This is a genomic window from Ralstonia pickettii (assembly GCF_000607165.1).
In the GTDB taxonomy this organism is placed as follows: Bacteria; Pseudomonadota; Gammaproteobacteria; order Burkholderiales; family Burkholderiaceae; genus Ralstonia; species Ralstonia holmesii.
Window position 1 is genome coordinate 56,856 of record NZ_JFZG01000004.1, and the last position, 229,872, is coordinate 286,727.

Here is a 229,872-nt window from a genome sequence, read left to right on the forward strand (position 1 = left end):
CTTGGCTAGCAAAAAAATCACAAGAGCCAAGGAGACCACCGCCCCATGGATTTGGACGTCAACCACAAACCGGTCAGCGTTGATTGCGACCCGGCCACGCCCCTGCTGTGGGTGCTGCGTGATCATTTGAATCTGACCGGTACGAAGTTCGGCTGCGGCATTGCGGCGTGCGGCGCATGCACGGTGCACGTGGACGGCGCGGCCGTGCGGTCCTGCGTGCTGCCTGTGGCGGCTGTGGCCGGCAAGCACATCACCACCATCGAGGGACTTGCCGGCGGCGAGGGCAAACGCCACGCACTGCAACAAGCCTGGATAGACGAACAGGTGCCCCAGTGCGGTTACTGCCAATCCGGCATGCTGATGGCCGCGGCGGACTTGCTGGCCCAACACCCCGATCCGAGCGATGCCGACATCGATGCAGCCATGACCAACATCTGCCGCTGCGGCACGTATCCGCGCATGCGCGCTGCCATCAAGCGCGCTGCCAAGGCGTTGCGGGAGGGCCGCGCATGAACGCGAAATCAACGAAACCGCGTAGCGGACGCCGCCGTTTCCTGCTCGGCGCGCTTGGCATTGGAGGCGCACTGGTGGTGGGTTGGGGCGTGATGCCACCGCGCAGCCGCGTGGGCGACGCGAGCATCTTCCCCGAGCACAACGGTGAGATTGCGCTGAACGGCTGGATCAAGATCACGCCCGAAGGCAACGTCGTGCTCGCCATGCCGCGTGTGGAGATGGGGCAGGGCATCCACACCGCGCTGTCGATGCTGGCGGCGGAAGAGCTGGACATTCCGCTCTCGCGCGTGAGCATCGAAAGCTCGCCCGTGGAGCGCATCTACGGCAACGTCGTGGCCATGGGCGACAGCTCGCTGCCGCTGCATCCTGATAGCGCCGACAAGACCTGGGCTCGCGCGCTGCACTGGATCATGGCCAAGAGTGCGCGCGAGATCGGTCTCATCATTACCGGCGGTAGCAGCAGCACCGCCGATGGCTGGCAGCCCGTGCGCGAGGCTGCCGCCACAGCGCGTGCAGCACTGGTGCAAGCCGCAGCGCGCGAATGGAACGTGTCGGCCGCGGAGGTCAGCATCCGCGACGGCCAGTTGATTGGCCCCGGCGGCAAGCAATCCACGTTTGGCGAGATGGCCAAGTCGGCGCGTGGTATTTCGGCGCCGTCCAACGTCACGCTCAAGCCGGCTTCGCAATACCAGTTGATCGGCAAGCCGGCGCCGCGCAACGATCTTGCTGCGAAGACGGATGGCAGTGCGCGCTTCTCCATCGACACGCGTCTGCCCGGCATGCTGTATGCCGCCGTCGTGATGTGCCCCGTGTTTGGCGGCAAGCTCAAGACGTTTCAATCGAAAGCGGCGCTTGGCATGCCGGGCGTGCGTTACGTGGTGCCGTTTGAGGGCACTGCCGGCGGCGCACCCGGCGTGGCGGTGGTGGCCGATCACTACTGGCAGGCGCGTCAGGCGCTGGCAACGATCGAGCCCGTGTGGGACAACGGCCCGCATGCCAAGCTCGATTCGGCAGGCATTCGGCAGCAGCTCGTCAGCGCGCTCGATAGCGACAAGGGTGGCTTCACGTATCGATCCATGGGCGATGGCCTGAAAGCCTTCGACAAGGCCGATGGAGCTACCCTCGTCGAGGCCGAATACACAGCGCCGTATCTTGCGCATACCACGATGGAGCCGATCAACTGCACCGCGCAAGTCACGCAGGACGGCGTGCATCTCTGGGCGCCCACGCAGGTCGCCACGCTGGCGCAGCTCGTGGCGGCACGCGCGGCAGGTGTGAGCGGCGACAAGGTGCATATCGACATCCCGCTCATCGGCGGCGGCTTCGGGCGGCGGTTGGAATCGGATTTCATCGGCCAAGCCGTCACCATCGCCACCAAGACCGATGGCAAGCCCGTGCAGGTCATCTGGTCGCGCGAAGAGGACGTTCGCCACGACTTCTATCGCCCGCAAGCCATCGCCCGGCTCAAGGCGCGTGTCGAGAACGGCAAGGTCACAGCGATCGCGTCGCGCAGCGCCGGCCAATCGATTCTGGCGGGCGAGCTTGATCGTCTCTTCGGTGCGCCGTCGGCGGGTATCGACCGCTACACCGCTGAAGGCTTGTTCGACTTGCCGTACGAAATCGAGCACGAGCACGTCGCGCACCTGGCAGTCGATCTGCCGATTCCCGTGGGGTTCTGGCGCAGCGTTGGCCACTCGTATAACGGGTTCTTCATGGAGGGCTTTCTCAACGACGTGGCGGCCGCTGCCAAGCTTGACCCGCTGGCGATGCGGCGTGATTTGCTGAAGGCCCATCCGCGTGAGCTGAAGGTGCTGGATACAGCCGCACAGGCAGCCGGCTGGGGGCAACCGCTCGCCCCGGCGGCCGACGGTGCCCCACGCGCGCGCGGCATTGCGCTGCATCCGAGCTTCGGCTCCGTGGTCGCGCAGGTGGTCGAGGTGTCGATGAAGGACGGCAAGCCGCGCGTGCATCGCGTCGTCTGCGCGGTCGATTGCGGCACGGTGGTCAACCCGGGCATCGTTGCGCAGCAGATGGAAAGCGCGGTCATCTTTGGCCTGACGGCGGCGCTATATGGCCGGATCGACATCAAGGACGGCCAGGTCGTGCAGTCGAACTTCACGGACTACCCGGCGCTCAAGATGGCCGAGGCGCCCGTCATTGAAACGCACATCGTGCCGAGCACGGCAGAACCCAGCGGTATGGGCGAGGTGGGTGTGCCGCCAATTGCGCCGGCAGTAGCCCACGCCGTGGCGCAGTTGACGGGCAAGCCGGTGAGGCAGTTGCCCATCGTCTGACGGTCTGCTGCAACGTCGTTGAACTCACAGCAGCGCATGGCGGATGGCAAACGCTGCCGCCTCCGCCCGGTTGGCGCTGTGCGTCTTGCTCAGGATGCTGCTGACGTGGTTTGCGACTGTGTTGGGGCTGACGAACAGCTCAAGGGCAATCTGGCGGTTGCCCTTGCCCTGCGCAACCAGGCGGAGCACCTGGGCCTCGCGTCGGCTCAACCCCGCAGGATAGTGCTCGACCGGAGCAGTCTTGACCGACGCTCTGGCGGACTCGATGCGCGCCAGCAAGCTGGCCATCCCGAGCGTTGCCGCTTCGTCTTCTGCGGCGCTCAACAAGGCATCGGCGCGATCGAGATCGCTCGGCTCGCCGCGGCGTAAGAGCATCTGCGCAAAGTCCAGCCGCGTGCGCGCGAGGGCCGGCCTTGCACCTTGGCGTTCGTTCATCTCCAGGGCGGCCTGAAAATGTTGCTGCGCTTGCTGCCAGTTGCCCATCGTTGTGGCCAATGCACCCAGGATTGCGTCAGCTGCGCCGAACGAGGCGATCGCGGTGCCGAACACCAGGTTGCGCCTACTGAACGGGGCAAGTAGTTGGTACAGCGTCGCCGCCCTGGCGGCGTCGCCAAGCGCATGGCACACGATGGCCAGATACGTGAGATTGGCTACCCAGACACCATCGCGCGCGATCGTGAGGAAGTCGGCGTTGGCCAGCGTGTCAAACGTCTTGCGTGCTGCCTCCAACTGACCAAGCTCTGCGTGCATCAAGGCGATGCCCGGCTGCCAGATGTTCATCGCGCTGGTGTGCTCAACGAAATGTTCGACCAGAGGCGCCACCTCGTGCAGCCGGCCCTGTTCGCGGCGCAGCATGAACATCTGGACACCGTAGACGCCGGCGGCATCCATGCCGGGCATGCGCCGCGCGATCTCGTAAGCGTTGGGGATCAAGCGCTCTGCATCGGCAAAGCGCCCTTCGAACAGCGCATGCATAGCACGCGACATGCTGGCGGTGTAATGGATGAAGGGCTGGCGCAGCGTCTCTCCACCGCGCTCGTATTCCTCAAGATTTGCTCGCCAGGCTGCCATGTCGCCGAGTTCAAAGTCATCGAAGAAGCGCCACGCACGTGTTGCACACATCAGCGTGCGGTCGCCGGCCTGCCGGGCCAGTTCGTAGGCTTCATCCGAGGCGGCGATGCGCTCGGCAATGTGCTCCTGTTGCCAGCGCAGCGACACGGTCGCAACCAGGGTGTCGGCCAGTGTTGCGGGGTCTCCGGCCCGGCGTGCCACTGCGATGGCCTGCTCATGCACCCGGTTTGCTTGTGCCTCCTCGCCGCTGAAGATGAGAGCGCGCGCCAGGGCGCTCAACAGGCGGGCGCTCATCACGGGCTCGTCGCTGCCCTGGGCAGCGAGGGCCTCGCGCAGGAGTTCGGCTGCGGGGCCGCCGGGCAGTCCTGGCGCCCAACTCGCGGTTTCGAAGCCAAGCGCGGCGTGGGCGAGTTCCCTTGCGTTGCCGTACTCCGCGCTCAAGCGAGCCGCCTCCTTGAACGTCTGCATGGCCTGGAGCCAATCACCGGCATGGCTGTGCGCGGCACCTAGCGCATTGAGCAGGCCGCAGCGTGTCTCGCGCGCCAGGCCACTGCCAGCGTCCATGGCCTGCAGTGCCATCTGGCAGTAGCGTGCCGATTCTTCGTGCGCGAGCTGGCGGTCGGCACGCCGTGCCGCACGTTGCGCGTAATCCACCGCGAGTGCGGCGTCCCCTCCGGGCAGGGCGGCCCAGTGGTGATAGGCCAGCGCAGGCAGATGCGGCTCGGGGTCGTCGCCGTGGATCATCTCGATGGCACGCGCCAGCTTCAGATGGAGCCGGCTGCGCCGGGGGATGGGAATCTCGTCGTAGAGGGTCTCGCGAAACAATGCGTGGGCAAAGTGATAGTGGCCGGGGTCGCGCAAGGCCTCGACCACGCGAGCCTGCAGCGCTTCGTCGATGGCTGCGCTGCAGATCTCTTCGTCGACATCGCCGGCCAGCGCGGTCAGCAGACGGAATTCGAATGCGCGGCCGATGACCGCCGCTGCGGTAAGCACCTTATTCGCGTTCGTGGACAGGCGACTCAAGCGGCGCCCGATGACCTCCTTGATGCCCTCCGGAATGCGCAGTACGTAGCCCGTGCTGGCGGACGAATTTTCCTGCGCCAGCAGACGGGTCATTTCACCCACGAACAAGGGGTTGCCTTCCGTTTGCGAATGGACCGCATCGACCAGTGCGGGGGCGACGGTCGTATCACCAGCCAGTTCCATCATGTGCGCTGTTTCCGCATGGGTCAGCCCCCTCAGGCGCAACCGTTCGAAGCGTGGTTGGCGCGCCAGTTCGCCCAGCGTGGCCGACAGCGGGTGCTGTCTCGATAGCTCGACATCACGGTACGTCACGAGGAGCAGAATGCGATTGCTGCACAGGTCGGGGGCAAGAAATTCGAGCAGGCGCAGGGACGACGCGTCGGCCCAGTGCAGGTTGTCGAGGATGAGCAGCAGCGGATGTTGTTGTGCCGCGCGCTGCCAGAAGGTGTTTACGGCGTCGAACAGCCGGAAGCGCGCCTGCGCGACTTCGGTACCTGGCGTGGCAACTGCGCGATCACGCACCGGATCGGGCAGCCGATCGGCAAGGTCGGGCACGATTTCCGCGAGCGGCGCTACCCCGCAGGCCAATGCTTGGTGGACGCTGTCTTCGTCGTGCGAGGCAATCCAGCTCCGCACCAGTTGTTGCCAAGGCCAGTAGGGTGGTGCGCCGGGCTCCTCGTTACAGCGGCCCCAGAGCACTTGCATGCCGTGTTGCTCGGCCTGTTGGGCAACAATTTCGGCGGTGCTCGTTTTGCCGATGCCGGGTTCCCCAGCCAACGCCGCGATGCCGCCCCTGCCGTCTTGCGCTCGCGCCAGCAGGCGGCCCAGTACCTCGAGCTCACGCTCGCGGCCAACGAAGTGCGTCATCGCTGGCGCACTGGCGGTGTTGCGGGTGCTGTCGCTTAGCGCTGCAGATTCAGCCGGTAGCGGCATGCCGCAGCCGTCGCAAAACCTCGCGTCGGGTCGGCACAATCGGTGGCAGCGAGCGCAATGCATGGTTGCAGAACGTCACACGAAGCTCTCCGGACGCACTTGGGTCACCTCGATCACGACGTCAGCAGGCAGGCTTGCCAGGTGTGCCGCCTGTCGGATGGCATCCGCGCTTGGGGCTTCGTAAAGACAATAGGTTTTCTTGCGGTCGGCCGAGAGGAAAGAGAAGACCCAGTTCACACCAACATCTGCATTGATGTGCTGGATGTTCGCAACGCTTGCGGCGCCGATCTCCAATTGCTCCGCAAACTGGCGTTCGATGAGAAACAGCGGCATTTGTCTTCCCTCCTGACGCATCGACGGGCCATGCCGCCATTGCGTTTTATTGAAGGCCGAAGATGGGGCAAAACAAATAGTCAGTATTGACTATCCCGGGGCAGACCGACCGCCACACAAAAATGATCAAGGCAGCGGATGGAACGGACGAAGTCCCACTTCTAGACTTCCATCACCATTCCCCGCGCCTGATTTTCCGCTCTGCGGACACAGCCAGATCGGTCCGGCCACGCTTGCCTAGGAGATCAACATGCTCGAAGACACTACGGTGCAGGCCTTCCGTGCGCAATTGCGGGGGCCGCTCGTCGAACCGGACGATCCGCATTACGACGCGGCACGCCGTGTCTACAACGCGATGATCGACAAGCGGCCGCGCTTCATCGCGCAGTGTTCAGACGTAGCCGACGTGATTGCGTCAGTCAACTTCGCGCGCAACAACGGCTTGCTGCTGGCCGTGCGCGGTGGCGCTCACAATGGCGGCGGTCTGGGCGTGTGTGACGACGGTTTGGTGATCGATCTGGCCCGTCTGCGCGGCATTCGTGTCGATCCTGTCGCCCACACGGTGCGCGCTGAAGGCGGCTGCACATGGGGAGACGTCGATCATGCGACGCACGCATTCGGTCTCGCAACGCCGGCAGGCATCATCAGCACCACCGGGGTTGGTGGGCTAACCCTGGGGGGAGGGATCGGTCATCTGGCACGGCGCTTTGGCCTGACGATCGACAATCTGCTGTCGGTCGATATCGTGCTGGCCGACGGCAGCTTCGTCACTGCCAATGCGCATGCCAATGACGATCTGTTTTGGGCGGTGCGTGGCGGCGGCGGCAACTTCGGTGTCGTAACCTCATTCGAGTTCCGCCTGCATGCGGTGAGCAACGTGGTTGCGGGTCCCACGCTGTGGCCGCTTGATAAAGCCGCCGACGTTCTGCGCTGGTATCGCGACTTCCTGCCGAAGGCACCGCCCGAACTCAACGGCTTCTTCGCTTTTCTTACGGTGCCGCCGGCACCACCGTTCCCGCCCGCGCTGCATCTGCAGAAGATGTGCGGCGTTGTGTGGTGCTACACGGGCGACCCTGCAGCGGCGGAAGCGGCATTCGCGCCAGTTCGAGCGCAACAGCCCGCGCTGTACGGCGTAGGGGCCATGCCTTATCCGATGTTGCAAACCGCCTTTGATGCGTTATACCCGCCCGGCCTGCAGTGGTATTGGCGGGCCGACTTCGTCAACGACCTGCCGGAAGAGGCCATTGCACTGCATGTGGAACATGGTTCGAAACTGCCGACCATGCATTCCACGATGCACCTGTATCCGATCGACGCTGCCGTGCATCGCATGGGGCGCAAGGAAACGCCGTTCGCCTACCGCGATTCGAAGTGGGCGGCCGTCATCGTGGGCGTTGACCCCGACCCTGGCCAGCGCGAGCGCATCACCAATTGGTGCAAGGGGTACTGGGACGCACTGCATCCCTATTCGGCAGGTGGGGCCTATGTGAATTTCATGATGGACGAGGGGCAGGAGCGGGTGCAGGCCACCTACCGCGACAACTACGCCAGGTTGGCAGCGATCAAGGCCAGATACGATCCCGGCAACCTGTTCCGCGTCAACCAGAACGTGAGACCCGCGTCGTGAGCATGCTCATTTTGATCAGTTGGTTGCAGGAAACTCATCCTGCAGGAAAGGAGGTGTGAAATGGACAAGAGACTGTGGGTCGTCGTCACGGCAATTGTCGCGGCGTTAGGTGCAACCGTGACGCATGCGAGCGCCACAACACGGGATGTGTACACGGATGGCAGCGCCTCCACGGAGGCGCGCAGTCCTTACACCGATGGCGGACTGGCCACGAAGTTCGACGTCTATGCGGACGGCGCAAGGGCCGGAAAATTCGATTCCTATACCGAAGGCACGCGTGCACCGACGACGGACGGCGTGCGCTAGTCTGTCTGCAAAGAAAAAGCCGCAGGTTTGTGCCTGCGGCTTTTTCTTTGGAGCGATGCAGCCCGGCTCAGGCCGCGTCCGGAAACACGGGTTCGCCCAGATTCAGCATGAGGCGATTCGCCCACGCAAAGATGGCCACTGCGTGTATCAGGTCGAGAATCTCCGCGTCCGTCAGGCCAGCGTCCTTGAGCGGCTTCAGGTCTTCGCCACGCACATCGCCAGGGCGCAGCGTCAGGTCGATCGAGAACAGCACGATGGCACGCTCTCGCGCATTCGTGCCTGCGATGTGCGGATCTTCAAAGACCTGCTTGATGACATCGTTGCGCTTGGCAAGCTGCTCAAAGCGTTGCGCGTGGACAGATGCGCAATACACGCAGCCGTTCACGCGCGATACCACGGCGCTCGCGAGTTCGCGTTCAGCACGCGACAGGCCGCCCGGGGCATACATGATCGCGTTGAACGCCGCCGAGCGCTGCCGCAGGATCTCCGGCTGGTGAACGAGAAAGCGGTAGTAATCCGACGTCTTTGCCTTCGGGTGGCTTTCTTCCAGCACGGCGATCTGCTCGGGCGTGGCGCGGTCGAGGTCGACCACATCGAGCCACGATTGCCACTCCAGCGATTCGTTGGTGAAGCCGTGGGCGCGGATGATCTCGGTCATGCTGCGGTCTCCGTGGATGCGGTGGCGCTGCCGCTACCGGCAGCTTCGTCCATCGCGCGCAGGCCGGCTACAAGCCGCGTCTGATACGACAGGAAGGCAATGAGCTGCGCGAGCGTCACGACGTCGGCCGTGGCAAGGCCCGCTGCCGGCAATCGCAACAGCGCGTCGCGGTCGCCCTCGATGGGGCGCTCGACGAGCGTGCGCGTAAAGGTGAGGATGGCGTGCAGGCGCGCGTCGGTCAGCGAGTCTATGTCGCCGTGGTCCACGGCTTGCAGCGCAGTTGCGTCGACCGGCGTGGTCGCGAGGCGCGCGCGGTAGTGCTCGGCCAGTTCCGGCGCGGGTGTCAGGCGGCAGGCGTACAGCGCCACGAGCAGGCGTTCGCCGAGCGTGAGGCCGGGCAGGGTCGCGTCGAACAGTGCTTCGTAACTGCCTTGCGTGGCCGTTGCGACTTTTTCGCGGGCGTGGCGCAGCGCATGCGTGGGGCTGCTGTCGCCCAGGTCAGCAACCTGGTCGACCACGTCTTGTGTGGGCGTGAAGTCCATTGATGAAAGGCTCCGGGAATCGGGTACGGAGGCGCCGCGCGCAGCCACCGCGCTGGCGAGAAAGCGCCGCACTGCCGCCCACGACTGGGCATCGGCGCGGGCGTTGGCGCGTGGCTCGCCGCCGCCGGTGCTGATGCGGCCCGACACCGGGTGCGCATAAACGAGCTGCGTGGTTGGCACGTACGGGAAGACGATGGCGTGGCCGGCGCCTTCGTAGTCGAAGTGCTGGACGGGGTAGGGGTGGCGCACCTCGGCCAGCTTGGCGGTGACCATGCGCGAGTAATCGCTTGAGGGCCAGGAGCCGTCATCCGTGGCGGAGAGCAGCAGCACCGGCCCGCGTGTGCGTTCGATGCGGATACGCGCGCGCGCCACCGCATCGGCATCTTGCAGCGCCGTGCGGATGGCGCGTTCATGCCGATGCGGCGCGGGGCCCTCGTCAAACGGCACCCAGGTCGCAGTGCGGTTGCCTTCCCACAGATGCGGCAGCGGCTGCCCGCGATACAGCCACGTGGGGCCTTCGCGGCCGACGGCCGGGTCGGCGGCATTCTGCCCGCTGTGCACGACGGCGCCCGGCACGTAGCCGATGACCGCAGACACCGCTTCCGGAAACGTCGCGCCCAGCAGCAAGGCCAATTCCCCTCCGCGCGACTGGCCGCTCACGGCAACGAAGTCGTGCAGCGGTTCCACGCGCTTGCGCAGCCAGGCGAGCGCGCGCTCGAAGTATTCCAGCGGCGTGTTCGAGATGTAGTCCGACAGCCCCGGTGCCTTGAAGTACGCCAGCGCGAATGCCGCGTACCCGTGCGAGGCATACAGCGCCGCGCGTGGCTCGTTGATGCCGCCGCCCGAGCCATTGAGGATCAGCACGGCCGGGCGCGGGCGCGGGTGCGCATATGGGTCGGGCAGGTACAGCGTGCCGACCAGGCCGTCCTCATTCTCCGGTGCACGCACATCGTGGCGCGTCACACCCGGCGCGGCCAGCCGTTGGACGAAGCTCGCATGGACGGACTCGCCGTTGGCCGTGGCCGTGAGCGTGGTCGTCAGCGGCTCTGTCGCGGGCAGCGGAAAGACCTCGCGCGCCTTGCCGTCTTCCGGGCGCTGGCTCCAGACGATGCCCATCGCGCTGACGCCGGTGTAGTCGCCCGCGACGGGCGCATCGCGCGTGAGGTCGACGGTGCCTTGCGCATCGGCAACAAACGCGGCGCGGCTGTGCCACAGCACGCCATTGCCGCGACGCGTTTGCGCCACGATGCCGACCTGTGCGCCGGGCGCAAGCCCCGTCACGACAATGCTGCGCGATACGTCGATCAGGTCATCTGCTGGCGTGACGCCGAGCGCGAACGTTCCCATGGCGCTTACTTGCCGTCCTTGGTGACCATTTGGGCAGCCGTGCGATCGCTCGTCATCGGCGTCACCTTCAGGCCCTTCTTGGCGGCCCACACGTTCTGGTAGTGGTACAGCGGCATCACGCCCACGTCATCCGACACCAGCTTGACCGAGTGGCGCAGGATGGCCGCGCGCTTTTCGACGTTGAATTCTTCAGTGGAGGCGTTCAGCGCGTTGTCCACAGCCGCATTGCTGTAGTGGCCCCAGTTGGACGCACCCAGGCCCTTCTTAATGTCGACCGTGGCCAGCACGTTGACCAGCGCGTAGCTCGCCTCGCCCGTGCCGTTGCCCCACGCCAGCATGCTCATCGCATATTCATTCTTGTTGGCGCGGCCGGAGTAGACCGACCAGGGCACCACCTCCACGCGTGCCTTCACGCCGATGCGGGTCCAGAACTGTGCCACCGCTTGCGCCGTCTCGGGGCCTTGCGGGTAGCGGTCATTCGGCACGTGCATCACCAGGTTGAAGCCCTGCGGAAAGCCCGCGTCGGCCAGCAGCTTCTTGGCTTGCGCGGGGTCGTAGGCGATGTCCTTCACATCGGGGTTGTAGCCGTACGTGTCTGACGGCATCCACTGGTTGGCGACGGTGGCGGCGCCTTGCAGGATGCGATCGACGATTGCCTTGCGGTCGATCGCCAGAGACAGCGCGCGGCGCACGCGCACATCCAGCAGCGGGTTGTTCGGCAGCGGCTTGCCGTCGTTGCCGGTGATGTACTGGTTCTCGCCTTTGCGGAAGCTCGGCTGCAGCAGCATCACGCGCAGGCCGGGGTAGGCGAAGACCTTTACGTTGGGCGACTGGCGCAGACGCGCGAGGTCCGACACCGACACCTTGTCGATGACATCCACTTCGCCCGAGAGCAGGTTGGCTGTGCGTGCGGCAGCGTTGTTGATGTAGCGGTAGTTGACCTTCTCCCAGAGCTGCTTGCCGCCCCAATAATTGTCGTTGCGCGCCATCACCACGCGATCGCCCGGCACGTACGAGACGAACTTGTACGGCCCGGTGCCCACCACGGCGCGGCCGGCGTTGTAGTCCTCAGTCGACGACTTCTCGCCAACGTGCTTGCTGACGATGTGCACGGACGCGAGGTTCAGCGGCAGATCGGGGTTCGGGATGTTCGTCTTGATGATGAGCGTGAGCGGGTCCTTGGCCGTGACCGATTCCACCGTGCGCAGATAGCCCGCGAACGTTGCCACGCTGCCCGGCACGCTGCGCGCGCGCTGGTACGAGAAGATGACGTCGTCCGCCGTGAACGGCTGGCCGTCGTGCCATTTCACGTTCGGGCGCAGCTTGAATTCCCACGTCTTCGGGTCCAGCGTCTTCCACGACAGCGCCAGGCCGGGCTGCAGCTTGTTCCACTTGTTCTCGACGAGCAGATCCCAGAAATGCACGTCGACGGAGCGGTCGCCGGCGTGGTTGTTCAACTGCGGATCGAGCGACGACAGCGGATCGGCAAAGGCGATGTTCAGCGTCTGTGCGCCGACAGCGCCGGCAGCGGCAAACAGCGCAACAGCAAGCGACGAGGCTAGGAGGCGTTTCACGTGGGTTCCCTTTTCCTATTTTTGGAATCGTTGGCTTATTGAATGTCGTTCAGATCGCGTCGTTCAAATGACAGGCGCTGATATGGTTGACCGCAATGCCGCGCAGCGTCGGCGTTTCAGTCTTGCAGCGGGGCATGGCGTGCGGGCATCGCGGGTGGAAATGGCAGCCGGTAGGCGGGTGGAGCGGGCTCGGCATCTCGCCCTGAATGGCGGTGAACGTCTTGTGCCGGGCAGACAGACGTGGGATCTCCGCCAGCAATGTCTGCGTGTAAGGATGGTTTGGGCGGCGGAAGACTTCCTCCGCCGGTGCCGATTCCACCACGCGGCCGAGGTACATGATCACCACGCGGTCTGAGAGGTGCTCCACCACGCCCAGGTCGTGGCTGATGAACAGGTAGGTCAGGTTGAGCTGCTCGCGCAGGTCCATGAACAGGTTCAGGATCTGCGCCTGGATCGACACGTCCAGCGCTGCCACCGCTTCGTCGCAAACCAGCATTGACGGCTGCACCGCCAGTGCACGCGCAATGCCGATGCGCTGCCGCTGGCCGCCGCTGAACTGGTGCGGGTAGCGGTCGCGCAGGGCAGGGTCCAGGCCCGCACGCTGCATCTGCGCAGCCACATAATCGGCAAAGTTGGCCCGGTCGGTCAGGCCGTGCACGCGCGCTGCTTCGCCAACGATTTCCTCCACGCGCAGGCGCGGGTTGAGGCTGGCGTATGGGTCCTGGAAGATCATCTGGATCTTCAGACGGGCCGCGCGGGCTTCGTCTGCGGAGAGCGCATCGACAACTTTGCCGTCAACGCGTACCTCGCCGTTTGATGGCCGCATCAAGCCGGCAGCAATCCGGCCGAGCGTGGATTTGCCGCAGCCCGATTCTCCGACGAGCCCCACGACTTCACCGGGCTGGATCGCGAGGTCGACACCGTCGACCGCACGAACGATTGCCGGCGGATGTGCCAGGCCGAAGCGTTGCAAGACGCGATCACCCGCGCCGACCTTTCGATCGCCAAAGCGTTTGCTGACCTGCTTGAGTTCGACAAGCGGCGTGCTCATGCGACCTCCCGCGAAGACGCGTGCTGTGCGCCCGGGTGGAAACAGCGCACGAGGCGGCCAACGATCGGTTGCGTGATTTCAGGGTGGACGCCGCAGACATCGGTGGCACGCGGGCAGCGTGCCGCAAACGCGCAGCCTGCCGGCAGCGACAGCAGGTTCGGTGTCATCCCTGGAATCTGGCGCAGGCGTTGGCCGCGGCGGTTCTCGCTCGGCAGGCTGTCGATCAGGCCCATGGTGTAGGGGTGTAGCGGGGCATCGAGCACGGCATCGACGGGCCCGTGTTCAACAATGCGGCCGGCGTACATCACGGCCACCTCATCGGCCAGGCCGGCAACGACAGACAGGTCATGCGTGATCCAGATCAGCGCCGTGCCGTGCATGCGCGCAAGCTTCTGCACTTCCGACAGGATCTGCGCCTGGATGGTCACGTCCAGCGCCGTGGTCGGCTCGTCGGCAATGATCAGGTCGGGCCGATGCAGCATCGCAATGGCAATCGCCACGCGCTGGCGCATGCCGCCGGAAAGCTGATGCGGATACGCGCGCAGCCGTTCTTCGGGGCTCGGAATGCCCATCAGGCCGAGCGTGTCGCGCGCATGCTCACGGGCTTGCTTATGGCTCATGCCACTGTGCGCGCGCACGGCCTCGATCATCTGGGCATCGATGCGCAGCACGGGGTTGAGCGTCATCATCGGGTCTTGGAAGACCATGGCGATGCGGTTGCCTTGCAGCTTGCGTAGCTCGCGCGGGGCGAGCTTGGTGAGGTCGCGGCCCTGGTAGAGGATCTCGCCGCCGACCACGCGGCCGGGCGGGTCGACCAGGCCCATGATCGAGAAGCCGGTGACGGACTTGCCCGAGCCCGACTCGCCCACCAGCCCCAGGATGCGTCCGCGCGCGAGCGAGAATGACACATCGTCCACCGCCGGCAGCACACCTTCGCGCGTGAAGAAATGCGTGCGCAGGTTGCGGACTTCAAGAGTGGTCGCGTGGGTGGACGCCGTCATCGTTGCGCCCTCGGGTTCAGCACTTCGCGCAGGCGGTCGCCCACCAGGTTGATGGCCACCAGCGCCAGCAACAGCGCGATGCCCGGATAGAAACTGATCCAGTACTGGCCAGACAGCATGTATTGGTATCCGTTGGAAATCAGCAGGCCCAGAGACGGCTCGGTAATCGGCACGCCCAGGCCCAGGAACGACAGCGTGGCTTCCAGCGTGATTGCGCGCGCCACCTGCAGCGTGCCCACGACGATCAGCGGCGGCAGGCAGTTCGGCAGGATGTGCCTGAGCGCGATGCGCCAGCCGGGCAGCGCGAGCGAACGTGCGGCTTCCACGTACTCGCGGCGACGCTCGACCAGGGCTTGCCCGCGCACCGTACGCGCGTAATACGCCCACTCCAGCAGCACCAGCGTCAGCACGACATTGGTGATGCTCTTGCCGAGATAGGCGAGGATCATCATGGCCACCAGCACCGACGGGAACGACAGCAGCAGATCGACCGTGCGCATGATGATGCTGTCGACACGGCCGCCGGCATACGCCGCAATCAGCCCGAGCAGCGTGCCGATTACTGCGGCCACCGCTGCCGACCCGATCCCCACGCCCAGGCTGATGCGCAAGCCATAGAGGATGCCGGAGTAGAGATCACGCCCCTGGCCATCTGTTCCGAGCCAGTACGTGAACGTGCCCGTGCCGGCTGGCGAACCCGGTGGCAGGCGCGAGTCCAGCACGTCGAGCTGCATCAGGTCGTACGGATTCTGCGGCGTGATCCAGGGAGCGGCCAGCGCAGCCAGAATCAGTACTACAACAACCACCAGCCCGAAGATGGCCGCCTTGGAGGCGAGGAAATCCGATGCCACGCGCCGCCACGGCGATTGCCTGCGCGGGGCGGACACCGTTGTCGCCGGCGTGGATTGCGAAGTCGTATTCATCATGCAGCCTCCGCGCTATCAGCCGCACGCACGCGCGGGTCCAGCATTCGATACAGGATGTCGACGATCAGGTTGAGCGACACGAACAGGCACACCACGACGATGAGGTAGGACACGATGACCGGCCGGTCCAGCGCGTTGATGCTGTCCAGAATCAGCTTGCCCGCGCCGGGCCACGCGAAGATGCTTTCCGTCACGACGGCAAAGGCGATGGTCGAGCCCAACTCCAGGCCCAGCACCGTCACCAGCGGGATCAGCGTATTGCGCAGCACGTGCGCCAGCACCACGCGCAACGGCGACAGGCCCTTGGCACGCGCGAACTTCACGAAGTCCAGCGGCAGCACCTCGCGCACCCCTGCAGAAGTCAGTCGCAGCACCAGCGAGAGCTTGAACAGCGACAGGTTGACTGCCGGCAGCACGAGATGCCGCAGCCCATCCACCGTCAGCCACGACCATTCGATGCCGAACAGGCGCGCCGTTTCACCGCGTCCGCTCGCGGGCAGCCAACCGAGGCTCACGCTGAACGCCATGATCAGCATCAGGCCCACCCAGAACGTCGGCAGCGAAAAGCCCACCACGCTGCCCGTCATGAGCAGGCGCGACACCGGATGGCGCGGATACAGCCCCGCGAACAGCCCCAGCGGCACCCCGATCACCACCGCGATGATCAGTGCCGAAAACGCCAGCTCCAGTGTGGCCGGCAGGCGTTGCAGGATCAGCTGGATGGCCGGTTCGTTGTAGACGAAGCTCTTGCCCAGATTGCCGTGCAGCGCGCCGTTCAGGAAGGCCAGGTACTGCTCCCACAGCGGCTTGTCCAGACCCAGCTCGGCAATGATGCGTGCACGGTCGATCTGGTCCACGTCCTGACCGATCAGGATGTCGACCGGGTTGCCGATGGCGTGCAGGCCGATGAAGACGATCACCGTCATCACCAGCACGACCAGCAGCGCCTGGCCGATGCGGCGGATTAGCCAACCTGTCATCGGGCGGCCTCCTGGCTGGAAGTGGCATTCGCTTCCACACCGGGCGGTGGGGCGGGCGTCCATTCATCGCCAAAGATTTCCGGCTCGGCATAGGCCTGGATGGCGGCGTAGTGCGCGTCGATGTCTTCCTGATACAGCAAGCCGGCAATGCCCTGCGCCAAGCGCTTCGCGCCTTCGCTGATGGCCGGGATGTCGCCCGAGACGCTGCCATGCGTGACCGACGCCGGATAGCAGAAGCAATGCACGCGCGACAGGCCGGGCAGCGTGCCGGGCGTCTTCTCGCGAAATTCGAACGCGTGGCCGAGGTCGGGCGAATCGGCGAGTTCCGCGTCTTCCTCGCCGGGGCGCGGCGTATAGCGGTCGCGCCATTGGCGGATGTGCGGTGCCAATGCGCTGAACTCCGGGCGCGAGGCCCAATCGGTGCGAAAGCCCGTTGAGAAGATCAGGAAGTCCAGTTGGAAGACGCCCTTGGTCGTGGCCACGTGCAGCACGCCGTCGTGCTCGTCCACGCCCAGGATGCCGCAGCCGAGATTGAAGCGCGCATTCGGGTGCCGCGACACGCGCAGCGTGCTGCCACGTGGCGGGGGAACCTGCTCGACATTGATGTAATGGCGGATGCGCCATTTCCACGCATCAGGCAGATGCAGGTGGCCGTGCACCAGGCCCGGGCTGCCGGCACCCTTGCCCTTGTTCACACGCGGCAGGTCGGGGCGGCGGATCAGCATGTCGACGCTGGCAGCGCCGGCCTCCAGCGCCGTCGCAGCCGAATCCATGGCGGACGCGCCGGCGCCGATCACGCCCACGCGCTTGCCGGCCAGCGTGCCGTAGTCCATCTCGTCAGACGAATGCGCCCACCACCTGCGCGGCAGCCGGTGCGCGAAATCCGGCACGGATGCACCGCCGAGCCCATCACGGCCGGTGGCCAGCACCACGCGCCGTGCAAACACCCGCTGCGTCGGTTGGCCCGGCGCGTCGATCAGCAGTTCGACGGCGCCATCCACGCGCGGGTGGATGGCCTTCACGTGGTGATCGTTGCGCACGTCCAGCTGAAGCACGCGGCGGTACCAGCGCAGGTAGTCCATCCATTGCAGGCGCGGAATCTTGTCGAGCACCTCCCACGCATCGGTGCCGAACTGCGCTTCAAACCATGCGCGGAACGTCAGCGCCGGCAGGCCAAGGGCAGGGCCGGTCAATTGCTTGGGCGAGCGCAACGTTTCCATGCGCGCCGTCGTCGCCCAGGGGCCTTCGAAGCCGGCGGGCGAGCGGTCGAACACCACCACGCCGATACCGAGATGTTTGAGCGACGCCGCCGCCGCCAGGCCGGCCATGCCGCCACCGATGACGGCCACATCCAGCACAGGTTGACCCTCTAACGCGTGTGGCAGCGTCCAATTTTTCGCGGGGAGTTCAAGCCAGGACAGGTCCTGGTGCAAACGGGCTTCCAGCGCTGCGAGCCCGATGACTAGCGGCGCGTTGTCTTGTTGTGCAGCGGTCATGCGGACGCGCCTTCGGTTTCGTTGATGGATTCGCCATACAGCACCTGCAGCATGCTGGCATGGCGCGCCGGATCGTGCAGCTTGCAGTCCGGGAGCAGACGCTGTGCCGCGCGCGCGAGGGCGTCGGTCAGTGAGACGATCGCCGCCGACGGCCGCTTGGCCTCGGGGGTGATCACGCCAAAGAAGAAGGGGATGTCGGCGTCGATCGGGCGCACGGTCACGCCGTCGATTGGCACGCCGTACGCCGTCACCGGCTCCAGCAACGCAACGCCCAGGCCCGCACGCACGGCGGTCAGCGCATTCAGCGAGGCATTCGTCTCGATGAGCGAGGTCGGTTCCACGCCGGCCTTCGCCAGCGCTTGGTCCAGGCGGCGGCGCAACCGATATGGGTTGTGCATCGTGATGATCCGCTGTCCCGCGCAAGCGGCCAATGTCAAGCGCTTGCCGGCGGCCAGCGGGTTGTGTGTCTGCACGGCAGCCACGCACGCGGCTTCGCCGATCCAATGCACGGTGACGCCACGATGCTCCAGCGGCAGGCTGCTGAGGCCAAGGTCGGCAGCGCCGGTGAGCACGGCGTGCACAACCTGCTCGGGCGAGGCGCTGCGAATCTGGATGTGCTGCGCGAGTTCCGGCTCATCGGCCAAGGCTGCGGGCAGCAAGCCGGCTGCCAATGCAGACGTCGCTGCCAAGCGCAGCGGGCGTGCCTCGCCGCGCGCGATTTCTTCGGCACGGGTGCGGATCTGACGTAAGCTGATCAGCGTATGCTCGACGTCTTCGTACAGTAGGAAACCCTGCTCCGTCGGCGAGACGCGCGGCCCCGCGCGTGTGAACAGGGCATAGCCGATTTCAGCTTCCAGATCCTGGATGAGCCGGCTGATGGCGGGTTGCGAGCGTCCCAGCAGCTTGCCTGCCGCGGTGACACTGCCGGTCGACATGACCGCGGCAAATGCTTCGAGTTGTCGGAGTTCCATCCGCCTGTTTGATCCCAGTCATGCATGTAGTTCGTGCATTCTGGTAGAGGCACTATGCGGATTCCAAATAGTATTTTCTTATGTACTCATGCGTTTTGCGCTGGCAACCGCTATTTCCTGCGGTGCAACGACTGCCGAGGCAGGCTGCGCCGCAGCGCGCCTCTATTTGACGAAGGTGCCGTTCGGCCCGATTACCGTCAGCTCGACATAATTCGATCCCTTGCGCAGGTTCGGGCCGTAGCGGACCTCCAATCCGCCCAGGTCGATCGTGCCGGCTGATTCCAGCCCCGAGACAAAGCTGGCCCGCGTGGGCGACTTGCCCGCGCGCTTGAGCCCTTCGACCAGCACGCGCGCGGCTGCGTAGCCTTCCATCATGGCGTACGACGGCGCCACGCCGGCAGACTTCGCGCTGGACGCCAGCTCCCGGCCCAGCAACGAAGTTGAACGCACTGGCGACGGCATCACCTGCGAGACCACCACACCGCGCCCCAGCGCCCCGAGCGATTTCGCAAACGCCAGACCGGCGTTGTTGGACAGCGCTGCAATCTGCGTCACCGTGCCTTGCTTGTTGAGCGCCTCGATCATGGCGCGCGCCGTCGTGCCCGGGCAGGCCAGGATCACCGCTTGTGGCGCGAACTTGCCGACATCTGCTGTCGCCTTGGCGATGTCTGGTTTCAGGCGGTCGACGGTGAAGATGCTGTGCGCGTCGGCGGGCAGTTTTTTCGTGGCGTTGTTGAATCCGATTTCGGTGTCTTTGCCGAAGGTGTCGTTCACGTTGACGAGCGCCAGGCGGCGCAAGCCCAGCGTGTCGAAGTAATGCACCAGCTCGGCAATCTCCGCCTGGTATTTCGCGCGCACGACAAAAAGTAGCGGGTCAGGCTGATCGAAGAACGTTGAAGCGCCGGTTGAAGGCGCCACCACTGGCGCGCCCACCGGCCGGGCTTCAGTCATGATCGCCTCGGTATTTGGCGTGCCGCGCGGCAGGAACAGGGCAAAGACCTGTTTATCGACCAGCAGCGTGTGCGCGTGTTTCTTGGAGGCGGCGGCATCAAAGCCGTCGTCTTCCGAGATCAGCTCGATCTTGCGTCCATTGACACCGCCCGCACGGTTCACCGCATCGAGATAGAGCTTGGCGCCCTGCGTCATCTCTTGGACTTGCTCGCCTGCGGGGCCTGTGAAGCCAGCAGTCTGGCCGATGACGATCTTGGTGTCGGTGATGCCCGGTTCGGCCATCGTCTGGCCAGACGCCAGCAACAACCCACACAGCCACGCGCATGCAATGGCGCTGCGCACGGCAGCGTTGCGACCTGTCATGTCTCCCCCTTTTCTTTCTGGGTGATTGTTTTGTCGTATGCCAATACGGCAGCATGCACCGCAACATCGGCCGGACGATGCTAGCCGAGAAGCCCCATCCCGCCCCCTCCGGATTTCCCTAGGGCTGCAACATTGCCGCAACGCTTCATGCGGGTTCCGTGCAAGAAAAAACCGCCGTACGAGACGGCGGTATGGCTGGAGAGCGAAGCGCTGATCAGTTGTTCTGCTTCGTGATCTTCGTACCTTCGATCGACGCGCCGGCCATCAGGCCCGCGTTGGTCAGGTTGAAGCCGATGATTGGTTGCTGTGCGGTGTTGGTATCGACCGCGCCGTTCGCGCCGATCTTTGCCAGTGCCACGGTGGCATCCACGCCGGCCGTCCAGCCTTGGCTAGCCTGGAATTTCTGCAGCGCCTCATCCGTCATGAACAGGATGATGAGCGCACGCGACTGCGCGCCAGCCTGGAAGCCGACGGACGCAGAGGCGATGTTGTAGTAGCCCAGCGGACGCCCGCCGCCGGTGCGCAGCACGCCTTCGCCGTATTGGCCGCCCACCACAAAGCCGGCGTTCAGCACCGACGGGAACACGAGCACGCCCTTGGCGCGTCCGACCAGCTCGCGCGAGCCGTTGGCCGTGGTGTACAGGCGCGAGAGCACTGAATCGGCCTGCGAGTTGGTGGTGGCGTGCTTGTTGGTGGACGACATCACGTCGGAGCCCTGGGCATTGGGGCTGGTGGTGGTACAGGCCGCGATCTGGGTACCGAGCAGTGCGACAGCAGCAAGCGCGGCGGCGCGGGTGACGATGGTCTGGCGGCTGATGAGGTTCTTTTTCATGGCGATTGATCTCACTGTCTTTGTTGTTGACGAGGGACACAGGCACACGCGCATCCCGGCTCTGACTCGGTCCCATGCGCTGAGCAAGGGTGTCGACCAAGGTGGAGCAAGCGGCGTGCCCGCCATATCGCATAAGCGCCGGAGCGCTCAATTCCTGACATTAGGCGAGATTTGTGCCCCATGTGGCGCTTTTGCTTCACTGCTTTGTAAAAACGCAAGCCGACCGCAATGCAGGTAGCTTTTTCACGCGCAACAAAAAACCGGCGCTTCAGGCCGGTTTTTTGTGCGATGCAGGAGGCGTGGAGGGTTGGCCGTCAGATCCAAATGATCAACGCTGCCACGCCAATGATCAGGCCGAACTTCACCACGTAGTAGACCTTGCGGTTCCATGCCTTGAAGCGGCGGCGGTACTGGCCCATCACCCACACGTAGCGGAACAGTTTGTTGATGCCGCCGGTCTGGTCGCCCTCATCGTTGGGCGAGCTGGCGGCGGTCATGACCTTGCGGCCCAGCCATTTGTTGATGCGCTGCGCCCAGCCGAATTTCATCGGGCGTTCGATATCGCAGAAGAGGATCAGACGATCCTTGTCGGAGGCGTTTTCGGCCCAGTGCAGATAAGTCTCGTCAAAGACGACGCCCTGGCCGTCGCGCCAGCTGTGGCGCTCGCCATCGACTTCGATGAAACAGCGGTCGTCGTTGGGCGTGGACAGGCCCAGGTGATAGCGCAGCGAGCCGGCAAACGGGTCACGGTGTGGATTCAGCTTGCCGCCGGGCGGCAGTTCGGCAAACATCGCCGCCTTCACGCTGGGCAGGTCGCGCAGCAGTGCGACGGTCTGCGGGCAGAGCTGTTCGGCTGAGGGGTGATGTGCCTCATACCACTTGAGGTAGAAGCGTTTCCAGCCATTCTTGAAGAACGAGTTGAAACCGGCGTCGTCATTCTTCTCGGCAGCCTTGATTTTGCGCAGGTTGACGAGCGCCAGACCTTCGTCGCGAATCTGCGGCCACGCGGCCTGCAGCTTTTCCAGATCCGGAAAACGCTCGACAGGCACATACGGCGTCTGCGGCACGCCCGAAAACGCGTACATGAAGCAGTTGACCGGCGCGACCACGGCCGAATGATCGAACATCTGGCGCCAGAATTTCAGGCGCACCTTGCCGCGAAAGTGCACGTACAGAATGGAGCCCAGATAGAGGGCCACGATAATCCACTTGATCAAGGCGATTTCCTTGCCGCACGGTGGCGGTCAGCAATTGAGTGCATGCGCTGGCAGCGCAATCCGGCATTTTACCCGTGGCGAGGCCGCGCCGCGTGGGTCGCCGCCAACAGTGCACCGTGGTGTTGTGACGCCACGTTACCGTTTGCGCTGCCTTGGCAATAAGGAACATCTGCGTTATTTGTCGCGAAATGTGCGTCGCGTTCTACAATTCCGCTTCGCCCGCCAGGCACCATGGCCGAGGGCGATCACCGGAGGGAGCGATGGACGTCAAAAAACGCGACGGAGAATCCAGCGACATGCCAACCACCATTGGCATCGTCCCGGGCAGTGCGGAATCGCTGGAAGCGTCCATCCGCCGTGCCCAGGAAGCGCTGTCCGGGGTGTCTGCTCGACTGGCAAGCAGGCCTGTGCCGCCGCGCCCGGACCCGGCGACAGATCGCTTCGTTGAAATGGACGACGCCATGTCATCCGCAGAAGCGCGCGCCCTGGCCGAACGCTGCATCGCTGGTGAGGCAATGGAGCCTGCAAGCCTGGCGCGGGCGTTTTCCGTATTGCTTGGTCAGATCGATGGGTTGGAGGCCGACCATGCCGGCCGGCGCCGCGTGCTGCGGCAGTGGATGGTGAGCCAACTCACCTACAAGATGCTGTATCTGCACCACACCGGTCAGGATTCGACCGTGCCGCCGCGTGCGCTGCGCGCTCAGAAAGAGCGGGTGAAGACGCAGGTTTCGGCCTTGCTCGATGCCGGGCGTTCCTACGCCGATGTGCGCCTGACCGACCTGCGTTTTGCCGAGGATGGAAATGCCGGCGGTCAGGGCTGAACCGATCAAGCGACTAAGCGCTCAATCCTCGTCGTCGTCCGGTTCGGAGTCGAGGAATTCGCGGCGGGTGAGCCAGTCGGCGATGGCTTGGTCGCAGGCGTCCTTCAGCTTGGACTTGTTATCCACCTTGTCGAACAGCGTGAAGTTCATCAACGCCAGGCCCAAGTCTGTGATGTAGAACATCCGCTTCGGGTTGTCGAAGTGGACGATGCGACCGTCGATGTCACCTTCGTCTTCCGGCTCGGCCGGTGCGTCTTCGAGTTCGACCACGCGGCAGGTGAAGCGCGGTGTGCGGGTGTGCGTCAGATATTCGAATTCATCGTGCGACACTTCGCCGGACGGTGTGACGGCAATGGCGAAGCCCCAGATAAAGCGCGGGGTCGGCAGATCCGACAGCTCGTCGATTTCATCCATCCTTGTTTCTCCAGTCTGATGACGGCTTGTATTAACGGCGCATTATCGCGCGACCCGTGCTGCACGGAAAGCACAATGCACGCCCGACATGATGGGGCGCAGAAATGACCGACCCGCGTATACAGCGCATACGAGACGGCCTGGCCGCCCGGCAGGCGTTCGACGCTGATGCGCTCGTTCCTTGGATTGTTGCCGGACAACGTGTCGGCTGGCTGAGCCGTGAGCGCGCTTCGCAGCTTGCGCGCTGGCCGCAGTGGTTCGATGTACTGGCGCAGCGGGTCGATTTGCGGGAGACGCTCGCTACCGAGGCCGACCGCACCGCGGCGCTGGCTGAAGTCATCATGCGCCTGGCGGAAGACGGCCACGTGCGCGGCTGGCGCGACGAGCGTTTCGCCGTCAACACCGGTTGGGGCACGCCCACGCTGGCGCTGATCGAACGCGCCGCCGCACGCTTCTTCGGCATCCGAACCTACGCTGCGCACATGAACGGCCTGATCGACGGTGCTGATGGGGCCGGCGCGGCGCTCTGGCTGGCCCGCCGCGCCCAGACCAAGCCGATCGATCCCGGCATGTGGGACAACCTCGTCGCCGGCGGCATCGGCCACGGCTTCGATGCGCGCGGTGCGCTGGAAAAGGAATGCTGGGAAGAGGCGGGCATCGGCGCCGATCTGGCGGCTCGTCTGGTGCCGCGCGGCACACAGGATGTGCTGCGCGAAGTGCCCGAGGGTATCCAGTGCGAAACACTTTTTGCCTTCGACCTGACGCTGCCGGCCAGCTTCGTCCCCGCGAATCAGGACGGCGAGGTAGCCGGCCACCTGCGCGCCAGCCCCGACGCGGCGCTTGATATCATGGCGGACTTCGCGATGACGGTCGACGCCACGCTCGTTACCCTTGATGCCCTGGCGCGCCTGGGTTTGCCACATGCGCCGCAGCGGTTTGCGTCCGACAACAATACATAAAACGCTTCATGAGTCACTCCGGTTTCATTCTTACCCTGTCGTGCCCGGACCAGCCGGGCATCGTCCACGCCGTGTCGGGTCTGCTTTTCGAGCAGGGCTGCAACATTCTCGATTCGGACCAGTTTGGCGACGAATTCACGGGCCGTTTCTTCATGCGCGTGCATTTTGTTCCGCAGGGCCAGCCGCTGGACCTTGCCGTGTTGCGTGACTGCTTTGCACCCATCGGCGAACGTTTCTCCATGCAGTGGGGCATGTTCGACGCTGCAGTCAAGCCGCGCGTGATGATCCTGGTTTCGAAGATCGGCCATTGCCTGAACGACCTGCTGTTCCGTGCACGCGCCGGCCAACTGCCGATCGAGATTGCGGCCATCGTCTCGAACCACCGCGATTTCTATCAACTGGCCGCGTCGTACGACGTGCCGTTCATGCACCTGCCGTTGCTGCAGGCGACGGACGCTCAGAAGGCGCAGCAGGAAGCCCGCATCTGGGAGATCGCGCAGGAGCAGCAGATCGACCTGGTCGTGCTCGCGCGCTATATGCAGATCCTTTCCGACGATCTGTGCCGCAAGCTGGAAGGCCGCGCCATCAACATCCACCACTCGTTCCTGCCGAGCTTCAAGGGCGCGAAGCCGTATTACCAGGCGCATGAGCGCGGTGTGAAGCTGATCGGCGCAACGGCCCACTACGTGACGGCCGACCTGGATGAAGGCCCGATCATCGAGCAGGAAATCGAGCGCGTGGACCACAGCATGGACCCTGAGCAACTCACCGCAGTCGGCCGCGACGTGGAATGCGTGGCGCTCGCCCGCGCCGTGAAGTGGCATGCCGAACACCGCATCCTGCTCAACGGCCACAAGACCGTCGTCTTCAAGTAATCCAGTCAAAGTAGGGGAGCGCGCGATGCGACAGATCATTCTCGATACCGAAACCACCGGCCTGAATGCCGCCACCGGCGACCGCGTGATCGAAATCGGCTGCGTGGAGATGGTCAACCGCCGCCTGACCGGCCGCAACCTGCATTTCTACATCAACCCCGAGCGTGAGATCGACGCGGGCGCGATGGCCGTGCACGGCATCACCAACGAATTCGTGGCCGACAAGCCGAAGTTCGCCGAGATCGTCAACGAAATCCGCGACTATGTGCAGGGCGCCGAGGCGATCATTCACAACGCGGCGTTTGACTTGGGCTTCCTGGATATGGAATTCCAGCGCCTCGGCCTGCCGGCATTCCGTGAACACCTGTCGGGCCACATCGACACGCTGCGCGAGGCGCGCCAGATGTTCCCGGGCAAGCGCAACTCCCTGGATGCGCTGTGCGACCGTCTGGGCGTGAGCAACGCGCACCGTACGCTGCACGGCGCATTGCTGGATGCGGAACTGCTGGCCGAGGTCTACCTGGCCATGACACGCGGCCAGAACACGCTGGTGATCGACATGCTGGAGTCGGGCGAAGGCGCATCGGCCGAAGCTGTCGCCGTCGACCTGAGCGCGCTGCAATTGCCGGTGCTGCTGGCGACCGAAGCCGAAGCCGAAGCGCATGCCGGCGTGCTCAAGGAGATCGACAAGGCCAGCGGTGGCAAGACCGTCTGGGCGCGCGACGCTGCGGAATCAGCGCCGCCGGCTGCCTGATCAAAAAAATGTGCGGGCAGGGTATTTACACGGCAGCACCTTTTCTTCATAATCTCGTTTTCACCGCATTCGGGTGGTTAGCTCAGCGGTAGAGCACTGCCTTCACACGGCAGGGGTCACAGGTTCAATCCCTGTACCACCCACCAAACTGGCGAAAAATCGCTTAAAAGGCCCTCAGGCAAACGCCGAGGGCCTTTTTCTTTGTCCGCGCTCTCCGTGCGGGCTTTTCGGGCCGCCTATTCGTCGCGTCCGGCCAAGCTTCCATCTGGCGCAAAAAAGAGACACTTTCGGTCGATCCGTTTCAGTCGTTCCCCCTCGAGCTGCGAGTGCATGTCGCGCGATAAAACGTATTTCGCCCCATGCTTTGCACAATGCTTTGTTGCGTCCCAGGGAGAAAGGCTGCCGCTACAAGCGTCGCGTCGCTGGTGCGCGCTATGCGCGATACCACAGTTGGCGAGACAGGAAAACGCAGGGATATCCCCCTCCCGGATTCAGCGTGCGCGCGGGAACTCGCGCTGATCGGTTACGTACCAACCTGCGAGCGCGGGCAGGTGGCATGGGTACGCTTTCTGCTGTGCTCGGGGTGGCAGGCCGTCGTGGTGCACGTGTGGATGCATCGTGCAAGGTTCGTTTAGCACTTGATGCAGTCGAGCGCTAACGCAATCGCGACGTGTTGTGCACCGTTCCAGGCTATCAACCGTTCTTGTGATCATCGGTGATTCGTCTACAGTGGAATCAGCAACGCACGCAAGAACTAGCCTGGCTCTCGCTTGTTGGTGTGGAGTAGGGAAGAAATCTACGGGGGAGATATGGATATTTTCCGCCACTACGCAACGCGTTTTGAAGCTCGCAAAGAGGACGAGTACAGCATCCAGGAGTATCTGGATATCTGCAAAAAAGACTCGACCGCCTATGCGACTGCCGCCGAGCGCATGCTCACCGCGATCGGTCAGCCGGAACTGGTGGACACTCACCACGATCCTCGGCTGTCACGATTGTTCTTCAACAAGGTCATCAAGATCTATCCGGCCTTCCGGGAGTTCTACGGCATGGAGGACACGATCGAGCAGATCGTCTCCTTCTTCAAACATGCCGCGCAAGGTCTTGAAGAGCGCAAACAGATCCTTTATCTGCTCGGGCCTCCGGGCGGCGGCAAATCCTCGCTTGCCGAGAAGTTGAAGGCGCTGATGGAGCAGATTCCCATCTACGCGCTCCAGGGCTCGCCCATTCACGAGTCCCCGCTCGGGCTGTTCTCGCCTGACGAAGACGGCAAGATTCTGGAGGAGGATTACGGCATCCCGAGGCGCTATCTGAACACGATTGCCTCCCCTTGGGCGGTCAAGCGGCTGCATGAGTTCAACGGTGACATCACGCGCTTCCGCGTGGTGAAGCTACATCCGTCGGTGCTGTCGCAGATTGCGATTTCCAAGACGGAACCGGGCGACGAGAACAATCAGGACATTTCGTCTCTGGTGGGCAAGGTCGACATCCGCAAGCTGGAGGACTATCCGCAAGACGATCCGGATGCGTATTCGTATTCGGGCGGGCTGTGCCTGGCCAATCGGGGTTTGCTTGAGTTCGTTGAGATGTTCAAGGCGCCGATCAAGGTGCTGCATCCGCTGCTGACGGCCACGCAGGAAGGCAACTACAAGGGCACGGAGGGCTTTGGCGCGATCCCGTTCGATGGCGTCATCCTGGCGCACTCGAACGAGGCGGAGTGGCAGAGCTTCAAGTCCGATCGCAACAACGAGGCGTTCCTTGATCGCATCTACATCGTCAAGGTGCCGTATTGCCTGCGCGTCTCGGACGAGGTGAAGATCTACGACAAGCTGCTGCGCAACAGCTCGCTGGCCGCAGCGCCGTGCGCGCCGAACACGCTGAAGATGATGGCCCAGTTCGCAGTGCTCACGCGCATCAAGGAGCCCGAGAATTCCAACATCTTCTCGAAGATGCGCGTGTATGACGGCGAGAGCCTGAAAGATGTCGACCCGAAAGCCAAGTCGTATCAGGAGTACCGCGACTTTGCCGGCATCGACGAGGGCATGACGGGGTTGTCGACGCGCTTTGCCTTCAAGGTGCTCTCGAAGGTGTTCAACTTCGATGGGACGGAGGTGGCGGCCAATCCGGTGCACTTGCTGTATGTGCTCGAACAGCAGATCGAGCGCGAGCAGTTCCCGCCGGAGACGGAATCCAAGCTGATGTCCTATATCAAGGAATACCTCACGTCGCCATACGTGGAGTTCATCGGCAAGGAGATTCAGACCTCGTATCTGGAGTCCTATTCGGAGTACGGGCAGAACATCTTCGACCGCTACGTGGTGTTTGCCGACCTGTGGATTCAGGATCAGGAATATCGCGACCCGAACACTGGCGAGATTCTCGATCGCAGCGCGTTGAACGATGAGCTGGAGAAGGTGGAAAAACCGGCGGGCATTTCCAACCCGAAGGATTTCCGCAATGAGATCGTCAATTTCGTGCTGCGGGCGCGGGCCAAGAATGGCGGAAAGAATCCCGTCTGGACCAGCTACGAGAAGCTGCGCGCGGTGATCGAGAAGCGGATGTTCTCGACCACGGAGGATCTGCTGCCCGTGATCTCGTTCAATGCCAAGTCGTCGCATGATGACAAGGAGAAGCACGAGAACTTCGTCAACCGCATGGTGGAGAAGGGCTATACCCAGAAGCAGGTCCGCTTGCTGGTGGAGTGGTATCTGCGCGTCAGGAAGTCATCTTAAGGAGATAAGGAGAGGGCAAGGACACCCAGCGAACTTCCAATCGAGGGCAGTCACATGGGCACGATCATTGATCGGCGGGAGAACGGTGGCGGCAAAAGCACCGTCAACAAGCAACGCTTCATCAAGCGTTACCGAGACCAGATCCGCCGTGCAGTGGCCAAGGCGGTGACGGGTCGCAAGATCATGGACATCGAGCAGAGCGGGCAGGTGTCCATTCCCGTCAAGGACATCTCCGAGCCCATGTTCCACCACGGCTCGGGCGGGCGCCGAGAAGGCGTTCACCCGGGCAACAAAGAGTTCATTCGCGGCGACAGCTTCGACCGCCCGCAGCAGGGCAGCGGCGGCTCCGGTTCGCAGGCCAGCGACTCGGGCGAGGGCGAAGACGATTTCATCTTCACGCTCTCGCGCGAGGACTTTCTCAACTTCTTTTTCGAAGACATGGCGTTGCCCGATCTTGCCAAGCGCAGCCTGGCCAAGATCGCGGAGGTGCGCAAGGTGCGTGCGGGTTTTTCGCTCGATGGCACGCCGTCCAACCTGTCGATTCTGCGGACGATGCGCAGCTCGCTCGGTCGCCGCATTGCATTGTCCAGCCCGTATCAGCGCCGTCTGCATGAGCTGGAAGGCGAGTACAACGAGGAGCTGGAAAACGACGGCCCTTACAGCGTGCGCGCGCAAGAGCTGATGAAGGAGATGCGACATCTGCGCTCGTGCCTGGATCGCGTGCCGTTCATTGAAAAGCTCGACCTGCGCTACAACAACCGCGTGCTGCGTAAGCGTCCGCAGGCGCAGGCGGTGATGTTCTGCGTGATGGACGTATCCGGCTCGATGGACGAATCGCGCAAGGACTTGGCCAAGCGTTTCTTCATGCTGCTTTATCTGTTCCTGAAGCGGAACTACGAACGCATCGACGTCGTCTTCATCCGCCACCACACCGTGGCTAAGGAGGTGGATGAGGAGGATTTTTTCCACTCACGCGAGTCGGGTGGCACTGTTGTGTCGAGTGCACTCAAACTGATGGCGGAAGTGATTCAGGAGCGTTATTCGCCAAGCCAATGGAACATCTACTGCGCGCAGGCTTCGGATGGCGACAACTGGGCAGGGGACTCAGAGCTGTGCGCCAAGATCCTGCGCGAGTCGATCCTGCCGCTGACGCAGTACTACGCCTATGTTGAGGTGGTCTCCACGGAGCCGCAGAACCTGTGGGAGGAGTATCTTACGTTGAAGGCTGGGCACGAGAACTTCGCGATGCAGCGCATTCTCAAGGCGGACGAGATCTATCCGGTGTTGCACGAGCTGTTTCAGAAGCGCGCCGCCTGATCGCTGATCGGGCTGCAGGAGTTGCCGCCAGCCGGGCACTGCCGCCGCGCAGTGGCAGCGTGTGCCATGGCGAGCACGCCACCTGTGACCCTGTGTGATGGACCAACGGGAACGAGCATGGCCTACCTATCTACGGGCTCGGAATGGACCTTCGAGCTGATCAGGCGTTACGACCAAAGCATCGCCCAGATTGCCGCAGATTTCGGCCTGGACACCTATCCGAACCAGATCGAGATCATCACCGCCGAGCAGATGCTCGATGCCTACGCGTCGTCCGGCCTGCCGCTGGGCTACAACCATTGGTCATACGGCAAGCACTTCCTTGCATCGGAGCGCGGCTACCAGCGCGGCCTCATGGGGTTGGCGTACGAGATCGTCATCAACTCGAACCCCTGCATCGCATATCTGATGGAGGAGAACACGATGCCGATGCAGGCGCTGACCATCGCGCATGCCTGCTACGGCCACAACTCCTTCTTCAAGGGCAATTACCTGTTCCGGACGTGGACGAACGCGGACGCTATCGTCGATTACCTGCTCTTCGCCAAGAACTACGTGGCTGAATGCGAACAGCGCTACGGCGAGCAGGAGGTGGAACTGCTGCTCGACTCCTGCCACGCGTTGCAGAACTACGGTGTCGATCGATATCGACGGCCCAAGAAGCTGTCTATCAACGAAGAGCAAGCCCGCCAGGCGGAGCGCGAGAAATACCTTGAAGCACAGGTAAACGATCTGTGGCGTACGCTGCCCACGCACCGGGCACGCGCCCTGGCAACCGCTGATGACGTGCCGGAGCCTGATCCGCAGTTTCCGCCCGAGCCGGAAGAGAACCTGCTGTACTTCATCGAGAAGAACGCGCCCAAGTTGCAGCCGTGGCAACGAGAAATCGTGCGTATCGTGCGCAAGATTGCGCAGTACTTCTATCCGCAGCGGCAGACCAAGGTGATGAACGAAGGCTGGGCCACCTTCTGGCACTACACCATCCTGCACAAGCTGTACGACGAGAAGCTCGTCAACGATGCGTTCATGCTTGAGCTGCTGCAGGCGCATACCAACGTGATCTATCAGCCGCCGTTTAATAGCCCGTACTACAGCGGCTTGAACCCGTACACCCTGGGCTTTCTGATGTTCCAGGACATCCGGCGCATTTGCGAATCGCCGGAAGAAGAGGACTACCGCTGGGCGCCCGAGATTGCAGGCAGCGATTGGCAGAAGACACTCGACTTCGCCATGCGCAACTTCAAGGACGAGAGCTTCCTGCTGCAGTTTCTCTCGCCGCGTGTGATCCGCGAGTTGAAGCTGTTCTCCGTGCTCGATGACGATCGCGACGCCAAGCTGCGCGTCACCGCCATCCACGACGACGATGGCTATCGCAAGATCCGAGAGTTGTTGGCAGGGCAGTACGATCTCTCGAACATCGAGCCCAACATCCAAGTGACCAACGTTGACGTGGGCGGAGATCGCTCATTGACGCTGCGCCATTTACAGAGCAACCGCCGCCCGCTCGGGCCGAACTACGAAGAGATGCTGCGGCACGTCGTACGCCTATGGGGCTTTACGTGCCGGCTGGAGGTGGTCTACGAAGACGGGCGACGCGAGATGAAGCACGAGTGCAAGCCTGAGTAGCTCACGTACGCTTCCTCAAGGCCAGCTTTGCGCTGGCCTTCTTTTTGTTCGCCGCAGACGCGGATGTCGGTCATGCTGCTCACTGAGCAGCTACATGCCGAAGCGGAAATGGCCGCTACGGAGCACGATGTTGTGCGAGTCCGTCAGCTTGAACAGCGAGCGCGCCATGTCTTCAATGGTGCCGCGGTGGCTTTCCATGGCTTGCAGCAGATCTTCCTGCCGCCACGAGCGGGCGCCGAAATGTTCTTCGAGCGCTTCAGCCGTCACCGCATAGCAGGCCGGGATGCCGTCGACGCTTGCGGTGCAGGTGAGAGTGAGATCCGCGGCGCAATAGCGTGGCGGGCTGGTGTGGAACTCGATGATTTCCATGGGCGGCCTCCATGAAAAAACGGCGATGCACCGTGCGCCGCCTTCCAATCAGTGTATGGCGTGGTCGCGTGAATGCAATGTGGTCAGTCAGGTTAGTGTTTTCGCCCAGCGGTGAACCTCAGGGCCCGTGACGTCCGAAAAGGCAGCGGAGGCCACGGGCAGGTGCGCGTCGCGGCGCTACATCGCACACATCTGCAGGCGGACGAGGCTCGCCTTGCAGCGCGAGAGCCAGAGCGCGGCCTCGGTCCGATTGTTGACGCCAATCTGCCGGAACAGCGCGTACAGATGGTTCTTGATGGTGCCTTCAGCCACGTTGAGCACGCGACAGATCTGCTTGTTGGACTTGCCCTCTGCAAGCAGTTGCAGCACCTCATGCTGCCGCGGCGTGAGCCGGCGCCAGAGTTCAGCCGGACTTTCTCCCGGGCTTTGGCGCGGGTCGTCGGGTGAGAGATTGCTGATGGGCGGCAAGTAGACTGCGCCCGAGGTAATGCGTTGCAGGGCTTCGAGCAGAACGTCGGCCGTGGCTTGCCGGTCGACCACGCCGGCCGCGCCGAAGCGCAGCGCGTCGCCCACCACGTGCCGGCCGACAGCTTGCACCGTCAGTAGCACAGGCACTTCCGGCAGCACCGCTTTCAACTCCGACAGGCGTTGCCGTGCGTCGTCGTCCTGTGCGCTCCATTCCATCACGACGGCTCTGGGTTCGGCTTGCCGGCAAGCCGGCCCGATTTGCACGGCGTAGTGTGTATCGATAAACACACCCTGCGCGTCGAGTGCATTCAATACATTGGACACACCTGCCGCAAAAAGCGGCAAGCTATCGATTACCAGAATATTCATCGACCCCTCGTACTTCAGTTAATTATTTTCAGAGAAACCGATTATTTTGTAGGGCGGGATCGATCCGGATGCATTGAAACAGAAGTTCAGTGCCGAAAGTCACGGGCGGCCTGTCGATACGTACTGGGCCGCTGTTCCGTGGCCTTGGCTGGGACTTTCGCGGCATCGAACCCCGCAGGAAAAACTCTTACTTTGGATTCGGGCGCACAAACCTGTGCGTCCAAATAATTCAATGTGAGGAGTTTTAAATGGACAACGGACTTATCGGGTCGGTTATCAATGCGCTGCCGATCGACAAGATGATCTCTGCGCCGCTGCAGGCGATGATCGCGGCGCAAACCTCAGCGGCAAAATCCTATGCGGATTTTCTGCTGCAGGTGTGTATTCAGAACGGCAAAGCCGTTGCGGTGCAATTTGACTACGACGAAACCATCGTCGACGAGAAGGGGGTGTCGCAGGGCACGATCCAGAAGACGATGCGCATTCCGTTGCTGTGTGCGGTCGTGCATCCGGTGATCGCCATCGAGGAAGGCACGATCGATTTCGAGCTGGAGATTTCACAGTCGGAGAAATCCTCGTCCAGCACCGAGGCGGAAGGGTCGTTCCAGGCCAAGCTCGGCTGGGGCCCGTTCAGCGTGTCGGTCTCGGGCCGCGCCTCGCACAAGTCGGAGCAGACCCGTAGCACCGACACGCGCGCCAAGTACTCCTTCCACACCCAGGTCAAGCGTCAGAACCCGCCGGAAGCGCTGATGCGCGTGATGGAGTTTTTGACTGACGCGGCAACCAAGCCGGTCGTGGTCAAGGGCAAGGAGAACGACGTCAAGCCGCTGCCCGCCACGCCGACCGACGGCACGATGATCGGCGAAAAGGCGCCCGCTGGCGGCAACGCGCCGGCCCCGGCACCGGCAAATCCGTAAGCCGCCACGGCGATGGACGCCGGCCGGCCTCCCCACGGCCGGTGTCCTGATCGGTGCGCGCCTGTCGCGCGCCGCCTATTGATCTGATCGATCCGACCGACCCGACACCATGTTCAATCTCTTCAGCCGCCGCGGGCGTGATGATGACCGTGCGTCGTCAGCGCCCGCAACACCACCAGCGCCGTCCGCCAGCGCGCCATCAGCGCCACCTGTGGCAGCGCAACCTGCTGGGCCTTCCGATGCCACGCCGTTTCCCGAGACTGGGTCCGATGCGCCTCCGCCGTCGCCACCAGGTTCGTCGCCGCCGGGCGGCGGCACCGGTGGTGGCAGCAACAGCCACGGTCATCCGGGCTTGAATGGCCTGACGCTCGACGACATCACGCGCGGCATGCAGCACGCCGCCGCGTCTGCCAACCAGATGCTTGCGCAGCAATACACCGCGCTGCTCGACCAGTTTTTTGATGCCGACGAGAGCGGCACGCTGGTCGCCCGCGAGGTGGAGCTTGCGCTCGACAGTCAGCACCGGCTTGCGCTGCCGCTGGTCTCGCTGGCGATGCCGCGCGGCATCGCGCTCGATGAGATGACGGTGAACATGACCGTGCGCAGCGACATCGCCGAGGCCCTGCCTTTACACGGTGCAGCCGCGGGCGGCGTTGGCCGGTTCTACGTCTCGCTTGCACCGCACTCCAAACGCGATACGGGCCGCGACAGCGAGCACATCGACATCGAGATGAAATTCACGGCGCTGCAGCCGCCAGAAGCCGTGATGCGGCTGATCGACGAATACACGAATCGGCTGGTGCCAAGGCCCGTGCAGCCGAATGCCGGCGGTTCCGATGGCCCCGACACCCCCACCACGCCCCAGGAGAAGAGCGATGAGCACTGAGCACAACCCGCGCACCACCGGCGAGCGAGGCCTCGCGCTGATCAAGGAATCGGAAGGGCTGCGTCTGTCGACGTATCTGGATGCGGTCGGCAAGCCGACCATCGGTTACGGCCACCTGATTCGCCCCGGCGAGACCTTCAACGGTCCGATCTCGCAGCAGCAAGCGGAAGCGCTGCTGCGCAAAGACCTTGCCGACACCGAACAAGGCATTGCTAAAGCCGTGCGCGTGTCGATCACGCAGGGTCAGTTCGACGCGCTGGCGTCCTTCGTCTTCAACCTGGGAGCAGGGCGGCTGCGCTCGTCAACGCTGCTGCGCAAGCTCAACGCCGGCGACTACGCCGGCGCGGCCAACCAATTCCTGCTGTGGGACAAGGCAGGCGGCAAGCCGCTCAAGGGGCTGACGAAGCGTCGTCAGGCCGAACGCAAGTTGTTCCTGTCCTGATTCACAACCACGTTATTTCACCGGAGAAGCTCGCATGCATACCGAACCGATGTCCGTGATTCCGACCACCCGCCCGCGCCGCCTGTATCGTGCATTGACGTGGCTTGCCGCCGCAGCCGTGGCGATCGGCGTGTCCTACGCCCGCGCGGCCGAGAATGTTGCGCCAAGCTGCACGGCGGAGACGCAGCGTATCCGCAGCGAACTCGGAAACCAGGATCTGCCGATTTTCAATGAGCAAGCTGGGCGTTACCTCGCCGACGCGTTGATTCAGCTCTACGCTTACGGCACGCTGCCCAACCGCTACGTGCCAGAGCGCCAGGCCAACTGGGAGCCGGGCGCAAATCGCCCCGTCATGATGCAGAAGCGCAGCATCGGCGGTGACCTATGGGCGCAGACCGGCCTGTTGCAGGCCGATATCGACGATGGTCTTTCCAAGCGCGGCCCGTTGCGATTGATCTATGCGCAGGATGGCAAGCCGCAGTACATCACGACCACCGCTGCGAATGCGCCGCAGATCCCGACGCAGCGCTGCGCGGGCAAGTGAGCGAGCGTTCGGCCGCGTCAGGCGCTTGCCTGGCGCGCCATCTCGACGCCCTTGTTGGCCAGCGCATCGGCGCGCTCGTTGCCGGGGTGGCCGGCATGGCCCTTGACCCAATGCCAGCTCACGTCATGTCCGACGACGAGTTCGTCGAGCGTGCGCCAGAGGTCGTCGTTCTTGACCGGCTTCTTGTCAGCCGTCTTCCAGCCGCGCGCCTTCCAGCCGGCCAACCATTCGCTGATGCCTTTCTGCACGTACTGCGAATCGGTGTACACCTGCACCCGGCATGGCCGCTTGAGCGCGCGGAACGCCTCGATCACGGCCATCAGCTCCATGCGGTTGTTGGTGGTCAGCGCTTCGCCGCCGAAGAGTTCTTTTTCATGGCTGCCCGAGACGAGCACGGTGCCCCAGCCGCCAAGGCCGGGGTTGCCCTTGCATGCGCCATCGGAATAGACGGTGACTTCCTGCATTGAGAAAACGATGGGTGATCAGTGAGTGGAACGGGCGCGATCAGGCGCCCGATTTGCCGTCACGCGCGGTGGCCGACGGCGCCTTGGTCGAATGCGAGCCCGAAGGCGTCGCGACCGGCGTACCTGCCGGCACCAGTGACGGCGACTTACGCGTCTTCCATGCCGGACCGACCAGACGCATGGTGCGCACGCGCTTGACAGCTTGCAGCATGTAAACCGCGCCGAAGATCGGCCACCAGCGGTCGCCGGCCTTCTCCATGAAGGCGGTGCGCTGCAGCCATTTGTCCGAGCGATTGGGCGGACAGTAGCAGCCGAAACGGCCGCGCACGATATCAAATCCGAGCAGCTTGAGCCAGTCTTTCAGGCGCGTGAACGCAATCATCTGGCTCTGCGCAGGCAGGAACGATTCCGTGCCCAGGCGGCGCATGCCCTGGCGCATGCCCCACAAACTCAGTGGGTTGAAGCCGGTGATGACCAGACGCCCCTCGGGCATCAGCACGCGAGCCACTTCGCGCAGCACTTCATGCGGGTCATCCGTGAACTCCAGCACGTGGGGCAGCGCGACGAGGTCGATGCTCTGCGAAGCGAAGGGCAGTTCGTCATAGCGGCAGATCACGCGGGGTGTGGCCTGCCGCTGTGGTGTGCTGGTGTCGGGCTCCCCGTCGGCCGCATCGGCGGATTCGGCGGGGTCGCCGTCCATCGGGTCGAGCGTTTCAGTGGGGGCCGTCGGGTCGATGTCGTCCACCACGCGCGCGATCAGCGGGATGCGGTTCTCGCGCAGCGCCCCAAAACCAGGGTGGCCGAGCTGCAGCGCGTGATAGCCGAACATGTCGGCCACCGTGCGATCGAACTGGGCCTGTTCCCAGCGCAGGACGTATTGCCCGGGCGGTGAAGCGAGCCAGTGGTGCCAATCTATAATGCGACGATCGTTAGAGGAGTCGGACATGGTCCAGGGTGGTGTGCCGCGTGGTGTAGCGCTTGAGGTGGAGGCGATCGCTGCGTTTACCGACAATTATATTTGGGCACTACACGATGGCCGTGTGGCTGCTGTCGTCGACCCGGGCGACGCGCAACCGGTGCTGCGCTTCCTGAAGGAGCGCGGGCTTACGCTCGGTGCCATTGTAATCACACATCATCATGGCGATCACGTCGGCGGGGTGCGCGAACTGCTCGCGGCGTATCCGGAGAATCCCGAGGGTGTGCCGCTGCCGGTCATCGGCCCAGCGGGTGAATCGATCCCAGGACGCACGCAGGCCGTGCGTGAAGGCGATGTCGTTACGCTCACGCAGCCGGCCGCAACATTCCGGGTGATCGATGTGCCGGGTCATACCAGCGGTCACGTCGCCTATGTGGGGCACCTTCAGGGTAATGCCGCATCGGCGAGCCTGTTTTGTGGCGATACACTCTTCGCCACCGGTTGCGGCCGGCTTTTTGAGGGTACGCCTGCGCAGATGCGCGCGTCGCTGGCCAAGCTGGCGGCGCTGGCGCCCGATACGCGTGTCTACTGCGCGCATGAATACACTGCATCGAATGTGCGCTTTGCGCGTGCAGTCGAACCTGGCAACGCCGACTTGGCGGCCTGGGAGGATGAGGTAACGGCGTTGCGGGCCGAGGGCCGCTCGACTGTACCCACTACCATTGGCCACGAGCGGGCGACCAATCCCTTCATGCGATCGGATGACGGCAATGTGACGCATGCCGTGGCACGCCATGCCGGAATCGACGCCGACGATCCGGTTGCTGTATTCGCCGCGTTGCGCCAGTGGAAGAACGATTTCCGTTGAGAATGCTCGGCGCGCGGCGATGACGCGGCCAGATGTGATGTATCCAGCAGGCACCCCGCCGGGTGAACGCGGGTTGACGCGGTCGGATGCGTTTCTTACTATCTGGGGCAATTTTTAGCCCTAACCTCATAGAACTTGATGCGATCCGTGCGACTTCTTGCGGCAACTGTGCTCAGTCTGCTCCTTGCGGCCTGTGCAACGGCCCCCGGGCCGAGCGCCGACACAGCCAGCACCAGCGCCTCCACCGGCACCGGCCAAGCCGCTGCGCCGGTCGTCAATGTCGATCAGCAGCCCGTGGGGGCCCTGAAAGGGCCGGCCAAGGATCTCTGGGCGCGCATTCGCCAGGGTTTCTCCATGCCCGACCTGCAAAGCTCGGCAGTGGACGATCGTACCGACTGGTATGCGCAGCGCCCCGACGCCTTCCGCCGTATGGTGGATCGCTCCAACCGCTACCTGTATCACATCGTCGAAGAGCTGGAGCGGCGCAACATGCCCACCGAGCTCGCCCTGCTGCCCTTCGTGGAAAGTGCGTTCAACCCGCAGGCTGTATCGAGCGCCAAGGCCGCTGGAATGTGGCAGTTCATCCCGAGCACTGGCAGGACCTACAACCTCAAGCAGAACGTCTTCCAGGACGAGCGCCGCGATGTGCTTGCCTCGACCGATGCTGCGCTTGACTATCTTTCCAAGCTGCACGACCAGTTTGGCGACTGGCAACTCGCGCTGGCTGCCTACAACTGGGGCGAAGGTGCCGTTGCGCGGGCGATTGCGCGCAACCAGGCAGCCGGCCTGTCGACCGATTACGTCAACCTGAACATGCCCGCCGAGACGCGCATGTACGTGCCCAAACTCCAGGCGGTGAAGAACATCATCGCCAACCCGGAGCGCTACGGCGTCACGCTGCCTGAGATTCCCAACCATCCATACTTCGTCACCGTCACAACGTCACGCGATATTGATGTGACGCTGGCCGCTAAGCTGGCCAACCTGCCGATGGATGAGTTCAAGGCGCTCAACCCATCGTTCAACCGGCCGGTGATCCTTGGCGCATCCAACCCCCAGATCCTGCTGCCGTACGACAACGCCGAAACGTTCCAGTACAACCTGAACACGTATCGCGGTGGCCTTTCCAGCTGGACGGCCGTGACGGTCGGCAACCGTGAGCGCGTGGAAGCGTTGGCGGCGCGGCTGAAGGTTGATCCCGACACCATTCGCGAGATCAACCGCATTCCGAAAGGCATGCGCTTGAAGGCCGGCTCCACCGTGGTCGTACCGCGTGCCGACGGCGCCCAGGAAAACGCACCCGACATCAGCCCCGAATTGGCTGAGAACGCCACCATGGCGGTCGAACCCGACATGCCGGATCTCAGAAAGGTGGTGGTGCGCGCAGGCAAGCGCGACACGGTTGCGGGTCTGTCGCGGCGCTACGGCGTGTCTGTTGCCCAGATTCGTGCGTGGAACCAGTTGCCTGGCGACGCCATCCCCAAGGGTCACAGCGTCGTGCTGATGCTGCCGCAAGCGCGCGGTGGCAGTCGCGGCGGCCACGTGCGCGTGATGCGCGTCTCGGCTACGACATCGCGCGCCACGGCGGCAACCACGCGCGTGCCGACTGCGAAGGTGGCCGGCAAGCCGGTGGTCAAGGCTAAACCGGTGGCAAGCTCATCGAGTTCGGCCAAGCGCAAGAAGCGCTGAGTCTGGCGAGAGAAACGGCGTCCTGCGGGGCGCCGTTTTGTTTTGGGGCGGCGGTAAGACCTGCGTAAGTTGGCGACCGCAAAGTAGGTGCATCCGAGCACAATCAAGATTGAGCCATCGCACACGATGGCCAGGAGACAACGTCATGCCCATGTCCGCCGCGTATCGCGCGCTGTATCAGCGCTCCATTGACGACCCCGCTGGCTTTTGGGGCGAGCAGGCGCAGCGCATCGAGTGGCAAACGCCGTATTCGGCAGTCCTCGACGATTCGCGCATGCCGTTCGCCAAGTGGTTCGTGGGCGGACGCACCAACCTCTGCCACAACGCCGTCGACCGGCATCTCGCCACGCGTGGCGAGCAAGCGGCGCTGGTGTATGTCTCCACCGAAACCGGCCTGGAGACTACGTACACGTATCGCCAGCTCCATCGGGAGGTCAACCGCATGGCGGCGAGCCTGCAGGCGCTGGGGGTCAAACGTGGCGATCGCGTGCTGATTTACCTGCCGATGATTCCCGAAGCCGCGTTTGCCATGCTGGCCTGTGCGCGCATCGGCGCGATCCATTCGGTGGTGTTCGGTGGCTTCGCATCCAACAGTCTCGCCACGCGCATCGACGACGCCACGCCGCGCGTGATCGTCAGTGCGGATGCAGGCTCGCGAGCGGGCAAGGTGGTCGAATACAAACCGTTGCTTGACGCGGCGATTGACTTGGCCGCGCACAAGCCTGAGCGCGTGTTGCTCGTCGATCGCAAACTCGCGCCCATGCGGCACAACCCGCGCGACGCTGATTACGCAACGCTCGCGGCAGAGCACGCGAATGCCGATGTGCCGTGCGAATGGATGGAGTCGAGCGAGCCCTCGTACATCCTCTACACCTCGGGTACGACTGGCAAACCGAAAGGCGTCCAGCGCGACACCGGCGGCTATGCGGTGGCGCTGGCGGCGTCGATGCCGCTCATTTTTGGTACGCAGCCCGGCGACACGATGTTTACAGCATCGGATGTCGGCTGGGTGGTGGGACACAGCTACATCGTTTATGCGCCGCTGCTCGCGGGCCTGACGACGGTCATGTACGAAGGCACGCCAATCCGCCCTGACGGCGCGGTCTGGTGGCGCATCGTCGAGCAATACCGCGTGAATGTGATGTTCACCGCGCCCACTGCCATTCGCGTGCTCAAGAAGCAGGATCCGGCGCTACTGCAGCGACATGATCTGTCGAGTCTGCGGCGCCTGTTCCTTGCTGGCGAGCCGCTGGACGAGCCCACCGCCAGTTGGATCGGCGAGGCGTTGCACAAGCCCATCGTCGACAACTACTGGCAGACCGAGACCGGCTGGCCGATGTTGGCCATTCCGCAAGGGGTCGAGCCTTCCGAGCAAAAGCTCGGCTCGCCGGGCTTCCCGGTCTACGGCTACAAGCTCGACATCTTGGATGAGGCGACCGGAGAGCCATGCGCACCGGGCGAGAAAGGGCTTCTCGCCGTCGCCGCGCCGCTGCCGCCGGGCTGCATGACCACCGTCTGGGGCGACGATGCCCGTTTCCTGCAGACCTACTGGTCCGCCTTTCCTGGCCGGCACATCTATTCGAGCTTCGACTGGGGTGTGCGGGATGTGGAAGGCTACGTGACCATCCTGGGCCGCACCGACGATGTCATCAACGTGGCGGGCCACCGCCTCGGCACACGCGAGATCGAAGAGAGCCTCTCGTCGCATCCCGCTATCGCCGAAGTGGCGGTAGTGGGCGTGGCCGATCAACTCAAAGGGCAGGTGGCGATGGGGTTTGCCATCGTGCGCGATGCTTCGCGCATTGCCGAGCCGGCAGGGCGCCTGGCTCTGGAGGGCGAGTTGATGCGTACGGTCGAGGTGCAACTCGGTGCGGTGGCGCGGCCCTCGCGCGTGTTCTTTGTCGGGGCGCTGCCGAAAACGCGCTCCGGAAAACTGCTGCGCCGCGCGATGCAGGCCGTAGCGGAAGGGCGGGACCCCGGCGATCTGACCACCATCGAAGACCCCACGGCACTGGCTCAGGTGCAGGCTGCCATGCGGGGTGAGTAGGGCACTCCGAACGTGACGTTCTCGCCAGTGTGGAGCTGGGTGTAAGGGCATGGCGGGAGGTCACAATTCGGGCGGCACTCGACGTTAAGTCCTTCCTTTCATTGAGTTTTTTGCGGCGCCCGGGTATACTTGTTGGGTTTGAGTTCAGAAACCCATCACCCTAGCGCCAACCGCTTCCTACCTCCCGCCTACCGCCCCGTCTGCCTCGTTTCTCGGTGATTTCTGGTGAGTTCTGCCCCAGTTTCCGATTCTCGGCGCGCAAACGGCCCGGATTCCGCCCAGCCGGAATTCCGCTTCGGCGCCAAGGTGATCAGGTCGGCACAGGGTGAATCCAGCAGGAGCTACCCGTGTTGCCGTCTTTCCCGCCCGCCATCCTCGCGCTTGCAGACGGCACGGTCTTTCGTGGCTATTCCATCGGTGCGGCCGGTCATACGATCGGCGAAGTGGTGTTCAACACCGCCATCACCGGCTATCAGGAAATCCTTACCGATCCGAGCTACTCGCGCCAGATCGTCACGCTCACGTATCCGCATATCGGTAACGTTGGCGTGAACCGTGAGGACGTCGAAGCCACGAAAGTCCATGCCGCCGGCCTCATCATCAAGGATCTGCCGATCCTCGCGTCCAACTTCCGCAAGGAGCACTCGCTCTCGCATTACCTCAAGGGTGAGAAGGTCGTCGCCATTGCCGGAATCGATACCCGCAAGTTGACCAGGATCCTGCGCGAGAAGGGCGCCCAGAATGGTTGCATTCTCGCCGGCGAAGACAACGTGCAGAAGGCCATCGACCTCGCGCGTTCGTTCCCGGGCCTGTCGGGCATGGATCTGGCGAAGGTCGTGTCCGTGACCGAGCCGTACGAGTGGACCCAGACCGAATGGGCGCTGGGCAGCGGCTACGGCAAGCAGGAAGCCCCGAAGTATCACGTGGTCGCGTATGACTTCGGTGTCAAGTTCAACATCCTGCGCATGCTGGCCGAGCGCGGCTGCCGCGTGACGGTGGTGCCTGCGCAAACCAGCGCGGCCGACGTGCTGGCGCATAACCCGGACGGCGTGTTCCTCTCCAACGGCCCGGGCGATCCGGAGCCGTGCGACTACGCTATCGCTGCCGCCAAGGAATTCCTGGAGCGTCGCCTCCCGACTTTCGGCATCTGTCTGGGTCACCAGATCATGGGTCTGGCCGTGGGCGCCAAGACACTCAAGATGAAGACCGGCCACCACGGCGCCAATCACCCCGTCAAGGATCTGCAGGATGGCCGCGTGGTCATCACCTCGCAGAACCACGGCTTTGCAGTGGACCCGGAGTCGCTGCCAGCCAACGCGCGCGTGACGCACGTTTCGCTGTTCGACGGCACGCTGCAGGGCTTCGAGCTGACCGACCGTCCGGCGTTCTGCTTCCAAGGTCACCCGGAAGCGTCGCCCGGTCCGCACGACATCGCGTATCTGTTTGACCGCTTCACCGCGGCGATGGACGCAGCCAAGCAGTAAAGCAAACGAGATCGCATCGCCATGAACGCTTTCATGCTCGCCCACTTCGGCATCACCGAGTTCTGGACCTTCCTGCTCGGCACGATCTTCATCGTGCTGCTGCCGGGGCCGAACTCGATGTACGTGCTGTCGGTGGCGGCCCGCCGCGGTGTGCGCGCGGGCTACCAGGGCGCGTGTGGCGTGTTTCTGGGCGATGCCATCCTGATGGTGTTGTCGGCAGCAGGCGTGGCTTCGCTGTTGAAGGCGAGTCCGGCGCTGTTCTACGTCGTGAAGTACGTCGGTGCGGCGTATCTGGCGTGGATCGGCCTGCAGATGCTGCGTGGCGCGGTGCGCAATTGGCGCGCGCGCAAGGCCGGCGGGTCTGTCGAACAAAGCGCGGCTCCGGCCGACGAATCGCATCCGTTCAAGAAAGCGCTGGTCATCAGCCTGCTGAACCCGAAGGCGATCTTGTTCTTCATCTCGTTCTTCATCCAGTTCGTCGATCCGCATTACGCGCTGCCGGTGGTGTCGTTCGTCGTGCTTGGGCTGGTCTGCCAGATCTGCAGCTTCCTGTACCTGACCACCATCATCTTCGTGGGCGCGCGGCTGGCCGCGGCGTTCCGCGCGCGACGACGTTTGTCTGCGGGTATGAGCAGCGGCGTCGGCGCCATGTTTATCGGCTTTTCCGCCAAGCTGGCGACGGCCACACTGAATTAATCGAATCGAGCGGGTTATGCCAAAACGTACAGATATCAAAACCATCCTGATCATCGGCGCGGGTCCGATCATCATCGGCCAGGCGTGTGAATTCGATTACTCCGGCGCGCAGGCTTGCAAGGCGCTCCGTGAAGAAGGCTTCAAGGTGGTCCTGGTCAACAGCAACCCGGCCACGATCATGACCGACCCGAACACGGCCGATGTGACCTACATCGAGCCGATCACCTGGGAAGTGGTCGAGCGCATCATTGCCAAGGAGCGTCCGGATGCGATCCTGCCGACCATGGGCGGCCAGACCGCGCTGAACTGCGCGCTGGACCTGCATCGCCATGGCGTGCTGAAGAAGTACAACGTCGAGCTGATCGGCGCATCGCCCGAGGCGATCGACAAGGCTGAAGACCGTCAGAAGTTCAAAGACGCGATGACCAAGATCGGTCTGGGCTCGGCCAAGTCGGGCATTGCGCATTCGATGGACGAAGCCGTGGCCGTGCAGTCGCAAATCGCCAAGGAAACCGGCACGAGCGGCTACCCGATCGTGATCCGTCCGTCGTTCACGCTGGGCGGCACGGGCGGCGGCATCGCCTACAACCGCGAAGAATTCGAAGAGATCTGCAAGCGCGGTCTCGACCTCTCGCCGACCAACGAGCTGCTGATCGAAGAATCGCTGCTCGGCTGGAAGGAATACGAGATGGAAGTCGTGCGCGACAAGGCCGACAACTGCATCATCGTCTGCTCGATCGAAAACCTGGACCCGATGGGCATCCACACCGGTGACTCCATCACCGTGGCCCCGGCACAGACGCTGACGGATAAGGAATACCAGATCCTGCGTAACGCCTCGCTGGCCGTGCTGCGCGAGATCGGCGTGGATACCGGCGGCTCGAACGTGCAGTTCTCGATCAATCCGCAGGACGGTCGGATGATCGTGATCGAGATGAACCCGCGTGTGTCGCGTTCGTCGGCGCTGGCTTCGAAGGCGACCGGTTTCCCGATCGCCAAGGTTGCTGCCAAGCTGGCCGTGGGTTACACGCTGGACGAGTTGAAGAACGAGATTACCGGTGGCGCGACCCCGGCGTCGTTCGAGCCGTCGATCGACTACGTGGTCACCAAGGTGCCGCGTTTCGCGTTCGAGAAATTCCCGCAGGCCGACAGCCACCTGACCACGCAGATGAAGTCCGTGGGCGAGGTGATGGCCATGGGCCGTACCTTCCAGGAATCGTTCCAGAAGGCGCTGCGCGGCCTGGAAGTCGGCGTGGATGGCCTGGACGAAAAGTCCACCGACCGCGACGAGATCATCGAAGAGATCGGCGAAGCCGGTCCGGACCGCATCTGGTACCTGGGCGATGCATTCCGCCTGGGCCTGTCGATCGACGAGGTCTACTCCGAGACCGCGGTTGACCCGTGGTTCCTCGCGCAGATCGAAGACATCGTCAAGACCGAAGCGCTGGTCAAGGCCCGCACGCTGGATAGCCTGTCGGCTGCCGAGCTGCGTCTGCTCAAGCAGAAGGGCTTCTCCGACCGCCGCCTTGCCAAGCTGATGAAGACGACTTCCAAGGCCGTGCGTGAGAAGCGTATCGCCGAGAAGGTCCGTCCGGTCTACAAGCGCGTGGACACCTGCGCTGCCGAATTCGCCACCAACACCGCGTATCTGTACTCGACCTATGAGGCCGAGCACGGCGAGTGCGAAGCCGAGCCGACCAGCAACAAGAAGATCATGGTTCTGGGCGGTGGCCCGAACCGGATCGGCCAAGGCATCGAGTTCGACTACTGCTGCGTGCACGCTGCGCTGGCGCTGCGCGAAGACGGGTACGAGACCATCATGGTCAACTGCAACCCGGAAACCGTCTCGACCGATTACGACACCTCCGACCGCCTGTACTTCGAGCCGGTCACGCTGGAAGACGTGCTCGAGATCGTCGACAAGGAGAAGCCGGTCGGCGTGATCGTGCAATACGGCGGACAGACGCCGCTGAAGCTCGCGCTGGATCTGGAAGCCAATGGCGTGCCCATCATCGGCACGTCCCCGGACATGATCGATGCGGCCGAAGACCGTGAGCGCTTCCAGAAGCTGCTGCACGAGCTGGGTCTGCGTCAGCCGCCCAACCGCACCGCACGTGCGGAAGACGAAGCACTGAAGCTGGCCGAAGAAATCGGCTACCCGCTGGTGGTGCGTCCGTCGTACGTGCTGGGCGGTCGCGCGATGGAAATCGTTCATGAGCCGCGCGACCTCGAGCGCTACATGCGCGAGGCTGTGAAGGTATCGAACGACAGCCCCGTGCTGCTCGATCGCTTCCTGAACGACGCCATCGAATGCGACGTGGATTGTCTGTCTGACGGCAAGCGCGTGTTCATCGGCGGCGTGATGGAGCACATCGAGCAGGCCGGCGTGCACTCGGGCGACTCGGCTTGCTCTCTGCCGCCGTATTCGCTGTCGCAAGCCACCGTTGATGAACTCAAGCGCCAGACTGCTGCGATGGCCAAGGCGCTGAACGTGGTTGGTCTGATGAACGTGCAGTTCGCGATCCAGCAGAGGGACGGCGAGGACATCGTCTACGTGCTGGAAGTGAACCCGCGCGCTTCGCGTACGGTGCCGTATGTTTCGAAGGCGACCGGTGTCTCGTTGGCCAAGGTTGCGGCTCGCTGCATGGCAGGTCAGTCGCTGGATTCGCAAGGCATCGAGAAGGAAGTCGTGCCTGCGTACTACAGCGTCAAGGAGGCTGTGTTCCCGTTCAACAAGTTCCCGGGGGTCGACCCGGTGCTTGGACCGGAAATGCGCTCCACCGGCGAAGTGATGGGCGTTGGCAAGACCTTTGGCGAGGCGCTCTTCAAGAGCCAGCTGGCTGCCGGTTCGCGCCTGCCCGAGAAGGGCACCGTGCTGATGACGGTCAAGGACAGCGACAAGCCGCAAGCCGTGGAAGTGGCCCGTGCGCTGCATACGCTGGGCTACCCGATCGTGGCAACGCGCGGTACGGCCTCGGCCATTGAGGCCGCCGGCATTCCGGTGCGCGTGGTGAACAAGGTGAAGGACGGCCGTCCGCACATTGTCGACATGATCAAGAACAGCGAGATCGCACTCGTCTTCACGACCGTCGACGAGACGCGCGCTGCGATTGCTGACTCGCGTTCCATCCGCCAGGCAGCATTGGCTCAGCGTGTGACCTACTACACGACCATTGCCGGTGCTCGTGCCGCGGTGGAAGGTCTGAAGCACATGCAGCACCTCGACGTGTATGACCTGCAGGGCCTGCACGCGACCCTGTAAGTAAGCCCATCGTCAGGGCCCGCGACGCGGCATAGCGTCGCGGCGACCGCACGGAGAGGGGGCAGTTGCCGCCTCCGGACGGTTCGCCTAAACTAGAGCGTCCGTGTCAAAACAACGACAGCCGCCGTCAGGCGGGTGTGCGCTACGCGCCCTCCCGCTTCGCAGCGGCTGATTTTTTTGTGATTCCGAAATACTTACGATGAGCACCATTCCGATTACCAAGCGCGGTGCCGAGATGCTGAAAGACGAACTCCAACGTCTGAAGACCAAGGAGCGTCCGGCCGTCGTCAACGCTATCGCCGAGGCGCGTGCCCAGGGCGATCTGTCCGAAAACGCCGACTATGATGCCGCCAAGGAGCGCCAGGGCTTCATCGAAGGCCGTATCCAGGAAATCGAAGGCAAGCTGTCCGCCGCGCAGATCATCGATCCGGCTTCGCTGGATGCCGACGGTCGCATCGTTTTTGGCGCAACCATTGACCTGGAAGATTTGGATTCGGGCAAGCCCGTCACGTACCAGATCGTCGGCGATGACGAAGCCGATCTGGAAACCGGCAAGATCTCGATCAGCTCGCCGATCGCTCGCGCGTTGATCGGCAAGTTCGAAGGCGACGTCGCCACTGTGGTCGCCCCGGGCGGCGAACGCGAGTACGAAGTCCTGGCCGTCAAGTACCTCTAACCCGATCCGAGGCAACGCCATGCCGCAGCGCTTCTTCCAGTTGCTTGCCACGGTATGGTGCGGTTCGCTCTGGACCATCGGTTACATCGTCGCTCCGACGCTGTTTGCGATGCTTGACGATCGCCAGTTGGCCGGCTCGATTGCCGGCCGGTTGTTTCATGCGGAGGCGTGGATCGGCCTGGCGACAGGGTGTCTGCTTTTGCTCGCTGCCACGGCGCTGGTGCGTCGCGGTCAGGCCGGGTACCGCCGGCTGCGCTGGCTTGTGCTGGCGATGCTGCTGTGCGTGCTGGTGGGCTATTTCGGCCTCCAGCCTTTCATGGCTTCACTTCGCGAACAGGCCGATGCGCTCGGCATGGCGGTGGGAGATTCGCCTTACCGAGCACAGTTCGGCATGCTGCACGGTGTATCGAGCGTGTTCTATCTGCTGCAGAGCCTGTTGGGGTTGGCGCTGATCTGGAAGGCAGCCGATGTTCGGCAAGCCGCCTGAAGGCCAAAAAAAGACCGGCTGAAAAGCCGGTCGTTTTGTGTGCAGCCCCGAATTGGATCAGGACAGCGCCTTCTTTTTCTGGCTGGTTTGACGCGGCTTGGCGCGCTTGACGTTGCCACCGGCCGTGACGCGCTCGTTGCCGAGCACGCTCAGGCGGACGGGCTTCGGGCGGCGTGCGCTGTTCGGGTTCGGCTTGCGCACGGTGACCGAGCGCGGACCGGCCCCCACGGTAGTCTTGCGCGGCGGCTTGAGGTCGCGCGGCTGGTTTTCCTTCAGGTACGCCGGGCCTTCGCGCCAGATCACCAGCAGCTTGCCGATGTGCTGTACCGGGGCGGCCTGCAGGCGGGCGCAGATGGTGTCGTAGAGTTCGATGCGTGCTTCGCGGTCATCGCCGAAGACGCGAATCTTGATCAGCCCGTGGGCCGCCAGCGAGCGGTCGATTTCGGCCAGAACGGGCTTGGTCAAGCCCTCCGCACCGATGATGACGACCGGGTTCAACGCGTGCGCTTCGGAGCGCAGTTCCGATCGTTGGGCAGGGGTGAGGATAAGGGCGGGCATAAATAAGGGCGGGATCGCGCAAAGAGACAAACGGCGCGTATTATCCGCCAAAACCAGTCCTGGCTGCCATGTTTGGCGCTACATTCGGGCGAAATTGCAACCAATTCGATGGCAAAGAACAAGTTCAACCAGTCGTGGCTGCACGACCATATCAACGATCCGTACGTGAAGCTGGCGCAGCGCGAAGGCTATCGCGCACGTGCCGCCTACAAGCTCAAAGAGATCGACGAGCAAGACAAGCTGATCAAGCCGGGCCAGGTCATCGTTGACCTGGGCGCCGCGCCGGGCAGTTGGAGTCAGTACGTGCGCAACAAGCTGGCCGCCTCACCGCGCGCCAAGGACGGCCGTATCGATGGGGCAATCGTCGCGATCGACATCCTGCCGATGGAAGCCATCGCCGACGTCACCTTCATCCAAGGCGACTTCCGCGAGGATGAAGTTTTCCGGCAACTGGAGGAAATCGTGCTGGAAGCCACCGGCGGGGGCAAAGTGGACCTTGTTTTGTCCGATATGGCCCCCAATCTCTCAGGTGTGGCGTCGGCAGACGCCGCGCGCATGGAGCACATCGCCGAGCTGGCTGTGGAATTTGCTATGGCGCACCTGAAACCTGAGGGCGCGCTGCTGATCAAATGTTTTCACGGCAGCGGCTATAGTCAGATCGTCGAGATGTTCAAGCGCCATTTCAAGATCGTGGCGCCGCGCAAGCCTAAAGCCTCCCGCGACAAATCGTCCGAAACATTCTTGTTGGGCCGCCAACTCAAGCATCCCGGCTGACGGACGATACTCAGGAAGGGGCCCCCGGCTGGCACGGTGGGCCGTCGGTCTTGCGGGCAATCAACCCGCGGCGGTGTCCGTGCATTACAATGCCAAGCATCCCGTCAAGGCATTTCTAAAGGAGTCTCGCCTTGAATAACAACTGGTTTCAGAAGGCGGCCATCTGGCTGGTGATTGCCTTGGTGCTGTTCACCGTCTTCAAGCAGTTCGACAAGCCGCGCACCCAAGAGGGTGTGACGTACTCGCAATTCATGGACGACGCGAAGGCCGGCAAAGTCAAGCGTGTCGAGGTCCAGGGCCGTACGTTGTTGGTCACACCCAACGAGGGCAACAAGTATTCCATCATCTCGCCGGGCGACATCTGGATGGTGGGCGACCTGATGAAGTACGGCGTGCAGGTGACCGGCAAGGCGGAAGAAGAGCAAGGTGTGCTTCTCACCGCGCTTTATTACCTCGGCCCGACGTTGCTGATCATCGTGTTCTGGTTCTACATGATGCGGCAGATGCAGGGCGGCGGAAAAGGCGGCGCCTTCTCGTTCGGCAAGTCGCGGGCGCGACTGATCGATGAGAACAACAACAGCGTCACGTTTGCTGACGTGGCAGGCTGTGACGAGTCGAAGGAGGAAGTCGTCGAGCTGGTCGACTTCCTGAAAGACCCGCAGAAATTCCAAAAGTTGGGCGGGCGCATCCCGCGTGGCGTACTGCTGGTGGGCCCTCCGGGTACCGGTAAGACGCTGCTGGCTCGCGCCATTGCCGGCGAAGCCAAGGTGCCGTTCTTCAGCATCTCCGGTTCGGACTTCGTTGAAATGTTCGTCGGCGTGGGCGCAGCTCGCGTGCGCGACATGTTCGAAAACGCCAAAAAGCAGGCACCCTGCATCGTGTTCATCGATGAAATCGATGCGGTCGGCCGTCATCGTGGCGCCGGCATGGGCGGCGGCAACGACGAGCGCGAGCAGACCCTGAACCAGATGCTGGTCGAGATGGACGGCTTCGAGGCCAACTCGGGCGTCATCGTGATCGCGGCGACCAACCGTGCCGACGTGCTTGACAAGGCGCTATTGCGTCCGGGTCGTTTCGACCGCCAAGTCTACGTGGGGCTGCCCGACATCCGCGGCCGCGAGCAGATTCTCAAGGTGCACATGCGAAAGGTGCCGATTGGCAACGACGTTGATGCATCAGTGCTGGCACGCGGCACGCCGGGCTTTTCTGGCGCTGATCTGGCCAACCTGGTTAACGAAGCTGCGCTGTTTGCTGCGCGCCGTAACAAGCGCGTGGTTGACATGCAGGACTTCGAAGATGCGAAGGACAAGATCTACATGGGTCCGGAGCGCAAGTCGGCCGTGATCCGCGAAGAGGAGCGCCGCGCTACGGCGTACCACGAGTCGGGCCATGCAGTGGTGGCCAAGCTGCTGCCGAAGGCTGATCCGGTGCACAAGGTGACGATCATGCCGCGCGGCTGGGCTGGCGGTCTGACGTGGCAACTGCCGGAGCACGACAAGCACTACGCCTACAAAGATACGATGCTCGAAGAGGTCGCGATTCTGTTCGGTGGCCGTGCTGCAGAAGAGGTGTTCCTGGGTGCGATGAGCACCGGCGCTTCGAACGACTTTGAGCGTGCCACCAAGATGGCCCGCGATATGGTGACGCGCTATGGTATGAGCGACGCGCTTGGCACCATGGTCTACGTCGATACGGAACAGGATGGCTTCTTCGGCCGCATGGCGTCGAAGACGGTGTCCGAGGCGACGCAGCAGAAGGTGGATTCGGAAATTCGCCGTATCGTGGACGAACAGTACGCCCTGGCCAAGGGGCTGCTGGAAGCGAATCGCGAGAAAGTTGAAGCCATGACCGCCGCGCTGCTCGAGTGGGAAACCATCGACGCTGATCAGGTCAACGACATCATGGACGGCAAGCCGCCGCGCCCGCCGCGCTACGGCTCGACCGGTGGTGGCAGCACTCCGCCGGGTGGTGGCACGCCGGCTGGTGTAACTCCGGGCAACGTGCCTGCCACGGCCTGATGATGACGTGTTGATTTGTCGCTCTGGCAGCGACGCAGAAGAGCCGGTGCAAGCGCACCGGCTTTTTTTTGTTGGCGCTTTCTGGCGTGCCTGGCGTAGCATTCCGGTCCTGCGCAGCATTTCCATCAATCTATCTTGTCCGCTTCCATTCCCACCACAACGCACTTCCAGTGCGGACGTTTCCGTTATGCACGCGATCGGCGTCCGCTGGTCATGGGCATTCTCAATGTCACGCCCGATTCGTTCTCCGATGGCGGGCAGCACGCCACGCGCGATGCAGCTTTGCGCCATGCAGAGAAACTGATCGCCGAAGGCGTGGACATGATCGACATCGGTGGCGAATCGAGCCGTCCGGGTGCCGAGCCGCTGAGCCTGCAGGCCGAGCTGGACCGCGTGATGCCCATCGTCGAGGCGCTGCGCGAATGTGGCAAGCCGTTGTCCATCGATACTTACAAGCCCGAGGTGATGCGAGCCACGCTGGATGCAGGTGCCGATCTGATCAACGACATCTGGGGCTTTCGCCGGCCTGGCGCGATTGAGGCAGTGGCCAAGGGCAACGGGGGCCTGTGCGTCATGCACATGCAGCGTGATCCCGAAACGATGCAGGAAGCGCCCAGCTATGCGGACCTGATGGGCGAGGTTGAGGCCTTCCTGCGTTCGCAAACGGAGGCGCTCATGGCTGCTGGCGTGGCGGCCGAGCGTATTTCGCTCGATCCGGGATTTGGTTTTGGCAAAACGCCGGATCACAATCTCACCATGCTCAATCGCTTGGGGGAGTTCAATCGGATCGGTTTGCCGCTGTTCGTCGGTTTATCACGCAAATCGACGCTTGGCGCTGTGCTGGGCGGCAAACCGCCGGCCGAGCGCGTGACCGCCAGCGTGGCGGCGGCGCTGCTGGCCGCAGAGCGGGGCGCGTTCATCGTGCGTGTGCACGACGTACAACCGACGGTGGAATCGATTCAGCTCTGGTGGGCCATGCGTCATGAACGCGTAAATCCGCCACTGGCCTGACAGCCGCCCAGCCTCGCGCGGCTGGGGATCAAGCGAACAGAGGATTGCCCGGTGACGGCCGGCGCCTTACAAACAAAGAAAGAATTCTCCAGGAGAGATCCCAATGTCCAGGAAGTATTTCGGCACCGACGGCATCCGTGGACGTGTCGGTGAAAGCCCGATCACGCCGGATTTTGTGCTGCGCCTTGGCTACGCGGCGGGCCGTGTGCTGGCCCTTGGCAGCGAAGCACATGGCCACGGCCGTCCCACTGTGCTGATCGGTAAGGACACGCGCCTGTCGGGCTACATGCTGGAAGCCGCGCTGGAAGCCGGCTTTACCGCAGCCGGCGTTGATGTCTTGATGAGCGGGCCGCTGCCTACGCCTGGCGTGGCGTATCTCACGCGTGCGCTGCGGCTGTCGGCGGGAGTGGTGATTTCTGCATCACATAATCCGTACTACGACAACGGCATTAAGTTTTTTTCCGCCACCGGCGACAAGCTGCCAGACGAAACCGAGCTGCAAATCGAGGCGGAGCTGGAAAAGCCGATGGTGTGCGCGGCCTCAGACGCGCTGGGCCGTGCCCGTCGTATCGAGGATGCCGCTGGCCGCTACATCGAGTTCTGCAAGAGCACGTTCCCGAGCGACCTGAACCTGTTTGGCATGAAAGTCGTGCTGGACAGCGCGCATGGCGCGGCTTATCACATCGCTCCGCACGTCTTCCATGAATTGGGTGCGGATGTCGTGTCGATCGGCAACCAGCCGAATGGCCGCAACATCAACGACGGCTATGGCGCGACGGCACCGGGCAAGTTGGTCGAAGCCACGCGCGAGCACGGGGCCGACATTGGCCTGGCCTTCGACGGCGATGCTGACCGCTTGCAGGTGGTGGACCGCAATGGCCGCCTCTACAACGGCGACGAACTGCTCTATGTGATGGTGCAGGCGCGCCGTGCGGCGGGCCAGACGGTGCCGGGTGCGGTCGGCACACTTATGACCAATCTCGCCGTGGAGCTGGCGCTCAAGGCGCAGGGCGTCGAGTTCGTGCGCGCCAAGGTGGGCGACCGCTACGTGCTGGAAGAGCTGAAGAAGAATGGTTGGCTGCTGGGCGGCGAAGGGTCGGGCCACTTGCTCTGCCTGGACAAGCACAGCACGGGCGACGGCATCATCTCGGCGCTCCAGGTGCTTGCGGCATTGCGTCGCAGTGGCCAGACGCTGGATCAAATGCTGGATGGCGTGCGCCTGTTCCCGCAAAAGCTCATCAACGTGCGGGTCGAAAAGGGCTTCGACTGGAAATCGCACGCGGGCCTGCAGGCCGCGCTGAAGACCAGCGAGGCCGAGCTTGATGGCAAGGGACGTGTGCTGATCCGCCCGTCGGGTACGGAGCCGGTCGTCCGCGTGATGGTGGAAGCGCAGGATGCAGAGCTGGCCAACCAACATGCGGAGCGCCTTGCTGCGACGTTGCAGTAAGTTGCTGCCAGACCAAGTAAATATGTCAAAAAGCGGCCTCCGGGCCGCTTTTTTTATGCGCGTGAGTCGACTTTCATGCCTTGCAGCTCAGTTATGAGAAGTTTTCGTGTTGTCACATAACTGTCATTCAAGCCGCCTAAAGTTCGGATGTCAAAAATCTGTCATCGCTCAACCGCTCCTCTGGAGAACTCATGAAACTGGTCAAATCCGCAATCGCTGGCGTGGCTGCATTGGCTTTCGCTGGTGCCGCATTTGCTGTTGACATCACTGGCGCAGGCGCAACGTTCCCGGCACCCGTCTACAACAAGTGGGCGGCCGACTACAACAAGGCGACCCAAACCAAGGTGAACTACCAAGGTATCGGCTCGTCGGGCGGCATCAAGCAGATCACCGCCAAGACTGTCGACTTCGGTGCATCGGACATGCCGCTGAAGGACGAGGAGTTGAACAAGGATGGCCTGATCCAGTTCCCGACCGTGATTGGTGGCGTGGTGCCCGTGATCAACCTGCCGGGCGTGAAGCCGGGCGAGCTGACGCTGAACGGCCAATTGCTGGGTGACATCTATCTGGGCAAGATCAAGAAGTGGAATGATCCGGCCATCGCCAAGCTGAATCCGAAGGCCAAGCTGCCGGACCAAGACATCCTGGTGGTGCGCCGTGCTGACGGTTCGGGCACCTCGTTCATCTTCACGAACTACCTGTCGAAGGTGAACACCGAGTGGAAGAGCAAGGTGGGCGAAGGCACGACCGTGAACTGGCCGACCGGTACGGGTGGCAAGGGCAACGAAGGCGTGGCCGCTTTCGTGCAGCGTCTGGGTGGTGCGGTTGGCTACGTTGAGTATGCCTACGCCAAGCAGAACAAGATGACGTACGTGAACCTGCAGAACAAGTCGGGCGCCACCGTGCAACCGACCGCTGAAGCCTTCAAGGCCGCGGCTGCCGGCGCCGAGTGGAGCAAGTCGTACTACCAGATCCTGACGGACGAGCCGGGCAAGGACGCATGGCCGATCGCCGGTGCAACGTTCATTCTGCTGCACAAGACGCAAGCGAAGCCGGAGCAGGGCGCTGAAGTCATGAAGTTCTTCGACTGGGCCTACAAGGGTGGTGACGATGCCGCCAAGGGCCTGGACTACGTGCCGCTGCCGGACGCTGTGAAGAACCAGATCCGCGCAACGTGGAAGTCGAGCGTGAAGGATGCATCGGGCAAGGTTGTGTACAACCACTGATGGTTGCCTGCTGCATAAGGGCTTGTAAGTAGGTGCAGCACAAGGTGCGGGGGGCGGTAAGAATCGGCCGCCCGCACCATTTCAAATGCTTCTTTCACGGCTGACCGGTTTCCCTCATGGCCACGCTCTCTGATTCCTCTGGCGCTTCCCGTATGCGAGCACCCAGCCGCTTTGGCGACCTGGTGTTCGGCGGTCTGACCCGCCTTGCCGCAATCGTTACGCTGTTATTGCTGGGCGGCATCATCATCTCGCTCATCATCAGCTCCTGGCCCACGATTCAGAAATTTGGCCTGTCGTTCCTGTGGAATTCGGAATGGGATCCGCCCTCCGACATCTATGGCGCGCTGGTGCCCGTCTACGGCACCCTGGTCACGTCGCTGATCGCGCTCATCATTGCCGTGCCTGTGAGCTTCGGCATTGCCCTGTTCTTGACCGAGCTGTCGCCGGCCTGGCTGCGCCGACCGCTGGGTACCGCCATCGAGCTGCTTGCTGCAGTGCCGTCCATCGTGTACGGCATGTGGGGCCTGCTCGTGTTTGCCCCGATTTTCGGCGAATACTTTCAAAAACCGCTGGCGGCGACCGTCGGCAAGATTCCGGTCATCGGGGCGCTGTTTCAAGGTGCGCCGATCGGCATCGGCCTGCTCTGCGCCGGGGTGATCCTGGCGATCATGATCATTCCGTACATCTCGGCGGTGATGCGCGATGTGTTCGAAATCACGCCGACGCTGCTTAAGGAATCCGCCTACGGCGTGGGCTGCACGACGTGGGAAGTCATGTGGAACGTGGTGCTGCCTTACACCAAGGCGGGTGTGATCGGCGGTGTGATGCTGGGCCTGGGGCGCGCAATCGGCGAGACCATGGCCGTGACGTTCGTGATCGGCAACACCAACCTGCTGTCCGATCCGTCGTTGTTCTCGCCGGGTAACAGCATCACGTCGGCGCTGGCCAATGAGTTTGCGGAAGCGGGGCAGGGCCTGCATACCGCGGCGCTCATGGAGCTGGGCTTGATCCTGTTCGTCATCACGTTCATCGTGCTGGCCGCGTCCAAGTTGCTGCTTCTGCGCCTGCAGAAGAGCGAGGGTCAGAAGTGAACCAACGCGATCTGCCTGACGCTATGAGACCCAATACCATGCGTATGTCTTCCATTCCTGCCGTCCGCGCCGACTCTGAAAAGATCAAGGCACGCCTGCAGGCCCGCCGCCGCAACGTCAACGGGATTGCGCTGGCGCTGTCACTCGCCGCCATGGCCTTCGGCCTGGTGTGGCTGGCATGGATTCTGTGGACCACGCTCTCGCTGGGTGTGGGTGGCCTGTCGATGTCGCTCTTCACGGAGATGACGCCGGCGCCCAATACGCCGGGAGGCGGCCTCGCCAACGCCATCGCAGGATCGTTCCTGCTGGTGGGCATGGCCACGCTGATCGGCACGCCGCTGGGCATCATGGCGGGCATCTATCTAGCCGAGTACGGCAAGACGTCGATGCTGGCCAGCGCCACGCGCTTCATCAATGACATCCTGCTGTCGGCACCGTCCATCGTGATCGGCCTGTTCGTGTATGCCGTCGTGGTGGCCCGCGTGCAGCACTTCTCGGGTATTGCCGGCGTGCTTGCGCTGGCGCTGCTCCAGATTCCGATCGTGGTGCGCACCACCGAGAACATGCTGAACCTGGTGCCCAACGCGATGCGTGAAGCCGCCATGGCGCTTGGCACGCCCAAGTGGAAGATGATCCTGTCGATTACGCTCAAGGCGTCGTATGCCGGCGTGATTACGGGTGTGCTGCTGGCCGTCGCTCGCATTGCCGGCGAAACCGCGCCGCTGCTCTTTACCGCCCTGAACAACCAGTTCTGGAGTCTGGATCTGAATCAGCCGGTGGCCACGCTGCCGACCGTGATCTTCAAGTTTGCGATGAGCCCGTTTCCCGAGTGGCAGCAATTGGCCTGGGCCGGGGTGTTCCTGATTACGTTGGGTGTGCTGGGGCTGAACGTCCTCGCGCGTGCCTTGTTCACCAAGAAATGACCATGACTGCTACGTCCCTCGAAGTGCGCACGCAAAGCCCGAAGATCGATGTTCGCGACCTGAACTTCTACTATGGCAAGTTCCACGCGCTGAAGAACATCTCGATGCAGATTCCCGAGAAGCAGGTGACGGCCTTCATTGGCCCGTCGGGCTGCGGCAAGTCGACTCTGCTGCGTACGTTCAACAAGATGTACGCGCTGTATCCGGAGCAGCGTGCCGAAGGCCAGATCAACATGGACGGCGAGAACCTGCTGACCTCGCGCATGGACATTGCCCTGCTGCGTGCCAAGGTCGGCATGGTGTTTCAGAAGCCGACGCCGTTCCCGATGTCGATCTACGACAACATCGCTTTCGGTGTGAAGCTGTTCGAGCGTCTGTCGCGCTCTGAAATGGACGATCGCGTGGAATGGGCACTGACCAAGGCCGCGCTGTGGAACGAAGTGAAGGACAAGCTCAACCAGTCAGGCTACGGCCTGTCGGGCGGTCAGCAGCAGCGTCTGTGTATCGCGCGCGGCATTGCCATCCGCCCCGAAGTGCTGCTGCTGGATGAGCCGTGCTCGGCGCTGGACCCGATTTCCACGGGCAAGATCGAAGAGCTGATCGCCGAACTGAAGGATGACTACACGGTCGTCATCGTCACGCATAACATGCAGCAGGCGGCGCGTTGCTCCGACTTCACGGCGTACATGTATCTGGGCGAGCTGATCGAGTTCGGCGACACCGAAAAGATCTTCATCAAGCCGCAGCGCAAAGAAACCGAAGACTACATTACCGGCCGCTTCGGCTGACCTGCAACAACGCTGAAGCTGAAGCGACAAGGAGAAACCGATGTCTGAGAAGCATCTGTCATCGCAGTTTGACACCGACCTGACCTCCATCAGCACCAAGGTGCTGCAGATGGGCGGCCTGGTGGAAGCGCAGATTGCACGCGCCATGCGCGCGCTGGCCAATTTCGACACCGCCATGTGCGATCAAGTCTTGGCCGTGGAGCTGGAAATCAACGCGCTCGAGATCGAGATCGACGGCGACTGCAACAACATCATCGCGCGCCGCCAGCCGACCGCTCGCGACCTGCGTTTGGTGATGGCCATCTCGAAGACCATCACGAACCTTGAGCGTGCCGGCGACGAAGCCGAGAAGATCGCCAAGCGCACCAAGCGCATCATGCAGGACCCGTCGGCACATGCGTTGAACTACGCTGGTGTGGAGCGCTCGGGCGAGATGGCCGCGACCATCCTGCGTCACGCGCTGGACGCCTTCGCACGCCTGGACACCGCTGCTGCCTTGTCGATCCTGCAGGAAGACAAGGCCATCGATGAGGAATTCCGCGGCTTCATGCGCGAACTCATCACGTACATGATGGAGAACCCGCGCACGATTTCGGTAGCGCTGGATCTGCTGTTCATTGCCAAGGCCATTGAGCGTATTGGCGATCACGCCAAGAACATCGCCGAGTTTATTATCTACATCGTCAAGGGCACCGACGTCCGGCACGCTTCACGCGAGACGCTGGCACGCGAGATCCTCGGCGAGGGCGAATAAAGGGCAGGACTGGAGACGTGAGCATGCCGAGCAGTATTCTCGTCGTAGAAGACGAACCGGCGATCGCTGAACTGATCGCCGTCAACCTGCAGCACGCGGGGCACTACCCGATCCGCGCGTACAACGCCGAGCAGGCACTGTCGCTGATGAGCGATGTGCTGCCCGACCTCGTTCTGCTCGATTGGATGCTGCCGGGCAAGTCGGGCGTGATGTTCGCCAAGGAGCTGCGCGCCAACGAGCGCACGCGCCAAATCCCGATCATCATGCTGACGGCCCGCAGCGAAGAGCAGGACAAGATCATGGGCTTGGACAGCGGCGCGGACGATTACGTCACGAAGCCGTTCTCGCCCAAGGAACTGCTGGCTCGCATCAAGGCCGTGCTGCGCCGCCGCGCGCCGCAGCTGACCGACGACGTGGTGGCGATCAACGGCCTGAAGCTGGATCCGGCCACGCACCGCGTAACGGCCACGAACATCGAAGCAGAGAATCCGATCAAGCTGGACCTCGGCCCGACGGAGTTCCGTCTGCTGCATTTCCTGATGACGCATCCGGAGCGCGTGCACAGCCGCTCGCAGCTGCTCGACCAAGTGTGGGGCGACCACGTTTTCGTGGAAGAGCGCACGGTGGACGTGCACATCAAGCGTCTGCGTGCAGCGCTCGCGCCGGGCGGCTACAGCAACATGATCGAAACCGTGCGCGGCAGCGGCTACCGCCTGGCGCGCAATCCGGGGCAATAACGTATCAGTCAGACGAGCGCGCGAGCCGGGGTTTCCAATCGCGCGTTCACACGTCCGTCGCGGTCCAGCGCTTAGAATGCCTTCATGAACGTCTTCTGGACCCGCTTTGCCGTCTTTGCCGCCCTCATGGGCATCGTCACGGCATGCCTGTATCTCTTCGTCGACCATGTCGTTGCGCTGGCCGTTCTCAGTGCAATGCTGTTGGCGATGCTCCTGTATTACGTCTATCAGATCCAACGCCTGTGGCGTGTGCTGGACTCGCCGGCCTATGGCGAGATTCCCAGCGCGTTGGGTCTGTGGGGCGAGGTCTACTACCGCCTGCATCGGTTGATGAAGGGCTGGCGCACCCAGGTGCTGCAGGTTGAACAACAGCACAGCCGGTTCATCCAGGCCATTCAAGCGTCGCCCAACGGCGTGCTCATGCTTGACGGCGAAGACCAGATCGAATGGTGCAACGCGGTCGCTGAAGAGCACTTCGGTCTCTCTGCCAGGCGTGACCTGCGCCAACGCATTACCCACCTGATCCGCCGACCGGAGTTCGTGCGCTACCTTGCGCGCGGCGAGTTCGAGGAGCCGCTCACCATGCATGACGTGGGCCCGCACAAGCAAAGCATCATCTCTGCCCAAATCTTGCCGTATGGCGAAGACCGCAAGCTGCTGGTGTCGCAGGACATCACCAAGCTGGAGAACACCGAAGCGATGCGCCGCGATTTCGTGGCCAACGTCTCGCACGAGCTGAAGACGCCGCTGACCGTGCTCTCGGGTTTTCTGGAAACGGTGCGCGACCTTCCGCTGCCGGAAGAAGACAAGAAGCGCTACCTGGACATGATGCATACGCAAGCCATGCGCATGCAGCATCTGGTGGAAGATTTGTTGGCGCTCGCCACGCTGGAGGGCAATTCCGAGCCACCGTCGCTGGCGCCCGTGCCCATGCAGCGCATGATGCTGCAGCTGCAGCACGATATCGAAGCGCTGTCTGCGGGCCGGCACACCGTCAGCATGACGTGCGATCCCGCCGTGAGCGTGTGCGGCGCCGAGCTTGAACTACTTTCCGCATTCAGCAACCTGGCGTCCAACGCGGTGCGCTATACGCCCGATGGCGGCACGATCCGCCTCGATTGGGGCGTGCGCGATGGGCACGCGGTGTACTCCGTCACCGACACTGGGATTGGTATTGCGCCCGAACATATTCCGCGTCTGACCGAGCGTTTTTATCGCGTGGACCGCAGCCGTTCACGCGACACCGGCGGTACCGGGCTGGGCTTGGCCATTGTCAAACACGTGCTATCACGCCACGGTGGAGAACTGCAGGTGACCAGCGAGCACGGCAAGGGCAGCACCTTCCGCGCCGTGTTCCCGCCGGAGCGCACGGTGGTGCGCAGCGCCAGCGTTGCCGATGAGCGCGTCGCCTGATCACCAGTTCTCTCCATCCATTGAGCGAATGAAAAACGCACGCTGTTGAGCGTGCGTTTTCGTTTGCAGCGCTGGCGATCAGCCTGCGGAGATCTCCACCGGTGCACGCACCGTCGGTTCCGCAGCCGTTGCCGCCGCCACTGCGGCAGCCGTCTCCGCCGCTGCAGCGGCCTGCGGCGAGAAGTGGTTCAGCAGTTCCAACTGGCTGACGCGCACGTGCTTGCCCCGCGTCTGACGCTGCACGTAGCGGCCATCCTGCTGCATGACCCACGCCGACGCGTTGTCGCGCAGATGCACCTGCAGGCTTTCCCTGATGACGCGTGCCTTGAGCTTGCGGTCCAGCACGGGGAATGCCACCTCCACGCGGCGGAACAGGTTGCGGTCCATCCAGTCGGCGCTGGAGAGATAGACGACTTCCTCGCCGCCGGCATGGAAGTAATAGACGCGGTGGTGCTCCAGGAAACGCCCGACGATGGAGCGCACGCTGATGTTCTCCGATAGCCCCGGAACGCCCGGCTTGAGCGCACATACTCCGCGCACGATCAAGTCGACTTTCACGCCCGCCCGCGACGCCTTGTACAACTCGTCGATGATGGCCGGCTCCAGTAGCGCATTCATTTTGCCGATGATGCGCGCACGTTTGCCTGCGCGAGCAGCACGTGCTTCGGCTCGGATGTGCTCGATCAGGTTGTCGTGCATCGTGAACGGCGAGTGCCACAGATGATGCAGCTTGACCTGCGCGCCCGTGCCTGTCAGCAACTGGAACACGTGATGCACGTCTTCGCAGATTTGCTCGTTGGCGGTCATCAGGCCGAAGTCGGTGTAGAGGCGGGCGGTCTTGGGGTGGTAGTTGCCCGTGCCCAGGTGCGCGTAGCGGCGCAGCTTGACCGTCTTGCCCTTGCCAGACACCTCGCGGCGCACCACCAGCAGCATCTTTGCGTGGCACTTGTGGCCAACCACGCCATACACGACATGTGCGCCGGCCGATTCAAGCTGGTCCGCCCAGTTGATGTTCGTCTCTTCGTCAAAGCGCGCGAGCAGTTCGACGACAACGGTCACCTCCTTGCCGTTGTGCGCCGCTTTGATGAGCGCTTCCATTACCGTGGATTCGTTGCCGGTACGGTAGACGGTCTGCTTGATGGCGACCACGTCAGGGTCGCGCGCAGCTTGCTGCAGCAGTTCCAGCACGGGCGTGAAGCTTTCGTACGGGTGGTGCAGCAGGATGTCGCCCTGGCGGATGGCGTCGAACACGTTCGAGCTGTTGGCCACCTGCTTGACTGTTGCTGGCACATGCGGCGGGTACTTCAGCACCGGCTTGTCGACCATGTCGGGCACTTGCAGCAGGCGCACCAGGTTCACAGGGCCCTTGACGCGGTAGCAGTCTGCGTCGGTCAGGCCGAACTCCTGCAGCAGGCGCACCACCAGTGCCGGTGAGGTATCGTGCGCGAGTTCCAGCCGCACCGCGTCGCCAAAATGGCGCGTGGATAGTTCGCCCTGAAGCGCTTCGCGCAAGTCCGTGATTTCATCTTCCGACACGAACAGGTCGGAATTGCGTGTTACGCGGAATTGGTAGCAGCCGTGTACGTCGATCTGCGGAAACAGTTCGTGCACAAAGCCCTGCATGAACGACGAGAGCAGCACGAACCCGTACTGGTAGCCCGACAGTTCCGGCGGCATCTGCACAAGCCGGGGCAGGGCGCGCGGCGCCTGCACGATGGCCAGTTCAGCTTCGCGGCCGAAAGCATCCTTGCCCGACAGCTCGATGATGAAGTTCAAGCTCTTGTTCAACACGCGCGGGAAGGGGTGCGCCGGGTCCAGTGCCATTGGCGTCAGGATGGGCACCAGTTCGCGCTGGAAGAAACTGCGGCACCAGGCGCGCTGGGCTTCATTCCAGTTGGTCGTCATGTGGAAGAAGACGCCTTCCTTCTCCAGCAGGGGCAGGATGTCGTCCTGCAACATGGCATACTGTTGCGCGACCAGCTGCCGCACCCGCTCCGAAACCACGCCAAATGCCTGCTGCACCGACAGCCCGTCGGGCGTGACCGACGAAGGGTTGTCGCGCATCTGCTCCTTCAATCCGGCAATGCGGATTTCAAAGAACTCATCGAGATTGCTCGACACGATGCAGATGAATTTCAGCCGCTCCATCAGCGGCACACCCGGGTCAGCGGCCTGGGCGAGCACACGGGCATTGAATTCCAGGATGCCCAGTTCGCGATTGAGCAGATCGCCCGCGGGCAATGTCGACATGTTGTGTTCAGACGGATGACGATCCGGCCACTTTTTCATAGTTCGGTGTCAAATTTGTGACACATTGAAGTTGTCATGTTCGGGACACAATAAAGACATATTTTGTTGCGCATTGTTTCGAACAACAATACTCCGCGCCCCTGATTCTGCTCCTCAACCGTTTTCATTCATGAGTCCCACCCCCCGTCTGCTGGCTGCTGTCGACATGGGCTCCAACAGCTTCCGGCTGATGATCGGCCGTGTCGACGAAACCCCTGGTGGTACCCAGATATTCCAGGTCGATGCGCTGCGCGAACCCGTGCGTTTGGCCGCCGGGCTTACGCAAGATAAATACCTGGATCAGCCTGCGCGCCGCCGCGGTGTCGACGCCTTGCGCCGCTTTGGCGACCGCCTGCGTGATTTCTCGCCGGAACATGTACGTGCCGTGGCCACCAACACCTTGCGCGTGGCCAAGAATGCGCAGGAATTCCTGATCGAGGCGGAAGCCGCGTTGGGGTTTCCCATCGAGGTGATTGCAGGCCGCGAAGAGGCACGGCTGATCTATCTCGGTGCATCGCATGACGCACCAGCGTGCCAAGGCAATCGGCTCGTCGTCGACATCGGCGGCGGCTCGACGGAGTTCATTATCGGCAATGGCTACAAGCCCAAGCTGATGGAGTCGCTGTACATCGGTTGCGTTTCGCACAGTCGGCATTTCTTCCCGAACGGCAACGTTGATGAATACGCGATGAAGCAGGCCGAGTTGGCCGCGCGTCGCGAGATCCAGGTACTCGTGCAGCAGTACCGCACGGCGGGCTGGAACCAGGCCGTCGGATCATCGGGTACGGCACGCGCCCTGGCTGAGCTGATCGAGCTGAACGGTTTCAACGACAAGAGCAACGAACACGGCATCACACGCGAAGGGCTGGAGCGCCTGAAACGCGCGCTCGTCAAGTCGGAGAATACCAACCGCTTGAAGCTCAACGGCTTGAAGTCGGACCGGATTCCGGTGCTGCCGGGCGGGCTGTCGATCATGCTGGGCGTGTTTGCAGAGCTCGACGTCGACCGCATGGACGTGACCGATGGCGCCTTGCGCCTGGGTGTGCTGTATGACCTGCTCGGCCGTACGCATCACGAAGACATGCGCACGGTGACGATTGAACAGTTCATGCGCCGCTACAGCGTCGACCGCGCGCAGGCGAGCCGCGTTCGCGATGCGGCGACGGCGCTCTTGTCGCAGTTTCCTGACCCGCCCGATGAGCGCCGCGAAGACAATCTCGCGCTGCTGGGTTGGGCGGCAAACCTGCACGAGATCGGCATGAGCATCTCGCACAGCGGGTATCACAAGCACTCGGCGTACATCGCCAGCCATGCCGATATGCCGGGCTTCTCCAGGACCGATCAGGCGCGGCTCGCGACGCTGCTGCTGGGCCATGCAGGCAAGCTTGGCAAACTCTCGGGCGGTGGCAAGTTCCTCGATTGGCGGATGCTGTTCAGCCTGCGTCTGGCGTTTGTGCTGTGCCGTCGTCGGGGAGCGATCCAACTGCCCGGCCTGCGCGTGCGCCACAGCGAAGGCGAACTGAATGAAGGTGGTTTCGAGGTCGAACTGCCCAAGAGCTGGATCGAGCAGAATCCGCTGGTGGAATACAGCCTGGCGAAAGAAGCCGATGAGTGGCAGCGCATCGGTCGCCGCTACAAGGTGGTGTACGTGTAAGGCATCTCGCTGCATCCCAAGCAAAACGGCCCGGAGTTACCCGGGCCGTTTTGTTTTGCGTGGTGCTGTTCGGAGCGAGATCAGCCGCGCAGGAAGTGGCGTGCGTACCGCGGGTTGATGTCCGACAGACGCAGCAGCGTGAGGAAATCGGCGACGTTGAAGTCAGGGTCCCAGGCCGGTGCGCCGCAGATGCGTGCGCCCAGACGCAGATAACCCTTCACGAGCGCAGGCGGCTCGACTTCGAGATCCTGGTTCAGTTCGTCTACCGGCAGTGCCACGCGCGGGAAGGCGTGGTACTCGATCGGTGCGAGTGAGCCATCGTCAACGAAGCTGCGATACAGGCTTGCAGCAAAGTGCCCGCCGTCGCCCATCGACACGCTTGCGCAGCCCAGCATCGACTCGAAGCCGTAGCGCTGCATGTATTCGCCCAGACCGGCCCACAGCGCCATGATGACGCTGCCCGACCGGTAGTCGCGGTGCACGCACGAGCGGCCTAGCTCAACCATCTTCGGGCGCAGGTGCGCCAGGCGCACGAGGTCGAATTCGGATTCAGAATACAGGCAACCGATCTGCTTGGCAGCGTCCGGGCGCAGCACGCGGTAAGTGCCGACCACGCGCAGCGTCTTCTGGTCGCGCACGATCAGGTGGTCGCACACGGCGTCGAACATGTCGACGTCCAGTTCGGTGTGGGCCGAAGGCAGGCGGGCGCCCATTTCTTCGGCAAACACCTTGTAGCGCAGGCGCTGCGCTTCGGTCACTTCATCCTGATGGCGCGCCCACGAAACGGCCAGAACAGGCTTGTCACGCGCTGGAACAGCGTCGGGTGAGCGAGGAAGGCCCCTCCGTGCGTTGCCCAGATTCAGGCTCGGCAGTGCGTCGATCAACGGCTGGGTGGGCGTCGGCAGGTCTCGCATTCGTGCATCCCCAAGGGTGGATTTCGGGGCGATTCTAGAGACGCTGCGTGACAGATCCGCGACAAAAGCGTGTCAATCGTGACTATTGCGTGAATTTTGCGTGGCGATGCTGTGACGAGGGCGATGTGTCACACGAGATCGGGATTGACCACCGCGCGCAGCACGGTCTGCGCTTCGTCTTCGCGCATGCGGCGGCTGAGCCACCACACGCCGGCTTTCTTCACGCTCCAGTCCATTTCCACGCCCGCGATGAGCAAGCTGGCGAGACGGCCCAGCCACGGCTGATGGCCGACCAGCAGCAGGTTCGTATTCGACGGCCAATCCAATGCATCGAGGATCGCGCTGACATCCGCGCCGGGCGCAAGTGCGGCCAGCGTCTGGAAATGTTCTGTGAGGGCGCGTGCGGTCTGCTGCGTGCGTACAGCGGGGCTCGCAAGTACGAGTGTGTCTTCTGGCAGGCGAGGGCGCAGCCAATCGGCCATCTTCTCGGCCTGCTTGTGACCACGCTTGGTGAGTTCCCGCTGCAGATCGGTGTTGCGCTGGATGCGCAGTGATGCGGCCACGTCTTCGGCTTCAGCGTGGCGCCACAGGATGAGGTTCATGGGGAAAGTGAGCGGCATTGCTTTGATGCGGATGCTGTCTTTATAGCATCGCCAGATGACGCCACGAGCCGTAACGCGCCGCTCCAAAGCAAAACGGCTTACGTAGTGAACGTAAGCCGTTTTGTTTGCTGCTCAATTCTGGTCGGGGCGGCAGGATTTGAACCCGCGGTCTTCCGGTCCCAAACCGGACGCGTTACCAGACTACGCTACGCCCCGAAGAACGCGATTGTACCGCTTTCGCAACACGCTGGTCAAATCAGTGTTCTGGCGATCATGCCCAACGCCACGACGCCCGCGAATGCGGCGAATCCTTGCTGCAGCGCTGGCCCCGCCAAATGCCTCGCAAAGCGCCGGCCCGCCAGCATGCCGGTCAAGGCGCCGGCGGCAAACGGCAGCGCGATATGCCAATCGACATGCCCGCCAATGGCCGAGGCGACCACACCGCCCATGGACACCAGCGCGATCACCGCTAACGAGGTGGCGACGATGGTTTGCATCGGCAGATCGGTCGCTCGGCGCAATGCGGGCACGATGACAAAACCGCCGCCCACGCCAAGCAATCCGGACAGGAAGCCCGCGCCCACGCCCGACGCGGCCAATGCACGCGCACACGGCAACGTCCAGACCAGCTTGGCTGTGGTGGTGTCAAGGTGACAGGGCGGTGCCGTCCGCCTTGGCTGGGGCTCGGTTGACGGTGCCGCGCGAGCTTGCCGAAACATGCGCAGCGCCACGTAGGCGAGCACCACTGCAAATAGCAGCGTGAGCGGCGTGTTTGGCACGCGGTGCGCAACCCAGATGCCGAACGGCGAGATCAGCACGCCGCACAGCGCCATGAGCCCAGCGGCCTTGTAGCGGACCTTGCCTTCCCGCAAGCCGAGCATTGCGCCCAGCCCGGCGGACAGCCCTACCGCCAGCAGTGCAATCGGCGCAGCTTGCTGCACCGACAGATGCAATCCGAAAATCAGCAAGGGCACCGCGACGATGGCCCCGCCCGCGCCTGTGAGCGCCAGAATGAGCCCCACCACAGAGCCCAGCCCCGCGCTGATGATCCAACCCGCTTCCATGGGCGACATGATCAGTGTCCCGCCATCTTCTTCAAGACCTTGCCGCAGTACAGCTCAGAGAGTGTCTGCATGATCTGGATGACCTCGAAGCTGGCGAGCCGGTAATAGATGTATTTGCCTTCGCGCCGCGTGGTGACAAGGCCCTCGTCGCGCAGCACGCCCAGTTGCTGCGACAGGCTGGGCTGGTGCAGACCCACCAGCGCCTCCAGTTCGCCGACGTTGCGCTCGCCTTGCGTAAGTTGGCAGAGCAGCAGCAGGCGGTCTTCGTGGGCCATGGCCTTGAGCACGGCGCACGCCTGCGACGCGGAGGCGCGCAGCATGGAAATGGCCGCCTCGGGCAGCGGCACAACATCGGGACTGGCTGTGGAGTGGCTCATGGGGCGTGGCGCAGGGTTCTATTCGCGCTGTTTGCACTATTGGCAGACAGAATGTCAGACGATATTCTATAAAAATATAGATTGTTCGGGAAAGTTCACCATGCACGCCCAGATCGAATCCTTTTTCGACGCCGATACCTGCACCATGACCTACGTTGTGCACGCAGGCCCCGGCACGCCGTGTGCCGTGATCGACTCGGTACTCGACTACGACCCGAAATCGGGCCGCACGACGACCCGATCGGCCGAGCGCGTTGCCGCGTTCATCGAAGCGCAGGACTTGCGCGTTGAATGGCTGCTGGAGACCCACGCGCATGCCGATCACTTGTCGGCCGCGCCGTATCTGCGTGGGCGTTTCGGCGGGCGCATCGCCATCGGCGAGCGTATTTGCGTGGTGCAGGGCGTGTTCAAGCCGATCTTCAATCTGGAGCCCTCATTCCTGCTCGATGGCTCGCAGTTCGACCACCTGTTCGCGCCGGACGAGGTGTTTCATATCGGCAATCTGGAAGCAAAGGCGCTGGCCGTGCCGGGCCACACGCCGGCAGACATGGCCTATCAGGTGGGCGATGCGGTGTTTGTGGGCGACACGCTGTTCATGCCGGACGTGGGCACTGCGCGCTGCGATTTTCCGGGTGGGAATGCGGGCACGCTGTATCAGTCGATCCGCCGCCTGCTGGATCTGCCGCCGGACACGCGGCTCTACATGTGCCACGACTACCCGCCCGCCGGTCGCGAAGCCATCTGCCACACAACGGTGGCCGAGCAGCGCAGCGCCAACATCCATGTGCGCGATGGCGTGACCGAGGCTGAGTTCGTGCAGATGCGCACGAGGCGCGACGCCACGCTCGGCATGCCAACGCTGATGCTGCCGGCCATTCAGGTGAACATTCGTGCGGGCATGTTGCCCCCGGCCGAGCCGAACGGCGTGCAGTACCTCAAGATCCCGCTGAACGCGCTGTAACCGCTTAGGGCGGGAGCAGCGCGGCGCGCGCGGCGCTCAGCACCTCGCGGCTGAGTGTGTCGAGCAGCGCCGATGCCGCACGCGCGTGCTGCCAATGCAGCGGGACGTCCAACGGTGTGTCCGGCACCAGCTCGACCAACAAACCGTCTTCGAGATGCTGCGCAATCAGCGCATGTGGATGCAGCCCCCAGCCCATGCCGGCCACGGCCGCGGTCACAAATGCCTGTGACGACGGCAACAGATGGCGTGGCAGTTCCACATGCCGATGGCACAGGCGCCTTGCCCAGGTTGCCTGCAACGCATCTTTCGTGTTGAACACGAGGCAGGGCGCCTGCGCCAACGCACCTGCACCGACGCCGTCTGCGAAATGTTGCTGCACGAATGCCGGGCTGGCTGCAGCCAGATAACGCATGGCCCCGAGCGGGCGGCTGTTGCAGCCCGTGGCCGGCCGCGCGGTGGCCGTAACGGCAGCCAGCACGGCACCGCTGCGCAGCCATTCCCCGGTGTGATCCTGGTCATCCACCGCCACCTCCATCAACACCGGATGTGCTGCTGCGAAGGTGGCGATCGCTGGCGCGAGCCAGGTCGCCAGGCTGTCGGCGTTCACGGCAATCGGCAGCGCAACGCGGGCGACGCCTTCTGGCGCCAGCGTTGGCAGCGCGCCTTGCAGTTCCTGTTCGAGCAGGCGAACGCGGTCTACGTGCTGGCAAAGCCGCCGGCCGGTTTCAGTCGGGCGGCACGGCTGATCACGCACCACCAGCGCGCAGCCAACGCGTTCCTCCAGCAGCCGGATCCGCTGCGAAATGGCAGATGGCGTGACGTGAAGTGTGCGGGCAGCCCGCTCGAAGCTGCCTTCTCGGATGACGGCTGCCAAAGCGGCCAAGGCGGAATAGTCGAGCACGAAAGTTAGAAAAACTGAATTGGATGAAGAAAAGATAGTTTGTCTTCATCAAGTCGGCCCGGCAAGCTGCGCGCATGACAACCTCGATTGCGACTTCCTCTTCCGTATTCCTGCAGGGCTTGGCTCTGAGCCTGGGGCTGATCGTGGCCATTGGCGCGCAGAACGCTTTCGTGCTGCGTCAGGGGCTGCGCCGTGAACACGTGGGCAGTGTGGTGCTGTTCTGTGCGATGGCAGATGCGCTGCTGATTCTGGCGGGTGTGCTTGGCATGGCGCAGGCGTTGGGAGAACGGCCCAATCTCGCGCGTTTTCTTGCGTTGGCGGGCGCCGCATTCTTGCTGCTGTATGGCGTGCAGGCACTAGGGCGCGCCCGGCATTCCAGCCACTTACGGGCAGCCGCAGGTGGCGATGGCCTCAGCCGCGGCGCGGCGCTGGCGCAGGCGGCGGCCTTTACGCTGCTCAATCCGCACGTCTATCTGGATACGATGTTGCTGGTGGGCAGCATTGGTGCTCAGCAGGCGTCGGCACTGCGCGGCTGGTTTGTGGCGGGTGCGGGGTCGGCCAGCCTGTTCTGGTTCGTGACGCTGGGGTTTGGTGCGCGTTGGCTCGCGCCATGGTTTGCCCGGCCGAGAGCGTGGCAGGTGTTGGATGGCTTGATTGGCGTGACGATGCTGGTGCTGTCTGCCTTGCTGCTGCGTCACGCGCTGGGCGGGTTTTGAGTCGATTCGATTCCGCTACCGTAACGCCGCCGCCGTCTGCATGCCCTTGCGCACGCGGAGCACTCCCAGCGATTTCAACAACGCATGCCCTTGCAGCGTCACGCCTCAGCCGCGCTTTCTTGCCAGGCGCACCGGCGGTTCTGCAGCGGGCTGCTTGAGCGGCCGCAGGTTCATCTTGTCGAACACGCGGCGGGCGCGGTCGGCGCAGTCTTCGCCGTCGGCCTCGTGGTCGATTTCGCGGATGAGCGCAAGCAAGTCGCGCTTGTTTTGCGCCATGTGCTGCTCAAGCACATCGATTTCCGCCACTTTGCGGCGTAGCGCCAGCAGCAATTCTTCGCGCGGCCATTCGCCCAGATGTCCGGGCAACAGGGCGCGAATTTCTTCCAGTGAGAACCCCGCGTTTTGCGCGCGCAGGATGATCTCCAGCCGCGTGACCGATTCCGGCGCGTATTCCCGATACCCATTGGACTGCCGCTCAGCCGGCTGTAACAGGCCGCTGGCTTCATAAAACCGGATGCGGGAGGCGGCCACACCGCTCAGGCGGGCCAGTTCACCAATCTTCATGTGCGTGCTCCGCAGGCTTGACATTCAAGTTGACTTTAAGCTTAGGGTTCAGGTGTCGTCAAATGTCAAATCCCCCAACGCGGATGCCACCCATGAAGCTCTTCACGCCCCTCGTTCTGCCCAACGGTGCGGTGATTCCCAATCGCCTTGCCAAAGCTGCCATGGAAGAGAACATGGCCGACGCCGATCACGCGCCATCCGACGCGTTGCTACGCCTGTATGAAGCGTGGGCCGCAGGCGGCGCCGGCTTGATCCTGACCGGCAACGTGATGATTGACCACCGGGCCATGACGGGCCCGAAGGGCGTCGTGCTCGAAGACGGCGCGCATCTGGAACGCTTTCGCCGCTGGGCGCAGGTCGCGCGGGCGCATGGCGCGCATGCTTGGGTCCAGATCAACCATCCGGGTCGGCAGATGCCAGCGTCGCTCGGGCAACCGACGCTGGCGCCTTCAGCGGTGCCGCTGGCGCTCGGCGCGTTGTCCAAACAGTTCCCGGTGCCGCGTGAGATGACCAAGGCGGATATCCGCGAAGTCCAGCAGCGCTTTACCCGCAGCGCGCACTTGGCCGAGCAGAGCGGTTTTACCGGTGTGCAGATCCACGCCGCACATGGCTATCTGCTGAGCCAGTTTCTCTCGCCCATTTCCAACCGGCGGCAGGACCAGTGGGGCGGCCCGATCGAGAACCGCGCGCGCCTGCTGCTCGATATCGTGCGCAGCGTGCGCGCCGCTGTGTCGCCGCAGTTCGTGGTGTCGGTCAAGTTGAACTCGGCCGATTTCCAGCGCGGTGGCTTCAGCCCTGACGATGCCAAGCAGGTGGTCGAGCTGCTCAATCCGCTGGGTGTCGATCTGGTGGAGTTGTCCGGCGGCAGCTATGAAGTCCCGGCCATGCAAGGGCACTCGCGTGATGGCCGTACGCTTGCCCGCGAGGCGTATTTCCTGGAATTCGCGCGCGACATTGCCGCCATTGCCCGCATGCCGCTGATGGTGACGGGCGGCATCCGGCGCCGGGTGGTGGCGGAGCAGGTGGTCGACAGCGGCGTCGATATGGTGGGCATTGCGACCGCGCTGTCCATCGATCCGAACCTGCCGCGCGACTGGGCTGGCGGCAAGAACAACGCGCCGGCGCTGCAGCCCATCACGTGGAAGAACAAGGCGCTCGGCGCACTGGCCAACATGGCAGTCGTCAAGTTTCAGCTCAACCGGCTGAGCGAGGGGCGCACGACAGACCCGCGTGTGTCGCCCCTGCGGGCGCTGATTCAACAGCAACTGGCCGCAGCGTGCCAGTCGCGGCGCTACCGCCGATGGACGGCGCAACGGCAGGCGCGCTAGGGCGTATTTTCTGACCGGACCGGCGCAGCCTTACCGCTGCGCCGCGTCTCTTGTAGATTCATGTTTTGCCTCCCCGATTCGGAAAGCACGACATGAAACAAGTCACTCTGCCCAACGGCGAACGCGTCCCTGCACTCGGCATGGGCACCTGGAACATGGGCGACGACCGCGCCACGCGCGATGAAGAAATCGCCACGTTGCGTCTGGGCCTCGATCTGGGTTTGCGCCTGATCGACACGGCCGAGATGTACGGTGAAGGCCTATCCGAATCGTTGATCGGCGAGGCCATTGCCGGGCGGCGCGATGACGTTTTTCTGGTCAGCAAGGTCTACCCGCACAACGCCAGCCGGCGCGGCATTGCTGCGGCATGCGAGCGCAGCTTGCGCCGGCTCGGCACTGATCGCCTCGATCTGTACCTGCTGCACTGGCGCGGCGATGTGCCGTTCGAAGAGACCTTGGAAGGCCTGCAGGCCCTGCAGCGCGAAGGCAAGATCCGCCATTACGGCGTGAGCAATCTTGACCTGTCCGATATGGAGGAATGGTGGGACGCGCCGGGCGGCAATCAGATTGCCGTCAACCAGCTGCTGTACAACCTCAGCCGGCGCGGCATCGAATGGGACTTGCTGCCCTGGCTGCACGAGCGCCATGTGCCGGTGATGGCCTATTCGCCCATCGAGCAGGCCCGGCTGGTTCGACATCCAAAGCTGGTGCGCTTCGCGCAGGAATGCGGCATGACGCCGGCACAGGTCGCGCTGGCGTGGCTGTTGGCGCGCGACGGCATCATCGCCATTCCCAAGACAGGCCATCGCGAGCGGTTGCGCGAAAACATCGGCGCGCTGGCGCACACGCTCACGGCTGAGCAACTGGCGACGCTGGACAGCATCTTTCCGCCGCCTAAGGGGCCGCGCGCGCTGGAGATGCTGTAACCGCTCAGCGCGACTTCGCCAAGTAGCGCTCGTGATCGACGTAGCCCATCAGGTAGACGCGGGCTTTGTCGCGGGTGTCTTTGGTGACGCGGTCGGCGGCCTTGCGCGCGCCGGATGATGACATCGACGCACTAAGGTGATCGCGGAAACCGTCGTGCATGGTGCGCAGGTCGCCTTCGCAGGCATCGAGCGCGGAGGCGACCACGGCTTTCGTCTGCGTGGTGCCCGGCACGCCGCTATCGGCCTGGCGCTGAACGCACGCCATGTAGTTGGCGCGCAGCACCTGCCAGCCGTTGTCTGCGCTGGCGTCAGTGGCCGCCGCGGCGGCGCTGGTCGAATCGGCGGGCTGCTGTTGCGGGTGCGATGCGCACGCACCAAGCAAGGCCAGCAGGACGAGAGACGGGCAGGTCAGGGCTTTTTTCATGGCATGGACTGTACTGCACGGCTGCGCTGCGTGCGTTGGCCGAAGTCGCCCTCAGTGCACCCCGTAACATTTGGAAACGAAAAAGCGGGCGTGACCAAAGGCCCTGCACCAGCACGCCGCGAGGCATGGGGTCGGGCGGTCACGGGCTCGCTGCGCCCCTGTGTCAAAGGCCTTTCATCGCATCCAGGGCGCGTCCGTGGCCGTCGCGTGTTTGCCGTATCGCTCAGCCGCTTCGCGCACCACGGTGCGATCCAGTTCACCGTCGTCTGCCAGCGCCTTCAACGCGGCGATGACGATGGACGCGCGGTCCACCTCGAAGAACTCACGCAACGCCCGGCGCGAGTCGCTGCGGCCAAAGCCGTCGGTGCCCAGCGTGACATAGCGGCGCGGTACGTGTGCCCGGATCAGTTCGGGTACGGCCCGCACGTAGTCGGTGGCGGCGATGACGGGCCCGTGCGATTCGCGCAAGACGGCCTCCACATACGAAGGCGCGGCTTCACCGCCGAGGCGGGCGATGCGCTCTGCGGCGATGGCCTCGCGGTGCAGCTCTGAGAAGCTCGTCACGCTCCAGGTGGTGGCGTCGATGTTCCAGTCTTCCTTGAGCATCTGCGCGGCGGCCATGACTTCGCCCAGGATGGCGCCCGAGCCCAGCAACTGCACGCGCGCGGTCGACAGGCTTTGCGGTGTCAGCGGATACATGCCTTTGAGGATGCCCGCACGCAGGTCGCTGTCCGGCATGGAGGGCTGCGCGTAGTTCTCGTTCGTCACCGTCAGGTAGTAGAACGTGTCTTCCTGCCGCTCCAGCATCGCGCGCATGCCTTCATCAACGATGACGGCAATCTCGTAGGCAAATGCCGGGTCCCACGCGCGGCAGTTGGGCACCGTGGATGCGGCAAGGTGGCTCGTGCCGTCCTGGTGCTGGAGGCCTTCACCGCCGAGCGTTGTCTTGCCCGCCGTCGCGCCGATCAGGAAGCCGCGCGCCCGCTGGTCCGCCGCCGCCCAGATGAGATCGCCAATGCGCTGGAAGCCGAACATCGAGTAGTAGATGTAGAACGGCAGCATCGGCAGATCGTGCGTGCTGTAGGCCGTGGCCGCGGCAATCCACGACGAGATGGCGCCGGCTTCGGATATGCCTTCCTCCAGGATCTGCCCACCGGTTTCTTCGCGGTAATACAGCATCGAACCCAGATCTTCCGGCTCGTACTGTTGACCCAGCGGCGAGTAGATGCCGACCTGGCGGAACATGCTGGCCATGCCAAACGTGCGGGCCTCATCCGCCACCACCGGCACCATGCGCGGGCCGAGGGCACCGTCCTTCAGCAGGTTGCCGAACATGCGCACGATGGCCATCGTGGTCGACATCTCGCGGCCTTCGGCTTGCAGCGCGAATTGCCCCCAGGATGGCAACGCAGGCACGGTCAGCGCCTGTGTTGCCGCCTTCCGCCTTCTAGGCAGATAGCCCCCCAGGGCAGCCCGGCGCGCATGCAGGTATTGCATCTCCGGGCTGTTTGGCGCTGGCTTGTAAAACTTCAACTGCTCGACGTCGCTGTCGGACAGCGGCAGGCGGAAGCGATCGCGAAACGCCTTGAGCTGATCGACATCGAGCTTCTTCTGCTGGTGCGTCGTCATCCGGCCTTGCCCAACGCTGCCCATGCCGAAGCCCTTCATCGTCTTGGCGAGGATCACCGTGGGCTGGCCCTTGTGCTGCAGCGCCTTTGCATAGGCGGCGTGGAGCTTGCGCACGTCGTGGCCGCCGCGGCGCAGGCGGTCGATGTCTTCGTTGCTGAAATGCGAGACAAGCGCGGCAAGCTCGGGGTTCTGGCCGAAGAAGCGCTCGCGGTTGTAGGCGCCGTCGTTGGCAGAGAAGGTCTGGAACTGGCCGTCCACGGTCTGCGCAAATGCCCGCAGCAAGGCGCCGGAACGGTCGCGGGCGAAGAGGGCATCCCAGTCCGAGCCCCACAGCACCTTGATGACGTTCCACCCGGCGCCGGTGAACTGCGCTTCGAGTTCGTCCACGATGCGGCTGTTGCCGCGCACGGGCCCGTCGAGCCGCTGCAGGTTGCAGTTGATGACGAATACGATGTTGTCGAGCCGCTCGCGCGCCGCCAGCGAGAGGGCGCCGATCGATTCCGGCTCGTCCATTTCCCCGTCGCCGAAGAAGCCCCACACCTTGCGATCGGATGTCTGCAAGAGGCCGCGGTTTTGCAGGTAGCGCATGAAGCGCGCCTGGTAGATCGCGTTGATCGGCCCGATGCCCATTGATCCGGTCGGGAACTGCCAGAACTCCGGCATCAACCACGGATGCGGATAGGAGCAAAGCCCCGGGCCCGTGATCTCACGCCGATAGTGTTCGAGATGCGCTTCATCAAGGAAGCCTTCGAGATACGCACGCGCATAGACGCCGGGCGAAGAGTGCGGCTGGAAGTAGACCAGATCGCCGCCGTGCGCCGCGTTGTCAGCCCGGAAGAAATGATTGAAGCCGACTTCGAAGAGATCGGCTGCTGATGCGTAGCTTGCAATGTGGCCGCCCAGCTCTCCGTAGGCCTGGTTGGCGCGCACCACCATGGCGAGCGCATTCCAGCGCAGCGCGGCGGCCAGTCGCTCTTCGGTATCGATGTCTCCGGGATACGGCGGCTGCGCCTCAACGGGGATCGTGTTGACGTAGGGCGTGACGCGGGCGAGGGCGGTGCCAACGCCAAGCTTTGAGGCGCGTTCTGCCAAGCGGTCGAACAGGAACTGCGCCCGCGAGGTGCCGGCATGCTGTACGACGGCATCCAGCGCGTCGAGCCATTCGGCGGTTTCCCCTGGGTCGCTGTCTTCGGTGCGATGCACGAGGGAGTGCATCGACGCGGCCCCCGTCGATAAATCCGTCATGGCGGTTCTGCCTTGAGGAAGGATTGGAAGGCGGGCCGTGATCACGCGATGCACGCCCGCGCCCGGATGCGCCGCTGGGGCGCGTCCGCATCAACCGTTGCGGAAGATGAAACTGTATGCGTTGAGTGCCGGCACGCCGCCCAGGTGCGCGTAGAGCACGCGCGAGCCTTCAGGAAATTCGCCGTTGCGCACCATGTCGATCATGCCGTGCATGGATTTCCCTTCGTACACGGGGTCGGTCAGCATGGCTTCCTGGCGCGCGCACAGACGAATGGCTTCGAGCGTTCCTTCATTGGGCAGGCCGTATTCCGGGCCGCCGTAGCGCGTGTCGAGCACCACGTCTTTCTCCGTGATGTTTCTGCCGAGGTCGACCAGCTCAGCGGTGTGCTGCGCAATGCGCAGGATCTGCGCGCGCGTCTGCTCCGGCTTGGCCGAGGCATCGATGCCGATCACCTTGTCGGCCCGGCCATCTGCTGCAAAGCCGACGACCATGCCGGCTTGCGTGCTGCCCGTGACCGAGCACACGACGATGTAGTCGAACTTGAAGCCCAGTTCTGCTTCCTGCTGGCGTACTTCTTCGGCAAAGCCCACAAAGCCCAGGCCGCCGAGCGGGTGTTCGGAGCAGCCGGCCGGAATCGGGAACGGCTTGCCGCCGCGCTTGCGCACGTCTTCCATGGCCTGTTCCCAACTGGGCCGGATGCCGATGTCGAAGCCTGCCGCATCGAGGCGCACGTCGGCGCCCATGATGCGCGACATCTCGATATTGCCGACGCGGTCGTACACGGCGTCGGAGTAGTTGACCCAGTTTTCCTGCACCAGCACGCACTTGAGGCCGAGGTGTGCGGCCACGGCAGCAACCTGGCGCGTTTGGTTCGACTGAATGCCGCCAATGGAAACCAGCGTGTCGTACCCGCCTTCCAGCGCTTCCGGGATCAGGTATTCGAGCTTGCGGGTCTTGTTGCCGCCGAAGGCCAGGCCGCTGTTGCAGTCTTCGCGCTTGGCAAACAGCTCCACCTTGCCGCCCAGGTGCGCGCTCAATCGTTTCAGCGGTTGGATGGGCGTCGGCCCGAACGTCAGCGGATAGCGGGGGAATCTTTGCAGGTTCATGAGGTGGCTCCTTCAGTGCCGCAAGTGGCGGGATGTCGGAAACCAATGGTACGCAGAACGCCGCGAAATGAGGTTGCAAAGATCGTCTACCATCCGGAACGTATCCGGATGAAAATCAAATTCCTAAATTTTTAATTCTGCCTAAATGAAAAAGAACGAAACGAAATTGCAGGAGCCGTCCGCCGCATCGGCAGCTTCTGCGCGCCACGCCTTGGATCGCACCGATCGCGCAATTCTGAGGGCGCTGCAGCGCGATGCGTCCATCTCAAACGTGGCGCTTGCAGCCAAGGTGAACCTCAGCCCGCCGGCCTGCCTGCGCCGCGTGGAACGGCTCAAGGAGCTGGGTCTGATCAAGGGGATTGTTGCGCTGCTCGATCCGCGTGCGCTGGATCTGGGGTCGCTGGTGATGATCGGCGTCGTGCTGGATCGCTCAACGCCGGAATCGTTCACGGCATTTGAAAAGGCGGTGCAGAAGGTGCCAGGTTGCCTGGAGTGTCACGTCGTAACCGGCGAGTTCGACTACTTCATGCTCGTGCGCACCAAGGACAACGAAGGCTATAACCGGCTCCACGCCGAGCAGTTGCTGTATCTGCCGGGCGTTCGGCAGATCCGGACGTTCATGGTGCTCAAGCAGGTGCTGTCGACGACGGAGCTGCCGGTGGCTTAGCCGAGGGTGGGAGCGGCTAAGCCTTTGCGTTGATCCATCAGGCGGTTCCAGAGCATGCCGGCCCGGTTGCCGCTTCTGCAATACGCAAGGATGGGCTTGGGCAACGTGTCGACCAGTTCGCCAAAGGCCGCGACGTCTGCATCGCCAATGCCGTTCGGCTCGACCGGCAGGCAGCGCGCTTCCAGGCCCAGCTCGCGGGCGGCAGCGGCAATGTCCTCAAAGGCGGGTTGGTCGATGCTCTCGCCGTCTGGGCGGTTGCAGATCACTGAGCGGAAACCTGCATTGCGGATGGCCTTCAGATCCGCCGGCATGATCTGCCGCGAAGCCGTCAACCCGCTGGATGCCGTGGCGCGGCATTGCTCAATCGCACGCTGGAAACATGCGGCGGCAAAGTCGACGTCCTGCTCGGTTGCAAAGCGGCCCAGGCTGATGCGCACGGTGCGGCCCGCAGCATCAGCATCCAGGCCAATGGCCGTCAGCACGTGCGAGGGCGTGCCCGCAGCGGAGTTGCACGCCGACGTTGACGACACAGCAAGATCGTCGCCCAGCATCATCGGCATGAAGCCGGGCGCGTTCACCGTCAGGCTCAGCGTGTGGGGAATGCGGCGTCCCACGTCGGCGTTCTGCACCACATCGCCCAGGGCCAACACCGACGCCTTCAGCCGCTGGCTCAGCGCAGCAATGCGGGCGGTCTCGTGATCAAGTTCTTCCGCCGCCAATTCGCACGCCACGCCCATGCCCACGATCTGATGCGTTGCCAGCGTGCCCGAGCGCAGACCGCGTTCGTGTCCGCCACCGTGGATTTGCGGCGCAATGCGCGAGGCAATCTCGCGGCGCACATACAGCGCCCCGATCCCCTTGGGGCCATACACCTTGTGTGCGGACATCGACAGCATGTCGATGCCGAGCGCGCGCACATCAATCGGCGTCTTGCCGAGTGCCTGCGCGGCATCGACATGGAACAGCGCGCCCGCTGCGTGCACGATCTGGGCGATCGCGCGAACATCGGTCAGCGTGCCCAGCTCGTTGTTCACCAGCATGAGCGATACGAGACCGGTGTCCGGCGTCATCGCAGCGGCCACGGCTTCCGGGGTAATTTCGCCGTCGCGTGTTGGCGAGAGATACGTCACTGAACAGCCGCGCGCTGACAGGTTCGCCATCGTGTCCAGAATGGCCTTGTGCTCGATGCGGCTGGTGATGAGGTGGCGCTTGCCCGTGGCGGCGTCGGCGTAGCCCTTCAGCGCGAGGTTGTTGGATTCGGTGGCGCCCGACGTCCAGATGATCTCGTCGGCATCGGCACCAATGAGCGCAGCAACCTGCTCGCGTGCCTGTTCGACCTTGTTCCGCGCGACGCGCCCCGTCGCATGTGAACTCGACGCAGGGTTGCCGAAGGCGCCTTCCATGCCAAGGCAGGCGGTCATGGCCGCAATCACGCGAGGGTCGGCCGGCGTGGTGGCTGCGTAGTCGAGGTAATGGAGGGTGTTGCTGTCGCTCATGTCGTTTTCTGTGCTGCGGTGGAGGCAGAAAAATGATACGGTGGACAGCCCGGAAAAATAATTCAAAGTTTCCTGTTTATTCCTCCATGGTGCGGAAAATATTCCTTAGAATTCGTCATATATAGAACGAAATTTTTCTGCAGAAATGGACGCTATTGACCGCGAACTACTGAGGCTGTTGCAGGCCGATGCGACGCTGCCCATCGCCGAGCTTGCGCAGCGCGTGAACCTTTCGCAAACACCGTGCTGGAAGCGGGTGCAGCGGCTCAAGGACACGGGCGTCATCCGCGCCCAGGTGGCGCTGTGCGACGCACGCAAGTTGGGCGTCGGCACCACGGTGTTCGTTGCCGTACGAACCGATCAGCACACCGAGAAGTGGGCGCAGCGTTTCACGCAGGTGGTGCGCGATATGCCCGAGGTGGTGGAGGTCTACCGGATGAGCGGCGAGATGGACTATCTGCTGCGCGTTGCGGTCGCAGGTATAGAAGACTACGACCGCGTGTACAAACACCTGATCAAGTCCGTGCCGCTGTCGGACGTGAGTTCATCGTTTTCAATGGAGCAGATCAAGTATTCGACTGCGCTGCCGGTGCGGGATGTGGGGCAGGGAGATTGAGGATGTATTTGCGCCTGAACTGCGGGGAGGGGGGCTTCGTAGCCGCCTCGTAGGGAATGGCCAATTATTCAGCTATCGAAGTTCGCCAACCCAGCATCAGCAGACCAGTTTTGACGTGGCAGTCGCTCCATGCGTTTCGACGCCGCGTTCGTGAGCCTCTGAGGCGATGATGACCCGGTTGCGCCCTTTTTCCTTCGCCATATAGAGCGCCGCATCCGCTCGAGCGAGGGTGGTCGCCAATGTGTCTCCGGGCATGACACATTCGACCCCCGCGCTGAAGGTGCAACGCACGCCTTCTCTTGGCGACTGCTCGACCGCGAGCCGGAGTTCATCCGTCAAAGCCGCTGCGGCGGTCTTTCCCGTATCGACCAGGACAATCGCAAATTCCTCACCACCGAGGCGGCCGACAAGATCGCCCGGCCTGAGCCGCGTGGATACCACCGACGTGACATGCTTGAGGATGCGGTCGCCGACGGCATGGCCGAAGCTGTCGTTGACGGCTTTGAACTTATCGATGTCCAGAACGGCAATCGACAACGGTCTTCCGCTTGCCACCGCGTCGTGAAGCAACACGCTTGCCCTTGCCATGAACGCTCGCCGCATCAGTACGCCCGTGAGTTCGTCAATATTCGCGAGCTGCTCCATCCTCCGGGCGAGTTGATCGTGCGCGAGCATCACCATGCCTGTCGACATGCACGGGAACGTGACGATCGCCAGCCCGAGAAAAAGAACGTTCCAGGCTGACGGCTCGGGAAAAGCCGTTTGCGGCAGGCCGAAGGCAACGGCGATCGCCCGCGTGACATGGAACAGTGCGCCCAGGTATGCGGCCGCGGCAACGAATCGATAGGGATAGCGGGCGCCATCGTGCGGCGCGTGTCGCAGGGCCAATGTCCCGACAGCAATCCGAGCATAGGCAAAGAACACCGACACGATCCCAATCTTCGCGCTGACGTTCGGCGATACGAGCGTGAAGTACACCAACGCAACGAACGCGATGGCGAATGCCCCTGTCTCTTGAGGCACCGCCCAAGCCTTGCCAAAAAACTGGCGCATCCCCTGTACGAGCAACAGGACGGCCGTCAGCGTGATGAGCGCAACTGCGAGGGTGACGAACCGCCCTTGCAGACTGCCCGCGATCAGCACACACGCCGCCGCCACAGCCAGCAACCCGTGGGCCACGCACCAGCGGCCTATCCCCGGCACGGCGGTCCGAAGCAGTGATCCAAGGATGGCGACGCCCATCAAGCAGGACACCATCACGATACCTATCAGAGCGAGCGGGCTGAGCATGAGATCGGGACTGGTGACAAGAATGGGGAAAGACAAGCACGCATTCGGCAACCGAGCCCAAACCGAATGGGCCGACTTGCGCCCACGGCCGCTGGAAGTGTTCTGGAGCGACCAGGCTTCGGTGCGACGAAGTATTCACCACAACCTTTCTTTATCGGCAGATCGGTGCGCCGCTTAAGGCTCTTTTTCGCAATGCGTTGTCACAGGAGACGCAACGTGTGCGGGAACGCGGGGGAGGCGCACAATTACTGTTCGATCTCGTACATGCCGCACACGGCACCATTATTCGTTCTGCGCCCACCGCTCCACGAGATCTGCTGGAATCGCCTGAAACACCTTCGCAAACGGCTTTCCCACCATCGACTCTGCCTGCCGAAGCAACAGCGCGACCGGACTGCTTGGCTCATGCGCTTCAAACCAAGTGCGAGCGAGGCGGATTTGCGTCAAAGCGGCGTGGCGGCTGGTTGGCATATCGTCGACATTCTCGGTGGAGGCGGGTTGCAAGTCTGCCTGTGCGAACGGCGCAACGTTGGTGGATAGCGACGATGGCGCCGGTGCCGCAACAGGTGGAATTTCAGTTGCCGGCGCAAACTCAACCGCCACAGGCTTTGTCCGGCCAGGATGACCGACCAATTGCAGCAGCCGTATCAAGGGCTTCAGATCTGGCGCGTGGTCGGGCAGTGAAGCTTCGGTCCACAGCTGAATGGACTGCGCGAGCGCGCAGGCTTCATGCATAGACTCTATCTCAGGTAGTCCTTGGCTCCGGAATGCTTCCAGTTGCTGATGCACTGATTCCGGTGCAAGCGCATCGGCTGGACGTGACATGCCCAGCGCACGCTCGATGTCGCGCATCTGAAGGCGGATGGCATTCCTGCCCAGGGCAATCTCGCGCACGTCGGCTAACAACCCTTGTGGATCGACTAGCGTCGCGAGCGCGTTTGCCCGAACGCCAGGGTCAACCTCCCCATCGATCTCAAGTTGAGGATGGACTTGCTCGGGAAAGGCCGTCAGCACCGCATGCAGTAGCGCGAGTCCATCACGCAGGCCCTCGGCCTGGTCCAGTCGAGTGCGACATCGTAGAAAGAGTGTCAGTAGCCGAATGTCCTTGGTGCGCAATAGCAGCCGTTGGCAGTCGCGCTCCAGCTCAGGCCAATTCAGTGCCTCGGTCGGCGCCACAAAGTCGCCATACTGGGCCGCCTCGCGCGGGGTTGCACGGGCTTGCAGCACCACAAACTCCGTGTCGTATTCAAGGTCCGGACCACATGGCTGATCCTCACTGATGGGCAACGCCAACTCAGCAAACCGGATCGTGGCTTCGGATGCAGGCTTGGAAGCCTTAGCCGTCAAAATCTTATTGAGCAACATAGTGTTCAGGTTGGAAAACCATGCCCGTAATGGCGCGGCTCGTATCGGGCTGCCCAAGCCAGGTCGACCATCCCAGCCGCTCATCTGCGCCTAGCACCGCCGGCGGGGCAGATTGTGGTTGCACTTGCAGCTCGACTTCCCACTCAAACTCAAAGCCCACAAAGCTGCGCACCCACTCCACCAGCACGGGCAGATCGCGTCCCTTGGGGGTGAAGTTCAAATACTGCTGCAGGTCTAGCGGCCCGATAATGAGCCGAAACTTGTGCTGGCGATCGGGCACAGCCTCGCCGAGCAAGGCGCCTTGCCCCATCACGCTGGTTGCACCCGGGCGGCCGAGGTGGCTGCACTCGGCAGCATCCAGTGCAATCCAATGCAGCACAAACTCCTGCAACTGCACCGGCACCCCAAAGAAGTGCGATAGCGCCGCCACGATGCCGTCTGGGCTACGCGATTCGCGCACATGGTGGGCGCTGGCTGCCAGCCGTGCATGTGGCGGCAGCGCGCTGCCGGAAATTTCATCGGTCTCAACTCCCGCCAGCCAGCCGATGTAGCGCGAAAACACCTCCTCGTCAGGCCGGTCCAACCCAGCTGCCGCTTGTGAGCCAGCCCAAGCCTGATAGAACTGCGTCAGCGCACGGTGGTGGAAGATGTCGAGAAACGCAGCGGAGGTGTTGTCGTGGTGCGCCTCGGTCCGCTCTCGAACGATTTCCGTCAGGTGGATCGGCAGCGCGCCATTGGGCCCCAGCATGCCCAGACCGAACAACTGGATATGCAAGCCATCGGCGCGCTGCTCCAGTTTCACAATCTCGCGCGGCGCAAAGGTGAGTGAAGCCACTTGCCCGATGCGGAAGGGTTCCGCCTGCGGGCGAGGTGCGCGACCGACAGGTGGCAGCGAGGCATGGCGCGCAGACAGGCCTCGCAGCAGTCCAAGAAAGCTCAGCTTCCATGGTTGCAGAGCCCCGTAGTGGCTTTGGGCGTGCCGTGCTGGCGCGGGCGGTGGCCCAAGATCATCTTGACCGTGGAACATGGCTAAATGACCCTAGATGACATTACGGCCACCCATGCGGGGCGACCAGCGGTGGATCAGTCCGCGTTCCATCGCGTGCAGCTCGGTTTCCGTGAAGGCGTTGACCGACACATGGCGCGCCAGGAAGTGTTCAAGTACCACGCCAAACAGGTACGGACTGACACCCGAGAAACCGGCCTCATCCACCGTCAATTGGCACTGCACGCCCCGGCCATACAGAATCGGACCCGCCCCCGGCATGCGCCGTGTCACGGGCTTGAGCTTGGAACCGATCAGGCTCTCGATCTGCCGCTGTTGGGCGGTATCGTTGGCCGACACGAACAGCCGAAGCATGTCGCGCAGCCCCTGGCCACCCTGTCGATGGTCGAGATCCATCAGCGACAGGTAGTTGAAGCCCAACTGGCGGATCAGCCGCCAGGCCATCTCGCCTTCGGCAAACGGCGCATGCGGTGCCGATGGCGGGCTGATCAACCCAACCCCTTCCGCCGGAATCGAATCGCGTGAGGTCAGATCACTGAATCCATTGCGCGGCACCAGATTCGCCAAATCCCGGTTGGTCACCATCGCCTCGACCGACAGATAACGCAGGTCGTTCGGGTAGGGCGCTTCGTTCTGGTCTACCAGCGAGAGAAACACCTCCGTGCCTGTGTAGGCTGTGCGGGTGCCGTACTTACGCGCCTGGTCTGAGATCAACCGCCGCTCCCGACGCACAGAAAAGTACCGGCCATGGTTGCCCTCATCGCTGTTGAGCGTGGCAAACAGCGGCCGGAAGTCGATCGGCGTACTGTGCTCGGTCACCTGGCCCGAGAGCTTCTGTACCGAGAACACCTCGTAATCAAGCGGGCGTCGCCGGTCGGCCACCAGGTGGAATTCCGTACGGCCCGGGCTCACCTCCATCCGATCGGTGCGCATCGGGAAGAGGTTGACGACCGGTGTGCAGAACAGCGCGAACTGGCTGGCATCGACCTGGCTCACCAGCGCACTCGGTGCCTTGGAGAGCAGCACCACAAGCTCCGCTTCGCGGCCGTCGATCTTTGCGAGGCCCCGCGCAAGGCCATCGAGCCCGAAGAAGTAAAAGCGCTGCGGGCATGTGAAGTACTCATGTACCAAGTTGTGCCCGTGGAATTTGTTCCAGGCCAACGGCAGTGCGCTTTCGTCGGGTGCCATGCCGACATGGCTGACGGCGTTGTCCGTGACGGCGGTTGGACGTTCATCCATGGCGCCAGGCTTGCCGATGAGTGTCGCGCAGCCAGCACTGTGAAGCAGCTCGAACAAATGCGAGGCAATCTGATCATTGCCACTCAGGTAGACGGGCAAGCGATCCAGGCAGGCCAACTGGCTGAACTTGACATCGTGTGTGAGCCGCAACCGCAGGCGCAGTGCGCCTTGTACGCTCACATGCGCCGGCAGATAGCGCTCCATGCCCTGAATGTCCGGTGGAATGCCGGTAAGCCGCGCTTCCGCAATCTCGATTGGCCACAGCGTCAGGGGTTGGGTGGTGCGGAATTCGCACTCGGTGGATTCGCCAGGTGGTGCCTTTGCCAGCAAAGCTGTGCCACGCTGTATCGAAACCCCGCGCACCAGATCGCCTTCCGTGCGACTAGGGTAGAACTGCGCTACCGCAATGGCCGGCGTCGGCGCTACGTAGTTCGGGTAGACCACCTCCAGCAACCGTTGCGTGAAGCGTGGGAATTCCGCATCCAGCTTGATTTGAGTGCGCGCCGACAGCAGACAGAACGCCTCGATCAGGCGCTCTACATAAGGGTCCGCCACCTCGATGCCGTGCATGCCAAGGCGCTTGGCCACCTTCGGGTGCCGCCGGGCGAATTCACCGGCCAGCTCTCGCATGTAGACCAATTCCCGGTTGTAGTAATCCAGCAGTTGCGGGTCCATGGTCTCAGTGGGCGTGAAGTGAGCGGACGTTCATGTGGCCAGTTTCCAGATCAAGCGAGCTCTGTGCGGTAAATGCCATCGGGTACGGGTCCATGTGGATCAGTCCACTGATCTCGAACAGCAGCACGTTGTAGCGCGTTGGCGCACCTTCTTTGAGCAATGGCTTGACCTCCAGGGAGCCAGGAATGAGCCGTGGCTCGAAATCCAGAATCGCGCGGCGCACGATCTTGACGATGTCGGTCCACTTGTGTTCCGACAGATAGCCGCCGGCCACGGGCGGTACCCCGTAGTTGATGGTGGAACTTGCCGCCTCTGGGTAGCGTGTCCGATCGATCTCGTCTTCGCGATTGGTGGTGTTGAGCAGGTAAGTCAGATCGCGTTGGAGGATCTCGCGCATCTGCGTGCGCGTGACCGTGTATTCGTTAGCGGCTTCCGTTTGCCGCTGTGGTGCATCGTCCCGCAACCGGTCAAAGAGTGTCGGCAGCAGTCGTGCATTGGGGCGGATCGGTGTGCGGTGCCCTGACACACTAGTTCTCCAGCACGAGCAGGGTCACATCGAGTAGCCCAATGTCTCCCTGATCCGTTGCCCATGTTTTTTGGCCCCAGCCCAGGACACCCGTCTCACCCAACTCGGTCCAATGGGTCTCGCGCGCGAGCCGGGTCGTATCGTTGCCATGCTCAGAGCCGGGATAACGCACCGGTATGAAGCCCCGACAGACCATGCCGTCTGCAAGTGTCACGGTGACCGGGCGCCAGACCAAGTCGAGCAGGCCAGTCACTGCGCTCATCTCCAACCTGCGCGTCTGGATAAACGGCAGCCAGGCATAACGGCCCGCCGAGATGATTTCGCAGGTGGGACCAAGACGCGTATCGCTATCGCTGATCCAGGCAAAGGTGCCCGCATTGTGTGCGCCGGATGCCGTAGTTGCGTCTACAAGGGCAAGGTTTCGGCTATGGTCCGCTTCTTCAATGTTTCCTGACGCCGCCTGTGCCAATGCCTTGTGCAACGGCTCCATCCAGGCCGGCGGGCTTAGCAGTGCACCGGGTTCGCGCTCTCCGTTGAACACGCCCTGACGAAAAATCTCCGCCCGAATCAGGTTGCGATAAGCGTGGGCCGTCTGCGCAAAGTCTGGCGTCAGTTGGGTTGCGACTTGCAATTGCTTGAGCGCGCGCTCCCAGTCGCCCGTTACGCACAACCATTGAAAGAGTTGCCAGCGTTCTTCAAACGCGCCCGGTTGCTGACGCACGCGCACTTCGGCGTTCTGCAGTGCTTGCGCAACCGAACCGCTGTGCTGGAGAACGGCCGCCAGTCCCGAGGTCGACGGCGGATCCAGAAGCAAGGCATCAGTGGTCATGGGTATCCGACTCCTGTTGGTGTGTCGTGGCTGGTAGGTAGGCACTGTCCATCGAGACGAGGTGGTGCTCGCGGCGGGTCAGCGTCGCCGTGATACCGCGTCGCTCCGCGATCACGATGTCGCCCGCAAAAAGATGCAGAACGTCCGGCATCGCCGGGGTGGAAAAGAGCGGTTGCAAGTCAGTGAAGTTGTCCGCATCACCGATGAGGCTCTCAATTCGAGGCCGGCCAATCAGCATGTCAAGCAGGCTGTCGGTTGCTGGCTGCGTACCTACCTGTAGCGGATCGGCAGACGTTGCATCAGCAGAACTGGCAATTGCACCATCGCTTCGTGCAGGCACCTGATGCTGGTAGTAGGCATTGGCCAGCTCGGGGTTACGTAGCACCGCATCGGCCTCGCGGCTGAGTTGCATCAGCACATCTTCAGGATCGCTCGCCGCGGTGGGCGGCGACTGGGTGAGCTCCATGCCGCCAACGCGTCGAAGGATCGAGAAGGGGTCGCCAGCGTCGGGTACCCAACCCGAGGTGTCGTCGGTGGGCACCAGGTCATCGAGGATGCCGCGCTGCGCCGCTGGGAACTGCTGGTCACCCATAATTTCTACGCCCAAATTTTGATAAATGGCGCAGATCATAATCGGAGTTGTTCCCAGTCGGAAATGGCAGGAGATCTCCCGATCTTCTAGTTATTGGGGTCTGAATTTAATTTCAATAATATCGAGATTGAGCGATTGGGGCGTTTAATAAATAAGCAATCAGGCTAACCCTAGATTGGCCGCAGATGACGGGTGAATTTTTGTCAATTTTTCGGCGTGATATCAACGCCTGTGGCGATTCCTCTGTTCTTTTTTTAAAAGCAAGAAACGCTTTGAAAAGCTATGCAAAATTCAGTTAAATGTGATTTTGCGTGATTTATATAGAAGCTTATTTCAATTGCCAGGGTGCGATTTTGCCCATACGCTTCCCTCCAAAAATGAGAAATGAATTCAGGTCGCCACGCATGTGTTCGGTGGCCATTTGGGGAGTTAAAGAGAGCAATGGACATTTCACGTCAGGCGCTATTTGGCCGACTCAATCCGAGTCTTTTCAAGGCAATCGAGAGCGCGACCGCCTTCTGTAAGCTCCGTGGCAACCCATACGTCGAGCTTGTGCACTGGTTGCATCAGCTACTGCAAGCATCCGATGGTGACCTGCAGCGCGTGCTGAGACATGCCGAAGCCGATTTCCAGGCACTTGAGGCTGATCTTGCTCGCGCACTATCTTCGCTGCCAGCCGGCGCCAGTTCCATCAGCGATTTCTCCTTCCAAATCGAAGCTGCTGTCGAGCGCGCGTGGGTGTATGCCACGCTTGCATTTGCCGACGACCGCGTGCGCGGTGCCTATCTGCTGACCGCGCTGCTCAAGACACCGGAACTGCGCCGCACCGTTCTCGGCATTTCCAACCAGTTCGCCAAGGTGCGAGCGGAGGAGTTGGTCGACAGCATTCCCGCGCTGATCGCGCAATCCCCCGAAAGCCAGGAAGCGGTCTACGATGGCAGCGGCCTCGCGCCGGCCATTCCAGGCGAGGCGAGCGGTGCGATGGCCCCTGGCGGTACGGGCAAGAGCGCACTCGCCCAGTATTGCCGCGACCTGACGGAAACCGCACGCGCGGGCCAACTCGACCCCGTCATCGGCCGCGAGCACGAAATCCGTACCATGACGGACATCCTGCTGCGCCGTCGCCAAAACAACCCGCTGCTGACCGGCGAGGCCGGTGTCGGCAAAACGGCCGTCATCGAAGGCCTGGCTCAGGCCATCGCCGCTGGCGACATTCCCCCGAGCCTCAAAGACGTCCGCCTGCTTAGCCTCGACGTGGGTGCGCTGTTGGCCGGTGCCAGCATGAAGGGCGAATTCGAAGCCCGTCTGAAGGGTGTGCTCGAAGAGGCCACCAAGTCGGCCAAGCCCGTGATCCTGTTCGTGGACGAAGTGCACACCCTCGTCGGCGCAGGCGGCCAGGCCGGTACGGGCGACGCCGCCAACCTGCTTAAGCCTGCACTGGCCCGTGGGGCCCTGCGCACGATCGGTGCCACCACGTGGAGCGAATACAAACGCCATATCGAGAAAGACCCCGCGCTCACCCGGCGCTTCCAAGTTTTGCAAGTGATGGAGCCGCAGGAAGCCAACGCTGCCGCCATGGTGCGTGGCCTGGTGGGCACCTTTGAAGCTCACCACAAGGTCTTGATCCGCGACGAGGCTGTACGTGCCGCCGTCAAGCTCTCGCACCGCTACATCCCCTCGCGCCAGTTGCCCGACAAGGCTATCAGCCTGCTCGACACCGCGTGCGCGCGCGTCGCCCTGTCGTTGCACGCACCGCCCGCCACCGTTGAGTTGGCGCGGCAGCGTTTGGCTGCTGCCCAAGCCGAATCGGCCTTGCTTGCCAAGGAAGCCGCGTTCGGTAAGGCAGATCGTCGCCGTATCGTCGAGGTCGACAGTGTGATACGCGAGATCAACATCGAACTCGGTCAAGCCGAAGCCCGCTGGCAGCAGGAGCGGGGGCTCGCCACCTGCATTCTGGAGCAGCGGCAGGCCATCGACGCCGTGCCGGAAGGGGCGAGCCAGCCGCCGGCCGCACTGGCCGACCTCGAAGCCGAGTTGCAGTCCGCCCAAGGCGAGACACCGTTGGTGTACACCGAGGTGGACGAAGCTGTGGTCGCCGCCATCGTGGCCGATTGGACTGGCATCCCCGTCACCCGCATGGTGGCTGACGAGATCGCCACTGTAGTGGCCCTGCCGCAAACGCTGGGCACACGCATCATCGGCCAGGACCATGCGCTTGCCCAGCTTGGCGAGCGCATCCAGACCGCGCGCGCCCAATTGACCGACCCCAATAAGCCCTTCGGCGTCTTCCTGTTGGTCGGCCCCTCAGGCGTCGGCAAGACCGAAACCGCATTGGCCTTGGCCGATGCTCTCTACGGCGGCGAGCAGAACCTCATCACCATTAACCTCTCCGAATTCCAGGAATCGCATACCGTCTCCACCCTCAAAGGTGCACCGCCGGGCTACGTCGGCTATGGCGAAGGAGGCGTGTTGACCGAAGCCGTACGCCGACGCCCCTACAGCGTTGTCCTGCTCGACGAGGTGGAGAAGGCCCACCCGGACGTCCACGAAGTTTTCTACCAAGTCTTCGACAAGGGCTATATGGAGGACGGGGAAGGGCGCCACATCGACTTCAAGAACACGATCCTGCTGCTGACCAGCAATGCCGGCTCTGACCTGCTGACCAGCCTGTGTGATGACCCGGCGCTGCTGCCCGAACCCGCCACACTGCGCGACGCGCTCATGCCCGAGCTGCGCAAGACGTTCCCCGCCGCATTCCTCGGTCGTCTGGTGGTGGTGCCGTACCTGCCGTTGGCCGCCGACAACCTCGGCCGCATCGTCCGCCTGCACCTAGACCGCGTGGTCAAGCGCATGCGTGAGCAGCACGACATCGCGCTCACCTACGACGACGCCGTGGTGACGCACATCGTCGAGCGTTGCCCGATCGGTGAAACAGGCGCTCGCCAGCTCATCAGTTTCATTGAACAACGTATCCAGCCACAGCTAGCCAAGCTTTGGCTGGGCGCGCTGGCAAGCAAACAGCCACTCGCCACCATCCACATCCAGTTGGTCAGTGATGGCGTCGAGTTGGCTTACCAAGCCGAATACCTTTCCGGACGCGGCCTAGAACCGGTCATTCCCGCCGCCGAACCGGCTTAGCGCCGGTGGCACCTTCCTCAAGCACTTCCTCTTTATCTAACCCAACAGGGGAGAATCATGTCTGTTATGAACAGTTCGCAAAAATTCATTGCGCGCAACCGCGCACCACGCGTGCAGATCGAGTACGACGTCGAAGTTTACGGCTCGGAAAAACGCATTGAGTTGCCCTTCGTGATGGGCGTGTTGGCCGACCTGTCCGGCAAACCCGCTGAACCACTGCCGCCGGTGGCCGACCGCAAGTTCCTCGAAATCGACATCGACAACTTCGACGAGCGCATGAAGGCCATGAAGCCGCGCGTGGCGTTTGCCGTGCAGAACACGCTCACGGGCGAAGGCCAACTGATGGTCGATATGACCTTCGAGAGCATTGAAGACTTCTCGCCCGCCGCCGTGGCTGGCAAGGTCGACGCGCTCAGGCAACTGCTCGAAGCCCGCACGCAGCTGGCCAACCTGCAGACCTACATGGACGGCAAGTCCGGCGCCGAGTCGCTCATTAACCAACTGCTGCAAGACCCGGCCCTGTTGCAAGCACTGGCCAAGGCACCGAAGCCTGAGGTGACGCCGGTTCAAGCCGAAACCGGACAGACCGACGCCTGAGCCACCCGGCTTCTTGCCTTCCTGACTTCCACTATTGAGCGAGCAATCCATGGCTTCCGCACAACAACAGAAACAACAGAGCGTCGCAACGGCTGACCAGTCCGACTTTGCGGCGCTACTGAACCGCGAGTTCTCCCCCAAGACCGACCAAGCCCGCGAGGCCGTTGATCTGGCCGTCCGCACCCTGGCCGAGCAGGCGCTCGCCAGCACCTTCACCATGAGCGACGATGCCTACAAGAGCATCGAGGCCATCATCGGTGCGATCGACTCCAAGCTCTCCGAGCAGATCAACCTGATCCTGCACAACGAAGACTTCCAGAAGCTGGAATCCGCCTGGCGTGGCCTGCATCACCTTGTCTCCAACACCGAGACCGACGAGAAATTGCGCATCCGCGTGATGGATGTGTCCAAGGAAGAACTGCGCCGCACGCTGCGCCGCTACAAGGGCATCGGCTGGGATCAAAGCCCGTTCTTCAAGCGCATCTACGAAGAAGAGTACGGCCAGCTCGGCGGCGAGCCGTACGGCTGCCTTGTTGCGGATTATTACTTTGACCATACGCCGCCGGATGTGGAGCTGCTCGGCTCACTCGCCAAGATCTCCGCTGCCGCACACGCCCCGTTCATTGCTGGCGCATCGCCATCGGTACTGCAAATGGATTCGTGGCAAGAACTGGCCAACCCGCGTGATCTGTCCAAGATCTTCCAGAACCTGGAATATGCCCCGTGGAACAGCCTACGCAACTCGGAAGATGCCCGTTACGTTGGTCTGGCCATGCCGCGTTTCCTCTCGCGCCTGCCGTACGGCATCAAGACCAACCCGGTCGATGCCTTCGACTTTGAAGAGGACACCGACGGCGCCGACCACCGCAAGTACGTGTGGAGCAACGCGGCGTACGCCATGGCTGTCAACATCAACCGCTCGTTCAAGCAATACGGCTGGTGCACGCTGATTCGCGGCGTGGAGAGTGGCGGCGTGGTTGAGAACCTGCCGTGCCACACCTTCCCGACCGACGATGGTGGCGTCGACATGAAATGCCCGACGGAGATCGCCATCTCGGATCGCCGTGAGGCTGAGCTCGCTAAGAACGGCTTCATCTCGCTGGTGCACCGTAAGAACACTGACTACGCCGCCTTTATCGGCGCGCAGTCGCTGCAAAAACCGGCCGAGTACTACGACGCGGATGCCACGGCCAACGCCAACCTGTCGGCACGTCTGCCGTATCTGTTCGCCTGCTCGCGCTTCGCGCATTACCTGAAGTGCATCGTGCGCGACAAGATCGGCGCGTTCAAGGAGCGCGAGGACATGCAGCGCTGGTTGAACGAATGGATCATGAACTACGTGGATGCCGATCCGGCCAACTCCTCGCAAGAGACCAAGGCACGCCGCCCGCTGGCTGCCGCCGAAGTCGTGGTCGAAGAGCAGGAAGGCAACCCGGGCTACTACAGCGCCAAGTTTTTCCTGCGCCCGCACTTCCAACTGGAAGGTCTGACCGTCTCGCTGCGGTTGGTGGCGCGCCTGCCGTCGGTTAAGGAAGCTGCGTAAGCCTGACCCCCAGCTTTACCCCTGAATCCAAGGTGGTTCCAAACGGACCTGTTACCGGCAGGTCCACGGGGAACTGCTGCGGCCTTTGTTAGCAGTACCTGACGAAAGACTCAATACAACAAAAGGAGCTTTGCAATGGCACAGGACATCTTCCTGAAGATCAATGGCATCGACGGCGAATCGCAAGACTCGTCGCACAAGAACGAAATCGAAGTGCTGGTGTGGGACTGGAACATCGAGCAACAGTCGAACATGCACGCGGGCAGCGGCGGCGGTGCCGGCAAGGCCACCGTGTCGGACCTGTCGTTCGAGCACTACGTCGACCGTGCATCGCCCAACCTGATGAAGTACTGCCTGACTGGTAAGCACATCGACCAAGCCACGCTGGTAGTGCGAAAGGCCGGCGGCAACCCGCTGGAGTACCTGAAGCTCACGATGAGCGATGTGATCGTGACCAGGGTGGCACCGCGTGGTGCCGCTACCGACGAGGCACGTGTGCGCGAGAAGGTGGCGCTGTCGTTCTCCAAGGTCAAGCAGGAGTACATGGTGCAGAACGCCCAGGGCGGTAGCGGTGGTGCGATCACCGCTGGCTATGACATCAAGGGCAATAAGGAAGCTTAACTAGGCTTGTCCATCCGACGTGAACAACTGTCGGGTGGGCTGTGCTTCAGCTACCAATACACCAAGAAATGGGAGCCTAAACAATGAAACGCAAACTGATTCTGGCAGCCACTGTGCTGCCGCTGCTGGGCCTGGGTGCATGCGCGCCTGTTACCAAGTCGCTGTATTCCGAAATCTCGCAGAAGGAATACAAGGACTACTCGGAAAATGTGAGCCAGATTCTGGTGGCCAGCAATGGCTCGAAGATCGTTGTGCTTGGATCGCAGTACCACTACATCCTCGACACGCCGCCGCGCTTGGTTGAAGTCATGGACTCGCCACTGCACCCCAAGGTAACGGCGCGCATGGAACAGTTCAAGGTGACGCCGGAGTCGGACATGACCGGCGGTTTCACGCTGTCCTTGCCGGCGAATGCGAGCAGCGAGGACCAGCGGCTAGCGCAGGCCTATGGCTTCTCGAAGGACGCCAGCGGACGTATGACGCAGTCGTTCCTGTTGAGTGGCAAACGCTATAGCGCCAAGGGGTTCACGATGCCCTCGGCACTGGCCAAGAAGTTCAACCAGACCTACAGCGTGCAGATTCGTGAAGAGGTGCCGACCGGCGGTAAGGCCGCGCTGGTGCTGCTCACCCCGCTGACGGTTGCTGCCGATGGGGTGTTGACGCTCCTGGCGATTCCGCTGGTGCCGCTGGGCGTCGCAGGGATGGCCGCTGCAACAGCTATGAACTAACGACGTACCGGGAAGCGCGGTATCAGGGGCAATCAGAAAGCGTGTATGTCCCGCCCATCTGACGGCAACAACGATTGGATGGGCAACGGCACCGGTCATTGTGGTGGTGTCTCAATCATGAGGAGTCGAGAGATGGGCGCAGCAGAGCAGATTTCCAACTTGGTGGGCAGCCACCGCACAGTCAAACCGAAAAGCAGCGCGATTCCCGAGTTGCTGGGCGCGCCGCAGTTGGAATTCGTGCGCGTCACCGGTCGCGAAGCCCTGAGCGAATTGTTCACCTACACGGTGGATCTGCGCCCCGTCTCCCTCGCCGCCGATCAGTCCATGCTTGAGTCCGATCTCGATGCCGCCATCGGCCAAGAGATGACGTTGTCGATTGAACTCGATGGCATGGGCGAGGGGTTGCTGGGCGGCATTGGCGCGGGCGAGCGCCAGATCACCGGCCTGATCACCGCCGTTGAGTTGACAGGCGGCGTAGATAGCAACCGCCTCTATCGCTACACCCTGCGCCCCTGGCTCTGGCTCGCCACCCAGACCTCCGACTTCAAATCGTTCCAGAACAAGTCCGTCATCGACATCTTGGACGAAGTGCTGGCCGACTACCCGTACTCCGTCGACAAACGTCTGGACACCAGCGTCTTCCCCAAGCTGATTTGGGAAGTGCAGCACGGTGAGACCGACGCTCACTTCATCCAGCGCCTCACTGAAGAATGGGGCATCACCTACTTCTTCGAACACGACGGTGGTCATCACCGGCTCGTGCTCGTCTCTGAATCCGGCGCTTGGAAGACATTCCCCAGCCAGGCGTATCACGCGCTGCCGATCTACCCGCAAGGTTTCAAGGTCGACCAAGAGCACCTGACGCGCTTCGAGCCCAAGAATCGCCTGCGCACCGGCCGCGTCACCCTCAAAGACTATGACCCGCGCCAGCCCAAGGCCGACCTGACCGTCAGCGACAGCCTGCCGCGCGACACCCACTTCTCAGAATTCGAGCGCTACGAATACGAACCCGGCATCTACGACAGCCGTGAAGCCGGCAACTTCCGAGTGCGTATCCGCGCGGAAGAGCGGCGTGCCAAAGGCCGGCGTATGTACGGCGCAGGCAACCTGCGCGGTATCGCCGCAGGCTGCACCTATCACATCAGCAACCACGACAGCGACGCGCTCAACCGCGAAGTGCTCATCGTCAGCACGGAGCTGACGCTCGAAGACGTTGGCCTGACCAGCGGCACAACACAGCAATACACCTGCCGCGTCAAGCTGGAAGCCCACCCCACCGACGAAGTCTTCCGTCCGGCGTTGACCGCCCACAAGCCCCGCGTCCAAGGTATCCAGCGCGCCGTCGTCACCGGCCCCGAGAACCAAGAGATCTGGACCAACGACCATGGCTGCGTCAAGGTCCAGCTCGAGTGGGACCGTTACGGCCAGTATGACGAAAACTCCTCGCCCTGGATCCGTGTTGCCAACGGTTGGTCCGGCGACCAGTTTGGCGCCATGCACGTGCCCCGCATCCGGCAGGAGGTGCTGGTGTGCTACCTGAACGGCGATCCAAATACACCCATTGTGATGGGGCGTGTCCCCAACCAGCTCAACATGCCGCCCTGGAGCCTGCCGACGCAGCACGCGCTCTCTGGTGTGGCTAGCAAAGAACTTTTTGGGCAACGGCGTAACCACCTGCTGATGGATGACACGCAGGGCCAGATTCAGGCCCAGTTGTCTTCCGATCACCAGACCAGTCAGCTCAACCTCGGCTACTTGACCAGCGTGCCCGGCAACCCCGGGCGCAAAGACCAACGTGGCGAAGGTTTCGACCTGCGCACCGATGGCCACGGCAGCGTGCGTGGCGGCAAGGGCCTCTTCCTCACCGCAGAAGGCCAGATCAACGCCGTGGGCGGTCACCTCACGCGCGATGAGTTCATCCGCTGCTTGGAAGCCGCGCTCGAAACCGCCAAGTCATTCGGGGACTACAGCAGCCAGCACGAAGCAGCAAAGCCAGACACGGACCCGCAAGGCAGCTTGACCAAAGCTGTTCAGGAATGGGATGCGGGAGCCAACAACCACAAGGAAGCACCGGGGCATGGCGGCCAACCGCTGCTGGGTGCCTACGCGCCGGCTGGCATGGCCCTCGCCAGCCCGCAAACCATCACCAGCTACGCCGGCAAGCATATCGACACCGTGTCCAAGCTCAACCAGCAGTACACGGCCGGCCAGCAGTACGTCGTCAATGGCGGCTCCGGCATCAGTCTGTTTGCCCACAGTGGATTCTGGAAAGGTATCGCCCACCGCGGCAAGCTCATTCTGCAATCACAGAGTGATGGCATGGATCTCAACGCTAAAACCGACGTGGTGGTAACCGCTACAGACGGCAGCATCCTGGGCAATGCAAAAAGCGGCATCACGCTCATGAGCGGCAACGCAGGTATCCGCATTGCAGATGGGTGTGTGGACATCTTTGGGCCTACACGTGTGCATGCACATACGGGGCACTTTGATGTGCCTGGGCCTGAGGGTATCCAAGGAGCACTGCCTCAGTTCGACTCGGGGGATACCGGGCGTAAGTTCCGCCTGATCCGGCCGGCGGATAGCCTGCCGGTAGCTGGCACGCCCTATCAAATCGTCAAGCAAGACGGCAGCGTCGTAAAGGGCGTCACCAATAGTCTGGGCGAAACCGGTCTGCATGAGTCTGAGGCAGCAGAGGCGTTGTCGATCTCCTTTGGTGAGGAGCAGCCTAGCCAGGAAGCAAGGATGGTCCGCACCTCGTTGACGTTGGGCGACGACAATCGGATGCGCGACAACGGGTACCAATACAAGCTGAAACAGTCGACCTACCAGATTAAGCGGGCCGCCTACTTGCCTGTCGAGGGCGTCGGTGCCCTTGGCGTGTTCATTATCTATGGAAATCTCAGCCTGAAATCCAGCGGGCCTGGCGATTCTCTGTGGGTAAACGGCATGGGCCTCACTAGCGCTAGCAAGAAGGGTAAGGTCGTTTTCTTCGCCAAGGCATCGCTGCGAATTAACGGAATTGACGGCACTCCCACCCCCTTGGGGATAAACAATGAAGCAGGTTATTGGCCAAAGGATGATTCGCTCCCCATTGGCACGGCAACCCTGAGGCTCCCGCCTGCAGACCCGTCACTCAAGGTCGAGTTGGTACTCAGTGGAGGTTATGTCTATGAAGGCGACGAAGGCCGTGCCGTGCCCGGTCCGTCCCAGGGATCGATCGTCATACCGATCGAGAGTGTCTATGTTGAAGGAAAGAACGGGAGCATTAATGTCTAGAAATCGAGCTTGGTTGTTGTCTCTGTTTCTGGCGGGTGCGGGGATTCTCGGCTGCACAGACAGTGGCGCAGGCGCACGATCCGTTCCACAACAAGTGGAACGGGTTTCAGCGCAATCGAGTGAAATAACCTCCCAAGCCAAGCAAGCATCGACGCCTGAGTCAAAGCGCGCCTTCTTGCTGGCACAACAAGCGAGTGAGTTTGCCAACCGTAAAGACTACGCGGGCGCGTTGAGCAAGCTCGAAGAAGCGATCGCGATACGCGGCAACGTGCCCGAGTTCTCGATGATGCGCTGCATGTTGAGCGAGCGCATAAGCAACCATCCGCAATTGGAATGCTATGCCAGGGTCGTGCGGACCTACGAGGTGAATGGCGCGCTTTGCGAAAGCAATTTGAACTGTGTGGTTGCCGCATCCATGGCATCGCTTCCAGAGGCACAAGCCTATCAACGCCATTATCTTGAAGCCCCGAGATCAGTCGCAGATCAAGAGCTTACAGACATTGTTCTGAAAGGGTTCACCCGTGAGAAATATCTGCACACCATCTTGCCCTGATCAAGTTGCGCCCATTGCTTGCCGGCCCCAATAAGCCAGAAAAACAATCCAATGACCGAAACGACTGCAGGCCGCCTGAGCGGCCCTTACGCCGAAGCGCTGTGTCTTCCCGGCAAACCACGCATGGACGTGGACGCGCCCCTTCCGTTGCCCGGCGTCATCATCTTCGTGCACGGAGTCAATTCCAATGGCGAATGGTTTGACGACAGTGAAATTGGCCTGCTGGCCGGGCTCAACGCACGCTTGCAGCGCAAGGACGACCAACTCCACCGCATCAAGGGCAGTGGTCAGCTTCAGCCCGCCAGCTATATGGGCGAGCTCACGGAGGATGGCTACATCCACCGTGACTTAAAGTCCACCAGCTTCATCAAGGAAGACGGCTACAGTCCGGTCATCCGCTTCCGCTGGGGTTACAAGGCCAGCAAAGCAGAAGTTGCCACCGTGGGCGGAAGCATTCTGCTTGACGAAGCCGATGCTTGGGGCGGCGGCCCCTTTGCCAACGGCTGCTCTGCTTTGCCTGACATGTTTAGCAATGGTACTGACACTGGATTGTTCCTCGGCCTTGCCGTGCAGGACATGAATACCAGCGACCGCCAGGTCTACAGTTGCCCGGCCCGACACTACCAGGCCTTTGCTGCATGGCGCCTCGCCAAGCTGGTCGCGCGCATTCGTGAGATTCATCGCGCGCAGTACGGCGAAAAAGATTGCCCTGTGACCGTGGTTTGCCATAGCCAAGGCAACATGGTCGGGCTGTGCTCGGCCTACTTCGGCGCCAATCATCCTGATTTGAAGGGGCGCGGCGTGGCCGACAACTACATTCTGGCCAATGCGCCCTATAGCATGCAAAAAAGTGGGGCCGATAACTACGCGCAATACAACTGGCCAAAGTTCCAGGGGCGCGTCAAGCAGGAGTCCCGCTATGAAGGGTTGGCGAACTTCTTTGACATTGTGCGCAACTTCGAGCCGAAGCACTACGACACCGCTACTGTTGACGAACACCTCTGGAACCGCCGCCCTAAATGCGGAAGCCAGCCGAATACCACCGCGCAAGACGAGCAAGCCCGCAAAACACGAAAACGCGTGTTCCTGTATTGCAACCCGCACGACCGTGTGATCTCCATTGATACAGTCAAAGGCATGGGTTGGTTGGGCTTGAATGACAAAGACGTGCAAGAGACCCGTGCCGAAGGCTTGCTATTCCAACGCGTGTGGGCCGAGGGCCAGCCCGGGCAGCCGTACAAGGTTGGCGTTGCCCCCACCGGTGGCGCTGGCGACTACTTCGACTACTGGAAGCAAACGAACGGCGCCGATCTGAACGAGAAACAGTTCTGGACCCCGCGTGCAGACCAATTGCGCATGCAGGTCAAGGAGATCTGGGGCGACGAGCGTCGTAGTGTCATCGGCAAGGCAAATGCAACGCTCTGGGGATTTGTCTTCCAGGTCGCCCTGTGGGGCAGCAGCGCCGTGGGCGCAAAGCTTGCCAACCTGAATGCCAGCCCAGACGATGGCTGGAAGGTCCGTGTCAACGCGCCCGAAGTCCCCTGCAAGGGGATCGAGCCCAAGTCGCTCTATTTACCGGGCGGTGATGGCTCCTCATCCAGGCCTGGCAAGGTGCGAGAAGGCGATTCACGCATCGAAGGCCCCTTCAACCGGTACAAGGAATCCGCCAGTGATGCGTTGAACCCCAAGCGTGACACCTTCGAGGGAGAAGACCCCTACGCGGAACCACGCAAAGAGCTGGGGCAGGGCGACACCGCCAGCGAAGCGGCCATGCGCTACGACCAGAACGCGGGCATTCGCCAACGTGCCCGGCGCGCCATCTATACCGACGGCGGACATCGCCAATTGCTTGGCCGTGCCGGAGTGCTGAACCCATGGGGCTTCACGGAAGAAGATGTGGGCAAGCTGAGCGCGCAGGGCCACGGCGACATCAAGGGCAGCAACTTTGAGTCGTTCGAGAAAACCGAGCGCATGGGCTTGCTTGCCAAGGGCGCAAACCAACAGGCCACCAATCACTCGACCATCTTGACCAACCCCGACCACAGCGAGCACGTGCTGGCTTACGACGTGGATGTGGGCCTGTGCAAATTCAGCAATGTGCAGATGAACCAACTGCGGAGGATGGCGGATTGGCGCTGGTGTAAGCCGAGGCCCGAAAAAGGCGACGACTTCCCGCCGGGCAGGAAGCCCGAGCAGGATAACGAATTTGAGTACTACGACACCGCAAAATTGAAGAATAAGCCGCTAGCGGAGCAGGACAAATTTGTCGCAGAAAAAGGCGCCCTAACGATTCTCCAGATCGCCCACGAGCGCAATCGGCTGCCTGTGTTCCAGGCCCATCACCAGTCAGGTAAGTCTGATACGCCCTACGTCTGAGGAACTGCATGTCTTACCTGGTTCGTTTGAGTTCGCACGGGCGCGTGTTTGCTTCCGCCAAGCAACTGGTCAGCGCCTGTCTGCTGCTCACCGCCTGTCACCCTGGAGTTTCAATGTCTGCCAACTATTCTCGCAAGCCCGTGGCGTGGCCACGGATGCAAACCGCTGCCGCACAAACCGATCCCGCCAAGGCACCCGCTGCCGTACTGCTGGGTGTGCAGTGGCTCAACCCGCTGATGTGGCGTGACTACCCCACCCAATGGAACCTGCTGTGGGCCCAGGGGCTTGCGCAGCCCAATGCGAATGATCTGCAGGCGCCAAAGTTTAAGCTGGGGGATGCGGTGGGGGAGTTGACCGGTGGCATGGATCGTAACAAACGGCTGGAGGACTACCCCCAGGTCAAACGTGACAGATTCGTTGGGGCCTTCAACGACTTAGTCACTGCCCCACTAAGAAGCTTCCGCGCCTATCCGGCCGACCCGAACTACTTCTACTCCATCCGCACGGGCACATCTCGCCCAGACTTTATGGACGCGATCGTGTTTGCCGGGATGCCGCGCGAGTGGGTTAATACGCCGACGTACTATGACTTTGAGATCAAGGACAGTGGGATCGATGAGTTGCTGCGCGACCAAAAGAACGTTGGCATTCCCGCCCCCAGCTATGGAGCATACGACGCAGCGCACGCCGAAGAGCGCATGCGCGATTACTTTGTCAACTTGCACAAGAATGACCGAGGCGAAACGGTACGTGGTGCACCTGCGACCGATGAAATGATCATTGGCGAGTCAACGCTGACTTTGAAAGGGGCACGGCGCTTGATCTATGGCAAGGTAGCGCAAGAATCCGAGGCCCGGAGCATGATGTTCAACCCCAACGGCAAGCTGCCGCAGGTGGTGCTCAAGGCCGGTGATGAAACCGTGGGCTTCTACGATCTGCAAGAAGCGCTCAAGTTCTTGGCGGCGAATCCCAACAAGCTGGCGTGGGTGTGGAACATGGATGCGCCCAACTACCCGATGGGCGAGCAAACCAACGAAAACACTGCCCTCCTGATCCTCGGCCACCCCAGCGCCGACTGGGGCTACACGCCGCTGGCCTCCATCTACACGCCCCAGCACCATGAAGGCGGCATCGACGCCAAGGCGGCCAACCCCGGCGGGGCGTGGAGCCTCTTGATGGAGGCCGTTCAGAAGCAGGCCGCGCAAGACCACCCCGTTGAGCGTGTCTACCACGACGTGCATAAGCACACGGCCAACGTCACCACCTTGATGAAGCCGCTGCACGCCGTCGTCCACCAGCAATGGCCCGACCTGGACCAGATCGGCAACTTCTACAGCGTGTCCCAGGTGATGGAAGGCCCGGCCCGCGCCGCCAGCTTCGCTGTCAACACTGCCTTTGCTGCAGCCTATGCCAACCAGAGCGGCAAGAGCGCCGTGGTCACCAGCGTGACTGACGCAAAAGATAGCTGGGCCGTGCTGATCGGCCCACCGCCGGGCTGGAAGCCGTCGCCGCCGATCACGCAGTGGGACCGCGCGAGGGGCGAGAGCCGGGCGTACTGGCCGTGGTTTGGCAAACCGCAGCAGTAACGCCCAGCAATCGGCCAATTTTCGTACAGAAATCAACATGTCCGCAGAAATCATCACCGTAGGCGACATCGGCACGCACGGCGCCGTCGTCATCACCGGCTCGCCCACCAGCAAGATCCGTGGCCGCGCCATTGCTCGCCAGGGCGATCTCGTCAACTGCCCCGCTAAGTACCCCGACGGTCGCCCACACGGCATCAACCGCATCGTGCGCGTGTCGGGCACATCCAAGGTCGGCGGCACGATCATGGCCCGCGCCGGTGATGGCACCGAATGCGGCTGTGTCCTGATGGGCAGCCAGCCCGCCCGCGCATGAAGCCCGTTCAGCAACTCTCCGCGCTGGGCAGCAAACGATTGTGGATACTGGCGCTCGGTGTCTTGCTCGCGCTCTCTGGGTGTTCCACCGCCCCCGCCCAGCCCGAGCAAATGAAGCTCGACCTCGCAATCGAAGCCAAGGACTCCCTCAACCCCAACGACAAGGGCAGGGCGTCCCCCGTGCTCGTGCGCCTGTACGAACTCAAGACCGCCAGCACCTTTGAGAACGCCGACTACTACGCACTCGAATCCACCGACCGCACGATGCTCGTCTCGGACCTGCTTGCGCGCGACGAATTCATCCTGCGCCCGGGCGAGTTCCGCGACATCGAACGCAAGCTCAACCCCGACACGCAAGCGCTCGGCCTGCTCGTCGGCTATCGAGATCTTGGCAAGGCCACCTGGCGCACCGTCTACAAACTGCCGCCCGCCCCAGAGGCCGCCTGGTACCGCGCCGCAATCCCCGCCCGCAAGGTCAAGCTGCAGATCGTCCTGGACGAGCAAGCCATCACCGTATCCAAACCTGATTGATTTTCATGAGCTGGTACAACAAAGTCGTCTGGAGCGAAGGGCTGTTCCTGCGCCCGCAACTCTTCCAGCAGCAAGAGCGCTACCTGGAGCATTTCGCCCACAAGCGCGCCGCTGCCCTGAGCCCATTCTTCTGGGGCTTCCACCACCTTGCCATCGACGCGGAAGCGCTGGCCCTGGGCAAACTGGTCGTCTCCGGTGCCGCCGGTATTTATCAGGATGGCACACCGTTCGACGCGCCAGCTCACGCCAAGCTGCCCGCGCCGCTGGCGCTGCGCTATGAGCACCTGAACCAGATCATCTATCTGGCCGTGCCCATCCGCACACCCAATGCGGAAGAAACCAGCTTTGAAGATGCCCAGGACTCGCTGGCACGCTATCGCAGCTTCGAAGAAGACCTGCTCGACGCTAACTCCATCGGCCAAGGCCCCAAGCTCGTGCAACTGGGGGATCTGCGCTTGCGCCTGCTGCCCGAGAAAGAATTGACCGAATCCTGGCTTGGCATGCCGCTAGCCAAGGTCACGGAAATCCGCGCCGACGGCAGCGCCCGGCTTGATGCAGGGCTGATCCCGCCCGTCAATGTCTACACCGCCAGCGCCTTGCTGCAAACGTGGCTGGCCGAAGTCCACGGCCTGCTGCGCCTGCGTGCCACCTCCATGGCTGAGCGCCTCGCGGCCTCCAGCACCCGGGGTGGAGACGCTGCCGAGATTTCCGAATACCTCATCCTGCTACTGTTCAACCGCTTCGAGCCCTTGCTGGAGCACATGCTGTCAGCCAAAGCGGATTCGCCCGAAGCGCTGTATGTCCAACTGACCGTATTCGCCGGCGAGCTGTCCACCTTCGTGCGCACCACCACCCGCCGCCCGAATCCGGACTACCCCGCTTACCGCCATGACGAGCCCCACACCTGCATCAAGCCCGTGGTGGACGACCTGCGTTTTCTGCTCAACGTCGTGTTGGAGCGCGGTGCCCAGCGCATCGAGTTGCGCGACCAGCAGCACGGCATCCGCCTAGCGGTGCTGGACCCGGCAGAGTTCGAGCGCTTCAACACCTTTGTGCTGGCCGTGGGCGCACAACTGCCCAGCGACGTGCTGCAGCAGCAATTCCCTGCGCAAGCCAAGGTGGGCCCCGCCGAGCGGTTGGCCGAACTCATCCGCTCGCACCTGCCCGGTATTCCGTTGCAGGCCATGCCCGTACCGCCGCGCCAGATTCCCTTCAACGCTGGCCAGGTCTACTTCGAACTGCCGCAAGACCACCCGTTGTGGGCGCAAGTGCAGCGCTACGGCGGTCTGGCGCTGCACGTGGCGGGGAGCTTTCCCGAGCTGCGGCTTGAACTGTGGGGAGTGCGCTAATGGCTGGAGCATCATCAACCGACGCGCTCAATCACCCGGTGCAAGGGCAAAATGCGCCCGCTCCGAATCCGGAGCAGATGCGTGCCGCCTCCACCCAGGCCGCCAACGAGCCACGGCAGGTCAAGCGCAAGCCGATCGAGCAACGTGTCGAGAAAGCCAAGCAGGCAGTCAATCCGGTGCTGTCCGCCGCGCGGCCCTTGCTGCGCGCCCTGGCTGATATGCCGAGCACACTGCGCGTCGATCAGGCCGCGCTTCTGAAAGACGTGCTTGAACAAGAGTTGCACGACTTCCAGACCGTGTGCGAGCGGGTGGGTATCCGTTCTGAGCATGCCCTTGCTGCGCACTACAGCCTATGTACTGCCTTGGACGAAGCCGCCTTGGGCACGACATGGGGCGGCAATGGTTCCTGGGCAGAGGACAGCCTGCTCGTCAAGCACCACGGTGGCACCGACGGCGGCACCAAGGTCTTCCAAGTGCTGGGCCGGCTGGTCAACAGCCCCGAAGAGCACATCGACTTGATCGAGTTGATCTACTACCTGCTCTCGCTCGATTTCCAAGGTCGCTACCGTGGCCCCGCCGAGGGAGAGCGACAACACCTTGCGATCCGGCAGAGCCTGCACGGGCTGATTCGCAAACACCGCGGCGCCGTGCCCCGAGAGCTGTCGCCGAACCTGCCCGTAGCTCCGGCAGGGCGGTTCTCCATGATTCGCACCGTCCCGATCTGGCTGAGCGTCACAGTCCTCGGCTTGGCCGCCTTTGGCCTCTTCGCCTGGTACAAGTACCAACTCTCGTTGCGCACGCGCGATCTGGAGCAACAGATCCAGGCTATCGCGCAGATCACGCCGCCGCCACCACCCAAGATGGTCCTGCGTCTGTCCGAATTGCTCAAGGACGAAATCGCCCGTGGCCAAGTCCAGGTGGAAGAAGATGCGATGCACAGCGCCGTCACCTTCCGGGGCGACGACATGTTTGCCGGCGGCCGTGCCGACGTGAACGCCAAGGTCCATCCCCTGCTGGACAAGGTCGCCGCCGAAATTGCCAAAGTGCCCGGCACGGTCACCGTCACTGGTCACAGCGACAACCAGCCCATTAAGACCGCCAGGTTCCCTTCGAATCAGATGCTCTCGGAAGAGCGCGCCGTGCACGTTGCCGAGTATCTCGCCACGCGAGGTGTGGCCCAGGGCCGGCTGGAATCCGTGGGCAAGGGCGACACCGAACCCGTGGCAGATAACGCGACCAGGGATGGCCGGGCGAAAAATCGCCGGGTGCAGATCGACGTCACGCAGTAATTGGATCTAGGTATGGAATTGTTGAAACGACTGCGCAACGCGCTCTTTAGCTGGCAGATGTTGCTTCTGCTGGTAGTCCTGCTGATCGCGGCGGCCGTGTGGTGGATTGGTCCGTTGCTGAGCTTCGATGGCATCTTGCCGCTGGCGAGCGTCGGTGTGCGTGTCGCTGTGATCGTCTTGCTGCTGGCGCTGTACTTCTTTCTGGTGTTTGGGCTGCCCGTGTTCTTTGTGGCGGCGACCGCGTTGTGTTTGTTGATCTGGCATGCTGGCCCGCTGCTCGCCCTGAACGGACATCACCCGCTGCAAGACAGAACACCTCGCCTTTTGTTGATCGCCGTCATCGTCCTCGTGTCGGTCGTCTATCTGTTCAGCCTGCTCTGGCGCAACATTCGCTCGGGCGGTGTGGTCCGGAAATGGTTGGATGCTAAGACCGAGGGTGAGCAGGAGCTGGCCCCCGAATCTGACGTCAAGGCTGTCACCAGCAGTGTCGATGCCGCCATGCGTCAGTTGAAGGCACTGCGCACCAGTAGTGGCGTCGCCCGGTTGTTCGAGGGCAAGCGCTACCTGTACGAGCTGCCGTGGTATCTCACCTTGGGTTTCGCCGAGACCGGCAAAACCAGCATGCTGAGCAATGCCGGCCTGCGCTTCCCCCTGGCGGGCGGCGGAAGTTCACCCTCGCGCGCGGATGAAGACCGCAAGGCACCGGCGTGGCGCTTCGCCAACGAAGCGGTGCTGATCGACCCCGTTGGCAACTACACCAGCCAAGACCGCAAACCGGAGGCCGTCCACGCGGAGTGGGGCCGATTCCTCGGTCTGCTGCGCAAATATCGTGGCCGCGCACCCATCAACGGTGCCTTAGTTGCCGTCAGCGTGGCTGACCTAGTTCACCAGTCCACACAAGAGCGTGAGAATGAAGCGCTTAAAATCCGTAACCGCTTGATCGAATTGCGGCAGGACTTGGGCATCCAGTTCCCGATCTATGTCGTGGTAACCAAGCTCGACTTGCTGCCTGGCTTCGCTCAGTATTTTCAATATCTGGGCAGTGAGGGGCGCGCGCAGTCGTGGGGCTTTGGACTTCCGGCAGACCGCAAGCTCAAGCGTGGCGAATCGGCGTCCGCCATCGCAGATCTGTGCCGTACCGAGATGGCCGCCCTGGAGGCGCGCCTGATCGCAGGGGAGTCGGATCGTTTCAACGAAGAGTTCGACGCCGGTCGCAAGAAGGCACTGGTGGGCTTGGTCGAAGAATTCGATGCGCTGACGAACCCGCTGGCTGATCTGATCGACCAGATCTTTGCGCAAAGCCGCTATGACAGCACACAGCACAACGCCATGCTGCGTGGTGTGTATTTCACCAGCGCGGCGCAGACTGGCGCATCGGTGAACGCTGCTGACGACACGGTGACGCTGCAGGTGCTGGATGCCGCGACGCTCGACGAGGCGCAGGCGTTTCAAGCCAGCTCAAGCACCGACAGCTACTTCCTGCAGGACCTCTTCAAGCGCGGCGTTTTCCCCGAGGCACACCTGGTTCGCCCGAACTTGCGTTGGGAGTTCCGTTTCCGACTGATGCGCCTGCTGGCCCATGCCATCGTGCTGGTGATCTTCCTGTGGCTGGTGGCTGGCTTTTATCTGAGCTTTGGGCACAACACGCACTATCTCGATGTGGTGCAGGAAAATGCCAAGGCACTGACTGCCAAGGTGACAAGCTTCTACAAGAAGCCCGAGCCCGAGGGCACGCCGGCGTTGCTGGCCGAGGCGCACGATTTGCCAGCGTTTCCTGGCTTGGACCTGGCAGCTCCGCCGCTTCACTGGCGTTACGGCCTGTATGTTCCGCAACAGGTGCTGGCCGCCGCCATGGGCACGCACGTCAAGCTGGAAGACAACCTGCTCGTACCGTACCTGGTGCGCCGAGTGGAAACCGTGTTGTCTGCTGCCATCGCCGACAAGGACACCAAGCTCACCTACGATACGCTGCGCGCCTACCTGATGCTGTACGACGAAGACATTTTCAATGCCTCCGACGTGCGTGGTTGGGTACAAAGCGACTGGGCGACCGGCGGCGGTGCGGAAGCCTTTGGTGGCCGGATTGCCGTAGTCGAGCACCTCAACAGCTTGCTCGATGGCACGCGCCCGATCCGCTCGCCGTATGCCAAGAATGAGGATTTAATCCGTTCAGCGCGGGACTTCCTGGATGGTAATACCTCGACCGAACGTTTGTACGACCGAGCTAAGGCCGCCATGATGGAAGAGGCACCGGCGGATTTCACGCTGGTGCGTGCCATCGGTCCGCAAGCGGGTACGGTGTTCTCCCGTGCTAGCGGCGAGCCGCTGGAGCGAGGTATTCCGGGACTGTTCACCTATGCGGGTTACCACAACCTGTTCAACGCCCGTTTGCCCGAGTTCGTCAACAAGGCGCAGGCAATCGATGCGTGGGTGATGGGCCGCGCAGGAGCCAGCGCTCAAAAAAAAACGCTTGAGAGCGCAGCAGGCAAGCTGGCTGGCGACGACCCGGTGACTCGGGAAATCCGCCGCTTGTATCTGACCGAATACGCGCAGCGCTGGACGGAATTTCTGTCCGACATCCGGGCCTTGACCGGCAACAACCTCGCCTTTGACCTGGAAGTGCTGCGCAACTTCGCTGCGCCCGATTCGGCATTGGCGCGTCTGGGGCGCGTGGTGGTTCGCGAGACGACACTGAGCCAGCCGACCGAACCAACAGACAAATCGCTCGCCGACAAGGCGCTGGCTGCCTTGGACGGAAAGTCCGACAAGATCAGCGGCTTCGCAGCTCGCGCCGAAGCACGACAGGAGCGCGAGCTGGTTGATAACCGCTTCGCAGCCCTGCGCGAAGTCGTGACCGGCCAAGCCGACGTTGCGGTCCCCAACGCGCAAGTCGCGAACGGCAAACCGCGACTGGACGCGATTGCGGGAATGGTCAACGCCTACTACACATCGTTGGTGGTTGCCAGCAATGCGCTGGAGACCCGTAATCTGCCGCCACCCGCCGAGGCGGGCGCTCAGTTGAAGATGGAAGCCGCCAAACTGCCCGCCCCGCTCAAGGAGGTGTTGGCAGACCTGGTGGTGCAGGGCACGCGCGACGTCAATAAGGGGATTGGCGACATCCTTGTCGCCCAGATGAATGCCGTGATTGGCGAGAGCTGCCGTGGCGCTATCGACGGCAAGTACCCCTTCACGCCGAATGCTACCCAGGACGTGGATACGGAGGACTTTGCGCGCCTGTTTGCGACCGGCGGTGTACTGGACGATTTCTTCCAGAAGGTACTGGCACCCCACGTCGATACAACCGTCTCGCCGTGGCGCTACAAGCTGAGTGCCCCCGATGTGCCGCCGGTGGCAGGGCCAAGCCTTATTCCATTCCAGCGCGCCAAGGAAATTCGTGAGGTGTTCTTCCGCGACCCAGGTGCAAAGAAGATGACGTGGAGGGTAGACCTAAAGGTGGTCGAGCTTGACCCGGAAATAGTTGAATTGAACATGGACTTCGACGGCCAGAGCCAGCGCTACGTTCACGGGCCGGTGAGTCCGCTCAAGGTGACATGGCCGGGGCCGCGAGGCGGGCAGGGTGCGGAGGTCACAGCCAATCCGCGCGTGCGGCCAGAGACTTCCACGCTTACCGCGAATGGCCCGTGGGCCATGATGCGCGTGATTGCCAAGGGCAAACTTGCCAGTTCCGTGTCGAACAGCCATTTCGTGGCCGAGTATGACTTTGATGGACGCAAGGCCAAGCTCGACATCAATACAGGCAGCTTGGCGAATCCATGGACGACGGGACTGCTGCAAGGCTTCCAGTGTCCCGGGAGGTCTGGCTGATGGCTAGTCAAACGCAATCCAAGAACCACTTGCTCCGGCTTGCCCAGCCTTTGTTCTGGCTGCTGGACGAACTGTCGCCCGAGCTGGAGTCAGCAGCCCGGCTGGATGCTCTCAAATCTGAAGTGCGCACGCGGCTGGCTGCCTTCAAACAAGCAGCCCAGGCCGCCGCACTCAAGGCGGATTCTGTAGAGGCGGTGCACTACTGTTTCTGTGCGGCGTTGGATCAGGCGGGTAGCCGCGTGCGTGGGCGCGCGGATGGCTTGCGCGGTGTCTGGCTTCAGCACGGCTTGCTGATGCAGCTCTATGGTGAGAAGGATTTTGGTCAACGCTGCCGCACCTGGATCACCAAGCTGCAGGAGACACCCAACGTCAGCGAAAATGCACTGGAGGTGATTGCGCAACTCATGGGGCGTGGCTTGCGGGACGAGCGGGGCATGCCACTTCCCAAAATCCAGCTTGTGCACCAATTGAGCCCCGTGGAGGTCATCCCGTTAGCCGCGACGACTCCCCAGCGTCGACACGTGACCATTGCCAATTCGGCGACAGAGCACCAGCGCATTCATGTTGCCGTTAACAATCCTAGCAATGGTGCAGTGGAACCATCGGATGTGTTGATCACCGTCGGCATACCTGTGCCAGAGGCACCGTCGTCTCAAGAGTTGCCACTACGGCGCCCATGGCGCCTGATCGTGATAGCAGTGGTGGTGACGGCGCTTGTTCTTGGCCTTGCCTGGGTGACCTATCGCCAGCATCTCGACAACCAGGCGCTGGCAAGCCAAGTCAGTGCGCTGGAGGCACAGGTCGCCAAGCGGCAGGAACCCCTAGAAGACCGCATCGCTCGTGCATTGACCTCGGAAACCGGGGCCAGCCAGTTTGGCTTGAGCACCGAAGGCGACCGCATTTACATCGTCTTCAGCAGCGACATGAGTTTTGCTGCTGGCAGCGCCGACATTACGCCGATGCTAGCGCGCCAGCTTGAACGCCTCGCGGGCGTACTCACCACCACCGATGGCAAGGTGACGATCGTGGGGCATACCGACGATTCGCCCGGTGCGCTCGGCCGCACGGAAACCAATCTGGCCCTGTCGGCTGCCCGCGCTATGGCAGTGGGGCGCAATTTGCAGGCGCATGGCGTGGCGGAGACTCGCTTGTCAGCCATGGGCCGAGGTGCAAAGGAGCAGGTTGGCGACAACAAGACTGCGGAGGGCAGGGCGTTGAATCGGCGTGTGGAAATCGTGCTTGATCGCCAACGTGCCTCTGTTCCTGACAGAGTGGCCCCAACCACTGCCGGCGACTAACAGTGTTGGGGCGCGGAATATGCACCTGAACTTTAGATGACAAAGTCGTTGCGTGACCTGCTGCTCGACCTGGATGCGCTCAACCGCGAGATCCACCGTGTTCGTCACAAGGAGATCAGTTCCGACACGATGGCGGTCCGGTTCCCGCAAGCTTCTGCGGCAACGCGAAGGCGCCTGCAAGCATTGTTGTCTGCGCCACCCCAACGACGCGGGATCACGGCATCGGATCATCGTGCCCAACTATTTACGCCAAAGGTGTTTCTGCGAACTTTGTTGTTTGCAACGTCGAAGCGGGGGCGCATCGTCGAAAGCTTGTATGTGACAGTCACTCGGGACGAAACACAGTACAACTTCCGCAATGCAACGCAGCACAACTTCAATGTCTGGGTGTACGGCGAGCGAGAAAAGTTGGTGAGAGGTAGTGGGCTATTCGTCGGGGAAACGGGCGTCGAGGCGAACCATCATTTCCTGCCGTCGCCAGACATCGGGGCGACGTTGTTTGCGGAGGGGTGCTATCGAGTGGACGTGTTTGCGCACCTGCTTGGCGACAAGCGACAAAGGCTGTTGCTGTCGCAATCCCTGATAGTCACGCCAGAGCTAGCTCGCCAGCTTCAGTGCCGTGATGCTGGGCTTCGCTTTGATTGGGCCCCGGATTCGTCAAGATACGTTGCCACTGTTGACGAGCGCCCACCGCAGGCATCGCCTCGCAGGCTTCAATCGGGTCAGGGCACGCCACAACCCGCCTTCGAATAGTTGCTGCACGCTGCAGGGGCGAAGTTGATTGAATCCGCTTACAGGGCGGTTACATGCATGGGTTTCTATGCGGGATTGTTTGCGAGTGCTAACCCGTGAATGGGTACGGGTGTTGGCCTGCCCAGAGGGATTCGAACCCCCGACCGTCGGCTTAGAAGGCCGATGCTCTATCCAACTGAGCTATGGGCAGATATGCAGATGTGCAGGCTGCCCAGGCATACCAAAAACGCGCGGCCTCCGGGTGCCTGGGAGGCCGCGATTCTAACAGATGGGATGTTGCGCAGCGCTAGTGCTGGGGCGGGATTTCCGGCGGTAGGTCCCCGGGTGGCAGTTCGATTGGGGGCGTTTGGGGTTCGGGGTCGTGCACTGGGTCATGGGCTGGTTCATCGGGCGGCGGCATTTCCGGCGGCGGGTGTGGGGGCTGTTCGGGCGGTTGCGGCGGCGTGATGTGGGCGCGCTTGGTCAGATCGGGCAAAGCGGGCATGGGCTGCCTCCATACATGGGTCGAGTTCCGGGTTTGCCCTGATCGAGCCCGCAAGCGTCGTTCCTGCGCATCATCCAAAAGGTGATACCTAAAATACGTACCCCCCAATTGGGGGGATTTTTGATACATTCCGTGGCGTCGGGTAGTGCCACACAACAATAACGTTTCATTCGAAATTCCGCGCAATGACGCGGAACACCGTGCCTACGCACGCCAAACGGGCGTGACGAAGCCTTTTCGGTTCGGACCAGACGGGAAAAGAGGGAGTCTTGTTTGGGCAGCCGTGGAGCGATCCATGGGGCTGCTGTGTTTCGCCATGGCTGCAGGGAGCCGGGGCGAGGCGCTAGCCATGGGGCAGGGAGGAAATCACAATGAGCACACGTCATGCACGACGCCCGGCAGGGTCGTCACGTAGCACTTACATCCGTAGCGCCCAGAGCGGGCGCATCGGCGATCGTTCCAACGTGAATGATCATCGTCTGCCGCCCAGCGGCGTACCGCGCATGCTGTTGTGGCTGCTGGCCGCGACGGTTCTCTTCGCGGTGGCGAACTACACGCTGAAGCTGTTCGGCTGAAGCAACGCCGGATCGCCTTACAGCACTTTCCCCGGATTCATCAGGCCGCGCGGGTCCAGCGCCTGCTTGATCGCGCGCATGGCCGCCAGTTCAACGGGGCTCTTGTAGCGCGCGTTGTCTTCGCGCTTGAGCTGGCCGATGCCGTGTTCGGCCGAGATTGAGCCGCCGTGCGCATGCACACTGTCGTGCACGATGCGGTTGATGCCGTCCTGATTGGCCAGGAACGCGTCGTGCGCATGGCCTTCCGGCGGCGATACGTTGTAGTGCAGGTTGCCGTCGCCCAGGTGGCCGAACGTCACCATGCGGATGCTGGGATAGGCTGCGGCCAGCGCGCGGTCGGTCACGTCAATGAAGTCTGCAATGCGCGAAATGGGCACGCCAATATCGTGCTTGATGTTCTTGCCTTCATCGGCCTGCGCCAGCGGAATATGTTCGCGCAGGCTCCAGAAGTCGCGCGACTGGGCCACCGATTCTGCTACTGCCGCATCGTCGATCACGCCGCGCGCGAGCGCGTCTTCCATGAGCGATTCGAACAGCGTGCGCGTGTGCGCTTCGCTTTCCAGATCGGACAATTCCAGCAGCACGTATTGCGGATATACCTGCGTAAACGGCACGCGCAGCTGCGGGTAATGCTTGCGCACCAGCTCAAGGCAAAACGCCGACATCAGCTCGAAGCCCGTCAACAGCGTCCCTGCATGGCCTTGCGCCAGCGATAGAAACTCCAGCGCCTGGCGCGGCGATTGCAGCGCCGCCAGCGCCGTCACCTTGGCGCGTGGTTGCGGAAACAGCTTCAGCATCGCCCCTGTGATGATGCCCAGCGTGCCTTCCGCGCCGATCAGCAGGTCGCGCAGGTCATAGCCTGTGTTGTCTTTGCGCAGGCCGCGCAGGCCATTCCACAGTTCGCCGTTGGGTAGGACCGCTTCGACGCCCAGGCACAGCTCGCGCGCGTTGCCGTAGCGCAGGACGGCGGTGCCGCCCGCGTTGGTCGCAAGATTGCCGCCGATCGTGCAACTGCCTTCGGCCGCCAAGCTGAGCGGGAAGAGGCGGTCTGCATCTGCGGCAGCTTGCTGCACGTTGGCCAGGATGCAGCCGGCATCCACGGTGATGGTGTTGTTGATCGGGTCGACGGCGCGCACGCGCTGCATGCGCTGCAATGAGATCACCACCGCGCTGCCTTCCATGTCGGGCGTGGCCCCGCCGCACAGGCCAGTGTTGCCGCCTTGCGGGACGATGGGCACGCCGTGCTCGCCGCACAGGCGCACGAGTGCAGCCGCCTCGTCGGGGCTGGCCGGGCGCAGCACTGCGCGCGCGCGCCCGGAGAAACGCTTTCGCCAATCGGTGAGGTAGGGCGCCTGGTCTTCCGGCGCGGTCAGGACGTGCGTTGCGCCGATGGCATCAACGCAGGCTTGCAGGAAGGCATCGTGAGTCATGGCGTATCAGGTGCTGTGGCCGGCGCGGGCTTTTGCCGCACGCTTGAACGGGCGCAGGTAGAAGACGGTTGCGGTGAAGAACACCACGCTGAGCGCCACCTCGCCCCACGCCAGCGAGCGCGAAAGTCCAATGTCCGATGTCGCCCGCACAATGCCTTCGGTAAAGAACAGCAGGATGAACATCGACGCCCATTGCATCGTGTAGCGGTTCTTGCGCAGCACGCCTGGCAGCGGCCACGCCAGCAGCAGCGCCTTCAGCGCTAGCCACGAGCCGCCCGGGCGCACGGGCGCGAGCCACAACTCCCACGCGGCGCACAGGACGATCATTGCGATGAGGCTGCCTGCACTCAGCGCAGCCAGTGCCCGGGATTCGGTGACGGCGTTGTCGGCGAGAGTCATGCGGCGAGCTTCAGAGCAGTCTGCGCCAGCCTCCGGCCCATGGCCGTGGCGAGCGTGCGTTCGTGGGTGGTAAGCGGTGCGGTATCACCGCGGTGTGCGACGTGTGATGGTCCGTATGGCGTGCCGCCCGCATCGGTGGAAAGCAGTTCGCTGTGCTGATACGGCAGACCGAGCACGACCATGCCATGGTGCAGCAGCGGCAGCATCATCGAGAGCAGGGTGGTTTCCTGCCCGCCATGCATGCTGCCCGTGGAGGTGAACACACATGCCGGTTTGCCGGCCAGCGCGCCCGCCAGCCATTGCGGTGTGGTGCCATCCAGGAAGTACTTGAGCGGGGCGGCCATGTTGCCAAAGCGCGTGGGCGAGCCCAGTGCCAGGCCCACGCATTCCTCGAGGTCGCGTACTTCCACGTAGGGCGGCCCGCTGTCGGGCACGTCGGGCTGCGTGGCTTCGCAGACGGTGGAGACGGCGGGCACCGTGCGCACACGCGCCTGGGCGCCGTCGACGCTTTCAATGCCTTGCGCAATGGCCTCGGCCAATGCGCGCGTGCTGCCGTGACGGCTGTAGTACAAGACCAGGATATCTTTCATAACAAAGCGTTGAGAGCGTCGCGGTATTATAGTTGCGCCCCCCAACCCCGCCTCCAGCCTCATTTTTCATGCTTTTTGCCACCCGTGCGCTTCGTCAATGGAATGCCGCCAAGCTGCGTGCGCTGGCGCGTTACGCCTTGCGCCGCGCCGGTGAAGACCACCTGCCGCAAGTGGCCAGCAGCCTGACATTCACGACGGTGCTGTCGCTGGTTCCCATTCTGACGGTGGCCTTTGCGCTGTTCACGGCATTTCCGATGTTCAAGAGCTTCCGGGCGGACATCGAGGGCTACATGTTCAGCAATCTCGTGCCGGGCAGCATCAGCCGGCCGATCCTGACGTATCTCAACCAGTTTTCAAGCAACGCCAAAGGGCTGACAGCAGCGGGCCTGATCGGCTTGGTCGTGACGTCGGTGATGACCATGCTCACCATCGAGAATGCGTTGAACGCCATCTGGCGCGTGCGCCATCGGCGGCCGCTCGCGCAGCGCGTTCTGGTGTTCTGGGCGCTGATGACATTCGCGCCGGTGCTGATTGGCGCAAGTCTGTCGGTCAGTTCGTACCTCGTGTCGATCTCGGCGGGTTATGTGCACAAGCTGCCGTTCGGCCTGGGTGTGATCGTGGGCCTGATCCCGATCCTGCTTTCGGCGATTGCGTTTGCGATGCTCTACGTGTTCGTGCCTAACACCAATGTGGAGCGGCGCGACGCCTTCATTGCCGGGCTGATTGCCGCGGCGGCGTTTGAAATTGCCAAGCGTGTCTTTGGCGCTTACGTTGCGCATATCCCGACGTACACAGCCGTCTACGGCGCGTTTGCCACGCTACCGATCTTTCTAACGTGGATCTATGTGAGCTGGCTGGTGACGTTGCTCGGTGCGACCATCGCGTCGACACTGCCAATCATCCGCCAGGGCTACTGGCAACGGCGCACGTTTCCGGGCAGCGAGTTCTTCGATGCGCTGGGTGTTCTGCTGCTGTTGTATCGCGCCCGCGAACAGGCACCACGTACGGTGGCCGAGCGTGATATTGGCCGGCGCCTGCAATTGGAAGCCGATTACCTAGCTGACCTGCTGACCAAGCTGAAGGCACTGCATTTGATCGGCAAGCTGCAGCAGGATCGCGGTGAGACCCATTGGGCGCTGCTTTGCGATGCGCACACGACCACGCTGCGACCGCTCTATGAAAGGCTGGTGCTGAGTCTGCCGCGCTTGCCGCGCACCTCACTGGCACGCCATCTGGGGGACACGCACGCGCTGGTCAGCCAACTGCAGAATCCTGCGCTCGATGCCACGTTGGAGAGCATTTTCACGACTGGCGAACGCGGCGTGGCGGCGGCCGCGCAGGCGGCTACGGCACCAACGCCGTCTTCTTCAATGCCCGCCGCTGCCAACGCCAGCGCCTGACGTTTCAGAACGGGATCTTGCCCGTCCAGATGTCGCGATACATCACCCAGTCGCCCATCAGGCTGTAAAACGGATGGCGAAACGTGGCGGGCCGGTTTTTCTCGAACCCGAAGTGCCCGACCCACGCAAACGCGTAACCGCTCACGGCCGCACCCAGCAACCACCACAGGTTGCCCGTGAAAACAAGCAGGATCAGGCATACCAGCGCCACCGTCGAACCGGCAAAGTGAAGGCGGCGGCAGGTGCGGTCTTGATGCTCGCTCAGGTAGTACGGATAGAACTCCGCGAAGCTGCCGAAGCTCTGGGTGTCGGTGGTGGCCATGATGCGTCTCCAGGAGGCGACTGCGACTTATGCGGCGACCGGGTCTCGTTCACGCGCAAAGGCGATCAGCGTGTCGAGTGTGCCGTCGGGGCATTCTCCCATGATCGCGTGCCCGCCTGGCAGGCCGACCACGCGGCTGCCGGCCAATCCTGCCGCAACCTGACGCCCGGCTTTCGCTGGGGTCATCTGGTCTTTCTCCCCGACGATGACGAGTGACGGACACTGCACGGCCGCCATGGCTTCGGCGCCGCGTGCATAGGCGTTGCAGGCGGCAAAGTCCGTGTGAAAGACGGGCGCCTCGGTACCGCGCGCAATCCGCTCCATCAGCCGCTGGCTGCCGCCATGCATCCAGAAGCCCGGCCCAGGGGACGAGGGCTTGTTCGCGAGGCTGGAATGCGACCACGTATTCACCATGTCAATGGCGTTGGCCGTGTTGTTGAGCGCCGCATCGAGCAGCGCATCCGACACCTTCATCGGCCAAGCCGTCGCCACCAGGGCGATGCGGCGCACGCGACTTGCGTACCGTGACGCGCACTCCAGTGCAATCAACGAGCCCATGCTGTGGCCGACGACGATGACCGGTTGCATGACGCCAGCCGCCTGCACCAGCGCCATCACCCAATCGGCCATGGCTTCCACCGTCTGCAACGGGGCGCCGGCGCTGCGGCCGTGTCCGGGCAGATCGACCGCCAGTACGCTGAAGCCGTGGTGCGCAAACCAGCGCGTCTGCAGTCCCCAGACCGAATGATCGTTCTGCGCGCCATGCACGAACACGACGCACGGCAATTCGGCGTTGAACGGCTTGCCGCCGGTGTAGGCGTAGGCGCGCTCGCCTTGTACGGTCCATTCCATCAGCGGGCTCCCGTTGCGTTGGCAGCGGCTTTGCCCGGCGCGGCGGACATCGCGCGCTCTGCAGCTTTCAGGCCGCGCTTGAGATCGTCGATCAGGTCGTCGGCGTCTTCCAGGCCGATGGAAAGGCGGATCGTGCCCTCGCTGATACCGGCTGCGGACAGCGCGTCGGCATCCATGCGGAAATGCGTTGTCGATGCGGGATGGATGACCAGCGAGCGTGCATCGCCCACGTTGGCGAGGTGCGAGAACAGGCCGAGCGACTCGATGAACTGCTGGCCGGCACGCCGGTCGCCGCGCAGATCGAAGCTGAACACCGCACCGCTGCCGCGCGGCAGCAGGCGCTTGGCCAGCGCGTGATCGGGGTGCGATTCCAGCTCAGGGTAAGCGACCGACGCCACCATCGGGTGGCTCGCCAGGAAGGCGACGACCCGGCGGGCGTTGTCTACATGCCGCGCCATGCGCAGTGGCAGTGTCTCGATGCCTTGCAGCAGTTGCCACGCGGCCATCGGGTTCATGCAGGCACCGAAGTCACGCAGGCCCTCGCGGCGCGCGCGCAGCAGGAAGGGCGCGACGGTGCTTTCCTCGGCAAACACCATGTCGTGGAAACCCGCGTAGGGCTCGGTCAGCTCGGGATGCTTGCCGGCGGCTACGTAGTCGAACGTGCCGCCGTCGACCAGCACGCCGCCAATGGTCGTGCCATGCCCACCCAGGAACTTGGTAGCCGAGTGGTAGACGAGGTCTGCACCATGTGCGAACGGCTGCAGCAGCCACGGCGTGGTGAAGGTCGAATCGACCAGCAGCGGCACGCCCGCATCATGCGCAATCGACGCAATGGTCGGGATGTCCAGCACATCCAGTCCTGGGTTGCCGAGCGTCTCGCCAAACAGCAGCCGCGTGTTCGGGCGGATGGCAGCGCGCCAGCCATCGATGTCGCCCGGCTTGACGAAGGTCGTCTCGATGCCAAAGCGGCGCAGCGTGTAATGCAGCAGATTGTGCGAGCCGCCATACAGCGCCGAAGACGCGACGATATGCGAGCCGGCACCCATCAGCGTGACGATGGCCAGATGCAGCGCCGCCTGGCCGGAAGCCGTGGCGATGGCGCCTACGCCGTTTTCCAGCGCGGCCATGCGCTCCTCGAACACGGCAACAGTCGGGTTGGAGATGCGCGAATAGACGTGCCCCGCGCGTTCCATATTGAACAATGACGCCGCATGTTCGCTGTCGCGGAATACAAAGGACGTGCTCAGGTGAATGGGCGTGGCGCGCGCGCCGGTGGCCGGGTCGGGCGCGGCACCGGCATGCAGGGCCAGCGTGTCGAAGCGGGCTTTGGACATGGATTCAAGCACCCCGAAAGGGAGCGGGAGCGGGTTTGGACGGGGCATGCTAGCACTGCTGCCTGTTGCAGCGCATTCCGGGCAAACGCCGAGCGGGCGCGGTTTTTGACAGGTTTTTTCTGCGCTGCATGCTTGTCGAAGCGCTCCGGTTTGGGCTAGGATCGAAGCACAACCATAACGACAACCCGCGCGCGGTCGCTCCCCCGGCAGACCGGCACCCCGAACTCTGGGAGACGCAACATGAAAGTCAGCGACATCCTCCACGTGAAGGGCAACACGCTCTACACCGTGGCACCTGAAACCAAGCTCCAAGTGGCCGTGCAGACGATGGCGGAAAAAGACATCGGCTCGCTCGTGGTCATGGAGTACGGCGAGCTGGTCGGCATGCTGACCTTCCGGGAAATCATCAAGGTTGTTGCCAAGAACCACGGTTCCGTGGGCGAGGGCACGACCATCCGCAAGGTGATGGACGACCATCCCGTCACCTGCACGCCCGAAACCGAGGTCAACGAAGTGCGTCGCATCATGCTGGAGCACCATGTGCGCTACCTGCCGGTGCTCGACAGCCGCACATTGATGGGCGTGATTTCCTTCTACGACGTGGCCAAGGCCGTGCTGGAAGACCAAAGTTTCGAAAACAAGATGCTCAAGGCGTACATTCGCGACTGGCCCGAAGAAAAGGCCAACGAAGACTGATCTGCGCGATCTCTTTATCGCATTCCTAAAACCCGCCCGCTGTTGCGAGCGGGTTTTTTGTTGAACCAATAGCCTCCAGCCGATGAGCCAATCGAGCCAGTTTTCCCTGCTGAAGCAGCGTCGCTTTGCACCGTTCTTCTGGACCCAGTTTCTGGGCGCCATGAACGACAACGTTTTCAAGGTGGCGTTTTCCTCGTTGGTCACGTACCACGCTGCGCTGTTCGGCAATGCGGACCCGGCGTCGGCGGCGTTCCTGATTTCTGCAATCTTCATTGCGCCGTTTGTGCTGCTGTCGGCCACCAGCGGGCAGATTGCCGATCGCATGGACAAGGCGCGGCTCATCCGGCTGGTCAAGACGTTGGAAATCGCCATCATGGCGATCGGTTGTGCGGGTTTTGCGCTGCGCCACGTTGAGCTGCTGTACCTGTGCACGTTCCTGATGGGCGTGCACTCGACGCTGTTCGGGCCGGTCAAGTACGCATATCTGCCCCAGCATCTGCAATCGACGGAACTAGTGGGCGGCAACGGGCTGGTGGAAATGGGCACCTTCGTCGCCATCCTCATCGGTACCATCGGCGGCGGAGAGCTGGCCAACTACACGCGCAACGGCGAGCTGATCGGCCCGATGTTCACGGGTATCGCCTGTATTGTCATTGCCGTGGCCGGCTGGTTGACGGCGCGTGGTGTGCCGGTGTCACCGGCGTCGCAGCCGGACTTGCGCATCAACTGGAACCCCATCTCCGAGACTTGGCGCAACCTGAAGCTTGCGAGCAACCAGCGCGCGGTGTTCCTGAGCCTGATGGGCATTTCGTGGCTGTGGTTCGTGGGCGCGACGTTCCTGACGTCGTTTTTCGCCTTCGCGCGCAACGTGCTTGGCGGCGATCAGAACGTTGTGACGCTGCTGCTGGCCGTGTTTTCAGTCGGCATCGGGTTGGGGTCGGTGCTGTGCGAAAAACTCTCGGGTCGCAGGGTGGAAATCGGCTTGGTGCCGTTTGGCTCGATCGGCATGACGGTGTTTGCTGTGGATCTGTACTTTGCTTCGCATGCCGAGGCATTGGTCGCGCACGACGTGCTGACGGGCATTTCCGGCTTCCTGCAGAACCACCGCCATTGGCGCGTGCTGGCCGATCTGTTCCTGCTGGCGATGTTCGGCGGCTTCTACAGCGTGCCGTTGTATGCGTTGATCCAGAGCCGCTGCGAACCGACGCACCGCGCGCGCATCATTGCCGCCAACAACATCCTCAACGCGCTGTTCATGATCGCCTCAGCCGTGCTGGCGATGGTGCTCACGCGTGCCGGGTTCACGATCCCCAAGTTGTTCCTAGTGACCGGCATCCTCAACGCCGTGGTGGCGATCTACATCTACACGCTGGTGCCGGAATTCCTGATCCGCTTTGTGATGTGGCTGCTGATCCATACCGTCTACCGCGTGAAGGTGGACGGTTCCGAGCAGATTCCCGATGAAGGCCCATGCCTGCTGGTCTGCAACCACGTGAGCTTCGTCGATGCCGTGGTGGTGGGCGCGTTCGTGCGTCGGCCCGTTCGCTTTGTGATGGACCACCGCATCTTCAAGGTGCCAGTGCTGTCGTGGTTCTTCCGAACGGTCAAGGCGATTCCGATTGCGCCGATGCACGAAGACCCGGAGATGCTCACGCGCGCCTACGACACCATTGCGGCTGCACTGGCGGAAGGCGAGGTCGTCTGCATCTTCCCCGAAGGCAAGATCACCGCCACGGGCGAGATGAACCCGTTCAAGGAAGGCATGCGCCGCATCATCGAGCGCACACCTGTGCCGGTGGTGCCGATGGCGCTGCGCGGGCTCTGGGGTAGCTTTTTCTCGCGCAAGGGCGGGGCGGCGATGTCGCGCCCGTTCCGTCGCGGTTTCCTCAACAGGCTGGAGCTGTGTATCGGCACGCCTGTGCCGGCGCATGCCGTGTCGCCCGAGGCGATGCAGGCCGCCGTACTGGCGCTGCGCGGGGAGCTGCTCTAGCGCCTAGCCTGCGTCCGGACTTCGATACACTGCCGGTTGGCCTGCAATCGGCCGTGATGCTTTTTCTGACCTCCAACTCTCCCGTTACCTGCCATGAAACACGTTTCCCCGCTGCTGTGCGCTTCGTTGCTTGCCCTGGCTGCCGTTACCGCGCAAGCCGCATCGCCGGCATCCGAGACGCTGCCCTCCGGTGTGATCGTCCAGACGCTGACCAAGGGCACCGGCCCGTCGCCCAAGGCCAGCGACACGGTCAAGGTGCACTACCGCGGCACGCTCACCAACGGTACCGAGTTCGACAGCTCTTACAAGCGCGGCCAGCCGATCTCGTTCCCGCTGAATCGCGTGATTCCGTGCTGGACCGAAGGCGTGCAGAAGATCCAGGTGGGCGGCAAAGCCAAGCTGACGTGCCCGGCAGCCACCGCTTACGGCGAGCGCGGCGTACCCGGCACGATTCCGCCCAATTCGACGCTGAACTTTGAGGTCGAGCTGCTGGGTATCGGCAGCTGACCTGGCGGCCGGTGGATCGGCCTTACAATACCGTTTTCCCGATGTTTCGCGCCGCGGTAGTCGCGGCGCCTTCCTGAGCACGATCATGTCTGGCAATACCTTGGGCCTGCTGTTTTCCGTCACCACCTTCGGCGAGTCGCATGGCCCGGCCATTGGCGCTGTCATCGACGGCTGCCCGCCGGGCATGACGCTGTCGGCAGAAGACATCCAGCCCGATCTGGACCGTCGCAAGCCAGGCACCTCGCGCCATGTGACGCAGCGCAAGGAAGAAGACCTTGTTGAGATTCTCTCCGGGGTGTACGAAGGCAAGACCACGGGCACCCCGATTTGCCTGCTGATCCGCAATACCGATCAGCGCAGCAAGGACTACAGCAACATCGCCGAGACCTTCCGTCCCGGCCATGCCGATTACACGTACTGGCACAAATACGGCGTCCGGGACCCGCGCGGTGGCGGCCGTTCTTCCGCACGATTGACGGCGCCGACGGTGGCGGCAGGGGCCGTCGCCAAGAAGTGGCTGCGTGAAAAGTTCGGCATCGAAATCCACGGCTTCATGTCGCAGCTGGGCGATATTCACATCCCGTTCATGGACTGGAACGAGGTGCCGAACAACCCGTTCTTCGCGCCCAATGCCGAGATCGTTCCCGAGCTTGAAACCTACATGGATGCACTGCGCAAGGACGGCGATTCCGTCGGCGCGCGCATTGAGGTGGTGGCCACGGGCGTGCCGGTCGGCTGGGGTGAACCGCTGTTCGATCGCCTGGATGCCGATATTGCACATGCGATGATGGGCCTGAACGCGGTGAAGGGCGTTGAGATTGGCGCTGGTTTCCACGCAGTCAGCCAGCGCGGCTCCGAGCATGGCGATGAGCTGACGCCGGAAGGCTTCGTCGGCAACAACGCCGGCGGGATCCTGGGTGGGATTTCGACAGGGCAGGACATCTCCGTGTCGCTGGCGATCAAGCCGACCTCGAGCATTCGCACGCCGCGCCGTTCGATCGACAAGGCGGGTGATCCGGCTGTGGTCGAGACGTTCGGCCGCCATGACCCGTGCGTCGGCATTCGTGCTACGCCAATCGCCGAGGCGCTGTTGGCACTCGTGCTGATCGACCACGCGCTGCGCCATCGCGCGCAATGCGGAGATGTGTCGGTGCAGACCCCAGCCATCGCGGCAAAAGCTTCCTGAATCGATTCGCTCAGGCAACAAAAAGACGGCTTCAAGCCGTCTTCTTGTTGGGCGGTCGCCCGATACTTACATGCCGACGTAGTTCGGACCGCCGCCGCCTTCCGGCGTGACCCACACGATGTTCTGCGTCGGGTCTTTGATGTCACAGGTCTTGCAGTGCACGCAGTTCTGCGCGTTGATCTGCAGGCGCTCGGTGCCCTCATCGTTCTTGACGAACTCATACACGCCTGCCGGGCAATAGCGCTGCTCGGGGCCGGCAAACTGCGTCAGGTTGATGCGCGTCGGAACGGTTGGGTCTTTCAGCGTCAGGTGAGCCGGTTGGTTCTCTTCGTGGTTCGTGTTCGAGATGAACACCGACGACAGGCGATCGAACGTGATCTTGCCGTCCGGCTTCGGATACTCGATCTTCGGGCATTCCGATGCCGGCTTGAGCGACTGATTGTCCGACTTCGTGCCGTGCAGCGTCCAAGGCGGATTGCTGACGCCAATCTTGGGCAGCAGCCACTGTTCGATGCCGGTCATGATCTTGCCCAGCGTCGGGCTCTTCTTGAACCACAGCTTGAAGTTGCGCGACTGATCCAGTTCTTCCTTCAGCCAGCTCTGTTCGAAGGCTGCGGGGTAGGCAGACAGCTCGTCAGCAGAACGGCCGGCCGTCACGGCTTCGAACACGGCTTCACCGCACATCATGCCGCTCTTGATGGCCGCGTGGCTGCCCTTGATGCGTGCCGCGTTCAGGTAACCGGCGTCGCAACCGACCAGCGCGCCACCGGGGAACACGGTTTTCGGCAGCGCTTGCGGCGTGCCGTTGTTGATGGCGCGGGCTCCGTAGCCGATGCGCTTGCCGCCCTCGATGTGCGCGCGGATGGCCGGGTGGGCCTTCCAGCGCTGCATTTCTTCGAATGGGCTCATCCACGGGTTCTTGTAGTCCAGCCCGATCACGAAGCCGAGCGTGACCTTGTTGTCTTCCAGGTGATACAGGAAGCCGCCGCCGAAGGTGTCGTCTTCCATCGGCCAGCCGGCAGTGTGCACAACGAGGCCAGGTTTGGCCTTTGCCGGGTCGATTTCCCAGAGTTCCTTGATGCCGATGGCGAAGGTCTGCGGGTCCTTGCCGGCGTTGAGCTTGAATTTTTCCAGCAGCTGGCGGCCGAGATGGCCACGCGCGCCTTCCGCGAAGATGGTGTATTTGCCGAGCAACTCCATGCCGAGCTGGAAGTTCTCTGTTGGCTCGCCGTCTTTGCCGATGCCCATGTTGCCGGTGGCCACGCCGCGCACCGCACCTTTGTCGTCGTAAAGCACTTCTGCGGCAGCAAAACCGGGGAAGATTTCCACGCCCAGCGCTTCGGCCTGCGCGGCCATCCACTTGACCACGTTCGACAGCGAAACCACGTAGCAGCCGTGGTTGTGGAAGTTACGCGGCACGAGCCAGTCGGGCGTACGCTTGGCGTCGGTCTCGCTCAGGAAGAGCACGTCGTCGCCGGTGACCGCCTGGTTGAGCGGGGCGCCGTCGGCCTTCCAGTTAGGGAGAAGTTCGTTGATGGCACGTGGGTCCATCACCGCGCCCGAAAGAATGTGTGCACCCGGCTCGGAACCCTTTTCCAGCACGACGACGGACACATCCTTGCCCGTCTCGGCAGCCAGTTGCTTGATGCGAATCGCTGTCGCCAGGCCGGCGGGGCCGCCGCCAACGACAACGACGTCATACTCCATGGACTCTCGCGGGCCGTATTGTTCGAGGAGCTGCTGCTGGTTCATAAGTGTCTCTTCGCTTGTAGGGCGTTTGCTTATTGGTATGACGGATTGCTGCATTAGAATTTTCCGCATTGTCCGGGACACGCCCGGATGCAGCAAGGGGAATTTCTGAACGATCGTTCGATTTTTTGCTAAGCTGCGCTCAAATCACATGCCGGTGTTGCTTTGGAGCAGCCCGGCGCATGTCGAACCAACACACGGGGAACACGCATCATGGGTTTGTCGATCAATCTGGAAGGCAAGGTCGCGCTGATCACGGGCGCGTCCAGCGGCCTGGGCGCGCGTTTCGCGCACACGCTGGCGGCCGCCGGCGCAAAGGTCGTGCTGGCTTCGCGCCGCGTCGAGCGACTGAAAGAACTGCGCGCCGACATCGAATCGAAGGGCGGCAGCGCCCACGTCGTCCGGCTGGACGTGACTGACCCGGACAGCATCCGATCGGCCATCGCCCACGCTGAAACCGAAGCCGGAACGATCGACATCCTGGTCAACAATTCGGGTGTATCGACCACGCAGCGCATGGTGGACGTTACGCCGGACGACTTCGATTTCGTATTCGACACCAACACGCGCGGCGCCTTCTTTGTGGCGCAGGAAACGGCCAAGCGCATGATTGCGCGGGCCAAGGGCGCTGAGAAGAACGGCTCGCCGCTGCCGCAGTCGCGCATCGTCAACATTGCATCCGTGGCGGGTTTGAAGGTGCTGTCGCAGATCGGCGTGTATTGCATGAGCAAGGCGGCCGTGGTGCACATGACCAAGGCCATGGCGCTGGAGTGGGGTCGTTACGGCATCAATACCAACGCGATCTGCCCGGGCTATATCGATACTGAAATCAATCATCATCACTGGGAAACCGAACCCGGTCAGAAGCTGGTGCAGATGCTGCCGCGCAAGCGCGTCGGCAAGCCGGAAGACCTGGATGGGCTGATCCTGCTGCTGGCGTCGGATCAGTCGGACTTCATCAACGGTGCCGTCATCAACGCCGACGACGGCATGGTGTAAAGCGTGGGGGCTTAGTGCCCCATCAGCCGCTGCACAAGTTCGAGCGAGGTGTTGGCGGCGTACTTCTTCATCAACCGCGCGCGGTAGATTTCCACCGTGCGCGGGCTGATCTCCAACTGCTTGCCGATCTGCTTGCTGGTCTTGCCCTCGACCAGTTGCGCGGCGATGTCGCGTTCGCGCGGCGTGAGCGCTGCGGTAACTGGGCGATGTGCAGACAGGTCTTCGAACGTCCAGATGCCTTCGCCCAGCGGTTTGGCGCGGTCTAGCGCCCGGCCCGTGACGTGGCACCAGAACAGTTCGCCATTGGCGCGCTTCATGATGCGTTCGTCGGAATAGCTGCCGCGCGCATTCATGACGGGGATGATGCGCGCGCCGGTGCGCTCGTATTCGTCGTGCGTCGGATAAAGCAGCTCGAACGACTGCCCGATCATCGTCGTGCGCGCGTGGCCGAAGATGCGAGCGGCTTCGTCGTTGACGTCGAGCATCACCCGCTCGCGGGACATCACCATGCCGACAGGGGCAAGCTGGAACGCAGTTTGGTAGTCGAGGGCGGGCATATGTATTCGTACGTATTGCTGCGTCGCGCGACGCTTGCGTATTCTCGCCAGATTGTATCGTTACTATTTTCCGGCGCTGCATCGCACAAACCCCAACTGTGTGATCGGTCAAAACCCTGCCGGATTTGTTGGACCACCAAGGAAGGAGCACGCATGAACAAAATCTTCGCCAGCGCGAGCGAGGCGCTCGCGGGCGTCGTCAAGGACGGCCAGACCATCGCCGTGGGCGGCTTCGGCCTGTGCGGCATTCCGGAAGCGCTGATTGCCGCGCTGCGCGATTCGGGCGTCAAGGGGCTTACATGCATCTCCAACAACGCGGGCGTTGACGGCTTTGGCCTCGGCCTGCTGCTCGAAACCCGTCAGATCAAGAAAATGATTTCGTCCTATGTGGGCGAGAACAAGGAGTTCGAGCGCCAATACCTGGCTGGCGAACTCGAGCTGGAATTCACGCCGCAAGGCACGCTGGCCGAAAAACTGCGCGCCGGCGGCGCCGGCATCCCGGCGTTCTTCACCAAGACCGGCGTCGGCACGCTGGTAGCCGAAGGCAAGGAGCTGCGCGAGTTTGACGGTGAGACGTACGTCATGGAGCGCTCGCTGGTACCCGATGTGGCGCTGGTGAAGGCGCAGGTGGCCGACAAGTCCGGCAACCTGCGTTTCAACCTGACCGCACGCAACTTCAATCCGGCTGCGGCCACCGCCGGCAAGATCTGCATCGTCGAAGTCGAAGAGATCGTTGAAGTGGGCGACTTGGCACCGGACGACATTCATCTGCCGGGCATCTACGTGCACCGCATGGTGCTCAATGCCACGCCCGAGAAGCGCATCGAAAAGCGCACCATCCGAGCAGCCAACTAAGGAGACCGACATGGCCTGGACACAAGACCAAATGGCGGCGCGCGCTGCCCAGGAGTTGCAAGACGGCTTCTACGTCAACCTCGGCATCGGCATTCCGACGCTGGTTGCCAACCACACCGGCGACAAGGAAGTCTGGCTGCAAAGCGAAAACGGCATGCTCGGCATCGGCCCGTTCCCCACGGAGGACGAAGTTGACGCCGACCTGATCAACGCGGGCAAGCAGACCGTGACCACACTGCCTGGCAGCGCAATCTTCGGCAGCGATCAGAGCTTTGCGATGATTCGCGGCGGCAAGATCAATCTGTCGATTCTCGGGGCGATGCAGGTGAGCGAGACCGGCGACCTTGCCAACTGGATGATCCCCGGCAAGATGGTCAAGGGCATGGGCGGCGCAATGGACCTCGTGGCCGGCGTCAAGCGCGTGATCGTGCTGATGGAGCATACCGCCAAGAAAAAGGACGGCACCGAAGACCTGAAGCTGCTGCCCAAGTGCACGCTGCCGCTGACGGGCGTGGGTGTGGTCGATCGCATCATTACGGACCTCGGCGTGATCGACGTGACCGAGCAGGGCCTGAAGTTGGTTGAAACCGCGCCGGGCGTTTCGCGCGAAGAGATCCAGGCCAAGACTGGCGTCAACCTGCTGTAATTCGGAGACCGCAATGCTGCAAGGAAAAACCGCCCTCGTTACGGGCTCGACCAGCGGGATCGGTCTAGGTATCGCCTGCTCGCTGGCCGCGCAGGGCGCCAACATCATCATGAACGGCTTTGGCGATGTGGAAGCGCCCAAGGCGCAGATCGCGGCGGCAGGCAAGAGCGCCATCCGTATTGGATACCACGGCGCCGACATGAGCAAGCCGGCCGAGATCGAGGCAATGTTCGCCTATGCCGACGCAGAATTTGGTGGCGTGGACATCCTTGTCAACAACGCCGGTATCCAGTACGTGGCCAACGTCGAAGATTTCCCGACCGAGCGCTGGGACGCCATCATCGCCATCAACCTCACTTCGGCTTTCCACACGACGCGGCTTGCCGTGCCTGGCATGAAACGCAAGAACTGGGGCCGCATCATCAATATCGCGTCAGCGCATGGCTTGGTGGCATCGGCGCAAAAATCGGCGTATGTGGCGGCCAAGCACGGTATCGTCGGCTTCACCAAATCGGTGGCGCTGGAGACGGCGCAGACGGGCATCACGTCCAACGCGATCTGTCCGGGCTGGGTGCTGACGCCGCTCGTGCAGAAGCAGATCGATGCGCGCGCCGAGAAAGATGGCCTGTCCGCGCTCGAGGCCAAGAAGGATCTGCTCATGGAAAAGCAGCCTTCGGGCGAGTTCGTTACGCCCGATCAGCTCGGTGCGCTGGCGGTCTTCCTGTGCAGCGATGCGGCTGAGCAGGTGCGCGGCGTGGCGTGGAACATGGATGGTGGCTGGGTCGCGCAGTAAGCCGATCTGCGTCAGAAAAAGCCTCGCCGCGGCGAGGCTTTTTTGTTTTTGATCGGCGTGGGCGTCTGCTGCACCGCCGCATGCTTGCCGGCCCGCGTACAATCAGGCTTCGCTGTCTCCGTCATTCACGTGTAGGAGTTGTTCATGCCAGTTTCGCCGCGCCTTGCCTTCGTGCAGTGCCTGAGCCCGTCCGGCTTGCACCGGATGGCGTATCACGAGTGGGGCGATTCGCAGAATCCGCGTGTGCTGGTTTGCGTGCATGGCCTCTCGCGCACGGGGCGCGATTTCGACGTACTGGCGCAGGCGCTGTGCAATGACTATCGCGTCATCTGCCCCGATGTGGTCGGCCGTGGGCGCTCCGATTGGCTTGCCGATCCGAAGGGCTATGTGCTGCCGCAATACGCGTCCGACATGGTCACGCTGCTCGCCCGCGTGAATGCCGAGTCGGTCGACTGGTTCGGTACCTCGATGGGTGGCCTGATCGGCATCGGCTTGGCGGGCCTGCCGAAATCGCCGATTCGCAAGTTGTTGCTCAACGATGTGGGCCCGCGCGTGACGGAGTCGTCGTTGACGCGCATCGGTGCTTACCTCGGTCTGAATGTCCGCTTCAAGACCTTCGATGAAGGGCTGGCTTACCTCAAGACGATCAGCGCTTCATTCGGCCCCCACACGCCGGAGCAATGGCGTGAACTGAATGCCGCGATCCTGAAACCCCAGGGCGGCGAGTGGATCCTGCATTACGATCCGCGCCTGGCGGAGCCATTCAAGAACACCACGCCAGAAATGATCGCCGCCGGCGAAGCCACGCTGTGGAAACTGTTCGAGGCGATTCCCGGCGAGGTGCTGGTGGTGCGCGGCGCGCATTCCGATTTGCTGACGCGAGAGACCGTTGAAGCCATGATGCAGCGTGGCCAGCATGTGAACACGGTGGAAATTCCCGACGTGGGCCATGCGCCGACCTTCATCCAGCCGGATCAGGTGGCGATCGCCCGCAAGTTCTTTCTCGGTCAATGACCGGTTGCTTGACCCCATTCGATTTGCAAGATGAGCACTGAACTGAAACGTTACAACGTCGAACATCGCTATTCCGACGCAGCCGTCTACAACGGTGTCGTCTATGTGGCAGGCCAGGTGCCAGAGACCACACTGGACGCCGGCATTGCCGAGCAGACGGCAGAGGTGCTCGCCATCATCGACCGCGTGCTGGCCGCCAACGGCAGCGATAAGACGCGCATCCTGATGTGCCAGATCTTCCTGAAAGACATCGGCGAGATTGGCGAGATGAACAAGGTGTGGGACCAGTGGGTTGCCGCCGATTCAAAGAACTCGCCGCCGCGCGCCACCGTTGAAGCCGCGCTGGCCAATCCGAAGTACCGCATCGAAATCGTCGTGACGGCCGCGCAGAAGAGCTGAGCCCGTCGCCCAACAGGCGAGACGCAAGCAGGACGCATCATGGAGAACAAGACCGAACGGCCGGCCGAGGGGCCCGGATCGGCGGCAGAGCAGGTCGCACGTGCGATCGAATATCTTGCGGCCAATGCCGCGGACAGCGTCACGCTGACCGGCGAGCCGCTGGAGTCGCACGCGCGCGGCACGATCGCCATCCTTGAAGGGCTGCGCGTCGATACGCCGTCGTTGCAGGCGGCCGCCCTGTTTCTGTTGCCCACGCTGGCAATGGACAACGAAAAGGCGCTCGAGCCCGCATTCGGTGCCGAGGTTGTCAAGCTCGTGCACGACGTGCGGCAACTCTTGCGCATTGGCGCGATTGCCGGCCTCGTCAGCCCGACCGATGCCAGCATCACGCGCAAGAACGAAGCGGAAGCGCGCCGCGCGCAAGTCGAAGCATTGCGCAAGATGTTGTTGGCTTTCGCGCAGGACATTCGTGTGGTGTTGATCCGGCTGGCGTCGCGGCTGCAGTCGCTGCGCTGGCTCGCGCAGACGAAACGCCCGGCGCCGGAAGGCATGGCGCGTGAAACGCTGGATATCTACGCGCCGCTGGCTAACCGCCTGGGCATCTGGCAACTCAAATGGGAGCTTGAAGATCTCGGCTTCCGCTTTGATGATCCGGATACCTACAAGCGTATCGCCCGCCTGCTGGATGAAAAGCGCATCGAGCGCGAGAAGTTCATCGGCCAGGCCATCGCGCAACTGCAAAAGACCTTGCACGACGCCGGCATCCAGGCCGAGGTGAGCGGCCGGCCCAAACACATCTACAGCATCTGGAAAAAGATGCGCGGCAAGGAACTCGACTTTGCCGATCTGTACGACGTGCGCGCCTTCCGCGTCATCGTCGACGACATCAAGGATTGCTACACGGTGCTCGGTTTCGTGCACCACATGTGGCAGCCGATCCCGAAGGAGTTCGACGACTACATCTCGCGCCCGAAGGCCAACGGCTACATGTCGCTGCACACGGTGGTGATCGGCGACGACGGCCGTGCGCTGGAGGTGCAGATCCGCACGCGCGAGATGCACCACTTTGCCGAGTACGGCGTGGCCGCGCACTGGCGCTACAAGGAGGCGGGCAACAAGGGCTACGCCGGCCAGTTCTCCGCCAGCGAGCGCTACGACGAGAAAATCGCTTGGCTGCGTCAACTGCTCGCCTGGAAGGATGATGCCGAGCATACCGTCGCGCACGAGGATTCACCGTGGGAGCAACTCAAGCACACCGAGCTGGATGACCACATCTACGTGCTGACGCCGCAGGCGCGCGTGATCGCGTTGCCGCAAGGCGCGACACCGGTCGACTTCGCCTACTACCTGCACAGTGATCTCGGCCACCGCTGCCGCGGCGCACGCGTCGACGGCACGATGGTGCCGCTGAACACGCCGCTCAAGAACGGCCAGACCGTCGAGATCGTCACCGTTAAGCAGGGCGGGCCGTCGCGCGATTGGCTGAACACCGAGTTGCACTATCTCGTCAGCCCGCGTGCCCGCACGAAAGTGCGTGCGTGGTTCAACGCGATGGAGCTGGAGGAGACGCTTGCGCAGGGCCGGGCGCTCATCGACAAGACGCTGCAGCGCGAGGGCAAGACCGCAGTCAACCTGGAAGAGCTGGCCGCCAAGCTCGGCTACAAGACGTCGGACGACCTCTATGCCGTGGTCGCCAAAGACGAGCTGAGCCTGCGCCGCATCGAGGCTGTCTTACGCTCGGATGGGGCGCCGCCGCCCGCGCCGGTTGACGATGAAGTGGCCATCACCAAGAAGAGCCGCGCTACCAGCGTGGCCCGTGGCGCCAAGAGCGGCGTGCTGGTGGTGGGGGTCGACTCACTCCTCACGCAGATGTCGCGCTGCTGCAAGCCGGCACCGCCGGACCCCATCGTTGGCTTCGTTACACGTGGGCGTGGCGTATCGATCCACCGACAAAGCTGTGCGACGTTTCAGCAGCTGGCCGCCCGCGCCCCGGGCCGTGTGATCCAGACGGAGTGGGGCCAGCGCAGCGATTCGGTCTACCCGATCGACATCCAGGTCGAGGCACTGGACCGACAGGGCTTGTTGCGCGACATCTCGGAAATTCTTTCGCGCGAGAAGATCAACGTGACCGGGGTGCGCACGCTGTCGAGCAAGGGCGTCGCAAAAATGCAGTTCACCGCGGAGGTGTCAGAGGCGACACAACTGCAGCGCGCGCTGACGTTGATCGAAGAAGTGCAGGGGGTATTGACAGCTCGAAGGAAGTGACGGTATAGTTTCGTTCTTCGGCAGGCTCGTAGCTCAGCTGGTTAGAGCACCACCTTGACATGGTGGGGGTCGTTGGTTCGAGTCCAATCGAGCCTACCAACGCATTTAGCAGGACGCGTCGGGTAGGGTGTCCAAGCCGTCATCCTCGCAATTCCCGGGCTTGTCCCATACAACTGAACACAAGGCGAAATATGATTCAGGCACCGCGAACTACAACCGCTTCGGAGCGACAGTAGTCAAGGTGCGTTTTTCGCCCTTTGCGGTCTGCCCAAGCGGTGGATAGCGCAAATGAAAACGCGGCCTTGGCCGCGTTTTTTTTCGTCCGCAGTTTCGTGTCACGCGTGGCGATCAAGCTGAAAGCGCTTCGAAGCATTCGATTCGACAACCTGCCGCGCTGACTACTTGGCGCGGCGCACGACAGAATAACGACCGCTGCGCATCTCTGAAATGCGCGACGGTGACTCCACAGGAGCAAGCATGATCGCAATCACGTTGCCGGATGGTTCCCGGCGTGAGTTTCCCGGCCCGGTGACGGTGGCCGAAGTGGCACAGAGCATCGGAGCTGGGCTGGCCAAGGCTGCACTGGCTGGTCGCGTAGACGGTCAGATGGTCGACACAAGCTTCACGATCGACCGCGATGCGAAGCTCGCCATCATCACAGACAAGGACGCCGACGGCGTCGACGTGATCCGTCATTCCACGGCGCATTTGCTGGCTTACGCAGTCAAGGAGTTGTATCCGGACGCGCAGGTCACCATCGGTCCGGTCATCGAGAACGGCTTCTACTACGACTTCGCCTACAAGCGCCCCTTCACGCCCGAAGATCTCGTCGCGATCGAAAAGAAGATGGGTGAACTTGCCAAGAAAGACGAGAAGATTACGCGTGAAGTGCTGAGCCGTGACGAAGCCGTCAAGCTGTTCCAAGGCATGGGCGAAAAGTACAAGGCCGAGATCATTGCCTCCATTCCGGAGGATCAGGAAATCGGCCTGTACCGCGAAGGCAATTTCGTTGACCTCTGCCGCGGCCCGCACGTGCCGTCCACCGGCAAGCTCAAGGTCTTCAAGCTGATGAAGGTGGCTGGCGCCTACTGGCGTGGGGACCACAACAACGAGATGCTCCAGCGCATCTATGGCACGGCCTGGGCCAAGAAGGAAGACCAGGAAGCCTACCTGCACATGCTGGAAGAGGCTGAAAAGCGCGACCACCGCAAGCTCGGCCGTGAGCTGGACCTCTTTCATATCGACGAGTACTCGCCCGGCACGGTGTTCTGGCACCCGAAGGGCTGGACGCTGTGGCAGGAGATCGAGCAGTACATGCGGCGCGTGTACCGCGAGAACGGCTACCAGGAAGTAAAGGGGCCGCAGATTCTCGACAAGTCGCTGTGGGAGAAGACCGGCCACTGGGACAAGTACCGCGAGAACATGTTCATCACGGAATCGGAGAAGCGCGAATACGCGCTCAAGCCGATGAACTGCCCGGGCCACATCCTCATCTACAAGCAGGGCATCAAGAGCTACCGCGACCTCCCGCTTCGCTTCGGTGAATTCGGTGCCTGCCACCGCAACGAGCCTTCGGGTGGCCTGCACGGCATCATGCGCGTACGCGGCTTCACGCAGGACGATGGACACATCTTCTGTACGGAAGACATGATCCAGGCCGAGGTGACGGCGTTCACGACCTTGCTGCAGAAGGTCTACAAAGATTTCGGCTTTACCGAGATTCTCTACAAGCTATCGACGCGCCCGGACAAGCGCATCGGCACCGAAGAAAGCTGGGATCGCGCCGAAGCCGCGTTGGCGGAAGGCTTGCGTGCGTCCGGCTGTGAGTTCGAATACCTGCCGGGCGAAGGCGCGTTCTACGGTCCCAAGATCGAATATGTGCTTAAAGATGCGCTTGGACGTCAATGGCAATGCGGCACGATCCAGGTGGACCCGAACCTGCCGGAGCGCCTGGACGCAGAGTTTGTCGGGGAGGATGGTGCGCGCCATCGCCCCATCATGCTGCACCGCGCCATCGTTGGTAGCCTGGAGCGCTTTATCGGTATCTTGATCGAACAATACGCCGGTGCGCTGCCGACGTGGCTTTCGCCGGTGCAGATTGCGGTGCTCAGCATCACCGATTCGCACGCCGAATACGCCCAATCCGTTGCGCAATCCCTGCAAAAACAAGGATTTAGGGCGATCGTCGATTTGCGGAATGAGAAGATTGGGTATAAAATCCGCGAGCATTCCGTGCAGAAGGTCCCATACCAGGTTGTGGTTGGCGACAAGGAGCGGGATGAAAATCAGGTGGCCGTGCGTGCCCGTGGCAACGTCGATCTAGGCTCCATGCCGCTGTCGGCGTTCGTTGAGCGACTGCAGAACGATCTCGCTAACAAGTCATGAGCTGGACACGGCCTGTTTTTTTGATTCTTTGAGGACATCAACATCGCTACTGAGAAATCTCACCGCATCAACCGCGAGATCAGCGCACCGGAACTCCGGCTGACCGGGGTTGAGGGAGAAGCGCTCGGCATCGTCAAACTGTTTGACGCGCTGCGTCTGGCAGAAGAGAAAGACGTCGACCTGGTCGAGATCGCTCCGACCGCGCAGCCGCCCGTCTGCCGCCTGATGGACTATGGCAAGTTCAAGTATCAGGAACAGAAGAAGGCCCACGACGCCAAGTTGAAGCAGAAGGTCATCCAGGTGAAGGAAGTCAAGTTCCGCCCTGGCACCGACGACAACGACTACGGCGTCAAGCTGCGCAACGCGACGCGCTTCCTGGAGGATGGTGACAGGGTAAAGGTTACCTTGCGTTTCCGCGGCCGCGAAATGGCTCACCAGGAAATCGGCATGCGCGTGCTGGAGCGTATCAAGACTGACCTGGAGGAATTCGGCCAGGTTGAGCAGATGCCGAAGATGGAGGGGCGCCAGGCAGTGATGATGTTGGCACCCAAGAAGAAAAAGTAATGCAGTGGCGGCCGGACGATTCCGGCTGCGCTGAGCAGGTTCCAGACGGAAACGTCGGAAAACGCGGCAGGTGTTAAAAAGCCTGCCGCGATACAACAAGTGAGCCCGGGTCTTGCAAGTGTCGGCGCTAGCCGTCCACCTGGCTTCATGTCAAAAGCGGAGTTGTTCCATGCCGAAGATGAAGACGAAGAAAAGCGCGTCGAAGCGCTTTACTGCCCGTCCTGGTGGCACGATCAAACGTGGCCAAGCCTTCAAGCGTCACATCCTGACCAAGAAGACCACCAAGAACAAGCGTCACCTGCGCGGTACCGAAGGCGTCCATGAGACGAACCTGAAGTCCGTTCGCGCAATGATGCCGTACGCCTAACCCTAACTAACTACGAAAGGAGCATTTCATGCCTCGAGTAAAACGTGGGGTCACAGCGCGGGCCCGTCATAAGAAGGTTATCAGCGCAGCCAAGGGTTTCCGCGGCCGCCGCAATAACGTCTATCGCATCGCCAAGCAGGCGGTCATGCGTGCTGGCCAGTACGCTTACCGCGATCGTCGCAACAAGAAGCGCGTGTTCCGCGCTCTCTGGATTGCACGTATCAACGCTGGCGCACGCGAGCATGGTCTGACCTACAGCAAGTTCATGAACGGCCTGAAGAAGGCGTCCATCGAGCTGGACCGCAAGGTGCTGTCGGACATGGCCATTCACGACAAGGTGGCTTTTGCTGCCATCGTGAACCAGGTGAAAGCCAACGTCGCCTGAATTGGATTGGCCGGGCAGGCCGCTGGGATTACCCAGTAAGTTTGCCGGCTGATCACCCTGACGGGGCTCCCACCGAGCCCCGTTTTTTATTCCGCGCATTTCGCGGACCCGAATCACCCGAATTTTTTCGCTCGTCTTCCCATGTCACTGGATCTGGATCAAGTCGTCGTCGATGCCCAAAACGCGTTTGCCTCTGTGGAGGACAACGCCTCGCTGGAAAACGAGAAGGCACGCTTTCTCGGTAAGTCCGGCGTGCTGACCGACTTGCTCAAAGGCTTGGGCAAGCTCGATCCGGAGACGCGCAAGTCCGAAGGCGCGCGCATCAATCAGGCGAAGAGCCGTGTTGAAGAGGCGCTGACCGCCCGCCGCCAAGCGCTGGCCGATGCGCTGATGAACGCCCGCCTAGCCGCCGAGGCGATCGACGTCACGCTGCCCGGTCGCGACGTGGCTGAGGGCAGCCTGCACCCGGTGATGAACACCTGGGAGCGCGTCGCCAAGATCTTCGGTTCGATCGGTTTCGATGTGGCTGACGGTCCCGAAATCGAATCGGATTGGATGAACTTCACGGCGCTGAACAACCCGGACAACCATCCGGCGCGCTCGATGCAGGACACGTTCTACATTGATGGTCGCGACAGCGAAGACAAGCTCCTTCTGCTGCGCACACACACCAGCCCGATGCAGGTGCGTTACGCCCGCATGCACGTCGAGAAGTACAAGCACCTCGATCGCATCCCTCCGATCAAGGTCATCGCTCCGGGTCGCACATACCGCGTGGACAGTGACGCCACGCACTCGCCGATGTTCCATCAGGTCGAAGGCCTCTGGATTGCTGACAACATCAGCTTTGCCGACCTGAAGGGCGTCTATGCCGACTTCCTGCGCAACTTCTTTGAGCGGGACGACATCCAGGTGCGTTTCCGTCCGTCGTATTTCCCGTTCACCGAGCCGTCGGCCGAGATCGACATGGCGTTCGGCAACGGCAAATGGCTGGAGATTTCCGGTTCCGGCCAGGTGCACCCGACCGTGGTGCGCAATATGGGCCTGGACCCTGAGCGCTACATCGGCTTTGCGTTCGGCTCCGGCCTGGAGCGCCTGACGATGCTGCGCTATGGCATCAACGACCTGCGCCTGTTCTTCGAGGGCGATGTGCGTTTCCTGCGCCAGTTCGCGTAAGCGTTGAGCGCTCGCACTGGTACTTCATCGCCCCGTTAATCGAATTTTCTTTCCTGTCGCGCCATGCAATTTCCGGAATCCTGGCTTCGCAGTTTCGTCAATCCGTCGATCACGACGGATGAGCTCTCCCATCGTCTGACGATGGCTGGCCTCGAGGTGGAAGAGGTCGACCCCGTTGCGCCGCCGTTCTCGCAGATCGTTGTCGGCCATGTGGTCGAGGTGAACAAGCACCCGGATGCCGATCGCCTCAACGTGTGTAAGGTCGATGCGGGTACGGGCGAGCTGCTGCAGATCGTCTGCGGCGCGCCGAACGTGTCGGCGGGCATCAAGGTGCCGTGCGCGATGGTCGGCGCCGAGCTGCCACCTGGCGAAGATGGCAAGCCGTTCAAGATCAAGATCGGCAAGCTGCGTGGTGTGGAGAGCTACGGCATGCTGTGTTCGGCGCGCGAGCTGAAGCTGTCGGAAGACCATGGCGGCCTGCTGATCCTGCCGGAAGACACACCGGTGGGCGAAGACATCCGCAAGGTGCTCGATCTGGACGACCAGATCTTCATCATCAAACTGACGCCCAACAAGGCGGACTGCCTGTCGATCCACGGCGTGGCACGTGAAGTGTCCGCGCTGACGGGCGCGCCGATCACCATGCCATCGATGGCACCCGTGGCGGTGACGCTGGCTGACAAGCTGCCCGTCAAGGTTGAGGCGCCGGACCTGTGCGGTCGTTTTTCGGGCCGCATCATCCGCGGCGTGAACGCCCACGCGAAGACGCCTGCCTGGATGGTCTCGCGCATCGAGCGCGCGGGCATGCGCAGCGTGTCGGCGCTGGTCGATATTTCGAACTACGTGATGCTGGAACTGGGTCGTCCCTCGCACGTGTTCGACCTGGACAAGATTCACGGCGGCCTGACTGTGCGCTGGGGCAAGGCCGGCGAAGCGCTGAAGCTGCTCAACGGCGACATCATCACCGTCGACGAGAAGGTCGGCGTGATCTCGGACGAGCAGGCCATCGAAAGCCTCGCCGGCATCATGGGCGGCGACAAGACGGCCGTCACGCTCGATACACAGAACATCTACGTCGAGGCTGCATTCTGGTGGCCGGCCGCCATCCAGGGTCGCGCACGCCGCTACAACTTCTCGACCGATGCAGGCCATCGTTTCGAGCGCGGCGTTGATTACGCGACCACCGTTGAACACATCGAACGCATCAGCGCGCTGATCCTCGAAATCTGCGGCGGCCAGGCTGGCCCGATCGACGATCAGATCGTCAATCTGCCCAAGCGCGAGCCGGTGCGCATGCGTGTTGCACGTGCCGCGCGTGTGCTCGGTATTCCGCTGTCGCACGACGTTGTGGCGGACGTGTTTAAGCGCCTCGGCCTCACGTTCAGCGTGGACGGCGATGTGTTTGTCGTCGAACCTCCGTCGTACCGCTTCGACCTGGAAATCGAGGAAGACCTGATCGAAGAAGTCGCTCGTATCTACGGTTTCGAGCAGATTCCCGCCAAGCCGCCTGTGGCCGAGAGCGCGATGCGTCCGACCGACGAGGCACGCCGCACGATGCACGACGTGCGTCATGCCGTGGCCGCGCGCGACTACCACGAGGTCGTCAACTTCGCTTTTGTCGAAAGCGAGTGGGAAGCCGACTTTGCCGGCAACACCAACCCGATTCCGCTGCTGAACCCGATTGCCAGCCAGTACTCGGTGATGCGCAGCACGCTTATCGGCGGCTTGCTCGACAAGGTCCGCTACAACGTGAACCGCAAGGCTTCGCGCGTGCGCATGTTCGAGGTGGGGCGCGTGTTCCACCGCGATGCGAGTGTCGCCGACGGTGGTCTGTCGATCGCAGGCTACGCACAACCGATGATGGCGGGCGGCATTGCGTATGGTCCGTCCAAGGAAGAGCAGTGGGGCGTGCAGACACGTCCGGTTGATTTCTTCGATGTGAAGGGTGACGTTGAGTCGCTGCTGTGGCCGCTGCAGGCGCGTTTCGAGCGCGCTGAGCATCCCGCGCTGCATCCGGGTCGCTCGGCTCGCGTGGTGCTGAATGGTCGTGCCGTCGGCTGGATCGGTGAACTGCATCCGCGTTGGCTGCAGAAGTACGATTTGGCGACTGCGCCGGTGGTGTGGGAGGTGGAGCTTGATGCCATCACCGCGGTGGGCCTGCCGAAGTATCGTGAAGTGCCGCGTGTGCCGGCCGTGACGCGCGACATCGCACTGGTCGTGCGCCAGGATGTGGCGGTGCAGGATCTGGTCGACACGTTTGAGGAAGCAGCTGTCGGTACCCCGTGGCAGCGTTATCTGCAGGGCGTTGTGCTGTTCGATGAATTCCGTCCGAAGGCCGCCACGGCTGCCATTGGGGCGCAGGAGAAAAGCCTTGCCTTCAGAATTACGTTGCAAGATACTGACAGCACCCTTCAGGACGACATTGTCGAGGCCGCCACACAGCAATTGATTCGAGCGGCCGGCGATGCATTCGGCGCGCGCCTGCGCGCCTGACGTCTCAGACGTCCGCACTGCGCTAGAGACCGCTCGAACGAACCTCCGCATTCGGATCGAATACGCTAAGCGAATCCTATGAACGATCAACACGCGCCAGCGTTGGCGGCATCCTTGGGCGACTCGCTCGGTTCTTCTGCGGCAGCATTGGCCGACGCACGTGATGCGCGCGGTCAGGATGTGCCGACGCTTACCAAAGCCGAGCTTGCCGAGATGCTGTTCGAGCAGGTCGGCTTGAACAAGCGTGAGTCGAAGGACATGGTCGAGGCGTTTTTCGACGTGATTCGCGAGGCGCTCGAACAGGGCGACAGTGTCAAGCTATCCGGCTTCGGTAACTTCCAGTTGCGCGACAAGCCGCAGCGTCCGGGCCGAAATCCAAAGACGGGGGAGATCATCCCCATCACCGCGCGTCGCGTCGTTACGTTCCACGCCAGTCAGAAGCTCAAGGCGCTCGTTGAAGAGCGCGTCGAGCCGCTGCCTGTCGACATCGCGTAATTCTGCTGCGTGATCTCGTTCAGCCGTCTGTTCAATCCGTTTCTTTCGCCAGCCCTGTAGTTCAGCCCTGTATGGCCGCCGATAAACACACGGAGCGGGTCAACCTGCCGCCGATTCCTGCCAAACGCTACTTCACCATTGGTGAGGTGAGCGACCTGTGCGCTGTCAAGCCGCACGTGCTGCGCTATTGGGAGCAGGAGTTCACGCAGCTCAAGCCCGTCAAGCGACGCGGCAATCGGCGCTACTACCAGCATCATGAAGTGCTGCTGATCCGGCGTATTCGCGAGTTGCTGTACGAGCAGGGTTTCACGATCAATGGCGCGCGGAACCGGCTGGATGAGTTGCGGCATGGCGTGGCCGCCGCGTCGCCGGCCGAGGCCGACGAGCCGGAGATGGAGGTTGCGGCGCCGATCTCCACCGCTGCGAGTGGTTCGGTTGATGTTCAGAGCTTGCGGCGTGAACTGTCGGCCGTGTTGGAAGTGCTGCGTACCGATAAGCGATAGGCCGATATTGCAGACAGGAAGCGCGCAGATAGAAACGAAAAAGCCCGCGTAACGTGATCCGTTACGCGGGCTTTTGTTTTGGTCGGGGCGAGAGGATTTGAACCTCCGACCACCTGCACCCCATGCAGGTACGCTACCAGGCTGCGCTACGCCCCGAAGCCTGAAAGTATAACAGAGGCGTAGCGCCGATGACTAGTAGTTCGCTCGCAGTTCGATCAAGCGCCTTGTGGTCGTGTGGTGCCGATCTGCGGCAAAGAAAATCCTTGCACTAGAGTGCGCTCTAGCACCTGTAATCAGGGCGTTCACACTAGGAGACTTCCATGAACGCGCTCGAGAACAAGCAGATCTTGCAGGCCGCTTTTGCCGAACTGGCTGTGAGCAACGCCGAGCCATTCGTTGATCTCATGGCGGATGATTTCTGCTGGGTTTGCACTGGTACGACGCGGTGGTCTCGTCGCTATGCAGGTAAGCAGACGGTGCTGGACGAGCTGTTCGCCCCGCTGCGAGCGAAGCTCGGTCGCATCACGACCGTTGCCAACCGCTTTACTGCCGATGGGGATATCGTGGTCGTGGAAGCGCAAGGTCGCAACACGACGCGCGATGGCGTTGCCTATAACAATCAGTACTGTTTCGTCATCCATATGCAGGAGGGCAAGATGCGCGAACTGGTCGAGTACTTCGACACCGATCTCGTCAACCGGGCGCTCGGCGATCCGGCTGGCGTCTCCACCGAGTCTCATGGCTGAGCGCGATCCGGCTCGGTTGCTGATCGGTGCCTTGGCTGAACGCACGGGCCGCAGCATTGATACGATTCGCTGGTACGAGGCGCAGGGATTGATTCCTGGCGTTGCGCGTGATGCGGCGGGCCGACGTGTTTATACCGAACAGCACGTCAACTGGCTCGAGTTGATGGAGCGCCTGCGCAATACGGGAATGTCGGTCGCACAGATGCGCGAATACACAGCGCTGGTGTGCGAGGGCCGCAGTACATTGAAGGCTCGGCATGCGTTGCTCGTTGCACATCGCGCGCAGGTGACGCGGATGATCGCCGAGTGGACGCGCTCGCTCGCGCTGATCGACGGCAAGATCGATTTTTACGGCGAATGGGTGGCCACAGGAACGCGCCCGGCACGCGAGCCCAACCGGTCGCAAAGCACCGCAAAAACGAGCACTCGCCGCAAGCCCGAGCGTTAGCGATGGCGGCGACGTTGGAGGATGATCAACCCGTCGCCCGCCGATACCGCGCCGGCGTCATCCCCAGTTGCTGCTTGAACGCTTTGCCGAACGCCGCCTCGGATTGATAGCCGACACGTGCGCCGATTTCTCCTGCACTGAGCCGCGTGTGGATCAACGCGTCGCTCGCGAGCGTCATGCGCACGCGCGTGAGGAAGTCCCACACCGTCATGTCGGCGCGCGCCTTGAAGTGTCGCGCGTAGGTGGCGCGTGACATCGCCGCCAGATCGGCGAGGGTGTCGATGGTCCAAGCACGCTCTGGCGCGCTGAGCATGGCTTGTACGGAGGGGCCGAGGCGCGCGTCTGACAGCAACGTCAGCGTGCCGGGGCTCGCGTTTTCCTGCTGGCCGTACACGCGCAGTGCCATTGTCAGCAACGCTTGGCTCAACGAGGTAACGATCGCCAGCGCGCCGGGCGCGCGGGTTTCGGCTTCGTCGCGCATCAGCGCAATGAGTGCCTGCAGTGCCGGATACGACGCGCTATCGCTCAATGACACGTGTAGCGGATCGGGCAACGTACGCACCAGCAGCGTGGTTGAACCGTGCTCGTGAACGAAGCGGCCGCATAGCAGATCGACGTCGGCGGAACCCCGGCCGGTTTGGCGCAGCGGCAGCATGCCGTCATGCGAGGTGCGGGGTTTCCGGGTGGGTGCGTCGACAGCGCCGGGGTCGTGAATGGTGTGTGCCTCGCCGCGCGGGAACAGGATGAAATCGCCTTCGCGCAGCGTGAGCGTGCGGCCGCCAGTGTCGACCAGGCAACTGCCCGACAGCACCAGGTGGAACAGCACTTGGCCATTCGGCTCCGGATCGTGTGGGATCGAGAACGGCCCTTGGAACAGGCAGCGCAAATCAAGGCTGGCCTGCGGCCGGGTGAGTTGAATGAATTGGCTGAGCGCATCCATTGAGACGATTTCGATAGAAATTGCGTTTATCAAGTATTTAACGGATCGCGCATCAAGGCAATACTCTTTCCAACGGCGCGGCATCGGGCCAGCGCCACACCACCGGAGCACAACATGCTGAACTGGGTCGAGTATCGGAAGGAATTGCTGGGTCGCATTGGCGAGATCGGTCAGATCACGCCGGATACGGTCAAGGGCTACAAGACGCTGTCGGCTGCGACAACGGGCAGCCTGGACGCGAAGACACGCGAACTGATCGCGCTGGCCGTGGCAGTGACCGCGCGTTGCGATGGCTGTATCACCGTGCACACAGCCGAGGCGCTCAAGCATGGCGCAACGCATGAGGAGATTGCCGACGCGCTGAGCGTGGCGATTTCGCTCAATGCCGGGGCAGCGTTGGTGTACTCGGCGCGCGTGATGGACGCGGTTCAGGCCTACGAGAAGGCCTGACCGCCTTGGCTACCGTGCGATCCGCAGGCGGCAGGTTGCCCGCCGGGTGCCGCCGGGGGCGAGCAGGTGCAGGCCCTCCCCGTGGTGGATCGCATTCGGCAGGCCCATCCATGGTTCGACGCAGTAGAAGTCCGACGTGGCGTTTTCTGTCCAGGTGGTGATGGCGTGCCAGGGTACCGGTGCGCCTTCTACCTCGAAGCGAATGCGCCGTCCGAGCGGCGCTTCTGGGTGCGGCGGAATGATCAGTGTGGCCGCGCCGGCGTCATCGAGCAGGTGATAGCGGTCTTGCAGGGCCGGGTCGTTGAGCTGGTAGGTTCTGCGCCCCGGCTGGGGTCTGTCGAGACTGCCGTCGGGCAGCTGGCGCGACAGCCGCGCCGGCGGCATGGACAGCTCGGTTGCGCCACGCAATGCATGCGGTAGCGCCAAGTAGAAATGATGGCCCGCATAGAAGGGCATCGGCGCATGTGCGTCGCCTTCGTCCAGATGCTTCACGGAGAAGGTCGCCTCCAACCCGTCGTCAATCAGCCGGTAGCTCACGCGAAATTCGAAGGCGAACGGATAGCCTTGGCGCGTTTGAGGGCTGTCGCGCAGCAGCATGACGATGTGCGCGTCGCTTGCGTCTTCCACCTCGAACGGCAGGTCGCGAGCAAAGCCGTGTTGCGGTAGCTCGTGAAGTTGGCCGCGCGCGTCGCGCCAGCGGCCGACTTCGCCATCTACAAAATGCCGGCCGATGAAGGGGAACAGCAGCGGATTGCCGCCGCGCACTTTGGCCGGATTGGACCAATCGGCCGGTTCGGGCCAGAAGAGGATGTCTTCACCGCGATGGCGCCAGCGCACCAGCCGCCCGCCCGCTTCCGGCGCGAGCAGCAACATGGAGCCATCGGCGCGCGTGTCGCCGATGCGGATGAGCGTGCGATCCTGAAAGCGAGCGGTGGGCAGGTCGTGCATGGGTTGGGCGGAGTGACTTGTTGGCATGCAAATCGCATACTAGATTGTCAATGCGTTTTGCCCGGAGGGAAACCATGTCCGTGAATTGCGTGCTGCCCGCACATACCGTACCGCCGCCCGACGAGCCTTCGCCGCCGGGAATTCCCCCAGATCTGCCATCGCCCGATGAACCGCCGCCGCCGGTCGAGCCGCCGGAGCTGTCGCGGAAGTAATCTGCTGTTACCAATCGTCACAGCTTTGCGTGAAGCGGTTCGTAAGATAGCGCCAGTTCTCGCGCGACTGCGCGTTTCTACAACGACAATACGAGCCCAATCATGTCGATTCTTCCGCGTCTGACCCTGTGCGCTGTACTAGCGGCCTCCATGGCCGGTTGTGTCGTGGCGCCTCCGCAGCCAACGCGCACGGTGGTGGTGCGTGAGCCCGTCCCCGTCGCGGCACCGGTGGACCCGCGTGCGCGCTTTGATCAGGTACAGGGCCGTCTTGCGGAAGAATTCCACCGTATCGACGTTCGCCAATCGCAGGGCTACATCGATCCGTACCGCGCTGACGGCCTGCGCGACCGCCTGCGCCGCATCCGCCAGGAAGCCAACGACATGGCCAGCCAGCATCGCGGCGGCTTGTCTGGCGACGAGCAGCACGCGCTGAACGACGAACTCGGCGCTGTCTCGCACGATATCGGCCGCTAAGCCGCTTTTTCCCGGTCCCTCATTCGCCGATGTTGCGTTGCAATATCGGCGAAATGCATTGTTGCGCGGCGTTGCGTGCGCGGTCGGCGGAAGCTGATACGCTTGCGTTCCTCCTGAACGAGCAAGCCCGACACCGACGCGGCTTCCTGCGGCCGGTTCTGGCCTTGTGCCGTGCGAAAGATCATCCACTGCGACTGCGATTGTTTTTACGCTGCCATCGAAATGCGCGACGATCCGCGCCTGGTTGGCAAGCCGCTGGCCGTGGGTGGGCGGCCGGAGCGGCGCGGCGTGGTCGCAACCTGCAATTACGAGGCGCGCAAGTTCGGCATCCATTCGGCGATGCCCATGGCGCAGGCCGTCAAACGCTGTCCGGACTTGCTGATCGTGCCGCCGTCCATGGAAAAGTACCGCCAGGTCGCGCGCCAGATCTTTGCCATCTATCACAGCTACACGCCCTTGGTGGAGCCGCTCTCGCTGGACGAAGCGTACCTGGACGTGACCGAGAGTCCGATGCTTGCGGGCAGTGGCACGCGCATCGCTGAAGACATCCGCCGCCGAGTGCGCGAAGAAATCGGCATTACCGTGTCGGCCGGCGTGGCGCCCAACAAGTTCATCGCCAAGATCGCCAGTGACTGGAATAAGCCCGACGGCTTGTTCGTCGTACGGCCGGAGCAGATCGACGCGTTTGTGGCGGCGCTGCCCGTCGACCGCCTGTTCGGCGTGGGCAAGGTGACCGCTGCCAAGCTGCGTCGCCTGGGTGCGGAAACCTGCGGTGACTTGCGCATCTGGGGCACCGACCGGTTGCAGCAGCATTTCGGTGTGTTCGGTTTCCGGCTCCACGATCTTTGCCGCGGCATCGACCATAGACAGGTGCAACCCTCGCAGGTCCGCAAATCGGTCAGTGTGGAAGAAACCTACGCCACCGATCTGCGTACGCTCGATGACTGCCAGCGTGAATTGGCCATCCTTGTCGAGCAGCTTGCCGCCCGGGTCGAGCGCGCCCGCGCGGGCAACATGATTCACAAAACCTACATCAAGCTGCGTTTTGCCGATTTTCGTGGCACGACGGTGGAGTGCATCGCGCCGCAAGTGTCCTTGCCGGTGTTCTCCAAGCTGCTGGCGCAGGGGTTTGAGCGCCGCGGCATTCCTGTGCGATTGCTTGGCGTGGGCGTGCGGCTGTATGAGTCGGATGCGCACGCGCGCCAGCAACCGCTGTTTGCCGAAGACCCGGCCGCCACTGAGTGAGATTGAGCCGCCCGACCCGGCAATCGGGTACGAATTGACCTATTTTCCTGTCTGCACTACAGCGATAGAAGGGCGGAATGTCGCCTGCGGGTAAAATCCCCGCTTTTTTGCATAATCCGCCGCCGCGCACCACACGTGCACGACAGTGCATGCCGTCACATTCGGCCGCACGCAGACAGGAGACGCAGTCAATGAGTTTGTTTCGTACAAAAAACGTGGATCACATGATCCGCACGGGCCACAGCAATACCGGCCTGAAGAAAGTCCTCGGGCCCCTGGACCTGACGTTTCTGGGCGTGGGCGCCATCATCGGCACCGGCATCTTCGTGCTGACGGGCACTGGCGCGCTGACCGCAGGACCGGCGCTAACGTTGTCCTTCATCGTCGCAGCGCTCGCCTGCGGATTTGCCGCGCTGTGCTACGCCGAATTCGCCTCGACCATTCCTGTGTCGGGCTCGATCTATACGTATGCCTACGCCACGATGGGCGAGTTGGTCGCCTGGATCATCGGCTGGGATCTGATGCTCGAATATGGCTTGGCCACATCTGCTGTTTCGGTGGGTTGGTCCGGCTATTTCCAATCGCTGCTGTCTGGCTTCGGCCTTCATCTGCCTGTGGCGCTTACCGCTGCGCCGGGCGCGATTCCCGGCGTGCAGACGCTGTTCAACCTGCCGGCGCTGGTGATCATGCTGCTGATCACGACGCTGCTGTCGTTTGGCATTCGCGAATCGGCGCGTGCCAACAACATCATGGTCGCGATCAAGGTGACGGTGGTGCTGCTGTTTATCTTCGTGGGTGTGCGCCATGTGCAGCCGGCCAACTGGCAGCCGTTCATGCCGTTCGGCATGGAAGGCGTGTTCGGCGCGGCAGCCATCGTGTTCTTCGCCTTCATCGGTTTCGATGCGGTGACGTCCGCGGCCGAAGAAGTGCGCAATCCCAAGCGTGACTTGCCGATCGGCATCATCGGTTCGCTGGCGGTCTGCACGATTCTCTATGTGCTGGTGGCCGCCATCATGACGGGCATCGTGCCGTTCGCGAAGTTTGCGGGCGTGGATCACCCCGTGTCGCTGGCGTTGCAGATGGCCGGTGAAGGCTGGGTGGCGGGCTTTGTCGATCTAGGTGCCATCATCGGCATGACGACCGTGATTCTGGTGATGGCGTATGGCCAGACCCGCATCATCTTCGCCATGTCGCGCGACGGGCTGCTGCCCAAGCGCTTGTCGCACATTCATCCGCGCTATGCCACGCCGTTTCTGAACACCTGGGTGGTCGGCATCGTCTTCGCGGTGATCGCTGCATTCGTGCCGCTGAATGTGCTGGCAGAGCTGATCAACATCGGCACGCTGGCGGCGTTCTCGCTGATTGCCGTTGCCGTGCTGGTGCTGCGTCGTACGCGTCCGGACCTGCATCGCGGCTTCCGTTGCCCCGGCGTGCCGGTGGTACCGCTCTTGGCGATCGGCCTGTGCCTGTTCCTCATGAGCCATCTGCAGGCCATCACCTGGATCGCCTTTGTGGTGTGGGTAGCAATCGGCTTGCTGGTGTACTTCGGTTATGCGCGTCGTCGTTCGCTGCTGCACACGCCGGAACATGGCGCTGCGTCGGTTTCCGAAACTGTGCACTGATCAAGAACGGCGCGTCCATTCCCTGACGACATGGCTGCGATGCGGCCAAACACTGTCGTCCAGGTCGCCGGCTGGGTGGCTCTTTCTCAGTCGGCGCGCAACTATTACAACGCCGATGTATTGCGTTCAATCACCGTGCTTTTGGGGCGATGGTTCCAACGCATTCGACGCTGACATCAATGTGTCGCAAGCCGTGTGGTTGCATTGGCAGGCACACATTGGCTGCGTGTCCGGCACGCGCCTTGCATGTGGCTTTCGCTTTGCTCAATCGGGCAAGCGCGCAGCCCTGACAAAAAAGCATAGCTGCGACGAAGGGCCCGCCAGGCCTGATGCCGCCTGGGATGGCGGCTTCAAGCCACCGTTCGAGAGCTGCGATGCTGCATATGACGTTCGCACGCGCATCGCAAGCTGTGGTTAAAATGATTTGTGCAGCCAGACACAATGTCTGACGAAACCTTGCCGGCCCCCCCGCAAAGTTTCCACGCAACAGCGTGTGCGTTGTTGTCCATTGCAATCGGAGGGCTTTGACGATGGAAATCAAGTTCGAAAAGAAAGAAGCGTACGACATCAACAACGAAGGCCTGCTGTTCGACGCACTGGTCGACGGTGAGAAGGTGACTTGCGTGGCAACGCGCGAGGCGCTTTGGGAAGGCCTGGAAGGTGATCAGGTGTTGTCGCTTCAGGCAGCCTTCGAGGCTGGCCAAGAGCGGATTCAGGATGCCGCCCGCGTGCTCATTGCAGACTGCGTGCAGCGATCTCATGGATTGGATGATTTGCCGCAGCCGATCGTGGTCAAGCGCGCGCATATTGCCGTGATCTGAGTTTGATCGATTGCCCGCGTAGACATCGGCGTGCCCGATGCCTTCCGCATGGCGGACATATCGTCCGCCACCTGAAAAGCCGGTCCATGTGGCCGGCTTTTTCATTGCGCCGCAGCTTCCCGACTTGACATGACCGCAATCCGATCAGATGATTAACATGTTAATTAAATGGAGAGGCAGGGGATACCATGCTGCGAGGCAGACTCGTATCGCCGGAAGGTCAAGTCGTGGAGGCGATGTTCGCATCAGCCGCAGAGCCTGCTGGTTCCTTGCGTTGGCTGCCGCCGGTCGAAGGTACCGTCGTCGGCGCGTTGCTGAACTACCGCGGAGAACTGGATGCGCTGGGCGACGCGCTATCTGCGCCGCCTTACCAAGCCCCGCCCAAGGCGCCAATCCTGTATCTCAAGCCGGCCAACACGCGCATTGGTCATGACCACGATGTTGTGCTGCCGGCAGACGTCGATGGCGTTTGGGCCGGTGCTTGCCTGGGCGTCGTGATCGGTCGTACTGCCATGGGCGTTCCCGCGCGGCACGCCGCGGATTTCATCGCCGGCTACACGATCGTCAACGACCTGACCGTACCGCATGCGAGCTACTACCGCCCGGCGATTCGCCACAAGTGTCGCGATGGTTTTTGCCCGATGGGACCGTGGATGGTCGACCGCGACGATGTGCCCGACGCCGATGCACTCGATATCACCGTGCGCATCAACGGTGAGATCAAGCAGCGCGCAAACACGTCGACACTAGTGCGGCCCGTCGCACAACTGCTCGCCGACGTGACGGCATTCATGACGCTCGAAGCGGGCGATGTGCTGCTCGTTGGCATGCCGGAGAATCCGCCACTGGCGCGCGCCGGTGATCGCATCGATATCGACATCGCCCACATTGGCACGCTGACGACGGCGTTGATCCGCCAATCGGAGGTTTCGCGATGAAACACGCGCGCATTGCCTATGACGGCGCGATCCATCATGCCACCGCCATGCCCGGCGACGACACCCGCCTGAGACTGGCCGATGGCCGCGTCTTGCGCGAAACCGAGGTCGTCTGGTTACCGCCGGTCGAGCCGCGCACGGTCTTCGCGCTGGGCCTGAACTACGCCGACCACGCCAAGGAGCTGGCCTTCAAGGCGCCCGAGGAGCCGCTCGCGTTCCTGAAAGGACCAAATACGCTGATTGGCCATCGCGCCCGCACCGTGCGCCCGGCTGGCGTCGCGCTCATGCACTACGAATGCGAGCTGGTTGTAGTCATGGGTAAGACCGCGCGTAATGTGCCGCGCGAGCACGCCTATGACTATGTGGCCGGATATACGGTGGCCAACGATTACGCCATCCGCGACTACCTCGAGAACTACTACCGTCCGAACCTGCGCGTGAAAAGCCGCGACACCTGCACGCCCATCGGGCCGTGGCTTGTTGACCGAGATGACGTGCCCGACCCGATGAAACTCGCGCTGCGCACCATCGTCAATGGCCGTGTCACGCAGGAGGGCAATACGCGCGACATGATCTTCGACGTTCCCGCGTTGATAGCGTGGTTCTCCAGCTTCATGACGCTCAGCCCCGGCGACATGATCCTGACCGGCACGCCCGAGGGTTTGGCCGACACGCAACCTGGCGACGAAGTCATCACAGAAATTGAAGGCATCGGCAGGCTGGTAAGCACCATCGCCGCCGGACAACCGAACAAGGAGCCCGCATGAGCCTCGTCAACATGGACCCTGTCAAGCATTGGATCGACGGCCGCCAGGTCGACAGCGTCGAGTGTTTCATCACGACCAACCCGGCGACGGGCGAAGCCATCGCCGAGGTGGCGTCGGGCGGTGAAGCGGAGATCAACGCGGCGGTGGCGGCAGCCAGGGCAGCCTTCCCGGCCTGGGCCAACACGCCGGCCAAGCAGCGCGCCAAGCTGATGCGCCGCCTGGGCGAGTTGATCGAGCAGAATGTCCCGCACCTTGCCGCGCTGGAAACGATGGACACCGGCCTGCCGATCGCGCAGACGAGCAAGCAGCTCATTCCGCGTGCTTCCGAGAACTTCCATTTCTTCGCCGAGGTGTGCACGCAGGTCAACGGCCGCACGTATCCGGTGGACGATCAGATGCTGAACTACACGCTGTATCAGCCGGTGGGCGTGTGTGCGTTGATCTCGCCTTGGAATGTGCCGTTCATGACGGCCACCTGGAAGGTTGCGCCGTGCCTGGCGCTGGGCAATACGGCTGTGCTGAAGATGTCTGAACTGTCGCCGCTGACCGCGGATCAGCTCGGCCGCCTGGCGCTGGAAGCCGGTATTCCGCCGGGCGTGCTGAACGTGGTGCAGGGCTATGGCGCCACGGCTGGCGACGCGCTGGTGCGCCATCCGGATGTGCGGGTGGTGTCGTTCACTGGTGGCACGACCACCGGCAAGCGCATCATGGAGCGCGCCGGCCTGAAAAAATTCTCGATGGAGCTGGGCGGCAAATCGCCCGTGCTGGTCTTCGACGATGCGGACCTGGATCGTGCGCTGGATGCGTCGCTGTTCACCATCTTCTCGATCAACGGCGAGCGCTGCACGGCCGGTTCGCGCATCTTCGTGCAAGAGAGCGTCTACGACGATTTCGTGCGCAAGTTTGCCGAGCGTGCCAAACGGCTTGTGGTGGGCGATCCAGCGGACGAGAAGACCCATGTCGGCTCGATGATCACGCGCGCCCATTGGGAGAAGGTCACGGGCTACATCCGCCTGGGCGAGCAGGAGGGCGCGAAGATTCTCGCCGGCGGCGCGGAAAAGCCCGCAGACCTGCCCGATCACCTGAAGAACGGCAACTTCGTCGCGCCCACGGTGCTGGCTAACGTCGACAACCGCATGCGAGTCGCGCAGGAAGAAATCTTTGGCCCGGTGGCCTGCCTGATCCCGTTCAAGGATGAAGCCGATGGCCTGAAACTCGCCAATGACGTGGAATATGGCTTGGCTTCGTACATCTGGACGCAGGATGTGGGCAAGGTGCACCGTGTGGCGCGCGGTATCGAGGCCGGCATGGTGTTCGTCAATAGCCAGAATGTGCGCGACTTGCGCCAGCCTTTCGGCGGTGTCAAAGCATCCGGCACGGGACGTGAGGGCGGCGAGTACAGTCTGGAGGTGTTTGCCGAGATCAAGAACGTCTGTGTCTCAATGGGCAGCCACCACATCCCGCGCTGGGGCGTTTGACGCGCCGCCGGAGACACCACAACAAAGGCGGAAGGAGACACCATGGGCAAGCTGGCCTTGGCCGCGAAGATCACCCACGTACCGTCGATGTACCTGTCGGAACTGCCGGGCAAGCACCATGGCTGCCGCGAGGCGGCCATTGAGGGGCACCGCCTCATCGGGCAGCGCTGCCGTGACCTGGGCGTGGACACCATCGTCGTGTCCGATGTGCACTGGCTGGTCAACGCCGGCTACCACGTCAACTGCAATGCGCGCTTCGAAGGCGTCTACACGAGCAACGAGCTGCCGCATTTCATCAAGGACATGCGGTATGCGTATCGGGGCAACCCGGCGCTCGGTCGATTGATTGCGGAGACGGCAACGGCGCGCGGTGTGTTCACGCGTGCGCACGAAATCGACAGCCTCGAGCTGGAATACGGCACGCTGGTGCCAATGCGATACATGAACAGCGACCAGCACTTCACGGTTGTGTCGATCGCGGGCTGGTGCGCGTGGCACAAACTGGAGGAAAGCCGCCGCTTCGGCGCCGCGCTGCTCGAAGCCATCGAGGCCAGCGACAGCACCGTCGCGTTCCTCGCCAGCGGATCGCTCTCGCACCGCTTCAACGACAACGGCAGCCCCGAAGAATCCATCCATCAGATCAGCCGCGAATTCTTCAAACAGGTCGACCTGCGCGTGGTCGAGCTATGGAAGCAGGGCAACTGGAAGACCTTCTGCGCGATGCTGCCCGAATACGCCTCGCTGTGCGAGGGCGAGGGCGGCATGCACGACACGGCCATGCTGCTCGGCCTGCTTGGCTGGGATGCCTATGACAAGGGCGTCGAGGTCGTCACCGAGTATTTCCCCAGTTCCGGCACGGGGCAGATCAACGCGATCTTTCCGCTGCCAGGACGTGGTCCAACCGGAATGTGAGGAGGCTGCGATGCCGCATGTCATCGTCGAATACACCGACAACCTGGGCGACGACGCCCGCATCCCGCAATTGCTGCTAGCGGTGAACGAAACGCTGATTGCGCAGAACGGCGTATTTCCCACTGGCGGTATCCGCTCGCGCGCCATCAAGCTGACCGATTACCGCGTGGCGGACGGCAAGGAGGACGATGCTTTCGTCCACGTCACGCTCAAGATCGCAGCGGGCCGCACGCCTGAGATCAAGAAGGCCGCGTGCGATGCGCTGTTCGAGGCGATCAAGGCACATTTCGCGCAGGCCTTTGCGCGCCGCTATCTGGCGCTGTCGATGGAGTTGACCGAGTTCGACGAGGGCGGCAGCTATAAGCACAACAACATCCACGCGCGTTTTCGCAAGGCTTGACCCATGCTCGACACCACGACCATCCAGACGATCGCGCGCCGCTTGCACCAGGCCGAAATCGACCGCAAGCAGATTCGCCAGGTTTCGCTTGAACACCCCGACATCACCATTGAAGACGCCTACGCTATCCAGCGCGAATGGGTCGCGATGAAGCAGGCCGCGGGGCGGCGGCTGAAGGGCCACAAGATCGGATTGACGTCACGCGCGATGCAGCAGTCTTCACAGATCGACGAGCCGGACTACGGCGCGCTGCTTGACGACATGTTCTTTGCCGAGGGCAGTGATATTCCCGCCAGCCGCTTCATCGTGCCGCGTGTGGAAGTGGAGCTCGCCTTCGTGCTCGGCAAGCGGCTGGAGGGGCCGGAGGTGACGCTGTTCGATGTGTACGACGCAGTGGACCACGTGATACCCGCGCTGGAGATCATCGACGCACGCTCGCAATCGATCGATCCAGACAGCGGGCGCCCGCGCAAGGTGTTCGACACGATCGCCGACAACGCGGCCAATGCTGGCGTCGTGATGGGTGGCCGGCCCATCCGCATGCGCGATGTGGACCTGCGCTGGGTCAGCGCCATCTTTTCACGCAACGGCGTCATCGAAGAGACGGGCGTGGCGGCCGGTGTGCTGAACCATCCGGCCAACGGTGTCGTCTGGCTGGCCAACAAGCTGGTGCCGCACGGCGTCGCGCTGGAGCCAGGGCAGGTCATCCTGGGTGGCTCGTTCACGCGGCCGGTGCCCGCGCGGCCCGGTGATACATTCCATTGCGACTACGGTCCGCTTGGCAGCATCGCCTGCCATTTCGTCTAACCGTCTCTAACGCTCAAAGGATGTCCTCGCCATGCAACTCCCGGTGAACAGCTTCAAGCGCGCGCTGGCCGAGCGCCGGCCGCAGATCGGCCTGTGGCTCGCAATGACGCATCCGTACCCAGCGGAGATCGTCGCGGGTGCTGGTTTTGACTGGCTGCTGATTGACAACGAGCATGCGCCGAATCAACTGCAATCGACGCTCGCGCAATTGCAGGCGGTTGCGCCGTATGCCTCGCATCCCATCGTGCGGCCTGCCTGGAACGACTCGGTCGAGATCAAGCGCCTGCTGGATATCGGCGCGCAGACCCTGCTCGTGCCAATGGTCCAGACCGCCGACGAGGCGCGTGCCGCCGTCGAAGCGATGCGTTATCCACCGAACGGTATTCGCGGCGTTGGCAGTGCGCTGGCTCGCGCATCACGCTGGAACCGCGTAGACGATTACCTTCACCAGGCCGATGCGCAGATGTGCACGCTGATTCAGGTCGAAACCGCAGAGAGCCTGGAGCATCTCGATGCGATTCTTGCCGTGCAAGGCGTCGACGGCGTCTTCATTGGCCCTGGTGATCTGGCGGCGTCCATGGGACACCTGGGGGCACCGGGGCATCCGGAAGTCCGCAAGACGATCGACGGAGCGATTCAACGCATCGTCGCGTCCGGCAAAGCGGCGGGCATTCTGTCAGCGGATCAGGCGCAGGCGAAGCACTACCTATCGCTCGGTGCGACCTTCGTTGCGGTAGGGACGGATGTCACGTTGCTGGCGCGCAGCGCCGAACAGCTGGCGCGGGCGTTCAAGGGGGAGGACGCTGCCAAGGCGCAACTGGCTGGCAGCGTGTATTGACGGGGCGTTACTCGTCGCCCGTGAAACGCCCCATCGGCGTGTGTGTTTCCATGACGTGGATCGACTCGTCGATAGCCGCGTAGAGCGCGTCGAGGCGTGCGCGGCCCAGCTGCGCTTCGATGCGTGCGTATTCCGCATCCACTTGTGGCTCCACATCAGCCAGGAACTGACGGCTCTTGGCCGTGAGCGAAATCACCTGCCGGCGCTGGTCCACCGACGACTTCGTGCGTACGATCATCTCGGATTGTTCCATCGCCGCCAGCATGCGCGTCAGGCTCGGGCTCAGGATTAGGCATGCATCGGCGAGCTGGTTAGGCTCCATGTCGCCGGTATCGTTGAGCGTACGCAGCACGCGCCATTGCTGCTCGGTAATGCCATGCTCGCGCAGGATCGGCCGAAAGCGCGCCATGAAGGTCTCACGTGCACGCAGCAGGAGATGCGGGAGGTTGCGGTGCTTGAAGGCAGAAGCCATGCGGGGCGCTCCTTATGCGCGGCGCAAAGCGGCGACCACGGGCGTGTGGTCTGATGGCTGCTCCCACGTGCGCGGCACGCGGTCGATATGGCACGACTCGCACAGCTTGGCGAGTTCAGGCGACAGCATGATGTGGTCGATCCGCAGGCCGGCGTTGCGCTTGAAACCAAACATGCGGTAATCCCACCACGAAAACAGTTTGTCTTCCTGCTCGAACATGCGGAAGGCATCGACCAGCCCGGCGCCTTGCATTGCACGAAACGCCGCGCGCTCTTCCGGCGACACCAGATTCTGGCCTTCCCATTTTTTCGGGTCGTGCACATCGCGGTCTTCGGGGGCGATGTTGAAATCGCCCAGCAGCATCAGTCGCGGGTTTGCCGCTATCTCGCTCGTCAGCCACGCCTGCAGTGCTTCCAGCCAGCGCAGCTTGTAGACGAATTTGTCGGAATCGAGCGCCTGTCCGTTCGGAATGTAGGCAGAAATCACGCGCACCGGGCCGCCGTCCACGTCATACGTGGCGGCCACGATGCGCTGCTGCTCGTCGGCAAAACCAGGGATGTTCTTCACCACATCGCGGCCTTCGGGCACCGACGCCTTGCGCGCGAGGATGGCAACACCATTGTATGTCTTCTGACCCGTGAACAAAGACGCATAGCCGGCGGCGTCCAGCTCGGCCAGCGGATAGCGGTCATCGGGCAGCTTGAGTTCCTGCAGGCAGAGCAGGTCGATGGGCGTGGCGTCGGCTTCGCGCTCAGCCAGCCATTGCAGCACGTGCGGTAGGCGGACCTTCAAAGAGTTAACGTTCCAGGTGGCGACTCGCATGAGGGCTCGGTCCTTGCAGATGACGGCGGCGCGCAATTTGGCGCCGCCCAGGGGTGCGATATTGTGCCATCAAGCGTTGCGGGCTCGAATGACAACGCCGCTTCGGCGTTAGCACGAAGCGGCGTTTCCATGGCTGGCGCAGCAGACCGTTACGCGGCTTCCGCCATCATGCCGCCATGGCGCAACAGTGCATCGATGCTGGGTGCGCGGCCGCGGAAAGCCGTGAACGAGTCGATGGCCGGTCGGCTGCCACCAACGGCCAGCACTTCGCGGCGATAGCGTGCGCCGGTTTCCGCATCGAGCACTGAGCCGCCCAGCTTGCTGGCCTCTTCAAATGCCGCATAGGCATCTGCCGACAGCACCTCGGCCCACTTGTAGCTGTAGTAGCCGGCCGCATAGCCGCCCGCAAAGATGTGGCTGAACGTATTCGGCCAGCGCGACAGCTCGGCCTGCGGCACCACGTGGAAGCGATTATTGATCTGGCGCGACAGCTCCAGCACCGACGTCGTGCCCTTTGGGTCGAAGTCCGTATGCAGGTGCATGTCGAACGTCGAGAACACGATCTGGCGCAGCGTCGCCATGCCGTTCTGGAAGTTCTTCGCGGCGAGCATGCTGTCGTACAGCTTGCGCGGCAGCGGTTCGCCGGAATTCACATGGCGCGTCATGCGCGAGAGTACTTCCCATTCCCAGCAGAAGTTCTCCATGAACTGCGACGGCAGCTCCACCGCGTCCCATTCCACTCCGTTGATGCCCGACACGCCCAGCTCATCCACCTGCGTGAGCATGTGGTGCAGGCCGTGACCAAACTCGTGGAAGAGGGTGATGACCTCGTCGTGGGTAAACAGTGCTGGCTTGTTGCCGACCGGGCCGGAGAAGTTGCAGGTGAGGTAAGCCACCGGGGTTTGCACGCCCGCTTCGCCTAGCAGCTTGCGGCCGCGTGCGTCGTCCATCCACGCACCGCCACGCTTGCCTTCGCGCGCGTACAGGTCGATGTAGAACTGTGCGAGCAACTCGCCCTGGGCAGATTCGACGCGGAAGAAGCGTACGTCCGGGTGCCATACCTCGGCCGCCTCCGGCTGAATTTTCACCGAGAACAACGTCTGCACAACATTGAACAGGCCGTCCAGCACCGCAGGTTCTGGGAAATACTGCTTCACCTCCTGCTCGGAGAATGCGTAGCGTGCCTCGCGCAGCTTTTCCGACGCGTAGGCCATATCCCACGGTTCGAGCTTGTCGATGCCGAGCGTGGTCTTGGCGAATGCCTGGAGTTCTTCCCAATCCTTCTCGGCAAACGGGCGGGCGCGGTCGGCCAGCTCACCCAGGAAGCGCAGCACGTCTTCGGGCGAATCGGCCATCTTCGGCACGAGCGACACTTCGCCAAAATTGCGATAGCCCAGCATGTGCGCTTCTTCGGTGCGCAGCGTGAGCTGTTCGGCCATGTTGGCGGTGTTGTCCCACTCGGCCTTGCCGCCGCCGTACTGAGCGCCCAGTTCGGACGCGCGCGTGACGTTGGCTTCGTACAGCGTGCGGCGCAGCGCGCGATCGTCTGCGTATTGCAGCACCGGGAAGTACGACGGGAAATGCAGCGAGAACTTCCAGCCGGTCGCGTCGGGATTGTCGCGGCGTGCCGCTTCCTGTGCAGCCTGCTTGGCGTCGTCGGGCAGGCCGGCGAGGCGGGCTTCGTCGTCGATGACGAGCGCGTAGGCGTTGGTCGCATCCAGGACGTGGTCGCTGAAGGCCTTGGTCAGTTGCGCCTGCTGTTCCTGAATGGCAGCAAAACGCGGTTTCTGGTCTTCGGGCAATTCCGCGCCGCCCAGGCGGAAGCCGCGCAACTCGTTCTCAAGCAGCTTCTTGCGCGCAGGCGACAGGGTGGCGTATTCCGCGCTGTCGGCAATCGCCTTGTACTTCTCGAACAGTTCCAGATCCTGGCCCAGCCCCGACCAGAACTCTGTCACGCGCGGCAGATTGGCGGCATGGGCTTCACGCAGCTCCGGCGTGTCGGCGACGGCGCTCAGGTGGCTGACGATGCCCCAGGCGCGGCCCAGCGGCTCGGTCGCGTCTTCCAGTGCGGTGACGACGGTGTTCCAGCTCACAGGCGTGGCGGGGTCTTTGACCTGCGCGACCGCCGATGCAGCACGCTCAAGGAGCACGTCAACGGCCGGCGTGATGTGTTCGGGGCGGATGTCCGCAAAGCGAGGCAGACCAGAAAAATCGAGCAGCGGATTGTTGGCCGGGGTGGCAACCTTGGGCGAAATGTCGGTCATGGCAGGCTCGGTAGAGAAATTCGGGGGACAAAAAAAGCGTCCGATCCAAGAGGTGGGGACGCTTTTTCCGTTTCCAACTGGATCAAGGTGAAGCTTACGCCGCCAGCGCGGCTCCTTCAGCAGCGCGCTCGGCGGCTTCCAGGGTATTGATCAGCAGCATGGTGATCGTCATCGGGCCGACACCGCCCGGTACGGGCGTGATATAGCCAGCGACTTCCTTGACGCCGGCAAAGTCGACGTCGCCGCACAGCTTGCCGGCATCGTCGCGGTTCATGCCCACGTCGATGACGACGGCGCCCGGCTTGACCATGTCGGCAGTGATGATGTTGCGGCGGCCCACGGCGGCCACGATGATGTCGGCCTCACGCGTGTGCGCGGCCAAGTCGCGCGTCTTGCTGTTGCAGATCGTGATGGTGGCGCCGGCTTGCAGCAGCAGCATCGCCATCGGCTTGCCGACGATGTTCGAGGCGCCGACCACGACCGCATTGGCGCCGCGCACCGGGTAGTTGATCGATTCCAGCATCTTCATGCAGCCGTACGGCGTGCAGGGGCGGAACAGCGGGGCGCCGGTCATCAGGGCGCCGGCATTGGCCACGTGGAAACCGTCAACGTCCTTCTCGGGCGCGATGGCTTCGAGCACCTTGTGGCTGTCGATATGCTTGGGCAGCGGCAGTTGGACCAGTATGCCGTGGATGCGCGGGTCGCGGTTCAGCGCGTCGATGCGGCCGAGCAGGTCGGCTTCGGACAGGTCAGCGGGGTAGCGGTCGAAGCTGGACAGAAAGCCGTTGTCTTCGCACGCCTTGATCTTGTTGCGCACGTAGACCTGGCTGGCCGGGTCTTCGCCGACGAGGATCACGGCGAGGCCGGGCTGGTGGCCACGCGCTGTCAGGGCAGCGGCACGTTGTGCGGCCTCGGCGCGGAGTTGTTTGGCAAGCGCGTTGCCGTCAATGAGTTGGGCGGTCATGGCTGGGCGGAGGAGGGAGAGGGCAAACCGCGATTATAAATCGCCGCCTTCCTTCCAGCCGCCCTGATCGCCCTGATGGGCACTTGGCCGTTCCTGCGGCAAATCAGGCGTTGCGCGACAGGGCCAGGCGCAGGAGGTCTGCCACCGTGTTCACGTTGAGCTTTTCCATGATGTTGGCGCGGTGCGCTTCCACCGTCTTGATGGAAATGCCCAGATCGTCGGCAATCTGCTTGTTCAGGCGGCCCGCGACGATGCGCTCCAGCACTTGCTGCTCGCGTGTGGTCAGGCGGCCGAGCAGGTCCTTGGCGGCCTTTTGCTCGCGGGCGACCGAGTCTTCGCTGCGGGCCTTGCTGAGCATGCGTTCAACCAGCTCGCGCAGTTCGGACTCATCGAACGGCTTTTCAATGAAGTCGACCGCGCCTTTCTTCATGGTCGACACGGCCATCGGCACGTCGCCGTGGCCCGTGACGAAAACGATCGGCATGCGGCTGTTTTCGGCCAGCAGGCGGTCTTGCAGCTCGGGGCCGCTCATGCCCTGCATGCGTACGTCGAGGATCAGACAGCCAACGCCTTCGCCACGTTTGTCGTCGACCAGGAATTCTTCGGCACTGCGGTAGGTGCGGACGGTGTAGCCGTTGCCTTCGAGCAGCCACGTCAACGAGTCACGCATGGCTTCATCGTCATCGACGACGAACACGGTTTCGTTGCGCGGCGCAACTGCGGCGGGCGTTGTGCTCATGGAGGAGTCCTCGGTCTACGTTCTATGTTTTAAAAACGATTACAGCGGATTCAGCGGCAGGATGATTTTAAACGTACAGCCGATGCCATCGGCATTGTTTTCTACCCAAAGCCTGCCGAGGTGGGATTCTATGATGGAGCGGCAGATATTCAGCCCCATGCCCATACCGTCGGATTTGGTGCTGAAGAACGGCTCGAACAGCCGCTCCTTGGTGCTGTCGTCCACGCCTGGGCCCTGGTCGATCACCTCGATCAGCACGGAATTTTCCGGGTCGTTGATCAGGTTGGCGTGCAGGCGCAGGACGCTGGCGGCGCGCAGGCGCGGGTGAGCGGCCATGGCTTCGGCGGCGTTCTTGAGCAAGTTGACGAGCACCTGCTCGATCAGCACCGGATCGACATACAGATGCGGCAGATCGCCCGGCAGGCGCGTGAGGATGGTGATGCCGCGGCGGGTGGCTTCGAGTTCGGCCAGGCCTACCGCGTCGGCCACGATATCGCGCAGGTCGGATTCGCGCCGCTGCGGCTGACTGCGTTTCACAAAGCCGCGGATACGCTGGATGATGGTGCCGGCGCGCACGGCCTGGGCGGAGGTCTTTTCCAGCACCGGGATCAACTCTTCCGGCGTGCTCCGCCCGGACTTCAGGCGCCCGACCGCGCCCATGCAGTAGTTGTTGATGGCGGCCAGCGGCTGGTTCAGTTCGTGTGCCAGCGACGAGGCCATCTCACCCATCGTCGTCAGGCGGCTGGTGAACTGGATGCGTTCTTCGTGCTGGCGGGTCATTTCTTCAGCGGCCTTGCGCACGGTGATGTCGGTGGCGATCTGCATCTGCGCGAGGTGGCCGTCGACCCACTGGATGTAGCGGCGCCGAACTTCAAACCACTTCTGCATCGATGGCACGTAGATTTCTCGCGCGTCCGCCGCGTGTGGTGTCAGTTCGGAGGCGGGCAGGCCGGCGTAGGCGTCCACCAAGTCGAGCGCATCGCTGGAAACGTCTTCCGTGTTGACGTCGTTGCCGGAGAGCTGCAGGTGGCCGAACGCCTCCCAGCCGAAAAGCTGGCGGTAGTAGCGGTTGGCGAACAGCAGCTCGGCCTTGTCGGTCGAGAGCACGGATACGGCCGCGTCCAGGCTCTCCAGCACCGTGGTGAAGCGGTCGTGCGCGGCAGCCAGGTCTTCGCGGGCGCGCTTGGGCTCGGTGATGTCGGTGATGGAGCTCATCCAACCCGTGTGCCGGCCGCGTGCGTCGATGAGCGGCGAGACATACATCCGCGCATAGAAGCTCGTGCCGTCGCGGCGCATCATGCGCAATTCCATGCCGTTGGCGGGTGCCTTGCCGCGCAGGGTCAGCTCGATGTGCTTCTGCATCTCGCCAATCTCATTGGGCGGCCAATACGGGAAGGGCGGCATGCGGCCGACCAGCTCGGCTTCGGTCCAGCCGATCATGCGGCAGAACGCGGGGTTCACATAGGTGATGCGGCCGTTGAGGTCGAGCGAGCGCATGCCGATCACCATGGAGTTTTCCATGGCGCGGCGGAACGACGTTTCCGCCAGCAGTGCGCGCTGCGCTTCGGAGCGGCGGCTGGTGTGGCGCCACACGCTCCACAGGCTCCAGATCACGAAGCACGACAAGCCTGCCACCAGCCACATCAGCATGTTGTTGGGCAGGTTGGACGGTGCCGGATACGCCTCGGCCCGCAGCGACAGCGAATGCCCTGGCGGGTCCAGCAGCACCTCGTACGATGCGGCCGCCTTGGGCACCGGCCGCAACGATGTGCTCGCGCGGATCACGTTGTTCTTGTCGACCAGCGAGAAGCGGTAGCGGTCGGTCAGCTCGCCCGGCAGCAGTTGCGTGAGGATCCCCGTGACCGAATACATGGCGCCCACCGTGCCGAGGAACTCGTTGTCCCGCACGATCGGCACTTCCATGAGCATGAAGCTCTCGCCGCGCTCGTTCTGGATGGGGCGCGAATAGACGGCGCGCTGCGTTTCACGGGCGGCGTCGTAGGCGGATTGGATTTCGGGTTCGAGCGGATGGTCGCGTGTTTCGCGCACGCGCGCGGCGAATTCGGAGGTGGACGGAAACGCCCAGCGCGGGCGGCGCGTGGCATCCAGCCAGTTGATGAAGACCAGCTCGGGGTTCTCGCGCAGAAGCTGGCGGGCAGCATCGCGGTAGGCGCTCGGGTCGAGCTGCGCGGCACCGATATCGCGCGCCAGCGCGGCCACCTGATCCTGGTTGCTTTGCAGGGACAGGCGCACTTTCTGCTCGGCCCAGGCGGCATCACGGTAGAGGGCGTCGCGCTGCTGCTGCACCTCGGTGGCGTGCAACTGATACAGGATGAAAATCATCGCGCCGGCAAACAGGACGATCGCCACCAGCGGGATGAACATGAACCAGTTGGTCGTCCACAGCCGGCCCAGGCGCGTCAGCCACAGGCGGCGGGGCATGTTCGGGTGCACGATTTCGTCTGACGGCAATTCGGACGCGTTCACGGAAATGGGCGCAGGCGCAGCAGGCGTTGACGGCTCGGACTTGGCGGCCGGGTCCTGCGAAGCGTGGGAGGGGGCAAGCATGATGGGCGGACGAACGCCGGAATTCTGCGGAGGTAAAGGAGTGGGCATCTGTGCAACTGCGCAAAACCAAGTGTAACGGCAATCAACTTGCGGGTCGCTTGGGGAAACCGATTGGTGAGCTGTCTTGTTCGCTCGGAAAATGCTGCACCGCAATGTCAAAAGTGATTTGTTTTGCGTTGCGGCAATATTCCACATTATAAAAAACCATATCGCAATTTGAAAATTCCGCTTGTGCTGCGTTTGCGGGTGCCCATAGAATCAGCGCAAAAGTCGGGGTGGCCCCTTGCGTGTGTGCAAACGCGCGTAGCCAGTGGGCACCTCACAAGAGACGCAACTATCGTTACTGCTACCAAGGAGACCGCCATGTCGGCCGTACCAGAACAAGTCCTGGGTGCCACGAGCGCCAGCGACGTTGATCCCCAGGAAACCAAGGAATGGCTGGAGGCGCTGCAAGGCGTCATCGGCGCGGAAGGCCCGCAACGCGCGGCGTTCCTCCTTGACAAGCAGATCGAATACGCACGCATTAACGGCGTGACGTCTCCGCTGCACGCAGAAACCCCCTATATCAATACGATCCCGGTCGAGAATCAGGACCGCATTCCCGGCAACCAGGAAATCGAGCACCGCATCCGCTCGTATACGCGCTGGAACGCCATGGCGATGGTGCTGCGCGCGAACAAGGACACCAACGTCGGCGGCCACATCTCGTCGTTCGCTTCGGCGGCCACGCTGTATGACGTCGGCTACAACCATTTCTGGCACGCCCCGTCGGACAAGCACGGCGGCGACATGGTCTTCGTGCAGGGGCACTCGGCGCCGGGCGTGTACTCGCGCGCTTTCCTGCTGGGCCGTCTGAGCGAGGAGCAACTCGACAGCTTCCGCCAGGAAGTGGACGGCAAGGGCATCTCGTCGTACCCGCACCCGTGGCTGATGCCGGATTTCTGGCAGTTCCCGACCGTGTCGATGGGCCTGGGCCCGATCATGGCGATCTACCAGGCGCGCTTCACCAAGTACCTGGCCAGCCGCGGCCTGATCCAGAACTGGGAAAACCGCAAGGTCTGGGCGTTCCTGGGCGATGGCGAAACCGACGAGCCGGAATCGCTGGGCGCGATCGGCATGGCCGGCCGTGAAAAGCTGGACAACCTTGTCTTCGTGATCAACTGCAACCTGCAGCGCCTTGACGGTCCCGTGCGCGGCAACGGCAAGATCATTCAAGAGCTGGAATCGGAATTCCGCGGCGCTGGCTGGAACGTCATCAAGGTCATCTGGGGCAGCCGCTGGGACCAACTGCTCGCCCGCGACACGAAGGGCCTGCTGATGAGCCGCATGATGGAATGCGTCGACGGCGAATATCAGACCTTCAAGTCGAAGAGCGGCGCTTATGTGCGCGAGTTCTTCTTCAACACGCCGGAACTGAAGGCCATGGTGGCCGACTGGTCCGACGACGACATCTGGGCGCTGAACCGCGGCGGCCATGATCCGCACAAGATCTACGCGGCGTTCCAATCGGCGAGCAACCATAAGGGCCAGCCGACCGTCATTCTCGCCAAGACCATCAAGGGCTATGGCATGGGCGAAGCCGGCGAAGCGATGAACATCGCCCACCAGCAGAAGAAAATGCCGGTGGACGCCATCCGCAAGCTGCGCGATCGCTTCAACATTCCGGTTGCCGACGACCAACTCGAGCACGTCCCGTACGTCAAGTTCGAAGAAGGCTCGAAGGAACTCGAATACATGCGCAAGGCCCGCATGGACCTGGGTGGCTACCTGCCGGCCCGTCGTCAGAAGGCCGACGCGCTGCAGATTCCGGCGCTGGCCGCGTTCGACGCGCTGCTCAAGGCCACCGGTGAAGGCCGCGAAGTGTCCACGACGATGGCCTTCGTGCGCATTTTGAACATCCTGCTGAAGGACAAGAACGTCGGTAAGCACGTCGTGCCCATCGTGCCCGATGAGTCGCGCACGTTCGGCATGGAAGGTCTGTTCCGCCAGATTGGTATCTGGAACCAGGAAGGCCAGAAGTACGTGCCGCAGGATCATGACCAACTGATGTTCTACAAGGAATCGCAGACGGGTCAGGTGCTGCAGGAAGGCATCAACGAAGCCGGCGCCATGTGCGACTGGATTGCTGCCGCCACGTCGTATTCGACGCATGGCGTGGCGATGATTCCGTTCTACATCTACTACTCGATGTTCGGCATCCAGCGTATCGGCGACCTCTGCTGGGCCGCTGGCGACATGCGCTCGCGCGGCTTCCTGCTGGGCGGCACCGCTGGCCGTACCACGCTGAACGGCGAAGGCCTGCAGCACGAAGACGGCCACTCGCACGTGTACCACGCTGCCATCCCGAACTGCATTTCGTATGACCCGACCTTCCAGTACGAACTGGCGGTGGTGATGCAAGACGGCCTGCGCCGCATGTATGTCGAGCAGGAAGACGTCTATTACTACCTGACGGTGATGAACGAAAACTACGAGCACCCGGAAATGCCGGCGGGTGTCGAGGCCGACATCATCAAGGGCATGTACCAGTTCAAGAAGGGTGTCGAGAACAGCAACGCACCGCGTGTGCAACTGCTGGGCTCGGGCACGATCTTCCGGGAAGTGATTGCCGCAGCCGAGCTGCTCAAGAAGGGCTGGGGTGTTGAGTCCGATCTGTGGGGTTGCCCGAGCTTCACCCAGTTGGCGCGTGAAGGTAACGCCATCGCACGCTGGAACCTGCTCAACCCGACCGAGCCGCAACGCGAGTCGCACGTCGAGAAGCTGCTCAAGAACGCACGCGGTCCGGTCATCGCATCGACCGACTACGTTCGTACTTTCGCCGAGCAGATTCGCGCCTTTGTGCCGCGTCGCTACGTGGTGCTGGGCACCGACGGCTTCGGCCGCTCGGATACCCGCGAGAAGCTGCGTCACTTCTTCGAGGTGGACCGCTACTGGGTGACGGTCGCGTCGCTCAAGGCGCTCGCCGACGAAGGCGTGCTGCCGCGCGAAAAGGTGGCCGAGGCACTGAAGAAGTACAACCTCGATCCGAACAAGCCCAACCCGATGACCGTATAACGGAGCCGCCGGGCGCGCGGGTTGCGTCCGGCCGGGCACCGCCCCGACAGACTTCCCGCAACGTGCATTTGCCTGCACGATGCGGTAGCCTGCGGGGCAACGCGTGTCCGCCGCCGGATGCTCTCGCCGCCAGACCCTCTGGAGACAGAAGAATGAGTCAAGTCGTAGAAATCAAGGTGCCGGACATCGGCGACTACAAAGACGTCCCGGTGATCGAAGTGCTGGTCAAGGCGGGCGATACCGTCAACGCCGAGGATTCGCTGGTCACGCTGGAGTCGGACAAGGCGACGATGGACGTGCCCTCGCCCAAGAGCGGCGTCGTCAAGGAGGTGAAGATCAAGGTGGGCGACACTGTGTCGGAAGGCTCGCTGGTGCTGCTGCTCGAAGAGCAGGGCGCTGCTGCCGCGCCGGCCCCGGCGCCCCAAGCCGCACCGGCACCGGCTCCGGCCGCTGCTGCGTCGGCGCCCGCACCTGCCGCACAAGCACCGGCCTCCGCGCCCGCTGCTGTGGGTGGCGGTACGGTTGAGGTGAAAGTGCCGGACATCGGCGACTACACCGACGTGCCGGTCATCGAGATCAGCGTGAAGGTGGGCGACAAGGTGGAAGCCGAGCAGTCGCTGATCACGCTCGAATCGGACAAGGCGACGATGGATGTGCCGTCGCCGGCCGCAGGTACTGTCAAGGAAATCCGCGTGAAGGTGGGCGATGCCGTGTCGCAAGGCACGCTGATCGTCGTGCTGGAAGGCGCGGGCGGTGCCGCCGCTGCTCCGGCTCCTGCACAAGCTCCGGCACCCGCACCGGTGGCCGCTGCACCGAGCCCGGCCCCAGCGGCTGCGCCCGCATCTGCTCCGGCCGCAGCGCCCGCTACGTACACCGCCGACACCGTCGGTACGGTCGGCAAGGCGGCCCACGCCAGCCCCTCGGTGCGCAAGTACGCGCGTGAGCTGGGCGTCAATGTGAGTCTCGTCGGCGGCACGGGTCCGAAGAATCGCATCACGCAGGAAGACGTGCAGCGCTACGTCAAGGGTGTGATGAGCGGCCAGGCCGCGGCACCGGGCAAGGCTGCTGCGGGTGCACCGGCCGGCGGAGGCGAGCTGAACCTGCTGCCGTGGCCGAAGGTCGACTTCACCAAGTTCGGTCCGGTCGATCCGAAGCCGCTGTCGCGCATCAAAAAGATTTCGGGCGCGAACCTGCACCGCAACTGGGTCATGATTCCGCACGTCACCAACAACGACGAAGCGGACATCACCGAGCTGGAAGCCTTCCGCGTGCAGATGAACAAGGACCACGAAAAGGCCGGCGTGAAGTTCACGATGCTGGCGTTCGTGATCAAGGCGGTCGTGGGTGCGCTCAAGAAATTCCCGACCTTCAACGCGAGCCTGGACGGCGACAACCTGGTCTTCAAGCAGTACTTCCACATCGGCTTTGCTGCCGATACGCCCAACGGGCTGATGGTGCCGGTGATCCGCGATGCGGACAAGAAGGGCCTGATCGACATCGCCCGCGAAATGGCTGACCTGTCGAAGGCGGCCCGCGAAGGCAAGCTCAAGCCGGACCAGATGCAGGGCGGCTGCTTCTCGATCTCGTCGCTGGGTGGTATTGGCGGCACGAACTTCACGCCCATCATCAACGCACCGGAAGTGGCCATCCTTGGCCTGTCGCGTGGTTATCAGAAGCCCGTTTGGGACGGCAAGCAGTTCGTGCCGCGCCTGACGCTGCCGCTGTCGCTGTCGTACGATCACCGCGTGATCGACGGCGCGGAGGCAGCGCGCTTCAACGCGTATCTGGCCAGCGTGCTGGCGGATTTCCGCCGCGTCAGCCTGTAAGCCCGTACGGGCCCGGCACGCATCTGGCTTCGGGCCTGTGCGTGCCTGCCCGGCTGGGTTTGCAGCGGTCGGCGCACTGGTCAGTGGACTGATGGCGAGGACGACATGACGACGTGCGTGGTGGTCAAGAAAGACGGCGAAGTGGCGATTGCGGCCGATTCACTGGTGACGTTCGGCGATACGCGCCTGGCGCGCGGCTACGAGCAGAACCAGAAGATCTTCCCGGTGGGCGATTCGCTGATCGCGTTGGCGGGTACGACGGCCCACTTCCCGGTCATGCGGAGCCTACTGGCGGGTCTGGCAGATGAGTGCCGCCTCGGCACGCGTGACGACGTCTTCCGAACCTTCCTCAAGGTGCATGAAAAGCTCAAGGACGAGTATTTCGTCAACACCAAGGAAGACGACGACGACCCCTACGAGTCGTCACAGATCACCTGCCTGATCGCCAACGCAACCGGCATCTACGGCGTCTATTCGTACCGCGAAGTGTTTGCGTTCGACCGCTTCTGGGGCATCGGTTCGGGGCGCAACTTTGCGCTGGGGGCCATGTCGGCGGTGTTCGATATGCCGGGCAAGTCGGCGGCGGACGTTGCACAGGTGGGCGTGTCCGCAGGTGTGGAGTTCGACAAGAGTTCGGGTGGCCCGATCGAAGTGCACACAGTCCGTCTGCAGGATTGAAAAGCGTCAGCGGGCCCGGGCGATGCCGGGTGCCGACGACAAGAACAAGGAGTCAGGAATGAGCGTGGTGGAAATCAAGGTGCCGGATATCGGCGATTTCGATGCAGTGGAAGTCATCGAAGTGCTGATCAAGGCGGGCGATACCGTGGCGCCCGAGCAGTCGCTGATCGTGCTGGAATCCGACAAGGCCAGCATGGAAGTGCCGTCGGACGTGGCCGGCAAGATCGTCGACGTGAAGGTCAAGGTGGGCGACAAGGTCAGCAAGGGCACGGTGATCGCGACGGCGGAAGCTGGCGCGGCTGCTGCTCCGGCGCCTGCTCAAGCACCGGCTCCGGTCTCAACGCCTGCTGCCGCACCGGCAGCGTCGGCCCCCGCACCACAAGCGGCCAAACACGCCGGCAGTGCCGACATCGAATGCGACATGCTCGTCCTCGGCTCCGGGCCGGGCGGTTACTCGGCAGCTTTCCGCAGCGCCGATCTGGGCATGAACACCGTGCTGGTCGAGCGTTTCTCCACGTTGGGCGGCGTTTGCCTGAACGTGGGCTGCATCCCGTCCAAGGCGCTGCTGCACACGGCCGCCGTAATGGATGAAGTGAAGGCGATGGCCGCGCACGGCATTGTCTACAGCGAGCCCACGGTTGATATCAACCAACTGCGCAAGCACAAGGAATCCGTCATCGGCAAGCTGACCGGCGGGCTGGCCGGTATGGCCAAGGCACGCAAGGTGCAGGTCGTGCGCGGCGTCGGCGCGTTCCTCGATCCGAACCACCTCGAAGTGCAACTGACGAGCGGCGACGGCAAGGAAACGACCGGCGAGAAGAAGGTCATCCGCTTCGCCAAAGCGATCATCGCTGCGGGTAGCGAGGCCGTGAAGCTGCCGTTCATTCCGCAAGATCCGCGCATCGTCGATTCGACAGGCGCGCTGGAGCTGCGCGAAGTGCCGGCCAAGATGCTGGTCATCGGTGGCGGCATCATCGGCTTGGAAATGGCCACGGTGTACAGCACGCTGGGCGCCCGCATCGACGTGGTGGAAATGCTCGACGGCCTGATGCAAGGCGCTGACCGCGACCTCGTCAAGGTGTGGGACAAAATGAACAAGAGCCGCTTCGACAAGGTCATGCTCAAGACCAAGACGGTCGGGGTGGAGGCCAAGCCGGACGGCATCTACGTCAAGTTCGAAGGCGAAGCTGCACCGGCCGAGCCGCAACGCTATGACACGGTGCTGGTGGCCGTGGGCCGCGCTCCGAACGGCAAACGCATCGGCGCGGAAAAGGCCGGCGTGGCCGTGACTGACCGCGGCTTCATCGACGTGGATAAGCAGCAGCGCACGAATGTGCCGCACATCTTCGCGATCGGCGACATCGTGGGTCAGCCGATGCTGGCACACAAGGCCGTGCACGAAGGCCACGTGGCGGCCGAAGCTGCGCACGGCGAGAAGGCGTATTTCGACGCCAAGCAGATTCCGTCGGTCGCCTATACCGATCCGGAAGTGGCCTGGGCAGGCCTGACCGAAGACCAGTGCAAGGCGCAGGGCATCAAGTACGGCAAGGGCGTGTTCCCCTGGGCTGCATCGGGCCGCGCAATTGCCAACGGCCGCGACGAGGGCTTCACCAAGCTCATCTTCGACGAAGAAACGCACCGCATCATTGGCGGCGGTATCGTCGGCACGCATGCAGGCGACCTCATCGGCGAGGTTTGCCTGGCCATCGAGATGGGCGCGGACGCCGTGGATATCGGTAAGACCATTCACCCGCATCCGACGCTCGGTGAGTCGGTGGGTATGGCTGCAGAAATCTACGAAGGCGTTTGCACGGACGTGCCGCCGGCTCGCAAGCGTTGAACTGCAATTAACCGCCAGATTTTAGAACACACTCTGAAATCTGGCTGGCAAAAAGGAAGGGCCACTCGATTGGGTGGCCCTTTTTTTTGGGGGGCGATGTGGCGGCTGGTCAGTGCCGAGGCTCAGTCGGACGCCGATGCCGACGTAGCAGGCGCACCGCTGCGATCAGGCGGCGCCATATCTGTTGTATCAACCCATGTCGACGGGCGCGCCAGACGGCAATTCGTACCTGCAGGGCTTGCCAAGTCGGCGTTGCCTCCAGAACGGCAACCATGCGCTGCTTCCAAGCCAGGAACGCAGATTCCCAGCGGGCATACCAGGCGATCGTGTGCAACTGTGGGCGCACGGCGGAATAGATGCGCACGCCCAGCCCCGTACTGACGATTTTCGCTGCGACCAGAACCATGGCGCCGGCAATGAGATGGCCTCGCGCCAGCACATAGACGGCCGCCAGCTTGAACGGCAACAATGCGAGCATTGGCAGGGCAAAGGCGCAGAGAGCTTCGATGGGCTCCAGCTGCGCCAACTTCCGCTCCGCCGCTTGGACCCACGGATGCGCCGCCAGACGGGCGGTTGCCCGCTGCATGACGTTCCAGATCCACTCTTCTAACAGCAGGATAAGCGCAGCCACGACGATCAAACTTCGCTTGGCCAGGGATTCGCGAGACATTGGGAAGGACGGGGGGGCGGCGGGCCGCAATACAGGATGGAGCGTCGGCTGCGTGTAAAAGTTCGCAATTTGAAGAGCGAGACGTTTCCCTCGCACACAAAAAACCCGGCCGAAGCCGGGCTAAAGGTACCCACTGATCACCACTGAGGACAGGTTTCGGTAGCGGGACCGAGGAGACAATCTAACGAACACGATGGAATGGACTGCGGGGCGCGCGTTTCGGTTCCGCGCAAATGCGCGCAAACGACGCGTTTGGAGGAGCGGCTCGACGGCCAAAACAAAACGGGCCTCCCGGAGGAGGCCCGCTTGAGCAAGCAGGTAACTGCTGCAGCAGCCTAGCGCTTAGGCAGCGGTCGTTGCCGACTTCTTGCCGGTAGCAGCGCGCGCTTGGGCCGAAGCTTGGGCAGTTGCCTTGCTGGCAGCGTTGGCAGCAGCGTGGAAGTTGCTTTCAGCCAGTTCCACAGCTTGCTTGGTAGCCTTCTGCACCGAGTCGTAGGCGTTGTTGGCAGCCGACAGAGCCGACTTCACCAGGGCAACTGCCGATTCCGAACCGGCCGGAGCGTTCTTCGACACGTTGTCGACCAGCGCTTGCAGCTTGCGGCTGTTTTCAGCGATCTGCACTTCAGCAGCCTTGCTGAATTCGGTTTGCGTGTCCGAAGCGATTTCGTACAGGTGGCGGCTGTAAGCCAGAACCTTTTCAGCCAGGGGCTGCACGGCGGCGGTTTGCACCGACAGCAACTCTTGCGCGTCCTTGGCGGTGAGCGCCTTCTTGGCGTGTTCGACGTTCTCGGCCAGGGTGGCCTTGACGACTTGCAGGTTCAGCTCGACCAGCTTTTCGACGCCTTCAAATGCCTTGTTGGTCAGGCCGAAGAAGGTTTCCAGGTTGGCCTTGTGCGCCGCAGCGATCTGTTCCTGAGTCAGCATGTTGTCTCTCCAAATACAAAGGTGGGTCGGGGAATCAAAATGAAAATTTAGATCGCCCAGATGTACAAAGCATGACGGTCAGCGTCGGGCCTTCCAGGCGACATCGCGATGAATTAGGGATGGTGCATCGCAACAATTTCATTGTTGTTGAATGTCAAACCAGTGTCAAGCGTCCTTTGTGCATCGCACAAAAATCAGAATTCGTTGATTTTCCGTGCACAGGAATTGCGCGACCAACCGTTTGGCGTAATTTTTTGTGGCAGAAAAATGCGCGTGTGTGGTGCAGGTGAAATGCATTTGACCAGTTCCGGCGGTAATTCCGTCTCAAAAAACATACGAGTGCAGCGTAGGTTAGGATGCGCCCGAGTGCCATTTTTGTTGCGTTGCGATTTCTGATTCACATGCGGGCGTTCTACACCGACCACTTTGTCTTGCCGTTGCCGCCGGGCCACCGGTTTCCCATGCGCAAGTACAGCGATCTGCGGGCACGGGTTTTAGCCGACGTGCCGGGGCTGTCCATGCATGAGGCGCCGCGCGCCGAGGACGACGCATTGCTGCTGGCGCACACGTCTGAATATGTGGAAGCGGTAAGCGCCGGTCGGCTTGACCCGGCGCGCCAGCGCGAGATCGGGTTTCCTTGGTCGCCGGAAATGGTGGAGCGCAGTCGCCGTTCTGCCGGCGCGACGATGGCCGCAAGCGAAGCCGCGTTGGCGGATGGGATTGCCGTCAACCTGGCGGGTGGGACGCACCATGCCTATGCGGACAAGGGCGGTGGCTTCTGTGTATTTAATGACGCAGCCATCGCCTCGCGCTGGATGCAGCGCCAATCAGGCAGGTCGCCGGCGGATTTTCCGGTCGCCATCATTGATCTGGACGTACATCAGGGCAACGGCACGGCGTCGATCCTGCGCGATGACGCCACCGTTTTCACCTTGTCGCTGCACGGCGAGAAGAACTACCCGTTCCGGAAGGAAGCGTCGGATCTGGACATCGGTCTGCACGATGGCTGCGGCGACGAGGACTATCTACAGGCGCTGACCGGCGCACTCGATATCCTGGCCGGGCGCTTCAGGCCGCAGTTGATCATCTATCTGGCCGGCGCGGATCCGCATGAGGGCGACCGTCTTGGCCGGCTCAAATTGACCCTGGAGGGGCTGGCCCGGCGTGATCAGGAAGTCTTCGACTTCGCCTATCAACGGCGCATACCGATTGCCGTTACCATGGCGGGCGGCTACGGCAACAATATCGACGATACCGTGGCCGTCCATGCGCAGACCATCGCGCTGGCTGCCCGGCACGCACTGCGTTGGGCGGCTCGCGACGAGGCTGCCGCCGCATCGAACTCTCTTCCGCTTTCCGCATGACCCAAGCGTCTTCCGTCGCGCCAGCCTCAGCGCGCGGCTCTCTGTTTGTCGTTGCCATGCCGTGGCTGTTCGTGCTGATCTGGAGCACGGGCTTTATCGTGGCCAAGTACGGGATGCCGTACGCCGAACCGATCACGTTTCTGTTTTTCCGCTTCGTAGGCGTGCTGGTGTGCCTGCTGCCGCTGGTATGGCTGGCGCGCGTGCCGTTGCCGCGCCGCGCCGGCACGGGCGAAGCCGATTGGGCGACAGTCGGCCATATCGCGGTGGCCGGCTTGCTGATGCAATGGGGTTACCTGGCGGGCGTCTGGGCTGCGGTCAAGCTGGGCATGCCGGCAGGCATGACTGCGCTGATCGTCGGCATGCAGCCGATTCTGACCGCGCTGTACGTCTCGATGCGAGGGGAGCGTGTGTCGGGTCGCCAATGGATGGGGCTGCTGTGCGGCATCGCAGGCGTGGGCCTAGTGGTGGCCAATAAGCTGCATCTGGCGGGCGTCGGTGTGACGACGCTTGCGCTTTGCGTGGGCGCGTTGCTGTCGATCACCGTCGGCACGCTGTATCAAAAGCGCCATTGCCCGGTGTTCGACCTGCGGATGGGCGCGTGCATTCAGTTCGGGGCATCGGCGCTGCTGTGTCTGCCGTTCATGTTTTTGTTTGAGACGCGCGAGGTGCATTGGACGCTGCCGATGATCGGCTCGCTGGTGTGGTCGGTACTGGCGCTGTCGATCGGCGCAATCTCGCTGCTGTTTGTGCTGATCCGCAAAGGCGCGGCCACCAAGGTGACGTCGCTCCTGTATCTCACACCGCCGACGACCGCCGTGATGGCCTGGGCGCTTTTAGGCGAGCGATTTCCGCCGCTCGCCGCGTTGGGCATGGTGATTGCCGCGTGTGGTGTGGCGCTCGTCATCCGTAAGTGACCGAGGTTTAGCGGCTGGCGTATCCTGATCACTTTCCACCGTCACCTGCCCGCTGCCCATGAGTACGCAACGCCAGACGCGCGACGACTACCGCCACTTCCACACCATCACCACGCGCTGGATGGACAACGACGTCTACGGCCACGTCAACAACGTCGTCTATTACAGCTACTTCGACACCGTGGTGAACGCCTACCTGATCCAGCAGGGCGTGCTGGATCTGGAGCATAGCGACACCATCGGCCTCGTCATCGAGACGCAGTGCAATTACTTCGCGCCGCTGTCGTTTCCCGACCCGGTTGTGGCAGGGCTGCGCGTTGCGCGCCTGGGCAACACGAGCGTGCGCTATGAAGTGGGCCTCTTCCGCGGCGACGCGCAAGAGGCCGCAGCGCAGGGCCATTTCGTGCACGTCTATGTCGACCGCGAAACGCGTCGGCCGGTGCCGCTGCCCGATGCGCTGCGTGCCGTGCTCGAACCGCTTGCGTCCAATATCACCGCTTGAATTCTTGCGCATCGCCATGACCGACCGACGCCCCACCTTCGCAGAAGTCGAACTTGTCGATCAGGCAATCACTTCGCGCCGGTCTGTTCGCGCGTTCTTGCCGACGCCCGTTGCCCGCGAAGACATTGAAGCGATCCTGGATGTGGCACGCCGTGCGCCGTCAGGCAGCAATACGCAGCCGTGGAAAGTCTATGTGCTCACGGGCGAATCGAAGACGCGCTTGTCCGAATCTGTGTTGGCGGCGTACGCCCACCCGGAGGTCGACACGCTGCATCGCGAGGAGTATCCGTACTACCCGCGCACGTGGATTGATCCGTATCAGAGCCGGCGCCGCAAGGTTGGTTGGGATCTCTATGGCTTGCTCGGCATCGAGCGCGCCGACAAGGAGCGCATGCACGCGCAGCACGCGCGCAACTTCCGCTTCTTCGATGCGCCGGTCGGAATCATCTTCACGATTGACCGTGTGATGGAGCAGGGCAGTTGGCTCGATTACGGCATGTTTCTGGAAGCCGTGATGGTGGGGGCGCGTGCTCGTGGCATCGACACGTGTCCACAGGCCGCTTTCACGCAGTTCCATCGGATCATCGCTGAGCATCTCGCGCTGACCGATGATGAGATGGTCGTCTGCGGCATGTCGATGGGTTATGCGAACCCCGCTGCAATCGAGAACACGCTCATCACTGAGCGCACACCTGTCTCCGACTTCACTCGCTTCCTTGACTGACGTCGTCATCGCGCCGCCGCCTACACGCTACAGCGCACATCTTCGTGCAAAGCGAGAATTGGCGGTGAAAAGTCGTCGAATTATGTCAACAGATACGACCGATCCATCGTTAGACTTTGATCTGCGACTCCGCGTGCGACGTGCGCGTGTTGTGAGGAAGTGTTGGAGTTGGTTGTAAACCGTGATTGTCGGCATGTGCGACGGAATTCACGAGGTACCCTCAGCCTCCGCCGCTGATTCCGCGCTGCACGTTATGTGCAGTTCTCGCAACTTTCTTCGCGATTGGAACACTGCCCCAGCAGATAATTGCGTCGAAATGATGACCGAATGATAAGGCTCCAGAGGTCAAACTTTAAGGCCGTGAGCTAAGTCCTTCATCTTGCTAAGAATTTTGTTTTTGCCTACACTTGCGCCATCTCACGCGCGGGTGATCGAACCATGTCACGGTCTGTTTCCTCATTTTTTCGACGTCTCGGCTTTGTTTCGCTGATGACCGTCGCGCTCGCTGCCGTCTCCGTCGCTACCGTGGCCAATGCCGCCACGACCGACAAAAAGCCCGCCGCCAGCAAAAAAGCCAAAGTTAAATCCAAGGGCAAGACCGTCGTCAATCGCAAGGCCAGCGCCAAAGTCGCGGCTGCGAGCAGCGATGACGTCGCGTCCAGCAAAGTCCGCAAGGTCGTCACCGTCAAAGGCAAGCGCCGTGTGATCATGGTCGAGCGCGGTGCTCGTCCGGTGCGCGCAGCGTTCGTGCCGGCATCCCCGACGCTTGGCGAAGCGATGGGTCTGCGTTCGACGCCCGACGCGTTGGCGCTGCGCTCCTCCGTCGCGCTGGTGATGGACCAGAACAACGGCGAAGTGCTGTTCCAGAAGAATTCGTCGGTTGTGCTGCCGATTGCCTCGATCACCAAGCTGATGACCGCGCTGGTCGTGACCGACGCTCATCAGCCGATGGACGAGCTGCTTGAGATCACCGATGAAGATCGCGACTACGAGCGCAACACCGGCTCGCGTCTGCGCTTCGGCACGATGCTCACGCGTGAAGATCTGCTGCTGCTGGCGCTGATGTCGTCGGAAAACCGCGCAGCCTCAGCGCTGGGCCGTAACTATCCGGGTGGTCGTCCGGCATTCGTTGCCGCCATGAACCGCAAGGCGCACGAGCTGGGCATGAACGACACGCACTATGTCGATTCGAACGGCCTGTCGAGCAGCAACGTGTCGAGCGCCCAGGATCTGGCCAAGATCGTGATGGCTGCCTACAAGGTGCCGACCATTCGCCAATTCACGACCACGCCTGAACATACGGTCAACGCCAACGGCCGCACGCTGCACTACGTCAACACCAACCGTCTGGTGCGTGGCGGCGAATGGGATATCGGTCTGCAGAAGACCGGTTTCATCAACGAAGCGGGCCGCTGCCTCGTGATGCAGGCCAACGTGCACGGCCGCAACGTCGTGATGGTGTTCCTGGATTCGGCCGGCAATCTCACGCGCTTTGCGGACGCCACACGCGTGCGCAATTGGCTGGAGCGCAATCCGCACATCGAGCCGGCCACGCAAGCCGCTGCACCGTTGCGGAATGTACCTGTGTCGACGCAGCCGGCAACCGTGCTGGCGTCGGAGCAGCACGGCGCTTGAGTCACCGCGCCACCCAACAAAAAAAGCGCGTCGATGACGCGCTTTTTGTTGGGCAAAACCGGCGGCTCACTCTGCGCGCACGGCGTCCTCTTCGTACGTGTAGCCCATGCCCTTTGAGATCTGCAACGCGGTGTCCTTGAGGTTGTCGAGCCAGCTGTCCTGCAAGCGGTCTGCTGGTGCAGACAGAGACAAGCCTGCTACCAGCCGCCGCGAATCGTCATAGATGCCGGCAGCGATACAGCGCACGCCGAGTTCCAGTTCTTCGTTGTCGCGCGCGTAGCCGTTGGTGCGGACCCAGTTGAGTTCGCGTTCGAGCTTGGGCAAGTCCGTGATCGAGGTGCGAGTGTGACCAGACAAACCGGTACGCGTGGCATAGGCCCGGACACGGCCGAGTTCGTCTGCGGCCAGGAACAGCTTACCGACCGAAGTCAGGTGCAGCGGCGCGCGGCCACCGATAGCGCGTACCACTTGCATGCCTGACCGCTCGGAATATGCTCGCTCGATGTAGACGATCTCATCGCCCTGGCGCACCGAGAGGTTGACGGTTTGGCCGGTCAGGCGATGCAGGGCGCGCATCGGCGCGAGGGCCGCTTCACGCACCGAGAGGCGTGCCTTGACGAGGTTGCCGAGTTCCAGCAAACGCATGCCGAGACGGTAACTGCCCGGGTCGGAGCGGTCGACGAAGCGGCAAGCCACCATGTCGTTCAGGATGCGGTGCGCGGTGGAGGGGTGCAGGCCGGTGCTGGCGGACAGCGCTTTCAGGCTGACCGGATCGGCGTGATCGGCAAGCGCGTCGAGCAGCATCATCATGCGTTCGATGACCTGGATGGACGTCTTGCCGGGGTCCTTATCTGCTTCTGCCATGGGTGCAGTGGGTTGCGGATGCGATGCAAAATTCTATCCCACAATGTGAAAATTCGCACCATCCCGACGCATGATTCCGGGTATTTTTGAGGGCTTTCTCAGTCGGCCACCGGCTGTGCTTGGTAGGGCCTCGTGAAGCGCACTCACCGCTGACATGAAGAAGTTCTGTGCCTTGAGGGCCGCGCCCGACAGGGCAGCGGGCGCATAATGGCAGCTTCCCGCAGAACACAAGAGACTCCCATGCGCATAGGTTTGTTCGTCACTTGCCTCATTGATCTGATGCGGCCCGACATCGGGTTTTCGGTGCTCAAACTGCTGGAAAAGGCCGGCTACGACGTCGTTGTGCCGCCCGCGCAGACCTGCTGCGGCCAGCCCGCCTACAACTCCGGCGATCGGCCACTGGCGCGCGATCTGGCGGAGAAGACGCTCAAGGAGTTCGAACAGTTCGACTACGTTGTCATCCCGTCTGGCTCGTGCGGCGGCATGATCCGCAAGGGCTACGCCGATCTCTTTCGAGACGATCCGGAGCTCGCAGGCCGCTACGAGCGCCTGGCGCCGCGTGTGTATGAGTTAACCGACTTTCTCGTCAACGTGGCGCGTGTCGAGACGCTCGATTCCGAATTTCACGGCCACGTGACGTACCACGATTCGTGCTCTGGCCTGCGCGAGTTGGGCGTGAAAGCGCAGCCGCGCGAGCTGCTCGGCAAACTGCCGGGTGTGCAGTTGACCGAGATGCCCGCATGCGAAGCGTGCTGCGGTTTCGGCGGCACGTTCTCGATCAAGTACGGTGATATCTCCACCGCCATCGCGGATGAAAAATGCGCCAACATCAAGGCCAGCGGCGCCGATGCCGTGGTGCTCGGTGATGTAGGCTGCATGCTTAACATCGAAGGCCGGCTGCGCCGTACGGGCGACACGCACACGCGTGTGCTGCACATCGCGCAAGTCCTTGCCGGCGACGCGTAAATCGCAACGCCAAGAACACGACGGAGACGCAATCGCATGCAAGTCCGCAGCATGGAATTCAAGGCGCGCGCCGGGCAGAAGCTCGCCGACAAGCGCCTGCAGCAGAACCTCACCAAGCTCTCGACCAAGTTCGTCACCGCACGCGCGGCGGCCATCCAGGAGATTGATTTTCCGGCCACGCGTGAGGCGCTGAAGGAGCGCCGCAACCGCGCGCTGGAAAACCTCGATGTCTGGCTCGCCACGTTCGAGGCAGAAGCGACGCGCCGTGGCGCCAAGGTGCTGTTTGCCGAAACCACGGCCGATGCCGCGCGCCTGGTTGCAGAAATCGCCCGCAAGCACGAGGTGAAAAAGGTCATCAAGAGCAAGTCGATGGTGACCGAAGAGATGCGCCTGAACCAGGTGCTCGGCGAGATGGGTGTGCAGAGCATCGAGACCGACCTGGGCGAGTACATCCTGCAGATCAACGACAGTGAGCCTCCGTCGCACATCATTGCGCCGGTGGTGCACAAGGACAAGGAGGAGATCGCTGATCTCTTCGCCAAGACGCACAACAAGCCGCGCCTGACAGATATTCCGGAGATGACGCGCGAGGCGCGCGAAGTGCTGCGGCCCCAGTTTCTGTCCGCCGACATGGGCGTGACAGGCGGCAACTTCATCATCGCCGAGACGGGGTCCGTTGCGATTGTCACGAATGAGGGCAACGAGGGCATGTGCACGATCATGCCGCGCGTGCATGTCGCCGTGACCGGCATCGAGAAGGTGCTGCCGACGCTCGAAGATCTGGCGACCGTCATGCGCTTGCTGCCGCGATCGGCCACAGGGCAGGCGATTTCGAACTATTTCTCATTGTTGACGGGGCCGCGCGCGCCGGGCGAGAAGGATGGCCCCGAGCATATGTACTTCGTCATTGTCGACGGCGGCCGCAGCGGCCTGATCGGCGGCGAATTCCAGGAGATGCTGCGCTGTATCCGATGCGGCGCGTGCATGAACCATTGCCCGGTCTATCAGAAGATCGGCGGCCATGCGTACGGCTGGGTGTATCCCGGCCCGATGGGCAGCGTGCTGACGCCTAGCTACGTTGGGCTGTCGAACGCGTTGGACCTTCCGCAAGCGGCCACGCTGTGCGGTGAATGCAATCGCGTGTGCCCTGCGTCCATCCCATTGTCGGATTTGCTGCGCACGCTGCGTGAGAAACAAATGGAGCGCGAACTGCGCCCGCAAGCGGAGCGCTTTGGCTTGCGCGTGTGGGGCTTCGTAGCACGGCGACCGGCGTTGTACTCGGCCGGCACTTGGGTTGCAGCACGCGTGCTGCGCTGGATGGGCGGTGACAAGAAGCTGATCCACTCGCTGCCCGTCGGAAAAGGTTGGACCGATACACGTGACATGCCGGCCCCCGCGGGCAAAACGTTTCGCGAGCTGTACCGTGAAAAGAAGGCCCGAGCATGACCACCGCTGAATCCCTCCAAACGCTGCGCGACGCGCTCGATCGTCACGCAAAGTCGCCCGACCTGCCGCGCCTACTCAAGCAGTGGCGCGACGATGTAGTGCTCGCGCCGTTGGCGATCTTGCCGCCGGCGTACGACCAGGTGCGGCGTTCCTTGCTGCAGCGGCTGGATATGGCGATGTCATTTGGCGAGGAAAGCTGCTCGTTCTCGCCATCGTCGTTGCTCGCGGAAATGCGTTTGTGGACGGACAAGGCTGAGGCCAAGCTCGCCAGCATGTAATCGAGAGGCGACATGGAACGCAGGATGCGTGCTAGTGTCTGACAGCTTATTCCCGTGTCAGCCTATGCCATGAATCAGACCGCTCGCGAAATCATGCTGTACGACGCCCAGAAGAAGAGTTCGGGCGTGGCCTATCTCTGGTGGTTTCTGCTTGGTTTTTTAGGGGCGCATCGCTTCTATCTGAAGCGGCCAGGCAGCGGCGTCGCGCAGGCCATCGCCAACATTGGCGGCACATGGTTGGCGTTTCGTGACATGGGTAACACCGCCGGCTGGGTGCTTGCCGTCATCGGCGGGCTGTGGGTGCTGGTGGACATGTTCCTGATTCCCGGGATGGTCCGCGCATACAACACGGTGCTCGCCGAGCGGCTTTCGACTGCGCCCTGAGAGGAGTCGAACTCATGAGCAAAATGATTTGGTGGAAGCGCGCCGCATTGTGGGCGGCAGGTTTGGCTTGCGTGGGCGGCGCCTTGGCGGGTTGTACGACTTCGCGCGATCAATACAGCCAGAGTTCCAACATCAGTACGTACGGTGTTGTCGATGTCGGAATCGAGCGCACGTCGCGCTGATCATCATTCCGTGGCCGGGGGCGCCACGTCTTCAAACCGTCGCCACTCGCCATTGACGAGCAGTTCCAGCGGTTGGAACAGCGCCTTATAGGCCATCTTCCGGCTCTGCTCGATCCAGTAGCCGAGATAGACGTAGGGCAAGTCCAGCGCCTGCGCCTGGGAGATCTGCCACAGGACGTTGTACGTCCCGTAACTCGCCTTCTGTTCGATTGGGTCGTAGAACGTGTAGACCGACGATAGCCCGTCTTCCAGCACGTCGATCATGCTTACCATGCGCAGCTTGCCCGCCGATGGCGATTCGGGCGGCTCCCGAAACTCCACCAAACGCGAATTCACCCGGCTCTGTAGCAGGAACTGCTCATATTGATCGCGGCTGTCGTGGTCCATGCCGCCGCCCGCGTGACGGACCGACTGGTACAGCAGATAGAGCTGATAGTGCTCTTCGACATAGGTAAGCGGTGCAACCAGCGCCTCAAGCCCTTGATGCCGCTCGGCGGCACGGCGTTGCGCCCGCGACGGCGCATATCGATCAACGACGACGCGGCACGGGGTGCATGCATGGCAGTCGTCGCAATGCGGGCGGTAGGTGAAGATGCCGCTACGCCGGAAGCCGGCGCGCACGAGCTTTGAATAGACGTCGGCATTGATCAGGTGCGCCGGCGTGGCGACCTGCGAGCGCGCCAAGCGGCCATCGAGATAGCTGCATGCGTAAGGCGCGGTGGCATAGAACTGCAATGCCGAGAGGGGGAGTTCCTTAAGCTTGCTCATTGCGTACGGTCCACCGGCGGAGCACCGATTTGTCGAAGTGCCACGGCACAATGGCCGGCGCGTTGGCCGCTTCCCGCACATGTGTGAGAAACGCCGTGCGCGGCACCGGGGCACCGCCCAGCGACGCCAGATGCTCGGTCTCCTGCTGGCAGTCTATCATCGCGACGCCCTGACCGCCGAGGAAGGCGCAGAGCGCCGCCAGCGCGATTTTCGAGGCATCGGTGCGGTGCGCGAACATCGATTCGCCGTAGAACATGCGGCCAAGCGCCACGCCGTACAGGCCGCCGACGCGTTGCCCGGCGTGCCACGTCTCGACGCTGTGCGCATAGCCGCGGCGGTGCAGGGCGGTATACGCCTGAATGACGTCTTCGGTGATCCACGTGCCGTGCTGCCCAGGGCGGGCTGTGGTGGCACACGCGACCATCGTTTCGCGAAAGGCGTGGTCGATGCGGATTTCCCAAGCTGGGTCGTCAAGCACGCGGCGCAGCGTCTTGCGAAACGTGGTTGAGACGCGAAAATCTTCGGGGCGCAGCACCATGCGCGGATCGGTGCTCCACCACAGCACTGGCTGGCCCTGGGCATACCACGGAAAAATGCCTTGCCGATACGCAATCAGCAGCCGTTGGGGCGATAGCTCTGCGCTGGCGGCCAGCAGCCCCGGCGCTTCGGACTCTGGCCCGAGCGCGCGATCGACCGGCGGGAAGGGATCGTGCGGATCCAGCCAGGCGATCATGATGCAGACAGCGTGAGGTTGGCGTTACGGCGTCGTGGCCGGCGTATTGATCGCAGCCGAGCGCATCGGCTTGTAGATGTCGAGCGTGTGGAGGCGGAAGCTGCCGTCGGCCAGCTTGCCTGCCGCGCGGTCTGCAAAGAAGCAACGCAGCGTGTGGATGACAGTCGGGAAGGCCAGATCATCCCAGGGGATGTCGGCTTCATTGAAGAGCGCGACTTCCAGGCTTTCTTCGCCCGGCGCGAAATCCAGATCGTTCAGCTTGGCCAGGTAGAACAAGTGCACTTGATGCACGTGCGGCACGTTGAGTACCGAATACAGCTCGCCGATTTCGACGTTGGCGCCGGCCTCTTCCTGCGTTTCCCGGTTGGCGGCCTGCGCGGTGGTCTCCCCGATTTCCATGAAGCCTGCTGGCAAGGTCCAAAAGCCGTAGCGGGGTTCAATGGCGCGCTTGCACAGGAGAATCTGATCGTTCCAAACGGGCACGGTGCCGACCACGTTGCGCGGATTCACATAGTGAATCGTATTGCAATGGTCGCAAACGTCGCGCAGTCGGTTGTCACCGGCGGGAATGCGCGAGACGACTGACTGGCCGCAGTTGGAACAGAATTTCATGGGGAATCGTCGCGGGTGGAATATCTCAGTGTATCACCGCGGCGATGCGGCCCCGCGCGGCGCAGGGAGGGGCGGGAGTATCGACTGAGTTGCACGCAAAACGGCGCGTGGAAACGTAGAAAAGCAAAAAGCCCGCTGTGTGCGGGCTTCATGATTCGGCTCAGGTCTTGGAGCGAGCCGTTCTACTTTGGTTGGTTGCGGGGGCAGGATTTGAACCTGCGACCTTCGGGTTATGAGCCCGACGAGCTGCCAGACTGCTCCACCCCGCGTCCGTAGAAACGCATTCGACTTTCTGGCTGGTTGCGGGGGCAGGATTTGAACCTGCGACCTTCGGGTTATGAGCCCGACGAGCTGCCAGACTGCTCCACCCCGCGTCCGTCGAATAAAAAATTATAGCGAGATCCGTGCGGCGATGCAACACTTTTCTCGTGCGGCATGCATATTGATGGTGCGTGTTCCACTGTGACGGGCCGCGAAGGCAGGCGCAGACTGATCTTTGGACACATCGTGCGCAGCCGGGTTCGAAAGCGGCGCGCACGGTGCATTGCGGCGTGCCGGCCGTTTACAATGCCGCCTTTCGCGTTCCTCTCTTGATTCCGATCGTGCTCAACGCCCTGTACCCGCTTGCCCGCCCGCTGCTGTTTTCGATGGATCCCGAAGACGCGCATCACTTCACGCTGAACCAGCTCAAGCGGGCCCACGCGATGGGGCTTTCGGGCTGCATCGGTGGACGCGTAGCCCCGCAGCCGCGCACGGTGATGGGCGTGGTGTTTCCCAATCCAGTGGGGCTGGCTGCTGGCCTGGACAAGGATGGTGCGTATATCGATGCGCTCGGCGCGCTCGGCTTCGGTTTTATTGAAGTCGGCACGGTCACGCCGCGTGCGCAGCCAGGCAACCCGCGCCCGCGCATGTTCCGCCTGCCGGCGGCCAATGCGCTTATCAATCGCATGGGTTTCAACAACGGCGGTGTCGATGCGTTCATCAATAACGTGAAGGCATCGAAGTGGCGCGAGGCGGGTGGCGTGCTCGGTCTGAACATCGGCAAGAACGCCGACACGCCCATCGAGCGCGCTGTCGACGATTACCTGCATTGCCTGGAGCGCGTGTATCCGCACGCGAGCTACGTGACGGTGAACATTTCGTCGCCGAACACGAAGAACCTGCGCCAACTGCAGGGCGCGAGCGAGCTGGACAGCCTGCTCGGTACGCTGCGCGACGCGCAACAGCGTCTGGCAGACCAACATAAGCGCTACGTGCCGGTGGCACTGAAGATTGCGCCGGACTTGGATGACGACCAGATTGCCAACGTTGCCGACGCGCTGCTGCGTCACAAGATGGACGGCGTGATTGCGACCAACACGACGATCAGCCGTGAGGCCGTCGCCGGTCTGGCACACGCGGAAGAGGCGGGCGGCCTGTCGGGCCAGCCCGTGCGTGAAGCCTCGACGCGGGTAATTCGCGCATTACATGGTTTGCTGGGCGATGCGGTGCCCATCATTGGCGTGGGCGGCATCCTCGCCGGCGAGCATGCGCGCGAGAAGATCGATGCTGGCGCCCAGCTGGTACAGCTGTATACGGGGTTGATCTATCGAGGCCCCGCGCTGGTTGCCGAATGCGCCCGCGCACTGGCGCATTGACGCCGGCCGCGCTCAGCGGCGAAGCAGGAAGATGATAAGCGCGCTGGCGGCCACCACGGCGGCTGCCAGGTCGTACGGGCCAGCGTAATCGGCCCACACAGCAGGGTCGAGCCGCTGCATGAAAGCCGGCTGCGCCCACGGCAGGATCATGCGCGGGATCGCAAACAATAGGGCGGCCACGACCAGCAGCACAATCAGTGCGGTCAGCGAAGGCTTGGAATGCCCCAAGATGCGGATGGGTGAGTGGGGCAAGGCCGTCCCCGTTTTGGAAGTGCCGGGCGGCTGATTACTAGTCGCTCAACATAATTTGCAATAAAGGTTTGTCAGGCATTTTCCTACAAAGTTCTGTCGGCCGCAGTCCTACTTTCGGCTATGTGCAGCACAGCATGCATAACGTGTTGCCTGTGAGCCAAGGCGAACGACTCGCGCTGCACAATGTGCTTTATTCGATATCTGTGTGCCAGGGCAATGTTCTTTCGGCCCTGCAGAACGCTTTATCAGGATGGCTGTACAGCGTGATGCACCGCGGCAACGAATGCCCGTCTGAGGGGTTGGCGTGGCGGAGGCGGGGAGTACAATCCGCCCTCATTGTGCAATGCACGATTTTTTGAGCGGCCAGCAATCCGCCCGATTTCCAAGTTCATGAGTCAAGCCCTCACAGCAACCGGGTCGCCCCAGACCAACGTGAACCTGCGCGCCATGGTGATTGGTGCCGTGGGTGTGGTGTTCGGAGACATCGGCACCAGCCCGCTGTATTCGCTCAAGGAGTGCTTCAGCCCCGATCACGGCATTCCTTTCTCCAGCGGTGCGGTGCTCGGCATCATCTCCATGCTGTTCTGGGCGATGGTGATCGTGGTGTCGCTCAAGTATGTGCTGTTCGTCATGCGCGCCGACAACAACGGCGAGGGCGGCATCCTTGCGCTGATGGCGCTGTCGCTGCGCACGGCCAATACCAACTCCAAGCGCATGTCGCTGCTGATGATGCTGGGCGTCTTTGGTGCGTGCATGTTCTACGGCGATGCAGTGATCACGCCGGCCATCTCGGTCCTGTCGGCCATGGAAGGTCTTGAAATCGCCGCGCCCGCATTGACGCCGTTCGTATTGCCGATCACGCTTGTGATCCTGGCGGTGCTGTTCTTCATCCAGCGCAGCGGCACGTCGGTGGTCGGCAAGTTGTTTGGCCCCGTGATGCTGCTGTGGTTTGCCGCGCTGGCTGCGCTGGGCATGATGAATCTGGTGAAGGCGCCGCAGATCCTGGTGGCCGTCAACCCGATGTATGCGATTTCGTTCCTGCACAACCACGCGCTGCAGGCGTTCATCGTGCTGGGTTCGGTGTTCCTGGTGCTGACCGGCGCTGAGGCGCTGTACGCCGACATGGGCCACTTCGGCGCCCGTCCGATCCGCTGGGCGTGGTTCTTTCTCGTGGCGCCGAGCCTGCTGCTGAACTACTTCGGTCAAGGCGCGATGTTGCTGACCGACCCGAGCACCATCGAAAACCCGTTCTACCGTTCGGTGCCGGAAGCGCTGCAACTCCCGATGGTGGTGCTGGCTGCGGCGGCTACCGTCATTGCCTCGCAGGCCGTGATTTCGGGCGCGTTTTCGCTGACGAGCCAAGCGATTCAGCTTGGTTTTGTGCCGCGCATGCGCATTCGCTACACCTCGGAAGCTGAGATCGGCCAGATCTACGTGCCGATGGTCAACTGGATGCTGCTGATCCTGGTGGTGGGCGTGGTGCTGGCGTTCAAAAAGTCCGACAACCTGGCCGCCGCCTATGGCATTGCCGTAACGACCACGATGGTCATCACGACAGTGCTGGCGGCAGTGGTGATGCGCTCAGTCTGGCGTTGGCATCCGGCGCTGGTAACGCTCGTGAGCCTCTGTTTCCTGGTGGTCGACATGGCGTTCTTCTCGGCCAACCTCTTGAAGATCCGCGATGGCGGTTGGTTCCCGCTGACGCTGGGCGCCGGTGTGTTCTTCCTGCTGATGACCTGGTACAAGGGCAAGAAGCTTCTGCGTGCTCGCAGCCTGGAGGACGGCATTCCGCTCGAGCCGTTCCTGGCTGGGTTGCTGGCGCATCCGCCGCATCGTGTCGAGGGCACGGCCGTTTTCCTGACCGGCAATACCGAGTTCGTGCCGGTGTCGTTGCTGCATAACCTGAAGCACAACCGCGTGCTCCACGAGCGCGTGATCTTCATCAGCTTCGTCACGCGCGATATACCCTACGTGGACGACAAGCACCGCGTGTCCGTGCGCGATCTGGGCAGCGGCATCTACATCGCCCGCGCGGAATACGGCTTCAAGGAAACGCCGGACGTGTACCGTGTACTTGAACTGGGTCAGCCGCAGATCGGCACGCGCTGCGAGCTGATGGATACGTCGTTTTTCATCGCGCGCGAATCGGTGGTGCCGTCCAAGTTGCCGGGCATGTCGATGTGGCGTGAGCGTTTGTTTGCGTGGATGCATCAGAACGGCGCCAAGCCGTCGGACTTCTTCCACATCCCTGCGAACCGCGTGGTGGAGTTGGGCACGAAGGTCGAGATCTGACCGACCGTATCGCTGCATAACAAACGGCCCGTGCGAGAGAGACGCACGGGCCGTTTTGTTTGGGGGTCAGGCGATGTTCAGGTTAGATCTTCGAGGCCTCGCGGTCGCGTTTGTGCACTTCGTGGTTGCGCGCGTGTACGTCGTGGTTGCGATCCTTGACGTCGGCGTGGAGGTCCTTGCGGTCCTGGTGCAAGTCACGGCGGTCGGCGTTGACCTGATGCTGATCTTGAGCGCGTTGCTTGCTCCAGTATTCGGCACCCTTGACGTTGCCGTTCGCCAGATCGCGGTTTTCGCGGCGTTGTGCGGTATTGCGCTCGGCGCGTTCGTCAGCCAGGGCGGCCTTGTCCTTGCCGATATCGGCACGGTCTTGGCGAATGTCGCGGTTGTCGTGACGGATGTCGCGGTTGTCCTGATGAATCTTCTGGTTGTCTTGCTGGATTTGCGTAACAGGCGACACAGGAGCTGGCGGCGTGGTCTGCGCGAAAGCGGCGGTACCGGCAACAGCAAGCAGGGCAGCGATCAGGGTGTGGCTCGTCTTCATGGAGTTTCTCCTCGTGGGTGCCAGGCGGTGTGTGCCTGTGTCTCCATAACGGGCTGAAGAGACCGGTCGACGACGCGCGAGTGTTAGGAAAGATCCAGGCGCGTAAGGACTTGTAACAGGCGCGCCGAGTCATGAAAAAACCCGCCGAGTCCGAAAACCGGGCGGGTTCCGCTAAACAGAGTGCGCGTTAGCGCTTGAGCTTGGCGAAGGCTTCCGCCATGGCGCCGGACGGTTCCGGCGCGCGACGCTGCTGGCCACCGTGGCGATTGCCGCCACTGCTCGGGCGATCACCACCGCCGGTACGCGCAGGCGCCTGGCCGGGCTCGTCAGACAGGCGCATCGTCAGGCCGATGCGGTTGCGCTTCACGTCCACTTCCATCACCTTGACCTTGACGATCAAGCCGGGCTTGACCACCTCGTGCGGGTCGCGCACGAACTTGGTCGACAGCGCCGACACGTGTACCAGACCATCCTGATGCACGCCGATGTCGATGAACGCGCCAAACGCTGCTACGTTCGTCACCACGCCTTCGAGCACCATGCCCGGCTGCAGGTCCTTGATGTCTTCGACGCCGTCCTGGAATGTCGCCGTCTTGAACTCGGGGCGCGGGTCGCGGCCGGGCTTCTCCAGTTCAGAAAGAATGTCGACCACGGTCGGCAGGCCGAACTTCTCGTCGGTGAAGTCGCGAGCGGTCAGGCCACGCAGCGCCTCGCGGTTGCCGAGCACGTCGCCGATGCCTTTCTTGATGCTGTCCAGAATGCGCTTGACCACCGGATACGCCTCGGGGTGCACCGAGGAGCGATCAAGCGGATTGTCGCCGTCATTGATGCGCAGAAAGCCGGCGGCCTGCTCGAACGTCTTGTCGCCCAGGCGTGGCACTTTCTTGAGCGCGTCGCGGTTGGTGAACGCGCCGTTGGCATCGCGGTATTCGACGATGTTCTTGGCGAGGATCGAGTTCAGCCCCGATACACGCGCCAGCAGCGGGGCAGAGGCCGTGTTCACATCCACGCCGACCGCGTTGACGCAATCCTCGACGATGGCGTCCAGCGCGCGGGCCAGCTCGCGCTGGTTCACGTCGTGCTGATACTGGCCGACGCCGATCGACTTCGGGTCGATTTTCACAAGTTCGGCCAGCGGGTCTTGTAGGCGACGCGCGATCGACACCGCGCCACGCAGCGACACATCCAGCTCCGGGAATTCCTTGGCCGCCAGCTCCGACGCCGAATACACCGACGCGCCAGCCTCGCTCACCACGATCTTGGTCAGCTTCAGCTCCGGAGCGTTACGCATGAGGTCTTGCACCAGCTTGTCGGTCTCGCGGCTTGCCGTGCCGTTGCCGATTGAAACCAGTGCCACGCCGTGCTGCTTGGCCAGACGGGCCATCGTCGCGAGCGAACCGTTCCAGTCGCGGCGCGGTTCGTGCGGGTAGATCGTGGCGGTTTCGAGCAGCTTGCCAGTGTGGTCCACCACCGCGATCTTGCAGCCCGTGCGGATGCCCGGATCGACGCCCATTACTGCCTTGGGGCCAGCCGGCGCGGCCAGCAGCAGGTCGTGCAGATTGCGGCCGAAGATCTTGATGGCCTCGGCCTCAGCGGATTCGCGCAGTTGCGTGAGGAGTTCGGTCTCGATATGCGGCTGGACCTTCACGCGCCAGCACCAGCGGCACACGTCCGACAGCCACTTGTCAGCCGCGCGGCCCTTGTTCTCGATGCCGACATGGCGCGCGATCATGACTTCGCACGGGTGCGGAATTAGCGCGTCCTGTTCTTCGCCCAAACCGAGCTTCACGAACAGCACGCCCGCGTTGCGGCCGCGGAACAGCGCCAGCGCGCGGTGCGACGGTACGTTGCGGATCGGCTCGCTGTACGCGTAGTAATCGCGGAATTTTTCTTCTTCGGCAGTTTCCTTGCCTTCCACCACCGTCGACGAAACCTGGCCCTGATTCCAAAGGTGGTCGCGCACCTTGCCAAGCAGCTCGGCCGTCTCGCCAAACTGTTCGGAGAGGATGTCGCGCGCGCCGTCCAGCGCAGCCTTCACGTCTGGCACGCCGCCATCGGCAGTCGGATTGCCGTTGACGAACTTGGCGGCTTCGGTTTGAGGGTCGAGCGTCGGGTCGGCCAGCAGTGCCTGGGCCAGCGGCTCCAGGCCGCATTCGCGAGCGATCTGGGCGCGCGTGCGGCGCTTGGGCTTGTAGGGCAGGTAGAGATCTTCCAGCACCTGCTTGGTCTCGGCCGCCTCGATGGCGGTGCGCAGGGCATCGGTCAGCTTGCCTTGCTCTTCAATGGAAGCCAGGATGGCCGCGCGGCGGTCTTCCAGTTCGCGCAGGTACAGCAGGCGTTCTTCCAGGTTGCGCAGTTGCGTGTCGTCCAGGTTGTCCGTCACTTCCTTGCGGTAACGTGCAATAAAGGGCACGGTGGCGCCTTCGTCCAGCAGTTGCACGGCGGCGGCAACCTGCTGCGGCCTGACCGCCAGTTCAGTGGCGATGCGGGAGACGATCTTCTGCAACACGGAATCAGTCATTGCTTCCAGAGAGTGCGATGGAAAGCCGCGCATTTTGCCACAACGCGAACCCTGTTCCTGAGCTGAAATCCGTGGCCGCGCGGCGTTTGCCGCACAGGCGCGGTGATAAAATGCGCGTTATGCCTACGCTCCTGTTTTCTGTCCGTCGCCGCGCTCCTGCGCGCCGCGCTTCCCGTTTGGTTCTGCCGGCGTCCGTGCTCAGTGCCGCGCTGGTGGCCGCGCCTGTATGGAGCCAGTCTCAGCCGGCCTCTGCGCCAGCCGCTGCGGTGCCCGCCACACAGCCCGATTTCGGCGCCGAGCACGATCGCATCACCAGCGCCAAATCTTGGGCCGAATACCGCTATGCCCAGGCTGAGCGCGCCTGCTATGACAAATTCCTCGTCACGCACTGCATCGACAAGGCCAAGGATGTGCGCCGCACGGAACTCCACACCATCCGCGAACGTGAGTTGGCACTGGACGAAGCCGAGCGTGCCGACCGCGCAGCCCGCCGCGACCAGGAACGCGCCATCCGCGAGGCTCAGTACAACGCCGAACGCCCCCAGCGTGAAGCCGCCGAGCAGAAGAATCGCACCGATTTCTCGAACAAGCAGGAACAGCAGCGCCTGAACGAAGCGCAGCGCCAGGCCGAAGCGCCGCAGCGCGCCGCCAACGCGCAGGCCGCGGCCAAGAAGCAGGCCGATTACGATGCCAAGCTGAAGGCTGCGCAGGAGCAGGGCGCAGCCAACGCCGCCAAGCGGGCCGAAAGCGTCAAGCAATTCCAGGAAAAGCAGCAAGACGCGGCCAAGCGCCAGAAAGAACTGGAAGAGCGCCGCGAACAAACCAAGCGCCGCAACGAGCAAAACCAGAACAACACCAGTCCGCTGGGGTTCTAAACTTCAGCCAAGGCCGGGCTTCCGGAGGGAGAGCGATGGACAGCGATCTGAACACGATCTCGCGTCGCATCATTGAATTGCAGATCGAGCACCGCGATCTCGATTTCCTGATCGACCGGCTGGCAGGTACGGCCGGTCACGACGAGTTGCAGCTGCGCCGCCTCAAGAAGCGCCGCCTGAAACTCAAGGACACCATCACCCTGCTACAGTTGCAGCTTGAGCCGGACGTGCCGGCTTAGCGCCTGCCCAAAGTTGGTTCGATTTTCATCCCGAGAGGCCGCAATTACGTGCGGCCTCCGTCATTTGACTCCACGGATTCCGCGTTGACTTCGCTTTCCCCGCTGGCCGAGCCGTCGGCTGATTCCGACGCCGATACCAGCGATGCTTCGGTTCCCGCCGCCTCTCCACCTACCGATGCTCATCATGGCGAGCTGGCTACGCTCTTTGCCGATGACGGCACGCTGGCCAAGGGTATCGATGGCTACCGGCCCCGTAGTGCGCAGCTGACGATGGCGCAGGCGGTGGCCAATGCCATCGAGGCTGCCGATTCGATCATCGTCGAGGCCGGTACGGGCACGGGGAAAACCTACGCTTACCTTGTCCCGGCGATGCTCTGGGGCGGCAAGGTGATCCTGTCCACCGGGACGAAGAACCTGCAGGACCAGCTCTTCCTGCGCGACATCCCGACCGTGCGCAAGGCGCTGAATGCGCCGGTGTCGGTGGCGCTGCTCAAGGGCCGCGCCAATTACGTCTGTCATTACCACGTGGAGCGCACGTCGCAGAACGGGCGCCTTTCTTCGCGCCAGGACGCCGCGTGGCTGCGCCAGATCAACCTCTTCCTGAAGACAACGAAAACAGGCGACAAAGCCGAACTTGCTAGCGTGCCCGAGAACGCGCCGGTGTGGAACCTCGTCACGTCCACGCGCGACAACTGCCTGGGTTCGGACTGCGCGTATTACAAAGACTGCTTCGTCATGCGCGCCCGCAAGGAGGCGCAGCAGGCCGACGTGGTGGTAGTCAACCATCACCTGTTCTTCGCAGACGTGATGTTGAAGGACACCGGCATGGCCGAACTGCTGCCCGCCGCCAACACGATCATCTTCGACGAAGCCCACCAGCTGCCCGAAACCGCCACGTTGTTTTTTGGCGAGACCATCTCGACGAACCAGATTCTCGAGCTTGCGCGCGACAGCGTGGCCGAAGGCCTTTCGCATGCACGCGATGCGGTGGATTGGGTCGCGATTGCCGCGCCGCTGGAGCGGGCCGCGCGTGATCTGCGTCTGGTCTTCCGCCAGGACGGCTCACGCCTGTCGATCAAGCAGATCGACAATGATGCGGCACTCGCCAAGCCGTTCTACGAGGTGTTGCCGAAGCTGGAGCAGGCGCTTTCCGACTTTACCGGCGCGCTGGAAGCCCAGGCCGAGCGCGCCGAGACCATCGAGCAATGCCATCGCCGCGCCGCGGCGCTGTGTGAAAAGCTTGATGCGTGGGCCGATCCCAAACCGCCGAAGGTGCCAAAGAAGGAAGGTGGCGACGAGGGCAAGGAGGGCGAGAGCGCGGCCCCCGTCGACGAACGTGTGCGCTGGGTCGAGGTGTTCGCCAATTCCGTGCAGTTGCATCTGACGCCGTTGTCGATCGCGCCGATTTTTTCGCGCCAACGTGCCGGCCAGCCGCGCGCGTGGGTCTTCACCTCCGCCACGCTTTCGGTGCGCGGCAACTTCACGCACTACGCCGCACAGTTGGGCCTGGATCGTGATCGCTCGATGACGCTCGACAGCCCGTTCGATTACGCCTCGCAAGGCTTGCTCTATGTGCCGCGCGATCTGCCGCAGCCGAGCGATCCGCGCTTTACCGATGCGGTACTCGATGCCACCTTGCCGCTCATTGAGGCAGCGGGTGGTAAGACGTTCTTGCTATGCACGACGTTGCGCGCAGTGAACCGCGCCGCCGAACGCTTGACGGACGAATTCGCGCAACGCGGGTGGGATTTCCCGCTGCTTGTGCAGGGCCAGGCCAGCCGTACGGAACTCCTGGACCGTTTTCGCGCGCTCGGCAACGCCGTGCTGATCGGGAGCCAGAGCTTCTGGGAGGGCGTGGACGTACGCGGTGAGGCGCTCTCGCTGGTCGTGATCGACAAGTTGCCGTTCGCCCCACCCGATGATCCGGTGCTGAGCGCCCGGATGGAGGCCCTGGAGAAAAAGGGGCTGAGCCCGTTTGCCGTGCACCAACTGCCGCATGCGGTGATCACGCTCAAGCAAGGTGCCGGCCGGTTGATTCGCTCGGAGACCGATCGCGGCGTGCTGATGATCTGCGACCCTCGCTTGGTCGAGAAAAACTACGGTCGCCAGATCTGGCAGAGCCTGCCGCCGTTCAAGCGTACGCGCGAGGCCGAGACCGCCGCCGAGTTCCTGCGTTCCCTGCGGCCGGATTCGGATGATCCGCCTGCCGGCGACCTTGAAGACTGATCCGCACGCACAAACAAAAAGCCCGGCCAATCGACCGGGCTTTTTGCTGTGCAGTTCAAGCCTTGCTTACCACCATTGGTACCAGGGCTTGTCTTTCTTGCGCTGGCCGTAGGCGAGGAAGTCGCTCTTCGGGTAGTTCTGCTTGATGATGCGTTCGGTGTCGTCGCGCATGTCCTTCATGCCCAGCGCTTCGTACGACTTCATCATGATGTACAGCGCTTCTTCCACAGCCGGGGCGCGATCGTAATCCTTGATGGCGTCCTGTGCGCGGTTGACGGCGGCCAAGTAAGCGCCACGGCGATAGTAGTAGCGCGCGGCGCCCACTTCATGCTCGGCCATCGCGTTCACGATGTATTGCATGCGCTGCGTGGCGTCCGGCGTGTACTTGCTGTTCGGGAAACGCGTGATCAGCGTCTTGAACGCGTCGTAGGCAGAGCGCGCCGCCTTCGGGTCGCGCTCGCTCAAGTCCTGGTTCGAGAAGCGGCCGAGCCAACCCAGGTTGTCGTTGAAGTTGATCAGGCCCTTGAGGTAATAGGCGTAATCCACACTGGGGTGATTCGGGTGCAGCTGGATGAAGCGATCAACCGAGGCCAGCGCGGCAGCCGTTTCGCCATCCTTGTAGTTGGCGTAGGCGGTTTCGATCTGGGCTTGCTGGGCGTACGGCCCGAACGGATAGCGGCTTTCGAGCTTTTCGTAGTACTTGACCGCCTTGGCGTAGTCACCGCCGTCGAGCGAATCCTTCGCTTCCGAATATAATTTGTTAGCTGACCAGCCAGCAGTTTCGTCTTGCTGTTCCGGCAGGATGCCGCAGGCCGAGATAGCCAGACATGCAACGCCTGCTACCAACACTGCTCCGATTTGTGCGCGGATTCGACTGCCGATTCGATTGCCGATTCGACTTCCAATACGCGCCTGCTTTACGCTCGTGACCGACATGGGCACCTTTTCTGAATGAAAAATCGCATCAAGCATTATAGCCCAAGCCCTGTGTCAGACGACGCACTGGCTGACGTTTCCCTCACTGCGCCGGAGACGGAAGACGCCCTCGATGATGAGGCGCTCGATTTGCATGCCGCAGATGCGGCACCGGCGGTCGAACCGATCATCGTCGAGATTCCGGAAGCCATGCACGGCGAGCGCCTAGACAAGGCGCTTGCCAAGCTGCTGCCCGATTATTCGCGCAGCCGCCTGCAGCAATGGATTGACGCAGGTGCGGTGCGCCTGCGGGGTGAAGTCGTGCGCCCGCGTGCGGCCATCTCCGGCGGTGACCGCATTGAAGTCGTCCCGCAGCGCGCGGCAGACGAAAGCGCCTTCGTTGCCGAGCCCATCGATCTGGATGTGGTGTACGAAGACGACACGCTGCTCGTCATCAACAAGCCTGCCGGCCTTGTGGTGCATCCGGCTGCGGGTAACTGGAGCGGCACGGTGCTCAATGGCCTGCTGCACCGCTATCCCGACGCCGTGGAGTTGCCGCGTGCCGGCATCGTCCACCGCCTCGACAAGGACACCTCCGGCCTGATGGTGGTTGCCCGTACGCTACCAGCGCAAACCGATCTCGTGCGCCAACTGCAGGCACGTACCGTCAAGCGGACTTATCTTGCGCTGGTGTGGGGCGAAACGCCGGAGGAGGCCACGATCGACGCCCCGATCGGCCGGGACCCGCGCGACCGCACGCGCATGGCCATCATCGAGACGGCCAGCGGCAAGCCGGCGCGCACGCATTTCAAGACGCTGGACGTGGTGGACCTCGGGCGCGCGCAGGTATCGCTGGTGCGCTGCCAGCTCGAGACCGGTCGTACACACCAGATCCGTGTGCACTTTGAATCGGAGGGGCATCCTCTGCTTGGCGATCCGGTGTACACGCGCAACTTCCGCCGTGGCAAGCCACAGACAATCAAGGCGCAGCTGCCGGTGCCATTTACGCGGCAGGCGCTGCACGCGGTGCGCCTGGGGCTCGTGCATCCTGCATCGGGCAAATCGGTGCACTGGGAAGCTGGCGTGCCCGACGATTTCGCCGATCTTCTGGAAGCCCTGGACCTGGATCCCGATGCCGATATCAACTGACTGGATCGTTCCCGACTGGCCTGCGCATCCGCATGTCAAAGCGCTGGCCACGACCCGCCTGGGTGGCGTCAGCACAGGGCCTTACGGATTGGCCGGTGGTTTGCCGGGCGGTCTGAACCTTGGTCAGCACGTTGGTGATGTGCCGGAAGCCGTTGAACAGAACCGCCGCATCCTGCGTGCAGCGCTACCCGCCGAGCCGGCGTGGATGGAGCAGGTGCACGGCACCAGCGTGGCGGATCTTGATCAACTCGTCGGCACGTCCGCGCCTGTGGTTGCCGACGCGGCGGTGGCGTCGTGGCGGGATCGCGTCTGCGTGGTGATGACGGCGGATTGTCTGCCTGTCTTGCTGAGCGACGCTCGCGGCGTAACCGTGGGTGCGGCGCATGCGGGCTGGCGCGGTCTATGCGGTGGCGTGATCGAGCGCACGCTGGATGCAATGACGCAACGGTTGCGCGCCAGCGGCCAGGAAGCCGATCCAACGTGGCTGGCATGGCTGGGGCCGGCCATTGGGCCATCGTGCTTTGAAGTGGGTGCGGAAGTGCGCCAAGCCTTTATCGACGCCGCTCAGCCCGGTGAATTACCTGCCACCCAGGCGGCCTTCGTGGAAGGCGCATCCGCGGGCAAGTTCTTCGCTGATCTGTATGTGTTGGCCCGACTGCGGCTGGCACGCGCCGGCTGTACTGACGTGTACGGCGGTGGCCTATGCACGATGAAGGACGCCGAGCGCTTCTATTCGTACCGTCGGGAGCGCACCACGGGCCGCATGGCGACGCTGATCTGGCGCGCGGAGTGAGCGTTCAGGCGGCGCCGTCGCCTGCATCGCTGCTCAGCGTGGGGGCCGTGTCCGCCTTGTCTTGCGCGGCTTCCTGGGCTTTGCGGCGGCGCCTGCGTGCCGGCGTGCCGACAATCCAGAGGAAGAGCGATAGCGGCGCCACGCCGTAGAAGACAAATGTGCCGATGCCGGCAATCCAAGATTGCTCAGTCAAGGACATCATCAACACGACGTAGAGCCAGGCGATGGCGACGATATACATGGGAAAAAGCAGTGCCCGGCATTGGCGCAATGCAGCAGTCTCGCACGAAATTGCGCAAATTGGACCATAGCCCCGGTTCTGTGCTTAGCCATTTGGTCAGAGCTGTTTTCGGCGAATGTGGCAAAACCCGCGCTGGCTGGGCGTTTCCGGCCGATCATTGACTAACTCCGATTGACAGCCTTGAAACGGCAAGGCAACAATGCCCCGCAATACTACGAGTTGCGCCGCCGTTCCAACCGGAGCGGCGCATATCGTCGGATCGAGGGCACTATGGCATCGCGTCAATCGACATCATCCAAAGCATCTAGCGCCCACACTCAAGCTCCCTGGCAGGGCTTGTCGGACCCTACGCAGTGGGCGGAGCAGTTCAAGCAATGGCAAGCCTTTGCGGGCGCCTTCGCACAACCCGGTGCCGCGGCTCCGGGTCTTGGCCAGTTCAACGGCGCAGCGATGGGCGAAGGCGCGGTTCCCTTCGCGCTGATCCCGCACGATCGGCTGGCCGAAATTCAGCAGAAATATCTTGAAGAGTGGCTCCAGATCTGGCGCCACATGAGCACCGGCGAAAGCGCAGAGGCCGTGGCGCCGTCTGATCGCCGCTTCTCGAACGATGCCTGGCGCAAGAGCCCGCTCTACGGCTATGCCGCCGCGTTCTACGTGCTTAACGCCCGCACGCTGATGGAAATGGCCGACGCCGTGCAGGCTGACGCCAAGACCCGCGAGCGCGTGCGTTTTGCCGTGTCGCAATGGACGGCCGCCATGTCGCCGTCCAACTTCCTTGCGACCAACCCAGAGGCCCAGAAGCATCTGATTGAATCGCGTGGCGAATCCCTGCGTACCGGCATCCTGAACATGCTGCAGGACATGGAGCGCGGCAAGATCTCGCAGACCGACGAAACGGCGTTCGAGATCGGCCGCAATGTCGCCAACAGCGAAGGCGCCGTCGTCTTCGAGAACGATTACTTCCAGCTCATCCAGTACAAGCCGCTGACGACCAAGGTGCATGCGCGCCCGCTGCTGCTGGTGCCGCCCTGCATCAACAAGTTCTACATCCTGGATCTGCAGCCGGCCAATTCGCTGGTGCGCTATGCGGTGGAGCAGGGCAATACCGTGTTCCTGGTGTCGTGGCGCAATCCGGACGCGAGCATGGCGTCCCGCACGTGGGACGACTACATCGAAGGCGGCGCGATCGAGGCCATTCGCGTAGCGCGCGAAATTTCTGCGCAGGACCAGATCAATGTGCTGGGCTTTTGCGTGGGCGGAACGATCCTCTCGACTGCCCTGGCCGTGCTGGCGGAGCGCGGCGAGCATCCGGCCGCAAGCCTGACGCTGCTGACCACGCTGCTCGACTTTACGGACACCGGCATTCTCGACGTGTTCGTCGATCAAGCCCAGGTGGAAATGCGTGAGAAGACCATCGGCAGCAATGCGCCGACCGGTCCGGGCCTGCTGCGCGGTGTGGAGCTGGCAAACACGTTCTCGTTCCTGCGCCCGAACGATCTGGTCTGGAACTACGTTGTCGAGAATTATCTGAAGGGCAAGACGCCCGCGCCGTTTGACCTGCTGTACTGGAATGGCGACTCCACCAACCTGCCTGGCCCGTGGTACTGCTGGTATTTGCGCCATACGTATCTGCAGAACGACCTCAAAACGCCGGGCAAGCTGAAGGTGAACGGCACACCGGTGGATCTCGGCAAGATCGACGTGCCGGTCTACATCTACGGCTCGCGTGAAGACCACATCGTCCCGTGGAAGTCCGCTTATGGCTCTGTGCCGCTGCTCAAGGGCAAGCGGCGTTTCGTGCTGGGTGCCTCGGGACATATCGCAGGCGTGATCAACCCGCCCGCGGCCAACAAGCGTTCGCATTGGATCAATCCCAAGCTGCCCGATACCGCCGATGCGTGGCTCGAGGGTGCCAAGGAGCATCCGGGCAGCTGGTGGCCGGATTGGTCAACGTGGTTGGCATCACATGCCGGCGCGCAGAAGGCTGCACCCAAGAGCTACGGCAATGCGGACTACCCGGCCATCGAGCCGGCGCCTGGCCGCTACGTCAAACAGAAAGCGTAAGATCGCGCGCATGAACCCCCGTTGCCGTCGCGGCTTCGGCCGCTGACGGTGTCCAACGACCCTCTCTTTCGACAGTGGAAGGTAAGCAAATGACCGATGTTGTGATCGTATCGGCGGTACGCACCGCCGTGGGCAAGTTTGGTGGCTCGCTGGCGAAGATCGCTGCGCCTGAGCTTGGCGCGGCCGTTATCCGCGAAGCGCTGGCGCGTGCCAAGGTGGCACCGGATCAGGTGAGCGAAGTCATCATGGGCCAAGTGCTGACGGCAGGCTCGGGCCAGAACCCGGCGCGCCAGTCCGTCATCAAGGCCGGGCTGCCGAACATGGTGCCCGGCCTGACCATCAACAAGGTGTGCGGCTCGGGCCTGAAGGCCGTGATGCTGGCCGCCAACGCCATCATGGCGGGTGATGCCGAGATCGTCGTGGCCGGTGGCCAAGAAAACATGTCCGCCGCGCCGCACGTCCTGCCGGGCTCGCGCGATGGTTTCCGCATGGGCGATGCCAAGCTTATTGATTCGATGATTGTGGATGGGCTGTGGGACGTCTACAACCAATACCACATGGGCATCACGGCCGAGAACGTCGCCAAGGAATACGGCATCACGCGTGAAGCACAGGACGAGTTTGCCGTGGCATCGCAGAACAAGGCTGAAGCTGCGCAGAAGTCGGGCCGCTTCAACGACGAAATCGTTCCGATCCTGATCCCGCAGCGCAAGGGCGATCCGATTGCCTTTACGCAGGACGAGTTCGTTCGCCATGGCGCCACGCTCGAATCGATGGTTGGGTTGAAGCCCGCCTTCGACAAGGCCGGCACGGTGACGGCGGCCAACGCCTCGGGCCTGAACGATGGCGCCGCCGCTGTCGTGGTGATGTCGGCAGCCAAGGCCAAGGAACTGGGTCTGACGCCGCTGGCCACGATCCGTGCGTACGCGAGCGCCGGTCTGGATCCGAAGGTCATGGGCATGGGGCCGGTACCGGCATCGCAGCGCTGCCTGTCGCGCGCCGGCTGGTCGGTGGGCGATCTGGACCTGATGGAGATCAACGAGGCGTTCGCCGCTCAGGCGCTGGCAGTGCATCAGCAGATGGGCTGGGATACGTCCAAGGTCAACGTCAATGGCGGTGCGATTGCGATCGGTCACCCGATCGGCGCGTCGGGCTGCCGCATCTTGGTCACGCTGTTGCACGAAATGCAGAAGCGCGATGCGAAGAAGGGCCTGGCCTCGCTGTGTATCGGCGGCGGCATGGGCGTGGCACTGGCGGTTGAGCGTCCGTAAGTTTTTTTGCAGTGGGATTGGCGTGAGGCGGAACGAACGCCACACACGCCAATCCGAGACACCTGAGCATTTGCTGCCTGGCAAGAGGCCAGGCAGTTCTAACAACAAGGACTAGGAGTGGACATGACCAAACGCATTGCATACGTCACCGGTGGCATGGGCGGTATCGGAACGGCGATTTGCCAGCGCTTGGCGCGCGACGGCTTCACCGTTGTCGCAGGCTGCGGCCCGAACTCGCCGCGCAAGGCGAAATGGCTCGAACAGCAAAAGGCGCTCGGTTTCGATTTCGTGCCGTCCGAGGGCAACGTCGGTGATTGGGAGTCCACCAAGGCAGCGTTCGACAAGGTCAAGGCTGAAGTGGGTGAGGTGGATGTCCTGATCAACAACGCCGGCATCACGCGCGACGTGGTGTTCCGCAAGATGACCCGCGCCGACTGGGATGCAGTGATCGACACCAACCTGACTTCGCTGTTCAACGTGACCAAGCAGGTCATCGACGGCATGGCGGATCGCGGCTGGGGCCGTATCGTCAACATCTCGTCGGTGAACGGCCAGAAGGGGCAGTTTGGCCAGACCAACTACTCGACGGCCAAGGCTGGCTTGCATGGCTTCACGATGGCGCTGGCGCAGGAAGTCGCAACCAAGGGCGTAACGGTCAACACGGTGTCGCCCGGCTATATCGCCACCGACATGGTGAAAGCGATTCGTCAGGATGTGCTCGACAAGATCATTGGCACCATCCCGGTAAAGCGCTTGGGCGAGCCGACCGAGATCGCCTCGATCTGCGCTTGGCTGGCATCTGAAGAATCTGGTTTCTCCACCGGCGCGGACTTCTCCCTCAACGGCGGCCTGCACATGGGCTGATGCTCCCACGCCCATGCTGCAGCATGGGCGCAGCAATTTTTCCCCTGAATTTGCCTGCATGCTGCAATGCTCGATTGCATTGCAGCAGGCTTTTTGCATCCTGTCGGGGCAACTGTCCGAGTGCGTGAGCCGCATCAAAATGCTGCGGGTTTTTACCGGGGGAGGTCGCCTTTTCTTTGCAAGGCGATCCGCATAGAATCCAACCACGGAGGCGCTCCGCAGGGAGACACGGGGCGTCCGATCATAACCGGATGCATCTGCGCTGCTCTTGAATGCAGCATTCGCACGCAGATCGGAACAACCGGGCAACCGCGTATTTTGCTGCGTCGCTCGGTGCAGTCATTTCGCACTGCATCGGCTGCACCGCAGCAGCATCGCCAACACGGAAAGGCACGATGGCCACCAGCAAGAAGGGCACCGAACGGCTGATCAAGAAATATCCCAACCGCCGGCTCTACGATACCCAAACCAGCACGTACATCACGCTGGCAGACGTCAAGCAGCTCGTGATGGAAACTGAAGAGTTTCGCGTTGTTGATGCGAAATCCGGTGAAGACCTGACCCGCAGCATCCTGCTGCAGATCATCCTGGAAGAGGAAACCGGCGGTGTGCCGATGTTCTCCGGCGCGATGCTCGCTCAGATCATCCGTTTCTATGGCAACGCCATGCAGGGCATGATGGGCACGTATCTGGAAAAGAACATCCAGGCGTTTGTCGACATCCAGAGCAAGCTGGCCGAAAACTCCAAGGATCTGTACAGCGGCAACTCCTTCAACCCTGACATGTGGTCGCAATTCATGAACATGCAGGGGCCGATGATGCAAGGCATGATGAGCAACTACATCGAGCAGAGCAAAAACCTGTTCGTGCAGATGCAGGAGCAGATGCAGAGTCAAGCCAAGAACATGTTCGGGACATTCCCGTTCAATCAGCCGCCCGAGAAGAAGTAAGTTTGGCTGGCTGGCAAAACAAGGCGAATCGCATGGCGGTTCGCCTTTTTTATTGGGCGCGCGTGGGTGAGGGCGGCAAGGTAAAATACCGATCTTTCAGGTGAGGCATACGCCTCTCCGACGATCACGATTCCCGCTTCGGTCTCCCATGTTTGATGTTCGCTCCCGGCCCGTGCGCCGGCCGTCTTCCGTTTTCGCATGAGCCGTCTTTTGCTTGCCCCGATGGAAGGGGTCGCAGATTACGTCATGCGCGACGTGCTGACCCAAGCTGGCGGCTACGACGGATGCGTCTCGGAGTTCGTCCGGGTGACGGGCTCGTTGCTGCCCGCGCGCACGTACGAACGTGAGACGCCCGAGATCCGCAACGGCGGCTATACCGCCAGCGGCACGCCGATGACCATCCAGCTCCTTGGCAGCGATCCGGAATGGCTGGCACGCAATGCGGCATACGCGGCGTCCCTTACGCCGCATGGCATCGACCTCAACTTCGGTTGCCCGGCCAAGGTCGTGAACCGGCACGGCGGCGGCGCCATGTTGCTCGCCACGCCGGAAGTGCTGTACGACATCGTGCATGCCGTGCGAGCCGCCGTGCCGGCCAACATTTCGGTGACGGCGAAGATGCGGCTCGGCGTTTCCGATACTTCCCGAGCGATTGATTGTGCGACGGCCCTGGCGGAGGGCGGTGCCGAATCGCTCGTCGTGCATGCCCGCACGCGCGACCACGGCTACCGTCCTCCTGCCCATTGGGACTGGATTGCACGTATCGCCGACGCCGTAAGCATCCCCGTGACCGCCAACGGCGAGGTCTGGACGGTGGCTGATTGGGAGCGTTGTCGCGCCGTCAGCGGCTGCGATGACGTGATGATCGGCCGTGGCGCCGTATCTGACCCATTCCTGGCCCAACGCATTCGCGGGCAGATGGATCAAGCGCCGTCTGCGGCGGAATGGCCGGTTGTGCTGGGCTTTCTCGCCGATTATCTGAAAAAGCTGCATGCGCGCATCTCGGCCAAACATGAGCATGGCCGCGTCAAACTGTGGCTCAGCTATCTGAAGCGGACGTGGCCGCAGGCCGCGGAACTGCACGATGCGATCCGCAGACTGCAAGACGCGCTGGAAATCGAGCGCGTGATCGAACAGATGCAGCTTCGGCTTGGCCGCCCAGGCGCGGCTAACGGTTAAAATACGCAACTGCGCGGCACACCCCGTGTGCACAGCGCAAATCCTCTCCCACATCAGGTTGTTTCCATGTCCGACGTCAGTACCCAGAGCCCCAAGGTGGGGTTCGTCAGTCTCGGTTGTCCCAAGGCCTTGGTCGATTCCGAGCAGATCATCACCCAACTGCGCGCGGAGGGGTATGAGATCTCCGGCACGTACGGTGGGGCGGACCTGGTGGTCGTCAATACCTGCGGCTTCATCGACGAGGCTGTCCAGGAAAGCCTGGATGCGATTGGCGAGGCGTTGGCCGAGAACGGCAAGGTGATCGTGACCGGCTGCCTGGGTGCCAAGAAGGACGCCGCAGGCCAGGACATCATCACCAACGTACACCCGAAGGTGCTGGCTGTGACCGGCCCCCACGCGCTGGGCGAGGTGATGGAAGCGGTGCACACGCACCTGCCCAAGCCGCACGACCCGTTCATCGATCTGGTGCCGCCGCAAGGCATCAAGCTCACGCCCAAGCACTACGCGTATCTGAAGATTTCCGAAGGCTGCAACCACCGCTGCAGCTTCTGCATCATCCCGTCGATGCGTGGCGATCTCGTCTCGCGTCCGGTGGCCGAAGTGATGCTGGAGGCGGAAAACCTGCTGAAGGCCGGCGTCAAGGAACTGCTCGTCATCTCCCAGGACACCAGCGCTTATGGCGTCGATGTGAAATTCCGCATGGGCTTCTGGAATGGCCGCCCGCTGAAGACGCGCATGACCGAGCTGGTGGGCGCGCTTGGCGAGTTGGCGTCGCAGTACGGCGCCTGGGTGCGCCTGCATTACGTCTACCCGTACCCGAGCGTGGACGAGGTGATGCCGTTGATGGCCGAGGGCAAAGTCCTTCCGTATCTGGACGTGCCTCTGCAGCACGCCCACCCCGACGTGCTCAAGCGCATGAAGCGCCCGGCCAACGCCGAGAAAACGCTGGACCGCATCCGTGCCTGGCGCGAGGTCTGCCCGGAGTTGACCATCCGTAGCACATTCATCGCGGGCTTCCCGGGTGAAACGGAAGAGGAGTTCCAAACGCTACTCGACTTCATCGCCGAGGCAGAGCTGGACCGCGTGGGTTGCTTCGCGTATTCGCCGGTCGAAGGCGCCACCGCCAACGACTTGCCGGGCGCGCTGCCCGATGAGGTGCGCGAGGAGCGCCGCGCGCGCTTTATGGAAGTCGCCGAGCGCGTGTCTGCGCGCCGCCTCCAGCGCAAGGTTGGCAAGTCGCTGCGCGTGCTCGTGGATGAGGTTAATCAGGACGGCGGCATCGGCCGTTCGTCGGCGGATGCGCCAGAGATTGACGGCCTGGTCTATATCGCGCCGCCGTCCAAGCCATACAAGCGCTACAAGGCGGGCGATTTTGTTTCGGTCAAGATTACCGGCGCCGATGGTCACGACCTGTGGGGCGAGGTCTGATCCCCTTAGGTAGTCGTACCTAAAATTTGCGAACGGTCGTGCGTTTATACTGGCCGCCATCCAATTTCGATGGCACAGGAGACAGCAATGGCACGTGAAGTGGTGGTGGTCAGCGGCGTTCGTACCGCAATCGGAACGTTTGGCGGCAGCTTGAAGGATGTGGCGCCGTGCGAACTGGGCGCGCTCGTCGTGCGCGAGGCGCTGGCCCGCGCAAGTGTGAAGGGCGAAGATGTTGGCCACGTGGTGTTTGGCCACGTGATCAACACCGAGCCGCGCGACATGTATCTCTCGCGCGTGGCTGCGGTGAACGGCGGCGTGTCGGCCGAAACCCCCGCATTCAACGTCAACCGCCTGTGCGGCTCGGGCCTGCAGGCCGTGGTGAGCGCCGCGCAAACCGTTCTGCTTGGCGACGCCGACGTTGCCATTGCCGGCGGTGCAGAAAGCATGAGCCGTGCGCCTTACCTTGCGCCCGCCGCCCGTTGGGGTTCGCGCATGGGCGACGCCAAGATGGTCGACATGATGCTTGGCGCTCTGCACGACCCGTTCCACGCGATCCACATGGGGGTGACGGCGGAAAACGTTGCCCGCGAATTCGGCATCAGCCGCGAGCAGCAAGACCAGACCGCGCTGGAATCGCACCAGCGTGCATCGCGCGCCATCCAGGCCGGCTACTTCAAAGACCAGATCGTTCCGGTGACGATCAAGTCGCGCAAGGGCGATATCCAGTTCGATACCGATGAGCACGTCCGCCACGACGCGGTCATCGACGATATGACCAAGCTCAAGCCGGTCTTCACGAAAGAGAACGGCACGGTCACGGCAGGCAACGCTTCGGGCCTGAATGACGCGGCTGCCGCGCTGGTGCTGATGGAGCGCTCGGAGGCGGAGAAGCGCGGCCTCAAGCCATTGGCACGGCTGGTGTCGTACGGCCACGCTGGCGTGGATCCGAAGATCATGGGTATCGGCCCGGTGCCGGCCACACGCAAGGCGCTGGAGCGCGCAGGCCTGTCGGTGAAGGATCTGGATGTGATCGAAGCCAACGAGGCATTTGCCGCACAGGCCTGCGCGGTGACGAAGGAACTCGGCCTCGACCCGGCCAAGGTCAACCCGAACGGTTCGGGCATCTCGCTCGGCCACCCGATAGGCGCAACGGGTGCGCTTATCACGGTCAAGGCGCTGTACGAGCTGCAGCGCATCGGTGGTCGCTACGCGCTGGTGACCATGTGTATTGGTGGAGGACAAGGCATTGCGGCGGTGTTCGAACGCATCTGAACGCATTTTTTCGATTGAACGCCTGATTTGGCCCACTGGCGCGCTGCTTGCGCTGGTGCTGGCCGCAGGCGTGGCGCCGGTGTCCGCGCAGACGCCGGCCGCCAACAACGGCTACGACGTATCGACCGGCAGCACCAACGTGCAGCCAGGTGACCTGGGCCTGAACCGCGCCGTTGCCGATGGCGACAAGCGCCGCGCTCAGGCCGGGAAGGGTGACAACGGGTTCTCCGCCCAGACAGCGCCGCCCCGTTTGCTGCAGCCGCAGCCCGACTACGCGAGATATCCCGTCTACACCGGCGTGATCGGCGACATGCCGATCCGCATGCGCCTTGGCCGCAAGACCGGTGAAATCGACAGCGTCCACGGCGAATACGTTGCGGGCAACGCGGCGGGCGTGCGCCTGGTGACCGGCGAATATGAAAACGGCGGTTTTCTCATGGAGGAGTCCGATGACGGCACGCACGTCACGGGCACCTGGGAAGGCGCCATCGACGGTCACGGCATTGTGCGCGGCACGTGGACGGACGTGGCGCACGACGGCCATACACTGCCCTTTGTGCTGCGGCCCGTCGCGGTGGTGGTGATTCCGCCGTACGATGCCGCAGCCAATAGCAATGCCGCTGTACCTGCAACGCCAATGACGCCGCTAGTTCCCGCTGCGCCGGGCCAGATTGCGCCACCGTCCAGCAATCCAACGCGATCAAGCGCGCACTGGTAAGCAGCAAGAAATTGCTCATACGCCATCAAACAGGAAACCTCGTGAACGACGACACCAAGCTCCCGCCCATGTTTCCCGCGACCCAGGCTGTGCATCCGGAATTGCATATCCCGCCGGGCTTCACGGCGTTCTCGCATGCCACGCATCGTGCGTCGACGGTGGTGTTCAAAGACCTCGCCGACATGCGCGCCTTCGGCAGCGGGAGCGTGGTGCATTGGCGCTACGGCCTGCATGCCACGCCGACCTCCGACGCGCTGTGCCAAGCGCTGGCGCAGATCGAGGGCGGCTCGCACGCGCTGCTGCTCCCTTCGGGGCTGGCGGCGATTTCGCTGGTGTACTTCTCGCTGATCAAATCCGGCGACGATGTGCTGATCCCGGACAACGCCTACGGGCCGAACCGCGACCATGGCGAGTGGATGGCACGCCAGTTCGGCATCACCGTGCGTTACTACGACCCGATGATCGGCGCCCGCATTGCCGACCTGATGCGCCACAACACCAAACTCGTGTGGCTCGAAGCGCCGGGTTCGGTGACGATGGAAGTGCCGGACTGCAAGGCCATCGCAGAGGTGGCGCGCAAGGCCGGGGCCATCACCGCCATCGACAACACCTGGAGCGGTGGCCTGTACTACCAGCCGTTTGAACACGGCATCGACATCTCCGTGCAGGCGTTGACCAAGTATCAGTCGGGGGGCAGCGATGTGCTCATGGGCGCTGTCATCACCAACGATGAAGCGCTGCACCACAGGCTGCTTGCCACGCGCATGCGCATGGGCTGGGGCGTGTCTGCGGACGATTGCTACTTCGTGCTGCGTGGCCTGCCGAGCCTGCCGACGCGTCTGGCTGCGCACGACGCGCACGCCCGCGAAGTGGCCGAATGGCTGGCTGACCGCCCCGAAGTCGTGCGCGTGCTGCACCCGGCGCTGCCCGATTGTCCGGGCCACGAAAACTGGAAGCGCGACTTTACCGGCGCGAGCGGGTTGTTCTCGATCGTGTTGCACGAGCGCTATTCGCAGGCGCAGATCGATGCCTTTATCGAAGGCCTGCGCTACTTTGCGATCGGCTTTTCGTGGGGCGGAGCGAACAGCCTGGCGCTGCCATACAACGTCCCGTCGATGCGCACGGCGACTGCCTGGCCGCCAGCCGATTGGCAAAACGCGGGCGGTTTCGTGCGGCTGTATATCGGTTTGGAAGATCCGCGTGATTTGATTGCGGATTTGAAGCAGGCGATGGAGACGCACCTGCGGGCGGAGTAGCACGTTCCCGCAGGTGGAAATGCCCGTAGCGGCTTACTGCTGCGGGAACAAATTCAGCAATCCATCCAGGCCGACTACGTTGAACGCCACGTCGGCCTGCGCCTGCACGATGGGCTTGGCACGGAACGCCACCGACAGGCCGGCCACCCCCATCATCTTCAGATCGTTCGAGCCGTCGCCCATGGCGATGGCGTTGTGCGGCGACACGCCCAGATCCTGGCAGAACGCCTTGAGCGTCTGCGCCTTCACATCCGCATTGACGATCTCGCCCAGCACGCGGCCAGTGAGCTTGCCGTCGACGATCTCCAGCGTGTTGGCGCGCGTGCGGTCCAGGCCCAGGCGCTTCTGCAGGCGCGAGGTGAAGAATTCGAAGCCGCCCGATACCAGCAGCGTGCGGATGCCCAGCGCTTGCACGGCCTTGAGCATCTTTTCGGCACCCAGGGAGAGCTGCAGACGCTCGGCGTAGACGCGCTCCAGCACGCTCGCATCCAGGCCTTTGAGCAGTTCAACACGGCGCGTCAGGCTCTCGTTGAAATCCTTGATCTCGCCCCGCATCGACGCTTCGGTGATGGCGGCCACTTGCGGCTTGAGCCCGCAGAAATCCGCAATCTCGTCGATGCACTCGATGGTGATGAGCGTGGAATCCATGTCCATCGCCAGCACGCGGAAGTCGCCGAACGTCCATTCGTCGGGAATCCACGCGTAGTCCATCTTCAGGTTGGCGCAGATGGCGTCAAGCTGGACGCGCAATTCGCTGGGCAGTTCGTGCACCCATTCGATGGCGGCAACGTTGGGCGCGCGCATCTCGTAGGCGGCGCTGCCAAACAGACTGCGGATGGATTCAATGTCGCCGGTGGACAGCGGCGACAGGCTTTGCAGGATGACGGGCATGGAGTGGCTGGAGCGGGGGAGCGGGCAGTTCGGCGCCGAGGAAGCCCGCTATTGTAGCGAACGCCCCGGGCGGAATGCGCCCCACCAAAAGGTGAGGCGTTGCAGTGTAAGCGTTAGGCGGACGCGGTTTCGAGCATCAGGCTGCGCGCCACCTTGGCGAGGAAGCGGTCGCAGGCGTCGAGCTGGGCGAGTTCGACGTATTCGTTGGCCTTGTGCGCCTGTTCGATGTTGCCTGGGCCGCACAGCACAGCCGGAATGCCGGCGCGCTGGAAGAGGCCGGCTTCAGTGCCATAGGCGACCTTGCGTTTGTCGTTGTCTTCAGTCAGCACACGCACAAGCTGCGTGATGGCGGCTTGCTCCGATGCGTCCAGGGAGGGCGCAGCGGCAATTTCATCGAGTTCGATGCGGGCATCCGGGTGCTCGCGCTGCATGGCGGGCTCGATGGTTTCGCGCACGTAGTGTTCGACGCGCGCGCGGATGGCCGGCGCGTCCACGCCCGGCAGGTTGCGGAATTCAAACACCAGCTCGCACAGCGCGGGAATCGTGTTCAGCGCGATACCGCCGTTGATGAGGCCGGTCGATGCCGTGGTGAACGGCACGTCAAATGCATCGTCGAACGGGCCCTTGGCACGGAATTCATCGGCCAGGTCGCGCACGAAACAGATGATGCGCGCGGCGTACTCGATGGCGTTCACACCCTGCGGTGTCAGCGACGAATGCGCGGCGCGACCGTGCACACGGCAGCGGTAAGCGTTGATGCCCTTGTGCGCGACGATCGGGCGCATGGAGGTGGGCTCGCCGACGATGCAGCCGGCGGGCTTGATGCCGCGGGCGATCAGGTCTTCGATCATGCGCGGGGCGCCTACACAGCCGACTTCCTCGTCGTATGACAGCGCAAAGTGCACAGGCTCGCGCAGCTTGGCCTGAAGCAGCGACGGCACCAGCGCCAGCGACGAAGCAATGAACCCCTTCATGTCGCACGTGCCGCGGCCGTAGAGCCTGCCGTCGCGCACTTCCGGCGCAAACGGGTTACTGTCCCATTTCTGGCCGTCTACCGGCACAACATCGGTGTGGCCCGACAGCACGATGCCGCCTTGCACGCTGCCGTCCGCTGCGGGAATCGTGGCAAACAGGTTGGCCTTGTTGCCATCGTCGTTGTGCGAGAGATGCGATTCGAGACCGACGCCGCGCAGGTAGTCGCGCACCGTTTCGATCAGTGCCAGGTTGGAGCCGCGGCTGGTGGTGTCGAAGCTGACGAGCTTGTTCGTCCAGTCGAGGGTGGAGAGCGGGGTGAGGGCGTTGCTCATGATGGTTTCCTTGTTCTGATTGGCTGATCCTACTGGATCACGTCAATTGCCGCATGGCATGGCGAATGGTCTGAGCCAGCGCGCCGAATTCGGCCGGAATGTTTTCGATACGCAGACGATCTTGCCCCGCCAGCTTGATCTGCCGGTTCTTCTGCACGAGATCGATGATCTTGATGGCGTCGACAGGCGGGTTCGGTATGAACTGCAACGTGACGGCGTTCGTGCCCGTGTCGATCTTGCGGATGCCTAGCGGCGCGGCGGCAATGCGCAGCCGGTGCGTTTCGATGAGCGATTGCGCCTGCGGCGGCAGCTTGCCGAAACGGTCGATCAGCTCTTCCTGAATGTTGTCGATGGTCTCTCCGTTTTCGCAGTTGGCCAGACGCTTGTACAGCGAGAGGCGCTCCTGCACATCGCCGCAATAGTCCTGCGGCAGCAGGGCAGGCGTGCCGAGGTTGATCTCGGTGGTAGCCGCAAGCGGCGCCATCAGATCGGGCTCCTTTCCCGCCTTGAGCGACTTCACCGCCTGGTTGAGCATGTCGGTGTAGAGCTGGAAGCCGATCTCGGAAATCTCGCCCGATTGCTTGTCGCCCAGCACTTCGCCGGCGCCACGGATTTCCAGATCGTGCATCGCCAGGTAGAAGCCCGCGCCGAGTTCTTCCATCTGTTGAATGGCTTCAAGGCGGCGTTGTGCCTGCTTGGTCAGGCCATCCACGTCGTGCACCAGCAAGTACGCATAGGCCTGGTGGTGCGAGCGCCCAACGCGGCCACGCAACTGGTGCAACTGCGCCAGGCCGAACTTGTCGGCGCGGTGGATCAGGATCGTGTTGGCGGTCGGCACGTCAATGCCGGTTTCGATGATCGTCGTGCACAGCAGGATGTTGGCGCGCTGGGCCACGAAATCGCGCATCACGCGCTCCAGTTCGCGCTCGTGCATCTGGCCGTGGGCGACCACCACGCGCGCTTCCGGAATCAGCTCTTCCAGTTTGGCGCGCTTGTTCTCGATGGTTTCGACCTCGTTGTGCAGGAAATAGACCTGGCCGCCGCGTTTCAGCTCGCGCAGGATGGCTTCGCGCAGCACGCCGTCTTCCTCGCGGCGCAGGAACGTCTTGATGGCCAAGCGCTTTTGCGGCGCAGTGGCGATCACCGAGAAATCGCGCAGGCCTTCCAGCGCCATGCCCAGGGTGCGGGGGATCGGCGTGGCCGTGAGCGTGAGCACGTCCACCTCGGCGCGTAATGTTTTGAGCGCTTCTTTCTGGCGCACGCCAAAGCGGTGTTCCTCGTCGATGATGACGAGCCCCAGCCGGTTGAACTTCACATCCGGCGAGAGCAGCTTGTGCGTGCCGATCACGATGTCGATGGTGCCGGCGTTGATGGCTTCGATCGCGCTATCGATCTCTTTCTTGTTCTTGAAACGCGAGATCTCGGCAATGCGCACCGGCCAGTCGGCAAATCGGTCGACCAGCGTGTGGTAGTGCTGTTCGGCGAGCAGCGTGGTCGGCGCCAGGATGGCAACCTGCTTGCCGCCCATCACCGCAACAAATGCGGCACGCAGCGCGACCTCCGTCTTGCCGAAGCCAACGTCGCCGCAGACGAGGCGATCCATCGGCTTGCCCGACGTCATGTCGGCGATCACGGCGGCAATGGCGGCGGCCTGGTCGGGTGTTTCGTCAAAGCCGAAGCTCTCGGCAAAGGTGGCGTAGTCCTCGGGCGTGAGCGGGAAGGCGAAGCCCTGGCGCAATGCGCGTCTCGCGTACAGATTCAGCAGTTCGGCCGCCGTATCGCGAATCTGCTGCGCTGCCTTGCGTTTGGCCTTTTCCCATTGGCCTGAACCGAGCGAATGCAGTGGTGCGGTTTCCGGATCGGCGCCCGAGTAGCGCGAGATCACGTGCAACTGATGCACCGGCACGTAGAGCTTGCTGCCCTTGTCGTAATCGAGGTGCAGGAACTCTTCCTCGCCGTTGCCCATGTCGATGGAGACCAGCCCCTGGTAGCGGCCGATACCGTGCTCGCTGTGCACCACCGGATCTCCGATCTTCAACTCGGCCAGGTCGCGCACCATCGAATCCACGGCGGTGGCCTGTTCCTGCTTGCGGCGACCAGCGCGGCGCACGGTTTGCGCGTACAGCTCGGTCTCGGTGATGAGCGCGATGCGTTCGTCGCCGAGGATGAAACCCTGATACAGCGGCGCCACGCCCAGCACGAACTTGGCATCGCCGCTCATCAGGTCGGCAAAGTCAGCGACGCCTTCGGGATGCAGGCCGCTGGCGGCAAGCATTTGCGCAAGCGTTTCGCGGCGGCCTGCGGATTCGGCGCAGATCATCACGCGGCAATTGCTGCGCATCAGGAACGATTCGAGATTGACCAGCGGGTCTTCTGCGCGGCGGTTGACGGCAACGTTGGGCAACGGCAGCGAAAGCGGGGCATCGCCAGGCTCGGCGCGCAACACCAGACGTGCGAGCGGCTTGGCCGCGACGAAGAACGCCTCTTCATCCAGATACAGCGCCGACGGCTGCAGCAATGGCCGTTCGCGGTCGTGGCGCATGAAGTTGTAGCGCTGGGTGGTGTCGGCCCAGAAGCGGCGCACGGCGCCTTCGATATCGCCGACGAAGGCGAGGTGCGTGGCGCCCGGCAGGTAGTCGAACAGCGTCGCGGTTTCTTCGAAGAATAGGGGCAGGTAATACTCGATGCCGGCACTGGGCACGCCGTTGCCGATGTCTTTGTAGATGGGCGAGCGCGTCGGGTCGCCTTCGAACACCTCCCGCCAGCGTCCGCGGAAGGCGGTGCGCGAGGCCTCGTCCATCGGAAATTCGCGGCCCGGCAGCAGGCGGACTTCGTTCACGGGGTAGAGGCTGCGCTGCGTGTCGGGGTCGAACGAGCGGATGGTCTCGATTTCGTCGCCAAACAGGTCGAGCCGATATGGCAACGGCGAGCCCATCGGGAACAAGTCGATCAGGCCGCCGCGCACGGAGTATTCACCCGGGCGCATCACGGCGCTGACGTGCTCGTAGCCGGCCAGGGTGAATTGCGCTTTCAGCGCTGCCTCGTCCAGCTTTTCGCCCTTCTTGAAGAAGAACGTGTAGGCGGCCAGGAACGATGGCGGTGCCACGCGTTGCAGTGCCGTGGAGGCCGGCACGAGCAGGATGTCGCACGCACCGTTCTGCAGGTCATGCAGCGTCGCCAGCCGCTCGGAGATCAAATCCTGGTGCGGAGAAAAATTGTCGTATGGCAGCGTTTCCCAGTCCGGCAGCAGCTTCACGCGCGCCTGCGGGGCAAACCAGCGCAGCTCATCCGCCAGGCGTTGGGCATCGACGGCATTGGCGCAGACCACCGCCAGCATCGGCACGGCGGCGCCATGCTGCTCCAGGTAGCGCGCAAGCAGCAGGGCGTCTGCCGCGCCCTGCAGGCCGCTGAAGACGAAGCGCGAGCCCGGTTTGACGGCGGGCAGGGCGGAGAGCGAAAAATCGGACATGAGGTGTCAGGTTCTGTGGGGCACGACAGCAAGACAAAGCACGACACCCCGCCGGCATATGCAGGCGGGGTGTCGTGACGCAGACCGCTATTATAAAATCCGCGCCAGCAGCGTGCTTGGCGAGGGCCAAAACCCACGCAAATGCTGCGCCCACGTTCACTTTCCCGCCTGTCATGCCGATTTCCCTCCCTGGCCGACGCCGTTTTGCGCTGATTCCCTCGGCCGGCACCGGCTCGCGTGCCGGCGGTGATCTGCCCAAGCAATATCAGATGATCGCCGGGCGGCCGATGCTGTGGCACACGGCGCAGGCGTTTCTGGCCAGCCCCCAAATCGATACCGTACTTGTGGTGACGACACCCGGCGCACAGCCGCTCGTACAGCGCTTTCCCGACGGCGGTTTCGACGCGCCCAAGCTGGTCGAAGTCGATTGCGGCGGCGATTCCCGCCACGCGTCTGTCGCCCACGGGTTGGCGGCGTTGCGTGGTTTGGGCGCGCACGATGACGACTGGGTACTCGTGCACGACGCGGCGCGCCCCGGTTTGACGCCTGCCCTGATCGCGCGTTTGGTCGGGGCTGTAGAGGCCGAAGGCACGCAAGCTGCGGGGGGCATCCTTGCGCTGCCCGTGGCAGACACGCTCAAACGCGCCGATGCTGCCCAGCACATCGGCGCGACCGTGCCGCGTGATGGACTGTGGCAAGCGCAGACGCCGCAGATGTTTCCCCTCGGCCTGCTGGAGCGCGCCTTGCGGGAAGTGCTGTTGCAACATCGCATCGTCACCGACGAAGCCAGCGCGATTGAAGCGGCCGGACACCCACCGCTGCTTGTGCCGGGTGCGCTGCGCAACTTCAAAGTGACGTATCCCGACGATTTCGCGCTCGCCGAGGCCATCCTTGCGCAGAGCGTACAACCCAGCGAGGCACCGCAAGCATGAACTGGATGGACATTCGCATTGGCCAGGGCTACGACGTGCACGCGCTGGTGGAGGGCCGCAAGCTGATCCTGGGCGGCGTGGAGATTCCGCACACCCGCGGCCTGCTCGGCCACTCCGATGCTGACGCGCTGCTGCATGCGATTACCGACGCGCTGTTCGGCGCCGCCGGCCTGGGTGACATCGGCCGGCATTTTCCTGACACGGATCCGGCATTTGCCGGCGCCGACAGCCGCATGCTGCTGCGCGAAGCCGTGCGCCGCGTGCACAAGGCCGGTTATGCGGTCGGCAATGTCGACGCGACCGTCATCGCGCAGAAGCCGAAGCTCGCGCCACACGTGCCTGGCATGGTCGCGAACCTCGCGGAGGACCTAGGCATTGCGCCCGAGCGATGCAACGTCAAGGCCAAGACCAACGAGAAGCTTGGCTTTGAAGGCAAGGAGGAAGGCATCGTCGCGCAGGCCGTGGTGCTGATCTATCGTGCGGAAGGCGCAGATCAGGACTGAGCCCGCATCGTTATCGCGCCAAGGCAAACGGCAGCACCGGAGCGATCCGGGCTGCCGTTTTCGTTTGCGGGATCGGCGTGGCTATTCAGCCGCGATGACCAGCGCCGCTGCGTTGATCACGGCTGCGATACGACCAACATCCCGCAATTGCTGCGCGCTCATCCCTTGGTGATTCTTCAGCAAGTCGTAGTGCGATTTGATGCAGAAATGACACTTCCCGATGATGGAAGCGGCCAGGGCATACATCTCAAAGCGGCGCTTGTCGACGCCGCCGTTGTTGGCGTAGGCGTTCATGCGCAGTTCCGCTTTCTGCTGCGCAAGGTCGGAGTCGTCGGCCATCTCGATGTACGGATACCAGACGTTGTTCATGCCCATGAGGGCGGCAGCCGTCAGCGCGCCGTTCACCTCCTCGGGCGAGAGCACCCCGGCATTGCGGATGGCATCGGTCAGCACTTTGCTCTTCGTGGCGAAAGCGGCGGCCAGCGCGACGCCCACCGCGTCATTGCCCTCCAGCGAGGAGCGCGCGATCGTGCCATCCAGGTTCAGGCGGATGTCTTTGGCGTAGTCCGGAATGCGCCCCTTGATTGTCTGCAGAAATTCCATCGATTTCTCCTATCAGCTGGCGCTGAAAAAGAAAGCCCGCGCAGGGGCGGGCTTCGGATTCGGAGGGCGCCGCGTGGCGCTTACAGTGTGGAGCCGCCGACAGCGCGATTGCACGGGCATAGCTCGTCCGTCTGCAGACCATCGAGAATGCGCAGCACTTCGTCCGGATTGCGGCCCACGTTCAGGTTGTTGACCGACACATGCTGGATCACGTTGTCCGGGTCGACGATGAAGGTGGCGCGCAACGCAACGCCGGCCTCGTGCTCGCGTACGCCAAGCTGGTCGACCAGGGCGCCTGTCGAATCCGCAAACGACCACTGATTCAGCTTGTTCAAGTCTTTGTGCTCGCGGCGCCATGCGAGCTTGACGAATTCATTGTCGGTCGAGCCGCCGAGCACGATGGTGTCGCGGTCGGCAAAGTCATCGTTCAGTTTGGCGAAGGCAACGATTTCGGTCGGGCAGACAAAGGTGAAGTCCTTCGGATAGAAGAAGATGACTTTCCATTTGCCTGGGAACGAGGTCTCGGTGATGTCTTCGAACGCCGACTGGCCGTTCTCCTCGTGATTGTTGAACCCGGGCTTGACGCCGACGACCTTGAACGGTTCGAGCTTGTCACCAATGGTCTTCATGAGCTTCTCCTGGAGTTGTGTGGCAATGGGTGCGGAACCCTAACGGGGATTTGCAGACACACGCTCACCGGCCGCCCGGGTCCGACTGGGGAAACGGACGGAGACGAAGAACGCGCAGGCGCGCAGCCTGGCGGCTGGAGTATTGGCGATGAACTCGAAACCGGCCAATTGATATTCTCAACGCCGGCCATAGCGCTACCTGCAGCCGCACGTTATCGGCGGCGCATGACAGTCGTGGGAAGCAGGGGATATGCCCGGGGGCGGATCGCGGCGGAGTGCCTGATCAAGCGCGCGCGTAACAGGCGCTTACGAGCAGCCCCGTTTCGGGCGGTGTGCGGTTCTCAAGCACGAGGTGGCCGCCGCTGCGCTGCAAGATACGATTGACGATCGACATGCCGAGCCCGGCGCCCTTGGCTTCGCTGCGTGCCGATTCAAGACGGTAAAACGGCCGCGTGAGCAACGCAAGCTGATCCGTCGGCACGCCCGCACCGCGATCGGCCACGCACAATACAACCTCGTTGCCTTGCAGGAAGGTGCTGACGGTGATCTCCGCGCGGTCCGTGCCAGGGGTCTTGCCGTAGCGTCGTGCGTTTTCGATCAGGTTGTCCAGAATGCGCTGCGTTTCCATGCGGTTGCAGCGGGCGATCGCCTCGGGCGCGAGCTTGAGCGTCAGGTCGATATCGTCGTGTGCCGAGTAGACCGGTGCCGTGTCGCGCACGAGTTCGGTCAGGTCCACGTCTTCGAGCATCTCGCCGCTGGGTCGCGCGTAGTCTAGGAACTGGCCGATGATCGCGTCCATCTGTTCGATGTCGGCCACCATCAGTTCGCGCGTCTGCTCGTCGACTGGGCTCATCTCCGTTTCCAGGCGCAGGCGCGTAAGCGGCGTGCGCAGATCGTGCGAGATGCCAGCCAGCATGACGGCGCGATCGGCCTCAAGCTGTTTGAGGTCGCGCACCATCTGGTTGAAGCTGTGGTTCGCCTGCGCCACTTCGGTGCCGCCGCCTTCGGGCAACGCCTTCGGATCATCTCCCGCACTGATGGCGCGCGCCGTATCGGCCAGGCGCTTGAGCGGCTGGTTCACGCGTGACGTAATGAACGCTGCGCCCAGCACCGACAGCACCAGTGCCGCCATCGACCACCACAGCCATTGCAACCCAGGTACGTGCTCAAAACGGTCGGGGCTGATGGCGACCCAGTAATCGTCGCCCTCGATCTGGAAGCTCACCCACACGCCCGGGATGTCATTGACGGCCGTGGCAATTACCGCGTCGGCGCCGAGCCGGTTGCGGATTTCCTGTTGGACGAGCTGTGTCAGATACGGGTTGGTGTGCGGTTCGCGGTATTCGTCTTCCTTTTCGCGCGGGTAGACCTTGATGCCCTCGTTCTGCACGAGATCGAGCAGAAGGAAGCGGCGTCGCGACGGATCCGAGTACAGCAGCGCTGCCCGCGTGAGCTTGACCACGCTGACCACCTGCATGGCGATCTGCTGCGCGCGCGGTTCGCGCTCGAAAATACGGAAGCTCTGGAACCACACGCCCAGAGAGATCGCGATGAGCAATGCGATCAGCATGAAGGTTCGCCAGAACAGCGAACCAAACACACTGATCAGCAGACGCCGCAACGCGGCCGGACGCGGGATGCGCAAGTCGGATGCGGAAAAGAAGGGTTGCTCGGGTGCTTACTTGGCGCCGTCAGGAATGAACACGTAGCCCAGGCCCCACACGGTCTGGATGAAGCGGGGGTTGCTGGCGTCCGGTTCGATCAGCTTGCGCAGGCGCGAAATCTGCACGTCCAGGCTGCGGTCGAACACTTCGTATTCGCGGCCGCGCGCCATTTCCATCAGCTTTTCGCGCGATAGGGGTTGGCGCGGATGGCGTGCGAACACCTTGAGCACGGAGAATTCACCCGTTGTGAGGGTGATCTCTTCGTCGTTTTTCTTGAGCGTGCGCGTGGCCAGGTTGAGCACGAAATCGCCAAAGGCGAAGGTCTCAGGCGTCTCAGACGGCGCACCGGGAATCTCCGCCGGGCCGCGGCGGCGCAGCACGGCGTGGATGCGGGCGATCAGCTCGCGGGGGTTGAAGGGCTTGGGCAGATAATCGTCCGCGCCCATTTCGAGGCCGACAATGCGGTCGACGTCTTCGCCCTTGGCGGTGAGCATGATGATAGGCGTCTGATCGTTTGCGCCGCGCAGGCGACGGCAGATCGACAAACCGTCTTCACCCGGCATCATCAGGTCGAGCACGAGCAGATCGAAGCGCTCGCGCAACCAGAGTTTGTTCATGGCCGTGGCGTTTTCTGCCACCAGCACGGTGAAGCCCTGTTCCCCCAGGTAACGGCGCAGCAGATCGCGCAGGCGGGGGTCGTCATCGACGACGAGAATCTTTTGACCGGAATTTTCCATGGCGCTAATGGTAACGACAAAAACATGGGCCCAATGGACAACAGAAGGCAGTAAAAGCCCAATTGAAACAGACGGTTACATTATTTACCGAGTCTCGCGAACAGTCTGTAGGACGCGCAGCTACACTGCCTTGGCAGTTCCTCGCAACGGTTTGGGGTCTGTTGCCCCCCGCCCAGGGGACTGGCGTGCAATGCGGTTGCCTGTTATCGATTGTCGCGCAATGATGCATGGCGCATCGGTTTCCAGCAACAAAGACGTGGCTTCTCAACTCCCTTTTTCGAATCGCTCAGTGATGTTTCGGCGGCGCGCGGCGCTGTTGACCTGTGTTCTTGCCCTCTGTGCGGCCGGCTCGCAGGCGCACGCGCGTGGCGAACGCGGTGGCTTTGGCGGATTCGGCGGCTTTTTCGGCGGCGGGCATCAGATGCACGCCGGCGCGCAGGAAAAAAAGGGCGGGCAGAGTCCAGCGCGCGGCCGTGGTGGCGAGGAACGCAGCCGCCGCGCCGCCGCGATGGAAAACCGCCGTGGAGAGAATGCCGATCGTGGGGCTCCGCAACGCAAGCTGTCTCCCGAGGAGCGCAAGCAATTGCGTCAGAACATCTATGACGTCACGCGGGATATCTACCACCGTGGCGGCTAGGTAGGGGCCGAGGAAAAGCGCACGAGTCGCTGCCCCCGGCAAAGCAGTAGGGTCGTTTCGGGGGACCGACATGCGAATCCGTAGCACCACGATCTTCTTGGCGCTGGCCGCCGGCGCGCTTTCACTGCAGACCGCGCATGCGGCAACGCAGAACACGCCACATCGCCACACCACGCAAGCCAAGGCGCCCGCCGCTGACGAACAGCGCCTGGACCGCGACGATGCGCGCTATTTCCTCACCCGCATCGGCTTTGCGCCTTCCGAGGGCGACCTCGATGCCTACGCCGGGCTCACGCGCCGCGAGGCCGTCGACCGCGTGCTCGCCCAAACGGGCACCGTTGCCACGCAGGCGCCGCCAGCTTGGGTGAACGATCCCATCATCCCGTACAACAAGCTGCCGGACGAAGATGCCCGCAAGGCAGCTCGCCAGAAGAACGCTGCGCACGAGCTGGAACTGCGCGCGTGGTGGATGGGCGAGATGATCAAGACGCCGTCGCCGCTGACAGAGCGCATGACGCTGTTCTGGCACAACCATTTCGTTTCCAGTTCGCAGAAGGTGCCGTTCGCGCAGTTGATGTATCGGCAGAACTTGCTGCTGCGCCAGAACGCCGTGGGCAACTTCGGCACGATGCTGCACGCCATCGGCAAAGACCCGGCGATGTTGATTTACCTGGATGGCGCCGAAAGCCGCAAGGGCAAGCCGAACGAGAACTTCGCGCGTGAGGTGATGGAGCTGTTCACGCTGGGCGAGGGCCATTACACCGAGCAGGACATCAAGGAAGCCGCGCGCACCTATACGGGCTGGAGCATCGACCGCGAGCACGATTTCGCTTACATCTGGCGGCCGCAGATTCATGACACGGGCGTGAAGACGGTGTTCGGCCAGAGCGGCGATTACGACGGCGACCAGATGCTCGACATCCTGCTGTCTCGCCCCGAGACGGCCAACTTCATCGTCACCAAGCTCTGGCATGAGTTCGTTTCGCCAGACGTGGATGCGGCACAGGAACAGCGCGTGGCCGATGCCTTCCGGGCAAGCGGCTACGACATCAAGGTGGCGCTGCGCGAGCTGTTCCTGACGCCGGCGTTTTGGGCGCCGCAATCGCACGCGACGCTGGTGAAGTCGCCGGTGGAGATGATTGTCGGCACGCTCAAGCAGTTCAACGTGCAGTACACCGACCCGACGCCGTTTGCGATCAAGTCGGCGCAGCTCGGGCAGAACCTGCTGGCACCGCCCAACGTCAAGGGCTGGCCCGGCGGCGATGCATGGATCAACTCGAACACACTGCTGGGGCGCAAGCAGTTTCTTGATCAACTATTCCGCTCCACCGAGATGAAGGCGCCGCCGGCCAAGCAACAGGCGCAACAGCAGAAGCCCGGCATGATGGTGGCGGCCATGCGCGAAGACCTGAAGCAGGGCAGCACCGTGCAGGGCCTGGGCCAGGCGCTCAAGGGCATGGGGCAGGAAGGCCGCTTCAAGCTGGCGCAGTCGCAGACGATGGTGTCGTTCAACTCGGCCAAGTGGCTCGCGCAGTTCGGTGCGGACGGAGATGACCCGCCGCAACTGGCGCCGCGCATCTCCATCCAGCGTGCGGTGCTGCCGATCGAGCCGACCGCCCCCATTCCCGTCAAGCTGGCCGGTACGGCGTACCTGCGCACGCTGATGATGGACCCGGCTTACCAGTTGAAATAACGCCATCGCTGCAGGAGCACACATCATGGAACGTCGCGATTTTCTGAAGGCCGGCGCCATGCTCGGCATGGGTGGCGCAGTCCCGGGGATTGTCTTTGCGCAAGGGCAGGACAAGCGCAAGGGCTACGGCAACCTGCTCATCCTCATTGAACTCAAGGGCGGCAACGACGGGCTGAACACCGTGGTGCCGTACACGAGCGCGCAGTACTACGCGCTGCGCCCGCGCATCGCCATCAAGCGGGAGCAGGTGCTGCAACTGGACGACCGCTACGGCCTGCATCCGTCTTTGCAGGCGATGATGCCGCTGTGGCAGGCGGGTGAATTGTCGGTGGTGCAGGGGCTGTCGTATCCGCAGCCGAATCTCTCGCATTTCCGCTCGATCGAGATCTGGGACACCGCCTCGCGCTCCGATCAATACCTGCGCGAAGGCTGGTTGACGCGTGCGTTTGCCGCGCGGCCCGTGCCGCCATCGTTCGGCGCCGATGGCGTGATCATCGGCAGCGCGGATCTTGGCCCCCTCGACGGCGGCGCACGTGCCGTCGCGCTGGCCAATCCCGATGCGTTCCTCAACGAAGCCAAACTGGCGATGCCGTCGCATGCCATGGGCAACGCCACGCTCGCGCACGTGCTGAAGGTCGAGGCGGACATCGTCAAAGCCGCCGACGGGCTGCGTCCGAAGTCCGGCAAGTTTGCGTTCCAGACGCACTTTCCCGACGGCGGGTTCGGCAACTCGATCAAGGCGGCGATGCAGGTGGTGGCAGCGCCAGGCCATGGCGGTGCGGATGTTGCCGTGGTGTGCCTGTCGCTCGGTAGCTTTGATACCCATACCAATCAGCAAGGCACGCAGGCGAACTTGCTGCGGCAGTTGGGCGAAGGCGTGGTTTCGCTCAAGAGCGCGTTGACGGAGCTGGGCCGCTGGAACGATACGCTGATCGTCACGTATTCCGAGTTCGGCCGTCGCCCGCGCGAGAACCTGAACAACGGGACGGATCACGGCACGGCTGCCGCGCATTTCGTGGCCGGTGGCCGCGTAAAGGGCGGGCTGGCAGGGCAGGGGCCGGTGCTGGAACGCCTGGACGGCGGAGGCAATCTCGACCCGTCGGTCGATTTCCGCTCGCTTTACGCCACAGTGCTGGAGCGCTGGTGGGGGATGGATTCCCAATCCGTGCTGGCGGGCCGGTTTGCGCCGCTGGATCTCATCAAAGCCTGAGTGACGCCTTTCGGGCGGGCAGATTGCCTCTGCAGGCGTTAAGCCCGCCCAACTTCATCGATCTTCTCTGAGAGGTTTCACGCTTGCCACGGCAACGCGCGGGAAAACCCTGCCTTGACCATTGATATATCAATAAATAGATTCTGATATATCAAAAAGGCGTGTGCCGGCCGACTGGGCGGACCACAACAACAATGTGAGGAGACTTGCGTGAGTGCATTGCAGGCAATGAAAAAACGGCGCCGACAGTCCGCTGGGCTGGTGGCGATGCTGATCGCAACAGCAATCGGGCTGGCAGCATGCGGCGGCGGCGATACGACATCGTCGAACACATCGAGCACGGGCACCGGCAGCCCCGCAGCCGCCGTCTTCCAGGTCGGCACGGCAACCACCGATGCAAATCTGCCGCCCGAGCCAACGCTGCCGACCGATGCGCAGGTCTGCGCGACACTGCAGGCGAGCAATTCACTCGTGAGCCGGCCGGACGGTGCGCTGCCGCCGGAGGCTGATCCCTCGACAGTTGGCGTGGGTGTTGCCGTGACGACGGCGAAGGCGAACCCAGATCAGGCACGCATCCAGGCCGCGCTCGATGCGTGCGGTGCGTCGGTCGACGCGGAAGTCGGTGCAACCATCGCTGCGGCGGATGCGACTGCCACGGCTGCACAGACGGCGGCTGCAGTCCCCAATGTCAACATCGCCGGTGCGACTGGCGAAGAGCTTGCGAAATCGCAGTACCGTGCGTCCAAGTTTGCCGTGCGTCTTGTTGTGAACCCGAGCGGTCCGGGCAACGCGTTCATCAGCGGCCCGCTGACATTGCCCTCGGGCGTGACGTTGTGGATCGACAAGGGCGTCACGCTGTATGCGTCGCGCGACGTCATGGCGTATTCGCCCAGCGCGGCAGGGCCGTACTGCGGCAACACGGCCGTCAGCGCGACAAAGGCCGGCAGCTCCAGCAACTGCACGGCGTTGATCACCGGAACGAATATCGTGAACTCCGCCGTTGTTGGTGATGGGCGGATCGATGGCCGAGGCTACGCAGAAATCGTCACGTCGAATGCGAAGTACCCGCTGATGAAGGTCGACCTGACTTGCTCGAACACGTATGCCGCGTATAAGACCGGCACCGTAGCGACTGACGGTACGCCTTGCGACAACGGCGGCACGCTGGTCGATTCGAAATCGCCGGCGCGCAACATGACGTGGTGGGATCTGGCCTATCTCGGCAACATGGTCGACAACGGCACGACGGGCATCGGATCGCAGTCGAACTTCCGCCTGATGGTCTTCAACTATGCGAAGAACCTCACGCTGTATCGCGTCACGCTGAGCAACAGCCCGAACTTTCACGTCGTGCCCAGCGGCGTCGATGGCCTCACTGTCTGGGGCGTGAAGGTGCAGACGCCCAACCTTGCCGCGTTTGCGAACCCGGCTGGCAACGGCAACCCGCTGTACACCGGTGCGACGTTCACGCGCGACAACGTGAAGAACACGGATGCGTTTGATCCGGGTTCGGCCTCGAAGGCGATCTCGGGCAAGTTGTCGACCGGCAGCACGACCACATCAGCCGGGCCCGTCTCGTTTGATGGCTATCTGAAGAACTTCGTGTTTGCCTACAACTACGTCAGCACAGGCGACGACGACATCGCGCTCAAGGGAAGCGCCAACCCGTCACCGGCCGGTTCGGGCCTGTTCGGCGTCGATGGCAACCGTGGTGTGCGGTCCGACCGCAAATACGGCATCGTGATCGCGCACAACCATATCTACTGGGGCCACGGCATCTCGATCGGCAGCGAAACGAATGCCGGCGTGACGAACGTGCAGGTCTACGACAACGCTTTCTGGAATTCGGAAGAGGGCCTGCGCATCAAATCGGACTACGCGCGCGGCGGCGAAGTCAGCAACATCCAATACGCCAATATCTGCATTCGCGATGCGACGAACGCGCTCCTGTTCACGCCGTACTACAGCACGAAGGCCGTGCCGTCGGGCGGGCCGCTGTATCCGAATTTCCACGATATCTCGCTGAACAACGTGGTCATTCAGGGCAGCGCGGGGGTCAAGCTGCAGGGCTTTGAAGCGAACACCGGTGGATATGGCGAGCCGGCATTCCCGCTCGGAATGTCGCTGACCAACGTGATTGCCGATACGCCAGCCAGCATTGCAGTGACGTCGTCGGACGCCAACCTGACGCTCAACAACACGAACCTGCCGCTGTTCCCATCGACGGCAAATCGCGTGGCATTGACGGGCAGCCCAACGCAGTCGATCGATCCGAGCCAGTACCTTGATTGCTCAAAGGCGTTTGTTGATTTTCCTGGGATCGATCAGTCGAGCATTTTTGGCACGACCTGGGCTTCGCAATAAGGTGCGTCAGGTGCGGATCTGCGTCTTCCAGGCCAACCACAGCTTACGCAGCGGCGTCAGGTCCGTCCGCTGCGTCAGCACCTGGAAGCCGTCGGCTTCCACCTCGTCGAGCAGACGCATGGCCAGCACGCCGCGAATCAGCGCTGAACGCTGGGCGCGGCGATCTTCTGCCGGCAGCGCGGCCAGTGCTTCCTTGTACGTTGCGCGGGCACGCTCGGCCTGAAATGCCATCAACGGCTTGAAGCCCTCTGCGTACCGGCGGTTGAACAGATCGGCGGCCGGTACGTTGAAGCGCTGCAGTTCGTCCACGGGGATGTAGACGCGGTTATGGCGCACGTCTTCGCCCAGGTTCCGGACGAAATGGACGAGTTGCTCGGCCAGCGCCATCAGCCGCGCGAATTCCAGCGTGCGCGCATGCGATTGCCCGGCAATGCGAGCCGTCAGCCGACCTGCCACGCCAGCCACCTGATCGCCGTGGCGACGCAGGTTGGGCCAATCCAGATAGCGGTTCTGCATGGCGTCAGCCTCGACGCCGGCCAGTAATTCGCCCAGATGCACGGCGCCGATATCGTAGCGGGCCAGATGCGGCTGCAGTGCCTTGGCCGCCGGGTGCTCGGGGCGGCCGTCAAACAGCCGCGCCAGTTCTTGCCGCCACCACTGCAGTTTCGATTGCACGACCGCCGGATCGCTCGCGTCGCGTACGGCGTCTTCCAGCTCGCGGCGCACGGCTTCCAGGGCGATGGTCGCGTGGCGGCGTTCGGGTGCCAGAAACAATACGCTGTAGTACACGTCGCTGCCGGGCGGGGCCGCTTTGTCGGCGCAGTAATCGTCGGGGGTCACGGAAAGGGCCGTCGTGATGAGGTTTGAAGCAGGGCGGTCATTCTACAGCGCGTTGCAGTGCAGCATGCCGTAAAGCCTTGCCTACACCCTTACCAAGAAAAGTCAATCAGACGCGGCCGTGTCGTTGACCCTGCGCATTGCCGTGGGTATATTACTGACCGGTCAGTTATTTACTGAGAGCGTGTCATGCCAGCGTTGCGTTTGCCGTACCCGCATTCCGACTCCACCGGTTTCTCCGACACGCGGTCTCGGCCGCGCAGGCGTTCATTGCCGATGACGGCATCGGCCGCCTTGCTGGTTGGCGCGGCGCTGCTGGCCGGTTGCAGCAAGGAGGCGCCCAAGGCGCCCGAAGTACGCCCTGTGCGCACCATGACGGTCACCAGCGAGCAGGGCGCCGGCACGGCGGAGTTCTCCGGCGACGTACGCCCGCGCATTGAATCCCGCCTGGGCTTCCGCGTGCCGGGCAAGATCGTCGCCCGCCTGGTGGATGTGGGCGCCACCGTCAAGAAAGGCCAGGTGCTCGCGCGGCTGGACCCGACCGATCTGGCCCTCGCCCAGCAATCGTCCCAGGCGCAGTTGTCCGCCGCCAAGACCGACCGCGATCTGGCCGCGGCTGATCTCAAGCGCTATTCCGAGTTGTTCGCCAAGGGCTTCATCAGCGCGGCCGAGCAGCAACGCCATCAGGCCAACTATGACGCCGCACAAGCCCGCTACGAGCAAGCCGGGGCTGGCTATCGCAACCAGGTGAACCAAGCCGGATATGCCACGCTTGAAGCCGACGCCGATGGCGTGGTGACGGGCGTCGACGCCGAGGTCGGGCAGGTGGTGTCCGCCGGCCAGCCGGTCGTGCGCGTGGCTCAGACTGCAGAGAAGGAAGTCGTGGTCGGCATTCCTGAGGACCAGGTCGATACGCTGCGCAAATCGCCCGAGGTGAGCGTCAAGTTGTGGGCCGATCAGTCGCGCAGCATTCCGGCCAAGGTGCGCGAGATTGCTCCGTCGGCCGACCCGCTCACGCGCACGTATACCGTGAAGATTTCGATACCGAATCCGCCGCCTGAACTGAGGCTCGGCATGACGGCAGTGGCCACGTTTGTGCGGCCCGGCGGTGGCGCAGACAGCGGCGGCATGGGCGTTCGCGTGCCGATCAGCGCGCTGCTGCAGGATCAAGGCAAGAACGTGGTGTGGCTGTACGACGCCGCATCGCAAACGGTAAAGCCCGTGCCGGTGACGGTGGGGGCGCCGCGCGACAACGTGCTGCTGGTGACGAGCGGGCTTCAGCCCGGCCAGACCATCGTGACCGCTGGCGTGCACCTGCTCAAAGCCGGCCAGAAGGTGATGCCGATGGCGCCGGCCGATCAGCCGTCGGCGCAGTCCGCCATCACGCCGCGCCGGTAAGCCGCATCCGGCTCCCGCCCCAACACGCCAACCTTCGCGCGTATGGAACATTCCCGTTTCAACCTGTCACGCTGGGCGCTTGAACATCAACCGCTCACGCGCTTCTTGCTGGTGGCGCTGTTGCTCGGCGGCATCTTTGCGTATTCCAAGCTGGGGCAGGATGAAGATCCGCCCTTCACCTTCCGCGCGATGGTCGTGCAGGCCTTCTGGCCTGGCGCCACGGCCGAGCAGATGTCGCGCCAGGTGACCGACAAGATCGAGAAGGCACTGCAGGAAGTGCCTTACGCCTGGAAGATCCGCAGCTACTCCAAGCCCGGAGAAACGCTCGTGACCTTCCAACTGGCCGACACGTCTCCTGCCAAGGAGACGCAGCAGCTCTGGTACACCGTGCGCAAGAAGGTGGGCGATATCGCTCCGACGTTGCCGCAGGGCGTGCGCGGGCCGTACTTCAATGATGATTTCGGCGACGTGTATGGCTCGATCTATGCGCTGTCCGCCGATGGCTTTACATACCGCCAGCTGAACGACTACGCCGATGCGATCCGCCAGCAACTGCTGCGCGTGCCCAACGTCGCCAAGGTCGAGTTGCTGGGCGACCAGGACGAAAAGATCTACATCGAGTTCCAGCAGGCCAAGCTGGCGCAGATGGGCCTGGACATCAACAGCATCGCCACGCAGATCAGCCAGCAGAACAATATCGGCCCTAGCGGCGTGCTGGTCACGCCCACCGACAACGTGCAGATTCGCCTCTCAGGCCAGTTCTCGGACATCCGTGATCTGGAGAACCTGACGCTGCGCGGCCCCGGCGGCACGACAAACATCCGCCTGGGCGACATTGCCACGGTCAAGCACGGCTACGTGGACCCGCCGCACGCCAAGATGCGCTTCAACGGCAAGGAGGTGATCGGCTTGGGCATCTCGATGACCAAGGGCGGCGACATCATCCAGCTTGGCAAGGACTTGCGCGCGACGGTCGACAAGATCCGCGCGAAGCTGCCCGTGGGCGTTGAGATGGAGCAGGTGCAGAACCAGCCGAAATCGGTGCAGAGCTCCGTGGGCGAATTCGTGCATGTGCTGATCGAGGCCGTGGTGATCGTGCTGGGCGTGAGTTTCCTCTCGCTGGGTCTGCACACCAAGCCGAAGCTGCGCATTGACGTGTGGCCGGGCCTGGTGGTGGGCCTGACGATCCCGCTGGTGCTGGCGGTGACGTTCCTGTTCATGAACATCTTCGACATCGGGCTGCACAAGATTTCGTTGGGCGCGCTGATCATCGCGCTGGGCCTGCTGGTGGACGACGCGATCATCGCGGTCGAAATGATGGTGCGCAAGTTGGAAGAGGGCTTCTCCAAGATGGAGGCGGCCACCTTCGCGTACACCTCGACCGCCATGCCGATGCTGACCGGCACGCTCATCACTGCCACGGGTTTCCTGCCGGTGGGACTTGCGCGTTCGACGGTGGGCGAATACACGTTCGGCATCTTCGCCGTGACGGCATTGGCGCTGGTGCTGTCGTGGTTTGCCGCAGTGGTGTTTGTGCCGTATCTCGGCTTCCTGCTGCTGCGGACCAAATCGCATGTGGAAGGCGGTGGCCATCACGAGCTGTTCGACACGCCGTTCTACAACCGCTTCCGCGGCTGGGTGAACTGGTGCGTGGAGTATCGCAAGACGGTGATCATCATCACGCTGGTGGCGTTTGGCCTCGGCGTGTTCGGCTTCAAGTATGTCGAGAAACAGTTCTTCCCCGATTCCAGCCGCCCCGAGCTGATGGTGGAACTGTGGTTGCCGGAAGGCTCCAGCTTCAATCAGACCGAAACCGAAGCCAAACGCTTCGAAGCGCTGATGCGCAAGGAGCAGAACGTTGACAGCGTGACGCTGTTCATCGGCTCCGGCGCGCCGCGCTTCTATCTGCCGCTGGACCAGATTCTTCCGCAGACCAACGTGGCGCAGGCCATCGTGATGCCCACTTCGCTGGAGGCGCGCGAGGGTGTGCGGCAACACGTCATCGGGCTGCTCAAGTCGCAATTCCCGCATCTGCGTGGCCGCGTGAAGCTGCTGCCGAACGGGCCGCCGGTGCCGTATCCGGTGCAGTTCCGCGTGATGGGCCCGGATATTGGCGGGGTGCGCAAGATTGCCGATCAGGTCAAGGCCATCATGAGCGCCAATCCAAACACGGTGGGCGTGAACGACAACTGGAACGAGAACGTCAAGGTGCTTCGCCTGGACATCGACCAGGACAAGGCGCGCGCGCTGGGTGTGTCGACGGGGTCCATCTCGCAGGTTACGCAGACGGTGATGTCTGGCGCGCCCATCGCCCAGTACCGAGACGGCGACAAGCTGCTCGACATCGTGATGCGTCCGCAGGAGGACGAGCGCAATACGCTCGACGCCCTGCAACGCGTGCAGGTGCCCACCAGCAGTGGCCGTACGGTCCCGCTGACCCAGGTGGCGCGTGTGGGCTTTGCGTGGGAGCCCGGCGTGATCTGGCGTGAGAACCGCGACTACGGCATCACCGTGCAGTCCGACGTGGTGGACGGTGTGCAGGGCCCGACCGTGACGGCGCAGATCAACCCGCTGCTCGACAAGATTCGCGCTGACTTGCCACCCGACTATCAGATCAAGATTGCCGGCGCGGAAGAGGAGAGTGCCAACGCAGGTGCATCCATCGCTGCGCAGATGCCGCTGTGCATCTTCATCATCTTCACGCTGCTGATGCTGCAACTGCACAGCTTCTCGCGCTCGGTGATGGTGTTCCTGACCGGGCCGCTGGGGTTGATCGGCGCGGCGGCAACGCTGTTGCTGCTGCGGGCGCCGATGGGCTTTGTCGCGCAGCTCGGTATTACCGCGCTGATCGGGATGATCATCCGCAACTCGGTCATTCTGGTCGACCAGATCGAGCAGGACGTGGCAGCCGGCGTGCCAACTTGGAATGCCATTGTCGAGGCGGCTGTGCGGCGCTTCCGTCCCATCATCCTGACCGCTGCGGCGGCGGTGCTGGCGATGATTCCGCTGTCGCGCAGCGTGTTCTGGGGGCCGATGGCGGCCGCCATCATGGGTG

Annotated in this window: 203 protein-coding genes and 7 tRNA genes (1 of these 210 cut by a window edge); 132 read left to right on the plus strand and 78 right to left on the minus strand. The window is 62.7% G+C overall.

What is annotated here, in order from left to right; translation table 11 throughout:
• Positions 1-45 precede the first annotated feature (45 nt).
• Positions 46-513, plus strand: a complete 468-nt coding sequence (locus tag BG83_RS0103365; protein ID WP_024975394.1) for a (2Fe-2S)-binding protein — start codon at positions 46-48, stop codon at positions 511-513.
• Positions 510-2,807 carry a xanthine dehydrogenase family protein molybdopterin-binding subunit gene (locus BG83_RS0103370; protein ID WP_024975395.1) on the plus strand — a complete coding sequence of 766 codons (2,298 nt, stop codon included), beginning with the start codon at positions 510-512 and terminating at the stop codon, positions 2,805-2,807. Before BG83_RS0103365 ends, BG83_RS0103370 begins: the two co-directional genes overlap by 4 nt.
• Before the next feature lie 24 nt (positions 2,808-2,831).
• On the opposite strand, the gene BG83_RS0103375 is transcribed toward BG83_RS0103370, so the two are convergent.
• Together BG83_RS0103375 and BG83_RS0103380 are read right to left on the minus strand one after the other, a co-directional pair.
• On the minus strand, positions 2,832-5,834 hold the full coding sequence (locus BG83_RS0103375) for an ATP-binding protein (protein ID WP_160169387.1): 3,003 nt from the start codon (positions 5,832-5,834) through the stop codon (positions 2,832-2,834).
• A 75-nt stretch (positions 5,835-5,909) separates the two neighbouring features.
• The gene (locus tag BG83_RS0103380; RefSeq protein ID WP_024975397.1) at positions 5,910-6,167 is read right to left on the minus strand and encodes a DUF4242 domain-containing protein; all 258 of its coding nucleotides are present in this window, start codon (positions 6,165-6,167) and stop codon (positions 5,910-5,912) included.
• 250 nt (positions 6,168-6,417) lie between these two features.
• On the opposite strand from BG83_RS0103380, the gene BG83_RS27580 reads away from it, so the two are divergent.
• Entirely contained in the window at positions 6,418-7,794 is a 1,377-nt protein-coding gene (locus tag BG83_RS27580) for an FAD-binding oxidoreductase (protein WP_037031545.1), read from the plus strand.
• Positions 7,795-7,854: 60 nt separating this feature from the next.
• Positions 7,855-8,100 (plus strand): hypothetical protein, encoded by a 246-nt coding sequence (locus tag BG83_RS0103390; RefSeq protein WP_024975398.1) that lies wholly within the window; start codon positions 7,855-7,857, stop codon positions 8,098-8,100.
• Between the two features lie 67 nt (positions 8,101-8,167).
• Here the strand turns inward: BG83_RS0103390 and BG83_RS0103395 are convergent, their stop codons facing one another.
• The 12 genes from BG83_RS0103395 to lpxO all read right to left on the minus strand — a co-directional run bounded on the left by BG83_RS0103395 (position 8,168) and on the right by lpxO (position 22,009).
• Complete coding sequence (locus BG83_RS0103395) at positions 8,168-8,758, minus strand: peroxidase-related enzyme (RefSeq protein WP_024975399.1); 591 nt, start codon at positions 8,756-8,758, stop codon at positions 8,168-8,170.
• Positions 8,755-10,647 (minus strand): acyl-CoA thioester hydrolase/BAAT C-terminal domain-containing protein, encoded by a 1,893-nt coding sequence (locus BG83_RS0103400; protein WP_024975400.1) that lies wholly within the window; start codon positions 10,645-10,647, stop codon positions 8,755-8,757. Before BG83_RS0103400 ends, BG83_RS0103395 begins: the two co-directional genes overlap by 4 nt.
• 5 nt (positions 10,648-10,652) lie before the next feature.
• The gene (locus BG83_RS0103405; protein ID WP_024975401.1) at positions 10,653-12,221 is read right to left on the minus strand and encodes an ABC transporter substrate-binding protein; all 1,569 of its coding nucleotides are present in this window, start codon (positions 12,219-12,221) and stop codon (positions 10,653-10,655) included.
• A gap of 49 nt (positions 12,222-12,270) precedes the next feature.
• A complete protein-coding gene (locus BG83_RS0103410) occupies positions 12,271-13,272 on the minus strand; it encodes an ABC transporter ATP-binding protein (RefSeq protein WP_024975402.1) in 1,002 nt (333 codons plus the stop codon).
• The gene (locus tag BG83_RS0103415) at positions 13,269-14,273 is read right to left on the minus strand and encodes an ABC transporter ATP-binding protein (protein ID WP_024975403.1); all 1,005 of its coding nucleotides are present in this window, start codon (positions 14,271-14,273) and stop codon (positions 13,269-13,271) included. Before BG83_RS0103415 ends, BG83_RS0103410 begins: the two co-directional genes overlap by 4 nt.
• Complete coding sequence (locus tag BG83_RS0103420; protein ID WP_024975404.1) at positions 14,270-15,199, minus strand: ABC transporter permease; 930 nt, start codon at positions 15,197-15,199, stop codon at positions 14,270-14,272. The genes BG83_RS0103415 and BG83_RS0103420 overlap by 4 nt, the downstream gene beginning before the upstream one ends.
• The gene (locus BG83_RS0103425) at positions 15,196-16,179 is read right to left on the minus strand and encodes an ABC transporter permease (protein WP_024975405.1); all 984 of its coding nucleotides are present in this window, start codon (positions 16,177-16,179) and stop codon (positions 15,196-15,198) included. Before BG83_RS0103425 ends, BG83_RS0103420 begins: the two co-directional genes overlap by 4 nt.
• The gene (locus BG83_RS0103430; protein ID WP_024975406.1) at positions 16,176-17,675 is read right to left on the minus strand and encodes a flavin-containing monooxygenase; all 1,500 of its coding nucleotides are present in this window, start codon (positions 17,673-17,675) and stop codon (positions 16,176-16,178) included. Before BG83_RS0103430 ends, BG83_RS0103425 begins: the two co-directional genes overlap by 4 nt.
• Positions 17,672-18,646 (minus strand): LysR family transcriptional regulator, encoded by a 975-nt coding sequence (locus BG83_RS0103435; RefSeq protein WP_024975407.1) that lies wholly within the window; start codon positions 18,644-18,646, stop codon positions 17,672-17,674. The genes BG83_RS0103430 and BG83_RS0103435 overlap by 4 nt, the downstream gene beginning before the upstream one ends.
• 162 nt (positions 18,647-18,808) lie before the next feature.
• Positions 18,809-19,960: an ABC transporter substrate-binding protein gene (locus tag BG83_RS0103440; RefSeq protein ID WP_024975408.1), complete on the minus strand. Its 1,152-nt coding sequence runs from the start codon at positions 19,958-19,960 to the stop codon at positions 18,809-18,811.
• A 214-nt stretch (positions 19,961-20,174) separates the two neighbouring features.
• Positions 20,175-20,792: a YSC84-related protein gene (locus tag BG83_RS0103445; RefSeq protein WP_024975409.1), complete on the minus strand. Its 618-nt coding sequence runs from the start codon at positions 20,790-20,792 to the stop codon at positions 20,175-20,177.
• Between the two features lie 314 nt (positions 20,793-21,106).
• Positions 21,107-22,009: a lipid A hydroxylase LpxO gene (gene lpxO / locus BG83_RS0103450; protein ID WP_024975410.1), complete on the minus strand. Its 903-nt coding sequence runs from the start codon at positions 22,007-22,009 to the stop codon at positions 21,107-21,109.
• Positions 22,010-22,269: 260 nt separating this feature from the next.
• On the opposite strand from lpxO, the gene BG83_RS0103455 reads away from it, so the two are divergent.
• The gene (locus tag BG83_RS0103455) at positions 22,270-22,830 is read left to right on the plus strand and encodes a hypothetical protein (protein WP_024975411.1); all 561 of its coding nucleotides are present in this window, start codon (positions 22,270-22,272) and stop codon (positions 22,828-22,830) included.
• Between the two features lie 21 nt (positions 22,831-22,851).
• Here BG83_RS0103455 and BG83_RS0103460 read toward each other — a convergent pair whose 3' ends face one another.
• Entirely contained in the window at positions 22,852-23,244 is a 393-nt protein-coding gene (locus BG83_RS0103460; protein WP_024975412.1) for a hypothetical protein, read from the minus strand.
• A 104-nt stretch (positions 23,245-23,348) separates the two neighbouring features.
• Here BG83_RS0103460 and BG83_RS0103465 point away from each other — a divergent pair, with 104 nt between their 5' ends.
• The 7 genes from BG83_RS0103465 (at position 23,349) to BG83_RS0103495 (ending at position 31,507) form a co-directional block, all read left to right on the plus strand.
• A complete protein-coding gene (locus BG83_RS0103465) occupies positions 23,349-24,203 on the plus strand; it encodes an NUDIX hydrolase (protein WP_037031546.1) in 855 nt (284 codons plus the stop codon).
• An 8-nt stretch (positions 24,204-24,211) separates the two neighbouring features.
• Positions 24,212-25,078, plus strand: coding sequence for a formyltetrahydrofolate deformylase (gene purU / locus BG83_RS0103470; protein ID WP_024975414.1), 867 nt, complete (start codon positions 24,212-24,214; stop codon positions 25,076-25,078).
• A 25-nt stretch (positions 25,079-25,103) separates the two neighbouring features.
• Positions 25,104-25,832 carry a DNA polymerase III subunit epsilon gene (gene dnaQ, locus BG83_RS0103475; RefSeq protein WP_024975415.1) on the plus strand — a complete coding sequence of 243 codons (729 nt, stop codon included), beginning with the start codon at positions 25,104-25,106 and terminating at the stop codon, positions 25,830-25,832.
• 71 nt (positions 25,833-25,903) lie between these two features.
• Positions 25,904-25,978 (plus strand) — tRNA-Val (locus tag BG83_RS0103480).
• A gap of 663 nt (positions 25,979-26,641) precedes the next feature.
• Positions 26,642-28,564 (plus strand): PrkA family serine protein kinase, encoded by a 1,923-nt coding sequence (locus BG83_RS0103485; RefSeq protein ID WP_024975416.1) that lies wholly within the window; start codon positions 26,642-26,644, stop codon positions 28,562-28,564.
• A gap of 54 nt (positions 28,565-28,618) precedes the next feature.
• Positions 28,619-29,881 carry a YeaH/YhbH family protein gene (locus BG83_RS0103490; protein WP_024975417.1) on the plus strand — a complete coding sequence of 421 codons (1,263 nt, stop codon included), beginning with the start codon at positions 28,619-28,621 and terminating at the stop codon, positions 29,879-29,881.
• Positions 29,882-29,998: 117 nt separating this feature from the next.
• Positions 29,999-31,507 (plus strand): SpoVR family protein, encoded by a 1,509-nt coding sequence (locus BG83_RS0103495; protein WP_024975418.1) that lies wholly within the window; start codon positions 29,999-30,001, stop codon positions 31,505-31,507.
• 90 nt (positions 31,508-31,597) lie between these two features.
• Here the strand turns inward: BG83_RS0103495 and BG83_RS0103500 are convergent, their stop codons facing one another.
• Complete coding sequence (locus BG83_RS0103500) at positions 31,598-31,876, minus strand: DUF1488 domain-containing protein (RefSeq protein WP_024975419.1); 279 nt, start codon at positions 31,874-31,876, stop codon at positions 31,598-31,600.
• A gap of 177 nt (positions 31,877-32,053) precedes the next feature.
• Positions 32,054-32,713, minus strand: coding sequence for a DNA-binding response regulator (locus BG83_RS0103505; RefSeq protein ID WP_024975420.1), 660 nt, complete (start codon positions 32,711-32,713; stop codon positions 32,054-32,056).
• A gap of 248 nt (positions 32,714-32,961) precedes the next feature.
• Between BG83_RS0103505 and BG83_RS0103510 the strand changes: the two genes are divergently transcribed.
• The 4 genes from BG83_RS0103510 to BG83_RS0103525 all read left to right on the plus strand — a co-directional run bounded on the left by BG83_RS0103510 (position 32,962) and on the right by BG83_RS0103525 (position 35,502).
• Entirely contained in the window at positions 32,962-33,630 is a 669-nt protein-coding gene (locus BG83_RS0103510) for a DUF2589 domain-containing protein (RefSeq protein WP_024975421.1), read from the plus strand.
• A gap of 211 nt (positions 33,631-33,841) precedes the next feature.
• On the plus strand, positions 33,842-34,516 hold the full coding sequence (locus BG83_RS0103515) for a DUF2589 domain-containing protein (RefSeq protein ID WP_235193151.1): 675 nt from the start codon (positions 33,842-33,844) through the stop codon (positions 34,514-34,516).
• A complete protein-coding gene (locus BG83_RS0103520; protein ID WP_012762196.1) occupies positions 34,506-34,958 on the plus strand; it encodes a lysozyme in 453 nt (150 codons plus the stop codon). Before BG83_RS0103515 ends, BG83_RS0103520 begins: the two co-directional genes overlap by 11 nt.
• Positions 34,959-34,992: 34 nt before the next feature.
• Positions 34,993-35,502: a hypothetical protein gene (locus BG83_RS0103525; RefSeq protein ID WP_024975423.1), complete on the plus strand. Its 510-nt coding sequence runs from the start codon at positions 34,993-34,995 to the stop codon at positions 35,500-35,502.
• A gap of 17 nt (positions 35,503-35,519) precedes the next feature.
• On the opposite strand, the gene rnhA is transcribed toward BG83_RS0103525, so the two are convergent.
• Entirely contained in the window at positions 35,520-35,966 is a 447-nt protein-coding gene (rnhA, locus tag BG83_RS0103530) for a ribonuclease HI (protein WP_024975424.1), read from the minus strand.
• A gap of 40 nt (positions 35,967-36,006) precedes the next feature.
• Positions 36,007-36,912 carry a class I SAM-dependent methyltransferase gene (locus BG83_RS0103535; RefSeq protein ID WP_200869022.1) on the minus strand — a complete coding sequence of 302 codons (906 nt, stop codon included), beginning with the start codon at positions 36,910-36,912 and terminating at the stop codon, positions 36,007-36,009.
• Between BG83_RS0103535 and gloB the strand changes: the two genes are divergently transcribed.
• From gloB to BG83_RS0103575, 8 genes are all read left to right on the plus strand, one after another.
• Positions 36,911-37,750 carry a hydroxyacylglutathione hydrolase gene (gene gloB, locus BG83_RS0103540; RefSeq protein WP_024975426.1) on the plus strand — a complete coding sequence of 280 codons (840 nt, stop codon included), beginning with the start codon at positions 36,911-36,913 and terminating at the stop codon, positions 37,748-37,750. The two genes, BG83_RS0103535 and gloB, sit on opposite strands and share 2 nt — an antisense overlap.
• A 138-nt stretch (positions 37,751-37,888) precedes the next feature.
• Entirely contained in the window at positions 37,889-39,439 is a 1,551-nt protein-coding gene (locus tag BG83_RS0103545) for a transglycosylase SLT domain-containing protein (protein ID WP_024975427.1), read from the plus strand.
• Between the two features lie 145 nt (positions 39,440-39,584).
• Complete coding sequence (gene prpE / locus BG83_RS0103550) at positions 39,585-41,486, plus strand: propionate--CoA ligase (protein WP_024975428.1); 1,902 nt, start codon at positions 39,585-39,587, stop codon at positions 41,484-41,486.
• Positions 41,487-41,833: 347 nt separating this feature from the next.
• Positions 41,834-42,970, plus strand: coding sequence for a glutamine-hydrolyzing carbamoyl-phosphate synthase small subunit (gene carA, locus BG83_RS0103555; protein ID WP_024975429.1), 1,137 nt, complete (start codon positions 41,834-41,836; stop codon positions 42,968-42,970).
• Between the two features lie 21 nt (positions 42,971-42,991).
• Entirely contained in the window at positions 42,992-43,666 is a 675-nt protein-coding gene (gene leuE, locus BG83_RS0103560) for a leucine efflux protein LeuE (protein ID WP_024975430.1), read from the plus strand.
• 16 nt (positions 43,667-43,682) lie between these two features.
• Complete coding sequence (gene carB / locus BG83_RS0103565) at positions 43,683-46,928, plus strand: carbamoyl-phosphate synthase large subunit (protein WP_024975431.1); 3,246 nt, start codon at positions 43,683-43,685, stop codon at positions 46,926-46,928.
• A 199-nt stretch (positions 46,929-47,127) separates the two neighbouring features.
• Positions 47,128-47,604: a transcription elongation factor GreA gene (gene greA, locus BG83_RS0103570; protein ID WP_024975432.1), complete on the plus strand. Its 477-nt coding sequence runs from the start codon at positions 47,128-47,130 to the stop codon at positions 47,602-47,604.
• A gap of 19 nt (positions 47,605-47,623) precedes the next feature.
• On the plus strand, positions 47,624-48,091 hold the full coding sequence (locus BG83_RS0103575) for a DUF4149 domain-containing protein (protein WP_012435951.1): 468 nt from the start codon (positions 47,624-47,626) through the stop codon (positions 48,089-48,091).
• A 57-nt stretch (positions 48,092-48,148) separates the two neighbouring features.
• Here the strand turns inward: BG83_RS0103575 and BG83_RS0103580 are convergent, their stop codons facing one another.
• Complete coding sequence (locus BG83_RS0103580) at positions 48,149-48,649, minus strand: YhbY family RNA-binding protein (RefSeq protein ID WP_024975433.1); 501 nt, start codon at positions 48,647-48,649, stop codon at positions 48,149-48,151.
• A gap of 108 nt (positions 48,650-48,757) precedes the next feature.
• Here BG83_RS0103580 and BG83_RS0103585 point away from each other — a divergent pair, with 108 nt between their 5' ends.
• The 11 genes from BG83_RS0103585 (at position 48,758) to phoR (ending at position 60,831) form a co-directional block, all read left to right on the plus strand.
• Positions 48,758-49,423 (plus strand): RlmE family RNA methyltransferase, encoded by a 666-nt coding sequence (locus tag BG83_RS0103585; protein WP_024975434.1) that lies wholly within the window; start codon positions 48,758-48,760, stop codon positions 49,421-49,423.
• Between the two features lie 131 nt (positions 49,424-49,554).
• The gene (ftsH, locus tag BG83_RS0103590; protein ID WP_024975435.1) at positions 49,555-51,441 is read left to right on the plus strand and encodes an ATP-dependent zinc metalloprotease FtsH; all 1,887 of its coding nucleotides are present in this window, start codon (positions 49,555-49,557) and stop codon (positions 51,439-51,441) included.
• A 147-nt stretch (positions 51,442-51,588) separates the two neighbouring features.
• Positions 51,589-52,452: a dihydropteroate synthase gene (gene folP, locus BG83_RS0103595; RefSeq protein WP_152543669.1), complete on the plus strand. Its 864-nt coding sequence runs from the start codon at positions 51,589-51,591 to the stop codon at positions 52,450-52,452.
• A 103-nt stretch (positions 52,453-52,555) separates the two neighbouring features.
• On the plus strand, positions 52,556-53,899 hold the full coding sequence (gene glmM / locus BG83_RS0103600) for a phosphoglucosamine mutase (RefSeq protein ID WP_024975437.1): 1,344 nt from the start codon (positions 52,556-52,558) through the stop codon (positions 53,897-53,899).
• A 191-nt stretch (positions 53,900-54,090) separates the two neighbouring features.
• Positions 54,091-55,125 (plus strand): phosphate ABC transporter substrate-binding protein PstS, encoded by a 1,035-nt coding sequence (pstS, locus tag BG83_RS0103605; RefSeq protein ID WP_024975438.1) that lies wholly within the window; start codon positions 54,091-54,093, stop codon positions 55,123-55,125.
• A gap of 116 nt (positions 55,126-55,241) precedes the next feature.
• On the plus strand, positions 55,242-56,216 hold the full coding sequence (pstC, locus tag BG83_RS0103610) for a phosphate ABC transporter permease PstC (protein ID WP_024975439.1): 975 nt from the start codon (positions 55,242-55,244) through the stop codon (positions 56,214-56,216).
• Positions 56,217-56,254: 38 nt separating this feature from the next.
• On the plus strand, positions 56,255-57,139 hold the full coding sequence (gene pstA, locus BG83_RS0103615; RefSeq protein WP_024975440.1) for a phosphate ABC transporter permease PstA: 885 nt from the start codon (positions 56,255-56,257) through the stop codon (positions 57,137-57,139).
• Positions 57,136-57,927: a phosphate ABC transporter ATP-binding protein PstB gene (gene pstB, locus BG83_RS0103620; RefSeq protein WP_051541441.1), complete on the plus strand. Its 792-nt coding sequence runs from the start codon at positions 57,136-57,138 to the stop codon at positions 57,925-57,927. Before pstA ends, pstB begins: the two co-directional genes overlap by 4 nt.
• 40 nt (positions 57,928-57,967) lie before the next feature.
• Positions 57,968-58,681: a phosphate signaling complex protein PhoU gene (gene phoU / locus BG83_RS0103625; RefSeq protein ID WP_024975442.1), complete on the plus strand. Its 714-nt coding sequence runs from the start codon at positions 57,968-57,970 to the stop codon at positions 58,679-58,681.
• 23 nt (positions 58,682-58,704) lie between these two features.
• Complete coding sequence (phoB, locus tag BG83_RS0103630) at positions 58,705-59,418, plus strand: phosphate regulon transcriptional regulator PhoB (protein ID WP_024975443.1); 714 nt, start codon at positions 58,705-58,707, stop codon at positions 59,416-59,418.
• An 84-nt stretch (positions 59,419-59,502) separates the two neighbouring features.
• On the plus strand, positions 59,503-60,831 hold the full coding sequence (gene phoR, locus BG83_RS0103635; RefSeq protein ID WP_024975444.1) for a phosphate regulon sensor histidine kinase PhoR: 1,329 nt from the start codon (positions 59,503-59,505) through the stop codon (positions 60,829-60,831).
• A gap of 78 nt (positions 60,832-60,909) precedes the next feature.
• On the opposite strand, the gene ppk1 is transcribed toward phoR, so the two are convergent.
• The gene (gene ppk1 / locus BG83_RS0103640) at positions 60,910-63,081 is read right to left on the minus strand and encodes a polyphosphate kinase 1 (RefSeq protein ID WP_024975445.1); all 2,172 of its coding nucleotides are present in this window, start codon (positions 63,079-63,081) and stop codon (positions 60,910-60,912) included.
• Positions 63,082-63,250: 169 nt separating this feature from the next.
• Between ppk1 and ppx the strand changes: the two genes are divergently transcribed.
• Positions 63,251-64,774, plus strand: coding sequence for an exopolyphosphatase (ppx, locus tag BG83_RS0103645; protein ID WP_024975446.1), 1,524 nt, complete (start codon positions 63,251-63,253; stop codon positions 64,772-64,774).
• 80 nt (positions 64,775-64,854) lie between these two features.
• Here the strand turns inward: ppx and BG83_RS0103650 are convergent, their stop codons facing one another.
• The 5 genes from BG83_RS0103650 to BG83_RS0103670 form a co-directional block, all read right to left on the minus strand.
• The gene (locus BG83_RS0103650) at positions 64,855-65,688 is read right to left on the minus strand and encodes a GNAT family N-acetyltransferase (protein ID WP_004634231.1); all 834 of its coding nucleotides are present in this window, start codon (positions 65,686-65,688) and stop codon (positions 64,855-64,857) included.
• A gap of 128 nt (positions 65,689-65,816) precedes the next feature.
• Positions 65,817-66,290, minus strand: a complete 474-nt coding sequence (gene sixA, locus BG83_RS0103655; protein ID WP_024975447.1) for a phosphohistidine phosphatase SixA — start codon at positions 66,288-66,290, stop codon at positions 65,817-65,819.
• 139 nt (positions 66,291-66,429) lie between these two features.
• Positions 66,430-66,506, minus strand: a tRNA-Pro gene (locus BG83_RS0103660).
• Positions 66,507-66,541: 35 nt separating this feature from the next.
• A complete protein-coding gene (locus BG83_RS0103665) occupies positions 66,542-67,363 on the minus strand; it encodes a sulfite exporter TauE/SafE family protein (protein WP_024975448.1) in 822 nt (273 codons plus the stop codon).
• 2 nt (positions 67,364-67,365) lie between these two features.
• On the minus strand, positions 67,366-67,731 hold the full coding sequence (locus BG83_RS0103670; RefSeq protein WP_037031548.1) for an ArsR/SmtB family transcription factor: 366 nt from the start codon (positions 67,729-67,731) through the stop codon (positions 67,366-67,368).
• 100 nt (positions 67,732-67,831) lie between these two features.
• Between BG83_RS0103670 and BG83_RS0103675 the strand changes: the two genes are divergently transcribed.
• The gene (locus BG83_RS0103675) at positions 67,832-68,692 is read left to right on the plus strand and encodes an MBL fold metallo-hydrolase (protein WP_024975450.1); all 861 of its coding nucleotides are present in this window, start codon (positions 67,832-67,834) and stop codon (positions 68,690-68,692) included.
• A 4-nt stretch (positions 68,693-68,696) separates the two neighbouring features.
• On the opposite strand, the gene BG83_RS0103680 is transcribed toward BG83_RS0103675, so the two are convergent.
• Positions 68,697-69,593, minus strand: coding sequence for a LysR family transcriptional regulator ArgP (locus BG83_RS0103680; RefSeq protein WP_024975451.1), 897 nt, complete (start codon positions 69,591-69,593; stop codon positions 68,697-68,699).
• A gap of 74 nt (positions 69,594-69,667) precedes the next feature.
• Between BG83_RS0103680 and BG83_RS0103685 the strand changes: the two genes are divergently transcribed.
• Positions 69,668-70,309, plus strand: a complete 642-nt coding sequence (locus BG83_RS0103685) for a LysE/ArgO family amino acid transporter (protein WP_024975452.1) — start codon at positions 69,668-69,670, stop codon at positions 70,307-70,309.
• A gap of 105 nt (positions 70,310-70,414) precedes the next feature.
• On the opposite strand, the gene BG83_RS0103690 is transcribed toward BG83_RS0103685, so the two are convergent.
• A complete protein-coding gene (locus tag BG83_RS0103690) occupies positions 70,415-70,873 on the minus strand; it encodes a MerR family transcriptional regulator (protein ID WP_024975453.1) in 459 nt (152 codons plus the stop codon).
• A 92-nt stretch (positions 70,874-70,965) separates the two neighbouring features.
• Here BG83_RS0103690 and BG83_RS0103695 point away from each other — a divergent pair, with 92 nt between their 5' ends.
• Positions 70,966-72,201 carry an NADH:flavin oxidoreductase/NADH oxidase family protein gene (locus tag BG83_RS0103695; RefSeq protein ID WP_024975454.1) on the plus strand — a complete coding sequence of 412 codons (1,236 nt, stop codon included), beginning with the start codon at positions 70,966-70,968 and terminating at the stop codon, positions 72,199-72,201.
• A 92-nt stretch (positions 72,202-72,293) separates the two neighbouring features.
• Positions 72,294-73,127 carry an aldo/keto reductase gene (locus BG83_RS0103700; protein ID WP_024975455.1) on the plus strand — a complete coding sequence of 278 codons (834 nt, stop codon included), beginning with the start codon at positions 72,294-72,296 and terminating at the stop codon, positions 73,125-73,127.
• 4 nt (positions 73,128-73,131) lie between these two features.
• On the opposite strand, the gene BG83_RS0103705 is transcribed toward BG83_RS0103700, so the two are convergent.
• The 3 genes from BG83_RS0103705 to BG83_RS0103715 form a co-directional block, all read right to left on the minus strand.
• The gene (locus tag BG83_RS0103705; RefSeq protein ID WP_024975456.1) at positions 73,132-73,551 is read right to left on the minus strand and encodes a hypothetical protein; all 420 of its coding nucleotides are present in this window, start codon (positions 73,549-73,551) and stop codon (positions 73,132-73,134) included.
• Between the two features lie 174 nt (positions 73,552-73,725).
• Positions 73,726-76,425 carry an alpha-ketoglutarate dehydrogenase gene (gene mdeB, locus BG83_RS0103710; RefSeq protein WP_024975457.1) on the minus strand — a complete coding sequence of 900 codons (2,700 nt, stop codon included), beginning with the start codon at positions 76,423-76,425 and terminating at the stop codon, positions 73,726-73,728.
• Positions 76,426-76,515: 90 nt separating this feature from the next.
• A complete protein-coding gene (locus BG83_RS0103715; protein ID WP_024975458.1) occupies positions 76,516-77,532 on the minus strand; it encodes a 1-aminocyclopropane-1-carboxylate deaminase in 1,017 nt (338 codons plus the stop codon).
• A gap of 145 nt (positions 77,533-77,677) precedes the next feature.
• On the opposite strand from BG83_RS0103715, the gene BG83_RS0103720 reads away from it, so the two are divergent.
• Positions 77,678-78,199, plus strand: a complete 522-nt coding sequence (locus tag BG83_RS0103720; protein ID WP_024975459.1) for an Lrp/AsnC family transcriptional regulator — start codon at positions 77,678-77,680, stop codon at positions 78,197-78,199.
• Here the strand turns inward: BG83_RS0103720 and BG83_RS0103725 are convergent.
• Entirely contained in the window at positions 78,196-79,695 is a 1,500-nt protein-coding gene (locus BG83_RS0103725; protein WP_024975460.1) for an aminotransferase class V-fold PLP-dependent enzyme, read from the minus strand. The genes BG83_RS0103720 and BG83_RS0103725 overlap by 4 nt on opposite strands.
• Before the next feature lie 145 nt (positions 79,696-79,840).
• Here BG83_RS0103725 and BG83_RS0103730 point away from each other — a divergent pair, with 145 nt between their 5' ends.
• On the plus strand, positions 79,841-80,311 hold the full coding sequence (locus BG83_RS0103730; RefSeq protein WP_024975461.1) for an Lrp/AsnC family transcriptional regulator: 471 nt from the start codon (positions 79,841-79,843) through the stop codon (positions 80,309-80,311).
• A 96-nt stretch (positions 80,312-80,407) separates the two neighbouring features.
• On the opposite strand, the gene BG83_RS0103735 is transcribed toward BG83_RS0103730, so the two are convergent.
• The 7 genes from BG83_RS0103735 to BG83_RS27585 form a co-directional block, all read right to left on the minus strand.
• Entirely contained in the window at positions 80,408-81,601 is a 1,194-nt protein-coding gene (locus BG83_RS0103735) for a GGDEF domain-containing protein (protein ID WP_024975462.1), read from the minus strand.
• Between the two features lie 282 nt (positions 81,602-81,883).
• The gene (tssA, locus tag BG83_RS0103740; protein ID WP_024975463.1) at positions 81,884-82,966 is read right to left on the minus strand and encodes a type VI secretion system protein TssA; all 1,083 of its coding nucleotides are present in this window, start codon (positions 82,964-82,966) and stop codon (positions 81,884-81,886) included.
• Positions 82,953-83,993, minus strand: coding sequence for a type VI secretion system baseplate subunit TssG (gene tssG, locus BG83_RS0103745; RefSeq protein ID WP_024975464.1), 1,041 nt, complete (start codon positions 83,991-83,993; stop codon positions 82,953-82,955). The genes tssA and tssG overlap by 14 nt, the downstream gene beginning before the upstream one ends.
• A gap of 12 nt (positions 83,994-84,005) precedes the next feature.
• Complete coding sequence (gene tssF / locus BG83_RS0103750; RefSeq protein ID WP_024975465.1) at positions 84,006-85,886, minus strand: type VI secretion system baseplate subunit TssF; 1,881 nt, start codon at positions 85,884-85,886, stop codon at positions 84,006-84,008.
• A 4-nt stretch (positions 85,887-85,890) separates the two neighbouring features.
• A complete protein-coding gene (gene tssE, locus BG83_RS0103755; RefSeq protein ID WP_024975466.1) occupies positions 85,891-86,412 on the minus strand; it encodes a type VI secretion system baseplate subunit TssE in 522 nt (173 codons plus the stop codon).
• A 1-nt stretch (position 86,413) separates the two neighbouring features.
• Complete coding sequence (locus BG83_RS0103760; protein WP_024975467.1) at positions 86,414-87,241, minus strand: type VI secretion system accessory protein TagJ; 828 nt, start codon at positions 87,239-87,241, stop codon at positions 86,414-86,416.
• Entirely contained in the window at positions 87,231-87,872 is a 642-nt protein-coding gene (locus tag BG83_RS27585; protein WP_024975468.1) for a TagK domain-containing protein, read from the minus strand. The genes BG83_RS0103760 and BG83_RS27585 overlap by 11 nt, the downstream gene beginning before the upstream one ends.
• Positions 87,873-88,274: 402 nt before the next feature.
• Between BG83_RS27585 and tssH the strand changes: the two genes are divergently transcribed.
• The 16 genes from tssH (at position 88,275) to BG83_RS28285 (ending at position 111,611) form a co-directional block, all read left to right on the plus strand.
• On the plus strand, positions 88,275-90,971 hold the full coding sequence (gene tssH / locus BG83_RS0103770; protein ID WP_024975469.1) for a type VI secretion system ATPase TssH: 2,697 nt from the start codon (positions 88,275-88,277) through the stop codon (positions 90,969-90,971).
• Between the two features lie 57 nt (positions 90,972-91,028).
• Complete coding sequence (tssB, locus tag BG83_RS0103775) at positions 91,029-91,568, plus strand: type VI secretion system contractile sheath small subunit (RefSeq protein ID WP_024975470.1); 540 nt, start codon at positions 91,029-91,031, stop codon at positions 91,566-91,568.
• Between the two features lie 49 nt (positions 91,569-91,617).
• On the plus strand, positions 91,618-93,111 hold the full coding sequence (tssC, locus tag BG83_RS0103780; protein ID WP_024975471.1) for a type VI secretion system contractile sheath large subunit: 1,494 nt from the start codon (positions 91,618-91,620) through the stop codon (positions 93,109-93,111).
• Between the two features lie 135 nt (positions 93,112-93,246).
• Complete coding sequence (locus BG83_RS0103785; protein ID WP_012762152.1) at positions 93,247-93,732, plus strand: Hcp family type VI secretion system effector; 486 nt, start codon at positions 93,247-93,249, stop codon at positions 93,730-93,732.
• 83 nt (positions 93,733-93,815) lie between these two features.
• Positions 93,816-94,460, plus strand: coding sequence for a hypothetical protein (locus BG83_RS0103790; protein ID WP_024975472.1), 645 nt, complete (start codon positions 93,816-93,818; stop codon positions 94,458-94,460).
• Between the two features lie 132 nt (positions 94,461-94,592).
• On the plus strand, positions 94,593-97,739 hold the full coding sequence (locus BG83_RS0103795; RefSeq protein ID WP_024975473.1) for a type VI secretion system Vgr family protein: 3,147 nt from the start codon (positions 94,593-94,595) through the stop codon (positions 97,737-97,739).
• Between the two features lie 16 nt (positions 97,740-97,755).
• Positions 97,756-98,292 carry a hypothetical protein gene (locus BG83_RS27590; RefSeq protein WP_152543663.1) on the plus strand — a complete coding sequence of 179 codons (537 nt, stop codon included), beginning with the start codon at positions 97,756-97,758 and terminating at the stop codon, positions 98,290-98,292.
• Between the two features lie 51 nt (positions 98,293-98,343).
• Positions 98,344-100,668: an effector protein Tle3 domain-containing protein gene (locus tag BG83_RS0103805; RefSeq protein ID WP_024975475.1), complete on the plus strand. Its 2,325-nt coding sequence runs from the start codon at positions 98,344-98,346 to the stop codon at positions 100,666-100,668.
• An 8-nt stretch (positions 100,669-100,676) separates the two neighbouring features.
• Positions 100,677-102,254 carry a hypothetical protein gene (locus tag BG83_RS0103810; protein WP_024975476.1) on the plus strand — a complete coding sequence of 526 codons (1,578 nt, stop codon included), beginning with the start codon at positions 100,677-100,679 and terminating at the stop codon, positions 102,252-102,254.
• A gap of 37 nt (positions 102,255-102,291) precedes the next feature.
• Positions 102,292-102,567: a PAAR domain-containing protein gene (locus BG83_RS0103815; protein ID WP_024975477.1), complete on the plus strand. Its 276-nt coding sequence runs from the start codon at positions 102,292-102,294 to the stop codon at positions 102,565-102,567.
• Entirely contained in the window at positions 102,564-103,097 is a 534-nt protein-coding gene (gene tssJ / locus BG83_RS0103820; protein ID WP_024975478.1) for a type VI secretion system lipoprotein TssJ, read from the plus strand. The genes BG83_RS0103815 and tssJ overlap by 4 nt, the downstream gene beginning before the upstream one ends.
• A gap of 5 nt (positions 103,098-103,102) precedes the next feature.
• Positions 103,103-104,446: a type VI secretion system baseplate subunit TssK gene (gene tssK, locus BG83_RS0103825; RefSeq protein WP_024975479.1), complete on the plus strand. Its 1,344-nt coding sequence runs from the start codon at positions 103,103-103,105 to the stop codon at positions 104,444-104,446.
• Positions 104,446-105,735 carry a type VI secretion system protein TssL, long form gene (gene tssL / locus BG83_RS0103830; RefSeq protein ID WP_051541443.1) on the plus strand — a complete coding sequence of 430 codons (1,290 nt, stop codon included), beginning with the start codon at positions 104,446-104,448 and terminating at the stop codon, positions 105,733-105,735. Before tssK ends, tssL begins: the two co-directional genes overlap by 1 nt.
• 12 nt (positions 105,736-105,747) lie before the next feature.
• The gene (gene tssM, locus BG83_RS0103835) at positions 105,748-109,560 is read left to right on the plus strand and encodes a type VI secretion system membrane subunit TssM (RefSeq protein ID WP_024975481.1); all 3,813 of its coding nucleotides are present in this window, start codon (positions 105,748-105,750) and stop codon (positions 109,558-109,560) included.
• A complete protein-coding gene (locus BG83_RS29800; RefSeq protein ID WP_152543664.1) occupies positions 109,509-110,858 on the plus strand; it encodes a DotU family type IV/VI secretion system protein in 1,350 nt (449 codons plus the stop codon). The genes tssM and BG83_RS29800 overlap by 52 nt, the downstream gene beginning before the upstream one ends.
• Positions 110,859-110,894: 36 nt before the next feature.
• Positions 110,895-111,611, plus strand: coding sequence for a hypothetical protein (locus tag BG83_RS28285; protein ID WP_024975483.1), 717 nt, complete (start codon positions 110,895-110,897; stop codon positions 111,609-111,611).
• A 113-nt stretch (positions 111,612-111,724) separates the two neighbouring features.
• Here BG83_RS28285 and BG83_RS0103850 read toward each other — a convergent pair.
• Positions 111,725-111,801 (minus strand) — tRNA-Arg (locus BG83_RS0103850).
• 665 nt (positions 111,802-112,466) lie between these two features.
• Here BG83_RS0103850 and BG83_RS0103860 point away from each other — a divergent pair.
• The gene (locus BG83_RS0103860; protein WP_024975485.1) at positions 112,467-112,670 is read left to right on the plus strand and encodes a hypothetical protein; all 204 of its coding nucleotides are present in this window, start codon (positions 112,467-112,469) and stop codon (positions 112,668-112,670) included.
• Positions 112,671-112,687: 17 nt separating this feature from the next.
• Here BG83_RS0103860 and BG83_RS0103865 read toward each other — a convergent pair whose 3' ends face one another.
• The 3 genes from BG83_RS0103865 to wrbA are packed head-to-tail and all read right to left on the minus strand — an operon-like array spanning position 112,688 to position 115,089.
• Positions 112,688-114,100, minus strand: a complete 1,413-nt coding sequence (locus BG83_RS0103865) for an FAD-binding oxidoreductase (protein WP_024975486.1) — start codon at positions 114,098-114,100, stop codon at positions 112,688-112,690.
• Positions 114,101-114,106: 6 nt separating this feature from the next.
• On the minus strand, positions 114,107-114,499 hold the full coding sequence (locus BG83_RS0103870; protein ID WP_024975487.1) for a DUF2069 domain-containing protein: 393 nt from the start codon (positions 114,497-114,499) through the stop codon (positions 114,107-114,109).
• Positions 114,496-115,089, minus strand: coding sequence for an NAD(P)H:quinone oxidoreductase (gene wrbA, locus BG83_RS0103875; protein ID WP_024975488.1), 594 nt, complete (start codon positions 115,087-115,089; stop codon positions 114,496-114,498). Before wrbA ends, BG83_RS0103870 begins: the two co-directional genes overlap by 4 nt.
• Before the next feature lie 68 nt (positions 115,090-115,157).
• On the opposite strand from wrbA, the gene BG83_RS0103880 reads away from it, so the two are divergent.
• Positions 115,158-116,489 carry a YihY family inner membrane protein gene (locus BG83_RS0103880; RefSeq protein ID WP_024975489.1) on the plus strand — a complete coding sequence of 444 codons (1,332 nt, stop codon included), beginning with the start codon at positions 115,158-115,160 and terminating at the stop codon, positions 116,487-116,489.
• Between the two features lie 4 nt (positions 116,490-116,493).
• On the opposite strand, the gene BG83_RS0103885 is transcribed toward BG83_RS0103880, so the two are convergent.
• From BG83_RS0103885 to BG83_RS0103895, 3 genes are read right to left on the minus strand one after another with little or no spacing between them, the layout of a single operon-like run.
• The gene (locus tag BG83_RS0103885) at positions 116,494-116,811 is read right to left on the minus strand and encodes an Mpo1-like protein (protein WP_024975490.1); all 318 of its coding nucleotides are present in this window, start codon (positions 116,809-116,811) and stop codon (positions 116,494-116,496) included.
• A gap of 27 nt (positions 116,812-116,838) precedes the next feature.
• Positions 116,839-117,663, minus strand: coding sequence for an alpha/beta fold hydrolase (locus BG83_RS0103890; protein ID WP_024975491.1), 825 nt, complete (start codon positions 117,661-117,663; stop codon positions 116,839-116,841).
• Entirely contained in the window at positions 117,663-118,997 is a 1,335-nt protein-coding gene (locus BG83_RS0103895) for an O-acetylhomoserine aminocarboxypropyltransferase (RefSeq protein ID WP_024975492.1), read from the minus strand. The genes BG83_RS0103890 and BG83_RS0103895 overlap by 1 nt, the downstream gene beginning before the upstream one ends.
• 240 nt (positions 118,998-119,237) lie before the next feature.
• On the opposite strand from BG83_RS0103895, the gene BG83_RS0103900 reads away from it, so the two are divergent.
• The 4 genes from BG83_RS0103900 (at position 119,238) to aroC (ending at position 123,376) form a co-directional block, all read left to right on the plus strand.
• Positions 119,238-119,693: a CBS domain-containing protein gene (locus tag BG83_RS0103900; protein WP_004634176.1), complete on the plus strand. Its 456-nt coding sequence runs from the start codon at positions 119,238-119,240 to the stop codon at positions 119,691-119,693.
• 82 nt (positions 119,694-119,775) lie between these two features.
• Positions 119,776-121,683, plus strand: coding sequence for an MFS transporter (locus BG83_RS0103905; protein ID WP_024975493.1), 1,908 nt, complete (start codon positions 119,776-119,778; stop codon positions 121,681-121,683).
• A 93-nt stretch (positions 121,684-121,776) separates the two neighbouring features.
• Positions 121,777-122,190 (plus strand): FKBP-type peptidyl-prolyl cis-trans isomerase, encoded by a 414-nt coding sequence (locus BG83_RS0103910; protein WP_024975494.1) that lies wholly within the window; start codon positions 121,777-121,779, stop codon positions 122,188-122,190.
• An 85-nt stretch (positions 122,191-122,275) separates the two neighbouring features.
• The gene (gene aroC, locus BG83_RS0103915) at positions 122,276-123,376 is read left to right on the plus strand and encodes a chorismate synthase (RefSeq protein WP_024975495.1); all 1,101 of its coding nucleotides are present in this window, start codon (positions 122,276-122,278) and stop codon (positions 123,374-123,376) included.
• A gap of 66 nt (positions 123,377-123,442) precedes the next feature.
• On the opposite strand, the gene BG83_RS0103920 is transcribed toward aroC, so the two are convergent.
• Positions 123,443-125,128 (minus strand): electron transfer flavoprotein-ubiquinone oxidoreductase, encoded by a 1,686-nt coding sequence (locus BG83_RS0103920; protein ID WP_024975496.1) that lies wholly within the window; start codon positions 125,126-125,128, stop codon positions 123,443-123,445.
• 210 nt (positions 125,129-125,338) lie between these two features.
• Here BG83_RS0103920 and BG83_RS0103925 point away from each other — a divergent pair, with 210 nt between their 5' ends.
• Positions 125,339-126,124: an SDR family oxidoreductase gene (locus BG83_RS0103925; RefSeq protein ID WP_004636023.1), complete on the plus strand. Its 786-nt coding sequence runs from the start codon at positions 125,339-125,341 to the stop codon at positions 126,122-126,124.
• 11 nt (positions 126,125-126,135) lie between these two features.
• On the opposite strand, the gene BG83_RS0103930 is transcribed toward BG83_RS0103925, so the two are convergent.
• Complete coding sequence (locus BG83_RS0103930) at positions 126,136-126,681, minus strand: LuxR C-terminal-related transcriptional regulator (protein ID WP_004636022.1); 546 nt, start codon at positions 126,679-126,681, stop codon at positions 126,136-126,138.
• A 153-nt stretch (positions 126,682-126,834) separates the two neighbouring features.
• Between BG83_RS0103930 and BG83_RS0103935 the strand changes: the two genes are divergently transcribed.
• From BG83_RS0103935 to BG83_RS0104015, 15 genes are all read left to right on the plus strand, one after another.
• Entirely contained in the window at positions 126,835-127,536 is a 702-nt protein-coding gene (locus tag BG83_RS0103935) for a CoA transferase subunit A (protein WP_024975497.1), read from the plus strand.
• Between the two features lie 10 nt (positions 127,537-127,546).
• Positions 127,547-128,182, plus strand: a complete 636-nt coding sequence (locus BG83_RS0103940; protein ID WP_024975498.1) for a 3-oxoacid CoA-transferase subunit B — start codon at positions 127,547-127,549, stop codon at positions 128,180-128,182.
• Positions 128,183-128,195: 13 nt separating this feature from the next.
• Positions 128,196-128,975: a 3-hydroxybutyrate dehydrogenase gene (locus tag BG83_RS0103945; RefSeq protein WP_024975499.1), complete on the plus strand. Its 780-nt coding sequence runs from the start codon at positions 128,196-128,198 to the stop codon at positions 128,973-128,975.
• Between the two features lie 144 nt (positions 128,976-129,119).
• Positions 129,120-129,989 (plus strand): alpha/beta fold hydrolase, encoded by an 870-nt coding sequence (locus tag BG83_RS0103955; RefSeq protein ID WP_024975500.1) that lies wholly within the window; start codon positions 129,120-129,122, stop codon positions 129,987-129,989.
• 30 nt (positions 129,990-130,019) lie between these two features.
• Complete coding sequence (locus BG83_RS0103960; protein ID WP_012435924.1) at positions 130,020-130,388, plus strand: RidA family protein; 369 nt, start codon at positions 130,020-130,022, stop codon at positions 130,386-130,388.
• 39 nt (positions 130,389-130,427) lie between these two features.
• On the plus strand, positions 130,428-132,653 hold the full coding sequence (locus BG83_RS0103965) for a RelA/SpoT family protein (protein ID WP_024975501.1): 2,226 nt from the start codon (positions 130,428-130,430) through the stop codon (positions 132,651-132,653).
• Positions 132,654-132,675: 22 nt separating this feature from the next.
• A tRNA-Val gene (locus tag BG83_RS0103970) sits at positions 132,676-132,752 on the plus strand.
• 378 nt (positions 132,753-133,130) lie between these two features.
• Positions 133,131-135,038, plus strand: a complete 1,908-nt coding sequence (gene thrS, locus BG83_RS0103980; protein WP_024975502.1) for a threonine--tRNA ligase — start codon at positions 133,131-133,133, stop codon at positions 135,036-135,038.
• 42 nt (positions 135,039-135,080) lie between these two features.
• On the plus strand, positions 135,081-135,602 hold the full coding sequence (gene infC, locus BG83_RS27605; RefSeq protein WP_419177589.1) for a translation initiation factor IF-3: 522 nt from the start codon (positions 135,081-135,083) through the stop codon (positions 135,600-135,602).
• A gap of 169 nt (positions 135,603-135,771) precedes the next feature.
• Entirely contained in the window at positions 135,772-135,969 is a 198-nt protein-coding gene (rpmI, locus tag BG83_RS0103990; RefSeq protein WP_004636003.1) for a 50S ribosomal protein L35, read from the plus strand.
• A gap of 28 nt (positions 135,970-135,997) precedes the next feature.
• Positions 135,998-136,354: a 50S ribosomal protein L20 gene (gene rplT / locus BG83_RS0103995; protein WP_004636001.1), complete on the plus strand. Its 357-nt coding sequence runs from the start codon at positions 135,998-136,000 to the stop codon at positions 136,352-136,354.
• A 147-nt stretch (positions 136,355-136,501) separates the two neighbouring features.
• Positions 136,502-137,530, plus strand: coding sequence for a phenylalanine--tRNA ligase subunit alpha (gene pheS, locus BG83_RS0104000; RefSeq protein WP_024975504.1), 1,029 nt, complete (start codon positions 136,502-136,504; stop codon positions 137,528-137,530).
• A 63-nt stretch (positions 137,531-137,593) separates the two neighbouring features.
• The gene (gene pheT, locus BG83_RS0104005) at positions 137,594-140,023 is read left to right on the plus strand and encodes a phenylalanine--tRNA ligase subunit beta (RefSeq protein ID WP_024975505.1); all 2,430 of its coding nucleotides are present in this window, start codon (positions 137,594-137,596) and stop codon (positions 140,021-140,023) included.
• A 78-nt stretch (positions 140,024-140,101) separates the two neighbouring features.
• The gene (locus tag BG83_RS0104010) at positions 140,102-140,518 is read left to right on the plus strand and encodes an integration host factor subunit alpha (RefSeq protein ID WP_024975506.1); all 417 of its coding nucleotides are present in this window, start codon (positions 140,102-140,104) and stop codon (positions 140,516-140,518) included.
• A 71-nt stretch (positions 140,519-140,589) separates the two neighbouring features.
• Positions 140,590-141,021 carry a MerR family transcriptional regulator gene (locus BG83_RS0104015; RefSeq protein WP_024975507.1) on the plus strand — a complete coding sequence of 144 codons (432 nt, stop codon included), beginning with the start codon at positions 140,590-140,592 and terminating at the stop codon, positions 141,019-141,021.
• A 79-nt stretch (positions 141,022-141,100) separates the two neighbouring features.
• Here BG83_RS0104015 and BG83_RS0104020 read toward each other — a convergent pair.
• Positions 141,101-141,177: transfer RNA gene (locus BG83_RS0104020), tRNA-Pro, on the minus strand.
• 164 nt (positions 141,178-141,341) lie between these two features.
• Between BG83_RS0104020 and BG83_RS0104025 the strand changes: the two genes are divergently transcribed.
• Both BG83_RS0104025 and BG83_RS0104030 read left to right on the plus strand, forming a co-directional pair.
• On the plus strand, positions 141,342-141,767 hold the full coding sequence (locus tag BG83_RS0104025) for a nuclear transport factor 2 family protein (protein ID WP_024975508.1): 426 nt from the start codon (positions 141,342-141,344) through the stop codon (positions 141,765-141,767).
• Entirely contained in the window at positions 141,760-142,215 is a 456-nt protein-coding gene (locus BG83_RS0104030; protein WP_024975509.1) for a MerR family transcriptional regulator, read from the plus strand. Before BG83_RS0104025 ends, BG83_RS0104030 begins: the two co-directional genes overlap by 8 nt.
• Positions 142,216-142,240: 25 nt before the next feature.
• On the opposite strand, the gene BG83_RS0104035 is transcribed toward BG83_RS0104030, so the two are convergent.
• On the minus strand, positions 142,241-143,155 hold the full coding sequence (locus tag BG83_RS0104035) for a cupin domain-containing protein (protein WP_024975510.1): 915 nt from the start codon (positions 143,153-143,155) through the stop codon (positions 142,241-142,243).
• A gap of 114 nt (positions 143,156-143,269) precedes the next feature.
• Between BG83_RS0104035 and BG83_RS0104040 the strand changes: the two genes are divergently transcribed.
• Entirely contained in the window at positions 143,270-143,605 is a 336-nt protein-coding gene (locus BG83_RS0104040; protein WP_024975511.1) for a carboxymuconolactone decarboxylase family protein, read from the plus strand.
• A 9-nt stretch (positions 143,606-143,614) separates the two neighbouring features.
• Here BG83_RS0104040 and BG83_RS0104045 read toward each other — a convergent pair whose 3' ends face one another.
• Positions 143,615-144,553 carry an aldose epimerase gene (locus tag BG83_RS0104045; protein ID WP_024975512.1) on the minus strand — a complete coding sequence of 313 codons (939 nt, stop codon included), beginning with the start codon at positions 144,551-144,553 and terminating at the stop codon, positions 143,615-143,617.
• 314 nt (positions 144,554-144,867) lie between these two features.
• Here BG83_RS0104045 and BG83_RS0104050 point away from each other — a divergent pair, with 314 nt between their 5' ends.
• The 11 genes from BG83_RS0104050 to hpaI all read left to right on the plus strand — a co-directional run bounded on the left by BG83_RS0104050 (position 144,868) and on the right by hpaI (position 155,067).
• Positions 144,868-145,239 (plus strand): hypothetical protein, encoded by a 372-nt coding sequence (locus tag BG83_RS0104050; protein ID WP_024975513.1) that lies wholly within the window; start codon positions 144,868-144,870, stop codon positions 145,237-145,239.
• A 171-nt stretch (positions 145,240-145,410) separates the two neighbouring features.
• Positions 145,411-146,484, plus strand: coding sequence for a DNA polymerase IV (gene dinB, locus BG83_RS0104055; RefSeq protein WP_024975514.1), 1,074 nt, complete (start codon positions 145,411-145,413; stop codon positions 146,482-146,484).
• A 191-nt stretch (positions 146,485-146,675) separates the two neighbouring features.
• Complete coding sequence (locus BG83_RS0104060) at positions 146,676-148,106, plus strand: amino acid permease (protein ID WP_024975515.1); 1,431 nt, start codon at positions 146,676-146,678, stop codon at positions 148,104-148,106.
• Positions 148,107-148,636: 530 nt separating this feature from the next.
• Positions 148,637-148,927: a DUF1488 family protein gene (locus BG83_RS0104070; RefSeq protein ID WP_024975517.1), complete on the plus strand. Its 291-nt coding sequence runs from the start codon at positions 148,637-148,639 to the stop codon at positions 148,925-148,927.
• Between the two features lie 236 nt (positions 148,928-149,163).
• Positions 149,164-149,865, plus strand: coding sequence for a fumarylacetoacetate hydrolase family protein (locus BG83_RS0104075; protein WP_200869029.1), 702 nt, complete (start codon positions 149,164-149,166; stop codon positions 149,863-149,865).
• On the plus strand, positions 149,862-150,632 hold the full coding sequence (locus BG83_RS0104080) for a fumarylacetoacetate hydrolase family protein (protein WP_024975519.1): 771 nt from the start codon (positions 149,862-149,864) through the stop codon (positions 150,630-150,632). The genes BG83_RS0104075 and BG83_RS0104080 overlap by 4 nt, the downstream gene beginning before the upstream one ends.
• A complete protein-coding gene (gene hpaE, locus BG83_RS0104085) occupies positions 150,629-152,110 on the plus strand; it encodes a 5-carboxymethyl-2-hydroxymuconate semialdehyde dehydrogenase (RefSeq protein ID WP_024975520.1) in 1,482 nt (493 codons plus the stop codon). Before BG83_RS0104080 ends, hpaE begins: the two co-directional genes overlap by 4 nt.
• 42 nt (positions 152,111-152,152) lie before the next feature.
• On the plus strand, positions 152,153-153,022 hold the full coding sequence (hpaD, locus tag BG83_RS0104090) for a 3,4-dihydroxyphenylacetate 2,3-dioxygenase (RefSeq protein WP_024975521.1): 870 nt from the start codon (positions 152,153-152,155) through the stop codon (positions 153,020-153,022).
• A gap of 10 nt (positions 153,023-153,032) precedes the next feature.
• Positions 153,033-153,422, plus strand: a complete 390-nt coding sequence (locus BG83_RS0104095) for a 5-carboxymethyl-2-hydroxymuconate Delta-isomerase (protein WP_024975522.1) — start codon at positions 153,033-153,035, stop codon at positions 153,420-153,422.
• A gap of 3 nt (positions 153,423-153,425) precedes the next feature.
• Positions 153,426-154,229 (plus strand): 2-oxo-hept-4-ene-1,7-dioate hydratase, encoded by an 804-nt coding sequence (hpaH, locus tag BG83_RS0104100; RefSeq protein WP_024975523.1) that lies wholly within the window; start codon positions 153,426-153,428, stop codon positions 154,227-154,229.
• A 31-nt stretch (positions 154,230-154,260) separates the two neighbouring features.
• Positions 154,261-155,067, plus strand: a complete 807-nt coding sequence (hpaI, locus tag BG83_RS0104105) for a 4-hydroxy-2-oxoheptanedioate aldolase (RefSeq protein ID WP_024975524.1) — start codon at positions 154,261-154,263, stop codon at positions 155,065-155,067.
• A 7-nt stretch (positions 155,068-155,074) separates the two neighbouring features.
• On the opposite strand, the gene hpaR is transcribed toward hpaI, so the two are convergent.
• The 6 genes from hpaR to BG83_RS0104135 form a co-directional block, all read right to left on the minus strand.
• On the minus strand, positions 155,075-155,539 hold the full coding sequence (gene hpaR, locus BG83_RS0104110) for a homoprotocatechuate degradation operon regulator HpaR (protein ID WP_024975525.1): 465 nt from the start codon (positions 155,537-155,539) through the stop codon (positions 155,075-155,077).
• A gap of 12 nt (positions 155,540-155,551) precedes the next feature.
• Entirely contained in the window at positions 155,552-156,361 is an 810-nt protein-coding gene (gene xth, locus BG83_RS0104115) for an exodeoxyribonuclease III (protein WP_024975526.1), read from the minus strand.
• Between the two features lie 149 nt (positions 156,362-156,510).
• Positions 156,511-158,625: a M3 family metallopeptidase gene (locus BG83_RS0104120; protein ID WP_024975527.1), complete on the minus strand. Its 2,115-nt coding sequence runs from the start codon at positions 158,623-158,625 to the stop codon at positions 156,511-156,513.
• A 94-nt stretch (positions 158,626-158,719) separates the two neighbouring features.
• Complete coding sequence (gene folD, locus BG83_RS0104125; protein ID WP_009240794.1) at positions 158,720-159,589, minus strand: bifunctional methylenetetrahydrofolate dehydrogenase/methenyltetrahydrofolate cyclohydrolase FolD; 870 nt, start codon at positions 159,587-159,589, stop codon at positions 158,720-158,722.
• Positions 159,590-159,692: 103 nt separating this feature from the next.
• Positions 159,693-160,328, minus strand: a complete 636-nt coding sequence (locus tag BG83_RS0104130) for a response regulator transcription factor (protein ID WP_024975528.1) — start codon at positions 160,326-160,328, stop codon at positions 159,693-159,695.
• A gap of 39 nt (positions 160,329-160,367) precedes the next feature.
• The gene (locus tag BG83_RS0104135) at positions 160,368-162,896 is read right to left on the minus strand and encodes a PAS domain S-box protein (RefSeq protein ID WP_152543665.1); all 2,529 of its coding nucleotides are present in this window, start codon (positions 162,894-162,896) and stop codon (positions 160,368-160,370) included.
• A gap of 363 nt (positions 162,897-163,259) precedes the next feature.
• Here BG83_RS0104135 and aceE point away from each other — a divergent pair, with 363 nt between their 5' ends.
• From aceE to lpdA, 4 genes are all read left to right on the plus strand, one after another.
• The gene (aceE, locus tag BG83_RS0104140; RefSeq protein WP_024975530.1) at positions 163,260-165,950 is read left to right on the plus strand and encodes a pyruvate dehydrogenase (acetyl-transferring), homodimeric type; all 2,691 of its coding nucleotides are present in this window, start codon (positions 163,260-163,262) and stop codon (positions 165,948-165,950) included.
• Positions 165,951-166,102: 152 nt separating this feature from the next.
• Positions 166,103-167,776 carry a dihydrolipoyllysine-residue acetyltransferase gene (gene aceF, locus BG83_RS0104145; protein WP_024975531.1) on the plus strand — a complete coding sequence of 558 codons (1,674 nt, stop codon included), beginning with the start codon at positions 166,103-166,105 and terminating at the stop codon, positions 167,774-167,776.
• 105 nt (positions 167,777-167,881) lie between these two features.
• The gene (locus tag BG83_RS0104150) at positions 167,882-168,454 is read left to right on the plus strand and encodes an MFS transporter (protein ID WP_024975532.1); all 573 of its coding nucleotides are present in this window, start codon (positions 167,882-167,884) and stop codon (positions 168,452-168,454) included.
• A 58-nt stretch (positions 168,455-168,512) separates the two neighbouring features.
• Entirely contained in the window at positions 168,513-170,294 is a 1,782-nt protein-coding gene (gene lpdA / locus BG83_RS0104155; protein WP_024975533.1) for a dihydrolipoyl dehydrogenase, read from the plus strand.
• A 109-nt stretch (positions 170,295-170,403) separates the two neighbouring features.
• On the opposite strand, the gene BG83_RS0104160 is transcribed toward lpdA, so the two are convergent.
• Positions 170,404-170,964 carry a hypothetical protein gene (locus BG83_RS0104160; protein WP_024975534.1) on the minus strand — a complete coding sequence of 187 codons (561 nt, stop codon included), beginning with the start codon at positions 170,962-170,964 and terminating at the stop codon, positions 170,404-170,406.
• 342 nt (positions 170,965-171,306) lie between these two features.
• The gene (locus BG83_RS0104170) at positions 171,307-171,888 is read right to left on the minus strand and encodes a phasin family protein (RefSeq protein ID WP_024975535.1); all 582 of its coding nucleotides are present in this window, start codon (positions 171,886-171,888) and stop codon (positions 171,307-171,309) included.
• 356 nt (positions 171,889-172,244) lie between these two features.
• Between BG83_RS0104170 and BG83_RS0104175 the strand changes: the two genes are divergently transcribed.
• From BG83_RS0104175 to pbpG, 5 genes are all read left to right on the plus strand, one after another.
• Positions 172,245-173,252 carry a histone deacetylase gene (locus tag BG83_RS0104175; RefSeq protein ID WP_037031556.1) on the plus strand — a complete coding sequence of 336 codons (1,008 nt, stop codon included), beginning with the start codon at positions 172,245-172,247 and terminating at the stop codon, positions 173,250-173,252.
• On the plus strand, positions 173,249-174,166 hold the full coding sequence (locus BG83_RS0104180; protein WP_024975537.1) for a DMT family transporter: 918 nt from the start codon (positions 173,249-173,251) through the stop codon (positions 174,164-174,166). The genes BG83_RS0104175 and BG83_RS0104180 overlap by 4 nt, the downstream gene beginning before the upstream one ends.
• Before the next feature lie 58 nt (positions 174,167-174,224).
• Positions 174,225-174,668, plus strand: a complete 444-nt coding sequence (locus tag BG83_RS0104185) for an acyl-CoA thioesterase (protein ID WP_024975538.1) — start codon at positions 174,225-174,227, stop codon at positions 174,666-174,668.
• 16 nt (positions 174,669-174,684) lie between these two features.
• Positions 174,685-175,392: a nitroreductase gene (locus tag BG83_RS0104190; protein WP_024975539.1), complete on the plus strand. Its 708-nt coding sequence runs from the start codon at positions 174,685-174,687 to the stop codon at positions 175,390-175,392.
• 438 nt (positions 175,393-175,830) lie between these two features.
• Positions 175,831-177,027, plus strand: a complete 1,197-nt coding sequence (gene pbpG, locus BG83_RS0104195; RefSeq protein WP_037031558.1) for a D-alanyl-D-alanine endopeptidase — start codon at positions 175,831-175,833, stop codon at positions 177,025-177,027.
• Between the two features lie 66 nt (positions 177,028-177,093).
• Here pbpG and BG83_RS0104200 read toward each other — a convergent pair whose 3' ends face one another.
• Positions 177,094-177,891 carry an IclR family transcriptional regulator gene (locus BG83_RS0104200; protein ID WP_004627146.1) on the minus strand — a complete coding sequence of 266 codons (798 nt, stop codon included), beginning with the start codon at positions 177,889-177,891 and terminating at the stop codon, positions 177,094-177,096.
• A 240-nt stretch (positions 177,892-178,131) separates the two neighbouring features.
• Here BG83_RS0104200 and BG83_RS0104205 point away from each other — a divergent pair, with 240 nt between their 5' ends.
• The 5 genes from BG83_RS0104205 to BG83_RS29635 all read left to right on the plus strand — a co-directional run bounded on the left by BG83_RS0104205 (position 178,132) and on the right by BG83_RS29635 (position 181,147).
• A complete protein-coding gene (locus BG83_RS0104205; protein WP_024975541.1) occupies positions 178,132-178,857 on the plus strand; it encodes a (Fe-S)-binding protein in 726 nt (241 codons plus the stop codon).
• 36 nt (positions 178,858-178,893) lie between these two features.
• Positions 178,894-180,303 carry a LutB/LldF family L-lactate oxidation iron-sulfur protein gene (locus tag BG83_RS0104210; protein ID WP_024975542.1) on the plus strand — a complete coding sequence of 470 codons (1,410 nt, stop codon included), beginning with the start codon at positions 178,894-178,896 and terminating at the stop codon, positions 180,301-180,303.
• Positions 180,300-180,581: a hypothetical protein gene (locus tag BG83_RS0104215; RefSeq protein ID WP_024975543.1), complete on the plus strand. Its 282-nt coding sequence runs from the start codon at positions 180,300-180,302 to the stop codon at positions 180,579-180,581. The genes BG83_RS0104210 and BG83_RS0104215 overlap by 4 nt, the downstream gene beginning before the upstream one ends.
• A 69-nt stretch (positions 180,582-180,650) precedes the next feature.
• The gene (locus tag BG83_RS0104220) at positions 180,651-180,965 is read left to right on the plus strand and encodes a TM2 domain-containing protein (protein ID WP_024975544.1); all 315 of its coding nucleotides are present in this window, start codon (positions 180,651-180,653) and stop codon (positions 180,963-180,965) included.
• Between the two features lie 14 nt (positions 180,966-180,979).
• The gene (locus BG83_RS29635; protein WP_200869023.1) at positions 180,980-181,147 is read left to right on the plus strand and encodes a hypothetical protein; all 168 of its coding nucleotides are present in this window, start codon (positions 180,980-180,982) and stop codon (positions 181,145-181,147) included.
• A 3-nt stretch (positions 181,148-181,150) separates the two neighbouring features.
• Here the strand turns inward: BG83_RS29635 and BG83_RS0104225 are convergent, their stop codons facing one another.
• The 5 genes from BG83_RS0104225 to BG83_RS0104245 all read right to left on the minus strand — a co-directional run bounded on the left by BG83_RS0104225 (position 181,151) and on the right by BG83_RS0104245 (position 183,634).
• Entirely contained in the window at positions 181,151-181,915 is a 765-nt protein-coding gene (locus BG83_RS0104225; protein WP_024975545.1) for an arginyltransferase, read from the minus strand.
• Positions 181,902-182,648 carry a leucyl/phenylalanyl-tRNA--protein transferase gene (gene aat, locus BG83_RS0104230; RefSeq protein ID WP_024975546.1) on the minus strand — a complete coding sequence of 249 codons (747 nt, stop codon included), beginning with the start codon at positions 182,646-182,648 and terminating at the stop codon, positions 181,902-181,904. Before aat ends, BG83_RS0104225 begins: the two co-directional genes overlap by 14 nt.
• Positions 182,649-182,672: 24 nt before the next feature.
• Entirely contained in the window at positions 182,673-183,260 is a 588-nt protein-coding gene (locus BG83_RS0104235) for an NUDIX hydrolase (protein ID WP_024975547.1), read from the minus strand.
• A gap of 192 nt (positions 183,261-183,452) precedes the next feature.
• Positions 183,453-183,529, minus strand: a tRNA-Met gene (locus BG83_RS0104240).
• A gap of 28 nt (positions 183,530-183,557) precedes the next feature.
• Positions 183,558-183,634 (minus strand) — tRNA-Met (locus tag BG83_RS0104245).
• A 228-nt stretch (positions 183,635-183,862) separates the two neighbouring features.
• Between BG83_RS0104245 and BG83_RS0104250 the strand changes: the two genes are divergently transcribed.
• Complete coding sequence (locus BG83_RS0104250) at positions 183,863-184,897, plus strand: quinone-dependent dihydroorotate dehydrogenase (RefSeq protein ID WP_024975548.1); 1,035 nt, start codon at positions 183,863-183,865, stop codon at positions 184,895-184,897.
• A 12-nt stretch (positions 184,898-184,909) separates the two neighbouring features.
• Here BG83_RS0104250 and BG83_RS0104255 read toward each other — a convergent pair whose 3' ends face one another.
• Complete coding sequence (locus BG83_RS0104255) at positions 184,910-185,149, minus strand: hypothetical protein (RefSeq protein WP_024975549.1); 240 nt, start codon at positions 185,147-185,149, stop codon at positions 184,910-184,912.
• Between the two features lie 390 nt (positions 185,150-185,539).
• On the opposite strand from BG83_RS0104255, the gene BG83_RS0104260 reads away from it, so the two are divergent.
• Complete coding sequence (locus tag BG83_RS0104260; RefSeq protein WP_024975550.1) at positions 185,540-187,441, plus strand: potassium transporter Kup; 1,902 nt, start codon at positions 185,540-185,542, stop codon at positions 187,439-187,441.
• Between the two features lie 82 nt (positions 187,442-187,523).
• Here BG83_RS0104260 and BG83_RS0104265 read toward each other — a convergent pair whose 3' ends face one another.
• Together BG83_RS0104265 and BG83_RS0104270 are read right to left on the minus strand one after the other, a co-directional pair.
• Positions 187,524-187,982, minus strand: a complete 459-nt coding sequence (locus BG83_RS0104265; protein WP_024975551.1) for a DUF4148 domain-containing protein — start codon at positions 187,980-187,982, stop codon at positions 187,524-187,526.
• Positions 187,983-188,169: 187 nt separating this feature from the next.
• On the minus strand, positions 188,170-190,503 hold the full coding sequence (locus BG83_RS0104270; protein WP_024975552.1) for a Tex family protein: 2,334 nt from the start codon (positions 190,501-190,503) through the stop codon (positions 188,170-188,172).
• Between the two features lie 110 nt (positions 190,504-190,613).
• Between BG83_RS0104270 and BG83_RS0104275 the strand changes: the two genes are divergently transcribed.
• From BG83_RS0104275 to BG83_RS0104285, 3 genes are all read left to right on the plus strand, one after another.
• On the plus strand, positions 190,614-191,378 hold the full coding sequence (locus BG83_RS0104275) for a hypothetical protein (RefSeq protein WP_037031559.1): 765 nt from the start codon (positions 190,614-190,616) through the stop codon (positions 191,376-191,378).
• A gap of 35 nt (positions 191,379-191,413) precedes the next feature.
• Entirely contained in the window at positions 191,414-191,617 is a 204-nt protein-coding gene (locus BG83_RS0104280) for a DUF465 domain-containing protein (RefSeq protein WP_024975554.1), read from the plus strand.
• A gap of 84 nt (positions 191,618-191,701) precedes the next feature.
• Positions 191,702-193,843: an ATP-dependent DNA helicase gene (locus tag BG83_RS0104285; RefSeq protein WP_024975555.1), complete on the plus strand. Its 2,142-nt coding sequence runs from the start codon at positions 191,702-191,704 to the stop codon at positions 193,841-193,843.
• 66 nt (positions 193,844-193,909) lie between these two features.
• Here BG83_RS0104285 and BG83_RS0104290 read toward each other — a convergent pair whose 3' ends face one another.
• Positions 193,910-194,779 (minus strand): outer membrane protein assembly factor BamD, encoded by an 870-nt coding sequence (locus BG83_RS0104290; RefSeq protein ID WP_024975556.1) that lies wholly within the window; start codon positions 194,777-194,779, stop codon positions 193,910-193,912.
• Between the two features lie 15 nt (positions 194,780-194,794).
• On the opposite strand from BG83_RS0104290, the gene BG83_RS0104295 reads away from it, so the two are divergent.
• Together BG83_RS0104295 and pgeF are read left to right on the plus strand one after the other, a co-directional pair.
• Positions 194,795-195,907 carry an RluA family pseudouridine synthase gene (locus BG83_RS0104295; protein WP_024975557.1) on the plus strand — a complete coding sequence of 371 codons (1,113 nt, stop codon included), beginning with the start codon at positions 194,795-194,797 and terminating at the stop codon, positions 195,905-195,907.
• Positions 195,891-196,700, plus strand: a complete 810-nt coding sequence (gene pgeF / locus BG83_RS0104300) for a peptidoglycan editing factor PgeF (protein WP_024975558.1) — start codon at positions 195,891-195,893, stop codon at positions 196,698-196,700. The genes BG83_RS0104295 and pgeF overlap by 17 nt, the downstream gene beginning before the upstream one ends.
• Before the next feature lie 4 nt (positions 196,701-196,704).
• Here the strand turns inward: pgeF and BG83_RS0104305 are convergent, their stop codons facing one another.
• Positions 196,705-196,941, minus strand: a complete 237-nt coding sequence (locus tag BG83_RS0104305; protein WP_024975559.1) for a hypothetical protein — start codon at positions 196,939-196,941, stop codon at positions 196,705-196,707.
• Positions 196,942-197,211: 270 nt separating this feature from the next.
• On the opposite strand from BG83_RS0104305, the gene phaC reads away from it, so the two are divergent.
• From phaC to BG83_RS0104350, 9 genes are all read left to right on the plus strand, one after another.
• Positions 197,212-199,005 carry a class I poly(R)-hydroxyalkanoic acid synthase gene (gene phaC / locus BG83_RS0104310; RefSeq protein ID WP_024975560.1) on the plus strand — a complete coding sequence of 598 codons (1,794 nt, stop codon included), beginning with the start codon at positions 197,212-197,214 and terminating at the stop codon, positions 199,003-199,005.
• An 89-nt stretch (positions 199,006-199,094) separates the two neighbouring features.
• The gene (locus BG83_RS0104315; protein WP_024975561.1) at positions 199,095-200,276 is read left to right on the plus strand and encodes an acetyl-CoA C-acetyltransferase; all 1,182 of its coding nucleotides are present in this window, start codon (positions 199,095-199,097) and stop codon (positions 200,274-200,276) included.
• A gap of 123 nt (positions 200,277-200,399) precedes the next feature.
• Positions 200,400-201,140: a 3-ketoacyl-ACP reductase gene (locus BG83_RS0104320; RefSeq protein WP_024975562.1), complete on the plus strand. Its 741-nt coding sequence runs from the start codon at positions 200,400-200,402 to the stop codon at positions 201,138-201,140.
• A 395-nt stretch (positions 201,141-201,535) separates the two neighbouring features.
• The gene (gene phaR, locus BG83_RS0104325) at positions 201,536-202,090 is read left to right on the plus strand and encodes a polyhydroxyalkanoate synthesis repressor PhaR (RefSeq protein ID WP_024975563.1); all 555 of its coding nucleotides are present in this window, start codon (positions 201,536-201,538) and stop codon (positions 202,088-202,090) included.
• Positions 202,091-202,288: 198 nt separating this feature from the next.
• Positions 202,289-203,269: a tRNA dihydrouridine synthase gene (locus BG83_RS0104330; protein WP_024975564.1), complete on the plus strand. Its 981-nt coding sequence runs from the start codon at positions 202,289-202,291 to the stop codon at positions 203,267-203,269.
• 66 nt (positions 203,270-203,335) lie between these two features.
• Positions 203,336-204,697 (plus strand): 30S ribosomal protein S12 methylthiotransferase RimO, encoded by a 1,362-nt coding sequence (gene rimO, locus BG83_RS0104335; RefSeq protein ID WP_024975565.1) that lies wholly within the window; start codon positions 203,336-203,338, stop codon positions 204,695-204,697.
• An 87-nt stretch (positions 204,698-204,784) separates the two neighbouring features.
• Positions 204,785-205,969, plus strand: a complete 1,185-nt coding sequence (gene bktB, locus BG83_RS0104340) for a beta-ketothiolase BktB (protein WP_024975566.1) — start codon at positions 204,785-204,787, stop codon at positions 205,967-205,969.
• A complete protein-coding gene (locus BG83_RS0104345) occupies positions 205,944-206,687 on the plus strand; it encodes a hypothetical protein (protein WP_024975567.1) in 744 nt (247 codons plus the stop codon). Before bktB ends, BG83_RS0104345 begins: the two co-directional genes overlap by 26 nt.
• 41 nt (positions 206,688-206,728) lie before the next feature.
• The gene (locus BG83_RS0104350) at positions 206,729-207,943 is read left to right on the plus strand and encodes a cystathionine beta-lyase (protein ID WP_024975568.1); all 1,215 of its coding nucleotides are present in this window, start codon (positions 206,729-206,731) and stop codon (positions 207,941-207,943) included.
• A 33-nt stretch (positions 207,944-207,976) separates the two neighbouring features.
• Here BG83_RS0104350 and serB read toward each other — a convergent pair whose 3' ends face one another.
• The 3 genes from serB to mfd form a co-directional block, all read right to left on the minus strand.
• Positions 207,977-208,834, minus strand: a complete 858-nt coding sequence (gene serB / locus BG83_RS0104355) for a phosphoserine phosphatase SerB (RefSeq protein WP_024975569.1) — start codon at positions 208,832-208,834, stop codon at positions 207,977-207,979.
• A 113-nt stretch (positions 208,835-208,947) separates the two neighbouring features.
• Positions 208,948-210,141, minus strand: a complete 1,194-nt coding sequence (argE, locus tag BG83_RS0104360; RefSeq protein WP_024975570.1) for an acetylornithine deacetylase — start codon at positions 210,139-210,141, stop codon at positions 208,948-208,950.
• A gap of 37 nt (positions 210,142-210,178) precedes the next feature.
• Complete coding sequence (gene mfd, locus BG83_RS0104365) at positions 210,179-213,610, minus strand: transcription-repair coupling factor (RefSeq protein WP_024975571.1); 3,432 nt, start codon at positions 213,608-213,610, stop codon at positions 210,179-210,181.
• A gap of 173 nt (positions 213,611-213,783) precedes the next feature.
• On the opposite strand from mfd, the gene ispD reads away from it, so the two are divergent.
• Together ispD and ispF are read left to right on the plus strand one after the other, a co-directional pair.
• Positions 213,784-214,542, plus strand: coding sequence for a 2-C-methyl-D-erythritol 4-phosphate cytidylyltransferase (ispD, locus tag BG83_RS0104370; RefSeq protein WP_024975572.1), 759 nt, complete (start codon positions 213,784-213,786; stop codon positions 214,540-214,542).
• Positions 214,539-215,045 carry a 2-C-methyl-D-erythritol 2,4-cyclodiphosphate synthase gene (gene ispF / locus BG83_RS0104375; RefSeq protein WP_024975573.1) on the plus strand — a complete coding sequence of 169 codons (507 nt, stop codon included), beginning with the start codon at positions 214,539-214,541 and terminating at the stop codon, positions 215,043-215,045. The genes ispD and ispF overlap by 4 nt, the downstream gene beginning before the upstream one ends.
• Before the next feature lie 81 nt (positions 215,046-215,126).
• Here ispF and BG83_RS0104380 read toward each other — a convergent pair whose 3' ends face one another.
• The 4 genes from BG83_RS0104380 to ompR all read right to left on the minus strand — a co-directional run bounded on the left by BG83_RS0104380 (position 215,127) and on the right by ompR (position 218,678).
• Positions 215,127-215,648: a carboxymuconolactone decarboxylase family protein gene (locus BG83_RS0104380; protein ID WP_024975574.1), complete on the minus strand. Its 522-nt coding sequence runs from the start codon at positions 215,646-215,648 to the stop codon at positions 215,127-215,129.
• Between the two features lie 80 nt (positions 215,649-215,728).
• On the minus strand, positions 215,729-216,277 hold the full coding sequence (locus tag BG83_RS0104385; protein ID WP_024975575.1) for a peroxiredoxin: 549 nt from the start codon (positions 216,275-216,277) through the stop codon (positions 215,729-215,731).
• A 283-nt stretch (positions 216,278-216,560) separates the two neighbouring features.
• Complete coding sequence (locus BG83_RS0104390) at positions 216,561-217,922, minus strand: ATP-binding protein (RefSeq protein WP_024975576.1); 1,362 nt, start codon at positions 217,920-217,922, stop codon at positions 216,561-216,563.
• A gap of 33 nt (positions 217,923-217,955) precedes the next feature.
• Positions 217,956-218,678, minus strand: coding sequence for a two-component system response regulator OmpR (gene ompR / locus BG83_RS0104395; RefSeq protein WP_004627064.1), 723 nt, complete (start codon positions 218,676-218,678; stop codon positions 217,956-217,958).
• 220 nt (positions 218,679-218,898) lie between these two features.
• Between ompR and BG83_RS28525 the strand changes: the two genes are divergently transcribed.
• The 4 genes from BG83_RS28525 to BG83_RS0104415 all read left to right on the plus strand — a co-directional run bounded on the left by BG83_RS28525 (position 218,899) and on the right by BG83_RS0104415 (position 224,582).
• Positions 218,899-219,315 carry a hypothetical protein gene (locus tag BG83_RS28525; protein WP_235193154.1) on the plus strand — a complete coding sequence of 139 codons (417 nt, stop codon included), beginning with the start codon at positions 218,899-218,901 and terminating at the stop codon, positions 219,313-219,315.
• A 70-nt stretch (positions 219,316-219,385) separates the two neighbouring features.
• Positions 219,386-221,008, plus strand: a complete 1,623-nt coding sequence (locus BG83_RS0104405) for a DUF1800 domain-containing protein (RefSeq protein ID WP_024975578.1) — start codon at positions 219,386-219,388, stop codon at positions 221,006-221,008.
• 25 nt (positions 221,009-221,033) lie between these two features.
• Complete coding sequence (locus BG83_RS0104410) at positions 221,034-222,218, plus strand: DUF1501 domain-containing protein (protein ID WP_024975579.1); 1,185 nt, start codon at positions 221,034-221,036, stop codon at positions 222,216-222,218.
• A 228-nt stretch (positions 222,219-222,446) separates the two neighbouring features.
• The gene (locus BG83_RS0104415; RefSeq protein WP_080693646.1) at positions 222,447-224,582 is read left to right on the plus strand and encodes a glycoside hydrolase family 28 protein; all 2,136 of its coding nucleotides are present in this window, start codon (positions 222,447-222,449) and stop codon (positions 224,580-224,582) included.
• Between the two features lie 6 nt (positions 224,583-224,588).
• On the opposite strand, the gene hpnD is transcribed toward BG83_RS0104415, so the two are convergent.
• Positions 224,589-225,422 (minus strand): presqualene diphosphate synthase HpnD, encoded by an 834-nt coding sequence (hpnD, locus tag BG83_RS0104420; RefSeq protein ID WP_024975581.1) that lies wholly within the window; start codon positions 225,420-225,422, stop codon positions 224,589-224,591.
• 186 nt (positions 225,423-225,608) lie between these two features.
• On the opposite strand from hpnD, the gene BG83_RS0104425 reads away from it, so the two are divergent.
• Both BG83_RS0104425 and BG83_RS0104430 read left to right on the plus strand, forming a co-directional pair.
• Positions 225,609-226,817 (plus strand): efflux RND transporter periplasmic adaptor subunit, encoded by a 1,209-nt coding sequence (locus BG83_RS0104425; RefSeq protein ID WP_024975582.1) that lies wholly within the window; start codon positions 225,609-225,611, stop codon positions 226,815-226,817.
• A gap of 42 nt (positions 226,818-226,859) precedes the next feature.
• On the plus strand, positions 226,860-229,872 hold the 5' portion of the coding sequence (locus tag BG83_RS0104430) for an efflux RND transporter permease subunit (RefSeq protein WP_024975583.1). Its footprint extends 107 nt past the window's final position; the window shows 3,013 of its 3,120 coding nt (coding positions 1-3,013); the start codon lies at positions 226,860-226,862; the stop codon falls past the right edge of the window.

Excerpts from the sequence above, each read along its gene's own strand:
- BG83_RS0103575 (WP_012435951.1), top strand. The coding sequence starts at position 47,624 with ATGCCGCAGCGCTTCTTCCAGTTGCTTGCCACGGTATGGTGCGGTTCG.
- BG83_RS0104315 (WP_024975561.1), top strand. The coding sequence starts at position 199,095 with ATGACCGATGTTGTGATCGTATCGGCGGTACGCACCGCCGTGGGCAAG.
- serB (WP_024975569.1), bottom strand. The coding sequence starts at position 208,834 with ATGCCCGTCATCCTGCAAAGCCTGTCGCCGCTGTCCACCGGCGACATT.
- BG83_RS0104130 (WP_024975528.1), bottom strand. The coding sequence starts at position 160,328 with ATGAGCACAACGCCCGCCGCAGTTGCGCCGCGCAACGAAACCGTGTTC.
- BG83_RS0104075 (WP_200869029.1), top strand. The coding sequence starts at position 149,164 with ATGTTCGCATCAGCCGCAGAGCCTGCTGGTTCCTTGCGTTGGCTGCCG.
- hpaE (WP_024975520.1), top strand. The coding sequence starts at position 150,629 with ATGAGCCTCGTCAACATGGACCCTGTCAAGCATTGGATCGACGGCCGC.
- BG83_RS0104305 (WP_024975559.1), bottom strand. The coding sequence starts at position 196,941 with ATGTATATCGTCGCCATCGCCTGGCTCTACGTCGTGTTGATGATGTCC.
- hpaH (WP_024975523.1), top strand. The coding sequence starts at position 153,426 with ATGCTCGACACCACGACCATCCAGACGATCGCGCGCCGCTTGCACCAG.
- pstC (WP_024975439.1), top strand. The coding sequence starts at position 55,242 with ATGGCCACGCTCTCTGATTCCTCTGGCGCTTCCCGTATGCGAGCACCC.
- BG83_RS0104060 (WP_024975515.1), top strand. The coding sequence starts at position 146,676 with ATGAGTTTGTTTCGTACAAAAAACGTGGATCACATGATCCGCACGGGC.
- BG83_RS0103910 (WP_024975494.1), top strand. The coding sequence starts at position 121,777 with ATGAAACACGTTTCCCCGCTGCTGTGCGCTTCGTTGCTTGCCCTGGCT.
- BG83_RS0104270 (WP_024975552.1), bottom strand. The coding sequence starts at position 190,503 with ATGACTGATTCCGTGTTGCAGAAGATCGTCTCCCGCATCGCCACTGAA.
- BG83_RS0103960 (WP_012435924.1), top strand. The coding sequence starts at position 130,020 with ATGAGCACTGAACTGAAACGTTACAACGTCGAACATCGCTATTCCGAC.
- BG83_RS0104220 (WP_024975544.1), top strand. The coding sequence starts at position 180,651 with ATGAATCAGACCGCTCGCGAAATCATGCTGTACGACGCCCAGAAGAAG.
- BG83_RS0103430 (WP_024975406.1), bottom strand. The coding sequence starts at position 17,675 with ATGACCGCTGCACAACAAGACAACGCGCCGCTAGTCATCGGGCTCGCA.
- BG83_RS0104190 (WP_024975539.1), top strand. The coding sequence starts at position 174,685 with ATGACCGACCGACGCCCCACCTTCGCAGAAGTCGAACTTGTCGATCAG.
- BG83_RS0103485 (WP_024975416.1), top strand. The coding sequence starts at position 26,642 with ATGGATATTTTCCGCCACTACGCAACGCGTTTTGAAGCTCGCAAAGAG.
- BG83_RS0104275 (WP_037031559.1), top strand. The coding sequence starts at position 190,614 with ATGCGCGTTATGCCTACGCTCCTGTTTTCTGTCCGTCGCCGCGCTCCT.
- BG83_RS0103535 (WP_200869022.1), bottom strand. The coding sequence starts at position 36,912 with ATGTCCGACTCCTCTAACGATCGTCGCATTATAGATTGGCACCACTGG.
- BG83_RS0104295 (WP_024975557.1), top strand. The coding sequence starts at position 194,795 with ATGAAAAATCGCATCAAGCATTATAGCCCAAGCCCTGTGTCAGACGAC.
- ompR (WP_004627064.1), bottom strand. The coding sequence starts at position 218,678 with ATGGAAAATTCCGGTCAAAAGATTCTCGTCGTCGATGACGACCCCCGC.
- BG83_RS0103500 (WP_024975419.1), bottom strand. The coding sequence starts at position 31,876 with ATGGAAATCATCGAGTTCCACACCAGCCCGCCACGCTATTGCGCCGCG.
- phoU (WP_024975442.1), top strand. The coding sequence starts at position 57,968 with ATGTCTGAGAAGCATCTGTCATCGCAGTTTGACACCGACCTGACCTCC.
- BG83_RS0104385 (WP_024975575.1), bottom strand. The coding sequence starts at position 216,277 with ATGAAGACCATTGGTGACAAGCTCGAACCGTTCAAGGTCGTCGGCGTC.
- BG83_RS0103945 (WP_024975499.1), top strand. The coding sequence starts at position 128,196 with ATGCTGCAAGGAAAAACCGCCCTCGTTACGGGCTCGACCAGCGGGATC.
- pstA (WP_024975440.1), top strand. The coding sequence starts at position 56,255 with ATGCGTATGTCTTCCATTCCTGCCGTCCGCGCCGACTCTGAAAAGATC.
- BG83_RS0103410 (WP_024975402.1), bottom strand. The coding sequence starts at position 13,272 with ATGAGCACGCCGCTTGTCGAACTCAAGCAGGTCAGCAAACGCTTTGGC.
- BG83_RS0103460 (WP_024975412.1), bottom strand. The coding sequence starts at position 23,244 with ATGGATGAAATCGACGAGCTGTCGGATCTGCCGACCCCGCGCTTTATC.
- phaC (WP_024975560.1), top strand. The coding sequence starts at position 197,212 with ATGGCATCGCGTCAATCGACATCATCCAAAGCATCTAGCGCCCACACT.
- BG83_RS28525 (WP_235193154.1), top strand. The coding sequence starts at position 218,899 with ATGATGCATGGCGCATCGGTTTCCAGCAACAAAGACGTGGCTTCTCAA.
- BG83_RS0104045 (WP_024975512.1), bottom strand. The coding sequence starts at position 144,553 with ATGCACGACCTGCCCACCGCTCGCTTTCAGGATCGCACGCTCATCCGC.
- BG83_RS0103695 (WP_024975454.1), top strand. The coding sequence starts at position 70,966 with ATGAAGCTCTTCACGCCCCTCGTTCTGCCCAACGGTGCGGTGATTCCC.
- BG83_RS0103665 (WP_024975448.1), bottom strand. The coding sequence starts at position 67,363 with ATGTCGCCCATGGAAGCGGGTTGGATCATCAGCGCGGGGCTGGGCTCT.
- BG83_RS28285 (WP_024975483.1), top strand. The coding sequence starts at position 110,895 with ATGACAAAGTCGTTGCGTGACCTGCTGCTCGACCTGGATGCGCTCAAC.
- BG83_RS0104175 (WP_037031556.1), top strand. The coding sequence starts at position 172,245 with ATGCGCCCGAGTGCCATTTTTGTTGCGTTGCGATTTCTGATTCACATG.
- argE (WP_024975570.1), bottom strand. The coding sequence starts at position 210,141 with ATGAGCAACGCCCTCACCCCGCTCTCCACCCTCGACTGGACGAACAAG.
- BG83_RS0104150 (WP_024975532.1), top strand. The coding sequence starts at position 167,882 with ATGACGACGTGCGTGGTGGTCAAGAAAGACGGCGAAGTGGCGATTGCG.
- BG83_RS0103725 (WP_024975460.1), bottom strand. The coding sequence starts at position 79,695 with ATGAGCGACAGCAACACCCTCCATTACCTCGACTACGCAGCCACCACG.
- BG83_RS0104260 (WP_024975550.1), top strand. The coding sequence starts at position 185,540 with ATGAGTCAAGCCCTCACAGCAACCGGGTCGCCCCAGACCAACGTGAAC.
- BG83_RS0103810 (WP_024975476.1), top strand. The coding sequence starts at position 100,677 with ATGTCTTACCTGGTTCGTTTGAGTTCGCACGGGCGCGTGTTTGCTTCC.
- BG83_RS0103715 (WP_024975458.1), bottom strand. The coding sequence starts at position 77,532 with ATGAACCTGCAAAGATTCCCCCGCTATCCGCTGACGTTCGGGCCGACG.
- BG83_RS0104410 (WP_024975579.1), top strand. The coding sequence starts at position 221,034 with ATGGAACGTCGCGATTTTCTGAAGGCCGGCGCCATGCTCGGCATGGGT.
- wrbA (WP_024975488.1), bottom strand. The coding sequence starts at position 115,089 with ATGAAAGATATCCTGGTCTTGTACTACAGCCGTCACGGCAGCACGCGC.
- leuE (WP_024975430.1), top strand. The coding sequence starts at position 42,992 with ATGAACGCTTTCATGCTCGCCCACTTCGGCATCACCGAGTTCTGGACC.
- tssC (WP_024975471.1), top strand. The coding sequence starts at position 91,618 with ATGGCTTCCGCACAACAACAGAAACAACAGAGCGTCGCAACGGCTGAC.
- greA (WP_024975432.1), top strand. The coding sequence starts at position 47,128 with ATGAGCACCATTCCGATTACCAAGCGCGGTGCCGAGATGCTGAAAGAC.
- BG83_RS27580 (WP_037031545.1), top strand. The coding sequence starts at position 6,418 with ATGCTCGAAGACACTACGGTGCAGGCCTTCCGTGCGCAATTGCGGGGG.
- BG83_RS0104415 (WP_080693646.1), top strand. The coding sequence starts at position 222,447 with ATGAAAAAACGGCGCCGACAGTCCGCTGGGCTGGTGGCGATGCTGATC.
- ppx (WP_024975446.1), top strand. The coding sequence starts at position 63,251 with ATGAGTCCCACCCCCCGTCTGCTGGCTGCTGTCGACATGGGCTCCAAC.
- rpmI (WP_004636003.1), top strand. The coding sequence starts at position 135,772 with ATGCCGAAGATGAAGACGAAGAAAAGCGCGTCGAAGCGCTTTACTGCC.
- BG83_RS0103815 (WP_024975477.1), top strand. The coding sequence starts at position 102,292 with ATGTCCGCAGAAATCATCACCGTAGGCGACATCGGCACGCACGGCGCC.
- BG83_RS0104265 (WP_024975551.1), bottom strand. The coding sequence starts at position 187,982 with ATGAAGACGAGCCACACCCTGATCGCTGCCCTGCTTGCTGTTGCCGGT.
- BG83_RS0103395 (WP_024975399.1), bottom strand. The coding sequence starts at position 8,758 with ATGACCGAGATCATCCGCGCCCACGGCTTCACCAACGAATCGCTGGAG.
- BG83_RS0103580 (WP_024975433.1), bottom strand. The coding sequence starts at position 48,649 with ATGCCCGCCCTTATCCTCACCCCTGCCCAACGATCGGAACTGCGCTCC.
- BG83_RS0103735 (WP_024975462.1), bottom strand. The coding sequence starts at position 81,601 with ATGCTCAGCCCGCTCGCTCTGATAGGTATCGTGATGGTGTCCTGCTTG.
- BG83_RS0103685 (WP_024975452.1), top strand. The coding sequence starts at position 69,668 with ATGACAACCTCGATTGCGACTTCCTCTTCCGTATTCCTGCAGGGCTTG.
- BG83_RS0103415 (WP_024975403.1), bottom strand. The coding sequence starts at position 14,273 with ATGACGGCGTCCACCCACGCGACCACTCTTGAAGTCCGCAACCTGCGC.
- tssM (WP_024975481.1), top strand. The coding sequence starts at position 105,748 with ATGGAATTGTTGAAACGACTGCGCAACGCGCTCTTTAGCTGGCAGATG.
- BG83_RS0103465 (WP_037031546.1), top strand. The coding sequence starts at position 23,349 with ATGACCGACCCGCGTATACAGCGCATACGAGACGGCCTGGCCGCCCGG.
- BG83_RS0103930 (WP_004636022.1), bottom strand. The coding sequence starts at position 126,681 with ATGCCCGCCCTCGACTACCAAACTGCGTTCCAGCTTGCCCCTGTCGGC.
- ispF (WP_024975573.1), top strand. The coding sequence starts at position 214,539 with ATGAACTGGATGGACATTCGCATTGGCCAGGGCTACGACGTGCACGCG.
- ppk1 (WP_024975445.1), bottom strand. The coding sequence starts at position 63,081 with ATGTCGACATTGCCCGCGGGCGATCTGCTCAATCGCGAACTGGGCATC.
- BG83_RS0104235 (WP_024975547.1), bottom strand. The coding sequence starts at position 183,260 with ATGAAATTCTGTTCCAACTGCGGCCAGTCAGTCGTCTCGCGCATTCCC.
- BG83_RS0103865 (WP_024975486.1), bottom strand. The coding sequence starts at position 114,100 with ATGACTCACGATGCCTTCCTGCAAGCCTGCGTTGATGCCATCGGCGCA.
- BG83_RS0104070 (WP_024975517.1), top strand. The coding sequence starts at position 148,637 with ATGGAAATCAAGTTCGAAAAGAAAGAAGCGTACGACATCAACAACGAA.
- BG83_RS0104330 (WP_024975564.1), top strand. The coding sequence starts at position 202,289 with ATGAGCCGTCTTTTGCTTGCCCCGATGGAAGGGGTCGCAGATTACGTC.
- BG83_RS0104015 (WP_024975507.1), top strand. The coding sequence starts at position 140,590 with ATGGCCGCCGATAAACACACGGAGCGGGTCAACCTGCCGCCGATTCCT.
- rnhA (WP_024975424.1), bottom strand. The coding sequence starts at position 35,966 with ATGCAGGAAGTCACCGTCTATTCCGATGGCGCATGCAAGGGCAACCCC.
- carB (WP_024975431.1), top strand. The coding sequence starts at position 43,683 with ATGCCAAAACGTACAGATATCAAAACCATCCTGATCATCGGCGCGGGT.
- BG83_RS0104290 (WP_024975556.1), bottom strand. The coding sequence starts at position 194,779 with ATGTCGGTCACGAGCGTAAAGCAGGCGCGTATTGGAAGTCGAATCGGC.
- lpdA (WP_024975533.1), top strand. The coding sequence starts at position 168,513 with ATGAGCGTGGTGGAAATCAAGGTGCCGGATATCGGCGATTTCGATGCA.
- BG83_RS0103730 (WP_024975461.1), top strand. The coding sequence starts at position 79,841 with ATGGACGCTATTGACCGCGAACTACTGAGGCTGTTGCAGGCCGATGCG.
- BG83_RS0103935 (WP_024975497.1), top strand. The coding sequence starts at position 126,835 with ATGAACAAAATCTTCGCCAGCGCGAGCGAGGCGCTCGCGGGCGTCGTC.
- hpaI (WP_024975524.1), top strand. The coding sequence starts at position 154,261 with ATGCAACTCCCGGTGAACAGCTTCAAGCGCGCGCTGGCCGAGCGCCGG.
- tssJ (WP_024975478.1), top strand. The coding sequence starts at position 102,564 with ATGAAGCCCGTTCAGCAACTCTCCGCGCTGGGCAGCAAACGATTGTGG.
- BG83_RS0103700 (WP_024975455.1), top strand. The coding sequence starts at position 72,294 with ATGAAACAAGTCACTCTGCCCAACGGCGAACGCGTCCCTGCACTCGGC.
- BG83_RS0103490 (WP_024975417.1), top strand. The coding sequence starts at position 28,619 with ATGGGCACGATCATTGATCGGCGGGAGAACGGTGGCGGCAAAAGCACC.
- tssK (WP_024975479.1), top strand. The coding sequence starts at position 103,103 with ATGAGCTGGTACAACAAAGTCGTCTGGAGCGAAGGGCTGTTCCTGCGC.
- tssB (WP_024975470.1), top strand. The coding sequence starts at position 91,029 with ATGTCTGTTATGAACAGTTCGCAAAAATTCATTGCGCGCAACCGCGCA.
- pbpG (WP_037031558.1), top strand. The coding sequence starts at position 175,831 with ATGTCACGGTCTGTTTCCTCATTTTTTCGACGTCTCGGCTTTGTTTCG.
- BG83_RS0103965 (WP_024975501.1), top strand. The coding sequence starts at position 130,428 with ATGGAGAACAAGACCGAACGGCCGGCCGAGGGGCCCGGATCGGCGGCA.
- BG83_RS0104225 (WP_024975545.1), bottom strand. The coding sequence starts at position 181,915 with ATGAGCAAGCTTAAGGAACTCCCCCTCTCGGCATTGCAGTTCTATGCC.
- BG83_RS0103955 (WP_024975500.1), top strand. The coding sequence starts at position 129,120 with ATGCCAGTTTCGCCGCGCCTTGCCTTCGTGCAGTGCCTGAGCCCGTCC.
- BG83_RS0103525 (WP_024975423.1), top strand. The coding sequence starts at position 34,993 with ATGCATACCGAACCGATGTCCGTGATTCCGACCACCCGCCCGCGCCGC.
- BG83_RS0104160 (WP_024975534.1), bottom strand. The coding sequence starts at position 170,964 with ATGTCTCGCGAATCCCTGGCCAAGCGAAGTTTGATCGTCGTGGCTGCG.
- BG83_RS0103520 (WP_012762196.1), top strand. The coding sequence starts at position 34,506 with ATGAGCACTGAGCACAACCCGCGCACCACCGGCGAGCGAGGCCTCGCG.
- BG83_RS0103795 (WP_024975473.1), top strand. The coding sequence starts at position 94,593 with ATGGGCGCAGCAGAGCAGATTTCCAACTTGGTGGGCAGCCACCGCACA.
- BG83_RS29800 (WP_152543664.1), top strand. The coding sequence starts at position 109,509 with ATGGACGACGGGACTGCTGCAAGGCTTCCAGTGTCCCGGGAGGTCTGG.
- BG83_RS0103790 (WP_024975472.1), top strand. The coding sequence starts at position 93,816 with ATGAAACGCAAACTGATTCTGGCAGCCACTGTGCTGCCGCTGCTGGGC.
- BG83_RS0103925 (WP_004636023.1), top strand. The coding sequence starts at position 125,339 with ATGGGTTTGTCGATCAATCTGGAAGGCAAGGTCGCGCTGATCACGGGC.
- glmM (WP_024975437.1), top strand. The coding sequence starts at position 52,556 with ATGTCCAGGAAGTATTTCGGCACCGACGGCATCCGTGGACGTGTCGGT.
- BG83_RS0104210 (WP_024975542.1), top strand. The coding sequence starts at position 178,894 with ATGCAAGTCCGCAGCATGGAATTCAAGGCGCGCGCCGGGCAGAAGCTC.
- sixA (WP_024975447.1), bottom strand. The coding sequence starts at position 66,290 with ATGAACCTCATCCTGTGGCGCCACGCTGAAGCCGAAGACGTGGCCGCA.
- BG83_RS0104380 (WP_024975574.1), bottom strand. The coding sequence starts at position 215,648 with ATGGAATTTCTGCAGACAATCAAGGGGCGCATTCCGGACTACGCCAAA.
- BG83_RS0104280 (WP_024975554.1), top strand. The coding sequence starts at position 191,414 with ATGGACAGCGATCTGAACACGATCTCGCGTCGCATCATTGAATTGCAG.
- BG83_RS0103880 (WP_024975489.1), top strand. The coding sequence starts at position 115,158 with ATGCTTTTTGCCACCCGTGCGCTTCGTCAATGGAATGCCGCCAAGCTG.
- BG83_RS0103885 (WP_024975490.1), bottom strand. The coding sequence starts at position 116,811 with ATGGCCACCACCGACACCCAGAGCTTCGGCAGCTTCGCGGAGTTCTAT.
- BG83_RS0103650 (WP_004634231.1), bottom strand. The coding sequence starts at position 65,688 with ATGCGAGACCTGCCGACGCCCACCCAGCCGTTGATCGACGCACTGCCG.
- tssH (WP_024975469.1), top strand. The coding sequence starts at position 88,275 with ATGGACATTTCACGTCAGGCGCTATTTGGCCGACTCAATCCGAGTCTT.
- BG83_RS0103375 (WP_160169387.1), bottom strand. The coding sequence starts at position 5,834 with ATGCCGCTACCGGCTGAATCTGCAGCGCTAAGCGACAGCACCCGCAAC.
- tssA (WP_024975463.1), bottom strand. The coding sequence starts at position 82,966 with ATGTTGCTCAATAAGATTTTGACGGCTAAGGCTTCCAAGCCTGCATCC.
- BG83_RS0103585 (WP_024975434.1), top strand. The coding sequence starts at position 48,758 with ATGGCAAAGAACAAGTTCAACCAGTCGTGGCTGCACGACCATATCAAC.
- tssG (WP_024975464.1), bottom strand. The coding sequence starts at position 83,993 with ATGTTCCACGGTCAAGATGATCTTGGGCCACCGCCCGCGCCAGCACGG.
- BG83_RS29635 (WP_200869023.1), top strand. The coding sequence starts at position 180,980 with ATGAGCAAAATGATTTGGTGGAAGCGCGCCGCATTGTGGGCGGCAGGT.
- aceE (WP_024975530.1), top strand. The coding sequence starts at position 163,260 with ATGTCGGCCGTACCAGAACAAGTCCTGGGTGCCACGAGCGCCAGCGAC.
- BG83_RS0103895 (WP_024975492.1), bottom strand. The coding sequence starts at position 118,997 with ATGTCCAAAGCCCGCTTCGACACGCTGGCCCTGCATGCCGGTGCCGCG.
- hpaR (WP_024975525.1), bottom strand. The coding sequence starts at position 155,539 with ATGGCTTCTGCCTTCAAGCACCGCAACCTCCCGCATCTCCTGCTGCGT.
- BG83_RS0103380 (WP_024975397.1), bottom strand. The coding sequence starts at position 6,167 with ATGCCGCTGTTTCTCATCGAACGCCAGTTTGCGGAGCAATTGGAGATC.
- BG83_RS0104215 (WP_024975543.1), top strand. The coding sequence starts at position 180,300 with ATGACCACCGCTGAATCCCTCCAAACGCTGCGCGACGCGCTCGATCGT.
- BG83_RS0103425 (WP_024975405.1), bottom strand. The coding sequence starts at position 16,179 with ATGACAGGTTGGCTAATCCGCCGCATCGGCCAGGCGCTGCTGGTCGTG.
- BG83_RS0103545 (WP_024975427.1), top strand. The coding sequence starts at position 37,889 with ATGCGATCCGTGCGACTTCTTGCGGCAACTGTGCTCAGTCTGCTCCTT.
- BG83_RS27585 (WP_024975468.1), bottom strand. The coding sequence starts at position 87,872 with ATGATCTGCGCCATTTATCAAAATTTGGGCGTAGAAATTATGGGTGAC.
- BG83_RS0104170 (WP_024975535.1), bottom strand. The coding sequence starts at position 171,888 with ATGCTGACTCAGGAACAGATCGCTGCGGCGCACAAGGCCAACCTGGAA.
- thrS (WP_024975502.1), top strand. The coding sequence starts at position 133,131 with ATGATCGCAATCACGTTGCCGGATGGTTCCCGGCGTGAGTTTCCCGGC.
- BG83_RS0103370 (WP_024975395.1), top strand. The coding sequence starts at position 510 with ATGAACGCGAAATCAACGAAACCGCGTAGCGGACGCCGCCGTTTCCTG.
- BG83_RS0104185 (WP_024975538.1), top strand. The coding sequence starts at position 174,225 with ATGAGTACGCAACGCCAGACGCGCGACGACTACCGCCACTTCCACACC.
- bktB (WP_024975566.1), top strand. The coding sequence starts at position 204,785 with ATGGCACGTGAAGTGGTGGTGGTCAGCGGCGTTCGTACCGCAATCGGA.
- phaR (WP_024975563.1), top strand. The coding sequence starts at position 201,536 with ATGGCCACCAGCAAGAAGGGCACCGAACGGCTGATCAAGAAATATCCC.
- BG83_RS0103870 (WP_024975487.1), bottom strand. The coding sequence starts at position 114,499 with ATGACTCTCGCCGACAACGCCGTCACCGAATCCCGGGCACTGGCTGCG.
- phoB (WP_024975443.1), top strand. The coding sequence starts at position 58,705 with ATGCCGAGCAGTATTCTCGTCGTAGAAGACGAACCGGCGATCGCTGAA.
- pstS (WP_024975438.1), top strand. The coding sequence starts at position 54,091 with ATGAAACTGGTCAAATCCGCAATCGCTGGCGTGGCTGCATTGGCTTTC.
- pgeF (WP_024975558.1), top strand. The coding sequence starts at position 195,891 with ATGCCGATATCAACTGACTGGATCGTTCCCGACTGGCCTGCGCATCCG.
- rplT (WP_004636001.1), top strand. The coding sequence starts at position 135,998 with ATGCCTCGAGTAAAACGTGGGGTCACAGCGCGGGCCCGTCATAAGAAG.
- BG83_RS0104425 (WP_024975582.1), top strand. The coding sequence starts at position 225,609 with ATGCCAGCGTTGCGTTTGCCGTACCCGCATTCCGACTCCACCGGTTTC.
- BG83_RS0103720 (WP_024975459.1), top strand. The coding sequence starts at position 77,678 with ATGAAAAAGAACGAAACGAAATTGCAGGAGCCGTCCGCCGCATCGGCA.
- rimO (WP_024975565.1), top strand. The coding sequence starts at position 203,336 with ATGTCCGACGTCAGTACCCAGAGCCCCAAGGTGGGGTTCGTCAGTCTC.
- BG83_RS0103670 (WP_037031548.1), bottom strand. The coding sequence starts at position 67,731 with ATGAGCCACTCCACAGCCAGTCCCGATGTTGTGCCGCTGCCCGAGGCG.
- mdeB (WP_024975457.1), bottom strand. The coding sequence starts at position 76,425 with ATGACGGATTTATCGACGGGGGCCGCGTCGATGCACTCCCTCGTGCAT.
- BG83_RS0103760 (WP_024975467.1), bottom strand. The coding sequence starts at position 87,241 with ATGACCACTGATGCCTTGCTTCTGGATCCGCCGTCGACCTCGGGACTG.
- BG83_RS0104040 (WP_024975511.1), top strand. The coding sequence starts at position 143,270 with ATGCTGAACTGGGTCGAGTATCGGAAGGAATTGCTGGGTCGCATTGGC.
- BG83_RS0103440 (WP_024975408.1), bottom strand. The coding sequence starts at position 19,960 with ATGACAGGTCGCAACGCTGCCGTGCGCAGCGCCATTGCATGCGCGTGG.
- BG83_RS0103495 (WP_024975418.1), top strand. The coding sequence starts at position 29,999 with ATGGCCTACCTATCTACGGGCTCGGAATGGACCTTCGAGCTGATCAGG.
- BG83_RS0104120 (WP_024975527.1), bottom strand. The coding sequence starts at position 158,625 with ATGACCGACATTTCGCCCAAGGTTGCCACCCCGGCCAACAATCCGCTG.
- aceF (WP_024975531.1), top strand. The coding sequence starts at position 166,103 with ATGAGTCAAGTCGTAGAAATCAAGGTGCCGGACATCGGCGACTACAAA.
- BG83_RS0103905 (WP_024975493.1), top strand. The coding sequence starts at position 119,776 with ATGAGCCAATCGAGCCAGTTTTCCCTGCTGAAGCAGCGTCGCTTTGCA.
- BG83_RS0103420 (WP_024975404.1), bottom strand. The coding sequence starts at position 15,199 with ATGATGAATACGACTTCGCAATCCACGCCGGCGACAACGGTGTCCGCC.
- BG83_RS0103705 (WP_024975456.1), bottom strand. The coding sequence starts at position 73,551 with ATGAAAAAAGCCCTGACCTGCCCGTCTCTCGTCCTGCTGGCCTTGCTT.
- BG83_RS0103510 (WP_024975421.1), top strand. The coding sequence starts at position 32,962 with ATGGACAACGGACTTATCGGGTCGGTTATCAATGCGCTGCCGATCGAC.
- BG83_RS0104205 (WP_024975541.1), top strand. The coding sequence starts at position 178,132 with ATGCGCATAGGTTTGTTCGTCACTTGCCTCATTGATCTGATGCGGCCC.
- BG83_RS0103435 (WP_024975407.1), bottom strand. The coding sequence starts at position 18,646 with ATGGAACTCCGACAACTCGAAGCATTTGCCGCGGTCATGTCGACCGGC.
- BG83_RS0104095 (WP_024975522.1), top strand. The coding sequence starts at position 153,033 with ATGCCGCATGTCATCGTCGAATACACCGACAACCTGGGCGACGACGCC.
- pstB (WP_051541441.1), top strand. The coding sequence starts at position 57,136 with ATGACCATGACTGCTACGTCCCTCGAAGTGCGCACGCAAAGCCCGAAG.
- aroC (WP_024975495.1), top strand. The coding sequence starts at position 122,276 with ATGTCTGGCAATACCTTGGGCCTGCTGTTTTCCGTCACCACCTTCGGC.
- tssF (WP_024975465.1), bottom strand. The coding sequence starts at position 85,886 with ATGGACCCGCAACTGCTGGATTACTACAACCGGGAATTGGTCTACATG.
- BG83_RS0104030 (WP_024975509.1), top strand. The coding sequence starts at position 141,760 with ATGGCTGAGCGCGATCCGGCTCGGTTGCTGATCGGTGCCTTGGCTGAA.
- BG83_RS0103445 (WP_024975409.1), bottom strand. The coding sequence starts at position 20,792 with ATGAAAAAGAACCTCATCAGCCGCCAGACCATCGTCACCCGCGCCGCC.
- BG83_RS0103900 (WP_004634176.1), top strand. The coding sequence starts at position 119,238 with ATGAAAGTCAGCGACATCCTCCACGTGAAGGGCAACACGCTCTACACC.
- gloB (WP_024975426.1), top strand. The coding sequence starts at position 36,911 with ATGGTCCAGGGTGGTGTGCCGCGTGGTGTAGCGCTTGAGGTGGAGGCG.
- BG83_RS0104320 (WP_024975562.1), top strand. The coding sequence starts at position 200,400 with ATGACCAAACGCATTGCATACGTCACCGGTGGCATGGGCGGTATCGGA.
- ispD (WP_024975572.1), top strand. The coding sequence starts at position 213,784 with ATGCCGATTTCCCTCCCTGGCCGACGCCGTTTTGCGCTGATTCCCTCG.
- BG83_RS0104010 (WP_024975506.1), top strand. The coding sequence starts at position 140,102 with ATGAACGATCAACACGCGCCAGCGTTGGCGGCATCCTTGGGCGACTCG.
- BG83_RS0103805 (WP_024975475.1), top strand. The coding sequence starts at position 98,344 with ATGACCGAAACGACTGCAGGCCGCCTGAGCGGCCCTTACGCCGAAGCG.
- BG83_RS0103390 (WP_024975398.1), top strand. The coding sequence starts at position 7,855 with ATGGACAAGAGACTGTGGGTCGTCGTCACGGCAATTGTCGCGGCGTTA.
- BG83_RS0104050 (WP_024975513.1), top strand. The coding sequence starts at position 144,868 with ATGTCGATTCTTCCGCGTCTGACCCTGTGCGCTGTACTAGCGGCCTCC.
- tssL (WP_051541443.1), top strand. The coding sequence starts at position 104,446 with ATGGCTGGAGCATCATCAACCGACGCGCTCAATCACCCGGTGCAAGGG.
- folD (WP_009240794.1), bottom strand. The coding sequence starts at position 159,589 with ATGACCGCCCAACTCATTGACGGCAACGCGCTTGCCAAACAACTCCGC.
- BG83_RS0103455 (WP_024975411.1), top strand. The coding sequence starts at position 22,270 with ATGGACGTCAAAAAACGCGACGGAGAATCCAGCGACATGCCAACCACC.
- BG83_RS0103675 (WP_024975450.1), top strand. The coding sequence starts at position 67,832 with ATGCACGCCCAGATCGAATCCTTTTTCGACGCCGATACCTGCACCATG.
- BG83_RS0103890 (WP_024975491.1), bottom strand. The coding sequence starts at position 117,663 with ATGGAATGGACCGTACAAGGCGAGCGCGCCTACGCCTACACCGGCGGC.
- mfd (WP_024975571.1), bottom strand. The coding sequence starts at position 213,610 with ATGTCCGATTTTTCGCTCTCCGCCCTGCCCGCCGTCAAACCGGGCTCG.
- BG83_RS0104025 (WP_024975508.1), top strand. The coding sequence starts at position 141,342 with ATGAACGCGCTCGAGAACAAGCAGATCTTGCAGGCCGCTTTTGCCGAA.
- BG83_RS0103505 (WP_024975420.1), bottom strand. The coding sequence starts at position 32,713 with ATGAATATTCTGGTAATCGATAGCTTGCCGCTTTTTGCGGCAGGTGTG.
- BG83_RS0103400 (WP_024975400.1), bottom strand. The coding sequence starts at position 10,647 with ATGGGAACGTTCGCGCTCGGCGTCACGCCAGCAGATGACCTGATCGAC.
- aat (WP_024975546.1), bottom strand. The coding sequence starts at position 182,648 with ATGATCGCCTGGCTGGATCCGCACGATCCCTTCCCGCCGGTCGATCGC.
- xth (WP_024975526.1), bottom strand. The coding sequence starts at position 156,361 with ATGCGAGTCGCCACCTGGAACGTTAACTCTTTGAAGGTCCGCCTACCG.
- dnaQ (WP_024975415.1), top strand. The coding sequence starts at position 25,104 with ATGCGACAGATCATTCTCGATACCGAAACCACCGGCCTGAATGCCGCC.
- prpE (WP_024975428.1), top strand. The coding sequence starts at position 39,585 with ATGCCCATGTCCGCCGCGTATCGCGCGCTGTATCAGCGCTCCATTGAC.
- BG83_RS0104135 (WP_152543665.1), bottom strand. The coding sequence starts at position 162,896 with ATGCTTGCCCCCTCCCACGCTTCGCAGGACCCGGCCGCCAAGTCCGAG.
- BG83_RS0103940 (WP_024975498.1), top strand. The coding sequence starts at position 127,547 with ATGGCCTGGACACAAGACCAAATGGCGGCGCGCGCTGCCCAGGAGTTG.
- BG83_RS0103690 (WP_024975453.1), bottom strand. The coding sequence starts at position 70,873 with ATGAAGATTGGTGAACTGGCCCGCCTGAGCGGTGTGGCCGCCTCCCGC.
- BG83_RS0103860 (WP_024975485.1), top strand. The coding sequence starts at position 112,467 with ATGAGCACACGTCATGCACGACGCCCGGCAGGGTCGTCACGTAGCACT.
- BG83_RS0103920 (WP_024975496.1), bottom strand. The coding sequence starts at position 125,128 with ATGAACCAGCAGCAGCTCCTCGAACAATACGGCCCGCGAGAGTCCATG.
- BG83_RS0103365 (WP_024975394.1), top strand. The coding sequence starts at position 46 with ATGGATTTGGACGTCAACCACAAACCGGTCAGCGTTGATTGCGACCCG.
- BG83_RS0104035 (WP_024975510.1), bottom strand. The coding sequence starts at position 143,155 with ATGGATGCGCTCAGCCAATTCATTCAACTCACCCGGCCGCAGGCCAGC.
- purU (WP_024975414.1), top strand. The coding sequence starts at position 24,212 with ATGAGTCACTCCGGTTTCATTCTTACCCTGTCGTGCCCGGACCAGCCG.
- BG83_RS0104080 (WP_024975519.1), top strand. The coding sequence starts at position 149,862 with ATGAAACACGCGCGCATTGCCTATGACGGCGCGATCCATCATGCCACC.
- BG83_RS0104180 (WP_024975537.1), top strand. The coding sequence starts at position 173,249 with ATGACCCAAGCGTCTTCCGTCGCGCCAGCCTCAGCGCGCGGCTCTCTG.
- BG83_RS0103785 (WP_012762152.1), top strand. The coding sequence starts at position 93,247 with ATGGCACAGGACATCTTCCTGAAGATCAATGGCATCGACGGCGAATCG.
- pheT (WP_024975505.1), top strand. The coding sequence starts at position 137,594 with ATGCAATTTCCGGAATCCTGGCTTCGCAGTTTCGTCAATCCGTCGATC.
- hpaD (WP_024975521.1), top strand. The coding sequence starts at position 152,153 with ATGGGCAAGCTGGCCTTGGCCGCGAAGATCACCCACGTACCGTCGATG.
- BG83_RS0104200 (WP_004627146.1), bottom strand. The coding sequence starts at position 177,891 with ATGGCAGAAGCAGATAAGGACCCCGGCAAGACGTCCATCCAGGTCATC.
- phoR (WP_024975444.1), top strand. The coding sequence starts at position 59,503 with ATGAACGTCTTCTGGACCCGCTTTGCCGTCTTTGCCGCCCTCATGGGC.
- BG83_RS0104405 (WP_024975578.1), top strand. The coding sequence starts at position 219,386 with ATGCGAATCCGTAGCACCACGATCTTCTTGGCGCTGGCCGCCGGCGCG.